Origin of the sequence: Serratia sp. FS14, assembly GCF_000695995.1 — a bacterium.
In the GTDB taxonomy this organism is placed as follows: Bacteria; Pseudomonadota; Gammaproteobacteria; order Enterobacterales; family Enterobacteriaceae; genus Serratia; species Serratia nematodiphila.
Genome location: NZ_CP005927.1, coordinates 1,491,875 through 1,722,560, shown reverse-complemented (window position 1 = coordinate 1,722,560; position 230,686 = coordinate 1,491,875). Strand labels below are relative to the sequence as shown.

The 230,686-nt window shown below is 55.6% G+C and carries 169 protein-coding genes, 1 tRNA gene, 24 pseudogenes, 1 riboswitch and 2 other annotated features (2 of these 197 cut by a window edge); of the genes and pseudogenes, 105 read left to right on the top strand and 89 right to left on the bottom strand.

Going from position 1 to position 230,686, the window contains the following annotated elements:
• The 7 genes and pseudogenes from L085_RS07765 to L085_RS25020 all read right to left on the bottom strand — a co-directional run.
• A protein-coding gene (locus tag L085_RS07765) for a site-specific integrase (RefSeq protein WP_226988579.1) crosses the window boundary here: on the bottom strand, positions 1–96 show its 5' end (the start). The gene continues 291 nt to the left of window position 1, outside the view; 96 of the gene's 387 nt are visible here — the first part of the coding sequence; it begins with the start codon at positions 94–96; its stop codon lies off the left edge, out of view.
• Between the two features lie 65 nt (positions 97–161).
• Positions 162–1,400: pseudogene (locus tag L085_RS25260) on the bottom strand (IS3 family transposase).
• Positions 979–1,095: a sequence feature (AL1L pseudoknot), on the bottom strand. (Overlaps the previous pseudogene by 117 nt.)
• A 251-nt stretch (positions 1,401–1,651) precedes the next feature.
• Entirely contained in the window at positions 1,652–1,942 is a 291-nt protein-coding gene (locus L085_RS07745; RefSeq protein WP_144240674.1) for a hypothetical protein, read from the bottom strand.
• Positions 1,943–2,041: 99 nt separating this feature from the next.
• The gene (locus tag L085_RS07740) at positions 2,042–2,455 is read right to left on the bottom strand and encodes a hypothetical protein (protein ID WP_049870648.1); all 414 of its coding nucleotides are present in this window, start codon (positions 2,453–2,455) and stop codon (positions 2,042–2,044) included.
• Positions 2,456–2,503: 48 nt separating this feature from the next.
• Entirely contained in the window at positions 2,504–2,842 is a 339-nt protein-coding gene (locus tag L085_RS24530; protein ID WP_071841613.1) for a hypothetical protein, read from the bottom strand.
• Positions 2,843–3,402: 560 nt separating this feature from the next.
• On the bottom strand, positions 3,403–4,302 hold the full coding sequence (locus L085_RS24525; protein WP_071841662.1) for an integrase domain-containing protein: 900 nt from the start codon (positions 4,300–4,302) through the stop codon (positions 3,403–3,405).
• A 1,222-nt stretch (positions 4,303–5,524) separates the two neighbouring features.
• Positions 5,525–6,368, bottom strand: a protein-coding gene (locus L085_RS25020) for an IS5 family transposase (protein WP_144240673.1) whose coding sequence is annotated in 2 segments (ribosomal slippage) — positions 5,525–6,023 and positions 6,022–6,368 — 846 coding nt in all. Because the reading frame shifts where the segments join, the coding sequence is not laid out codon by codon here.
• A 747-nt stretch (positions 6,369–7,115) separates the two neighbouring features.
• Between L085_RS25020 and L085_RS07730 the strand changes: the two genes are divergently transcribed.
• Entirely contained in the window at positions 7,116–7,829 is a 714-nt protein-coding gene (locus L085_RS07730; protein ID WP_044030487.1) for an IS6 family transposase, read from the top strand.
• A gap of 123 nt (positions 7,830–7,952) precedes the next feature.
• On the opposite strand, the pseudogene L085_RS24510 reads toward L085_RS07730, so the two are convergent.
• Positions 7,953–8,114, bottom strand: a pseudogene (locus L085_RS24510) (Tn3 family transposase); the annotation flags it as partial.
• Positions 8,115–8,401: 287 nt separating this feature from the next.
• On the opposite strand from L085_RS24510, the gene L085_RS25255 reads away from it, so the two are divergent.
• Complete coding sequence (locus L085_RS25255; RefSeq protein ID WP_144240672.1) at positions 8,402–8,812, top strand: hypothetical protein; 411 nt, start codon at positions 8,402–8,404, stop codon at positions 8,810–8,812.
• Between the two features lie 152 nt (positions 8,813–8,964).
• Here L085_RS25255 and L085_RS07725 read toward each other — a convergent pair whose 3' ends face one another.
• Together L085_RS07725 and L085_RS25695 are read right to left on the bottom strand one after the other, a co-directional pair.
• On the bottom strand, positions 8,965–9,546 hold the full coding sequence (locus L085_RS07725) for an IS91 family transposase (RefSeq protein ID WP_049870647.1): 582 nt from the start codon (positions 9,544–9,546) through the stop codon (positions 8,965–8,967).
• Between the two features lie 63 nt (positions 9,547–9,609).
• A complete protein-coding gene (locus L085_RS25695; protein WP_226988578.1) occupies positions 9,610–9,876 on the bottom strand; it encodes a transposase zinc-binding domain-containing protein in 267 nt (88 codons plus the stop codon).
• Between the two features lie 547 nt (positions 9,877–10,423).
• Between L085_RS25695 and L085_RS07715 the strand changes: the two genes are divergently transcribed.
• Positions 10,424–11,086 carry an RraA family protein gene (locus L085_RS07715; protein WP_049870705.1) on the top strand — a complete coding sequence of 221 codons (663 nt, stop codon included), beginning with the start codon at positions 10,424–10,426 and terminating at the stop codon, positions 11,084–11,086.
• Positions 11,087–11,099: 13 nt separating this feature from the next.
• Here the strand turns inward: L085_RS07715 and L085_RS07710 are convergent, their stop codons facing one another.
• Positions 11,100–11,813: an IS6 family transposase gene (locus L085_RS07710; protein ID WP_044030485.1), complete on the bottom strand. Its 714-nt coding sequence runs from the start codon at positions 11,811–11,813 to the stop codon at positions 11,100–11,102.
• Positions 11,779–12,546 (bottom strand): annotated as a pseudogene (locus tag L085_RS07705) (IS630 family transposase); the annotation flags it as partial. The pseudogene L085_RS07705 and the gene L085_RS07710, both read right to left, overlap by 35 nt.
• Positions 12,547–12,644: 98 nt before the next feature.
• On the opposite strand from L085_RS07705, the gene L085_RS07700 reads away from it, so the two are divergent.
• From L085_RS07700 to L085_RS25865, 3 genes are all read left to right on the top strand, one after another.
• On the top strand, positions 12,645–12,878 hold the full coding sequence (locus L085_RS07700) for a hypothetical protein (protein ID WP_044030484.1): 234 nt from the start codon (positions 12,645–12,647) through the stop codon (positions 12,876–12,878).
• A gap of 674 nt (positions 12,879–13,552) precedes the next feature.
• Positions 13,553–14,194 carry a tyrosine-type recombinase/integrase gene (locus L085_RS07695; RefSeq protein WP_255347249.1) on the top strand — a complete coding sequence of 214 codons (642 nt, stop codon included), beginning with the start codon at positions 13,553–13,555 and terminating at the stop codon, positions 14,192–14,194.
• Between the two features lie 14 nt (positions 14,195–14,208).
• Positions 14,209–14,367 carry a hypothetical protein gene (locus tag L085_RS25865; protein ID WP_255347248.1) on the top strand — a complete coding sequence of 53 codons (159 nt, stop codon included), beginning with the start codon at positions 14,209–14,211 and terminating at the stop codon, positions 14,365–14,367.
• A 220-nt stretch (positions 14,368–14,587) separates the two neighbouring features.
• On the opposite strand, the gene L085_RS07690 is transcribed toward L085_RS25865, so the two are convergent.
• From L085_RS07690 to L085_RS24140, 5 genes are all read right to left on the bottom strand, one after another.
• Positions 14,588–15,124: a hypothetical protein gene (locus L085_RS07690; protein ID WP_049870646.1), complete on the bottom strand. Its 537-nt coding sequence runs from the start codon at positions 15,122–15,124 to the stop codon at positions 14,588–14,590.
• A 158-nt stretch (positions 15,125–15,282) separates the two neighbouring features.
• Positions 15,283–16,394 (bottom strand): IS3 family transposase gene (locus tag L085_RS07685; RefSeq protein ID WP_144240717.1). Its coding sequence is split into 2 segments (ribosomal slippage): positions 15,283–16,142 and positions 16,142–16,394, totalling 1,113 coding nucleotides; the frame shifts between segments, so codons are not numbered across the junction.
• Positions 16,395–16,467: 73 nt separating this feature from the next.
• Positions 16,468–16,836 (bottom strand): transposase zinc-binding domain-containing protein, encoded by a 369-nt coding sequence (locus L085_RS24505; protein WP_226988577.1) that lies wholly within the window; start codon positions 16,834–16,836, stop codon positions 16,468–16,470.
• 639 nt (positions 16,837–17,475) lie between these two features.
• Positions 17,476–19,125 carry an RHS repeat-associated core domain-containing protein gene (locus L085_RS24145; protein ID WP_158499083.1) on the bottom strand — a complete coding sequence of 550 codons (1,650 nt, stop codon included), beginning with the start codon at positions 19,123–19,125 and terminating at the stop codon, positions 17,476–17,478.
• Positions 19,040–19,636, bottom strand: coding sequence for a hypothetical protein (locus L085_RS24140; protein ID WP_049870644.1), 597 nt, complete (start codon positions 19,634–19,636; stop codon positions 19,040–19,042). Before L085_RS24140 ends, L085_RS24145 begins: the two co-directional genes overlap by 86 nt.
• An 820-nt stretch (positions 19,637–20,456) precedes the next feature.
• Here L085_RS24140 and L085_RS24500 point away from each other — a divergent pair.
• Positions 20,457–20,588: pseudogene (locus L085_RS24500) on the top strand (IS5/IS1182 family transposase); the annotation flags it as partial.
• Between the two features lie 47 nt (positions 20,589–20,635).
• Here the strand turns inward: L085_RS24500 and L085_RS24130 are convergent.
• Positions 20,636–21,329 (bottom strand): IS6 family transposase gene (locus tag L085_RS24130; RefSeq protein WP_144240670.1). Its coding sequence is split into 2 segments (ribosomal slippage): positions 20,636–20,780 and positions 20,779–21,329, totalling 696 coding nucleotides; the frame shifts between segments, so codons are not numbered across the junction.
• A 166-nt stretch (positions 21,330–21,495) separates the two neighbouring features.
• On the opposite strand from L085_RS24130, the pseudogene L085_RS24495 reads away from it, so the two are divergent.
• The 3 genes and pseudogenes from L085_RS24495 to L085_RS07645 form a co-directional block, all read left to right on the top strand.
• Positions 21,496–21,751: pseudogene (locus L085_RS24495) on the top strand (type II toxin-antitoxin system RelB/DinJ family antitoxin).
• Positions 21,741–22,031 carry a type II toxin-antitoxin system RelE/ParE family toxin gene (locus L085_RS07650; RefSeq protein WP_044030479.1) on the top strand — a complete coding sequence of 97 codons (291 nt, stop codon included), beginning with the start codon at positions 21,741–21,743 and terminating at the stop codon, positions 22,029–22,031. Before L085_RS24495 ends, L085_RS07650 begins: the two are co-directional and overlap by 11 nt.
• 408 nt (positions 22,032–22,439) lie before the next feature.
• Positions 22,440–22,656: pseudogene (locus L085_RS07645) on the top strand (DUF2913 family protein); the annotation flags it as partial.
• Between the two features lie 47 nt (positions 22,657–22,703).
• Here the strand turns inward: L085_RS07645 and L085_RS24490 are convergent.
• A pseudogene (locus tag L085_RS24490) lies at positions 22,704–23,153 on the bottom strand (DDE-type integrase/transposase/recombinase).
• 176 nt (positions 23,154–23,329) lie between these two features.
• Here L085_RS24490 and L085_RS07635 point away from each other — a divergent pair.
• From L085_RS07635 to L085_RS24485, 3 genes and pseudogenes are all read left to right on the top strand, one after another.
• Positions 23,330–24,937 (top strand): hypothetical protein, encoded by a 1,608-nt coding sequence (locus L085_RS07635; protein ID WP_144240668.1) that lies wholly within the window; start codon positions 23,330–23,332, stop codon positions 24,935–24,937.
• Between the two features lie 14 nt (positions 24,938–24,951).
• On the top strand, positions 24,952–25,959 hold the full coding sequence (locus L085_RS07630; protein WP_144240667.1) for a hypothetical protein: 1,008 nt from the start codon (positions 24,952–24,954) through the stop codon (positions 25,957–25,959).
• Between the two features lie 231 nt (positions 25,960–26,190).
• Positions 26,191–26,638: pseudogene (locus tag L085_RS24485) on the top strand (DDE-type integrase/transposase/recombinase).
• Positions 26,639–26,921: 283 nt separating this feature from the next.
• On the opposite strand, the gene L085_RS07620 reads toward L085_RS24485, so the two are convergent.
• Positions 26,922–28,457 carry an RHS repeat-associated core domain-containing protein gene (locus L085_RS07620; protein ID WP_158499092.1) on the bottom strand — a complete coding sequence of 512 codons (1,536 nt, stop codon included), beginning with the start codon at positions 28,455–28,457 and terminating at the stop codon, positions 26,922–26,924.
• A gap of 142 nt (positions 28,458–28,599) precedes the next feature.
• On the opposite strand from L085_RS07620, the gene L085_RS07615 reads away from it, so the two are divergent.
• Positions 28,600–29,304, top strand: a complete 705-nt coding sequence (locus tag L085_RS07615; RefSeq protein ID WP_044030473.1) for an IS6 family transposase — start codon at positions 28,600–28,602, stop codon at positions 29,302–29,304.
• Positions 29,305–29,309: 5 nt separating this feature from the next.
• Here L085_RS07615 and L085_RS25250 read toward each other — a convergent pair whose 3' ends face one another.
• Complete coding sequence (locus L085_RS25250) at positions 29,310–29,777, bottom strand: IS3 family transposase (RefSeq protein ID WP_144240666.1); 468 nt, start codon at positions 29,775–29,777, stop codon at positions 29,310–29,312.
• Between the two features lie 516 nt (positions 29,778–30,293).
• Here L085_RS25250 and L085_RS07605 point away from each other — a divergent pair.
• A pseudogene (locus L085_RS07605) lies at positions 30,294–32,351 on the top strand (RHS repeat domain-containing protein); the annotation flags it as partial.
• A gap of 1,028 nt (positions 32,352–33,379) precedes the next feature.
• Here L085_RS07605 and L085_RS07600 read toward each other — a convergent pair.
• Complete coding sequence (locus L085_RS07600; protein ID WP_044030473.1) at positions 33,380–34,084, bottom strand: IS6 family transposase; 705 nt, start codon at positions 34,082–34,084, stop codon at positions 33,380–33,382.
• A gap of 100 nt (positions 34,085–34,184) precedes the next feature.
• Between L085_RS07600 and L085_RS25235 the strand changes: the two genes are divergently transcribed.
• The gene (locus tag L085_RS25235) at positions 34,185–34,400 is read left to right on the top strand and encodes a hypothetical protein (RefSeq protein WP_193378777.1); all 216 of its coding nucleotides are present in this window, start codon (positions 34,185–34,187) and stop codon (positions 34,398–34,400) included.
• 142 nt (positions 34,401–34,542) lie between these two features.
• Positions 34,543–34,731 (top strand): annotated as a pseudogene (locus tag L085_RS25230) (IS630 family transposase); the annotation flags it as partial.
• A 619-nt stretch (positions 34,732–35,350) separates the two neighbouring features.
• Here the strand turns inward: L085_RS25230 and L085_RS07595 are convergent.
• Both L085_RS07595 and L085_RS24475 read right to left on the bottom strand, forming a co-directional pair.
• Positions 35,351–36,283, bottom strand: a complete 933-nt coding sequence (locus L085_RS07595; RefSeq protein ID WP_049870643.1) for a hypothetical protein — start codon at positions 36,281–36,283, stop codon at positions 35,351–35,353.
• A gap of 140 nt (positions 36,284–36,423) precedes the next feature.
• Positions 36,424–37,088: pseudogene (locus L085_RS24475) on the bottom strand (IS6 family transposase).
• 1,249 nt (positions 37,089–38,337) lie between these two features.
• Between L085_RS24475 and L085_RS07575 the strand changes: the two are divergent.
• The 3 genes from L085_RS07575 (at position 38,338) to L085_RS07570 (ending at position 41,606) form a co-directional block, all read left to right on the top strand.
• On the top strand, positions 38,338–39,735 hold the full coding sequence (locus L085_RS07575) for an RHS repeat-associated core domain-containing protein (protein ID WP_044030471.1): 1,398 nt from the start codon (positions 38,338–38,340) through the stop codon (positions 39,733–39,735).
• Between the two features lie 2 nt (positions 39,736–39,737).
• A complete protein-coding gene (locus L085_RS25225) occupies positions 39,738–40,157 on the top strand; it encodes a hypothetical protein (RefSeq protein WP_144240665.1) in 420 nt (139 codons plus the stop codon).
• 225 nt (positions 40,158–40,382) lie between these two features.
• A complete protein-coding gene (locus L085_RS07570; protein ID WP_044030470.1) occupies positions 40,383–41,606 on the top strand; it encodes an IS91 family transposase in 1,224 nt (407 codons plus the stop codon).
• A 394-nt stretch (positions 41,607–42,000) separates the two neighbouring features.
• Here the strand turns inward: L085_RS07570 and L085_RS07565 are convergent, their stop codons facing one another.
• The 3 genes from L085_RS07565 to L085_RS07555 all read right to left on the bottom strand — a co-directional run bounded on the left by L085_RS07565 (position 42,001) and on the right by L085_RS07555 (position 46,871).
• Complete coding sequence (locus L085_RS07565) at positions 42,001–42,426, bottom strand: hypothetical protein (protein ID WP_144240664.1); 426 nt, start codon at positions 42,424–42,426, stop codon at positions 42,001–42,003.
• Positions 42,427–42,502: 76 nt separating this feature from the next.
• A complete protein-coding gene (locus L085_RS24125; protein ID WP_081835502.1) occupies positions 42,503–45,937 on the bottom strand; it encodes an autotransporter outer membrane beta-barrel domain-containing protein in 3,435 nt (1,144 codons plus the stop codon).
• 682 nt (positions 45,938–46,619) lie between these two features.
• Entirely contained in the window at positions 46,620–46,871 is a 252-nt protein-coding gene (locus L085_RS07555) for a hypothetical protein (protein ID WP_226988576.1), read from the bottom strand.
• Positions 46,872–47,198: 327 nt separating this feature from the next.
• Here L085_RS07555 and L085_RS25690 point away from each other — a divergent pair.
• Positions 47,199–47,506, top strand: a pseudogene (locus L085_RS25690) (IS6 family transposase); the annotation flags it as partial.
• A 121-nt stretch (positions 47,507–47,627) separates the two neighbouring features.
• On the opposite strand, the gene L085_RS07550 reads toward L085_RS25690, so the two are convergent.
• Positions 47,628–47,909 (bottom strand): hypothetical protein, encoded by a 282-nt coding sequence (locus L085_RS07550; RefSeq protein ID WP_144240663.1) that lies wholly within the window; start codon positions 47,907–47,909, stop codon positions 47,628–47,630.
• A gap of 180 nt (positions 47,910–48,089) precedes the next feature.
• Between L085_RS07550 and L085_RS07545 the strand changes: the two genes are divergently transcribed.
• From L085_RS07545 to L085_RS07520, 5 genes are all read left to right on the top strand, one after another.
• On the top strand, positions 48,090–49,355 hold the full coding sequence (locus tag L085_RS07545; protein ID WP_044030466.1) for an MASE1 domain-containing protein: 1,266 nt from the start codon (positions 48,090–48,092) through the stop codon (positions 49,353–49,355).
• 28 nt (positions 49,356–49,383) lie between these two features.
• Positions 49,384–49,992, top strand: coding sequence for a response regulator (locus tag L085_RS07540; protein WP_044030465.1), 609 nt, complete (start codon positions 49,384–49,386; stop codon positions 49,990–49,992).
• Positions 49,989–52,709, top strand: coding sequence for a response regulator (locus tag L085_RS07535; protein WP_044030464.1), 2,721 nt, complete (start codon positions 49,989–49,991; stop codon positions 52,707–52,709). Before L085_RS07540 ends, L085_RS07535 begins: the two co-directional genes overlap by 4 nt.
• Before the next feature lie 628 nt (positions 52,710–53,337).
• Positions 53,338–53,808 carry a hypothetical protein gene (locus L085_RS07525; protein ID WP_044030462.1) on the top strand — a complete coding sequence of 157 codons (471 nt, stop codon included), beginning with the start codon at positions 53,338–53,340 and terminating at the stop codon, positions 53,806–53,808.
• Between the two features lie 111 nt (positions 53,809–53,919).
• The gene (locus tag L085_RS07520) at positions 53,920–54,624 is read left to right on the top strand and encodes an IS6 family transposase (RefSeq protein ID WP_044030461.1); all 705 of its coding nucleotides are present in this window, start codon (positions 53,920–53,922) and stop codon (positions 54,622–54,624) included.
• Between the two features lie 120 nt (positions 54,625–54,744).
• Here the strand turns inward: L085_RS07520 and L085_RS07515 are convergent.
• From L085_RS07515 to L085_RS07505, 5 pseudogenes are all read right to left on the bottom strand, one after another.
• A pseudogene (locus L085_RS07515) lies at positions 54,745–55,442 on the bottom strand (IS6 family transposase).
• A gap of 333 nt (positions 55,443–55,775) precedes the next feature.
• Positions 55,776–56,481 (bottom strand): annotated as a pseudogene (locus L085_RS07510) (IS6 family transposase).
• 139 nt (positions 56,482–56,620) lie between these two features.
• Positions 56,621–56,806 (bottom strand): annotated as a pseudogene (locus L085_RS24470) (IS481 family transposase); the annotation flags it as partial.
• 180 nt (positions 56,807–56,986) lie between these two features.
• A pseudogene (locus L085_RS25945) lies at positions 56,987–57,499 on the bottom strand (glycosyltransferase); the annotation flags it as partial.
• 324 nt (positions 57,500–57,823) lie between these two features.
• A pseudogene (locus L085_RS07505) lies at positions 57,824–59,890 on the bottom strand (RHS repeat domain-containing protein); the annotation flags it as partial.
• Between the two features lie 607 nt (positions 59,891–60,497).
• Between L085_RS07505 and L085_RS07495 the strand changes: the two are divergent.
• Positions 60,498–61,696 (top strand): IS3 family transposase gene (locus tag L085_RS07495; RefSeq protein ID WP_144240660.1). Its coding sequence is split into 2 segments (ribosomal slippage): positions 60,498–60,816 and positions 60,816–61,696, totalling 1,200 coding nucleotides; the frame shifts between segments, so codons are not numbered across the junction.
• Between the two features lie 43 nt (positions 61,697–61,739).
• Here L085_RS07495 and L085_RS07490 read toward each other — a convergent pair.
• From L085_RS07490 to L085_RS07475, 4 genes are all read right to left on the bottom strand, one after another.
• On the bottom strand, positions 61,740–62,366 hold the full coding sequence (locus L085_RS07490; RefSeq protein ID WP_144240659.1) for an omptin family outer membrane protease: 627 nt from the start codon (positions 62,364–62,366) through the stop codon (positions 61,740–61,742).
• Between the two features lie 976 nt (positions 62,367–63,342).
• Complete coding sequence (locus L085_RS07485) at positions 63,343–64,134, bottom strand: DsbA family protein (protein ID WP_044030459.1); 792 nt, start codon at positions 64,132–64,134, stop codon at positions 63,343–63,345.
• 677 nt (positions 64,135–64,811) lie between these two features.
• A protein-coding gene (locus tag L085_RS25010) for an IS5 family transposase (RefSeq protein ID WP_144240653.1) occupies positions 64,812–65,640 on the bottom strand; the annotation gives its coding sequence in 2 pieces (ribosomal slippage) (positions 64,812–65,295 and positions 65,294–65,640; 831 coding nt in all).
• A 455-nt stretch (positions 65,641–66,095) separates the two neighbouring features.
• Positions 66,096–66,689, bottom strand: coding sequence for a hypothetical protein (locus L085_RS07475; protein ID WP_044030457.1), 594 nt, complete (start codon positions 66,687–66,689; stop codon positions 66,096–66,098).
• 2,502 nt (positions 66,690–69,191) lie between these two features.
• Between L085_RS07475 and L085_RS25005 the strand changes: the two are divergent.
• The 4 genes and pseudogenes from L085_RS25005 to L085_RS25195 all read left to right on the top strand — a co-directional run bounded on the left by L085_RS25005 (position 69,192) and on the right by L085_RS25195 (position 73,460).
• Positions 69,192–70,488 (top strand): annotated as a pseudogene (locus L085_RS25005) (transposase).
• Positions 70,489–70,592: 104 nt separating this feature from the next.
• Positions 70,593–70,877 (top strand): annotated as a pseudogene (locus tag L085_RS24440) (IS5 family transposase); the annotation flags it as partial.
• Positions 70,858–72,061: pseudogene (locus tag L085_RS25000) on the top strand (IS3 family transposase). The pseudogenes L085_RS24440 and L085_RS25000, both read left to right, overlap by 20 nt.
• A 508-nt stretch (positions 72,062–72,569) precedes the next feature.
• Positions 72,570–73,460, top strand: a complete 891-nt coding sequence (locus L085_RS25195; RefSeq protein WP_144240656.1) for a hypothetical protein — start codon at positions 72,570–72,572, stop codon at positions 73,458–73,460.
• Here the strand turns inward: L085_RS25195 and L085_RS24995 are convergent.
• Positions 73,449–74,292 (bottom strand): annotated as a pseudogene (locus L085_RS24995) (IS5 family transposase). The gene L085_RS25195 and the pseudogene L085_RS24995 overlap by 12 nt on opposite strands.
• Positions 74,293–75,935: 1,643 nt before the next feature.
• Between L085_RS24995 and L085_RS07455 the strand changes: the two are divergent.
• The gene (locus L085_RS07455; RefSeq protein WP_044030455.1) at positions 75,936–77,336 is read left to right on the top strand and encodes a membrane protein; all 1,401 of its coding nucleotides are present in this window, start codon (positions 75,936–75,938) and stop codon (positions 77,334–77,336) included.
• A gap of 5 nt (positions 77,337–77,341) precedes the next feature.
• The gene (locus L085_RS07450) at positions 77,342–78,127 is read left to right on the top strand and encodes a DUF4105 domain-containing protein (protein ID WP_044030454.1); all 786 of its coding nucleotides are present in this window, start codon (positions 77,342–77,344) and stop codon (positions 78,125–78,127) included.
• 60 nt (positions 78,128–78,187) lie between these two features.
• Here L085_RS07450 and L085_RS07445 read toward each other — a convergent pair.
• From L085_RS07445 to L085_RS25190, 6 genes are all read right to left on the bottom strand, one after another.
• Positions 78,188–79,323 (bottom strand): IS3 family transposase gene (locus L085_RS07445; RefSeq protein ID WP_226988575.1). Its coding sequence is split into 2 segments (ribosomal slippage): positions 78,188–79,077 and positions 79,077–79,323, totalling 1,137 coding nucleotides; the frame shifts between segments, so codons are not numbered across the junction.
• Between the two features lie 336 nt (positions 79,324–79,659).
• The gene (locus L085_RS07435) at positions 79,660–84,099 is read right to left on the bottom strand and encodes a SpvB/TcaC N-terminal domain-containing protein (RefSeq protein ID WP_044030451.1); all 4,440 of its coding nucleotides are present in this window, start codon (positions 84,097–84,099) and stop codon (positions 79,660–79,662) included.
• Positions 84,100–84,511: 412 nt separating this feature from the next.
• Entirely contained in the window at positions 84,512–85,819 is a 1,308-nt protein-coding gene (locus L085_RS07430) for a hypothetical protein (protein WP_044030450.1), read from the bottom strand.
• Between the two features lie 143 nt (positions 85,820–85,962).
• On the bottom strand, positions 85,963–97,074 hold the full coding sequence (locus L085_RS07425) for a Tc toxin subunit A (protein WP_044030449.1): 11,112 nt from the start codon (positions 97,072–97,074) through the stop codon (positions 85,963–85,965).
• Between the two features lie 61 nt (positions 97,075–97,135).
• Positions 97,136–99,826: a hypothetical protein gene (locus L085_RS07420; RefSeq protein WP_144240655.1), complete on the bottom strand. Its 2,691-nt coding sequence runs from the start codon at positions 99,824–99,826 to the stop codon at positions 97,136–97,138.
• Positions 99,827–99,831: 5 nt separating this feature from the next.
• Entirely contained in the window at positions 99,832–100,518 is a 687-nt protein-coding gene (locus L085_RS25190; RefSeq protein ID WP_144240654.1) for a hypothetical protein, read from the bottom strand.
• A gap of 104 nt (positions 100,519–100,622) precedes the next feature.
• Here L085_RS25190 and L085_RS25185 point away from each other — a divergent pair.
• Positions 100,623–100,709, top strand: a pseudogene (locus L085_RS25185) (IS6 family transposase); the annotation flags it as partial.
• A gap of 261 nt (positions 100,710–100,970) precedes the next feature.
• Here L085_RS25185 and L085_RS25940 read toward each other — a convergent pair.
• Both L085_RS25940 and L085_RS24990 read right to left on the bottom strand, forming a co-directional pair.
• A complete protein-coding gene (locus L085_RS25940) occupies positions 100,971–101,141 on the bottom strand; it encodes a phage tail protein (protein ID WP_343309670.1) in 171 nt (56 codons plus the stop codon).
• Positions 101,142–102,149: 1,008 nt separating this feature from the next.
• A protein-coding gene (locus L085_RS24990; RefSeq protein ID WP_144240653.1) for an IS5 family transposase occupies positions 102,150–102,978 on the bottom strand; the annotation gives its coding sequence in 2 pieces (ribosomal slippage) (positions 102,150–102,633 and positions 102,632–102,978; 831 coding nt in all).
• 197 nt (positions 102,979–103,175) lie between these two features.
• On the opposite strand from L085_RS24990, the gene L085_RS07410 reads away from it, so the two are divergent.
• A complete protein-coding gene (locus L085_RS07410) occupies positions 103,176–103,577 on the top strand; it encodes a hypothetical protein (protein WP_049870639.1) in 402 nt (133 codons plus the stop codon).
• Between the two features lie 35 nt (positions 103,578–103,612).
• On the opposite strand, the pseudogene L085_RS07405 reads toward L085_RS07410, so the two are convergent.
• Positions 103,613–104,851 (bottom strand): annotated as a pseudogene (locus L085_RS07405) (conjugal transfer protein TraG N-terminal domain-containing protein); the annotation flags it as partial.
• A gap of 52 nt (positions 104,852–104,903) precedes the next feature.
• Between L085_RS07405 and L085_RS25180 the strand changes: the two are divergent.
• The 13 genes and pseudogenes from L085_RS25180 (at position 104,904) to L085_RS07335 (ending at position 123,076) form a co-directional block, all read left to right on the top strand.
• A pseudogene (locus L085_RS25180) lies at positions 104,904–106,142 on the top strand (IS3 family transposase).
• Positions 105,209–105,325 (top strand) — a sequence feature (AL1L pseudoknot). Its footprint overlaps the pseudogene before it by 117 nt.
• Before the next feature lie 1,639 nt (positions 106,143–107,781).
• Entirely contained in the window at positions 107,782–109,077 is a 1,296-nt protein-coding gene (locus L085_RS07390; RefSeq protein WP_015379054.1) for a lysine N(6)-hydroxylase/L-ornithine N(5)-oxygenase family protein, read from the top strand.
• 50 nt (positions 109,078–109,127) lie between these two features.
• Positions 109,128–110,012: an ATP-grasp fold amidoligase family protein gene (locus tag L085_RS07385; protein WP_015379055.1), complete on the top strand. Its 885-nt coding sequence runs from the start codon at positions 109,128–109,130 to the stop codon at positions 110,010–110,012.
• Between the two features lie 638 nt (positions 110,013–110,650).
• Entirely contained in the window at positions 110,651–111,565 is a 915-nt protein-coding gene (locus L085_RS07380; RefSeq protein ID WP_044030446.1) for an alpha/beta hydrolase-fold protein, read from the top strand.
• Between the two features lie 427 nt (positions 111,566–111,992).
• Positions 111,993–112,403, top strand: a complete 411-nt coding sequence (locus L085_RS07375; RefSeq protein WP_004937348.1) for a GNAT family N-acetyltransferase — start codon at positions 111,993–111,995, stop codon at positions 112,401–112,403.
• Positions 112,404–112,430: 27 nt separating this feature from the next.
• On the top strand, positions 112,431–113,120 hold the full coding sequence (locus L085_RS07370) for a PAS and helix-turn-helix domain-containing protein (RefSeq protein ID WP_004937346.1): 690 nt from the start codon (positions 112,431–112,433) through the stop codon (positions 113,118–113,120).
• A 20-nt stretch (positions 113,121–113,140) separates the two neighbouring features.
• Complete coding sequence (locus L085_RS07365) at positions 113,141–114,442, top strand: cytosine permease (RefSeq protein ID WP_004937343.1); 1,302 nt, start codon at positions 113,141–113,143, stop codon at positions 114,440–114,442.
• Between the two features lie 529 nt (positions 114,443–114,971).
• Positions 114,972–115,586 carry a helix-turn-helix transcriptional regulator gene (locus L085_RS07360; RefSeq protein WP_004937341.1) on the top strand — a complete coding sequence of 205 codons (615 nt, stop codon included), beginning with the start codon at positions 114,972–114,974 and terminating at the stop codon, positions 115,584–115,586.
• Positions 115,587–116,483, top strand: a complete 897-nt coding sequence (locus L085_RS07355; protein ID WP_004937338.1) for a queuosine precursor transporter — start codon at positions 115,587–115,589, stop codon at positions 116,481–116,483.
• A complete protein-coding gene (queF, locus tag L085_RS07350; protein WP_044031945.1) occupies positions 116,461–117,300 on the top strand; it encodes an NADPH-dependent 7-cyano-7-deazaguanine reductase QueF in 840 nt (279 codons plus the stop codon). The genes L085_RS07355 and queF overlap by 23 nt, the downstream gene beginning before the upstream one ends.
• 122 nt (positions 117,301–117,422) lie before the next feature.
• On the top strand, positions 117,423–119,570 hold the full coding sequence (locus tag L085_RS07345; protein WP_044030445.1) for a phospholipase C, phosphocholine-specific: 2,148 nt from the start codon (positions 117,423–117,425) through the stop codon (positions 119,568–119,570).
• A gap of 85 nt (positions 119,571–119,655) precedes the next feature.
• Entirely contained in the window at positions 119,656–120,792 is a 1,137-nt protein-coding gene (locus L085_RS07340; RefSeq protein ID WP_044030444.1) for an ABC transporter substrate-binding protein, read from the top strand.
• A gap of 160 nt (positions 120,793–120,952) precedes the next feature.
• Positions 120,953–123,076 carry a TonB-dependent siderophore receptor gene (locus L085_RS07335; RefSeq protein WP_044030443.1) on the top strand — a complete coding sequence of 708 codons (2,124 nt, stop codon included), beginning with the start codon at positions 120,953–120,955 and terminating at the stop codon, positions 123,074–123,076.
• Positions 123,077–123,102: 26 nt separating this feature from the next.
• Here L085_RS07335 and L085_RS07330 read toward each other — a convergent pair whose 3' ends face one another.
• Positions 123,103–123,999 carry a LysR family transcriptional regulator gene (locus L085_RS07330; protein WP_015379061.1) on the bottom strand — a complete coding sequence of 299 codons (897 nt, stop codon included), beginning with the start codon at positions 123,997–123,999 and terminating at the stop codon, positions 123,103–123,105.
• Positions 124,000–124,271: 272 nt separating this feature from the next.
• On the opposite strand from L085_RS07330, the gene L085_RS07325 reads away from it, so the two are divergent.
• From L085_RS07325 to L085_RS07290, 8 genes are all read left to right on the top strand, one after another.
• Complete coding sequence (locus L085_RS07325) at positions 124,272–125,588, top strand: M20 family metallo-hydrolase (RefSeq protein WP_044030442.1); 1,317 nt, start codon at positions 124,272–124,274, stop codon at positions 125,586–125,588.
• Positions 125,585–127,036 carry a M20 family metallopeptidase gene (locus L085_RS07320; RefSeq protein WP_044030441.1) on the top strand — a complete coding sequence of 484 codons (1,452 nt, stop codon included), beginning with the start codon at positions 125,585–125,587 and terminating at the stop codon, positions 127,034–127,036. The genes L085_RS07325 and L085_RS07320 overlap by 4 nt, the downstream gene beginning before the upstream one ends.
• 100 nt (positions 127,037–127,136) lie before the next feature.
• Positions 127,137–128,663 (top strand): p-aminobenzoyl-glutamate transporter, encoded by a 1,527-nt coding sequence (gene abgT, locus L085_RS07315; protein WP_044030440.1) that lies wholly within the window; start codon positions 127,137–127,139, stop codon positions 128,661–128,663.
• Between the two features lie 178 nt (positions 128,664–128,841).
• Positions 128,842–129,768, top strand: coding sequence for an aminoimidazole riboside kinase (locus tag L085_RS07310; RefSeq protein WP_044030439.1), 927 nt, complete (start codon positions 128,842–128,844; stop codon positions 129,766–129,768).
• A 193-nt stretch (positions 129,769–129,961) separates the two neighbouring features.
• Positions 129,962–131,371 (top strand): carbohydrate porin, encoded by a 1,410-nt coding sequence (locus tag L085_RS07305; RefSeq protein ID WP_044031944.1) that lies wholly within the window; start codon positions 129,962–129,964, stop codon positions 131,369–131,371.
• A 63-nt stretch (positions 131,372–131,434) separates the two neighbouring features.
• Positions 131,435–132,805 carry a sucrose-specific PTS transporter subunit IIBC gene (locus L085_RS07300; RefSeq protein ID WP_044030438.1) on the top strand — a complete coding sequence of 457 codons (1,371 nt, stop codon included), beginning with the start codon at positions 131,435–131,437 and terminating at the stop codon, positions 132,803–132,805.
• Positions 132,805–134,214, top strand: a complete 1,410-nt coding sequence (locus L085_RS07295; RefSeq protein WP_044031943.1) for a sucrose-6-phosphate hydrolase — start codon at positions 132,805–132,807, stop codon at positions 134,212–134,214. Before L085_RS07300 ends, L085_RS07295 begins: the two co-directional genes overlap by 1 nt.
• Before the next feature lie 21 nt (positions 134,215–134,235).
• On the top strand, positions 134,236–135,279 hold the full coding sequence (locus L085_RS07290) for a LacI family DNA-binding transcriptional regulator (protein ID WP_015379068.1): 1,044 nt from the start codon (positions 134,236–134,238) through the stop codon (positions 135,277–135,279).
• 57 nt (positions 135,280–135,336) lie between these two features.
• Here the strand turns inward: L085_RS07290 and exbD are convergent, their stop codons facing one another.
• Complete coding sequence (gene exbD, locus L085_RS07285; RefSeq protein ID WP_004937307.1) at positions 135,337–135,759, bottom strand: TonB system transport protein ExbD; 423 nt, start codon at positions 135,757–135,759, stop codon at positions 135,337–135,339.
• A gap of 3 nt (positions 135,760–135,762) precedes the next feature.
• The gene (exbB, locus tag L085_RS07280; RefSeq protein ID WP_004937304.1) at positions 135,763–136,743 is read right to left on the bottom strand and encodes a tol-pal system-associated acyl-CoA thioesterase; all 981 of its coding nucleotides are present in this window, start codon (positions 136,741–136,743) and stop codon (positions 135,763–135,765) included.
• Positions 136,744–137,174: 431 nt separating this feature from the next.
• Here exbB and metC point away from each other — a divergent pair, with 431 nt between their 5' ends.
• Together metC and L085_RS07270 are read left to right on the top strand one after the other, a co-directional pair.
• Positions 137,175–138,371: a cystathionine beta-lyase gene (gene metC / locus L085_RS07275; protein ID WP_044030437.1), complete on the top strand. Its 1,197-nt coding sequence runs from the start codon at positions 137,175–137,177 to the stop codon at positions 138,369–138,371.
• Between the two features lie 145 nt (positions 138,372–138,516).
• A complete protein-coding gene (locus L085_RS07270; RefSeq protein WP_004937300.1) occupies positions 138,517–139,179 on the top strand; it encodes a DedA family protein in 663 nt (220 codons plus the stop codon).
• A gap of 10 nt (positions 139,180–139,189) precedes the next feature.
• Here L085_RS07270 and L085_RS07265 read toward each other — a convergent pair whose 3' ends face one another.
• Positions 139,190–140,110 carry a LysR family transcriptional regulator gene (locus tag L085_RS07265; protein WP_044030436.1) on the bottom strand — a complete coding sequence of 307 codons (921 nt, stop codon included), beginning with the start codon at positions 140,108–140,110 and terminating at the stop codon, positions 139,190–139,192.
• A 108-nt stretch (positions 140,111–140,218) separates the two neighbouring features.
• On the opposite strand from L085_RS07265, the gene L085_RS07260 reads away from it, so the two are divergent.
• Positions 140,219–141,247: an NAD(P)-dependent alcohol dehydrogenase gene (locus L085_RS07260; protein ID WP_015379071.1), complete on the top strand. Its 1,029-nt coding sequence runs from the start codon at positions 140,219–140,221 to the stop codon at positions 141,245–141,247.
• A gap of 7 nt (positions 141,248–141,254) precedes the next feature.
• Here the strand turns inward: L085_RS07260 and L085_RS07255 are convergent, their stop codons facing one another.
• Positions 141,255–142,172, bottom strand: coding sequence for an AraC family transcriptional regulator (locus L085_RS07255; RefSeq protein WP_015379072.1), 918 nt, complete (start codon positions 142,170–142,172; stop codon positions 141,255–141,257).
• Between the two features lie 196 nt (positions 142,173–142,368).
• Here L085_RS07255 and yqhD point away from each other — a divergent pair, with 196 nt between their 5' ends.
• From yqhD to L085_RS07240, 3 genes are all read left to right on the top strand, one after another.
• Complete coding sequence (gene yqhD / locus L085_RS07250) at positions 142,369–143,532, top strand: alcohol dehydrogenase (protein ID WP_015379073.1); 1,164 nt, start codon at positions 142,369–142,371, stop codon at positions 143,530–143,532.
• Between the two features lie 284 nt (positions 143,533–143,816).
• Positions 143,817–144,641, top strand: a complete 825-nt coding sequence (gene dkgA / locus L085_RS07245) for a 2,5-didehydrogluconate reductase DkgA (protein WP_004937289.1) — start codon at positions 143,817–143,819, stop codon at positions 144,639–144,641.
• 141 nt (positions 144,642–144,782) lie between these two features.
• Positions 144,783–145,388, top strand: coding sequence for a transglycosylase SLT domain-containing protein (locus L085_RS07240; RefSeq protein WP_004937286.1), 606 nt, complete (start codon positions 144,783–144,785; stop codon positions 145,386–145,388).
• Positions 145,389–145,451: 63 nt separating this feature from the next.
• Here L085_RS07240 and L085_RS07235 read toward each other — a convergent pair whose 3' ends face one another.
• Positions 145,452–147,620 carry a YgiQ family radical SAM protein gene (locus L085_RS07235; RefSeq protein WP_044030435.1) on the bottom strand — a complete coding sequence of 723 codons (2,169 nt, stop codon included), beginning with the start codon at positions 147,618–147,620 and terminating at the stop codon, positions 145,452–145,454.
• Between the two features lie 80 nt (positions 147,621–147,700).
• Positions 147,701–148,435, bottom strand: coding sequence for a GntR family transcriptional regulator (locus L085_RS07230; RefSeq protein WP_044030434.1), 735 nt, complete (start codon positions 148,433–148,435; stop codon positions 147,701–147,703).
• 658 nt (positions 148,436–149,093) lie between these two features.
• Between L085_RS07230 and L085_RS07225 the strand changes: the two genes are divergently transcribed.
• On the top strand, positions 149,094–150,491 hold the full coding sequence (locus L085_RS07225; RefSeq protein ID WP_044030433.1) for a cytosine permease: 1,398 nt from the start codon (positions 149,094–149,096) through the stop codon (positions 150,489–150,491).
• The gene (locus L085_RS07220) at positions 150,488–151,420 is read left to right on the top strand and encodes a PfkB family carbohydrate kinase (protein ID WP_033632069.1); all 933 of its coding nucleotides are present in this window, start codon (positions 150,488–150,490) and stop codon (positions 151,418–151,420) included. Before L085_RS07225 ends, L085_RS07220 begins: the two co-directional genes overlap by 4 nt.
• Before the next feature lie 34 nt (positions 151,421–151,454).
• On the opposite strand, the gene L085_RS07215 is transcribed toward L085_RS07220, so the two are convergent.
• Positions 151,455–152,705, bottom strand: coding sequence for a nucleoside permease (locus L085_RS07215; protein ID WP_015379077.1), 1,251 nt, complete (start codon positions 152,703–152,705; stop codon positions 151,455–151,457).
• Between the two features lie 80 nt (positions 152,706–152,785).
• Positions 152,786–153,607 carry a xanthosine phosphorylase gene (gene xapA, locus L085_RS07210; RefSeq protein ID WP_004937273.1) on the bottom strand — a complete coding sequence of 274 codons (822 nt, stop codon included), beginning with the start codon at positions 153,605–153,607 and terminating at the stop codon, positions 152,786–152,788.
• Positions 153,608–153,744: 137 nt separating this feature from the next.
• On the opposite strand from xapA, the gene L085_RS07205 reads away from it, so the two are divergent.
• Complete coding sequence (locus L085_RS07205; protein WP_044030432.1) at positions 153,745–154,656, top strand: LysR family transcriptional regulator; 912 nt, start codon at positions 153,745–153,747, stop codon at positions 154,654–154,656.
• Positions 154,657–154,673: 17 nt separating this feature from the next.
• Here L085_RS07205 and ftsP read toward each other — a convergent pair whose 3' ends face one another.
• The 3 genes from ftsP to parC all read right to left on the bottom strand — a co-directional run bounded on the left by ftsP (position 154,674) and on the right by parC (position 159,476).
• Complete coding sequence (ftsP, locus tag L085_RS07200) at positions 154,674–156,089, bottom strand: cell division protein FtsP (protein ID WP_044030431.1); 1,416 nt, start codon at positions 156,087–156,089, stop codon at positions 154,674–154,676.
• A 132-nt stretch (positions 156,090–156,221) separates the two neighbouring features.
• Entirely contained in the window at positions 156,222–156,956 is a 735-nt protein-coding gene (locus L085_RS07195) for a 1-acylglycerol-3-phosphate O-acyltransferase (RefSeq protein WP_004937266.1), read from the bottom strand.
• Between the two features lie 246 nt (positions 156,957–157,202).
• On the bottom strand, positions 157,203–159,476 hold the full coding sequence (gene parC / locus L085_RS07190) for a DNA topoisomerase IV subunit A (protein WP_004937261.1): 2,274 nt from the start codon (positions 159,474–159,476) through the stop codon (positions 157,203–157,205).
• 325 nt (positions 159,477–159,801) lie between these two features.
• On the opposite strand from parC, the gene L085_RS07185 reads away from it, so the two are divergent.
• Positions 159,802–160,383 (top strand): NAD(P)H-dependent oxidoreductase, encoded by a 582-nt coding sequence (locus tag L085_RS07185; RefSeq protein ID WP_004937260.1) that lies wholly within the window; start codon positions 159,802–159,804, stop codon positions 160,381–160,383.
• Positions 160,384–160,416: 33 nt separating this feature from the next.
• Positions 160,417–160,725, top strand: coding sequence for a putative quinol monooxygenase (locus L085_RS07180; RefSeq protein ID WP_004937258.1), 309 nt, complete (start codon positions 160,417–160,419; stop codon positions 160,723–160,725).
• Positions 160,726–160,733: 8 nt separating this feature from the next.
• Here L085_RS07180 and L085_RS07175 read toward each other — a convergent pair whose 3' ends face one another.
• From L085_RS07175 to nudF, 6 genes are all read right to left on the bottom strand, one after another.
• Entirely contained in the window at positions 160,734–161,630 is an 897-nt protein-coding gene (locus tag L085_RS07175; protein ID WP_015379080.1) for a LysR substrate-binding domain-containing protein, read from the bottom strand.
• An 82-nt stretch (positions 161,631–161,712) separates the two neighbouring features.
• Positions 161,713–163,608, bottom strand: a complete 1,896-nt coding sequence (gene parE / locus L085_RS07170) for a DNA topoisomerase IV subunit B (RefSeq protein WP_004937254.1) — start codon at positions 163,606–163,608, stop codon at positions 161,713–161,715.
• 46 nt (positions 163,609–163,654) lie between these two features.
• Positions 163,655–164,239, bottom strand: a complete 585-nt coding sequence (gene yqiA, locus L085_RS07165) for an esterase YqiA (RefSeq protein ID WP_015379081.1) — start codon at positions 164,237–164,239, stop codon at positions 163,655–163,657.
• Complete coding sequence (gene cpdA, locus L085_RS07160; RefSeq protein WP_004937250.1) at positions 164,239–165,066, bottom strand: 3',5'-cyclic-AMP phosphodiesterase; 828 nt, start codon at positions 165,064–165,066, stop codon at positions 164,239–164,241. Before cpdA ends, yqiA begins: the two co-directional genes overlap by 1 nt.
• A 27-nt stretch (positions 165,067–165,093) precedes the next feature.
• Complete coding sequence (locus tag L085_RS07155; RefSeq protein ID WP_004937244.1) at positions 165,094–165,519, bottom strand: DUF1249 family protein; 426 nt, start codon at positions 165,517–165,519, stop codon at positions 165,094–165,096.
• Positions 165,519–166,151 carry an ADP-ribose diphosphatase gene (gene nudF, locus L085_RS07150; RefSeq protein ID WP_004937242.1) on the bottom strand — a complete coding sequence of 211 codons (633 nt, stop codon included), beginning with the start codon at positions 166,149–166,151 and terminating at the stop codon, positions 165,519–165,521. Before nudF ends, L085_RS07155 begins: the two co-directional genes overlap by 1 nt.
• A 347-nt stretch (positions 166,152–166,498) precedes the next feature.
• Between nudF and hasF the strand changes: the two genes are divergently transcribed.
• Together hasF and dhaR are read left to right on the top strand one after the other, a co-directional pair.
• Positions 166,499–168,016 carry a multidrug efflux transporter outer membrane subunit HasF gene (gene hasF, locus L085_RS07145; RefSeq protein WP_044030430.1) on the top strand — a complete coding sequence of 506 codons (1,518 nt, stop codon included), beginning with the start codon at positions 166,499–166,501 and terminating at the stop codon, positions 168,014–168,016.
• A 149-nt stretch (positions 168,017–168,165) separates the two neighbouring features.
• Complete coding sequence (gene dhaR, locus L085_RS07140; RefSeq protein WP_044030429.1) at positions 168,166–170,115, top strand: dihydroxyacetone kinase operon transcriptional regulator DhaR; 1,950 nt, start codon at positions 168,166–168,168, stop codon at positions 170,113–170,115.
• On the opposite strand, the gene dhaM is transcribed toward dhaR, so the two are convergent.
• From dhaM to L085_RS07120, 4 genes are read right to left on the bottom strand one after another with little or no spacing between them, the layout of a single operon-like run.
• Positions 170,112–171,542, bottom strand: coding sequence for a dihydroxyacetone kinase phosphoryl donor subunit DhaM (gene dhaM / locus L085_RS07135; protein ID WP_015379084.1), 1,431 nt, complete (start codon positions 171,540–171,542; stop codon positions 170,112–170,114). The two genes, dhaR and dhaM, sit on opposite strands and share 4 nt — an antisense overlap.
• Positions 171,543–171,553: 11 nt before the next feature.
• Positions 171,554–172,186, bottom strand: a complete 633-nt coding sequence (gene dhaL, locus L085_RS07130; RefSeq protein ID WP_015379085.1) for a dihydroxyacetone kinase subunit DhaL — start codon at positions 172,184–172,186, stop codon at positions 171,554–171,556.
• 9 nt (positions 172,187–172,195) lie between these two features.
• The gene (gene dhaK, locus L085_RS07125; RefSeq protein WP_044030427.1) at positions 172,196–173,266 is read right to left on the bottom strand and encodes a dihydroxyacetone kinase subunit DhaK; all 1,071 of its coding nucleotides are present in this window, start codon (positions 173,264–173,266) and stop codon (positions 172,196–172,198) included.
• A gap of 51 nt (positions 173,267–173,317) precedes the next feature.
• Positions 173,318–174,418: a glycerol dehydrogenase gene (locus tag L085_RS07120; protein ID WP_044030426.1), complete on the bottom strand. Its 1,101-nt coding sequence runs from the start codon at positions 174,416–174,418 to the stop codon at positions 173,318–173,320.
• Positions 174,419–174,771: 353 nt separating this feature from the next.
• Here L085_RS07120 and L085_RS07115 point away from each other — a divergent pair, with 353 nt between their 5' ends.
• Both L085_RS07115 and L085_RS07110 read left to right on the top strand, forming a co-directional pair.
• Positions 174,772–175,434: a DUF1190 family protein gene (locus tag L085_RS07115; protein WP_004937226.1), complete on the top strand. Its 663-nt coding sequence runs from the start codon at positions 174,772–174,774 to the stop codon at positions 175,432–175,434.
• A 3-nt stretch (positions 175,435–175,437) separates the two neighbouring features.
• On the top strand, positions 175,438–176,598 hold the full coding sequence (locus L085_RS07110; protein WP_021505070.1) for a glutathionylspermidine synthase family protein: 1,161 nt from the start codon (positions 175,438–175,440) through the stop codon (positions 176,596–176,598).
• Between the two features lie 48 nt (positions 176,599–176,646).
• Here the strand turns inward: L085_RS07110 and ygiD are convergent, their stop codons facing one another.
• A complete protein-coding gene (gene ygiD / locus L085_RS07105; RefSeq protein ID WP_044030425.1) occupies positions 176,647–177,429 on the bottom strand; it encodes a 4,5-DOPA dioxygenase extradiol in 783 nt (260 codons plus the stop codon).
• Between the two features lie 325 nt (positions 177,430–177,754).
• Between ygiD and L085_RS07100 the strand changes: the two genes are divergently transcribed.
• Positions 177,755–179,278: an alkaline phosphatase gene (locus tag L085_RS07100; protein WP_044030424.1), complete on the top strand. Its 1,524-nt coding sequence runs from the start codon at positions 177,755–177,757 to the stop codon at positions 179,276–179,278.
• A 53-nt stretch (positions 179,279–179,331) separates the two neighbouring features.
• Here L085_RS07100 and ribB read toward each other — a convergent pair whose 3' ends face one another.
• On the bottom strand, positions 179,332–179,985 hold the full coding sequence (gene ribB, locus L085_RS07095) for a 3,4-dihydroxy-2-butanone-4-phosphate synthase (RefSeq protein ID WP_004937218.1): 654 nt from the start codon (positions 179,983–179,985) through the stop codon (positions 179,332–179,334).
• Between the two features lie 109 nt (positions 179,986–180,094).
• A riboswitch (FMN riboswitch) is annotated at positions 180,095–180,255 on the bottom strand.
• Positions 180,256–180,402: 147 nt separating this feature from the next.
• Here ribB and L085_RS07090 point away from each other — a divergent pair.
• Positions 180,403–180,678 (top strand): accessory factor UbiK family protein, encoded by a 276-nt coding sequence (locus L085_RS07090; protein ID WP_004937216.1) that lies wholly within the window; start codon positions 180,403–180,405, stop codon positions 180,676–180,678.
• A gap of 51 nt (positions 180,679–180,729) precedes the next feature.
• Here the strand turns inward: L085_RS07090 and hldE are convergent, their stop codons facing one another.
• The 3 genes from hldE to L085_RS07075 all read right to left on the bottom strand — a co-directional run bounded on the left by hldE (position 180,730) and on the right by L085_RS07075 (position 186,428).
• A complete protein-coding gene (gene hldE / locus L085_RS07085; RefSeq protein WP_033644597.1) occupies positions 180,730–182,160 on the bottom strand; it encodes a bifunctional D-glycero-beta-D-manno-heptose-7-phosphate kinase/D-glycero-beta-D-manno-heptose 1-phosphate adenylyltransferase HldE in 1,431 nt (476 codons plus the stop codon).
• A 77-nt stretch (positions 182,161–182,237) separates the two neighbouring features.
• Positions 182,238–185,075 (bottom strand): bifunctional [glutamate--ammonia ligase]-adenylyl-L-tyrosine phosphorylase/[glutamate--ammonia-ligase] adenylyltransferase, encoded by a 2,838-nt coding sequence (gene glnE, locus L085_RS07080; protein ID WP_044030423.1) that lies wholly within the window; start codon positions 185,073–185,075, stop codon positions 182,238–182,240.
• Positions 185,076–185,120: 45 nt separating this feature from the next.
• The gene (locus L085_RS07075; RefSeq protein WP_044030422.1) at positions 185,121–186,428 is read right to left on the bottom strand and encodes an inorganic triphosphatase; all 1,308 of its coding nucleotides are present in this window, start codon (positions 186,426–186,428) and stop codon (positions 185,121–185,123) included.
• A gap of 278 nt (positions 186,429–186,706) precedes the next feature.
• Between L085_RS07075 and L085_RS07070 the strand changes: the two genes are divergently transcribed.
• Complete coding sequence (locus tag L085_RS07070; RefSeq protein WP_033632054.1) at positions 186,707–187,327, top strand: TIGR04211 family SH3 domain-containing protein; 621 nt, start codon at positions 186,707–186,709, stop codon at positions 187,325–187,327.
• A 122-nt stretch (positions 187,328–187,449) separates the two neighbouring features.
• Positions 187,450–188,694, top strand: coding sequence for a multifunctional CCA addition/repair protein (locus L085_RS07065; protein ID WP_044030421.1), 1,245 nt, complete (start codon positions 187,450–187,452; stop codon positions 188,692–188,694).
• A 39-nt stretch (positions 188,695–188,733) separates the two neighbouring features.
• Here the strand turns inward: L085_RS07065 and bacA are convergent, their stop codons facing one another.
• A complete protein-coding gene (bacA, locus tag L085_RS07060; RefSeq protein WP_033639357.1) occupies positions 188,734–189,558 on the bottom strand; it encodes an undecaprenyl-diphosphate phosphatase in 825 nt (274 codons plus the stop codon).
• Between the two features lie 133 nt (positions 189,559–189,691).
• The gene (gene folB / locus L085_RS07055; protein ID WP_044030418.1) at positions 189,692–190,051 is read right to left on the bottom strand and encodes a bifunctional dihydroneopterin aldolase/7,8-dihydroneopterin epimerase; all 360 of its coding nucleotides are present in this window, start codon (positions 190,049–190,051) and stop codon (positions 189,692–189,694) included.
• A gap of 107 nt (positions 190,052–190,158) precedes the next feature.
• Here folB and plsY point away from each other — a divergent pair, with 107 nt between their 5' ends.
• Complete coding sequence (gene plsY, locus L085_RS07050) at positions 190,159–190,797, top strand: glycerol-3-phosphate 1-O-acyltransferase PlsY (protein WP_004937201.1); 639 nt, start codon at positions 190,159–190,161, stop codon at positions 190,795–190,797.
• A 30-nt stretch (positions 190,798–190,827) separates the two neighbouring features.
• On the opposite strand, the gene tsaD is transcribed toward plsY, so the two are convergent.
• Positions 190,828–191,841 (bottom strand): tRNA (adenosine(37)-N6)-threonylcarbamoyltransferase complex transferase subunit TsaD, encoded by a 1,014-nt coding sequence (tsaD, locus tag L085_RS07045; protein ID WP_004937199.1) that lies wholly within the window; start codon positions 191,839–191,841, stop codon positions 190,828–190,830.
• Positions 191,842–192,166: 325 nt separating this feature from the next.
• Here tsaD and rpsU point away from each other — a divergent pair, with 325 nt between their 5' ends.
• From rpsU to rpoD, 3 genes are all read left to right on the top strand, one after another.
• Entirely contained in the window at positions 192,167–192,382 is a 216-nt protein-coding gene (gene rpsU / locus L085_RS24410; protein ID WP_001144069.1) for a 30S ribosomal protein S21, read from the top strand.
• 136 nt (positions 192,383–192,518) lie between these two features.
• Positions 192,519–194,267 carry a DNA primase gene (gene dnaG / locus L085_RS07040; RefSeq protein WP_015379098.1) on the top strand — a complete coding sequence of 583 codons (1,749 nt, stop codon included), beginning with the start codon at positions 192,519–192,521 and terminating at the stop codon, positions 194,265–194,267.
• 157 nt (positions 194,268–194,424) lie between these two features.
• The gene (gene rpoD, locus L085_RS07035; RefSeq protein WP_004937194.1) at positions 194,425–196,266 is read left to right on the top strand and encodes an RNA polymerase sigma factor RpoD; all 1,842 of its coding nucleotides are present in this window, start codon (positions 194,425–194,427) and stop codon (positions 196,264–196,266) included.
• 55 nt (positions 196,267–196,321) lie between these two features.
• On the opposite strand, the gene L085_RS07030 is transcribed toward rpoD, so the two are convergent.
• Positions 196,322–196,765, bottom strand: coding sequence for a nuclear transport factor 2 family protein (locus L085_RS07030; RefSeq protein ID WP_041922282.1), 444 nt, complete (start codon positions 196,763–196,765; stop codon positions 196,322–196,324).
• Between the two features lie 24 nt (positions 196,766–196,789).
• Positions 196,790–197,278: a G/U mismatch-specific DNA glycosylase gene (gene mug / locus L085_RS07025; RefSeq protein WP_044030415.1), complete on the bottom strand. Its 489-nt coding sequence runs from the start codon at positions 197,276–197,278 to the stop codon at positions 196,790–196,792.
• 146 nt (positions 197,279–197,424) lie between these two features.
• Here mug and L085_RS07020 point away from each other — a divergent pair.
• A tRNA-Ile gene (locus L085_RS07020) sits at positions 197,425–197,500 on the top strand.
• A 113-nt stretch (positions 197,501–197,613) separates the two neighbouring features.
• Here the strand turns inward: L085_RS07020 and L085_RS07015 are convergent.
• The gene (locus tag L085_RS07015) at positions 197,614–198,018 is read right to left on the bottom strand and encodes a helix-turn-helix domain-containing protein (protein WP_044030414.1); all 405 of its coding nucleotides are present in this window, start codon (positions 198,016–198,018) and stop codon (positions 197,614–197,616) included.
• 96 nt (positions 198,019–198,114) lie between these two features.
• Between L085_RS07015 and L085_RS07010 the strand changes: the two genes are divergently transcribed.
• The 3 genes from L085_RS07010 to aac(6') all read left to right on the top strand — a co-directional run bounded on the left by L085_RS07010 (position 198,115) and on the right by aac(6') (position 200,353).
• Complete coding sequence (locus L085_RS07010; protein ID WP_015379138.1) at positions 198,115–198,723, top strand: FMN-dependent NADH-azoreductase; 609 nt, start codon at positions 198,115–198,117, stop codon at positions 198,721–198,723.
• 148 nt (positions 198,724–198,871) lie between these two features.
• Entirely contained in the window at positions 198,872–199,774 is a 903-nt protein-coding gene (locus tag L085_RS07005; protein ID WP_044030412.1) for a pirin family protein, read from the top strand.
• A 138-nt stretch (positions 199,775–199,912) separates the two neighbouring features.
• A complete protein-coding gene (gene aac(6'), locus L085_RS07000) occupies positions 199,913–200,353 on the top strand; it encodes an aminoglycoside 6'-N-acetyltransferase (protein ID WP_044030410.1) in 441 nt (146 codons plus the stop codon).
• Here the strand turns inward: aac(6') and L085_RS06995 are convergent, their stop codons facing one another.
• On the bottom strand, positions 200,354–201,070 hold the full coding sequence (locus L085_RS06995; protein WP_015379141.1) for an HPP family protein: 717 nt from the start codon (positions 201,068–201,070) through the stop codon (positions 200,354–200,356).
• Positions 201,071–201,241: 171 nt separating this feature from the next.
• On the opposite strand from L085_RS06995, the gene yfcF reads away from it, so the two are divergent.
• Complete coding sequence (gene yfcF / locus L085_RS06990) at positions 201,242–201,877, top strand: glutathione transferase (RefSeq protein ID WP_004937171.1); 636 nt, start codon at positions 201,242–201,244, stop codon at positions 201,875–201,877.
• Between the two features lie 74 nt (positions 201,878–201,951).
• On the opposite strand, the gene L085_RS06985 is transcribed toward yfcF, so the two are convergent.
• The 3 genes from L085_RS06985 to L085_RS06975 are packed head-to-tail and all read right to left on the bottom strand — an operon-like array spanning position 201,952 to position 205,984.
• Positions 201,952–203,193, bottom strand: a complete 1,242-nt coding sequence (locus L085_RS06985) for an amino acid permease (RefSeq protein ID WP_004937169.1) — start codon at positions 203,191–203,193, stop codon at positions 201,952–201,954.
• 58 nt (positions 203,194–203,251) lie between these two features.
• Positions 203,252–204,706, bottom strand: coding sequence for an NAD-dependent succinate-semialdehyde dehydrogenase (locus L085_RS06980; protein WP_021505087.1), 1,455 nt, complete (start codon positions 204,704–204,706; stop codon positions 203,252–203,254).
• 12 nt (positions 204,707–204,718) lie between these two features.
• Positions 204,719–205,984, bottom strand: a complete 1,266-nt coding sequence (locus L085_RS06975; protein WP_004937164.1) for a 4-aminobutyrate--2-oxoglutarate transaminase — start codon at positions 205,982–205,984, stop codon at positions 204,719–204,721.
• Between the two features lie 121 nt (positions 205,985–206,105).
• On the opposite strand from L085_RS06975, the gene L085_RS06970 reads away from it, so the two are divergent.
• Entirely contained in the window at positions 206,106–207,578 is a 1,473-nt protein-coding gene (locus tag L085_RS06970) for a PLP-dependent aminotransferase family protein (protein ID WP_044030408.1), read from the top strand.
• Between the two features lie 22 nt (positions 207,579–207,600).
• On the opposite strand, the gene L085_RS06965 is transcribed toward L085_RS06970, so the two are convergent.
• Positions 207,601–209,220 carry an ABC-F family ATP-binding cassette domain-containing protein gene (locus L085_RS06965; protein ID WP_044030407.1) on the bottom strand — a complete coding sequence of 540 codons (1,620 nt, stop codon included), beginning with the start codon at positions 209,218–209,220 and terminating at the stop codon, positions 207,601–207,603.
• Between the two features lie 307 nt (positions 209,221–209,527).
• Here L085_RS06965 and L085_RS06960 point away from each other — a divergent pair, with 307 nt between their 5' ends.
• Positions 209,528–211,549, top strand: a complete 2,022-nt coding sequence (locus L085_RS06960; protein ID WP_044030406.1) for an NADPH-dependent 2,4-dienoyl-CoA reductase — start codon at positions 209,528–209,530, stop codon at positions 211,547–211,549.
• Positions 211,550–211,744: 195 nt separating this feature from the next.
• On the opposite strand, the gene rlmG is transcribed toward L085_RS06960, so the two are convergent.
• Positions 211,745–212,884 (bottom strand): 23S rRNA (guanine(1835)-N(2))-methyltransferase RlmG, encoded by a 1,140-nt coding sequence (gene rlmG, locus L085_RS06955; protein ID WP_044030404.1) that lies wholly within the window; start codon positions 212,882–212,884, stop codon positions 211,745–211,747.
• Between the two features lie 230 nt (positions 212,885–213,114).
• Between rlmG and L085_RS06950 the strand changes: the two genes are divergently transcribed.
• The 7 genes from L085_RS06950 to sstT all read left to right on the top strand — a co-directional run bounded on the left by L085_RS06950 (position 213,115) and on the right by sstT (position 218,731).
• Positions 213,115–213,405, top strand: coding sequence for a type II toxin-antitoxin system RelE/ParE family toxin (locus L085_RS06950; protein WP_044030403.1), 291 nt, complete (start codon positions 213,115–213,117; stop codon positions 213,403–213,405).
• A gap of 14 nt (positions 213,406–213,419) precedes the next feature.
• Positions 213,420–213,743 carry a HigA family addiction module antitoxin gene (locus L085_RS06945; protein ID WP_015379150.1) on the top strand — a complete coding sequence of 108 codons (324 nt, stop codon included), beginning with the start codon at positions 213,420–213,422 and terminating at the stop codon, positions 213,741–213,743.
• Positions 213,736–214,248, top strand: a complete 513-nt coding sequence (locus tag L085_RS06940; RefSeq protein WP_016930176.1) for a M48 family metallopeptidase — start codon at positions 213,736–213,738, stop codon at positions 214,246–214,248. Before L085_RS06945 ends, L085_RS06940 begins: the two co-directional genes overlap by 8 nt.
• A gap of 50 nt (positions 214,249–214,298) precedes the next feature.
• Positions 214,299–215,279, top strand: a complete 981-nt coding sequence (locus L085_RS06935) for a Gfo/Idh/MocA family oxidoreductase (protein ID WP_004937152.1) — start codon at positions 214,299–214,301, stop codon at positions 215,277–215,279.
• Between the two features lies 1 nt (position 215,280).
• The gene (locus L085_RS06930) at positions 215,281–216,012 is read left to right on the top strand and encodes a glutamine amidotransferase (RefSeq protein ID WP_004937150.1); all 732 of its coding nucleotides are present in this window, start codon (positions 215,281–215,283) and stop codon (positions 216,010–216,012) included.
• Between the two features lie 252 nt (positions 216,013–216,264).
• On the top strand, positions 216,265–217,233 hold the full coding sequence (locus tag L085_RS06925) for a TerC family protein (protein ID WP_033645770.1): 969 nt from the start codon (positions 216,265–216,267) through the stop codon (positions 217,231–217,233).
• Positions 217,234–217,495: 262 nt separating this feature from the next.
• Entirely contained in the window at positions 217,496–218,731 is a 1,236-nt protein-coding gene (gene sstT, locus L085_RS06920; protein WP_004937146.1) for a serine/threonine transporter SstT, read from the top strand.
• A gap of 52 nt (positions 218,732–218,783) precedes the next feature.
• Here sstT and L085_RS06915 read toward each other — a convergent pair whose 3' ends face one another.
• Both L085_RS06915 and uxaC read right to left on the bottom strand, forming a co-directional pair.
• Positions 218,784–220,271, bottom strand: a complete 1,488-nt coding sequence (locus L085_RS06915; protein ID WP_044030400.1) for an altronate dehydratase family protein — start codon at positions 220,269–220,271, stop codon at positions 218,784–218,786.
• 20 nt (positions 220,272–220,291) lie between these two features.
• Positions 220,292–221,704, bottom strand: coding sequence for a glucuronate isomerase (gene uxaC / locus L085_RS06910; protein ID WP_004937143.1), 1,413 nt, complete (start codon positions 221,702–221,704; stop codon positions 220,292–220,294).
• Positions 221,705–221,998: 294 nt separating this feature from the next.
• Here uxaC and L085_RS06905 point away from each other — a divergent pair, with 294 nt between their 5' ends.
• The 11 genes from L085_RS06905 (at position 221,999) to L085_RS06855 (ending at position 229,533) form a co-directional block, all read left to right on the top strand.
• Complete coding sequence (locus L085_RS06905) at positions 221,999–223,297, top strand: MFS transporter (RefSeq protein WP_015379157.1); 1,299 nt, start codon at positions 221,999–222,001, stop codon at positions 223,295–223,297.
• A gap of 119 nt (positions 223,298–223,416) precedes the next feature.
• Positions 223,417–224,193 (top strand): transcriptional regulator ExuR, encoded by a 777-nt coding sequence (gene exuR / locus L085_RS06900; RefSeq protein ID WP_004937137.1) that lies wholly within the window; start codon positions 223,417–223,419, stop codon positions 224,191–224,193.
• A gap of 186 nt (positions 224,194–224,379) precedes the next feature.
• Complete coding sequence (locus tag L085_RS06895; protein WP_004937135.1) at positions 224,380–224,826, top strand: hypothetical protein; 447 nt, start codon at positions 224,380–224,382, stop codon at positions 224,824–224,826.
• 136 nt (positions 224,827–224,962) lie between these two features.
• Positions 224,963–225,643 carry a DedA family protein gene (locus tag L085_RS06890; RefSeq protein ID WP_004937132.1) on the top strand — a complete coding sequence of 227 codons (681 nt, stop codon included), beginning with the start codon at positions 224,963–224,965 and terminating at the stop codon, positions 225,641–225,643.
• Positions 225,640–226,014, top strand: a complete 375-nt coding sequence (mzrA, locus tag L085_RS06885; RefSeq protein WP_004937130.1) for an EnvZ/OmpR regulon moderator MzrA — start codon at positions 225,640–225,642, stop codon at positions 226,012–226,014. The genes L085_RS06890 and mzrA overlap by 4 nt, the downstream gene beginning before the upstream one ends.
• 241 nt (positions 226,015–226,255) lie before the next feature.
• Complete coding sequence (locus L085_RS06880; protein ID WP_044030399.1) at positions 226,256–226,627, top strand: DUF1090 domain-containing protein; 372 nt, start codon at positions 226,256–226,258, stop codon at positions 226,625–226,627.
• Positions 226,628–226,791: 164 nt separating this feature from the next.
• Complete coding sequence (locus L085_RS06875) at positions 226,792–227,097, top strand: YqjD family protein (RefSeq protein ID WP_004937125.1); 306 nt, start codon at positions 226,792–226,794, stop codon at positions 227,095–227,097.
• A gap of 2 nt (positions 227,098–227,099) precedes the next feature.
• Positions 227,100–227,501 (top strand): phage holin family protein, encoded by a 402-nt coding sequence (locus tag L085_RS06870; protein ID WP_033636106.1) that lies wholly within the window; start codon positions 227,100–227,102, stop codon positions 227,499–227,501.
• Positions 227,498–227,785 (top strand): YqjK-like family protein, encoded by a 288-nt coding sequence (locus tag L085_RS06865; RefSeq protein ID WP_004937121.1) that lies wholly within the window; start codon positions 227,498–227,500, stop codon positions 227,783–227,785. The genes L085_RS06870 and L085_RS06865 overlap by 4 nt, the downstream gene beginning before the upstream one ends.
• A gap of 295 nt (positions 227,786–228,080) precedes the next feature.
• Entirely contained in the window at positions 228,081–228,476 is a 396-nt protein-coding gene (locus tag L085_RS06860) for a DoxX family protein (RefSeq protein ID WP_004937119.1), read from the top strand.
• Between the two features lie 70 nt (positions 228,477–228,546).
• Positions 228,547–229,533 carry a glutathione S-transferase family protein gene (locus L085_RS06855; protein WP_044030396.1) on the top strand — a complete coding sequence of 329 codons (987 nt, stop codon included), beginning with the start codon at positions 228,547–228,549 and terminating at the stop codon, positions 229,531–229,533.
• 50 nt (positions 229,534–229,583) lie between these two features.
• On the opposite strand, the gene L085_RS06850 is transcribed toward L085_RS06855, so the two are convergent.
• Positions 229,584–230,480: a LysR family transcriptional regulator gene (locus L085_RS06850; RefSeq protein ID WP_025304355.1), complete on the bottom strand. Its 897-nt coding sequence runs from the start codon at positions 230,478–230,480 to the stop codon at positions 229,584–229,586.
• A gap of 107 nt (positions 230,481–230,587) precedes the next feature.
• Here L085_RS06850 and L085_RS06845 point away from each other — a divergent pair, with 107 nt between their 5' ends.
• Positions 230,588–230,686, top strand: the 5' portion of a protein-coding gene (locus tag L085_RS06845) for a pirin family protein (RefSeq protein ID WP_044030395.1). Its footprint extends 603 nt past the window's final position; the window shows 99 of its 702 coding nt (coding positions 1–99); it begins with the start codon at positions 230,588–230,590; its stop codon lies off the right edge, out of view.

The window sequence follows — 230,686 nt, the reverse complement described above, 5'->3', positions numbered from 1 at the left end:
GTCATAGATGTAATGAGTATTCCGTGGATTGGTGAACCGTTTGACATCAAAAAGCATGTCATGCTGACCCGCACCGCGCTCGATTGCACGCATCATGAGCAACTCTATTCGCTCCCTTATGAACCGCCCCGGTTTTCTTGGAGAGTTTTTAGTCCGGGAACTCAGGCGGCGAGCTCCCTGTCTTTTATAGCTGCATGATACGCTTTTTCAGCTTCTATCGGTGGGATATGACCCAGTCGCTCCAGTAAACGGCGATTATTGTACCAGTCTACCCACTCCAACGTGGCCAACTCCACTTCTGCTCGAGTTTTCCAGCTTTTGCGATGTATCACCTCCGCTTTGAACAGGCCATTGATGCTTTCCGCCATCGCATTGTCGTACGAGTCACCTGTGCTACCCGTCGACGCCAACAACTCAGCATCTTTCAGTCGCTGTGTGTACGCCAGAGACACATATTGCGAACCTTTGTCGCTATGATGGATAGTTCCGCTGGGACGGCGGGCCCACAGCGCCTGCTCCAGTGCATCCAGCACGAACGCTGTTTCCATCGACGATGACACCCGCCACCCCACAATGGCGCCGGCGAACACATCAATGATGAACGCGACGTACGCAAAGCCCTGATAGGTGGCGCAATAGGTAAAATCTGCCACCCAAAGTTGGTTCGGACGTTCTGACACGAACCGGCGGTTTACCCGGTCCGGCGCCGCCGCGCCCTTCCGGCTTATCGTGGTTCGCACTTTTTTATCCCCGTCGCACGCCCGCAAGCCCCATTTCCGTCATGAGCCGTTCCACCGTACACCTGGCCACCTTGATGCCCTCACGCAACAACTGCCGCCAGACCTTGCGGGCACCATAAACGCTGTAATTTTCATCGAATACCCGCTGTATTACGGATTTGAGTCGTTCATCACGTTGTTCACGCTGACTGCGTTTCTCCGGATGGCGCCGACGCTGGTCATGCCAATAATACGTTGACGGGGCAATATCCAGTTCATGGCATACCGGTCCGCCCCCATGTTCAGCGCTGAGGATGTCCAGCAGTGGCATTATTTCTTCCACAGGCGGTCGAACTCCGCCTTGGCAAAATAAGCAGAAGCCTGGCGCAGAATGTCGTTACTGCGCCGTAACTCCAGGTTCTCCCGCTGCAGTTCTTTGAGAAGTTCACGCTCATCCGCGGTAAGGCTACCAGAGGTGTTAGTGGTAGCGACACCGCCCCCGGCATCCCTTTCATGTTGACGGAGCCAGGCTCGCAGGGTGTCGCCATGGCAGCCGATTTTCGGGGCGATGGCTTGAACGGCTTCGTGTTCTGATTTGTACGCGCTGCGCTGCTCCAGCAACATTCTGACTGCACGTTCGCGCAGTTCAGGGGGATAGCGTTTGGCGGATTGTGATTTCATTTTGGGTCTCCTTTCACTGAGAGTTTAGTCTCCAAGAAACCCGGTACGGTTCATCATCGTTATGACTGCTATACCCTTCCAAATGGTAAAGAATGGAGTCATCAGCCAGTGCCGCCTCATCCACTTCACCCGGAGCAAGGAGTTCTGGGCGTTTAAGGTGGTGGCGCAACCAGAGTAGTGGCAACTCCCATCCTGGATTTTTGGAAAGTTTGGAGTCATTCCGCTCTATCCGTACAGAGCCAGGGCACAGGTTATGAATCAGTATCAAAACCAGTCGGTGAAAAAAACTCAGGGCGCTGAAAGAACCCCACACGTTCTTTGACGTAAGGCAGCGGTTGCATCGGGAAATTTTCCTCTGCTCCCGGTGATACACGTAAACCGGCCGTTTCGAAGATCATGCCATCAAACAGCTGACCGGCTTCCGTGATACCTTCTGGCCGAGCCTCTTCCGGCAACAGCCAGAACACCTCGGTCACCGCCAGGGTGAAATCAATCCACGCGTCCTGGGACGGTGGTGCGACAAAATACACATTCATACTCACGATAAATCCTCCGGTAACAAAAAATTTGGGGGGGGGATTTATCCCCCGGACGGGAATAAATCCCCGTCAGGGTGTGTGTCTGTCAGGCTGTCGTGCCGATCACCAAACCTCGAGCTCGCCAATCGCAATGTCGGCTTCGACATCGCGCTTGCCTTGCTCCACAGCCTGCGCCCAATAAGACGCGTGAATATCTGCGCTCAGTGTATCCAGGTGAGCCATAAGTGCTTGCCCGTTAGCGGAAAGCGTCGATATATAGCCGTACTGCATGACCAGCAGGAAACCACCAAAGTCCTCTCCCGCATTGATAACGGCATTTTCCACATCATTCAGCTCAAAGGGGTCTTCACGTTCAAGACCCAATCCCAGACGTTGGTAAGCCCGTATACTCATGAGCTTACCTTCAACCAGGCAAAGGAAATGAAACGCATCAAGCGCGGTTTTCACGTCAAGTACGTTGGGTAACGGGTATGCATCGATAAATCCTCCATAAAATGCTGAGGGATTTATCCCCATAACGGGTGTAAATCCCCGTCAGGGTATTAAGTGGGTAAACCGACCGCTCTAAAAGCGGTAACGCAGTCTGGCCAAATGCTCAGCATGTTGGCTGGCGAGTCGGTAAGCTTTTCTGCGCTCGGTATGCTTGCAAGACAGCACAACATGGGTGCTTACGTAGGTATATTCGCCTTTGTACCAACCTTTGCGCAGCGTCAGTAACGCGCTGACCGAACCATCATCACTGCAGATAACATGCGCGCGAACGGCAAAATTACCTGCTGCATTGACGTACCAGTCAGTAAAACGTGTCGGCGCCATGCGAAAAGGTATTCGCTGGACAGCCGATTTGACACGGTACAGGGTTGAGAAGAAATCAGGAACAACTGAAGAAGTAAAAACAGACATGGTGTTTCTCCTGTAAAAAAGGGAAACACCGCTCCCAAGGGAAAGGTATTTCCCTTGGGATTTGACTGCGCGTGACGCAGTCATCATAGGTAAGAAAGTTAAGCCTTGTTCATCAAAACTACGATGACATCTACTCTCAAAGGCGGGCAGATGTACTACACCGTAAACGGCGTGCTTCCTTTCAAGCTACGGAAGCGTTTTTTGCCACTACCCGAAGGCGATCCTCACAAGTGACAGGATCATTGGTGGCTGTCGACTGACAGCTAGGTCACCCGAAGGCGCTCATCACAGACCCATTGAGCATTGGTGGTTGTCCGAAGACAACGAGCAAGCATGTTTATTTTCCGAGCAAATCGCTGATCTGTCAAGAGACCATGAGCACCTGTTTTTGGGATAAGATTTCCTATTATCCTAATAACGTAACGTCTCAGTACCATTATGATTTTGAGGTCGCAGCCCTGTGAGAGCTGCGACCGTTATGTACGAACCATCATATTCACGCATACAGTTGATAAAATTTTAAATTAATAAAACCCCGCATACTAAATGCAATTAATCCGTTACTCCACATCACCTTTGAAATAGACTTGCTTAATATAACGACCTCGGCCATCACCATGGCCCAAATCCATCGATACCAATGCCTCTGCTTCTACGCGACTCATTCCATTTTTAACATGATAAGTCACCGCATCACGTGAATACGCGTATCGCAAACTATGGGGAGCATCTTTCCCTGTCATTCCAGCTTCACGAACAATATTTCTGTACCGTTCTATTGCCGTATGCAATGACGGCTTATCAATCAGTTTCCCATTGTGTTCATCACAATGTTTTATTGCCGCCTCTAAAATAGATAAAACCTTCTCACGATTAAAAATGGTCGTATCACGAGGACGACCTCCTTTCGTGCCAAACACAACCCGAACACGCTCGTCTCCATTAATTAAAGCCTGTCGCCATGTTTTTAATGACTTTGCTGACTGAACCGTTTCTTCCGTTCGCAAACCTACATAGCGAGACAACTGAACACCTAATGCTACCCCTGCATCTTTTTTTAAGACGTGATTGATGACAGCAGTTAACTTTCCATCCGAAATAGGTTTTTTTGTTCCATCACGGTTAGCACCTGAAATCCCTAAAGCCTGGTTACTCAATTTCTCATGGTTGGGATCGGCCAGTTTATTCCGACCCGCAGCTGACATGATTGAACGCACTGCTGCCATCTCGTTTTGCAATGTACGGAGCGACAGGTTTTCAGCCTGCCGGCTATGAATGTATTTCTCGATATGGGCCGTCTTGATGTGTTTTACATCACGAATTTGAATATTCAACTTTGCCAGACGTTCAGAAAAACGTTCTGCAATTCTGGAACGGTCAGCAACGGTTTTAAAACTCCCTCTTCCCTGACGAGCAAGCGTGACAAGTTGTTTTCCCAGCTGTTTACCGAATCTGGACATCTTAACATCTCCAATGGGATACACGTCCTTCTGCTTTAAAAGAAGCAGACGGATCTGTATCCCAGTAATTTCACCCCGACGACACAGTTGCTTTTGCGCTTCCTGCGTCTCGACTGGTATCTGTACATCGGGGCGGCGAAATGTTGAGTTCTTGCGAGGCACCCCAGATCTCTGATCCGTTTGCTGCTAATGCAGAGCTGACTTTCGTCAAGCTGCCTCCAACACTACTGTTCGTAGTGTCGCCATCGATACCGAGTCGATTTCCTCCTTTTAGATAGTGAAACGTTCAACACGGTGTTTTCCGTCGTAATTACGTTGAAGTGAATGAGTGTCTAAACCGTACTGACACAGTACTACATGTTGGTCAGATGGTAGTTAAACGTTGAAAGCCACGTCGTACGTAGATTGAGACGTTATGCGCTACGCGCGTCACTTGGTAGTGTCTTCGCCACTTCACAAGTGACGCGCGCTCCTCTGCTCCTAATGAGACTCACGTAAGCGGCCAAATGTACCCAATGGCCTTATACGTGCGTTCAAAAGTCGCATAGTCAGCAACACGTCATAAAAGCCTTAACAGCTTTAAAGAAATAAGTGATATCAGTCTGTTGCGACTGAATTCTCCAGGCAAGGACTGCCATATGTAGATGTGTGCCAGGCTAATAGCGCCATGGCATTGTGATGACTTTTCAGCAGCCTTAACCGCCCCGAATACTACGTTATGCAGGCGATATCTGCTCCCAAAGGCGGGCAGATGTACCACACCATACCTGGCGTGCTCCCTCTCAGGCTACGGAAGCTTTCTTTTGCCATCACCCGAAGGCGATCCTCGCAGATGGCCAGATCATTGGTGGCTGCCTATCGACAGCAGGGTCACCCGAAGGCGCTCATCACAGACCCACTGAGCATTGGTGATCGCCCGAAGACGACAGTACAACGTAGGTAGATTAAATGATCTGACCGAATGTCGTCAATAACAACAAGTTAACTATCAAACTAATCATCATATTTTACGTTGACTATATTTTAATACGTACCCACTAAGAAAATAAAAAGCGAGGCATAACCCTCGTTTTAGAAAAACATTGAAAACCACTAACCTTATATTACAAATACATTAATGCTCCAAAATCAACGAAGGCACCGATCTGCTTCAAATAATCCTCACCGACCAATTGAGGATGATAGAGCATGATTTCATTAAATTCAAAGTAGGCTGTATCCCTTAATTACATAACCGTTGATAATAAAGCCGGATGCATCCCAGTTTCACCATTGCCAGATAATTTCTCGCCGTTTTGTCATAACGTGTTGCGATGCGCCGGTATTCTTTCAGGCGACCAAAGCACCGCTCAACGACGTTGCCATTGCGGTAGGCATCACGATCGAGCAGTGCACGACCATCCGACACCATTTTTTCATTTGATTCTCGGGGAATAACCGCTTTAATGTCTTTGTTTTTCAGCTCGTTACGTAATATATGTCCGGAGTAGGCTTTGTCCGCCAGTACCGCATGACCACGGCGTTTCATGCTGCCGTTCTGGCGCTGAACACCAATGCCGTCCAGAAGACGTTGTGCGAACTGACTTTCGTGGGCTTGTCCGGGACTCACTACGATGTTTAGCGGAAGACCGCTCCCGTCTGTCGCCAGATGGATTTTGGTGCCAAAACCACCGCAAGAGCGACCCAGGCCGTTATCTCTGGTGATATCGGAATGTTTTTTGCGCTCCGGCGGCGCATCTGAGCGCCCGAATATTACTACCATCCAGCACAGTGGCCGACCAGTCAATGAGACCGTGAGCATCAAGAGATAAAAGTAACTTATTAAAAATAATGTTAATCACACCGGGTTTAGACCATCGATTAAAGCGGTTATAAACGGTCTTCCATGGCCCGTATCTCTCAGGTAAATCACGCCATGGTGCACCAGAGCACAGCCCCCAGAACATACCGTTGATGATCTTACGATGCTCTGCCCATGGACGTCCGGCTCGTGGAGATGCAGGTTCAGCAGGTAGTAAGGGCTGGATGATAGCCCATGCTTCATCGGGAATATCGTAACGAGCCATAGTTCAATGTCTTGTGAAAACAGTATGTTACTATAACTCAGATGATTAAGGGACACAGCCTAATAATTTTCCTGAGTATGTCTCTACTACGAAACACCTTCTGTCGCCAGCTTCACCCGAGCACCGACTGATGCGACTGATGCGACTGATGCGACTGATGCGACTGATGCGACTGACGCGACTGACGCGACTGACGTGACTGATGCGACTGTTGCGACTGTTGTTCGTCAATCCTGAATCCATATTATCCACCGGACTTTTATAGTGGCAAACCAGCATTTTCAAGACCAATAACGGGCAGTCAACCGGTGGATATGGCCAGTCTTAGTTCGGCCAAGCCAGGAACAAACTGAGCTTCACCTGCAGTACCTACCACGAAGCTATCGCTGTGTCCCCCCCCCACCTAATTTCTGACTAGTCCAATGTCATTTCGCTCGGCAATTAAATACCCTTATTGATTATACACAACAAAGGTGCCCCATGAATATTCTACCATGTATCAGCAGACGAATAGCTTGGATTTTTATAATAACATCCTGCTTTTTCCTAGGTGTCTTTTATATTATTGCATCTTACATTTTTTCAATAAATAATATATAAAACAATCATTTTATGATGGCCTATAACTATGCAACCATGCGAGAAATTTTATAATTACGGCTAATTTAGATCAGCACTCTGATAGGCTCTATTGCAAAAATCTGGAGGTGATAAACTCATCGTCATCTTTTGCTGACGGAGCAGCACATGAACCCATTCAAAGGCCGCCATTTTCAGCGTGACATCATCCTGTGGGCGGTACGCTGGTACTGTAAATACGGCATCAGCTATCGTGAACTACAGAAGATGCTGGCCGAACGCGGTGTCAACGTTGATCACTCCACGATTTACCGCTGGGTTCAGCGTTATGCGCCTGAAATGGAAAAACGACTGCGCTGGTACTGGCGTAATCCTTCCGACCTGAACCCATGGCACGTTGACGAAACGTACGTGAAGGTGAATGGCCGGTGGGCTTATCTGTATCGTGCCGTCGACAACAGGGGGCGCACTGTCGATTTTTATCTCTCCCCACGTCGTAATAGCAAAGCCGCATACCGGTTTCTGGGTAAAATCCTCAACAACGTGAAGACGTGGCAGATCCCACGGTTTATCAACACGGATAAAGCACCCACCTATGGCCGTGCGCTCGTTCTACTTAAACGCGAAGGACAATGTCCTCCTGATGTTGAGCACCGACAGATTAAATACCGGAATAACGTTATTGAATGCGATCATGGCAAGCTGAAAAGGATAATCGGCGCCACGCTGGGATTTAAATCCATGAAGACCGCTTACGCCACAATCAAAGGTATTGAGGTGATGCGTGCACTGCGCAAAGGCCAGGCCTCAGCGTTTTATTATGGTGATCCCCTGGGCGAGATGCGTCTGGTGAGCAGAGTTTTTGAAATGCAAAGCCTTTAAATAAGATAAAAGGCTACCTCGTCACGAACTTTGCAACAGTGCCCGATGAGGTTGCCTTTTGCGTAAGACAGTATGACTTTCCATTGTCCCGTCTCCCCAGAAGCCGACAGTGACCTTTTCCCCCTGCACGTTTACCAGCTCTGCAAGGGCGGCTGAATAGGTTTCGTCGCGGATGTACCATGCCTGAATATCTTAGAGTGATGATTTGGTGTTCCCGAGGCAGGCTTTTGTCATTTTGGTCAGGCCAAGATTGATGCCATCCGCAAGAATGGTGGTGAGGAGCAGGCGAAGAAGTATATTGCGGATGCGGCGGGGAGGATATTTTAGCTAAATCGGCACATCATTGGTTAGTGCCGATGTAAAATGCCCCACGGATCACTATTCAGCCAGTGCTGACACGCCATGAATGCGCGCCTGCGCCGGAACGATTTCCAGTGTGTGCTGATTTTCCCTACTATAATATTTCAGCTGCCACCACATCTTCGTTATGGTCGAAGATGAAAGGGCGTACTTAACACATTCTTCTGTGATAAGGCGCTTGTTATCAACACTTTTCCGATAAGAGGCTTTTTATGAGCGAGAAGTTCATTGACGTACCCTGGCATGACCAAACGTTTACAAGTTCAACGATAAGAAGCACCCGAAACCTGGATGGCAAAAGCGTGAAAGTGGATTCATTGCATCTCCCATTAGGGCGTTACAGCAAAATTGAGGTTCACATCCAGAATGACGCTGGATGCCGTACATCTGTAGAAACATGCTTAAGAATCAATAAAACAAAAGCAGTCGATGATAAGCATCATATTTACACGCATCATGAGGATCTATGGGATAATGATTCCAGAATTTACACTTACACGGTGAACGAGGAAGACAGTAAGGAGCCAACCGATATCTACCTTCAGGGGCATATATCGTCAGCCAATCTGTTGAAAGGTGGTGGTGCCAGAATAACTCTTCGCGGTTATTTTCACACCCCGTGATAATTCGTTCATGGTTAGGAAGCTCAGTCGACTCTTTTTTGGTTTCCTAACCATGAACAGAGGTGATAAAGATCCGCATGCGATGTGGGTCTGAGGCGAGGTAATGCGTAAAATTGCCATTTTTGCTGTGCTTTTAAGCTAAAACCCATTTTTCAGGCGCACTTTTCCAAAGCCGGGGTCTGAAACCATCGCTTTTTCGCCATCCGATGCAGCCTGTCAGAGAACAGTTTGGTGGCGTGTTCACCCGCCACGGCGCCGGTAAAACGCAGCCGGCCTTTGCAGAGGATGCACTGGTACGGCTCGGTGCCCAGGAAGCCTCTCATCAGCACCGCGAACCCGGGGGGCTTCGGTTTTTCCCGTACCGTCATCTCCAATGCTTCGTAGACTTTCGGCAGCAACGAGCCTCGTTTGCGGTTGGCCAAAAAACCGTAGTACCGCACCATTTTAAAATGCCGCGCCGGAATATGGCTGACGTAACGCTGCAGCATCTCCTCCTGGCTGACTTTCTGGCGTTTATGTTGCTGTGTACGGTGATCGTAATACTGATGGACCACGGCACCGCCGCGGTAATGGCGCAGCTGCGAAGCGGCCACCGGCGGGCGCTTCAGGTACCGGCCCAGGTATTTCACACTTCGCCAGGCGCCGCGGGTCTTTTTGGCGAAGTGGACCTTCCAGGCACGGCGATATTGCGCATGCAGGTAACGGTCTTCGTTGCGGATATGGCCGAGGCCCAACAGAGCGCCGGGATTGATGCGGGCGTAGTTGTCCCGCAGCAGATATACGACGGCATTACGCCACTAGATCTGGCAGAAGAAACGGGTATGAGTGCAGTTCAGTGAGGTGCAGCAGTCGCGGCGTACGCCCATGGCACAGGTGCCGCAGGCGAGCATGCGTTCGACAGCGAGTTTGGTCCAGTCGCTGAGCGTGTGGCCGTGTTTGTCGAGATAGCGGCTCCAGCCGTCATCATGCTGGAACAGGAGCTTTGCGGGGCGCGGAATGTACATGAGGCCGAGTCTACAGGGCGGCAGCGGACAGGAAAAGAGCGTCGACGCCAGCCGGCCCATGTCTCAGACGTGCTCATTTTATGCGTGTGTCAACGCGGCGGTGGGGCATGCGCTACAGTGCGAGCCGCCGGGCCGTCAGGCTGCACCGGCGTTGATGTGAGGCTGGGGCTTTAAAGACGGTTGAGGCAGCAACGCTGCCGTGCTCGCCCCGCTGGGGTGCTACGTTCTTTTTGGCTAATCAAAGTAGCCAATTGATGTGAATTGTTCGCTTTTGTTTTAATGAAACTATATCATTTAAAATAATATTCGTGAGAATCAATTTTATAATGTCACCGAGCATGATATTTATCTTGATTTTTAGTGAGGCGCCAATTAATTAAATTGAAATTATTAACACGCTTATAATTGCCTTGGCATGTAATTTTAGTGGGGTTTTTATTTTGTTTAATTATCCTTTGGTTAGGGTTTTTATTAATTAACGTTTTTAATTGGATTTGACTTCTTTGTTTTTTGCTTCTATTCCTTATTTGGTGTTTTCTGCATTGTTTATGTGAGGGTCAGAGAAATCTCCTCTGTCAGGTTATCTGTTTTTTTCATGGTGTTAACTATGCCATTTGAATTAATATCACCGAGGCTACTCACTGAGTTCAAAAACAAGCAGATAAGCACGTCAACAATTGTTGACATTCTGGATGGCATGAATGCGGGCTATGTGTTGCCCCCTAAAATACATGCAATAAATCTGTCTGAACATTACCTTGTGGCCCAGGCTTATACCGTATGCTGGAAAATGGTACGTAAGGGTAGTGATATTTTGCAGCCACAGCCCTCTACCTGGTCGCAGGTCGCCCGTTTTTTGGTCCCTGAACTACACACCGGTGCAGGATTGGTCTATGTGGCGGGAGCCGGTCCGCTGGTGGCTCATGCAGCGTTGGCTGGAGGGATGAGTTGTACCTACTTCGAAAAATTGGGGTTTGCCGGGGTCGTTCTGGGCGGAGCGGTACGAGATCTGCGCGAACTTAAACAGTTGTCGATACCGATCCTCGCCAGCAATCCTATTCCCACCGATACTCAGGGCGCTTACTGGGTCGCTGAAACGGGCATCCGGTGCCAGATAGAACAGGTAACCATTGAAAGCGGCGACCTCATTGTTTCGGATATCAACGGTACCGTTGTGGTGCCACTGGACCTGACGGAGAGGTTGCTGCAGCAAGCTCTGGATATTGACAGCACGGAAAACGGCACTGTTGCAAAGTTCGTGACGAGGTAGCATTTTATCTTATTTAAAGGCTTTGCATTTCAAAAACTCTGCTCACCAGACGCATCTCGCCCAGGGGATCACCATAATAAAACGCTGATGCCTGGCCTTTGCGCAGTGCACGCATCACCTCAATACCTTTGATTGTGGCGTAAGCGGTCTTCATGGATTTAAATCCCAGCGTGGTGCCGATTATCCTTTTCAGCTTGCCATGATCGCATTCAATGACGTTATTCCGGTATTTAATCTGTCGGTGCTCAACATCAGGAGGACATTGTCCTTCGCGTTTAAGTAGAACGAGCGCACGACCATAGGTGGGTGCTTTATCCGTGTTGATAAACCGCGGGATCTGCCGCGTCTTCACGTTGTTGAGGATTTTACCCAGAAACCGGTATGCGGCTTTGCTATTACGACGTGGGGAGAGATAAAAATCGACAGTGCGCCCCCTGTTGTCGACGGCACGATACAGATAAGCCCACCGGCCATTCACCTTCACGTACGTTTCGTCAACGTGCCATGGGTTCAGGTCGGAAGGATTACGCCAGTACCAGCGCAGTCGTTTTTCCATTTCAGGCGCATAACGCTGAACCCAGCGGTAAATCGTGGAGTGATCAACGTTGACACCGCGTTCGGCCAGCATCTCCTGTAGTTCACGATAGCTGATGCCGTATTTACAGTACCAGCGTACCGCCCACAGGATGATGTCACGCTGAAAATGGCGGCCTTTGAATGGGTTCATGCGCTGCTCCGTCAGCAAAAGATGACGATGAGTTTATCACCTCCAGATTTTTGCAACAGAGCCCCATAAAGTGCTGAACTTTTCTCAACAACTGCCATATTGTTCGGCACTGATGCTTACGGGTTATCGTGTCATGCAACGCCTGCAATAATTGCTCAACGTGGTTCACCCACGCTGAGTAAACCGGCTGATAGATCACCTTGAACTTTGGGTTCGCTTTCAGCCAACGGAGGGTTTCACAGCTTTTGTGAATGACACGATGAGCGTGATGCTTTTTGTCCGTCTGTATGTCGCTTTAAGATGATTTAACAGACTGATAAATAAATATAAGTTTTTACTTTTGCCGCCAACGGAACTGATTTTCCCTGTGCCACAGTGCCACTGCTCGCCCCAGCCAGATAGTATTTTTCATTCTGCCCCGGTGTCACCACGCGCTTTTGTTGCCCGCGTAGTTGCCAGTCTGCACCGATTTTCGGATTGAAGTGGATATCCACTTCATCTTCATAAAATACCGTGTGCTTAACGCTGCATTCGTCCAACGCTTTGTGGATTGCCGCCATCTTTTCATCTTTGTGCGGGTCACGTATATTCACGGTCGGCGCTGCCCTGCGCCATACTATCCTGGCTGATGGTAACCAGCGACGGAGGGTTCGCCGACATCGCTGACGCGCTCACCCCGATGCAACATCAGCATCGCGATGAGCCGACTGGCATGATTTTTATCTAGCGTTTTTCCGTTTTACGAGTAGCGTGGTCTTTCCATTTCATTCTCGTTTACGTATTCCGATCAATAATTATCCTCACGTACTTAGGTCTTAGAAGGAAATAGTTATGCTCAATAATAGAGAAGCATTTGCAGCAGCGATAATGGCAAATAAAACCGCATGGAGCGCACTACTCGGAGCGCTTATTGCCCAAGGCTCGATTAACCCACAACTTGTGCATCAACACTTGAAAACCTGTCAGGTGGAGTTTTCTCAGAAAGAGTTGACAGCGCTTGCTGAAGCAGTAGACATGTACATTCAGACGGTTGAAGCGTGGACGAAAGTTAATTTCGAAGCGTAATCCAGCCAGGCCAAACAGGTATTATCGTATAATCATCACAACAGGATTTTAACGTTTCTTCCATGAACATGCTCAGGGTTATCATGTTAGCTTCGTCGCTGTATGTTTTAGTTTTAATACAGGTTAATGCAAATATTAAACACGCGTAATTTTTTCTATTCGCTTGGTGATTATATATTTCCCTTCCGTCTTCTGCTATTTCCGGCAAGCCCCTCGCCCTGTCCCGCTTTACGCGCTCTGTGTCGATTATTTTCTTCCGAGTTTTGGCGTAATTCCAGAGATTGGAAACAAAAAGGAGTGGCTGACCGATCACCACCACGAATTATTTCCCTTTTGGATTTCTCATGTTGGGCCTCTTCTATCTTTTGTATCTGATTCGGCTTAACGCCTCTTTTACTGAACGTTGCCGACTTATCCACCGTTTCTGTGGATAACGCTACATCTTGTGCCTGAGCGTCCCGTTTAAGCTACTGCATGTTGTGTTGGTATGCTCTGCTGTCGGCACCGCCAGGCCCCGGCGTCAGGTCTGGCGTTCGTTGGTGATTCGGTTAAACTTCTATTCAGGATGATTTAACCGAACCATGGCTGGCACCACAAAAATTATTATGAGCGATCACCCGGCGCGGTTGCGGCAAAATAGACACTGAAAGTCACTGATTGCGGATCACGAAAAAATGCGCCCTGCCCTCCTGCAAAACTCTCAGATTTTACGTAGCGCGATCGGCGGCGATCTGCTGGCCGGCGATGACCGCTATGTGCGCGCCCTCACCCTGCGCAACCGCGCCGCGTTGCATGGCGATCTGCCCTACTACCTGCTGCCGCCGGAAATCGCTGTCTTACTGTCCTGCTGCCACGACCTGGAAAAGCGCACGCTGTTCGAGTTTTTGTGGAACACCGGCGCGCGGATCAATGAGGCACTGGCGGTATGTCCGGCTGACGTGGAATTTGATGCGACGCCGGCGTTCGTCACGCTGCGTACCCTCAAGCAGCGGCTCAACCCCAGGGTTGGCCGGCCGCCGGCGCTGAAACTCAATGCACCGGGACCAACCGCCCGAACGGCATCCCCGGTCAAACGCACGGTGGCGCTCGAGGACGGACCCTTTGCGGCGCGGCTGCGCGATCACATCCACATCTTTACCGAGCACAAGACCAAACCGATTTGGCCGGTGACCGATGACACCGCGCGCAACTGGTTGAAGAAGGTGCTCCGTGAGGCTGATCGTCAGGGCGTGCGGTTCAGCCTGGCGCGCGTCCCCCCCACACATTCCGGCACCGCGTTGCGATGCATCTGTTGTTTCATGGGGGGGCGCCGCTGACGCTGCAGGCCTTGATGGGTCATAAGGATTTTAAATCGACGCAGGTCTACCTGAAGGTGTTCAGTCTCGACACGGTATCAGGCCGGGGTGGCGTGCCGTTCTCGATGGATGTCGGCGTGGCGGCGGAGATGCTGCAGCTGGCCGATAATGGTGTAAAAAAGGTGTTTGATTAGTACCTTTTTGGTGTTATTTAGGTGCTTCTTTTACACTGCTAGTCGGGCGGCATCCATGATGTAGAGCGTGTTAACTATAGTGTGTTGTTTTGGTACTGATTTGGTGTTTATATAGTGCTTTATTGGTGCTATTTAGGCTCCGGTTTGATGTGCTTGGGGTCGGCTTTATAGCGTAGATGACGTGGCAAGACTGCGTCGGCGTACAGGAAAAATAACGTCTTTACTGACACTGGCGATGCAGCCCTATGCCCTTCCCACGCTGCAGCAACAGGGCGTCATGGTGATTATAGGCATGAACAGGCAAGCGATCGGCGCCATTCGCCAGCAGCCAAATTGTTCGAGTGATCCCATCGACAAAATCAAGCGCAGGAACTGGCAAGCCACGCTCTAGAATAAACCGACATGTCGGAGTGGCCAGCGGCACCGGGTTGCCCGCGCCAATGCTAAAGCATCTTTCTGCTTCGTGAAATTTACGGTCACGTCGCCAGGCGGCCTCATCACCGCGGCTGAGTTCAGGCACAATGGAATTCGGCGTGTTACGCCAGGCTGACAGCAACTTATCTCTATCGGCTATGACTATGTAATTCTCACTGGTGTCAGAAATCTCCTGCTCCATATAGGCAAACTCACCCTGCCGCAGCGGAATTTTGAATCGGCAATAAATAATGTCGTTATACCTGCAGCTGTACACCCCCTCGACCAGGTGTACAGGATAGTCACTGATGGCAACGTGTTTACCGATTAGATCAGGTGTCATAACGGTTCCTTTATTGGGTTGTATTGATGCCAAAATGATACCATTAGTATACCGGTTTGACGCTTTTATTCACGCCGACACAAGTCCTTCATGGAATATTAACCGGCTTGCGTTGAAGTCCTGAACGGCAGGTGGGTAATCTTGTAAGCACACCGGTTTTAGTTCCAGGCACTTTTTGAGATTTCCGGTTTTTCAACCATCAGCCGGTACTCTTCTGGCGTCAGGTTGTTCAGGGATTCATGAGGCCGCTCGCTGTTATATTCAGCCAGCCAGCACTCCGTAATTTCCCGCGCTTCATTCAGGGTTCTGAACAGATAAAAATCCAGTATCTCTGTCCGGTATGTTCGGTTAAAACGCTCGATAAACGCATTCTGCGTCGGCTTTCCCGGCTTGATGAATTCCAGCAACACACCATGTTCTTCGGCCCATTGCGCCAGTGCCAGTGAGACCAGTTCTGGCCCGTTATCCATACGCATCTTCCGCGGATAGGCGCGGTTTGCCACTATCCTGTCCAGCACTCTCACGACGCGTTGCGCCGGGATATTCAGGTCAATTTCTATCGCCAGCGCTTCACGGTTAAAATCATCCACCACATTGAAGGTCCGGAAGCGTCTGCCACACACCAGCGCATCATGCATAAAATCTATCGACCAGCTCTGGTTAAGTGCTTCCGGCGTCGCCAGCGGAGCCGGATTGCGCACCGGCAGACGTTGCTTTCCCTTACGGCGAAAATTCAGTTTCAGCAGGCAGTAAATCCGGTGAACGCGTTTATGGTTCCACCTGTTGCCCTGCCTGCGCAGCAACTGGAACAGCTTCTTAAAGCCGTATCGCGGATAGCGCTCCGCCAGTTCAGTCAGCGCCTGGATCACCGGCTCATCGCGCCGGGTATCGGGCTGGTAAAAATACACCGTCCTGCTCAGCGATAACGTCCTGCATGCCTGGCGTACGCTCATCGAAAACATCTCTTTCACATAGCTGACGAGCTCACGCTTTATCGCTGGTTTTAAAGCTTTTTTACAATGACGTCTTTTAACGCGCGATTTTCCAGACTCAGGTCGGCAAACATCTGTTTGAGACGGCGGTTTTCGTCCTCAAGATCCTTCATCTTTTTGATATCAGAGGCTTCCATGCCGCCATACTTCGCTTTCCAGTTATAGTACGAAGCCTCAGATATTCCCGCTTCGCGGCAGACATCTTTGACGGTACGTCCGGCTTCAACAGACTTCAGAACAGTGATGATCTGGTGCTCGGTAAATCGGGCTTTACGCATGGTGATCTCCTCAGGGACATAATCAGTATGTCGGAAGATCTCTAAAAGTGAATGGTTCGTTTTGCAGGGATGCTTACAATTGAGCAGGGGCCAGTTGTTGTTGAAGAACGGCCACAACAGGTGGGGCATGGTAAACGTGATGTGTTGCCAGTCCGCAGTTGGGCAGGATGTGCTGTTGTTCGGCGCTCCACTGCTCGGTGGCTTTGAGGCCACAGCTGCTGCAGGCCTTGGACTTGCAGCTCTGGCAGAAGAAACGGGCATGGGTGCAACCCGGTGAGGCACAGCAGTAGCGGCGTACGCCCATGGCACAGGTACCGCATGCAAGCATGCGTTCGACGGCGAGTTTGGTCCAGTCGCTAAGCGTGTCGCCATGTTTGTCGAGATAGCGGCTCCAGCCGTCGTCATGCTGGAACAGCAGTTTTGCGGATCGCGGAATATACATGGGGCAGAGTCTACAGGGCGTTATCGGGCAGGAAAAGGGCGTCGGCGCCGGCCGGCTCATGCCACAGGCGTGCTCATTTTATGTGGGTGTCAATGCGGCGGGGGCATGGGCCACCTCGCGGCCAGTCGTGCTGTCAGGCAGCACCGGCGTTGAGGTGAGGCTGGATCTTAAAGACGGTTGAGGCAGCTGTGCTGCCGTGCTCGTCCCGCAGGGACGCTACGTTCAGACTGCCGTCTATAAACTCAACCGTTGACAGGCTTCCGACCCCCCATTACCCCGTGGCCCATGTGGACAATTGCCGTTATATTCACTCACGCCGTATCCGACGATCTTTCACACTTCATAGATACACACGTTAATTAAACATATACCGGTATGAACCCGTATGACCATTTGCACCACGTAGCTTAATATGCCAGTAATTCCCTTTATGTATTTTTTCCTCAATTCTGAACAGTTGACCGGGTTCAACAACGGTTTCAAACTCATTGGCAGAACTGATTTTAATGGTCTTGACGTCCGATCGCGGAGGCAGTTCGTACAGAACATTTTCCCCGCTGTGGGACGAAGACGCATATTTGCCATAAAAATCTTCAGCAGTTTTTTTTCCGCTTCTTAAAACTTTACCATTTCGGTCATTCACATAATCATACGAAAATGAGGCAAAAAAACGTTTTTAATAACGGTGCCTGGCGTATAAACGTCCAGCGTCTCCTTAGGTATTCGGGTTCCCCGGTACTGGGATTCCGCATAAAGCTGTTCCCCATCAACCAGAGCGGCCCGCATCACAGCCAGCGGTTCTCCCTTCCGAAAGGCGCTTTTAACATGTTCTCTGATCCAATTCGGTAAAAGAGGCGTCCCATCAGTCCCTCCTTCACTGGCGCCTTTCCCGATAGCTTCCGCCACATTAGAAGACTCAGCCGCCATGGGCCTCGTCCTGAATAAATTACGCGCGCGGGTATTGATAAACGAAGCGCCGGCATTGGTTGAATAGAACCGTTGTACATATTTTTTCTCATCGGCGGTAAGACGAATGGATGCGGGATCCTGCATAACCGATCTTTGTGCAACGCCTCTGATAACCTGGGTAGCTACATTTTCAGCATGTGCCGGTAACTCTTCGTCAGTAACCTCCTCACTGGCGTACTCATCCAGAAAGTCTCTTATATTTTTTTTCACCTCTGACTCATGCCCCTGGGCATAGAAATCAATCATGACGTTAATTTCATGGTTTTCAAAGACTTTATCCACATCTTTTTTAACGATTTCAGCTGTTGGCGCCAGCCCGTCGCTATCCCACAGCGTCACCGGATTATTGCGCACCATCCGGTACAGGTTCACCCCGTCAATCACCCCGCCCGGGTCCGCGCTCAGCCAGCGGCACAGCCCCGGCTGGTAATACCGCTGACCGTAATAATACAACCCCGTCGCATCACGCTCCTTACCCGAATAACGCCGGCTGCGGTCCGTGACTTCTAACGCCTCCTCATCACCGCCCGCACTCCCCCCGTACGGATAATACTCCTCCCGCGCAGTCACACAGCCCTGCTCATCCGACTCTCCCATGACACTCCCCTGCCTGTCTCCCAGCGCATAACGGATATAACGGCTACCGCTGACACAATCCTCCACCAGCCGCATCCCGCCGCTTTCCGTTATCACCACATCCAGCGTGCACGCTCCGCCCGCCGTACTGCGCTGCCGACGCTCCATTCCCCCGGCATACGTCACCACCGTGCGCTGCTCCCCTCCCGATACCCGCACGCTGCTGACTTTCCGTACCCGTTCTCCCACCCGCACATACTGATAATGCTCACGGTCATCACCTCCCGCTGCCCGAACTACCGGGCTGACACCTGCCATCTGGCCGTCCGCATGCCAGCTCAGCACCCGCCCGTCCGCCAGCGTGCGCTGGCATCCTCCCGGAGTGAACAGTGTATCCGGCGACAGGGAAGGGGGCCCCGCCGTTTTCAGCACCGCCCGGTTACTGTCCGCCAGCACCGTCATCTCCCGCGTCCAGGGCGCCACGCCCTGATGTCTGACCCGTATCAGGTTATCGCCATCATCATAATCATACTGCTCGCTGTAGCGCCGCCAGACACCCCGACCGCCGCTGAGGTCATACTGCAGACCCGCCAGCGGCCCCGCCGTCGTGTCCGGCAGACGCTCACGTCCGCTGGCCGCCGTCAGGCGGGAGAGGGTGTCATAGGTGTACGTTCTCTCCCCGTCCACCTGCTGATTGTTGTGCCACTCCACTGCCACCGCCGCATCCCGCTCGGTGCAGAACATTACCCACCGGGTCATAACCGTAATGCAGGTCCTGCAGCATCTGCGCGCCCTGCAGATGCCCCGGCGGGCGCTCTGTCGTCACGCGTGTCAGCTGACGGCTCTGCAGGTCATAGGTGTAACGGCTGACCACACCATTACCGGCTGTCCGGCTTACCACCTGACCATCCGCGCCGTACGCCACCTGTGCCAGTACCACCTGCTCCCGGGACTGCCCCTGCTCCTGCCAGCTCAGCCGGATACCGGCCAGCGCCCCGCTGATATCATAACGGCTGTGGGTGGTGACCCCATGCGCACTGGTGGCACTGACCACCGTGCCGGTGGCATCCGCCTGCGCCCGGGTTACCAGTGCCCGTGCAGCTGGCTCCAGCCGGGCCTGACACTGCGCTTCATCACCCCGCCAGTCGGCTGTGCCTTCCGGGTCGGCCAGCAGACGGCGGCTGACCTCCAGAGGAACACCACTCAGGGAGAGCGCCTGTGTCACGGTGACGCCGGCATTATCCCATATTTGCACGGGCGCGCCGGCCAGATTTCGGGGGGCTGCGTCGCGCCCCCCCCGAGATGTAAACCTGGCAGACCCGGGGCTGCGCCGTGTCCGCTGCCTGTTCCGTCACTGACAGCAGGCGGCCGGGCAGGTCCGGGGACTCATACTGCCAGGTAGTCACCGTCCCTTCAGCACTGCGCGCCCAGGCAGGGCGGCCACTGATGTCGCTGAGGGTGTGGGATGTGCCACCGTCGGCGGTGTGGCTGAGCAGCGGCTGAGCGGAGAGGCCGGAAAGGGTCAGTGCATCGGGAGCACCCTGCGCCAGAGGACGGGCGCCATATGTGCGGAATGTGCGGCTGCATGGGTCCAGGCAGAGCCGGCGGACCAGGGGGCGGGCCGGCCCGGTATCACCGGGCCGGCGCAGGAAGTCCAGCGAACGCACAACCTGACCATTGCTGCCGGTCAGAGTGACGGTGGGCGTCTGATGATGCAGTGTGGCGTCAGCCATGGTATTTGCAACGGGCATTCCGGACTCCTGGTATGCGATTCCTCACAAAAGGGGTAAGCAGAGAGTGTAGTTGATTTTATCGGGTCAGGCGGGAGTGTGTGCTGATAAAAAACTAAACGGAGTTATGCACAGTTTTGATATCTGTCAGCACCAGACAGAGCTGGAATATAACTGGCCAGATTTTTAGATTGCATCACATGCATACAACCCACCTTCGCCGTATGCAGGGATTACAGAGAAAAAACAATAAACTATCCAATCATAGTTCAATGCAGCAATTTAGGCTGCGTCCCTTAATCACCTGTGCTATAATAACTGCCTGTTTCCAGAGCATATTGAACTATGGCTCGCTACGACATTCCTGATGAAGCATGGGCTATCATCCAGCCCTTACTCCCTGCAGTGCCTGCATCTCCACGGGCCGGACGCCCATGGGCAGAACATCGTATGATCATCAATGGCATGTTCGGCGTCTGTCGCATTAGCGACGACAGGTCAGCAGAAATCGCGCTGCCGTTTTTTTAGGCAGCCAACAGATAGAATTGTTCTGCGGGTGACAATCCCTCACTTTGCGAGTGTTGATATTGCCCTTTACGTATTATGTGGAGCAGCTCGATGCCAGCCAGAAGCGTTTGTGCCCGCCGAAATGATTTGGACCCCAACGGACCGTATCCGACGTTTGATATTTCGGTGATCTTGCTCAATCAGATTATTCAGATACTTATTCTGCCTGACGGTAATGGTTTCCTCTGCGGGTTTGTCGGCATTGAGTGTCGTCAGCGCTGCCGTGTTGGCGCCACTTTTATCAATGGTCACTCTCTCAGGTCTGCCCTGGTGTCTAATGGCTTTGCGAAAGAAGCGTAATGCGGCCGCAGCGTCCCGTTTGGCGGTCAGCATGAAGTCGATGGTCTGCCCCGAAGTATCCACCGCGCGGTAGAGATATTTCCACTGACCTTTGACTTTGATGTAGGTCTCATCCATTCGCCATCGGCGACCCACGGAGCGTTTACGCCGTCGAAAGGCTTTATCCAGTGACGGTACCAGGCGGATGACCCAGCGATGAAGCGTAGAGTGGTCGACAAAAATACCACGTTCAGCCATCATTTCCTCCAGATTACGCAGGCTAAGGTCATCGGCCAGATACCAGCGCACACACTGGGCGATGATATCGACGGGATAATGCAGTCGCTGGAAGGCATTTCGGATCAAAGACATGGACAGGTAACATCATTAAAAAAACAGCATTTTATCTGACGACGCCTTAATGCGACAGAGCCAGTTTTTGCCGTCATTGCTTTCAAGGCAAACCATGAATTACATTTGTAATTACACATGTAATGCAGGTATAATAGTCGCACATGACGTTACCGGAGTTACATCAATGAGCACAATCCAGATCCGAGTAGATGACGAACTGAAAAAAGATGCCTACCTAGCTTTTGAAAAACTTAACCTGTCTCCTTCAGATGCACTTCGTCTGTTTCTGCGGTATGTCGCAGAAAATGAAAAAACTCCCATTTGCTGAAGTCTCTGTGATGGTCAGTGAAGATGATGAAGACGCTGACATTCTGGCTGTCGTTCGGGAAAGGCTGAAAAATCCAGCCAGACGGATCAGGGTTAACGTTGATGACCTTTAATGTTGAATTTGACGAAAGGGCTTTTAAAGAATGGAACAAGCTCGACAAGACGATCCGAGAGCAATTTAAAAAGAAGCTAATAAAGTTTCAGCAAAACCCTTACGTGGAATCAGCTCGTCTTCATGGCGAACTGGCCGGATGCTTTAAAATAAAGCTGAGAGCCTCTGATTTTCGATTGATTTATAAGGTTATCGATGACGAGATTGTTATATGGGTAGTCGCTGTAGGTAAACGGGAAGACGAAAAGGCCTATGAAACAGCCCGCAAGCGGATCTTATAAAAAGAAATAAAAAAGTATTACATTTAAAGCTCGTGTAGCGGAAAAATATCACTCTCAGACATAACAAAACCCACCTTAAGGTGGGTTTTGCCAGAGAGAACTCTGGTATTCAGAAGCGCTTTTACCGGACTTGGCCTGACCAACTTGCGTTGATAGCGGAATGTCTGGGTTAACCAGTCTGCTGCATCCTTAACCCTGTTATAGAGATCTCATACGTTATTGCAACCTAATATACCTGATACAGTGTTATATCGCTTGAGGCCAAGATAAGGAACACAAAAGAAATACACCCGTATTACATTTTGTGCAATGCGTTGCTGGTCACTGTCCGGATTGCCAGTTACACTGAATGGTGATGGATCGCAGAGTCCCTTTAACCAATCGTCAAAACGGGCAGGGCAGACAACGTTGTTAGACAAAACCAAATCCGTTTCTACGGATAACACCACCGCCGCACTCAGCCACCTGGCGTTCTGCGCCCTGGCAGCATTGGGGCTGACCCGCCAGGACGGCATCGTTGGCACACCCTACGCTGAAAATCTGTTCCTGATCCGCTGGCTGGCCACCGCCCAAAAAACAGAAGCGATTTCCCAGAAGCGTCGCCGTGGATCTCACCTGGCGGTTGTGTCGCATTAACGGCCATAGACCAGCAAAAGTTGCGCTGCCGGTTTTTCAGGCGGTCAACACGTAAAATTGCTCTGCCGGTGACAATCCCTCACTTTGCGGATGCTGAAACTACCCTTTCCGTATCATATGGATTAACTCAATGCCTGCCAGTACCGTTTGTGCACGCCGGAATGATTTTAATCCCAGCATCGGTCGAGTTCGCCGTTTGATATTTCGATGATCCTGTTCCACCAGGTTGTTCAGGTATTTACTCTGCCTGACGGTGATCGTCTCTTCATCAGGTTTACCGACGTTGAGTGTGGTCAGCGCCGCCGTGTTGGCATCGCTTTTATCGATGGTCACGACCTCAGGCTCACCGTGGTGGCGAATGGCTTTGCGAAAGAAGCGCAAGGCAGCCGCAGCGTCACGTCTATAAGCCAGATACCATCGGACACACTGAGCAATAACATCGACGGGATAATGCAGGCGTTTGAAGGAGTTTCGGATCAGAAGCATCGTCAGGCAACATCACAAAAAAACAAGATGTTACCTGACGCCGCCTTAATGCGACACAACCGCAAAAACCGGCTATTTGAGGAAACTACCATGCTCAGCTATGTTTAATAATGCCTATCATGATGTAGGTGATAAAAAACGTGCAAGTATAACCATATAACTTTAAAGAGGCTTTTATGACTATCACATGCCAAGCAAAAATAGCAGCCGGTGCAGGACAGTACTATGCATCATTGCATTTAACGGATATAAAACAGGATAATGGTAATCCGGTTAAAGTTGAAAACTATCTTGAGGTCAGTTTTCTCTCCCCCGTACCGGTTAAAAAGGATGATATACAATTTACTAAATGGGACCCAACATTTAACATTGTTATCAACCCTCATACTGAAATCAGCAAAAAAGAATACCAGATCGATTTTGTTATTAGTGCGGATAATAAGCAGGCTTTCACTATTGAAAAAGATAATAATATTGTAATCGGCTTAAACTCTCCATCAGGGGCCCCGGATTTAAGTAAAGACTTAAGCCATTATACGGGCTCTATAGCCATTACTGCTGACACACATCCTGATGTTGATGGTTCCGTTGATATTACCTGCTCACCTGCACCAGACAGTAAACTGGATGGGCAATCGGTTGATTTGGACTTTACTATTGGTTCTACAAAAAAACTTGTTTCAGTTATACCAGGAAAATCTTTGAATAGGAAACTGTTAGCCGGCGAATACAGTATTACAGCACATGATTTTATCAGTAACGATCTCAATATCGTCGTGCCTGTTATGGTTGATCAGAATAAAATTAAAGTTGACATTCATCAAACAAGAAAAGTTAGTATCACTTTTGGTAAACCAAAACGCTACAGCTCCGTAGAATTTTCCATTAATGAAATTCCTGAACTGGCGACAGAAAACTTTCTGGTGACGCTGAAAGTGAATAGAGACTATCAGCATAGCTTTGCAACTTGTCAGAATAAGGTAACAACAATTTATGAGTTGCCGGATACCGGAAAGCTCGATATATCCATAGCACCGATTAATCTAAATAATAAAGAGTATGATTTCACCATCGACCCGCTCACATTGAAAAATAACAAGAATAAAATAAAGATTGGTAAAAGCAATGTTCACAGCAAAGATGCCGGAAATGATGCACAGGGAAACGTCACTGTTACCATTAAGAGCGATAGCGATATAAATGGAAAGCTGACTGAACTTCGCCTTATTGCAGAAAATAACAATTATAGCAATTTAATCGAAGTAAAAAACAACAATAAACAAGATTTTCCGGTTAAGGTAAAACCGGGTAAATATAAAGTGATTGCCAATAATTTTATCGAAAGTAAAACCGTGTATGTAGTGGACGCACCTACTGAATTTGAGGTAAAAAGCGGTGAGAATCTACTCAACGTGCGTGTAACAGCATCTGCCAACCTGGCTGTGCGTGGATTTGAACAAGATAAGCTGACCTTTGGGGGATGTACTACGCTGGAATCCGATAATTTTGATTTCTTTGTCAAAGCGAAGACTTATTCCATCTTTAAATATGCGGGCAGCGGTGGTGATGGCGATCCGGATAAAATTCTGGATAAAGACTATGCGACGCAGAACACCATTGCGCTTGCCCGTCGACTTGAAACCGAATTTAAAAATGTTGAAAAAGGTTCAGGACATCGGGTACTACCGGTCATGATTTCCTATACGGTACAATTATCTGGTGGTGACGATGCAGCATTGAAAGATGCAGGAAAATTAAAAATAGCTTTGCCAATTTTATTTTAACATTGCACACCCTCATGCAACATAAAGATGCGGATCATCTGGTTCTTGGGGGGATTATTGTCAACCCGGATATGCTGGGTAACTGCCAGCAACATAACTTGCACGCGGACTATCCAGTGCCGGTCAAAGGCCCCCTGCAGGCAGCATTAACAGCAAGAGAAGCATTAATAAAAACAATACCAGGAGTTTCTGCTGTCCCTGTTGTTCCACCAGAGATCACTGAGGATCTTAAAGGCTATATCCAGTCGGTGAACTGGCTTATATCTACGTTGGCGCCTGATGTGACCTTTGGCTGGCAGATTAATCTGTGGGGTACTGGCAGCTCTAACTGGATTTACGGGGTTCAGCAAAAAGACGGCACGGCGGTGTTAACAGCCAAAGAAGTAGCAAAAAAAACCGCTAATTTCATTAGTGAGCTGGGGGTATATAGTGGAAAACATATCCCCGATTTCCTGGCGATTGACCGTTATGAAGCGGATGACCTGACCTCCCGCAGTTATGTAAATAGTTATTGCTATGGTCCCTATCATTGGGCGGTCTATTTTGATTTTTGCGCGGCAGTCAGTGCAGAACTGAAACTCCCGGTCATGCCATGGCAGATCCCGGCAAGCCGTACACCATTGACTACGGATAACGTCAACGCAAATTTTGACGATCAGCACTGGGGCACCGCGGCAAATTATATCTTTGGCGATCCCGAACTGGGCAGTCAGGTTGAGAATATTCACCAGAGGGTGCGTGACTTTTCGTTCAGTCAGCATGGTGCCAGTTATATAGCAGAAAATGTCGGTGGCACGCCGGGAGAGGTCTATCTGCATGGCGGTGGTTTTGATGTTTCACAGCCAGCTTACCGTGATTTCCCCCTGCGCGGTATTTTTCATATTGAGTTGGGCGGCGGTTCCACAGTGGGGATGGTTCCACCAACGGGTGGCAGAGGAGCAGACCTTAGCTGGAGTAACCAGAAACTCGCCGAATATTTTGAACATCCGGTGAAATTTACCGACACAATGAGGAAAAAGTAATTCTGTTATAACAGAAGAGCCTGCTGCACAGGCGGCAAGCAGGCTCACATTCAGAAATGGGTCTTGACACAGATTTAGTGGTAGTGGTTGATTGGGCTCTGTAGCATTAACGTAGGCAAGTCAGCAAACATTGCGCTGCCGATATTTTAGGCAATCAACAGATAAACTGGCTCTGTCGCATTAAGGCGTCGTCAGATAAAATGCTGTTTTTTTTAATGATGTTACCTGTCCATGTCTTTGATCCGAAATGCCTTCCAGCGACTGCATTATCCCGTCGATATCATCGCCCAGTGTGTCCGATGGTATCTGGCTTATAGACGTGACGCTGCGGCCGCATTACGCTTCTTTCGCAAAGCCATTAGACACCAGGGCAGACCTGAGAGAGTGACCATTGATAAAAGTGGCGCCAACACGGCAGCGCTGACGACACTCAATGCCGACAAACCCGCAGAGGAAACCATTACCGTCAGGCAGAATAAGTATCTGAATAATCTGATTGAGCAAGATCACCGAAATATCAAACATCGGATACGGTCCGCTGGGGTTCAAATCATTTCGGCGGGCACAAACGCTTCTGGCTGGCATCGAGCTGCTCCACATAATACGTAAAGGGCAATATCAACACTCGCAAAGTGAGGGATTGTCACCCGCAGAACAATTCTATCTGTTGGCTGCCTAAAAAAACGGCAGCGCGATTTCTGCTGACCTGTCGTCGTTAATGCGACAGAGCCCCTGGCCCCTATTAGCGGTTACTAGCGCCCCACCAGACCCGGTGCCCCCCCCCCCTCCGGATCATGGACGACTGGGGGCAGTAATCATGCCGGGTCTGGCTGGCTAACACCCCTAGTATAAGGGGTACGAATAAAGTAACGGGTGCTGAATAGCGAAGTGTCCATAAGGTTCTCCAGTTTAACAAGTTCAGCCAAGGGTTGGCATTGAAAATACACATCTGTCGCTACATCCTAATTTAAATAGTTCTCTGAAGATTTTTTTGATATAAGTGACTTATATTTTTCTAATTTCCCATGGTTTTTAGAAGCGGCATATGAAAGTAAAATTGTTGCATGTGCGAATGTGTCAGCATTCTTATAAGATATATCTTTGAGGATCTCTGGTGTATAGGTTTGTATTTTGTCAAACCCTTTACTTCTCTTAGCCTCAGGCAATTCACCTTTTGATAGTTGATAAATTGGTAATAATGCCGCCCCTGAAAGAGCACTGTCACCATAAGCATAACCCTCTGTATTAACAGCCAGATGCGATAATTCATGAATAGTAATATGGGTTATTTGCCATTCACTTTTTTCTAACTTACCCCACTCCCCCTTATTCACTCTAAAAAACTTTGCATTTCTCTCATCACTATAGTCTTTCTTTTTCTCATTGAGTTGTTTTTTGAAATCGCCAGATGGAATGAATTCCTTGTTTTTATTTAAGTTGTCAATGGCGGAAAAATATTTATTGTACCGTGCATACTCATCGCTGTCAGCAATGGCAATTGGTTTTTTACTGCCGTATTCCACTAGTTCTTCGTTTGTCATTTTACTTATATTTCTATCTACATCTAGTCTCCTAACTAACTGGTGAAGTTGTTTTAGATCTCTTTCCCATTCATTTTTCCTCGCATTTGAATCATCACAAAATAACACAATCATAGTTTCATCTACAGCCTTGTGATTATTTTTTAATAAATCCAAATCTGTCATTATGATTTTATCGATATCGCCTAATATAGATTTAATCTCCTTTCTTATTGTATTTATTCCGGGCGCTAACCCATCGGGATCCCACAACGTCGTCGGATTATTACGCACCATCCGGTACAGGTTCACCCCGTCAATGGTGCCGCCCGGATCGGCGCTCAGCCAGCGGCACAGCCCCGGCTGGTAATACCGGTGGCCGTAATAATACAACCCCGTCGCATCACGCTCTTTCCCAGAGAACCGTCGGGTCCGGTCCATAACTTCCGATCCCTCCTCATCGCTGCCGGCACTCCCGCCGTACGGGTAATACTCCTCCCATGCAGTTACCAGCCCATCCTCATCCGTCTCCCCCATGACACTGCCCAGCATATCGCTCAACGTATAGCGCACGTAGTGTTTGCCACCGGCATAATCCTCTATTAGCCGTACCCCCCCACTTTCTGTAATCGACACATCCAGCGTGTATGCCCTGCCCGCCGTACTGCGCTGCCGCCGCTCCATTCCCCCTGCATACGTCACTACCGTGCGCTGTTCTCCGCCCGAGACCAGGACACTGCTGACCTTTCGTACCCGCTCTCCAGCTTGTGCATATTGATAGCGCTCACGGTCATCTTCTCTCCCTGACCGAACAACTGAACTGACCCCCGCCAACTGGCCATCCGCATACCAGCTCAGTTCTCGACCGTCTGCCAGCGTCCGCTGGCATCCTCCCGGAGTGAACAGTGTATCCGGCGACAGGGAAGGGGGCCCCGCCGTTTTCAGCACCGCCCGGTTACTGTCCGCCAGCACCGTCATCTCCCGCGTCCAGGGCGCCATGCCCTGATGCCTGACTCGAACCAGGTTGTCGCCATCATCATAGTCATATTGTTCAGTGGGCTCTGTTGCAAAAATCTGGAGGTGATAAACTCATCGTCATCTTTTGCTGACGGAGCAGCACATGAACCCATTCAAAGGCCGCCATTTTCAGCGTGACATCATCCTGTGGGCGGTACGCTGGTACTGTAAATACGGCATCAGCTATCGTGAACTACAGAAGATGCTGGCCGAACGCGGTGTCAACGTTGATCACTCCACGATTTACCGCTGGGTTCAGCGTTATGCGCCTGAAATGGAAAAACGACTGCGCTGGTACTGGCGTAATCCTTCCGACCTGAACCCATGGCACGTTGACGAAACGTACGTGAAGGTGAATGGCCGGTGGGCTTATCTGTATCGTGCCGTCGACAACAGGGGGCGCACTGTCGATTTTTATCTCTCCCCACGTCGTAATAGCAAAGCCGCATACCGGTTTCTGGGTAAAATCCTCAACAACGTGAAGACGTGGCAGATCCCACGGTTTATCAACACGGATAAAGCACCCACCTATGGCCGTGCGCTCGTTCTACTTAAACGCGAAGGACAATGTCCTCCTGATGTTGAGCACCGACAGATTAAATACCGGAATAACGTTATTGAATGCGATCATGGCAAGCTGAAAAGGATAATCGGCGCCACGCTGGGATTTAAATCCATGAAGACCGCTTACGCCACAATCAAAGGTATTGAGGTGATGCGTGCACTGCGCAAAGGCCAGGCCTCAGCGTTTTATTATGGTGATCCCCTGGGCGAGATGCGTCTGGTGAGCAGAGTTTTTGAAATGTAAAGCCTTTAAATAAGATAAAAGGCTACCTCGTCACGAACTTTGCAACAGTACCCTTTAAACTCAGTGACATCTGTGACCCACTTCTCGTTAGGGCGTTCTGCGTCAAACTGGCGTTTCAGGAGATTATCGCAAATTCGTCCTTGTTCTCCTTTATATGAACGGTACTTTTTGACGCGAATCAGGCTGCTAATACCCAGTTCCTTCATGAGTTTTCTGACGGTTTTGCCATTAAGTAAAACCCCCTCGTTACGACATGCCAGCCTGATGCGTCTGTAACCATAGCGACCTTTGTGCTGGTGATAAATTTTCAGCACAAGCGCTCTGGCAGACTGGTATCGGTCCGGAGCCGCAAGACGTTTTACATGATAGTAAAATGTGCTCCGGGGCAGCCCAGCAACGATTAACAATCGGGACAATGGCCATTCCTGCCTTAGTTCACTGACAATGCTCACTTTTTCCTGGGCGCTGAGCATGTTTTCTGCTGAACCAAGGCCTTCAGCTTTTTTAAGTAGGCATTCTCGACCCTGAGTTGTTCAAGTTCCTCTCGCTCAACATCGGTTAATGCTGGCTGTGGTGGGACTGGAGTGACGCTTTTATCTGGCACAGGGATGATCTTTTGATTTTTTCGGGTGAAAGCATCCTCGCCATGTTTTCTATATTTTTCAAGCCAGGTACATACAGTACCAAAGGCTGGTATCTGTAGCGGCTCGCAATCGAAATCCCTCCGACTCGCAATCAGCACAGATTTCGACCCACATTAACTGCAAATGAAAAACTTCGCCGGCTCACATTAAGTGATAATGAGCTCGCATTTATCCTGCCAGGCTCGCAATCCATTTAACCTGGCTCACAATAGCTGCAAATGAAATTTATATACCAGGTAGTCTTTCTCCATCCCCCCTGAAGTGTCCATCCGACGAAATTATCCCGATTGCTGTATGATTTTCTTTGCAGCCTGACCGGCTGCATAACATGAACAGGAGAATAAAATGAGCACATCGTTGTTCAGCAACACCCCGGCGGTCACGGTCCTTGATAACCGCGGCCTTACCGTGCGCGATATCGCGTACCACCGCCACCCCGGCTCCCCGGACGTCACCAGTGAGCGCATCACCCGCCATCAGTACAATGACCGCGGCTTTCTGACGCAGAGTGCTGACCCGTGTCTGCACGACACCGCGCTGGAGAACTTCACGTATCTTACGGACCTGGCCGGCAACGTGCTGCGCTCGCAGGGCGTGGATAACGGCACCACCGTCAGTCTGAACGACGCCGCGGGACGGCCGTTTATCGCAGTCAGTAATATCAGCTCTGCCGGTGATGGCACTGAAGACAGAAGCCAGGCCATGACCCGCACCTGGCAGTATGAAGATGCAGAACTGCCGGGACGTCCGGTGAGCATTACTGAACAGATCAGCGGCGAAGCCGCCCGCATTGCGGAGCGCTTCGTTTATGCCGGCAATACCGATGCGGAGAAAACCCTGAACCTGGCAGGAATATGCGTCAGCCACTACGATACGGCGGGCCTGACGCAGACGGACAGCGTGGCGCTGACCGGCGTGCCGCTCTCGGTCACCCGCCGCCTGCTGAAGGAGGCGAACAACCCTGACGTCGTGGGCGACTGGCTGGGTGCGGAAGCCTCTGCCTGGAACGACCTGCTGGCCGCAGAAGCCCACACCACCCAGACCACGGCAGATGCCACCGGCGTAGTGCTGACCACCACGGACGCAAAAGGCAACCTCCAGCGGGTGGCGTACGACGTGGCGGGCCTGCTGTCGGGCTGCTGGCTGACCATGAAGGGCGGAAAAGAGCAGACTATCGTCGCCTCCCTGATGTACTCCGCCGCCGGGCAAAAACTGTGCGAGGAGCATGGCAACGGCGTGGTGACCACGTATGAATACGAGCCGGAGACGCAGCGGCTGACCGGGATTAAAACGGAGCGTCCTGCCGGGCATAAGTCAGGGCAGAAGATACTGCAGGACCTGCGCTATGAATATGACCCGGTGGGCAACGTCCTGAAAATCAGCAACGACGCGGAAGAGACCCGCTTCTGGCGAAACCAGAAAGTAGTACCGGAAAACACGTACGTCTACGACAGCCTGTACCAGCTGGTCAGCGCCACCGGGCGCGAGATGGCAAATGCCGGCCAGCAGGGCAGTAATCTCCCCGCCACCACCGCTCCCCTCCTCACCGACAGTTCCGCATATACCAGTTACACCCGCACATATAGCTACGACAGTGCTGGCAACCTGACACAAATCAGGCACAGCGCACCGGCGACAAACAACAGTTACACCACAAATATCACCGTCTCCGATAAAAGCAATCGGGGCGTGCTGAGCACGCTGACGGAAAATCCCTCAGATGTGGACGCGCTGTTTACGGCGTGCGGACAGCAAACGCAGCTGCAGCCGGGCCAGAGCCTCGCATGGACGCCGCGCAACGAGTTACTGAAGGTGACGCCGGTGGTGCGCGACGGCAGCGCGGACGACAGGGAGAGCTACCGGTATGACGGCGGCAGCCAGCGTGTGCTGAAGGTCAGCGAGCGGAAAACCGGAACCAGCATGCAGACGCAGCGGGTGCTGTACCTGCCGGGTCTGGAGCTGCGAACCACAGCCAGCGGCGATATGGAAACGGAAAGCCTGCAGGTTATTACGGTGGGTGAAGCGGGGCGGGCGCAGGTGCGGATGCTGCACTGGGAGAGCCACCGGCCTGCAGAAATCCCCGGCGACCAGGTGCGTTACAGCTACGATAACTTGACGGGCAGCAGCAGCCTGGAGCTGGACGGCGACGGGAATATCATCAGCACGGAGGAGTACTACCCGTTCGGCGGCACCGCCATCCTGACGGCGCGAAGCGCGGTGGAAGCGGACTACAAAACGGTGCGGTACTCAGGTAAGGAGCGTGATGCGACAGGGCTGTACTACTACGGGTACCGCTATTATCAGCCGTGGGCGGGGAGATGGCTGAGCGCTGATCCGGCGGGAATGATGGATGGATTAAATTTGTTCAGGATGGTCAGGAATAATCCGGTCTCACTGCATGATCCTGATGGAAGAATGCCGAAAAAAAATCAAAATGCTGACGCCAGTGTACCACCGGAAGCAAGTTCTTCAGTACGAGCATCAGTTGAAGCAGTAAATAAAACTTCAGGAGCAATACTCAAACAAGTACCGGCTCCATCCCATCAACAAAGTATTGCTGATTCAGGCAGTCTGGCAACAGCGGCAGAAAATTTATCAGAAGCGACGTCCGGACAAGCAACGTCAGAAGGGTTAAAGAAGAAAGGAAAAATATCTATATTCCAAAAAATATTTTCACCAAAGAAAAAAGATGCTGATAACGCGTTTAGTGTTAATCCCGATGACGACTTCGAACCGGTCAATATTAAGCAATCTGATGTTGACAAAGTTGCAGCTCCAGTCAACGGCCCGGTAAGTCTCAGAAAGCCTTTTGATTACAAGCGTTGGGTGACCAATTCAGAGGAAATTGTCGTTTACCGTCAGGATCAGCGTTCACTAAATGAAATTATTGATGCAGGCGGATTTTATCCCAGAACGCTTGAAATTGGTACTCTGGAGGATCATGCACAAGGTTCGACAAAAGAGTATTCATTTGTATCAACTTCCGACAAAAGGCTAAAAGGTGGCTCTTATGGTAAATATGAATATAAAATAAGGCTTAATCCTCGTCAGGCTGTACATCTCCCTGCAACGCTGGACAGAATTCATGGTAGCCCCCCCAAGAAATATAAAATAAATGAACATTCGGTTCCGGGTTTCATTACACCCTCGCAAATCATTGGTTGGAGGAAATGGTAGGCGTAGCAGTTCGCAATCAGCGCCAGTTTCGGCTCACGCTAAGTGAAAATGAGTTTACAATCGCGATCATATTGAGTGTCCATTTAGGGTACACCTAAAACAGACAACCCAGTGAGACAGTTTTTCTGTCTCATTTGGGTTGTTTTTGTCTCGTCCCGGTGCTACGTTTTCATCATCTAAAGGCTAACGAGACAGTTTTCATGGTACTGTTGCAAAGTTCGTGACGAGGTAGCCTTTTATCTTATTTAAAGGCTTTACATTTCAAAAACTCTGCTCACCAGACGCATCTCGCCCAGGGGATCACCATAATAAAACGCTGAGGCCTGGCCTTTGCGCAGTGCACGCATCACCTCAATACCTTTGATTGTGGCGTAAGCGGTCTTCATGGATTTAAATCCCAGCGTGGCGCCGATTATCCTTTTCAGCTTGCCATGATCGCATTCAATAACGTTATTCCGGTATTTAATCTGTCGGTGCTCAACATCAGGAGGACATTGTCCTTCGCGTTTAAGTAGAACGAGCGCACGGCCATAGGTGGGTGCTTTATCCGTGTTGATAAACCGTGGGATCTGCCACGTCTTCACGTTGTTGAGGATTTTACCCAGAAACCGGTATGCGGCTTTGCTATTACGACGTGGGGAGAGATAAAAATCGACAGTGCGCCCCCTGTTGTCGACGGCACGATACAGATAAGCCCACCGGCCATTCACCTTCACGTACGTTTCGTCAACGTGCCATGGGTTCAGGTCGGAAGGATTACGCCAGTACCAGCGCAGTCGTTTTTCCATTTCAGGCGCATAACGCTGAACCCAGCGGTAAATCGTGGAGTGATCAACGTTGACACCGCGTTCGGCCAGCATCTTCTGTAGTTCACGATAGCTGATGCCGTATTTACAGTACCAGCGTACCGCCCACAGGATGATGTCACGCTGAAAATGGCGGCCTTTGAATGGGTTCATGTGCTGCTCCGTCAGCAAAAGATGACGATGAGTTTATCACCTCCAGATTTTTGCAACAGAGCCCGGTTCGCTGCTGCCGAAGGTCTACGACGCGCTGGCGATGACGGTACGGGAAAAACCGAAGCGCCCCGGATTTGCAGTGCTGATGAAAGGCTTCCTGGGTACCGATCCGTACCAGTGCATCCTGTGCAAGGGCCTGTTGCGTTTTACCGGTGCCGTGGCGGGCGAGCACGCCACCAAACTGCTCTCTGACCGGCTGCAGCGGATGGCGAAAAAACGATGGCTTCAGACCCCTTCTCTGGATAAGTGCGCCTGAAAAATAGGTTTTAGCTTAAAAACACGGCAAAACTTGCATTTTCCCGTATTACTCTGCGACAGGCCGCACCATATGAGGTTCTTCCTTGACACGGTTCATGGTTAGGAAACCCAATAAGGGTCGATTGAGTTTCCTAACCATCAAGGTGATCTATCCGCCGGTTTACTCAGCGTGGGTGAACCACGTTGAACAATTATGGCAGGCGTTGCATAACACGATAACCCGTAAGCATCAGTGCCGAACAATGTGGCAGTTGTTGAGAAAAGTTCAGCACTTTATGGTAACCGCCAGTCCATTCCCTGGAGGCAGGCATGGGGTGGCAAAAGTATAGCGGTATTAGGCCGTTAGTTATATGATATTGTTAACTGCTCTTTATGCATCTCCATCTGGGAAAGTGCCACGCCACGATCCATGGTTAGAGAACTCAATCGACCTTTTTTTGAGTTTCCTAACCATGAACATTCGGTGTGTTGGTCTGTTAGCATTTAGCCCTAGCGGGATTTTTTTGCAATAAATTGATTGCTACTGGCCGTAAATGTTAATTTAGACGTAAGGATGCGCGCTTGGCTGGTACTCCGAGTGATCACTTTTAGGGTAATCAGTCTATTAGGGATAATTTGTTGTATATTCAGGATAAGATAAGGATCATCTAAGTTTCCAAATTGTTCCACGAATTAATACCATGCGAGCATTTTTGGATAAACGGCATGCAAGAAATCAAGAATCTCCAGTTGCAAACTGCTTGAAAGAAGTGCTTCTCCCATATATTAACCTCTACATAGTAAAGCAAAATATGCGCTTATTGCGAGTCGGAGAAATTTCGATTGTGAGACTTTACATTTCCCCATCCATGCACCAACGCCTAAAAATAGCGGCACGGACTTTTTCGTCTCCTCTCTACGAATGTGACAGAGCCATATAGTCGACCTCTTCTTTGACCTGATGTAGTCTCAGACAATATTTAATGTTGCTGTAGCCAATTGTGGAGACAAAAAAATTGGCTCAATATTTTTATTAATATGCTGATTTTCAACACTAAAAAACTCAATCTCTCCTGGATTAATTCCATCATTGCGAATGGCGTATTGTACACTTACCGGATAAGCATGCGGGTATAATTTCTCACCACAAGCAAGCAGAAAGTCGATTTTGCTGTTCTGATTTAACTGCATTTTTTGTTGTTCACCAGGGTTAAGTCTCGTGTAATCCAGACAGATATTGATACTGAATGGGGTACCTTTAATCATATGATTATCAATATGATAACCATAGCCATCGGCCGAGTTATGTTCAGCAGCAGTAGTACTTTGTTTTAATACAGCGATATACAGTGAGTCTGAAAGTCGACAAGTAATAATGTCACCTGCATCACCGATCTGTTGGCCAAAATCTACCCATGAGGTATTACGCTTCGGCCACATAGATAGTTCATATGCGCCATCACTGCTTTTGTGGATGTTATTACCTATAAGGCAGTAATTGAGTGCTTCATATATGCCTCGCTGAGAGGTTTCAACCAGCGCAGCCACCGTTCCCGCAAGAAGAACAATGTGACCATATTTATCTTTTGGGAACTTATTTAAAATATCGTTTATTTTTAATGGCAGCTGACCAAGGTAACTCTCGGTCAGGAGAGACAACTCTTCGGCATTTTTTAATGCATCCCAGCGAACATTCCAGAAGAACTCAGGCAAAGTGAAAAACAGAGGCACTAAGGTCTCTCTGTGTTGAAATAGTATTGTCAGTGCCTGCTCTATTTCGCCCTGCCGTCGGGTGAGGTGTTGATCAACATATTCAGTGATAGTTTGTGTCAGTTCACGCGCAGGCAGACGGTGTTCACGTTCACTTGTTATAGTACGCAGGGCTGCGACTTTAATACGCATTTTGGCCTCTCATTCAGCTATCAACTTTAAAATCTGAGTATAGATGAGAAATGATTAAATTGAAAAAGTAAAGCCCTATGGGGTAAGAGGTGATGTCACATTAAGGTTGCATAGTATAATATACTGTTTTTTCTATTATTTTAGAAAACCAATATATAAAATTGTTCTGCTGGTGACGATCCATTACTTTTTACTTTGCGGATGTTGACACAGCCCTTTACGTATCATGTGAAGCAGCCCTATGCTGGCCGGCAGCGTCTGTGCACAACGTTGGATATTACGATGCCCTGCTCAACACGATTATTCAGATATTTGCTTTACCTTAGGTGATGTTTTCCTCTGCGGGTTTGTCGGCATTGAGTGTCGTCAGCGCTGCCGTGTTGGCGCCACTTTTATCAATGGTCACTCTCTCAGGTCTGCCCTGGTGTCTAATGGCTTTGCGAAAGAAGCGTAATGCGGCCGCAGCGTCCCGTTTGGCGGTCAGCATGAAGTCGATGGTCTGCCCCGAAGTATCCACCGCGCGGTAGAGATATTTCCACTGACCTTTGACTTTGATGTAGGTCTCATCCATTCGCCATCGGCGACCCACGGAGCGTTTACGCCGTCGAAAGGCTTTATCCAGTGACGGTACCAGGCGGATGACCCAGCGATGAAGCGTAGAGTGGTCGACAAAAATACCACGTTCAGCCATCATTTCCTCCAGATTACGCAGGCTAAGGTCATCGGCCAGATACCAGCGCACACACTGGGCGATGATATCGACGGGATAATGCAGTCGCTGGAAGGCATTTCGGATCAAAGACATGGACAGGTAACATCATTAAAAAAACAGCATGTTATCTGACGACGCCTTAATGCGACAGAGCCATCTAAAAATCTGGCCAGTTATATTCCAGCTCTGTCTGGTGCTGACAGATATCAAAACTGTGCATAACTCCGTTTAGTTTTTATCAGCACACACTCCCGCCTGACCCGATAAAATCAACTATACTCTCTGCTTACCCCTTTTGTGAGGAATCGCATACTAGGAGTCCAGAATGCCCGTTGCAAATACCATGGCTGACGCCACACTGCATCATCAGACGCCCACCGTCACTCTGACCGGCAGCAATGGTCAGGTTGTGCGTTCGCTGGACTTCCTGCGCCGGCCCGGTGATACCGGGCCGGCCCGCCCCCTGGTCCGCCGGCTCTGCCTGGACCCATGCAGCCGCACATTCCGCACATATGGCGCCCGTCCTCTGGCGCAGGGTGCTCCCGATGCACTGACCCTTTCCGGCCTCTCCGCTCAGCCGCTGCTCAGCCACACCGCCGACGGTGGCACATCCCACACCCTCAGCGACATCAGTGGCCGCCCTGCCTGGGCGCGCAGTGCTGAAGGGACGGTGACTACCTGGCAGTATGAGTCCCCGGACCTGCCCGGCCGCCTGCTGTCAGTGACGGAACAGGCAGCGGACACGGCGCAGCCCCGGGTCTGCCAGGTTTACATCTCGGGGGGGGCGCGACGCAGCCCCCCGAAATCTGGCCGGCGCGCCCGTGCAAATATGGGATAATGCCGGCGTCACCGTGACACAGGCGCTCTCCCTGAGTGGTGTTCCTCTGGAGGTCAGCCGCCGTCTGCTGGCCGACCCGGAAGGCACAGCCGACTGGCGGGGTGATGAAGCGCAGTGTCAGGCCCGGCTGGAGCCAGCTGCACGGGCACTTGTGACCCGGACGTGGGTCGATGCCACCGGCGCTCCACTCGCCGTGACTAACGCACAGGAAGTAACAACTCACACCCGATATGGTGTCAGCGGTACCGTGGTGTCAGCGCCGGATGAGCTGGCAGGAGCAGGGACAGTCCCGGGAACTGGTGGTACTGGCGCAGGTTGCGTACGGCGCGGATGGCCAGGTAGTGAGCCAGACAGCCGGCAATGGCGTCGTCAGTCGTTATTCATATGACCCGCAGAGTTGCCGGTTGACCAGAGTGGAAGTGAGGCGTCCTGCTGATCATCCTCAGGGTGAGCAGATATTCGCAGGACCTGCATTACAGCCATGATCCGGTCGGGAATATTCTGATGCAGTATGATGCGGCGGTAGATGTCCACTGGCACGGTAATCAGCAGACTGACGGAAAACGTTCTTATGAATATGACACTTTATACCGCCTGACAACGGCGAGTGGGCGTGAACGTCTACCGGATACAGCACAAGGGCCCCTTTCCGGGCTGCAATACGACCTCAGTGGCGGTCAGGGTATCTGGCGGCGGTACACTGAACAATATGACTATGATGATGGCGACAACCTGGTTCGAGTCAGGCATCAGGGCATGGCGCCCTGGACGCGGGAGATGACGGTGCTGGCGGACAGTAACCGGGCGGTGCTGAAAACGGCGGGGCCCCCTTCCCTGTCGCCGGATACACTGTTCACTCCGGGAGGATGCCAGCGGACGCTGGCAGACGGTCGAGAACTGAGCTGGTATGCGGATGGCCAGTTGGCGGGGGTCAGTTCAGTTGTTCGGTCAGGGAGAGAAGATGACCGTGAGCGCTATCAATATGCACAAGCTGGAGAGCGGGTACGAAAGGTCAGCAGTGTCCTGGTCTCGGGCGGAGAACAGCGCACGGTAGTGACGTATGCAGGGGGAATGGAGCGGCGGCAGCGCAGTACGGCGGGCAGGGCATACACGCTGGATGTGTCGATTACAGAAAGTGGGGGGGTACGGCTAATAGAGGATTATGCCGGTGGCAAACACTACGTGCGCTATACGTTGAGCGATATGCTGGGCAGTGTCATGGGGGAGACGGATGAGGATGGGCTGGTAACTGCATGGGAGGAGTATTACCCGTACGGCGGGAGTGCCGGCAGCGATGAGGAGGGATCGGAAGTTATGGACCGGACCCGACGGTTCTCTGGGAAAGAGCGTGATGCGACGGGGTTGTATTATTACGGCCACCGGTATTACCAGCCGGGGCTGTGCCGCTGGCTGAGCGCCGATCCGGGCGGCACCATTGACGGGGTGAACCTGTACCGGATGGTGCGTAATAATCCGCTGCGGTTAAGGGATACTGACGGGCTGGCACCAGATGCAATTGAAAAGGATGTGATCAATGATGGCTATAGAATAGTCGCTAAGGGGGTGAAACATTTCCCCAAGGAATACAAAATAAAAATAAATAACGCCGTGAACATTGCCACATCAATACTTTCTACTGCATTAGATGCTATGGGAGATGAAGACAACAAGGTGATGGAGCATAGTTCAAAATATTTCGGAAATATTACCAGTGCGAATAAGGATGAAATTTACGATAAGCTATCCAAAATTCATGATAGGCTTGATGAGTTAGATGAAAGGAAATATATTTTGATTGATGGCGGTGGGGAATCCAAACATGTAGCAGCTTTTGTTTTTCCTAACGATCCAGAAGGTAGGTTTTTTTTCATGAAAACAATTTTAAGCAAGAGTCATATATAACTATGGCAATGACAGTAATTCATGAAATCTCTCATTTCGAAGGAACTAAAGATTTCCCACGTTCTGCAAATGATGGGCGCCCTGATCCTAAATTATATTTTCCTGCACATCCAGTTCTACAGGATGTAGATGGATATGTTAATGACTTACGAGAACACTCCGAATCTCATTTAATAATCACAAAAACAACCAAAGATCTTTTAAATAATGCTGATTCACTAACTGCATTTTCGCTTGATCTTGCTGTAAGTACTACTCTCACTGACACTGACACTCCTAACCTTATAGAAATAATTAATTCACTTAATACCGAATTATACCAAGGAAATACCTCTAATTCTGAAAAAGAATACGAAACACAGCATGCTACGCAGTCATCCCATCGGCAAATGTCATTAAAACGTTCTATTTACAGAAAATAGAACGTAGCGCCTCTATGGGGCGAGCACGGCAGCGCTGCTGCCTCAACCGTCTTTTAGATCCTGCCTCACCTCAACGCCGGTGCCGTCTGACAGCCCGACCGGCCGCGAGGTGGGACATGTCCCACCGCCGCGTTGACACCCGCATAAAATGAGCACGCCTGTGGCGTGAGCCGGCCGGCGCCGACGCACTTTTCCTGCCCGATAACGCCCTGTAGACTCTGCACCATGTATATTCCGCGACCCGCAAAGTTGCTGTTCCAGCATGACAACGGCTGGAGTCGCTATCTCGACAAACACGGTGACACCCTCAGCGACTGGACCAAACTCGCCGTCGAGCGCATGCTCGCCTGCGGCACTTGTGCCATGGGTGTTCGCCGCTACTGCTGTGCCTCACCGGATTGCACCCATGCCCGCTTTTTCTGCCAGAGCTGCAAGTCCAAGGCCTGCAGCAGTTGTGGCCTCAACGCCACCGAGCAGTGGATCGCCGAACAGCAGCACATCCTGCCCGACTGCGACTGGCAACACATCACCTTCACCATGCCGCACCTGCTGTGGCCGTTCTTCAATAACAACTGGCTCCTGCTCAATGATCTGTTTCGCTGCGCCACCCGCGCCATGCTCCGCTGGGCACACCAACAGGGGATCGAAGTCGGTATCTTCTGTGCGCTCCATACCTACGGCCGGCAGCTCAATCAGCACCCGCATATCCACGTCTCCGTCACCCGCGGCGGCCTCGACATCAAACACGACACCTGGCGGCAGCTGTTCTTTAAAAAGAAAGAGGTAGAGCAAATCTGGCGCAACGCCGTGGTTTACCTGCTGCGCGACAACTACGCCCAAATCAACCCTGGAGGCCTGCCGGGCCTCAGTCATATCCGTAATGAAGATCGGTGGCACCGTTATCTGCATGCGCAATATCGCCGCGCCTGGAAAGTGCATTTTGCCAAAAAGACGCGCGGTGCCTGGCGCAGCGTGAAATACCTCGGCCGGTACCTGAAGCGCCCGCCGGTGGCCGCTTCTCAGCTGCGCCACTACCGCGGCGGTGCCGTGGTCCATCAGTATTACGATCACCGCACGCAGCAACACAAACGCCAGAAAATCAGCCAGGAGGAGATGCTGCAGCGTTACGTCAGCCACATCCCGGCCCGACACTTTAAAATGGTGCGCTACTACGGCTTTCTGGCCAACCGCAAGCGCGGTTCGCTGCTGCCGAAGGTCTACGACGCGCTGGCGATGACAGTACGGGAAAAACCGAAGCGACCCGGATTTGCAGTGCTGATGAAAGGCTTCCTGGGTACCGATCCGTACCAGTGCATCCTGTGCAAGGGCCGGTTGCGTTTTACCGGTGCCGTGGCGGGCGAGCACGCCACCAAACTGCTCTCTGACCGGCTGCAGCGGATGGCGAAAAAACGATGGCTTCAGACCCCTTCTCTGGATAAGTGCGCCTGAAAAATAGGTTTTAGCTTAAAAACACGGCAAAACTTGCATTTTCCCGTATTACTCTGCGACAGGCCGCACCATATGAGGCTCTTCCTTACCACGGTTCATGGTTAGGAAACCCAATAAGGGTCGATTGAGTTTCCTAACCATGTACCTTTTCGACATGCGTCCTTACTTTTGTGCAGTCAAAACTTGGCTCTTCCTGTGCGAAGGTAAAAAAGCAACCGGCAGGGTTAACAGCACCAGACCAAAACAAAAGGGAGAGTTCATAATATACATATTCTGTTTACCGTTTCCTTTGCAGAGAACCTGAAAGCGCATGATAATTAAGATAATGCATCATCGTTATTGATAATGCATTCCCCGCCCTACACACTTCACTTGCCCTTAACCACACTAAACCTTAGGGAAACCTGGCGACGATAAAAGCCGTTTCATATTGATGGTTCGGGTATTGCGTATTGATACGCTGAGAAAATTCCTCTTTTGTTACCCTGTGCCGATAAGTGTCATGCAATAAAACAAGGAGTTCGTTTGATTGTGCAGTCGTGTCAATAGGGATACGTTTGTAAGTTGGGTCTTTTTCTATCTGACTGACGAGCTTATTGAACCAGCTATAAAAGGGTTTATCTTCAACGGCAGAAACAACACGTGGGTCCTGATTAACACACCCTTGAAGCACCAAAATGCCAAATAAAAAGATAGCCAAAGCAATCACACGGTGTCGTTTGCATTCACGTTTCATATTTTCCTCACGGTTTTCAATAGCCATTTTCATCGCAAAGCAGTGTGGTTTAAAGTTAAATGCTTTCTTACCAAAATCTGACACCTACAACACAATGCTCCGAGGCCCGTGTGTTCCCCCAAACATGACAAGCCTATTCTGCCTAGGGGAATAACCACCATCAGAAACGCCACTGAAGCCCCGCAGTTACCCCGTTGTCCTGATAGTTTTTTGATAACAAGCCGGTATAGCTTAATGTTACATCGAGAGTTTTTCCCACATTGACTTGCGCACCTGCCTTCACCACCATCCCGTCCCTGGAGGCCGCGACGGTGGCGGTGTTGAAGGTCGAGTCACTGCCGGCAAAGCGCAATCCCACCTCACGGTCAGGATGATTATATTGATGCTGCCACCCCATTTCTCCTCGCAGCGTCACTGCATGCTCTTTACCGAGCTGCCAGCGTGTGTCCGCACGTAACCCAAGAGTAGACAACGCCGCACTCGTGCTTTGGCTCTCTCCACTCAACACACTGCCGCCGCCGTGTTCAGTAAAATGATTACTTTTATAATTCACCCACGCCAGATTGGCGAACGGTTCCAGATTGAACCCGGTATTGTCCAGACGGTAACCCGCTTCTGCGAAGATTTGGCCCGTTCCCGCGTTATAGCGTGCTTTGGCGTTATCGGACTGGCCGTAGTACCCGATACCCCGAGAGGTTTCAATTCGGTGCCAAGTATAGGCGGTACCCGCGCGCAAATTCAGATTGTCATAGGTTTTGCCTGCATAGACAGCCAGATGATAGTTATCACTGTCGGCAGATGCGCCGTCTCCGTGCAATGAGGTACGGGTGTAACCGGTGGCCAGGCCCAGACGCCAACGATCTGCCAGCTCATGATCCGCACCGAGCAATACCCCAAAGGTTGAGTCGTGGAAACCCGTGGCATTATCATTGCCGCTAGCGTGTTCCCAGTTGCCCAACAAACTGACCCACGCGCCGTCCTCGTCTTGTTTGATGTCGCTGTTGTCCGCTGCGCCTTGAATCTGGCGCAAACGGCTGTTAAGCGTATCCCGAACATAACGGCTGTTATTCACCAGCGCGGAGGCTGTATCCGCGTGTATCTGCCCGGACAATTGACGATAGGCTTGTCGAGCCAGTTCCGCAGAAGGGGCTATCAACAAACTTTGATACACGGGGTTATCCGCCGGTAAACGTTCAATTGCCGTCGCGAGGTTACGTTGATTGGCCGTGACGGCGACATCCGCAAAACGGGTGGCGTTACGTTGTAAACCCAATGAGAGGCTAGTGGGCTGATAGGTCAGATGGGGTGTTAAAAACAGCCCGGCGTCAACAGAGCCAAATTGACCCGTAATACCTTGCGCGGCAGTAAGCACGGTAAAGCGCTGTGCCAGGATATTGCCGGCGGAAGATGTTGAAGCCAGCAAGTTTTGCCCCGCTTGCGGTACCACGGCAATCTCGCCGCCGTTCAGTGTCGCCTGGCCATTCACCTGCAGCAAATCGCTGTGGCCAGCCTCAATTTCAGCCAGGTAACGGGAGCCATTCTCAAACGTCAGATCGTTATCAATCGTCAAAGTACCGATAGAATTGCCGGGTGCCACCGAGCCCCCTTTATTGGCCGTCAGCGTACCGATATGTCCACTGCCGCCTACCAACCCGCCGTCGCGCACCACAGTAGTGCCGGGGGCTTTGCCGTTGGCGATAAAGAGCCCATCGGCCGCGACATCGCTGGCTAATGTGCCGGTGTTGGCCAGTTGTAACACAGCACCTTTGGCAATCCGCGTCTGGCCGGCGTAGTCATTATTCCCGCTGAGCGTTTGGTTACCGCCCGCAATTGTCAGGCCGCCTTTATAGTGCGTTCCATCAGGATTACTGAGGTCAGTGTCTGTGATACGGCCCGAGAAATTATCCTTCGCCTGGCTCAACACCAGCGTTCTGCTCCCCAGCGTTACCACGCCGGTACCGCTTAAGCTGCGGAGAGTGACATTGTTCATACTGTCCGGAACACCCCATAGCGGATTGAAATTACCGTGTTCAGAGATGTCAAACCAACCGTTATTTTCCAGCGATGCAGAGTGAGCGAGACTGCCGGGGCCGGTAAGGTATAACACCGCGCCTTTATTCACCCGGGTCACGCCGGTATAGGTGTTCATGCCGGTCATGTTGACCACCACATCCGGCATGAGCGTTAAGTCGCCGGCCCCGGAGATGGAGCCCGCCAACCCCAGATAACCTTTTCCTCCATGAGGATCACCCGAGGGATCGCCGGCAGGGGCACTCATCAGATTTCCCATTTGCCTGGTCACGTGGCTAAGTTGCGATCCGCTACCGTCAGCATCCGTCGAGAAATTATTCGCGTTGACGAAGAAGGGAGTAAACGCCGTAAGTTGATTTTGCAAATCATACATCACTGAATATTGAGTGAAAAAACCTATACCCATCGTGATATTCCAGGTTTTTGTATCACTGCTGTCGCGAGCGATAATCAGGCGATTGTCACCACTTCCCTGCAGAGTGATCCCGTTGCCGACTTTCTGTCCATTGGTGTCGACAGGCTGAAGCGTCAGGGCGGTCACTGACGTGTTGTTCTCTCCATCCTTGTCAAATTTCACGCCATGCTGTTCGAGGATGTCGCCGACTTTTTTGCTGTCTATCGTTGCGTGGGTGGGATTGCCCGTATCGAATAAGATTGCGCCGCTCAGCGCCTCTGCAGGAAGCTCAACGGTGCTCGACTGGCCATTGATATTGAGTGTGAAGGCGTATTTGAAGCGGCCTTCATGTTGCGATGAGGCCGGTGCACCAGAGTTGGGGAAGTGGGTGATATCGCCTTCGCTGCGTGTCGGAACCCAAGGGACCTGGGTATCAAACTGCGCCCGTAGGCTGGGAGTCAAATTGAGGATGGTGCAAGGGGCACACCCCGGTGAAAGCGTTGTCCCATTCTCATTGGTATTGTCATTACCGGCAACGATGAAACCGGTTTTCGTGATGGTGCTGAAGGGGCTTCCGCCGTTGGGATTGCCTTTTGCATCCGTAAAAAGAAAATCCCCTACGCCAAAGGTGCCGTAGAAATGCTTTTCCTCTGTCGGCCTTCCTGAAATTATGTTTTTTTCCGCACCCAGGTCAATATAGTAGGCTTTCCCATCGATGACTTTAAACGGTTTTTGACCGACCTGTTGGGGATGGTCGAGCAACAGATGTTCAACCTGGCCTATTACGTAGCCTTTATTGTTGCTGCCAGGCGTCGCTACCGGTATCGGGGTGGCATCATCGGTGTAATAGGTCAGGTCCGTTATTTGCTTGCGCTGTAACCAGTAGCCACCCCAGCCGTTGTTGCCATAGAGATACTCGTATGCCTGATTCACATTCGGCCAGCGTGAAGTATCTTGTTGTCCCAGAACAGCGTTGAATTGATCGGATCCTGTATCAAAAATATATTTTTGTGCAGGGCCGCCGTTCACACCGACATTGATAGTAAGGCGGCTATCTAAATGCCCAAGGGGAATACTTACTGGGGCTGGTTCCCCGAAAGCCAAGGGTGAGTAATATGAAAACAATATCGAGCTTATGACTAATCTTATTGGTTTTACTTTTACCATCATGATATTACCCCAATGAGTTATCGTCTATTTTTTAAACCTAGCTGATAAGTGCATTAAGTCAAGTTAATTTGATGAATTAACTTTTTCTTGAAAGACATGCAAGGTGTCTGTTTCCTGAAAATACTACATGATTATAATCGCATGATTTTAATGACTTTTATCCAATTTAAACTATAAAAGGCTGTTGGTGATTTTCGGCAATCTTGATGGAGTGAATTAAAACTCATAATTACACCAGAAGCATTGGCGAATACTTTCTGCACGGTTTTTCCTTTGTCATTTTATGGGGTTGAGTGCTACGCAATAAAAATCAGGCATCTGATTTTTACCTGTGTCAATTGAAACTCGCTTATAACCATGATTGAATTCTATTTGGCCTAACGGCTTATTGAGTTCTCATTAAACGGTTTGTCGTCAAATGCGGAAAAACCGAGGCTCACGGGGATTAGATCAACCATTAACCAATGAAAATAAAGTACAAAAAGCAAAGAATAAATTAATCTAAATTCACCACCTTTCATTCTCACTTTATTTTCATTTTTAAACTCTCCCCAAGGCTGTCAAGTTCATGGATTTTTCACTCGATACAGCGTTAATTAATTCTCCGCCTAACCCTATGCATGGTTCTCCTTGTTCATTTTCTTACGATTGCCCACACTCTTTATAACCACTGCGAGTGGTTTTATTGTATGACTATTTCCTCAAAAAAACATTGCGTTAACCGTCCTGGAGCATGAATACTTTTAGCCCATTTTAATACGTTGGATTTTTCATCTTGTTCTACCACTCCCCCCCAAACATCAATGAACTCTTTGTCTTTAAAGAAAAAAACACCGGGATCGGATATTTTTGTTGAAGCAAAAACAGCGAGCCATTCTTTTTCAGCCAAAACATCGGATATCTCAATTTGCTTTGCGCTGGGATTTTCAGTCATTACTTTTTGCACCAGTCCTTGATAAAGGGCTTTGTTCCTCTCATTAATATTCAGTTTTAAACTCGCACAGTCGACGGTGGCTGACGCTATGTTTACCACACACAAGAGTGGGAGAATAAAAATAATGGTATTTTTTTCATGAAAACCTCTGAGTTAGCGAGCAATGAAAGTGAGTATAGCACATGATGCCCATCAAGGACGAATAACAACCACCTTAATACATGTACTGCTTTTTGATTTTGAACGATTTTGCTTATATGATAAAGGTAATGCCACATCGCTATTATTCCTGAGAGCCAGTCAGAAACAGTGCTCGCATTTATCACCATCAACACGGATAAAGTACCCACTGATGGTCGTGTGCTTGCTTTACTCAAACACAAAAGTCGATGCCCACCTGACGTTGAACATCAGCAGATTAAGTATCGGAATAACGTCATTGAGTGTGGCCATGGTAAATTGATAAAGTACGGATAAACCCATAAAGACAGCTTACGTCACCATCCATGGTATTGATGTGGCACGTGTACTATGTAAAGGCCGGAACGAAGCATTTTATCAAGATAAGATGTCCCTTGGGTGAGATGCATCTGATAAACAGGGTTGTTGAAAGGTTAGATCTTTCAGCAATATAAAAGGCTACCTCCTCACGAATGTTGCAACAGAGCCCTTTAAGGTCTACACCTCCATCAAGATAATGCTCTTTAGCAAGACAGGTAGATGACCATTACGTTAGTAAACATAACATAGGGCATGTTAAACCAGTTCAAGCGATACGGCTGTCTGCTTTCTTGTTTTCATGCTGTTTAGTAATTTACCACCGAGTTTATTCAATAAACCTTTTCCATATTGGTATTTAACGTCAAATTGGCGGTTTTGCTGCATACGCGCACTCAGTGAATATAACACCGTCCCTTCCTTCATCACGAAGGCCGGCTCGACAACGCGGGCATTATTTCCAGAGCTCAAAAAGAAAAAACACACAACAGCTATTGCAATTACCAGTACGACACTACCGAAAAACCGCATATTTTTCATGCTTAACAAACCCTCTAAAGTGAATAATGGAGACTAATGATCCAGTGCTGTACTTCAATCTAACAAAAATTATACAGGCCTGCTTAAATGGCCGATACCTGACTAGTCAGAAAAGAAATTCATAGCTAAACCTAAAGCGTGGCTGTTAAGATTTATCGCAAAGCAGCAAGGGGGATATACATGGATACCGGGCGTATTTCACGTCATTATGGCGTGTTACATTGGCTGGCATTTATCACCGTTTACTTTTTACTCGCCATCATCAGCCTTGAAACACGCGACCCCTGGAGTCTGTCAAGCACCGTTTGGTTACCGGCAGGCCTGTTGCTGGGCGTGTTGTGTACCCACAATCGGGTGCAGTGGCCAATGTGGGCGCTCAGTGCTGGCGTGCTGCATTTTTCTGTCAGCCTGCTGCACGATCGTCCCTGGGATATTGCGCTGGCATTCGCTCTGCTCGATTTAGTGATCATTTGTCCGCTGGCGTTAATCTGGAGCGGCCTGCGCCGTTACTCAAACAGCCTGTCTCACCCTAAGGAAATACTGCTTTTACTTGCCAGTGTGTATCTTGCAAGCATCATAGGTGGCCTGCTTAATGATTTAACCCTTAAAGCCCTTGGTTATCCGACACGGCTTTCACACTTCATCAGTTGGGGAATTTCCAATGCAACCGGTTGCCTGGCGATCGCGCCGCTCTTGATTATTCATCGTTTGAATCGTGGTCAATGGCAATGCCCTACTCGGCAACAAGCTAATCTTATGGCGTGGATTTTCCCGTTGGCTATTGCCGTTTTTTTCCTGCCGTCCAGTTGGCTAAGCAATGCGTTGTTGAATAACGCGTTATTGTATGCAGTCCTGGTACTATCGCTGGTACTGTCCGCCTTGTTGCCCCTGCTGCCGCTGGCGCTGTACTTTATTTTGCTCACGCTGCTGATTAGTCTGGCTACTATTTGCGATTATGGTCCATTCCGGCAGGCATTAGCCGGCATGCAGGCAGTCGAAGCCTCACAACTCTACTTGCTGATGATTATCTCGCTAGGATTGTTAGTGGCAACGCGGGAACAACAGCATCACGCCCAACGCCAACAAACGCAACAGCAGCAGCTATTGCTGAACGCTTTACTGCAAACACGACACCCAACCTTTTTTCACCTGTCGGAAGAAACCGGATCATTGGATTGGCAGCCACAAGGGAGCATTTTCGGCATACCGCCGTCTCAGTTAGCGAATCTCACTCTACTCCTGGCGCATATTCATCCTGACGATCGGGATGTGCTGAAAGCCTTACTGCGTATCGCGAGCGGATCACGGGTTACTCCCCAATATGGCTCATTACGCCTGCTGCTGCCTGATGCACATTATCATCACGTTGAATGCCACTTGTTGCGCCATCCACAACAAGGCGTTGCCGGCGTATTTGCACTGGCGAAAACGGATCCACTATACTGACTTAACTAACTGTTCCAAGGAGTCATTTGTGCATAAATCCGTGATAATCGCTGATGATCACCCCGTATTCTTGATTGGTCTGCGAACGGTGGTGACCACAACCTTTGGCGAAAATTTTATGATCAGCGCCGAGGCACAAACGGTGGATCAACTGTTGACCTTACTGGCGAAAAAATTGCCGGATGTGCTGCTCACTGATTTCAATATGCCGGGTGAACAGCAGTCCGATGGACTGCGGTTGATTAGCACGCTACGCCGTAAATACCCGCAATTGCCGATTATCGTCATTACCGTGACGACCAATCCCGGACTGGTCAATTCCATTCTGGCTACCGGCGTGTTCGCGGTGATCAATAAGCAGAGTCTGACCACTGAACTGACCGCATGTTTGAAAGCGTTACAGCAGGGGCGTCGACCACCAGGCACTTCGGTATCATTGTCTCCCTCCGTGGCAATGAGCCCGCGCGAGTTGGAGGTCGTACGCCTATTGGCCCAGGGCCACAGCGTTAACCATATCGCCAGCATGCTCAACCGCACCAAACAAACCATCAGCGCCCAGAAGAGAAGTGCCATGTTAAAAGTTGGCGTCAGTTCCAATGCTGATTTGTTCGCCTATTTGCGTGAAGCCGGGTTATGAAGATAAAAGCCTGGCTGGTACTGATCACTTTACTGCCTGCATGGGGTTGGGCTGCCGGGGACATTCGCGTTGGTCTGCTTGACGATCGTCCACCCTACAGCGATTTTGACGCGAACCGTCAACTGCAGGGAGCGGCGACAGATTTGCTGAGCGCCCTGGCGGCTCAAAATGAACTGCACTTCACCACACTGGCCGCATCCAGCCACCGTCAATTGGCCCAGATGTTGCTTGCACAAAGTATCCAGGTAGCCTTACCTCCCCCGCAGAGCGCGCCACCGCCATCGGAGATATTGGTTTCACATCCACTGTTACAACAACACTGGGCTCTGGTGACTCGTCAGGATAGGTTGCCTTTACAACAGGTGTCGCTAGATCTGCGTCATCAACGGGTGCTGATATTACGCCACAGCCCGGCGCTGGCAGGGTTACTGACGGCTTACCCCGGTGTGGCATTCGGCGAGGTGTCATCTTTACGTGAGGCGCTCCGACTTCTGAATGCCGGCGCTGCGCAAGGCATCGTGTGTGATGCCACACAGGCAGCATTGTTAACCAGCAATCTATATCCCGACCGGCTGCGCTTACACCCGCTGCCGGCCGTTGTCAGTAGCCAGCGGCTGTGGCTGGCACCCGGGCAGGACGCGCTGTTGCAGCGTATTAATCACGCTATCGATACCCTGCCAACAGGGGCAGCACAGTCGATCAATGAACGCTGGCTGTTGAATGCAACACTCAGTGGAATACAATCGAGCGGTACTGCCAGCGATCGCTGGTTCAAGCCGCTGGCAGCAGTCAGTGCCGCGCTGTCGCTGTTCCTGACCGGTTTTTTGTTGACTGAAATTTTCCGACGCAGCCGTGCCGAACGAGGTTTACGCGATGCGCTGAAATACTGGCAAACGCTGCTCAACAGTATCCCAACGCCACTGCTGGTGTGTGATCCTCTCGGTAACATCACCCATTGCAATCAGGCCTTGTTAAAATCACTGAAGCTCACCCAGCCGCAAGTGATCGGACATTCGCTGGAGCAATTTACCGAGCGAAACCCGATCATTCCTGCTATCAATCAACAAGAGCGCATAGCGGCCATCGGCAATATGCAGCCGCAATTTTCCGACCGGGCAATGGTGATACAGGGAGCACAACGGGAAATCGCCCAATGGCTGACAGCATACAGTGACAGCCGGATGACGCCACAAGGGCTGCTGCTCGGCTGGTATGACATCAGCGAACGTAAACGTCTGGAGCGCGATCTTGCCGATGCCTTGAAACAGGCTACCGACGCCAGCCGCGAAAAAAGCCATTTCCTGGCGCGCATGAGTCATGAGATCCGCTCACCGATGAACGCTATCCTCGGTATTCTTGAATTGGAAACCCAGCGCCCTGAAGCCGCCGGAACGTCACTGCCGGTAGCCTATGCGGCCTCGCGCCAGTTACTGCAAATTGTCGGGGATGTGTTGGATATATCCAAAATTGAGGCCGGCGAAATGCACGTGCACGCTCACCCCACGGAGTTGTACCCCTTGTTGACACAGGTGCTGGACACCTACGCCGCGCTGGCAGCGCCAAAAGCGCTGAGGCTGGACAGCGATATCGAAGCCGTCTGGCAGCATCAGTACCTGCTAGATGGTGCCAAACTGACGCAAATCCTCAATAATTTGCTCAGCAACGCCATCAAATATACTGAACAGGGCTTTGTAGCCTTGCAGGTCAGCGTACAACCACAAGATCACCATCACGATACACTGACGTTCAGTATCCTCGACAGTGGTATTGGTATCGCACCGGAGCTGCAGCAAAAGATTTTGCAGCCCTATATACAAGTTGATGTCAACGCACCGGCCAGTACAGGGCTAGGGTTAACAATTTGTACCCAGTTGCTGCAACTCATGGGTAGCGAGTTACGAATTGACTCCACACTGCAGCACGGTTCTAAGTTCTCTTTTACGCTAACGCTACCTCGCACCAGTGCGGGCGATGAAGCACATGAAGCGCTCACTGCCCCCCTCGCTGAACATACGCTGCAAGTGCTGGTTGTGGATGATTTGCCCGCTAACCTGACAGTGATGAAACTTCAGCTGGAAAAACTCGGGCATCAGGTCACTACCTGTGACAATGGCCGCCAGGCACTGCAATGGCTGGAACGATCGCCCTTCGATTTGGTGCTGACCGATTGTCAGATGCCGGTTTTTACCGGTTATCAACTGGCGCAATGGCAAAGAAAGCGAGAACACGGCCACCTTCGATATCTGCCGATTATCGGTTGCACCGCCAATGCGTTTAACGATGAGCAGTACCGCTGTCTGGCGGCAGGTATGGACGGAGTATTGATTAAGCCGCTGACACAGCAGGATTTACGCACCTTAGTGTCGGAGCAACAGGCCATTTGTATCGATATGCGGGAAATCCAATTGATGACAGCCGGGAAACCACAGGTCATAACCACCTTGATTGACGAATTACAACGCAGCAGCGACGCAGATCGTCAACAGCTGCTCGCCGGCAACACACCACCGGACGTATTCGCCGCAGTACTGCATCGGCAAAAAGGCAGTTTTGCGCTGGCGGGCTACCATAGCGGTGTCACCCTTTGCCAACAGTTGGAACAACACCCTCCTGCATCGGCTGAACTGTCAGTGGTGCTGCTGCGTTTAAATGCGCTGATTCTGCGTTTTATCGCCTTACTGGAACAACAGCGGGCGAGGATAAGCGAGGGTGCTTGAATGGCACGCTTCGCCTGTATTCAGGGGAGCAGTTTGATACCACGTTGGCATAATGCCAGATCCTTTCCTACTGTTTTGGTCTGTATTTTTCCAAAGTTGCCTATTATACTTATATCGCTTAGACTATTTTTATCACCACTTAATATTGGAGAAGCATAAATTTTGTATCGAATTCCTGATACAGGATGATTGTATAAATCACATGTATAAACTTCAAGCCAAGTTGAAAGAAGAAAACAATGATTCCTTTAGTGAGGACGTAAATATGATATGAAAAACCTACAGTGAGGCAACATTACCATCTACCTTTCACGACGATTTAGACACCTTCACTCACACAATTAAATACGATACTTACAAGAAAATAATGTCATATAGAAAAGATACCAACGAAGCATGAAAAAATGCCATTCAGGTAGCCAAATATATGAAAGCGCGTCCTCAAAGCTTTATTAAAAACAGGAAAAAGACAACAAGGAAATAAGTGTTTTTTCGCACCCCCATACATCTAGTGCTTATAAAAAACAAATGACATCATGCGAAAAAACAAAAAATTAAGCTAACAAGTCAGGAGATCACACAGTAAATTAAAGATATTCATGGCGAAAACCCGTTTAAAGGAGCGGTAATGAAAACCATTAAAAAACAAACAGAAGACGAAACAGATGCCTTGAACTACAATCTAAATGACCTTAAACGGATTACCTTCAAAGACAAAAACACCAAAAGAAAGGTGTTTTATCGGAAGCAAGACCTCTCTGATGAATCAGTATTCAAATACAAGAATACAATAAGTAAAAAAAGCGTGTTCTACAGCCCTTCTTTTTTGTCTACATCTACAGATAAATCAGTAGCTGAGAGTTTTATCAGACCGGGTTCTGGCAATGATGGCGTCCTGTTCGAAATAAATGGATTTAGCCCAACCTTTATCCGCTCTAACTTCTCACCGAAAAATGAAAAAGAAGAGCACATACTCTCGCCACTTGCCAGTTTTGTAGTGGCAAATGTCGGGCTACGTGAGGTAAATCCCAAACAGCGTTTAATCAAGCTGAAGGAGGTTGATGGAAATTATCCAGAAAGAATTCCATTATATTATTAAGTCAAGCAGCTCTGTTCACCGCTATCTGTAACGGTTCGAAGTCGAAACGGCTCTGTTGCAAAAATCTGGAGGTGATAAACTCATCGTCATCTTTTGCTGACGGAGCAGCACATGAACCCATTCAAAGGCCGCCATTTTCAGCGTGACATCATCCTGTGGGCGGTACGCTGGTACTGTAAATACGGCATCAGCTATCGTGAACTACAGGAGATGCTGGCCGAACGCGGTGTCAACGTTGATCACTCCACGATTTACCGCTGGGTTCAGCGTTATGCGCCTGAAATGGAAAAACGACTGCGCTGGTACTGGCGTAATCCTTCCGACCTGAACCCATGGCACGTTGACGAAACGTACGTGAAGGTGAATGGCCGGTGGGCTTATCTGTATCGTGCCGTCGACAACAGGGGGCGCACTGTCGATTTTTATCTCTCCCCACGTCGTAATAGCAAAGCCGCATACCGGTTTCTGGGTAAAATCCTCAACAACGTGAAGACGTGGCAGATCCCACGGTTTATCAACACGGATAAAGCACCCACCTATGGCCGTGCGCTCGTTCTACTTAAACGCGAAGGACAATGTCCTCCTGATGTTGAGCACCGACAGATTAAATACCGGAATAACGTTATTGAATGCGATCATGGCAAGCTGAAAAGGATAATCGGCGCCACGCTGGGATTTAAATCCATGAAGACCGCTTACGCCACAATCAAAGGTATTGAGGTGATGCGTGCACTGCGCAAAGGCCAGGCCTCAGCGTTTTATTATGGTGATCCCCTGGGCGAGATGCGTCTGGTGAGCAGAGTTTTTGAAATGTAAAGCCTTTAAATAAGATAAAAGGCTACCTCGTCACGAACTTTGCAACAGTACCTTTTTTGAAGATAAAGGGCTCCGTCACATTAACAACGACAGGTCAGCAGAAATCGCGTTGCCGGTTATTTAGGCAGCCAACAGATACAATTGTTCTGTGGGTGACAATCCATTACTGTGCGAATGTTGGTGCTGCCCTTTACGTATCATGTGGAGCTGCTCGATGCCGGCCTGCTGGGTCTGTGCTCGGCGAAATGATCTGATCCCCAGCATCTGACGTATCCGGCGTTTGATATTGCGCTTATCTTGCTCTACCCGGTTATTCAGATACTTGCTTTGCCTGACGGTGATGCTTTCCTCTGCGGGGTTTGCCGGCATTGAGCGTGGTCAGGGCAGCGGTATTGGCGTTGCTCTTATCAATGGTCACCACTTCGGGCTCGCCGTGGTGGCGGATGGCCTTACGAAAGAAACGCAGCGCTGCGGCCGCATCCCGTTTGGCAGTAAGCAGGAAATCGATGATCTGCCCCACGCTGTCAACGACGCGACACAGGTATTTACACTGGCCTCTGACTTTGATATAGGTTTCGTCCATGCGCCAGCGACGCCCCACGGCACGTTTATGTCGGCGAAACGCCTTATCCAGTAACGGCACCAGGCGGATGACCCAACGATGCAACGTGGAATGGTCAACAACAGTACCCGCGCTCAGCCATCATTTCCTCCAGATCACGCAGGCTCAAGGTATAGGCCAGATACCAGCGCGCGCACTGGGCGATGATATCGACAGGATAATGCAGTCGCTGGAAGGCATTTCGGTTCAAAGACATGGTCAGGTAACATTATAAAAAACAACATGTTACCTGACGACGCCTTAATGCGGCAGAGCCATCCCCTCACGTACCGCGACCAGCATGCCCGGTTCACCGGAGAGATAGCAGATGGCCTTGTTGGCCACCTGTGTCAACAACGGGTAACAAACGGGTCTTCCGCAACCTGGGTGGAGATTTTCATGCCAGAGGACACATVCCCCCGTCGCCTAAGCAACTCGAACCCTGCCCGACCATACACATCTTCAGACGATTTACATAGCCCCCGATAACACCGTTACGGTACTGTTGCAAAGTTCGTGACGAGGTAGCCTTTTATCTTATTTAAAGGCTTTACATTTCAAAAACTCTGCTCACCAGACGCATCTCGCCCAGGGGATCACCATAATAAAACCGCTGAGGCCTGGCCTTTGCGCAGTGCACGCATCACCTCAATACCTTTGATTGTGGCGTAAGCGGTCTTCATGGATTTAAATCCCAGCGTGGCGCCGATTATCCTTTTCAGCTTGCCATGATCGCATTCAATAACGTTATTCCGGTATTTAATCTGTCGGTGCTCAACATCAGGAGGACATTGTCCTTCGCGTTTAAGTAGAACGAGCGCACGGCCATAGGTGGGTGCTTTATCCGTGTTGATAAACCGTGGGATCTGCCACGTCTTCACGTTGTTGAGGATTTTACCCAGAAACCGGTATGCGGCTTTGCTATTACGACGTGGGGAGAGATAAAAATCGACAGTGCGCCCCCTGTTGTCGACGGCACGATACAGATAAGCCCACCGGCCATTCACCTTCACGTACGTTTCGTCAACGTGCCATGGGTTCAGGTCGGAAGGATTACGCCAGTACCAGCGCAGTCGTTTTTCCATTTCAGGCGCATAACGCTGAACCCAGCGGTAAATCGTGGAGTGATCAACGTTGACACCGCGTTCGGCCAGCATCTCCTGTAGTTCACGATAGCTGATGCCGTATTTACAGTACCAGCGTACCGCCCACAGGATGATGTCACGCTGAAAATGGCGGCCTTTGAATGGGTTCATGTGCTGCTCCGTCAGCAAAAGATGACGATGAGTTTATCACCTCCAGATTTTTGCAACAGAGCCATAATAAGGCCCCCATGTTTCACCGGTAAACTCCACATACATCTCTTCGTCAAAATGCCCCCACAGCAGAATGACGCTCACCATACACACACCGGTATTCCTGGTAAGTAACCCCGCTCCGGTCATCCACCACGCTGAACAGCATCAGCGTGGGTTCGCCGCGGGTTGGGTCAACCCAGTCAGGCCGCTCGATATGTTTGAGGTCGGATGGTGACATATCAAACTGCCAGCAGTCATTGCTGTTTTCAGCCTGAAACCTCACCACAGGAGATGAGGCAAAAACAACCCAAATGAGACAGAAAAACTGTCTCACCGGGTTGCCTGCTTTGGGACTACTCAAAAAATACCATAATATTTTCGAAAAAATAGATGCTTCAGAATAAATTTACCCCTGACGCATCCGTCAATTATCTATTAACCCAAGAATGATCAGAACCATTTGTTACAAACCTTTCCAGCTTGAGCATTTTACTTTTGGTTCATGTAGTAATCTTATCTCATCCATACTTAATTTCTGCTTTTTATCATTGAATACATCTTGCTTAGTTCTTTCCCAATCATCCAGTACAGTACGAGAAGAAAATGGCACTACATCATATAGTGCCTCAGTGAATACATCAGGCCCTGCAAGTTTCAAAACATTTCCCTCCCCATTTTTATAGTTCTCAATTGCTAACCCAAGTGTCTTGCTGATGACAGGATGCTTTTCTGCAGCTGCAATTGGTGTATTAGGAACTGCACTAGCTTTAGAACCGTCAGGTGCAGCAGCATATTCGCCCTTGAAACCTATACCTTTTGGGAATGAAAGTGATCCAAATGATTCCACCTGTGTATCATCTATGTCTTTATAAATGCCCCCCTCGTTTTCCAACAAGTGAAGGCGTAACAAATCACTTGCCTGAGCATATTTTTTTTGCCTTACCGTTTCTTCGTAATATTTAAAGGCTGGATGAGAGCTTATATCTGAAAAATAAGGCAACCCCCTCAAATCCATAATTTTCACGCTACTTCCGGAAAACTTACTCACTAAATAATCTCTTGCAGTCTCATGCCCGACAATGCCACCATCATAAATAACCCTGGTATCATAGTCAGGGTTCTTACTTGCTGTTTCAAGTGATAACGCAACGTTTTTGTCGGATATCTTGCCTGTCCCAATCCATATCATATGTATTGTTTTTGGTATACTCACATCATTCAATCTAGAAAGTTCATCCTTCATCTTTGCATTAAACCGTTGTTTCGCCGAAGGTCCAAAACATGAAAGAGAGGGAAGCCTGCCATCATTATCCTGCATGGAAACAGGATTATTCCTTACCATCCTGAACAAATTCAGCCCGTCCACCGTGCCCGCCGGATCTGAGGAGAGCCACCGGCCCACCCACGGCTGGTAGTACCGGTACCCGTAATAATACAGCCCCGTCGCGTCACGCTCCTTGCCTGAGTAACGCACGGTTTTGTACTCCGCCTCCACCGCGCTGCGGGCAGTCCAGAGCGCCGTGCCGCCGTACGGGTAGTACTCTTCCATGCTGATGACGTTTCTATCCCCGTCCAGCTCCAGGCTGCAGCTGCCCGTCAGGTTGTCATAGCTGTAGCGTAGCTGGTCATTGCTGACACCCTCCGGCGTATCGCTCTCCCAGTGCAGCGCTCGCACCCGCGCCCGTCCCGCCTCGCCCGCGGTAATCACCTGCAGGCTTTCCGTTTCCGTACTGCCGGATGTGGTCGTGCGCAACTCCAGTCCCGGCAGGTACAGCGCACGCTGCGTCTGCATGCTGTTGCCGGTTTTCTGCCCGCTGACCTTCAGGATGCGCTGGCGGCCGCCGTCATAGCGGTAGCTTTCACTGTCGTCCGTACTACCGTCGCGCACCACCGGCGTCACCTTCAGCAGCTCGTTACGCGGCGTCCAGACCAGTACCTGCCCCTGCAGGAGCTGTCTCTGCTGTCCGTCCGCTGTGAACAGCGCGTCCACGTCCGCCGGGTTTTCCGTCAGCGTGCTCAGCACGCCCCGGTTGCTTTTATCGGAGACGGTGATGTTTGTGGTGTAACTGTTGTTTGTCGCGGGGGCGTTGTGACGGATTTGTGTCAGATTGCCGGCGCTGTCGTATGTGTAAGTGCGGGTGTAATTCGTGTATGCGGAGTTGTCTGCCGGAAGGGGGACGGCGACTGAAGGCAGGCTGCTGCCCTGCTGACCGGCGTTTGCCATTTCGCGCCCGGTGGCGCTGACCAGCTGGTACAGGCTGTCGTAGACGTAAGCGTTCTCCGGCACCACTTTCTGGTTGCGCCAGAAGCGGGTCTCCTCGGCGTCGTTGCTGATTTTCAGGACGTTGCCCACCGGGTCATACTCATAGCGCAGGTCCTGCAGCACTTTCGCACCCGAGGCGTGTCCTGCCGGACGTTCCGTTTTAATGCCGATAAGGCGCTGCGTCTCTGCCTCATACGTATACGTGGTCATCACGCCGTTACCGTACACCTCACGCAGCTTCTGTCCGGCGGCTGAGTACGTCAGGGACCTGACGATAACCTGTTCCGTGCCGCCCTTCAGGGTTAGCCAGTTGCCCGACAGCAGGCCCGCCACGTCGTACGCCACACGCTGCATGTTACCCTTCGCGTCGGTGGTGGTCAGCATCGCCCCGGTGGCATCCGCGGTGGTCAGGGTGGGGTATGCCTCACCATCCAGCAGGTCGTTCCAGGCGGAGGCATCCCCGCCCTGCCAGTCGGCCACGACGTCAGGATAGTCCACGTCCCTGAGCAGGCGGCGGGTGACGGAAAGCGGCACGCCGGTCAGCGCGATGCTGCCGGTCTGCGTCAGGCCGGCCGTGTCGTAGTGGCTGACGCACGCGCCGGCGAGATTCAGCGCCTTCTCCTCAGCAGAATTACCGGCCCAGACGAAACGCTCCGTGATGAGGGCGGCTTCGCCGGTGGCCTGCTCCGTAATGCTCAGTGTGCGGCCCGGCAGTTCTGAGTCCACATACTGCCAGGTGCGGGTTACCGCCTGGCTTCTGTCCTCCGTGCCATCACCGGCAGTGCTGATGTTGCTGACCGCCAGAAACGGCCGGCCGGCGGCATCGTTCAGCGCCAGAGTGGTGCCATTATCCACGCCCTCTGAACGCAGAACGCCGCCGGTCAGGTCTGTGAGGTAGCTGAAGTTCGCCAGCCCGGCGTCGTGCAGGCGCGGGTCGGCGCTCTGCGTCAGAAAGCCGCGGGCGTCATACTGATGGCGGGTGATGCGCTCACTGGTAATGTCCGGGGAGCCGGGATGTCGGTGGTACGCGATGTCGCGCACGGTCAGCCCGCGGTTATCGAGGACCGTGACCGTCGGGGTTTTGCTGAACAGCGATGTGCTCATGATATTCTCCTGTTTATGTTGTGCAGTCGTTCAGGCTGCAAATAAAATCATACAGCAATCAGGATAACTTCGCCTGGACGGGCGTTATCAGGGGGGATAAAAAAGACGCTGTTAGTTAAATTTCATTTGCAGATAGTGTGAGCCCGGCGAAATGGATTGCGAGCCGGGCAGGATAAATGCGAGCCCATTATCACTTAATGTGAGCCGGTGGCATTTTTCATTTGCAGTTAATGTGAGCCGAAATTTGCAGTGATTGCGAGTCGGAGGGATTTCGATTGCGAGCCGTTACAACTATAGTGGTCGGCCCGGCAGCGTTGCATCCTCATACTGCCAGGTGCGGGTTACCGCCAGGTTTCTGTCCTCAGTGCCGTCGTCGGCGGTGGACTGACCCCGCCCCGGTAGACGATCCTGCCCTATAGTTGGAGTGACACCACGTTTGTCAATGCTACCAGGGACGTCCTGCGACATAAAGTAAAGAACGCCACCCTGATATCATCTATTGCATACTTACATCATAGACTGGCCCCCTGAATCACCAGACACTTCGACCCACCTTAAATTGATGACTAGTCTTAAAACTAGTCATTAGACTAGTCGGGAGATAAGCATGATCGAAGAGTTGCTGGGACCAGAGCGCCGCAGGCGCCGTTCTCCACAGGAAAAGATTGCCATTGTTCAAGAGATGCTTCAGCCAGGTATGACCGTTTCCCATGTCGTACGGCTTCATGGTGTGAATGCAAACCAGATCTTCGCCTGGCGAAAGCAGTACCAGGAAGGTAGTCTCACCGCGATCATGGCTGGCGAAGATGTTGTTCCCGCCTCAGAACTGGCGGCGGCGGTGAAACAAATCAAAGAGCTACAGCGTCTGCTGGGTAAAAAGACCATGGAGAACGAGCTGCTGAAGGAGGCCGTCGAGTATGGTCGCCAAAAAAAGTGGATAGCGCACGCGCCCTTATTGCCCGGGGATGGCGACTGAGCTTCGTCAGTCGTTGTCTCCAGGTCTCGCGTGCGCACTTGCATGTTCTGATGCATCGTCCCAGGGACTGGCAGGGCGGGCGAAAAAAGCGCCAGACCGATGACGCCGACGTGCTTGAGCGGATCCATGGCGTTATCGGTGAAGTGCCAACCTATGGTTACCGTCGCGTCTGCGCATTACTGCGCCGCGAATCTGAGACGCTGGCAGTGGCGGTCGTCAACGCCAAACGGGTGTACCGGATCATGTGCCAGCATGCGTTGTTGCTGGGACGCAAACCTAGAATGCAGCCGATAGATCGGGCGCATACCGGAAAAGTGGCCGTTAGTGAAAGTAACCGGCGGTGGTGTTCTGACGGGTTCGAGTTCCGCTGTGAAAACGGTGAAAAACTCCGCGTCACCTTCGCTCTGGACTGCTGTGACCGCGAGGCGTTGCACTGGGCTGCTGGAACCGGTGGCTTCGACAGTGATACCGTTCAGGACGTAATGCTGGGCGCGGTGGAGCGTCGCTTCGGACACCGCCTTCCGCCAGCCCCCATCGAGTGGCTGACAGACAACGGCTCGGCCTACAGAACACATGATACCCGGCGGTTCGCCCGGTTGCTGGGGCTGGAGCCGAAAAGAACTGCGGTACGAAGCCCGGAGAGTAATGGCATGGCAGAAAGCTTCGTGAAGACGATGAAACGCGACTACATCAGCGTTATGCCACGTCCGGATGCCCGAACGGCAGTGCAGAATCTGGCAATGACGTTCGAACATTGCAACGAATGGCATCCACACAGTGCGTTAGGCTACCGTTCACCGCGGGAATATCTGCGGCGCCGGCAGGCCTAAATAAGAGAGTCGTTGAGTCTGGAGTTATAGGGGCGAATCCACATCATAGAAAGCGGAATTGAACCCCAGCGGTAACGGAATAATGCATATTATCAATCCCTGCAGCATCTCCCTCAATATAGCTGTGTTCGCCAGTTTTATTATTGAGCATCTGCGTGCCCCCTTTACCTTCCTCATACTTGCTGGCACTAACCTCGGTATAAACTTTAGCCGCTGGCGTCAGGTAATATCCCACTCCCAGCGCGACGGAATAATACCGTGAACGGTGGATGTCCTCACGAAATGTCATATTGCGCAAATAATGCTCATCGTTATCTTTAGCATTCACCCAGGGGGTGAGTTTTAACAGGCCATTCAACTCAACATTTTGATAACGGTATACCCCAACAAGCCCCAAATAAGGTGTGTTGAATTGTTGCTTATAACCGATAACACGCGCCTCTTGAGGAAGGTTATTGATCTCAGCCCCGTTATCGTAAGAATAACTGCCTCCCAAGGCCGTCCAGCTGAAGCGGGTTTGCTGATAACCGACTACGGCCCCCAACCGATAGGTCAGCTGCATGAGGAGCCACCCTTTGATATTCACGTCAAATTCATTGGCGTGATTCAGGCACGTACCTGGATGGGTTGACCAATCAGCCCCCCCCCCGATTGGCCGGGCGTCATCCAATCATAATCATCCATGCCCCCGGATCCCCCCGAGGCCAGGGTCGTCCAGCCACTGGCGCCGACAGTCATCCAGGTCAGTGCGTCCTAGGCTATTTCCCCCCTGATAATAGGAGTGTTCCTTATCTGCCATTTTAACTCACTGACTTTTCTTCCGGTACTTGCGTCATACACGTACTCCTTCGACTCCCCCCCCCGAACCACCCCAGGCCAGCGCTGACAGTGACCTTGTCCGTTCGCGAATTATCATCAGCCCATGCTGGAGCGGCTAATACACATCCTACAGTAACGACTCCCATGCTTTTGCTTTCATCATCGCCCCTCTTTTTTAGTCTATTTTGCTCACAATCTACCCAGACATTTATAGTAATATTGTTGTCGGTCAACAACGACCGACTCAACCCAACCGAAGGGTTGGCGGATAACAGTTCAGACTACAGAACTCGTGAAACCGAGCGAAGCTCCGAGCTCACAGGCTAGAGCCAAAATGAATAGGAACACACAGCCCTGAACGAAATGGCGTAGCAGAGAACTGATTGAAGACGATGAAAAAATAGCACTACGTAAAATATTCCTACCCGAACGCCCCACGCGGGTACCCGGATTTCACGTAGCGCAATTGCGTCTATATTGCACCCAAATTCCATTTGGCGGTTTCGTCATCCCTCTTGGCGGTACAGGCTCAGCTCGGGCATCATGCCCAATCTTCATACGCTTCGGCATAAACCCCATCACGGCAACAAAGATGATTACCCTGCGTATTTCCCCAATACTCGGGTTAATAGTCGATAAAGAGCTTTTTGCCGGGCTGTAGTCACTGTCAATACCACCATTGCTGGGAACTTACAGTTTCCGAGGCGTTTTGACATTTTTGGCGCGTCCGTTAACCAGCCAATACTGTTTTTCGCCAAGAAATCAATATATCTTTTCCATTGAATCGAACATGCTAAAACCTAGCATTTTACAAATCCATGCGCAGGCTACAGCCTCGTCTTTCCAGCCGCTTTATCAATGGCTTTCTGAAGAGCATCTGTACGGGGAGCTCCCGGGATTACGGTAACATTGCCAGTACTGGCACCGGAAGAAGGAAGAATCACCAAGGTCGGCGTTCCACTGATACCCAGTTGCTGGGCCTGCGTATTAATACCGTCCAAAACACTCTGCACACCTTCAGCCTTCGAGATGTTGAATTTCACGGCGTCTGCAGCCCTATTGATATCCTCGTCGGTCAGCTTGCCTTCATTATGTCCGGTGGCGTAAATCATATTATGATAGCGGAAGTAGGCCTCCGCGCCTTTCTGCTGCCAGATCTGCAACCCGGTTTTCGCAGCCCTCATTGAGGTTGGCCAGTACTGGCCAAATATCGGGAGTTCCTTAAACACGAGGCGTACATTTGGATTTGCCTTTATTGCCTTTTCCAGTTCCGGTGCCAGACGAGCACAATAAATGCATTGATAATCGAAGAACTCGACGACCGTCACTTTTGCATCACCAGAGCCATATGATGGCGTACCTTTATCGTTCAACAGTGCTGCCTGATTCTGAATGACTGCAGCAACCCTCGCCTGCTGCTGCTTCTCCTCCCGCTGCGCCAGCAGTCTCTGCTCGACCTCCCCTATGACCTCCGGGTGAGCCACCAGATATTCCCTAACCACTTCGGTAATACGAGTCTCTTGTTCCGCATTAAAGACGGCCACCGGTTTCTCTATGGCAGCAACTGGACCAGGTAGCAAAAAACCGACGGCCATCATCATGACAATTATGTTATTCATTTTCACCTTTTTCCTTCGTCGATTGATGAATATGCCGGAAGACCTATACAGGAGAAAGGCATGCTCATACGTGAATGCACCAATAAACAAAAGATGCTTATTAAAGTTAATAACTTAAAACAGTAACTTTAAGATAACTTTAAATTAATTACAAAAAGGAGAGACACCTCTCCCTTTTATTTTTTTGTAGTTAATTAGCGTAAGGAGGGCACCAAACCACCCCTTCATTGCTCATGCAGCACATTTTAAATACACCCGTTTTAATTTCATACCGCTTAATAGGGGTGGTACAGACAGGGTCCGGGTATGCAAATGCGACCGTCACGTTCCCAATGGACATTAGCACAGTCACTACCATAAATAACTTCTTCATTGTTAGTCTTCCTTATAAGGTTTTTTTCGTGATATGAGCAACCATCTTCATTATGTCTTCTCGGCTTTTAAAGCGACAAAATAATAGTAAATCCGAGCACATATGATAATCTGACAAGTCAGAAATGGCGTGTTAATTCAGATAACGGAAAGATTGACGCTCATCACTTTAACGGCTTCGCCATGCGCAGTCCTGGTCGAGAACCAAATTTTCCACTTCGAGTGTAAATTCAGCAGTCATGCTTTGTTTATTGGTTCAGCTGTAAGATTTTGAAGTGGGAACACCACCTCAACTCAGGTGACTGTTAGGCTGTGTGCCGGATGCATCCCAGTTTCACCATTGCCAGATAATTTCTCGCCGTTTTGTCATAACGTGTTGCGATGCGCCGGTATTCTTTCAGGCGACCAAAGCACCGCTCAACGACGTTGCCATTGCGGTAGGCATCACGATCGAGCAGTGCACGACCATCCGACACCATTTTTTCATTTGATTCTCGGGGAATAACCGCTTTAATGTCTTTGTTTTTCAGCTCGTTACGTAATATATGTCCGGAGTAGGCTTTGTCCGCCAGTACCGCATGACCACGGCGTTTCATGCTGCCGTTCTGGCGCTGAACACCAATGCCGTCCAGAAGACGTTGTGCGAACTGACTTTCGTGGGCTTGTCCGGGACTCACTACGATGTTTAGCGGAAGACCGCTCCCGTCTGTCGCCAGATGGATTTTGGTGCCAAAACCACCGCAAGAGCGACCCAGGCCGTTATCTCTGGTGATATCGGAATGTTTTTTGCGCTCCGGCGGCGCATCTGAGCGCCCGAATATTACTACCATCCAGCACAGTGGCCGACCAGTCAATGAGACCGTGAGCATCAAGAGATAAAAGTAACTTATTAAAAATAATGTTAATCACACCGGGTTTAGACCATCGATTAAAGCGGTTATAAACGGTCTTCCATGGCCCGTATCTCTCAGGTAAATCACGCCATGGTGCACCAGAGCACAGCCCCCAGAACATACCGTTGATGATCTTACGATGCTCTGCCCATGGACGTCCGGCTCGTGGAGATGCAGGTTCAGCAGGCAGTAAGGGCTGGATGATAGCCCATGCTTCATCGGGAATATCGTGACGAGCCATAGTTCAATGTCTTGTGAAAACAGGATGTTACTATAACTCAGATGATTAAGGGACACAGCCTAAACTTATATCCAAAACGGAGGTGTTTAGTGAACTAGAAACGAAGATTTATAATTCCCGGAGGGAGCGACAGGATGCCAATCAGTGATCGGATGTGTGCCAAATCGTGATCGATTGTGATGCCAAACCGCGATCGATTCGAATGCCAAACCTTGAGCGATTCAGATGCCATTTTGCAGTTAGGCAGGTATTTAGCCATAGCCAACGCTCATCCACCAGGCAACACAGTACTTTGGCGAAGGCTGCGCCGACTAAATGACATTCTTTATGTTTTGAACTTTCGAGAAAATAGATGTGGGTAATTGCAAGCCAGTGATTGCAGTATTGACGGGTATTACTTGACAAGTAATCCAATGGAAGCGTGTCAACCCCTAAGTTTATATTCTCAAGATAATTCATTGTAAATGTTTAAAAAAACCATAAAAATAACGCAACTCGCGCGCCGTATTAACCATAAGTTTTCCCATTACTTTTCTCTGCTGCTTACTTATAGCTGAACTTATTTTGTTTGTCTTTCTCATCATTCCACTTTCATCATCATCTTCCAACATGGATATTAATAAAGCAATATCACTCCTTGTAAGTTTTTTAAGTTGATATTTGGGTATGCTAGATACCTTCGGACTTATAATACATCCATCCAAAAAAATCATATGTAGATAGCACTTTATAATTGCAATACTTTCCGCTCTATGCATAAATACAATATTCCCCCTATCACACAAAAGAGTGTCAGAAAAAACAATCGCTTTCACCCTCCCTTTTCTTCTCTTTAATATTTCACAAGCCACCTCCCTAAGGTTATGATGATAGCTATCGACAATAACAACCACATTATTATCGACTTTGCTTATAATCCTTGGTAACTCAATAATATTATCTCCTAGGGTAATATCATATACACCAATCTCATTTAGTAAAAATCTAATTCCCAAGAAGCAAATGTGCCTATCACAAATTATTAAAACCTTATTGCTATTTTTAATCATAATCCCTTTACCAATTATAACCCTAAAGCAACCATGAACAAGTAGAGGTCTATGCTCAGTTAATTGCGCAGGGTTTTATAACTACGAAGCTAAAATACAGTATACAGGCGTACCAAACTCAGTAATAATTTAAATACAAACAGTATTATTCTAGATGGTAAGTTAATTACCAATTTTGGCAAGAAATAGGCAAATAAATAATATTATACTCCCGCCCATAGCGAATACGATTAGATCTTGATGTCTATGCGTCACCATATAGATGCCACGAATGCATCAGAATGAAAATCGTAAACGGCGCCGCCCGTCAGAATTATTATATTACCTCCGTTAAAGAAATGTATGATTACGGTATCATCCACGGGTAACTCAGTAAAAAACGACCACTACGATCATCACCAATTATAGTAACATCCTCAGCAACAATTATAAAACCTGATGGCGTCAATAATCTGCTCTGTAACTCTCTTCAACACAGATAGTTATACTGCTCTCTGACTTTGATGTAAAATTCACATATTCACCAGCGGCACCCCATCCCGCTTATGCAGGAGAAATGTCTTTATCCAATAGTGGCACCAGGCGACGAAACGTTGAATGGTCACGACAACACTGACCTCAGCCATCACCTCCCCAGATTACACAAATTCAGGGTATAAGTCAGATACCCACGAACACCTAGGAAGATAATATTGTCGAGATAATACGAAAAACCATCCCTATTCATAGCCAGCAAAGGACTACGTAACGTAAAGTATGTATCAACCTTAGGCTATCTTATCAAAACACTGAGCTAATTTATTCTTAATTATAAAATCTCTCGCACAATCATCGACCATAACCCAATGGTCATTTATATACTACCTATTGAAAAATGCAAGATAATATGACATACCCCCCCCCCAGAAAAAGGAGCAAAAAGTACCATGAAAATCCAAACCGTTCGCCTGCTAATATTATAAATACGTGATGTAATATTCATAAGTCACCTTTTGGGCATATGCGTTCTTACCATTTATAGTCAAATGTAATTAATTACCGCGAGCGATGGCATTGGACTAGTCAGAAATCAGGTGCGGAGTGGTACACAGCGATAGCTTCATTGTTAAGAGTCGCTGGTGAATCTCAGTTCGTTACTGGCTAAACTGAACTGAAACTAGCCATATTCAACAGTTGTAGTGATGTGATGGACGCTCCCTCCTAAAGTAGTCAGTGCCATACTTTTACTAACTGCATTAATCCGGGAGTAACATCACATGAACACGATCAGGGTTGTTGGTATCGATATTGCCAAGTCTGTTTTCAGGTCTGCGTCTGGATGAATGATGGCTCTGTCGCATGGAATAGAGAAATCTCACGCTCCAAATTGCAGGATATCGTTCGACAATACTGATTCACTACATGGGTGGACTGGTATAACAATCGTAGGCTACTGGAACGTCTCGGTCATATCCCGCCAGCTGAAGCCGAAAAAGCGTATTATGCTTCCATCGGGAACGGGGCTATGGCAGCCTGAGTTCCCGGACTAAAAACTCTCCCACAAAACTGGGGCGGTTCACATTGCGGCTTCCTATGAAATCGGCATCTCACATATCAAAATCAGGTCGATACACAAACGTCTAAACATGGGCAACTTCATAGTTACACTAATGCTTATTTCTGATTTGTCATATTTCAACGTATTGAGATTTTTTTGTATTCTCTCTGCACATAAATTCGCAGTGGCAGTAAAGCACAAGAACGTATTTATGTTTTTATTTAAATTTAAATGGGATTTAATATCATGAAAAGCCTTATTGTATCATTGACTCTGTTAATTGCTGTAGGATGCATAGGCGCAGTGTCTGCTTCAGTTCCTCCTCCAACCTGTGCTTCGGAACTGAAACCTTACCCTATGGACCCGCGAAACCCACAGAAAACCTACTTGTGCTGCTTAGCTACAACCGGGATTGTTTATTGCCCGTGGTATCCTGAGCGTTAATATTTAATGAGGTAACCGATAGCATTTTTGGTGCGTTGTGCTATCGGTTTTCCCAGTCATGAACAGATGAAGGGTGCGTAGGGCAATGGCCCTGCCGCTGAATTTGAATGCATGGGATGTGGTTTTGCCGGTGTGTCTCTGTTCACGTTACTGTATGTTGAAGTTGGTGTTGCTCTGCGTCAAATCCCATTCGCGTAGGTTAAAATAATCTATGTCACAGATAATTACGACGATCTGGGTATCATTGCCGGGAGTAACGGAGGCGTCTATACCTGCGGGAATTCGCTATCGACTCTGATGAACTGACTATTCAACAGAACTACGGGTTGTCGTGGCAAACTGAATTTGGTCACCTGTCAATGCCGATCGAATTGCGGATCTTCCGCAACTTGGGTGGAGTAATATCGATGAAACTTTCTAGTTAACAAGGATCTAAACTGTTTTAAGTTATTGACAACGCAATACCCTCACTTAAGACACTTTTACAGTTACCTTGCTGATAGCAATACGGCCGACCAGTTATTAGCCCTGATGGTATAACCCTCCATCTCCGTGGAAAACGTAAAACAGCACTATGTCCTGAATACCTTGAACGCCGCAACTCTGTTCATAGTTGTCGTCGGCGTCGGATACAGTATCTACCCTGCTCAGGCTAGGCGCTATGGCTGATGTTTGCTGTCCGCCACTGATACTGCCTAACCCAGCGCCTGTTCACGCAAAATTTTTGCCGAGCCGCTGGCTCCCTTCGCAGGTTCACGGCAGCAGTCTTAACAGACGTTACAGACGTTACAGACGTTACAGACGTTACAGACGTTACAAAATTTACAGCGTCAGCTGGGATTAATCGCCGGAGGTGAGGATGGAAGACTGGCAGCAACGGCAAGTAGTCTCCGTAGCAGTGCAGATACGCTTCTTCGCAGAGTGATCAATACCCCTGAGACGAAACCGCCAGGCATGCCCCATGTCGGTATCGACGAGTGGGCATGGCATCGGGTCACCGTTACGGCACGTTAATAGTCAATCTTGATACTCACCGTCCCCTCGTCCTGCTTCCCGGCCGCGATCAACGTACGCTGGCTGCCTGGTTCAGAAAATATCCAGAAATACAGGTTGTCTCGCGCGGTCGCGACGGTATCTAAGCCACAGTATACCACCGGCTTATCACCCGTAACGGTCAGGCGCTGGCTCCAGTCAGGTACATTCCCTGAAATGTCGACCCGCCCCCGGAAACCAAGCCTTCTGGATCCCTGGCATGGGTGGCTGGAGGAACAACGTGAATGCGGTAACCACAATGGCAGCCAGATATGGAGGGAAATGGTGGTAAAGGGGTTCACCGGTAGCGAAACCACCATTAGGGATGAGGTTGCCAAATGACGTAAGGGTGGGAGCGCATCGATTACTGCGCCAGCTCGTCTTCCATCAGCTTCGCGCGTGAGTAGTTGTTTGATGCCCTTGCGAATAATAAGGGGGGAAGAAAATTATGCTTTCCGCTTCATCGGGCTGATGTGTGAAAAAGAGCCGCAGCTGAAAATAGCGCAGCAGCTGGCGCTGGACTTCTACCGGCTCCTGAAAACCAAAAACAAACCACAGCTAAACAGGTGGCGTACCCATGTTAATGAAAGCGCTCCTGTTGAGCTTCAGCGTGTTGCAGCCGGGATGGAAGCTGATGCAGCAGCAATATGTGAAGCCATTACCAGCAAATGGAGTAACGGTGTAGGCGAAGGGCATGTAAATCGCCTGAAAATGTTAAAACAGCAGATGTATGGTCGGGCAGGCTTCGAGTTACTGCGACGACGGGTAATGAGCCCTCTGGCATAAAGGACTACCCAAGTTGCGGAAGACCCACTTTTATATCGGTACTAGGCTGTGTCCCTTAATCATCTGAGTTATAGTAACATCCTGTTTTCACAAGACATTGAACTATGGCTCGTTACGATATTCCCGATGAAACATGGGCTATCATCCAGCCCTTACTGCCTGCTGAACCTGCATCTCCACGAGCCGGACGTCCATGGGCAGAGCATCGTAAGATCATCAACGGTATGTTCTGGGGGCTGTGCTCTGGTGCACCATGGCGTGATTTACCTGAGAGATACGGGCCATGGAAGACCGTTTATAACCGCTTTAATCGATGGTCTAAACCCGGTGTGATTAACATTATTTTCAATAAGTTACTTTTATCTCTTGATGCTCACGGTCTCATTGACTAGTTGGGAGATAAGCATAATCGAAGAGTTGCTCGGACCAAAGCGCCGCCGGCGCCGTTCTCCACAGGAAAAGAGACGCTGCAGCCTGGCATGGCGGTATCCTATGTCGCACGGCTTCATGGGGTGAATGCAAACCAGATCTTCGCCTGGCGAAAGCAGTACCAGGAAGGTAGCCTGACCGCGATCATGGCTGGCGAAGATGTCGTTCCCGTCTCAGAACTTGCGGCAGTGGTGAAACAAATCAAAGAACTACAGCACCTGCTGGGTAAAAAGACCATGGAGAACGAGCTGCTGAAGTAGGCCGTCGAGTATAACCGCCAAAAAAAGTGGATAGCGCACGCACCCTTATTGCCCGGGGATCGACTGAGCTTCGTCAGCCGCTGTCTTCAGGTCTCGCGTGCGCACTTATATACCCTGAAGCATCGTCCCGATAACTGGCAGGACGGGCGAAAAAAGCGCCAGACCGATGACGCCGGGATCCATGGCGTTATCGGTGAAGTGCCGACCTACGGATACCGTCGCGTCCGGGCATTACTGCGCCGCGAATCTGATACACTGGCGGTGACGGTCGTCAATGCTAAACGGGTGTACCGGATCATGTGCCAGCATGCGTTGTTGCTGGGACGAAACCCCAGAATGCAGCCGGTAGGTCGAACGCATACCGGTAAAGTGGCCGTTAATGAAAGTAACCGGCGGTGGTGTCCTGACGGCTTCGAGTTCCGCTGTGATAACGGTGAAAAACTCCGCGTCACCTTCGCTCTGGACTGCTGTGACCGCGAAGCACTGCACTGGGCTGCCGGTACCGGCGGCTTCGACAGTGACACAGTTCAGGACGTGTGCTGGGTGCGGTGGAACGTCGCTTCGGACACCGGCTTCCGCCAGCCTCCATCGAGTGGCTGACAGACAACGGCCCGGCCTATAGAGCGCATGATACCCGGCGGTTCGCCCGGTTACTGGGGCTGGAGCCGAAAAGAACAGCGGTGCGTAGTCCGGAGAGTAATGGCATGGCAGAAAGCTTCGTGAAGACGATGAAGCGCGACTACATCAGCGTTATGCCGCGTCCGGATGCACGTACTGCAGTGCAGAACCTGGCAATGGCGTTCGAGCATTATAACGAATGGCATCCGCACAGTGCGTTAGGCTACCGTTCGCCGCGGGAATATCTGCGACGCCGGCAGGCCTAAATAAGAGAGTCGATGAGTCTGGAGTTACAGGGGTAAATCCAGTTAGCACAAAATAACTCAATAAATTTTATACATATTTAACCACTAACGTTTTCTGTGCCTTTGGTTCTAGCGGTGGATTCCAGTGAGACGTGACTTCAACGAGGCTACCCTCTTACGACAAATACTCAGCTCCGTTTGCACATCTGCATCTGTCTTGACTATCCATTTATCTTTCACTTACCGGGCATCCCCAAATTACTTGACCATGTCTAGGGAAAAATCGGCTACAGGGACGAACTCATCCAACGTGATTATCCATTGTAGGATTATTGGAAAGCACTCGTATTGCACCTCTTTATATAATTCGGCTATGATAAACATAGCCGATTGGCAATGGGGAGCGTATGATGGACGTCTGCGACTCCTTGATTTTTTAGACCATATGACAGTGCGCATCCGCCATAGTTGCCCTATGATTAATAGGTGTTCCTCCGGTTATCACCACTATCAAATAGGCTGGATATCTATGGGCAGAGCAAATCGAGACAGTCCCTTTGACATTAAAGAAATAAGTCAACGCATCAAAGTACAAAGCCCTTATTTTGCTTTTCAACAACTCTGGCAAGAGGGGGAATCGTTGGTTGGTTCATTTGCGGCTGAACAGCCCCTTCTATACGAAGCAGGCTGCATTACAGCGGGAGAGTTGGGAAGGCACCTGGCCATATTGGGTAGCTGTACTGCGGTCGCACTGCACAGTGGGCCTGAGGGTTACTATTTGGCGACAAAGGCTCATTTTATTCGAAAATCGGAAACCCCGCCCCCACCTCAAAAAATATTATATGCAAGAGCTAAGATAGTAGATATGAATAAGCGTGAACTGAAAATTCTTGCTCAGGCATGGGCTAATGGCCCCATAGCAGAATTACATTGCGAATACACTATTCTTTCACCTGCATTATTCCAACGTAATTTCAAACATTATGCCTGCGAAAAGTTGTCTATGTCACCAGACTCACCTTACCGACATCCTATTCCATTATACAACTTAGAGCACCATGAAAAGGAACTTGACGCCTTTGCCGGCCCTCTATCACCTCATCAATGCACCGGCCATTTCCCAAACTATCCATGTTGGCCAGTGGCCATCATTTCACAAACGGCGTTTCAAGTCACTGGAGAGTTACTCAATAAAATTCATGGCCCCGGGATCCGTTTTTACGTAAATGACACTCAATTATCAGCAAAGAAGTTGATTGGGGCCGATACAGCATTAAGATTCCGTGTAATACTAAAAGACCTCACCCCTCCATTAATACAGTGTAGCATTGTAATATATCGTAATAAAGAAGAGATCGCCAGGCTAACAAACCAGCTCGAATTAATATTTCCCATTAGGTTGCGTCCCTTAATTAAATAACCGTTGATAATAAAGCCGGATGCATCCCAGTTTCACCATTGCCAGATAATTTCTCGCCGTTTTGTTATAACGTGTTGCGATGCGCCGGTATTCTTTCAGGCGACCAAAGCACCGCTCAACGACGTTGCCATTGCGGTAGGCATCACGCTCGAGCAGTGCACGACCATCCGACACCATTTTTTCATTTGATTCTCGGGGAATAACCGCTTTAATGTCTTTATTTTTCATCTAGTTACGTAATATATGTCCGGAGTAGGCTTTGTCCGCCAGTACCGCATGACCACGGCGTTTCATGCTGCCGTTCTGGCGCTGAACACCAATGCCGTCCAGAAGACGTTGTGCGAACTGACTTTCGTGGGCTTGTCCGGGACTCACTACGATGTTTAGCGGAAGACCGCTCCCGTCTGTCGCCAGATGGATTTTGGTGCCAAAACCACCGCAAGAGCGACCCAGGCCGTTATCTCTGGTGATATCGGAATGTTTTTTGCGCTCCGGCGGCGCATCTGAGCGCCCGAATATTACTACCATCCAGCACAGTGGCCGACCAGTCAATGAGACCGTGAGCATCAAGAGATAAAAGTAACTTATTAAAAATAATGTTAATCACACCGGGTTTAGACCATCGATTAAAGCTGTTATAAACGGTCTTCCATGGCCCGTATCTCTCAGGTAAATCACGCCATGGTGCACCAGAGCACAGCCCCCAGAACATACCGTTGATGATCTTACGATGCTCTGCCCATGGACGTCCGGCTCGTGGAGATGCAGGTTCAGCAGGTAGTAAGGGCTGGATGATAGCCCATGCTTCATCGGGAATATCGTAACGAGCCATAGTTCAATGTCTTGTGAAAACAGTATGTTACTATAACTCAGATGATTAAGGGACACAGCCTAAAACAACTGAAGCACAAGTCATTGTATCGCCAGGTGCCTCCCCAATTCTCCCGCTGTAATGTAGCCTGCTTCGTATAAAAGAGGCTGTTCAGATGTAAATGAGCCAACCAACGCCCCTCCCTCTTGCCAGAGTTGTTGAAAAGCAAAATAAGGGCTTTTTACTTTGATGTGTTGACTTATTTCTTTAATGTCAAGGGGACTGTCTCGATTTGCTCTGCCCATAGACATCCAGCCTATTTAATAAGGTGATAATCGAAAAGGTCATCTATTAATCATAGAACTACGATGGAAAATGTACACTGTTATATGGTTTAAAAATCAGGGAGTCGTAGACGCCCATCATACGCCCCCCATTGTCATTCGGCTTTGTTTATAATGGCTGAGTTATATAAAGAAATTCAATACAGTGCTTCCCAATAATCCTACAACAGATAATTTTGACGTCCTGCCCCTGTAGTCGCTTTTGCCAAGAAGATGGTCAAGTAATTCGGGGATGTTCAACAAATGAAATACAAATGGGTAGACAAATCAGATGCAGATGCAGATGCAGATGCAGATGCAGATGTGCAAAATAATTATTCATCGTAGGGGTTAGTCTAGCTGAAATCGATTCTCACCAGATTCATCGCTAAAACTCGTTAAATTCAGCATACCACCAAAACCAAAAAAGAAAAAGTTAGCAATTAAAAATAAATAAAAATGATTTGGTTATCATAAAATAGCTGTTAGCTGCATTCAGATACAACGACGGCTGTGTCGTCGCGCGCAGCCACGATTATGTGGAGTTGAACGTCAAGTCCCTAAAATGGCATTTATCACACAGGCCCCACTGCTGACGAGGAGACGGTATGGTACGGCTCATAACTGCTACTCCGCTGACGGATAAACATATTCAACAGGACTGCCTCGATCACTTTCTTATTTCAAAGACCCTGCTTACCAGATTCAGTCAGTACCTCTTGCACCAACCCCTGGTAAAGGTTCTTGTTCTGCGCATCGACTTTTTGCTTTAAATTCGCACAGTCGACTGCGGCTGACGCTATGTTTACCACAAAGAAAAACGGAAGAAAAATAACGACACATTTTTCATAATTATATCAATGTGTTAGGATTTAATAAAAGTGAGTATAGAACATAAATCCCCATTAAGTACAAAAAGATAACCACCTGAATGTAAATGCTATTTTGTGATTTTTTGACTCTTCCTCTTATATGTTAAGGGTAATGCTATACTACCTATCATCCATGGGAACCAAACGGAAACAGTGATTGATTTTAAAACACATTACTTTTTCTGGGATGGTGTATTTGTAGGTATTTATACTGTGGTAATCACTCTCGTGGACGAATGCTTAAGTAACTGTGAATGGGTCAGCGTTATACTGTATTGTCGATTGTCTGGGGTACTGGCGCATTGATTAGCCCAATGATGGGGAAGACTGCCATGGAGTTGAACACCCACGGCCTACCGTTGATGGCCACCTTGTTTTGTGGTTTGTTTATGTTGTTTCGCCTTAAGAATGCCAGATGGGGCTGCTAAGCCGTCTTACAATTAAAAGTGATAAGAAGAGGTTATAAGGAATGGTTCAGTTGGTAATGATTTTACTGGGGGTTGATTATTTGCGTAACCGTTGGCGTGGGTTGATGATTGCTGGTTGGTTAGGTGTATTGGCTGGCTTAATCATCTTCATCGATGCGTTGGATAACGCGATTTATTTCCCCTTGCATCCCTTTGCTTTCCTGTTGTTGGTCGAAGGCCTGGCAACGTTGATGGTTGCGCATACCGGCATCGGCGGGCAACGGACCTTGCGTTACGTAAAGGGTGGAGCATTTTCATTGGCGGCGATATTGATTTTGAGCGGGCATCACCATGGTCACTTTATTTTATCGATGATTTTTGGCATTTTATTTTTGACCGACGGGTTATTGCAAATCGTCACCGCCGGAGTTATACGCTATAAAAACTGGAAATTTGTGGTCACTGGCGGTTTCATCGAAATCATGTTAGCCATTTTCTTCTTTCAACCCTATCCAACCCATTATGTCGGCACCGTACCTTATTGCTTAGGCCTGGGATTGATATTTGGTGGCTGGAATATGGTTATGCTGGCAATGCGCGTCAAAAAGCTGGAGGTTAACCCTGCAGTTTTGGGCAATACGGCTGCTGAGGAAGCCAGCAGTACAGAAACAGCGCCGTTGGTCACTGAATGGGACGGCCCTCCGGCTGCCGATGAACCGGCACTGACCATACATGTCTGGACACCTGTAGGATCCTCGAAAAGCGCAGTAGTGCCTCATCCTGTCATTGATCGTTATATTGCTGCGGTGGATAAAAATGGGGTGATTTCCACCGGCCATGCTGCCCTGGAATCTCCGGAAGGCGTCTATATCAGTCTGTATCCGGCAGTCGATATTGACCGGTCGCCCGATCAATTTGCCCGGTTGCTGCGGGCAACGGCAGATAATAATGTTGAAGGGCACTTTCAACCAGATTATGTAAGTGAATCCGAAAAATGGTGCCCTTCAACTATGCAGGTGCGGATCAGGAACTACGATGCTGAACGCTTGAAGCGGTTCTGGGAGATCTACCAGGCAGACAACACCTATAACCTTACGCATCGTAACTGCTCAAGTAGTGTGGCACGTGGGCTGGAAGCGGCACTTGAAGGCGTGGTGGGTAAGATATGGGGGCAACGTGGCCACTGGTGGGTGTTGAGTAAAATTCTCACGACGCCGGAGTTATGGGTCGCGGTACAAATACGTAAACGCGCAAAAACGATGGCCTGGACACCAGGGCTGACGCTCGATTACGCACGTGCATTAAGCATGTTGGCGGATCCCCGTCCGGCCGGCTGGATAACCACCATACGCCGAGCTTTAAAGAAAATTTTTTCTTTGCGCAAGCAATGGCGCAATGAAAAAGCGCGGGGCATGATAGTACCAACTGCGAGCAACGCCCCCTCAAATGACAAAGGTAAGTAACTATTATGACCATGTTTTCGTGGTTGACCTCACCAACTGCAAGCAACGAGCAAGACTGGGTGTTGGAATACGCCCGGTTACCGCAGGTGGAATGGGGAGAGCAGGGTAAAATTGTACTGCGCAATATTCGTAATTTCAGATATCAACCTACCCGTGACGATTATGTGCCCGGTTGGTACGATGCTGATATCGATATTAGCCATTTAAAAACGGTAGATGTGGTATCCTCGTACTGGTCAGGCAAGTCTATTGCGCATCTGTTTTTGAGCTTCGGTTTCGAAGACGGCCGTCATTTGGCAGTCTCGATAGAAACGCGGCGTAGCCGCGACCAGCAATATTCGACCTGGCGCGGCTTTTTAAAACATTACATGTTGACCTATGTGCTGGCCGATGAACGGGATTTGATTGGCGTCAGAACCGATGTTCGCAAAGAGCGGGTATATCTTTATCCCCTTCAGATTTCGCCAGACACGGCTCAGGCTATTTTTCTTAGCTATCTGCAGCGTATAGATAAACTGAGGTACCAACCCGAGTTTTATCACACGATATTTAATAATTGCACGAGTAATATTTTGCATCATGCTACTGCAGTTTCCGCCGACATTCGCTATAGTTGGAAAGTCTTGGTCAGCGGCTATGCAGATAAATACATCTATGAGCTTGGCTTATTGGATAATAGTCTGTCTTTTGAACAGTTGAAAAAGCAAAGTCTCATAAAGAGACCGGATAACTCCGTGATCAATGAGGATTTTTCGCGTTTGATCCGAGAAGGTATTGAGAGGGAAAGTTGAGTCGCTCACTTTCCCTGATTGTGAGTGGACTGACCCCACGACCGTAGACATATCCTGTCCTCACGACGAGGCCTGTTCAAAGGCCTCCGGACTGACGCCGCCGAGATGACTGTGGCGCCGGGCCCGGTTGTAGAACACTTCAATGTAATCGAAGATATCGGCCCGGGCCAGAGCCCGGGTTTTATAGATGCGTTTTCTGATCCGCTCTTTTTTCAGTGAACTGAAGAACGATTCGGCCACTGCATTATCCCAGCAGTTGCCACGCCGGCTCATGCTCGGGACCAAGTTATTGGCCCGGCAGAAGCGCTGCCAGTCGTCGCTGCCGTACTGGCTGCCCTGGTCTGAGTGCACGATGACCTCGCTGTCCGGTTTACGCCGCCAGAGCGCCATCATCAGTGCATCCAGCGCCAGTTCGCGTGAGAGAGTGGGCTTCATCGACCAGCCGACCACGTTACGGGCGAAGAGATCGATAACCACCGCCAGATACAACCATCCCTGCCAGGTGCGGATATAAGTAATATCGGTGACCCAGACCTGATTGGCCCGGACAACGGTAAACTGCCGCTGCACGCGATTAGGAGCGACCACTGAAGGTCTGCCGGCGATACGACGTGGCGCTTTATAGCCGCGCACAGCTTTAATCCGGTTCAGCTGCATGATGCGGCCCACCCGGTTTTTACCGCAGGTTTCCCCGATTTCGTTCAGATCGCCATGAACCCGTCTGTAACCGTATACACCTCCGCTCAGTGAATATGAGTCGCGGATAAGCATCAGCAGACGCTGGTTATCTTTATCACGCGCCGAGACCGGGTTGTGCAGCCACGCATAGAACCCGGCCCGGGCGACATTCAGTACCCGACACATCGTCATCACACCCCATACAGTGCGGTGTTCATTGATAAAGCGGTACTTCAGTCGGGCTCCCTTGCAAAGTACCGCGCGGCCTTTTTCAGGATATCCCGTTCTTCTTCGGTGCGTTTTAGCTGAGCCCGTAGTTTCAGGATCTCGCTTTTGGCTTCCAGTAAATACCGGGCATGCTGTTCGCTGTTATCAGGCTTGATAGCCCGTAGCCACTTGTAGAGGCTGTGCGCAGAAACGCCCAGACGGTCGGATACTTCGGCAACGGAATAACCGCGTTCTGTTATCTGACGGACGGCTTCTTCCTTAAATTCAGGTGTAAATCGTGGTGTGCCCATATGCTCCCCCTATGCTCAAACTATAGGGCAGGATCGTCTACCGGGGTGGGGTCAGTCCAAATAAGTGACTGCTCCGTCAAACTAATCAGAGTCAAGGCATCAGGGGTATCCTGTGCCAAAGGACGGGCACCGAACGTGGTGAGCGTACGGGCGGGCGAGTCATAATAGACAGACAGCGGGCTACGCCCGTTTCACCGGGGCGACGCAGGAAGGCCAGCGTGCGCACCACACCTCCATCGCTACTGGTGAGAGACACTACCGGTGTCTGATGATGCAAGGTCGCTAATTCCTGCTGAGCCATGGTCATATTATTCACTATTCTGTCACCAAAATGTATCAATGCACATTTTTTTGCTCGATTATCTCAGCATATGTGTCATTTTCATCTTCTGCGACACTAAACCAAGGATAATATCCTTGTCGGCGTAGATAACCTTTCGCTGTTAACACTGAGGTTTCCCGGCCCAGCGGATCGTAAAAATGGCAATCGGCATAACCGTTGGTTCTGAGTGAATCATCCGCAATATAACGCCAGTCATTCACAAAAAAGGGCTGGAACACCCGCACCGTTAACCCCTTGTTGTTATACTCGACCCGACCAGACACCGCCCAACGGGTCGGCGATGACGCGACAACGACCGTCTCACCGGTGACCTTTAATCGTCCGTTATCGTCGCGAATGGCCGCCTCTCCAGGCTCGTGTTTTTGCGCTGTCTGTAGTGTACGAGAAAAACCATCATAAAAAATTACGCTGGTTCTAATCTGCTGCATCGGCATGTTGGGATAGTTATCCGCGACAAAGACGGCATTACTGATCGGCAATCGCTGTGCAGCCTTAATTTTATCCACCACAGCCTGTTCAATAAGCTGAGCCGACGACGGTTCTGTTATCCAGCGACGAGCTGTCGAACGGATATACCCTGCCACCGTGATCAGATGCTGCGCGCGCAAATATGCAAGCTGTGGCTCACTCACACCCTCTAGTATCCCCATCCAGCTGTGGATACTGGCCAGCACAAATGAGGCAACCTTCTGCGGTGTTTGAGGGTTATCAATCGTGATAGCCATGGCTGCCGTTGGCAGCACAAAGGAGGCAATGCTGTCAAAACCTACGGGCTGTCCGTTTTCTGTGCCATAAAAGGTGGTAGCCACCACACGACCCAGGGCATCCATCGCCACTTCAGAGCTATTAGCGTTAATATCGATCACTTTCCACGGGCTAAGAAAACGATAATCATATTCAGCGCACGTCTTATGACCTGCTGCGTCTGTTAGCTCAGTGACCACGCACTTGTACTTATCCCAGGTGAGGGTTGACTGCCCCACCAGTAAACTGCTACGCGTCGCGACCGGTAAATAGAAACCGGCCAGATCACTCCAGGTCGTAAAGCCTCTTCTGGCAACCCATATTGCGTCATTTTCAGGCTTGACACCCAATATTTTAGTGGTCTGAATATAACCGGCCTCACGCAATTTTTCTTGTCTTGCTTCCCCCTCTAGGACGCCATCAAATGCCTTGAGGCTACTCTCGTCAAACTCTGCTGTTTCGGTATATTGCAGCAAGGCGGTCAGCGTTGGGGGTTTACTACCTTGATATACCCATTGTGTTTGACCACCGAAAATACGGGCTTTATCTTTACCCAACAGCCCCTCGGGCTCCGCCAAGCGTTCCCAACTCAACCCACCGTCAGGGATATCCTGTACAGTATATTGCAATATATTTTGCCGCACTTTGTCTGGTAACCCCAGGCGCCAGCTTTGCGCATCGCTCAGGTGATACATCTGTGCCCGCTGTTCATGCAACCATAAGATATATTGCTGACCGTCTTGCGTGGCAGCAAACGCCCCTTCGGGCAGAGAAGCCGCATAAGCCTGCAATTCATTGAACGGACGACGCGGGTAAACGATATCCACACTGTGTAACGCCACACCAACCGCATCTAGCGCAAGCTGTACACTCTGCGTTATTTTCGGATCACTGGCGATACGCTCATAACAATAACTCAGAGTCTCGAGCAATATGGGCAACACCACCGGTTCCGACTCCCAGACATCCGACGGCACTACACCAAAACCCGGTTGTACCACACGTAGCTGATAACGATAGCAGGTCACACTATAAGGAAGGGGCATCAGCGAAGAGTGATCAACACCATACACTTCCTGACGCAGCACATGTCCTTGTAACGCACAATACAACTTCCGTTGCTGAACTTGTTGTTGCAAAGGAGAAGTCGCTTGAACAGGAGCAAGAGGCCGATCGCCATCTTGATCATGCCACTGCGTTACACGCGTCCGGTTTAAGCGGTATGGCATCCATAATGCATTAGACATGGCAGTGGGGGTATTTTCATCCTCCTCCCGCCCAGTATGATACCAGGTGCAAGTGCGGGTAGGACTACTCATGCTATTATGTACTCCGGTCGCCCTAGCATTTTCATCGGTATCCAGTACTTCCACCCAAGCAAATCCGCGGAATTTTCGCTCGACGCCATCATACATGCCACGCCGGTAGCGCGAAGCTTGACTCAAGCAATTGCCGCTAATTTCATCTAAGGTTTGCACCCGAGCCAGCAACTGCACCGGAAAGGGGAGATGGCAGACTGCCAGTGGCGACTCTTGCTTTTCATCTAGCCAGGACTGAGCCGAGTTATAGTAATGGAGCTGGGTATCCACTCCCATATTGTTATTCATGCCCGCCAGCAAGTAGGGCTTTTGCTCGGTGAAGGTATAGCGCCAGTGGCGCACTGGCATATAGGGGATAGTTAATACCAACGAGGTGACCCCAGTCCCATCCAGATCTACACAGTTTAGCTGACAAAGTCTGTCATAATGGACGCCTGCTGGAAGGGGTAAAAGCCACGCCTCGGAAAAACGCTGCCCCGACTGATTACGAAAAATTCGCAACTGATTGCTTTCAGCATAAATAATATCAACCGCACCACTGCCATCGATATCCGCCAGATAAACATGGGCAGGGTTAAAGGTATGCGCGTCCAGGGTCAGACCTTCCAGCCTGATGGGCTTGGCAAATTTCCCCCGCCCCAGATTAGGCCAGCAGGTCACTGCATCATGACGGATACTGATCAAATGCTGCTGGCCAGAGCCCAATACATCACTGAATGCCACCAGTTCAGTGACATCACGCCCAGCCACCGGGAGCACCACATCATCCTCCTGGTTGATGGTCACTGGTGGGGCAAAACCTTGGCGTTTATTCTCATACAAACGTACGCTTTTGGGACCTATCAGCACCAGATCTTGTAAGCCAGCCTCCGTCAGATCGGTTAACTGCGCTGCCACGCTCTGGAACTCAGACGGCCAGGCAGTAAAGGGAATAAAATTCGACCACTGTTTATCGGCATTTAAGGTAAAATAACCGGCCATGCCGGGACGTTGCACTATCCAGTCTAGTCGACTGTCTCCAGTCAGATCCATCAGGGCCATATCACGGCCGCTCAACGCGGGTTGCACAGGTAACAGCTGCAAGGCACCATAAATGATACTGCCTGGCGTTGCTCCGCGCTCCGGCGCCCGATAATACCACCCGGCAGAATTATGGTAGAGCAGCCCCGGCAGCCCTTCGCCGTACAGATCCACCAACTGGTAATCCTGACTATCTTTTATTGCCGACAACGCCTCGAAGGGTTGCCAGTGTTGCTCGCCGACAGCCCGCGGAAATGAGGTATAATGGAAGTCCAACGGGGGGACGCTAACCAATGTGCCCTGTTTATCATATCCCGCGACCTGTACGCCGACCAGTTGCGTCATCACCGGATTTTCGTCATAGTCCAGTTGCATCCGTCTGACTAAAGAGGGCTGACCGCCATTGAGTTCTGCGAAGGTGTGGAACATCAATACCTGGTGGCACAACAGCGTAATCTGGCGGGCAAAGCCATATTCATAGCGATGTTGCCGATCCTGACGGCATGGGACTTCAGGGTGGGCAACCGACCAAGTGGGAACCTGATCCAGCGCACCACTGCGCTCACCATAATCAAACACTAGCGTGAATAACCACGATTTTTCATCTATGGCCTGCGGCGTCCAGGTTTGCTGCGTCCAAACCAGCAGTTGCTCTGACGCATGTTTATTGCCGTAGTATACGCGATCAAGCGCCAGTGTTTGGCAATCTTGGCGATAACAGTAACAGATTTTCTGGCCTAAGGGGGATAATGATTCCTGTAGCCACCATTCCGCCACATGTTGTGGATTATCGGGATCGGCCAGACGCGCCTGCGGTGCTTTTCCCAGACAATGTAGCTCGCCATTTGCGCTATGCAGCAACCAGAATCCCGCATCATCGTCATGATGCCAGTATTCTAGGCGATGAAACACGCTTTCTACTTCGGGGAAATAACGCGTGACTGTATAAGTGTTATCCAGTTTCTGTCCGGCATAGTGCGAACACTGCATGGTGCGGATTGCGCCTTGTGGGTCACGTTCCGCTACCAGTTCTTCCCCATCCGGGCCGAGAAAGGTATCCTGCGCGTGATACTGCGGCACACCAAAACGGGTTGAACGCACCACCCGCATCATGTTCACTCCCCATCCGTGCCCGAAGAGACTGTTTTCTCCACTGCTGGCATAGTGTAATGCCAACGTGGGCGCATACCCGCGCCCTGCCGACACGGGCAGAGGAACACTGACCTCTGCCATGCCAAAGCTGCCCGCCGGCGACAACATTTGCCCCATCCCCTGTAATGTTCCCCCGCCCTTGGGCAAAGATAATTGAGATGGCGTTTCGATAGTGTCAGGTGATATCGAGTGATCCATTGTCAGCTCCAAATCTAAGTGTTGGTATCCGGTCAAGGAAATGGATGCAAGGCTGTCCTATATGGGATCGCATAACATCGCTGTCCTGTTCGACCATCAGTTATTCTCCGTGCTAAATAGCGGCGCATAATACCGTTCCACTTTTGTATGCCCCGGCGGTTGTATTTGCCCCAATGGTGCCATTTAGAACGCAGACACGGCATGCATCCCTCCCTAGTGCCTCGGTGCGCGCCGCCATGCGCTCGACGGTCTGCTTATCTGTATCGCGCTACCTGTCGCACTATTTTTCACAGCTATTTAACTATCTTGAATTAGGTATTTTGAATATAGGTATCTTGAATGTGCTTGGCCTCCGATGGAGCCCTTTCTTGATACGCCTCTACACTTGATACGCTTCTATAAATGATGATTTCTATGGTTTCTCTCTAGGCTCAAAGCGCACAATAATCACCCCCTCACGCGGCAGCGGATCTGAGGTTAAAAACTCGCGATTGTTCTCGCCATACTGCCGCCAATTTGAGACAGCAAGTGATTCTTGTTGCTGTTGGTCAAACAATTCCAAGCCAGACGCTTCCCAACTGTCATCTTGCAGCGTAAAGAGCTCACCCGGCAGTTTTCCGGTGATAGGTTGTAAACCGCCCTTGAAGTTCAAACCTAAAGAACCGTCCTGATCCCGATAGGGCAACACACTGCGCCACTGAAACATACATTGTCTGTCACTACAGCTCAGCAGCTTTGCTTGTGGAGCATTCCAGGTTTTGGTCACCTGCGGAAACGTCATGGTCACCGTTTTTTCTGCTGGCCAGGCAACGTGTTTGGTCACCTTAATGACAGCGAGATAGTCCTGACGGGTGGGAATAGGCAGTGTGACGCTATATTTGGCCCCCACCACCACCTCTCCATGCTTGATCTCTGCACCAGGTTCCATTGACTTACCTTGGTGGGTTTGATCACAAGGAGAGTCAGTGTCACACCACGCCACAGTGGTATTCCCCTTATCCTTATCATTACCGGTGAATGCCCCAAACACCGGTACTGTCACCGTCATATGTCGTTTATCTTGGTGAACCTTAACGGCCTGTTTATCCAGATCCGGAATATCTTTCAAATCTGGGATATTTGGTGTGGCATCGTGCAGATTGGGGGCAGGTATTTTGATGGTCAGTACGTGTTGTGGATTGTCATTGGGGTCTTGTTTTACGCCTTGGGTTATAGCACAACTGTCAGCAAAAGGATAAGCTGTTCTGGCGGCCAGTGACATTTGCTTATAGCCACTCTCCTTAATAGTTTGCGGATCGACCTGCAGAGGAAGGCGTATAATATAAGGGGTATTCAGCTGCGGATGGATGAGAACATAATTTGACGTATAATCCTGGTCCGCCTTCATCGACTGCTGTATCCTAGGAGTGATAAATCGCCACAGATCTTCTTGTTTATAACCACCTGCTGCTTTTATCTTGGCATCCTTAATCAACTCTTTTCCGCTACAAACACGGAAGTACCCGCCGCTTACACTACTGGGAAAATTCGTTATCCATTTCAGATCCACCTTCGCTACGCCCTGTGGGTGAAACACATTTAACTCAGGAACACTATCGACCTTAAACTGATAATAGGTCTCATCACCCGACGCATGACCGGCAGCGGAAAACAGTAACGCACTGGCCGCCAACCAGCTGGCCATCAGTGGGCATAAAGATACATGCTTAACGTATAACATAGGGGAACTCCTGCTTAGCAAAGCAAGCTGCACAGGCTTAAGCTGTGCAGCAATATATAAATCAATAACTAGATTGAGTTAATAACTGTATATAAGTTAATAACTACATCAGTTAATCACTGCCGCTGGCCAATCATAGAAAACTATGTGTTAATGGCTGGCTTCTGTGAATGTAACTCCTTCAGCACGCGCGTCGCCCGCTCTGTGCCTCCATCTTTTGCGCGATAATGGAATGTCAGAATGATATCGTTTAGTGAAGCCAACATCCGTTGTTGTAGTTCCCCTTGCGGGTTGGGAATGGTTAAGTACCAGGTGCCAACCACGCCATTACCCTCAAATGGCCGGTATTTATCATCATTGAAATTCAACACAATACCGTTATCCTCCAATCCGCTGGAGAGCGCGATGGCCTGCTGTGGGCGACTACTGGCCCAAATCTTGCTAACCTGCGGTGCTGGTGTTCTCTCTGTCATCTGCTGATAAGTAACGCTCGGATCAATGGCGAAACGGTTATTTTGTTGCGTCAGCATGGCACACACCTCTTCATGAGGACCAATCAGACAGGGTAACGTCACGGAAACGTCGATCACCTGACGCTGATAGTGTCCCGGATAACGTTCAACAAACAGATCCTCGGTGACGGGGATAGGGATATGCCATTCGGTGTTTCCTTTATTAATTTTCAATGATTCCGACAACTCAGCGTCAACTATTCCCTGTTGCTGCACCGCTGTGTTCCACAGTCCATCCGCGGCTTTTTCCCGCGCCCCCTTAATGGCTGCCGCTTTCTGTTCTGGAGTTTTACTCTCAGCAGTTGCCGCTTTTTCAGCCGCATCTGCTGCTTGCTGCACCGCGCCAGTTCTCTGCTTTTGCCAGAGAGATTTCAGCGAAACCGTGTGACGAATTTCCAACATCCGCGCGGTTTGGTCTAGGTAGGCTTTATCCAATTGTAATAGCCCCAGCCGCAGGTGTTCCCCAGACAACAGGCCGCGATGCGCATCACTCCAACCACTGTTTTTAAAGAACTGTGTGCTTTGTTCACTGTAGTTGCCCACTTCGTATTGCCAGGCAGTCACGGCCTGCTGACAAAGTCCAGCGGCGATGTCATATACCTGGTAATAGAGAGAGGAGAGTTGCCCCACCAGCCACTGATACAGGTGCTGGTTAGTAAAGCGCGTCGAGATAAAGCTCAGTTGCTGTTCAAACTGCCTGCTCTGTGCCCTGGACTGTGCCAGCTGACGTTCCAGGTTCTGCTGCTGCCAGGTATCCACTTCAAGCTGTACGTCTAACTGCTGCAATGAAGCCTGTGCGTCATCACGCTGTAGTTGCCACTCCTCGCTGCGTCGACGATACATTTCCCGCGTCTCTATCTGGAACGCAGCCGCGTCCATCCCGTTAGCCGCCGTCATTAATGCTTCGGCGACTGCCCTTGGGATAGCCCCCCAACGCATACCCCCATTGGAAAACCCAAAGATGTTTGGCACAACGTCAAGGGCTGCACCTGCAGTGTTTGCTGCCGAGATGCCGAATCCTATGGCTGTTGATGCCAGGCGTAGTGATAGAGCCAGACTTTCCTGGTCGGAGATCTCTTTTTCTATCCGGCTTGTGAGGTCATTGAGTCTCTTCTCGCTAGCATTACGGGCAATAACTAGGCCCTGACGCGCCTGCTGATTCATCTGCACCGCCAGCTGCTGCTGACCAATGACAAAATTGCTCATCTCTTGCTGCTGGTTAATCAACAGACTCTGGTACTCTATCTCTTTCTGGCCATTTAAGTACGTCAATAGGCTGCTGCCAAATTGTATCAACGTATCGACTGCGGCGCTGGCCCGAGCATACAGGGTACTGTAACGGAAAACCGGTAATGGCATGTGCGATTGCATGGCCAGAGCTCTGATACTGGCGGCACTGCCCGCAGCGCGTGCCGCTAGCAGTTGCGCAGGGTCCTGCGCTGGATCGTACAGTGGCAGTGACAGAGGACTGCCATCGAGGGTCAGCCCATTACGCATATTGAACACACGCTGCTGTAATTTATCCACCAGATCCTGGTAAACATGGCTGCGGGGTAGCGCAAACAACCTGTCAGGCACACCTGAGGAACCCAGGACTTTAATCGCCTGATCTACAGTCAACGGGTTCCAGGCCGCTACTTGGCTCTGTTGCTCCCCGGCACCTAACAGATGACTCACTTTAAGGTAGCACTGCCAGGCTTTATTGAACCCGTCCCGGCTCTGGCTACGGTAGTAACTGTCACCATTATCCAGCAGGTTTTTCACATAGGCGAAAAAGGTTGCCCGTTGATAAAACTCTGGGCGCACACTGGCAATCACATCAGGATCGACCGGACCGGTTGCCTGGTCGAGCGAGACATAGCTGTACAAGGTGGTTAACAACCGGCAGCGCCAGAACGCCGCGGGATGCCACTCTTGCTTACTAACCACCGGATAGAACAGGTAATGCAGCCATTCCTGCGCCTCCTCATAACGCCCGTCCTGATTCAGTTTAAAGGCCACCAACGCCGGCACATGATAGAACAGTTCCCAGAAGTAGAGCTGGTTAGCAATATCGCACACTAACGGCTGCGCAGCGTTTTCTGATGGTAGCGGTGGCAGAGGGTGATCCTGCATAGCGGCGCGTAAAATCGCCAGCGGGTTATAGCGTGCGGTACGCACCAGCGCCTGGCCAAACTGGGTATTTAAGCGCACACAGCGTGCCACCACCGGCGGGGGGCCATCATACTTATTCGCCAGTACCGGCGGGATATTTTCCGGCAGGGGAAGATCAAAGCCCTCTCGGCCACTACGCCGGAACTGCAGATCACTAAAGGGCAGTCTGTCGCTGTCATAAGCGGATAACCTAGGGGGTTGATAGGCTGGATTGCGGTAGCTTTGCAACACGCTGCTAGTAGTCAGATTGCCGTTAATAGCGTTAACAGTCAGCGTGGGGATAATCACCCCCTCTTTTACCACGGTAACTGGTACCGTGAATTCCCCCTTGATATCGCTGTGAGAATTGATCACAGTCTGAGCGTAAACAGAATCACCAGAAACAACGTGCAGACCATAGTTTTGTATTTTTTTTGAACTCCCTACATTTGCCTGCTCCGACTGCGTTTTAGTCAGTAAAGGTAATGTAGTGGTCAGTGCAGTGTTTTTTTCAACCACGAATTTAAGCGTACTCGGTATCATAAACAGCAATTGCGGGCCGGGGATGGGCAACTGTTGTCCTATACCTATCAGCTGTTGGAGAGTAGCACTATCCATCGCAAAAGAGATATGGTAGTTAAAATGGGTACCTATCTGCAGTGCAGTACCTGCTGGAATTAAGCGGCCATCGTTAAATTGCGGCACCACACTGGCCTGACTTGGCAAGTAAAGCTGTGCCATGTAAAGGGGGTTAGCCGCCACCGTTTTTTCTGAGTTTCCGAAGCCTATTTTGACAGAGAATTGCACAATTCCGGAATCAGCAGCTACTGTGTGCTGAGGAATAGCCGCCACCGTCACATCGAGCTGATAGCGCTCTCCTGGTTGTAGAGTAAGTGACAACGGAATGGTTATCTGCGCGGGGGTTTCTGCCGTCTGCACAGGCGCGGGTAAACTTACCGCGACCCTCTCTGCTGATGACAGTAGCCTGCCCTGGATAGCCCCCCGCTGATAGGAGAGATTCGGCGGTAGCATCAGGGAGACTTCTTTGACCGTGCTAGCCTGCTGCATCGCTACCATCGATAGCGTCAGTTTGACGCTATCGCCAAAGCGGCAGCTCATTTGGTTTTGTTCCGTTGGTGGCTGCTTAGTCTCTATCACATACGGCTGGCTACTGCTGGCACTCACTGCTAGGGTTGCGGTGTCATCCGTTGCCCACAATATCGGGTAGCTGCGCCGCAACCAGACATCCTCCTGAGCCGGGCCAAATTTCACTGTTGCCGTCAGAGAGTCAATAAATTTCTTGGTAGTGTCTACCTTTAGCGGTAATGGCAAGACAACAGACTGTTTAAGCACGACATTTTTAAACAGTGTCAGCAGCCCCCCTGTAGGGGGGGGGGTTATATTCAGGAATGCCATCATCAGTTCGATCCCTGCCAGCCACTCCTGCTGTTCTTTTGTCGCGGCTTTTTTCCCACCATTGGCTACTTTTAACTCCTGCAATATTTTTGCTGCATCCTTGGCAATTGTCACTCCGGCAGGTAAATACAGACTGGCAGTAATCGGTGTCGACAGCGAGGAAGGCATAATGTGCAGCGTGTTTAACACAACGGCTGACTCAAGTTGAACACCGGTAATTTCTCGTAGTGCAGAACTCTTGGTAAGATGTTTATTATCCGCACCAAAATACCAGTCCCATTCGATCGCCACTGCATGTTCACGTGCAATCTGCGGCTGTTCTAGCATTACTCGGCGAGCAGAGTAGTTATCTGTCAAGGTAAGCGTCGCCAACGGCAGCACGTTGCCAGGCACATTAAGGACCCGCACCGCTAATGTCAGGCTGGCTGTCCGTTGCCCCGCTGGCAGAGTAAGTTGCAGGGTGCCATTATTGTTTATCTGCACACCAGCGAGTGTGGCTACACCTGGCGCCCACTGATAAGCGGCATTCAGCGCCACCTCGACCTTGACCGCGTGATCCATGGTCGATCCTAGTTTGATCTCCGCCTGAATAGTGACCGTATCCCCCGCAGCTGCCTGGCCTGGTGTGCAGCTGGAAATAATCACCGCATCCGACAGCGTCGGCACGTCACAGGGTATCAGACCCGATAACGGCGTATTTTTTAAGCCAGCGAGTTGGAAACGCAGACCATAATTCGCGACATCGCCCATGGCATTGGCCGTCCAGGGAAGCACAAAAAAGAAACAACTGTACGCCTTAAGCCACTCATTAAGCGCCTTCCCCTGCCGGGCAAACGTCAGCGTATTGTTCTGGCTTTGGTAGGTAAACTCTCCCGTTGTGATCGCTTCTGCCTTACCAGCTTTAAGCCCAATCACCCTGCCATTCGGTTTGGTCGACATATTTAACATGCTTTGCACGCTGATACTGAACTTGTCATCCTCCTTAAAGGCCTTGCTGTCAATTTTCAGCAACAGATAGTGGCAAGCCGATGACTGTAAACAATAGGTGCGGTTTAACTGACGAGGTTGGCTGGCGGTCAGAAAGTCCGGACTAATCCATCCCCAGTTGGCTTGGGTAAATAGCTGGGTAGTGGGTAAACTTTTTAGCGCCTCATCCAGCTCCTGCTGGCTGACAATACGCAGCTTAGTGTTTTTCAGCGTGATGATACTGCCAGCCGTGACGACTTTACTGACCGGATAAAATGTAAATGTTAGCGTAGTAAATAGCGGGTTATCCACCTGGGTCACTATCGGACAAGGGCAACTGAAGGGGTGATCACCCGGTTTAACCGTAATAGGAGTAAACAGATACAGTGGCTCACCCACCTCAATAACTTGCGGTGAGGCCCGGGATACCAGCTTCCCTGCCGAGATCTGCCAGGCGGACACATTACTCGGCAGAGACGGTCCATTATGCAACGCCTGACGGATAGGTTGACTATCCACTTTAGTCACCAGCCATACCGCGGCAACTGACTGTTCGCGCGGTATATCGAATGTCCACTGGGAAAGCGCCGCGTCATTCTCGCCTTTTACGAAAGTTAGTGGCATCCAGTCGTCCTCTTTAGTCAGAGTATCAACTGCTATTTGATCCGGTGTTGTAAAACCGATTACCAGTGTGTTGTAGACCTGCGCCACGGCCGTGGTGTGCTGATGCAGCGTGGAGTCCCCCCGGCCATGAATGGTGTGCACCGGTAAATTTAACCGGTCTGGCTGATCGATATCGTTCATATACAGGTACTGTACTCCTTGCACAGTTTCCCGTATTTCTGCCGCCAGACTGGTCAGGGGCTGATGCAACACCGCCAGCTGACCACTTTCAATCCAAGCGTTATCTGCTGGCTGCATACTGACAACATCACTGGCGGCTTTAGCGACCAACACCACCCCATGTCTGACCTCGCCGCTGTCCAGCTTGCTGGCAGGATAGCGGGTAGAGACGGACAATGTACTGTCTGTTGAGGTCACAACATGGCGCTCAGTTTTCCCCTTAACACAAAGGAAGTGCACTAACTTGGCATCTGCCGGCATGTGTTGCCATTGTTCGGCGGTTAATCGCAACATAGAGCAAGTCTGGTAACTGTCCAGTCCTGGCTGGCCTGCCCCCTCTACTGCCAGGGTTAAATTCAGCTCAGTACCAAATACTGGCTCGCTGCGACTTTCTACCTGGCGCTGATTAAACAGCCAGTGTTCCGGGATACAGGGGGTCAGTATATGGGTAAAGTAGAATGGGTTGCCTTCCTCGGTAGCTTTCTTTGCCGGTGTATAGTAATAGGAGTTACGCGCCAAATCACGGATGGTGTCCAGCACAGCGCCACCATCCGAGTTCTGCCGTGCGATGATATCTAGACCCGCATATGTCGCTTGGTCACTTAACTTCTCCCAACGCGACATGGGAAGAACGCCCTGCAGATCCTCATCAAACAACCAGAGTTTGCTACTAGCATTATTCTGTTTAGGATTGGAGAATGTGCAGTGCAGCCCGACGGCTAGCAGATCGCTAGTTACCGTCATGTTCTGGTAGTAGGGGTGTGCCCCCCCCCCATATTTAATCGACGCCAGGTTCTTTTTGGCAACCTCACTGGGCAGGACAAACGCCGACAGATGCGGCAGTGGATCGATATAATCATTTGATTCTTTAGCGAAATCATTTGGTTTTAAAACAGGGCTATCTGGTTCTAGAACTTCAGTACTCTTTTTTTGCACACCAGGTGAACATGGCGGCCCCTTATAGAGCTCAATAGGGGAACTCCATTCACCATTCAGGCGCTGATACACCAGCGATATCACATGTTGATACCTTTTTTCCGCCACCGTCTGTGGTTTTGCCTGGCCCGCGTCTTGGGGGGATTCTTGGACACTTTCCGTTAGGGTACGGGTTTCCACCCAGATAAAACTTACCCGACCGGCAAAAATCAGCAACCGCGCCTGTATTGGTATCCAATTACGATCATTCTGTTGTCTGCGGTAGTTATTCCATTCAGCCCCTGGTGGGGCCTGAGTCAGCACATTTTGCGTGGTCGGCAGGTTAATCTTCTGCCAGCTACTCCATAACCGCAGGCCTGAGCTGTCTTTCCCCCAGGTACGATAGTAGTAGTTGAATGGAGCATGTGGACTGCGACCGAGAAAATAAAGGGTAGACTGCGTACTACTTAGCCCATCCTGATAGGCGCCGATGGTAGAGAGATTCACCACCTCTTCAAACAGGGTAAGGTAGCTAGACAACGCATCGTTAATGCTGTCCTTATCAAGACGTGCCTGCGACAGTTGGTTTTCAAACGCCTTAAATGGCGGGGTTTTCTTCAGACGAGCAATAGGGCTGATATACTGATCTGGGTGCCAACGCAACTGCTGGTTGGCCGCCCAGATGGCATAGTAGCGATCGTTCTCATTCCAGTTTTTCAGTTCGCCCTCGGTCATAGACCATTCTGGATGGCGGCCGTCGGCGATGCGCTGAATATAGGCCTGCACACTGGCCGTCGCCTCAGTGATACGCGTTGTGGGCACTTTTGCCGTGATTTCCGGGTCAATCAGCAGTTGATCCGCCACATCGGCCGTGGTTGGTTCATGTTCCAGCCACGCGTTTTCCCACTGTTTATTTTCATCGACAATAGTCAGGCGACGGCACTGTGATTTATAGGCTGCCAGCAGTGCACGGTTGCGCTTTTCGCCCAACTGGGTAGCCAGAGTGGCGATATCTGCCTCCTGTTTGCTGCCAGCGCGTAAACTTAAGGCCAAATACGCAGGCCAGTTACTCCGGTCAATCTTCTTGAGCGTGAGTAACTCATCGACATCGGTCACACCCCAACCACTGGCACGAGAAAAGTCCGCCATGCGCTGTAGCCGATGATGTCCAAGGATGCCATAATCCGGACCCATGATGTTCTTGACAGTGACAACATCGGTTGCATAACCTTTAGCCAGCCGAACCGACCAGTTCGGTGCTTCTGCCAGCACCACCGGCCTTGCGCGCTCGTCCCCTTGCGCCAGGTCGATAAAATCATATAACCACAGGGTTTGTTGCCATAAAGAGAAGGTGTGGGTATTAAGCAGCAATTTACCTTGGCACCACGGGGTTAACGCCACGGTATCGATATGCGCACCGCTGAACACATTGCCCGCCAGCAATAAAGGTTGCAGCTCTGTCAAGAGTTGGCCATCCTTCAGCAGAACAGTGGGATCAACCGCCAGAGCGCTAGCATCCACCTGCTGGGTAGTGAACAGACTTTCGCTCTTCTCTGCCAGCAGATTATGCATAGTGGCTATCGCCGCCTTCCTGTCTGCCTCTGCCTGTGGCCCTGTTCCCCCAGCCTGCACCGCCGCCTTTATCTTCGCGTCCAGTGAAGCGAGCGCAGCCTCTGCCGTCTGTTGGCACCTGGCTGCCAGGGGTTCGAACAACGCCACCATCGCCTGTTTAAGTCTCACTGCTAGGGGGTCGAGCACTGCCGCATAATTAAACAGCAGTGACAAGGCCACACCCGGCTCGACATGCAGGTGCTGACTACACAGATTCACCAGTGGGGCCAGTGCCTGACTTGCGATAGTTGTCTGCTGTTCATTTGTTGCGTTTTTCAGGTTGCTGATTAGTTCGCTCGGCTGTATTATATCAACGCACGCTTTCAGTATGGCAGTTAACTCTTCTGGGCTCGGTACCTTATTGAGTGTTTTTAGTTGTTCATTTAGCTCTGTTTTCTTTAGCCTGGCTTCCGGCAGAGATAATGCCTTCCATTGCTCAATAAATGCGCTTCCAAAGGCAGCAGTTTTTTCAGTATCTTCGTGCAATAGGACCATAAAAGCATTAAGGTCACGTGTTTTCTGCTGGCTCCAGCGTACGGCTTCATCGAGCGTGATGAATAAGTCAATACTATCAGCGTCCCCCCCCTGCGTAGTAATATGTGGCTGTGCCAGTAGCCGTAAACGCGCCTGATACTTACTCTTATCCCCGATCTGTTCCAACAGCACCAGCAGGTTTTCTACGCTAAGCGAGAAGCTTTTCGCCAGTATAACCGGGCGATACAGTGCCGTTATCCCCTCCAGGCTACGACAAACAGAATAACCATATATTTTATATGTATTTATCAGCAAGGTTAAGGTGTCAACCGTGGTGTCAAAAGCTGTCGCCAGCAGACTTAACTCTTTAGGCTCGTTCAAAGGATCTTGGCTAATCAACGGGAACGGAGCGGCTTGCTGTGCAACGGCATCATCATGACGACCCACCGCCAGCAGACGATCAAGCAGTGGTGTTTTCCCTGTTCTGGCACAATAGGGTATGAGCCCAAACAACGCCGCGACCTGCTCTATATCCAGGTGGTAAGCCTGCGAGTAACGTTGATAAACACCCAGCACCGCCAGGGTTTTTAGGCTGATATCCTGCGCATTTTTTTCTGCATCCATCGCATTCTGCAACAAATTGTCGAGTTGGTCGTAAGGCAAGCCACTGACTTGTTGCAGGTGGACCAATTTTTGCAACCGATCAAGCTGGAAAGGCGTGGTGTTAAGCTCATCATCTTTTACCTGGCCCGGCTCATTGCCCACTAACCAGGCTGGAGTTCCCCACAGCAAGCGGGCCCCATAAATCCCACCGTTTACTGGCAAGTAGGTTGCCAGTGAGGAGGTGACCGACGAGGCATTACTGTTCCATTGTATCCACGGCGACCGCCCTGGCGCGTAATTGCCCTGAGCAAAGGCTTCTTGTAGTTGCTGCGGAGTAATCCCTAGCGCTTGGCATAACATATCGACCGGGATAGTCATCTGCGCGCCAGTGATACTGCCAATTTCAGTGCCCAGTATCAGGTTAATGTTTGCTTGTTCAGTGGCAAACGCCGCCGGCATGGCTTGGTGTAAACTGAGATTTTTACCCAGCAGAATACCCACCTGGATATGACGTTGCTCCAACGCCTGTCCTCTAGCATGCGCTGTCACCGTTAAGCTCACCGTAGCGCGGTATACTAGGTTTTCTTCTATATTTGTCGTTGTCGTGTTGTCAATCGCGGCTGACTGGAGGCTGAGGGTATCAGGGGTGCCGACATGCGGCTCAAAGTTCAGCTTGGTGAGGGTGATTTTTTTTGCCCCGGAGATACACTCGATATTGACAGAGTCCTCAACATGAAGAGTATCAATTTTATACCCAGGCCATAGCAGTCCTAGCTCCAACGCATGCTCACCTACCGGCTGCCCTTGCTCATTAATAAGTAAGAAAAATGGCGGGTAAGCCTGCTGTTGGTTATTGAGCGACTGGGTCAACAGCTGTTGTAAACCTGCGTTGATCCCACTCCACATCAGGGCAGGCGTTGATTTATCGCCATATTGGCGATAATCCGCTGACAGCGTACTCCATGCCTCCCCCAAGGTCAGCGAGGCATCGCTCAATACCCGATCAATCCGACTACGTGCGACGTCAAACGGAAGAGTAAGCGGATAAGGTTGGAAAGCCAGCCAGCCAGCAATATCCTTTTCTTCTCCTGTTAATGTGGTCAGGGCATTTTGCAAAATTTCACCGGCCAGCGTACTGGTTGGCAGGGCACGTTTAAAAGCGTCTTCGTTAAGTAACAACGTCGACAAATCGGGTCGTCTGGCGAGCAAATCCTGTAACGCTGAACTACCGGGGTGACGCATGCGCGATAATAGCGTCAGCAAATATACCAAGTAGCTCACCGGTGAATCCAAGGATTGCAAACTGCCTGGCGGGGCAAAACGGGTCTGATCGTCAGTAAATAACCGCTCATACAGAGGCTGTTGGTAGCGTGCCAGTTGCGCTTTTTGGGCCGCAGTCAAGGCCGCTGGCTTTCCTGTTGACACATTTGTTTGTGACACAGAGCCGTCACCGAGAACACCACTGTCAATAAACGATACCGTGCCGCTGCCGTCAAAAGACGCTCCCTCAACCGACTGAGGATCCGCCTGCGCAGCTGTCACCGCTGACTCAGAAGCACCATCACTACGACGTAGTTGTTGATCGGCCAGGGTGACAAAATCTTTCGCCTGTTGATAAATCGCCACCGCATTACCATTTAACGGCAGATCGTATTGCTGATAAAAGCGCGTGAACTCTAGGTTCAGAATGTCATAAACGCTAGAAAATCCTAACTGGTTTAATGCTATTTTGATATCACCTTCAAACGGAAAACGGGCAAAGTCTTTTGTGATCACTGACATAATATCACCTCATTATTCAAATATGTTCTGGTCAATGCTTACCGTTCATCAAACGCCTTGGTTAAAACTGCAAATGAATCACTCCCTCAGCAGGTAGCGCCTTGCCTGTTTCAAACAGACTTTGCGTCTCAATATGCTCAGTCTGTAGTTCCGCTACTGGCTGAGGCAGGGAAGTCTTGTCTTGTGGCTTACTGTCGGCGAAATGAAATACCTTAACCGATCCCCAGTCACCATCGGGTTGCATATATTCCAGCCGCTTATGCAGTTTCTCACGCGTCTCCTTATCCATCATCATAATGCCACCTTTGCCACTCGCTGTTAGCTGCTTATCCGTTTCATCTAGTGTCTGATAACTTAACAGCGTGGAGCCAGAAACAAAGGGCAGCGAGGCATGCCAACGGAAGTCGCAATGCACAGGACTCCCGTCTTCCCAAGTACAGTTCAATTGACGTGGGTCGCCTAACTGCGGCCCGACTAGCGGCATATCCGACGAGTTATTCACCTGTGCCTGCAGCCTATACTCTGCTGTCGTTGGCATCGGTTGTGGTGTTTTGCTGGTAAAGCGGGCCACGTCACCTTGGTTACCTTGATACTGCATCGCGATGGCGGTGTTGCCAGCATGCAGGGTCACGGTATCTTGCGGCTGCGCATTTTTTACCTGCACGGTAATATTCATCTTATTATCCAGTGTAATCGTCTGCTCTTTATACTCCAGCGGAAAAATGCTGAGCTTCTGACGGGCGATCTGCTCAACTGGCTTGTGCTCCGTTACCGTACTCTGCCAGGCGACAATGCGAGCACGGATATCCTGATCGATACTCTCAGCCTGAGACAGGGTCAGCTCCACAGGTGATGAGGGCACGTCTTTATTCTCTAGCACCAATGGAATACGCAGGCTGTAGCCTCCGGTAGGTTTTAGCAGAAACTTCGGCTGCAAAATGTTGCGCTGGGTTTTACCATCCCAGTCGCCCTTCAACTCGCTATTACAATCTGGGCGTTCAGGACAAATAAGCATCATTTTTCCTTTCTCTCCCCCTTGAGTTGAGCGTTGCAATCCTTTCGGCAGCGTGATTTGCATGGCGGTGTCATGAATTCCCTCAGGGGTGGCCAGTTTCTCCGCACCAAGCCGGCTGTTGAAATCCACTACCAGCATCACAGAGTCAGTCTGGCCAGGCGAGAAGCGCAGGGCCATCCCTTTATTCACCGCCATCTGGAAGGCCTGGTCAGCTGGGTAGAGGTCTGGCCCCAGTTCAAGGATAAACGCTTGCTCCGGTAACGTGGGAGCGGCGATATCCACATTGTTACCCGTGTAACGGCCCCCGATTCGTACTGTCGTAAAAAACGGGTCGGTCTTATCAGAACTGCGTGTGACGTTAAGCGGGATATCTAGCTTACTGAGCTCACCATGTGCCAGTGTCGCACCACGCCCTGCGGCCATAAATTGATCCTGTTCGTGGCCGTTCCACTGTGGATTGGGTGTGACGGATTGATTGTTCACTTTTAGCGTGGCCTTAGCCAGGTCGCCACCCGATAAGTCCTTATCCAATGAGACCTGCAGAGCAGTCAGTTGCCCGCTGTAACTCTCGTTTGGCTTATTGAGAATATCTGGCTCGTTGCGTCCTTTCAGGCTATAGTCGGCAGGCACCGTAAATTGACGGCCATAGTGATAGACTTTGTCTTTTAACGCCTCCTGCTTTGGCAGCAGCTGGGCATCAAGCTTGACTAGCGGCCTGATGGTAATCGTTTCCTCAGCCAGGTTATAGCTGCGGCTATAGATCTTCCCCTCATAATTACTGCCAACCATCTTAATGGTCGCCTGCGTTTCTGCCATCAGGTTGGCATCGACTTGTAATAGCCATTCACCCGATTTGGGGCGACTGTATTCCAGGGCGTTAAGGTGGCAACCACCATCGCCACGGCGGCTTTCCCAATCGGGTTTACACACGACGCCTGTCAAATGACTATCTGTTGTTGCTGTGTCTACGGCCACATTAGGGAAGTCGCCATGCGCCGTTTTATTTTTTAGCTCCACACGGCTCTTCACCGTCACCGTCTCGCCCGGGCGCACCTTGTTGGTTTCACCCACGGCTTTATTATTCACTAAAACCTCTGTGAACTTACCCTCAAAGTCGCTGCCTTGGGTGATCCGCGGCGGATAAACGGTAATCGAGAAAGGATGAGTAATAGCAATATCTTTAACAGGATAATAGTGATAGGGACTGATTGAATCCCCTCCTATTCCTATCTGGCAGCTACCGGAATAATCACGTGTCCCGCCGCAGCTGGTGTAGTTGCCATTATTACAACTGCCCCGTAGATCATTAGAATTAACATGGAAAGGTAAACCGTTATGGTAAACATAAGTTTTGCCATTGATGATACAGCTATCAAAGGGCTGTAATGTGGTATGGTTCTCGGTAGTCACCCCAATGTTGTAGTCTTGCCCCGCTGCCCAGTCGGCATACTGATTACTGGCAGTGGTATTCCCTAGGGTAAAAAAGGGCACACCGGGTTGTGCTTGATTGCGTTGTATGTTTATCGTTGCCGAAACAGGTGTGGTATAGTCTGGATAAGCATCCGCGCCAAGAGTACACTCGGCAATTAATTGGATGGTACTGGTCGGTTTTAACAATAAACTATTCAGTTCCGCTTCTGTCCGACTTCCTATTTTATTTTTAACATTCAGACTCTTATAATCACCCGCAACCTCGTTCTGATTGCTAGCTGGAATTTTATAATGACAGCTTTGCACTTTATTTATTGCAGCTTTTTTATTTGCAACTTCCGGGGTGATAATAAGTTTTTTACCTTGTAGGGTGGGTAATAAATCCCTTTTTCCAATCCAACTTGAGAATTGGTTTTATTGTCCGGATCTGTTACGGTAAATGAGAGTGTCGATACATCAGGCTTAATATTAAAGTAGTAAGTATAATAACACCTGGCCTCACCACGCAGTCGTTCTGGGGTGGAATATATTGATGGGCCTGTGGATGCGTAACAAAGATCCATCCGATAAGACCCTGGATATTTGAATGACAGTGAAAAATCCCGGTTTTCACCTTTAAACATAGCCTTTAATGTCGCGTCAGATTCCTCTATATAGCGATGATCCGCCCTTGCGTTCCACACCGCGAATATATTATCCCCATGAAGTAATCCTTCTACATCCATTACCTTTTTTAGACTTCCTAAGTGAACTATTTCAATATATTGAGCTTCCGTAGAACACCAATTATCAGTATTTATCAATATTCCACTCCGAACTGGCTTGTTTATATCAAAACTGCACGAATTATTACCGCCAGCAGTACAATTCTTAAGTCCCCCCCCAGTCCATGGTGAAATTCGAGCCCCACCAGCATTACATCCGGCAAAGGCCCCCGCCCCCCATATGGAACAGAAAATTAATATCAATGATTTTAAAATTAACGAATTAAGTTTCAAATGATTTACCTTATATAAAGTTGTCGACTCTGTCGCATTAAGGTATGGTCGGGTAATATGCCGTTTTTTTATGATATTGCCTGACTATGTCTCTAATCAGAAAAATCCACATAATACGCAAGGGGCAATTTCATCATTCAGCCAACCATGGATTGTCACCGGCAGAGCAATTTTATTTGTTGGTTGCCTAAGAAACCGGCAATACCACTTTTGCTGACTTGTCTACGCTAATGCGACAGAACCCATTCCGTCACTTTGTCGGTGGCAACCATCTCAGTGGCCAACTTATTGCCATTGTCAAACGCAAACACCGGTGTCGCCGTCTGTCCTGTCTGAATCGATAAGGACAGCCCGAACGGCTCCTCCACATACACACCTGGTACCGTATAATCCGCCATAAATCCCTCTCTCGTTCCGATTTATCGACCCAGGCTTGTTGACTCAACAGGCCATCAATTGAATTTCAATGTCAGACAATCGGCTGCCAGCCTGAGCTCTTCAAAGGCAACCTCGTTACTGGTCGCGTCCAGGCTCGGCCCGGTCCACTTGGTTGGAAAGGCGTTCATCACATTCCAGGTCACCAACAGTTCAGAGCCGGTTTCATTGGTCAGGCTGATCAACACATCTTTCTTCTCTATCCGGTTGAATGCGATATTGTTTATCCATTCATAAAGTTGACTTTAGTTGGGCATCACGCCTCGTTTGAGCGTGATGGTTAACGGCTCTGCCTGCCCCGGCATCTGAAACTGATGTCCCATCCCGGTAGGTCACCAGCTGTACTGAGTAGTCGAGGCCCGACACTCTGCTGAAACTCATCTGGTCTTTACCCACCGAAACCACAAACCGTTAGATGGGGATTGGATAAGTATTGCCCATCGTCTTTGCATCAAGTGACATGTTATTGCTCTTCATCAGATGCCCCGCGAGTTTGCACAGCAGTTCGTTGTTGCAACTCCGCCTCACACCCCCAGCGGGCATCACAACGCATCAATACCGTTTTGGTTTGCCTGCCTTTCCTCATTCCCGGTGTTGCTTGCAACCTCTGCGGAAAAAACGGGCACAACGCTACCGCCCCCACGCTCAATGTACATGAGGTAACTGCCTTATCGCATGATAAGGCTAGACAGGGTTTTAAATTTCAGCAAGCAGAGATGATTTGGAATATTCTGTCGTTTCATAAACATCAGGGCCCTCAGGCTTTCCTGAAACGATGGAGGGGACAAGCGTGACAGAATGGTGCCTGCGGTGCCCTGTTCAACAAGGAAAGACCCTATAATGTTCTTGTCTGTCCGGTGTCAGCCTCGAACGACTGAATGCCATAAAACCGGCACTCTCCCACTTTTTCGTTTAAGATAATAATGTTGTAATATTGTATAAATATGTTTTTTTATTTCTTTAGCTAAGTCATATTTAGATTAAAAAAACGTTTAGATTGCGCAAGTCTGGAGGTATTAGGCCAAACCCGGCCGCAGGGACAATACATGCCCATGATGAAAAGGTGAGTTCACTCTAGAAAAAGCACATCGAAATGATATTGCAAATGGCAGAACTGATTATGGGCTAACTCTAATAGTTTGGCTCTATCGCATTAAGACCCTATTAAGGCGACATCAGGTAATCTGCTGTTTTTTTTAGGCTGTATGCCGGATGCATCCCAGTTTCACCATTGCCAGATAATTTCTCGCCGTTTTGTCATAACGTGTTGCGATGCGCCGGTATTCTTTCAGGCGACCAAAGCACCGCTCAACGACGTTGCCATTGCGGTAGGCATCACGATCGAGCAGTGCACGACCATCCGACACCATTTTTTCATTTGATTCTCGGGGAATAACCGCTTTAATGTCTTTGTTTTTCAGCTCGTTACGTAATATATGTCCGGAGTAGGCTTTGTCCGCCAGTACCGCATGACCACGGCGTTTCATGCTGCCGTTCTGGCGCTGAACACCAATGCCGTCCAGAAGACGTTGTGCGAACTGACTTTCGTGGGCTTGTCCGGGACTCACTACGATGTTTAGCGGAAGACCGCTCCCGTCTGTCGCCAGATGGATTTTGGTGCCAAAACCACCGCAAGAGCGACCCAGGCCGTTATCTCTGGTGATATCGGAATGTTTTTTGCGCTCCGGCGGCGCATCTGAGCGCCCGAATATTACTACCATCCAGCACAGTGGCCGACCAGTCAATGAGACCGTGAGCATCAAGAGATAAAAGTAACTTATTAAAAATAATGTTAATCACACCGGGTTTAGACCATCGATTAAAGCGGTTATAAACGGTCTTCCATGGCCCGTATCTCTCAGGTAAATCACGCCATGGTGCACCAGAGCACAGCCCCCAGAACATACCGTTGATGATCTTACGATGCTCTGCCCATGGACGTCCGGCTCGTGGAGATGCAGGTTCAGCAGGCAGTAAGGGCTGGATGATAGCCCATGCTTCATCGGGAATATCGTGACGAGCCATAGTTCAATGTCTTGTGAAAACAGGCCTTCTCAATAATCAGTGCGGTGTCCGCTGTACTTGCTTATCAGCTATGTTTTGTCGAGGCTGAATCAGAAAGGCAATGGTGTGCATCAGCCACCTGCAGAGTCAGGCAAATAGCCATTGGTTGTTATTTAGGCTATAGTGGTCAAACGGCTAAGCAGGCGAATGGAGGCATTATGAGCCAAGCCAGAGATCAACAGGCCTACCAGCGCGGTGTTTGGGCTGCCCGTAAGTGGTGTCGTCTGAAAAAGGTGATTATGAGAGGGGATCGGCTTTGCGTATCTAAGGTACGAGAGAACAGGCTTCCTGCCTGGATAGGCCATGTCCCGATTGTTATCGCTCTCATCGCTTCGGTCACAGCAATGCTGTTCGGGTGGCTTCTCGTAGCTGGCTGTATGCTTTTTATTTGGGCGTTCGCATTCATTCTTCAAAATGCTGGGCAAAACCTTTCGGGTGAAGTTACCCATGAAAACAATAGTCTGGAAGACCCAAAAAATTCATCGGACTATGCATACGAAAGTGCTGTAATGAACAACGAATATGACGGGGCTCCGTATAAATCCCCTAGCGATAACTGACCGAGCTGTTGTTTTTCTCGGTCAGTTAGTCTCGGCTACCGGGTAATTTTATTTGTTACAGCATCACCAACTTTCCCCCCAGTATTTTTGGCTGTTTCTGTACCGCTATTCACAGCGGAAGCAATAGCATGGCCAACACTTACACCAGCCCATGACAACGCCCCCATCCAAACGATTGGCAACACGATAAACATGCAGCCCATCACCAGGTTCATAATTAGGTCATCGGCACTATTCTGGAACCCGGCCACATTCCAGCGACTGTGCGAGTCCGAACTGTACAATGCCTCCAGTAACCAACTGTCCAGCCAGCGCGCCAGTTCCCACCAGAATGTCAGGAAATTGAGTGCAAACACCACGAACGTCACGGTAATCACCGTCTTGTACTCGTAGGCCGCAAATGCCAGGATGAGCGGCACCATGATATAGACCGCCATCAGCAGTACCGCCTGTACCATAGGCAACGCCTGACGCATGGCATCAAATGCCGGATAGGCCGCCAGGCTCCCCAGCGCGGTTCCGCCCAGTGACGCGAGCCGGTTAACCGAGTTGTCCAGGGTAAAGTCTGCATTGCCGCCGTAGCCGGCATAAGCACGTCCGCCCTGGGAGACCGTCAGGTTATCCGGGCTGACCAAACGACGTATCACGGCTTCCTTATAATCCGAATCCGGTTGCCCCATCATCTTCAGCGCGGCAGACATCCGCAGCATGACGCCCGGGTCAACCTGTTTCACCACGCGGGCTTCCAACCCCGTTTCGCCAGTTGACCACCATTCGCTGCAGGTTGGATATCCCCCTCGTCCGGTGTTTGGCCGGCCGCTGTCCCGCCCTTCATTCCAGGGGAAACTGGCACGCGGCGTTTTGGACTGCAGGTTGTTATAGTACCCACCGTTCAGGAAGGTTTTCGATCCCAGCCACTCAATATCACGCAGGGTAGCCTTGTCAGTCGTCTGGCCCTGATCGCGGTTCTGCCAGGTATACAATGCCAGCGCGTAGCAGTCATTGGTGAAGTCCTGCAGCTCCTTCGCCAATGCAGGATTATTGACCCGGCTGTGCTGAACCTCAAAACGCACCTGCCGCAGATCCGGCCGGCACGGAATCGTGGCCACGGCCGCCGACGTGATCCCCTTCGACAGTTTATGCACCACCAACCACCACACCGGTACCTTCGCCGTCTGGCCATTCAGACTCGACATGATGTTGGCGTAGCCCGTTTCATCCGGCTTCTTCGGTGTCCAGGTGCCACATGTCGATGCCCGGCTGCTGTCGTACTTGAACCGTACCGGGTTTCTTGGAGACTAAACTCTCAGTGAAAGGAGACCCAAAATGAAATCACAATCCGCCAAACGCTATCCCCCTGAACTGCGCGAACGTGCAGTCAGAATGTTGCTGGAGCAGCGCAGCGCGTACAAATCAGAACACGAAGCCGTTCAAGCCATCGCCCCGAAAATCGGCTGCCATGGCGACACCCTGCGAGCCTGGCTCCGTCAACATGAAAGGGATGCCGGGGGCGGTGTCGCTACCACTAACACCTCTGGTAGCCTTACCGCGGATGAGCGTGAACTTCTCAAAGAACTGCAGCGGGAGAACCTGGAGTTACGGCGCAGTAACGACATTCTGCGCCAGGCTTCTGCTTATTTTGCCAAGGCGGAGTTCGACCGCCTGTGGAAGAAATAATGCCACTGCTGGACATCCTCAGCGCTGAACATGGGGGCGGACCGGTATGCCATGAACTGGATATTGCCCCGTCAACGTATTATTGGCATGACCAGCGTCGGCGCCATCCGGAGAAACGCAGTCAGCGTGAACAACGTGATGAACGACTCAAATCCGTAATACAGCGGGTATTCGATGAAAATTACAGCGTTTATGGTGCCCGCAAGGTCTGGCGGCAGTTGTTGCGTGAGGGCATCAAGGTGGCCAGGTGTACGGTGGAACGGCTCATGACGGAAATGGGGCTTGCGGGCGTGCGACGGGGATAAAAAAGTGCGAACCACGATAAGCCGGAAGGGCGCGGCGGCGCCGGACCGGGTAAACCGCCGGTTCGTGTCAGAACGTCCGAACCAACTTTGGGTGGCAGATTTTACCTATTGCGCCACCTATCAGGGCTTTGCGTACGTCGCGTTCATCATTGATGTGTTCGCCGGCGCCATTGTGGGGTGGCGGGTGTCATCGTCGATGGAAACAGCGTTCGTGCTGGATGCACTGGAGCAGGCGCTGTGGGCCCGCCGTCCCAGCGGAACTATCCATCATAGCGACAAAGGTTCGCAATATGTGTCTCTGGCGTACACACAGCGACTGAAAGATGCTGAGTTGTTGGCGTCGACGGGTAGCACAGGTGACTCGTACGACAATGCGATGGCGGAAAGCATCAATGGCCTGTTCAAAGCGGAGGTGATACATCGCAAAAGCTGGAAAACTCGAGCAGAAGTGGAGTTGGCCACGTTGGAGTGGGTAGACTGGTACAATAATCGCCGTTTACTGGAGCGACTGGGTCATATCCCACCGATAGAAGCTGAAAAAGCGTATCATGCAGCTATAAAAGACAGGGAGCTCGCCGCCTGAGTTCCCGGACTAAAAACTCTCCAAGAAAACCGGGGCGGTTCAAACCCAGCCTATGGCTGGGTTTTTGCTTTTCAGAGACAGGACTCTCCATCGAACTGCGTTCGATTATTCGGCCTAAAGGCCTCACCCTGCGGGCCAGCGCTGAAGCGCTGTTCAACACGGCGCCAGCGCCGGTTGTCCGAGTCCGGGCACCCTATTCAGAATAACCCGCCTATGGCGGGTTTTTCGCTTTAGGATTCACGCTACCTGACCGTACAGGTTCTGATTGATAAAACGACGCCTGCATTATTAGAATATTTTTCAGCCGGTAAACAGCGTGCAAAATTTCAGCTATCTCTGCAAAGCCGTCGGCCAAAAAGGGGAATATTCCAGCATTAATTTGGACAATGCATTGCCCTGCTCAGGGAATATTTGTCGGCGTCGGATACTATATAATGACACTCTTCTGACCAGAAGGGTGTTAACGGAATGCCGTGGGCAAGTTAATCAGGACAATAAAAATAATTATCTACAGATAAGTTGGCATACTAATAATAAAAACAAATCCAATTACATTATCGTGTATCTCGTAATAATGAAGGGATTATGGCACTTCCTGGATTGCATGAAATTTTAGCGTTGGCAGTATAGCACGAGTTTCGATGTAATTATGCTGCGCGAGGTGTTGAATGAGACGCTGATCCTCACCAGATCTCTGTCACCACCATCAGCATTTCGGCTTTCAAAAAAGCTATCCTATTCACTCCTGTGATTCGGCAACTGTTTCGCCCTGGCTGAAGAGTAAAAATTTTCCAAATTAACTGAGGTATTTTTGTTGTCGTGGCCGGTTAACGTGCACCAAAATGATTGCCAGATAGAGCTTGCTCACTTCGCCGTCGTGGCCAGAATCTTTCACTCCCAGCTCAAAAATTTTCTTTTCCTGACAAACCTCGTCCCGCGCAAGTTCAACAAACGGTAAACCAGATAGTTAACGCAAACAATTCGCGGGCATCGGTTTATGCCATTGGGGGTAAAATCTCACGGTGATGAACGGTAACAACAATGGGGAACCGTACGGTCGTCCCGAAAGACAGGTTTAACCCCTTCAGAAAAACCAAGATAACTAATTGAATAAATTGACAAAAAACAACCTACTCAACCAATTTCATAATTTCACTTCTGATTTCATCTTTGCAAAAAGCGCCCGGCTTTTAATATCACGTTATTTCACCTTCTCAACGCCTATTTTAGGGTTATTCTAAGCAACGAACACCAGATCCCGGAAATGCAAAACGAACACAGGCTGGCATATACACCAGAAAATCAGATAAGAACTCATACGGTGGGCATCCTCCCTGGTGGCCGTTTTCATAGCTTGGTGAATCAGGGGTATCGGATTTTTACTTAGGAATATTCATTAAATACACGCGCAAACCTTCATAGGGATTTTCATGGAAAGAAATACGCCCGTAGCCTTTGCCTGATGCGCTACCTAATGCTAAACGGGCATTTTAAATTGCGGTATTTTTGGCCCGTACACCTTTTAATTACATTTAATTCGTGAAGCTTAATTATAAGAAAAAGGCAGCCTGGTTGCTATAAACCACCCTATCTGCAGTCGTATTTCTGGGTATTATTCTCATTATACTGGAGCTTATTAATGAATCAGCGTTTGGATATCATCGGTATTGGCCTTGGCCCGTCGAATCTTAGCCTGGCAGCCTTAGGAAGTGAAATAGAGGGATTTACGGGACAGTTCCTTGAACGCAAACCTCATTTCTCCTGGCATCCAGGGATGATCCTGGCGGATTGCAGCATGCAGACCAACTTTTTAAAAGATTTAGTGAGCGCGGTTGCCCCAACCAATCGCTACAGCTTTCTCAACTATCTGGTAAAAAACAGAAAATTTTATCGTTTCCTGACGACGGAGCAGCGCACCGCATCGCGCGAAGAGTTCGCCGATTACCTCACCTGGGCCGCCGCCGGGATGGGATCATTGGCATTCAATCAAGACGTTCAGCGGGTCGAATTTGACGATCGGCAGCGCCAGTTCGTGGTGACCACCTCGAACAAGGTCTTCCACGCCAAACACGTCAGCATTGGCATAGGCAAGAAAATAAAGTTGCCGGATTGCGTGACGACGCAAAGCGATCGCTGTTTCCATGCCAGCGAAATGATGCTGCGCAACCCCGATCTGACCGGCAAACGCGTGGCGATCGTCGGCGGCGGCCAGAGCGGCGCAGATCTGTTCCTGAATATTTTTAAAGGGGAATGGGGGCAGCCGGCGCAGCTCGACTGGATATCGCGCCGCAATAACTACAATGCGCTCGATGAGGCTGCTTTTGCCAACGAATACTTCACGCCCGATTACGTCGAGAGCTTTTACTCACTGGACAGCGCGGCCAAGCGGCATATGCTGGCCGAACAGAAGATGACCTCAGATGGCATCACCAGTGAGTCGCTGCTGGCGATTTATCGCGCCATGTACCACCGCTTCGACGTCCTGCGCGAGAAATTATGGGTGCGCCTGCTGCCCAGCCGTTCGCTGACGGCCGTGAAACACACGCTGGATAACGCCTACCAACTCGAAACGCGTCATCATCTCGATCACGGCCAGGAAACCTTCAAGGCGGACGTGGTGATCTTTGCCACCGGTTATCAATCGGCGACGCCTGAGTTCCTTGAGCCTTTGGCCCACCGGTTGTTAAAGACTGCGGACGGCGAATACCGCATAGCCCCGGACTTTACCTTTGAGTGGGAAGGCCCAGCGGAGAACTGCTTATTTGCGATGAACGCCAGTATGCATAATCACGGCATTGCCGATCCTCAGCTGAGCCTGATGGCCTGGCGATCGGCCCGCATTCTTAATCGGGCGTTAGACCACAAGCCATTTGATCTGGGAACAACGCCGACAGCCATTCAATGGCGCAGTGAAAGCGTACCGCCCGCGTTTTAAATACAAGAACGTCTTAATCATTGTCACTATGCTTTGATGGAATTACGTATATGAAGAGACAATTCAAGAAGTTTATTCTGAATCAGCTGGCCGTATTAGCCCCCGAGTTCAAGGCCCGATTGATATACAAAAGGGCATTTGGCAAACCGCTGAATTTACAGTCGCCCTCAACCTGGAATGAAAAAATAAATCATCTTAAGTTGAATGACTACAGTAATAACGCATTAGTGACTCAATGTGCAGATAAATATGCGGTGAGAGAGTACATCAAAGAAAAGGGATGCGAAGAGATTCTTAATGAGTTGTATTTTTCCTGTGATTCAGTGCAGGAAATACCGTGGGAAACGCTGCCTGATAAATTTGTCATTAAGGGAAACCACGGTTCAGGGTATAATTTAATTTGCCAAAATAAACAATCGTTGAACATTAAAAGCGCCTCTCATCTGATCGATGGATGGATGAAAGACGATTACTGGAAAACCTATGTAGAACTCAACTACAAAGGGATACAAAAAAAGATCATTGGGGAAAAGTATATCGAATCGACCAATGGTCACGGGCCTGAAGACTATAAAATCTATTGTTTCCGCGGTGTGCCTTACTGCACCTTGCTGTGCGTCGGCAGGGATACCGGGACGCCAAAATATTACTTCTTCGACAAAGAGTTCAAGTTCCTTTGCTATAGCGAAGACTGTCTGGCATTGAGCCAGGAGGAGATAGACGCTTTCGTGAAACCTGAGGGATATGATGAGCTGTTTGAGTACGCCACTCGCTTGTCGGCGCCCTTTGAGTTTGTTCGCGTTGATTTCTACATCTCGCAAGGCCAGATCATTTTTGGCGAGCTAACCTTTACCCCTTCCGCCGGATTGGATACGGATATTTTGCCGCCGACCGATATTTTGCTTGGCAAGATGCTGACGCTGCAGCAGCACTGATTTTCACCGGACGCCCACAGGGAAGATCGGGCGGCGCAGTGCCCAGCGCGAGAGGAATACCGGCCGACATGTTCGCAACCTGCCGGCCGGTATTGCCCTGAAGGTATCGGGCCCATGATCTCGCTTGTTCATACCGCCGTTACAGAAAAACCCCGCCACCTATCCCTGATAGCCCGCAACCGACCCAGGCGCAATACCTCAGCCGGACCACATAACCATTTGAAAAATAATGGTATTAAATGATCAATAAGAATCACTTACATATTTATAATAAAATGTTCTATATGTATAGGAAGCTATAATATAAGATACCGGAAAGTTTCCCTGGTGTTGTTGTGTGTCTTTGCCCTATTTTATAGGGCTTTTTTTGCTAAAAATCGTTGATAACCGTGTATTTCCCCCGCTATTCGCCATTCCCCTCCCCATAAAAACCATAACCATTTCTAATTAATTGCAATCTCTCTTATTCCTGACTTACCAATAATAACAATGAGTTGCTATTAACCCGGCAAAGCAACTGGCGGCCCTCTTCCGGGTTTTGGCCGCCATTCGCGGCCGGAATGTCCGCCCTAAAGGTAGGTTTTTGCCGGGCGCGAACGGATGCTACTATCGGCCTTTTTCCGAAGGTGTTAACCCACATGTTTTTGTCCAACCGGCATTTTATCTCTGCGCTTCTAGCGCTCGCCATCGGCTTTTGGCTGCCGGGTTCCGTGCTGGCCAGGCCCGATTTGGAACGCAAGATCGGCACTACCGTAGCCGATAGCGATTCTGCGGATTACCGCTTCAGCGACCTGCGCTTCACCTCCGCCGATGGCCGACGGCATTACCGCGTTCGCATCGCCCAACCGCATCGGGCACCTGAGCCGGGCGGCTATCCAACGGTTTATTTCCTCGACGGCAACGCGGTGCTGATGGAGTTAAACGCCGCCTTACTGGCCAAATTGGCAGCGGCGAAGCGGGCGCCGGTGCTGGTCATGATCGGCTATGACAACGATCTGCGCATCGATGCCGCCGGCCGCGCCTACGACTATACGCTCCCTCTGCCGGCAGGCATGAAGACACCGCCGCGGGCCGGCGGGGGCGCGGATGCGTTCCTGCAATTGATTGAAACTCGGATCAAACCGGCGATCGCCGCCAGACTGGCGGTCGATCCGCAGCGGCAGACGCTGTGGGGGCACTCCTACGGCGGGCTCTTCGTTCTGCACACGTTGTTTACCCATCCTGCCGCCTTTCAGCGCTATATCGCCGTGGAACCCTCGCTGTGGTGGGGCAACGGCATGATCCTGCAAGAAACGCAGCAGATGACGGAACGGCGCGCGGCGCCGGCGATAAGGCTGCAACTGTGGGTTGGCCTGGCGGAACGCGATCGCGCGGCCCCGCCCGGTGTAAAGAGCCCCGCTCTGCCGGCGGACGCAACGCATTTGCTGGCCGAACAGCTGGCGCAGCTCGACGGTTTCACCGTCGGCTATCGGGAATGGCCCGCCTTAGGGCACGGCGCCATGCTGGGCGCGACCATCGAGCCGGCGCTGGGCAGCGTCATCGCAGAAGACTGAATTCGCGGCTCAGAAGGCATCGGCCACATTTTCATCTGCGGCGCATATCTTCTGATAAGAAGAGTGTTTAATATCTGAGACAGAGAACGGTGGCCGCGGGCGGGCGCGTCAAAAAACAAAGTGGCTCCCCCGTCGGCAAGTGAGCTTGCTCTATCCGGTGGAGCCATACAGTACTGCAGTTTTCCCGGTGGGGCCCTGGTGAGGCGCAAGTAGGAAAAGATGGTGTAAGCAGGGCATTTCAGCGTTTTAATACCGCCTGTTTCACTATTTTCTTCTCCCTGTGGCGCCTATCATAAGCGCCCGTTCACCAGGCGGAAAAGGGTGAAAACCACCCTTGAAATACATTAACGAAAGTGATATTAGAAACGGTTGGGGCGAAAGCGCCTAGTTCAGTTTTGAATAATTAAATCAGGGAATTATATTAAAAATGAATATTAATATCACCGACAAACCCAACCCGCAGGATGAAGAGTTCGTTATCGACAGCCTTTGGGCGCACAATCACAAAACCCAGCCCGTAGACATTCACCCGCTGTTCCTGACCGTTACCGACGACAACCAGCAGATCGTCGGCGGCCTGGTCGCGCGCACCTGGTGGGGCGGCCTGGAAGTGCAATATCTGTGGGTTGGCGATCAATGCCGCAAAAGCGGGTATGGCCGCCAATTGATGGAGTTGGCCGAAGAAGAAGCCCGCAAGCGCGGTTGCCATATGGCCTATGTCGATACCTTCGATTTCCAGGCCAGAGGCTTCTACGAAAAATTGGGCTACCGGGTCTACGGCGAGCTGGGCGACTATGCGCATCGCCACACCCGCCATTATCTGGCTAAAAGCCTGTAACGCGGCCTGAGCGGCACAGAGGTGGGTATGGGTTCATCACATAAAAATAATGAATCTTATTTTAAGGGCCTCATCACCATGATGGAGCACCTGAGCGAACCCTGGGGCATCAAAGACCACCTGTCCCGCCACCTCTATATGAACCGCGCCGCTTATCTCTATACCAATACGCCGCTGAATTTCGACGTCGCCGGCAAATATGACCACGAGTTCCCCGCCGACTGGGCCGACTCCGCCGCCGACTTTATCGAGCATGACAAAATGACCGAAGCGGCGCGCGATCGGGTCACGGTCATAGAAACGCACTACTGGTACGGCAAAGACAGCCTGACGCCGTTTATCAGCGAAAAGCTGCCGGTGTACAACGATGACAAACAGGTGATTGGCGTGATCTGGAACGCCAAGCCGATGAACAGCCTGTCACCGCTGAAGTACATCAATCAGCAAAAACCCAGCGTGTTGACCACCGAAGTCAATAACGAGCTGTTCACCCGTGCCGAACTCGATGTTATTTTCCTTATGCTGCAACGATTTACGGTGAAAGAGATCGCCAAAATCTATAATGTCAGCAATAAGACCATCGAAAACCGCATTTATAACATTTACCAGAAGGCCAACGTGCATACTCAGCAGCAATTTGAGGAATACTGCAAATACGCCAATCTGGATAACTACATTCCCGATCGCCTGATAACCAAAGGCATTCAGTTTATTTGAACCGCAAGGAAGATCTCACCGTGATAAAGATCGAAGATTATCCGCTCACCCGGGTGCCGCAGGATAAACGAGTTTCGTTTTTAAGCGTGGCCATCGTGCATATGGGCATGCTGACCGCACTGGACCAGTTCATGCTCGGCGCCGTACTCGGCAATTCCATGACGCTGATTGACGCCTTCACCGCCATCTTCGTCGGCAGCCTGATCTTCGGCGTGGTGACCTACGGCCTGGGGCTGGCGGGCATGCGCGAAGGCATTTCCGGCAGCCTGCTGGCGCGCTGGTGCGGCTTCGGCCGTCTGGGCTCGGTGCTGATAGGCGTGGTGGTTGCCGTCAGCCTGCTGGGTTGGTTCGGCATTCAGAACGCCATTTTCGCCAAGTCGCTCGACTTCGCGCTCGGCAATAAGCTGGGCTTCGGCCTGGCCGCCGGGCTCTCGGGCACGCTATTGACCATCCTGGTGGCATTCGGCTTCAAGGCGCTGCGCATCGCCGCCCGTATCGCGGTGCCGATGTTCATCATGCTGGTGGCCTATATTTCGGTGACCGCGCTTTCCGGCCATAACCTGCAGGAGATCATCCAGCTGGCGCCGCCGGGTGAACCGCTGACCATCAGCGCCGGCATCACCATCGTCGTCGGCGGCGCCATCGTGGCCAGCCTGATGACCCCCGATCTGACCCGTTACTCCAAAAACGGCAAGCACGTGCTCGGCGTCACGCTCTTCACCATTATCGCCGGCGAGTTCGTGGTGAACGGCCTGGCGATCCTGATCGCCAAAACCCTGGGCACCGCGGATGTGGTCACCATCATGTCGCAAGCGGCCGGCGGCGCCGGTTTGCTGGTGGTGGTGTTTTCCACCCTGCGCGTCAACGATCTCAACCTGTACTCTTCTTCGCTGGGCATCGTCAATGCGGTGGAAGGCATCACCGGCAAGAAGCTGAAGTACACCTACACTACGCTGGTGATCGGTATTCTGGGCACCACCCTGTCGGTGCTGGGCATTCTTGACCGCTTTGTCGACTTTCTGACGGTGCTTGGCGTGGTCTTCCCGCCGATTATCGGCATCATGCTGGTGGACTATTATCTGCTGCGCAGCCACCGCAAGATCCTGGATGAGAGCCGCCGAACCGGCCAGCTGCCGAACGAAACGCCAACTATCGGCTGGGCGGCGATCGTCGCCAGCATCGCCGGCGGCGCCGTTGGTCTGGCAACCGAATGGGGCGTACCGACCATCAATTCCCTGGTCGCTGCCAGCCTGCTGTATTGGCTGCTTAAACTGGTCTTCAGCCGGGCGCAAAAACCGCTGGCATCACAGAAATCGCTCTGATTTTCGTGAACGCGGTAATGCACTCCTCCGGTAACGGGGGAGTGTTAGACGCTCGAAAAGGGGATTCAATGCAAAAGAATGAGCCGATCGCGCAGACAAACGGCCATGGTGGTTAGGGTCCCTGGTGTCGGTAGCAAGCTATCCATTATGCTCAGAGTGTGGCAACGCCCCCTCTGAGCTTTTTATTATAAAAACTGTCGGCTTCCGTGTTTTGATCATAAAGAGAAACTTCAGCTTGCATGAACAGTAGCCCATGAAATCGGCTTTGGTCAACATAAAAGTAAACATAAAACCGGCTTTTGTGTTCACTTTTCCATAAGAAAAACCTAATCAATTGATTTGCACGGCTTTATCTTTCGCGCAGAGGAATCAGACCGCCTCCGCTGATATCATTGCGCTAAACGGCTGACGGAAAACAATAATTACTGCTAATAATCAGTTCGTTACCTGCTCGCCTGCGCCTTTTTATCTGGACAACGCCACTGCGTAAGATATAGTGAAGCCTGCGTAATGTTTGTAAGGACAGCCAATGAAAACCACCAACGCACAGCGCAAAATCAACATCATTAAAAATATTGAATATCTGATGCGTACCCGCGGTGAAACCAAGGCTTCCTTTTCCAATCGCAGCGGCCTGACGCGCACGACTCTCTACAAAATTCTTGACGGAAGAGTGAACAACGTTCAGCAATCCACCGTGAATCGGATCTCCGATTTCTTCGGTGTCTCCTGTGAAGAGATCGAAGATTACGATCTGGAAAAGCTGGAGCTGCTTAACGAAACGCTGTCCACCGAAGGCAACAAGAACCCTTCCGCCATTCCGGTAATCCCGCAGTCGCGCTATCTGGCCGTCTCGCAGCGCAAGATCGGGCAACTGGTCACTGAGTTCCCTTTGACTTATTTCTTCGGCGATGAGTCGAACATGTTGGCAATGAAAATAGAGACCGAAATTAAAGGGTCATTTATTCCCGGCGAAGTCATCATCATCAAACGCCCGCCGGTACTGATTTGCGATTCGCCTTTGCTGTATCACTCGGGAAAAAGCGGCTTCTTTGTGGTTGACGACAAAGACAGCGAAAGCATGGACAAACGCCCTCAGGACACCGTGCAATTCCTGGGTTACATCGTTGGAGAAAGGCTATAAATGGAACCGAATCAGAAGTTCAAGCTGTTGGGCTTCACCCGGCATGGCACCATCGCGGCCAATGTCATGGTATTGGCCACCGGCAAAACCATCACCATGGGGCTGAATGAGCTGGCCGACAGCGAAATATCAGAAGATTTAAGCCGGCATGAGCTGCAGGCGCTGTACCGTAAACTCTATGGTGACAACCAACAAAAAACCGCCTACGAGCTCAGCGATCGCCATGAACGATCCTGGTACGCCTACCTGATTATTACCGTGGCGCTCAGCGTGATTTATATTTTCTCAACGCTGTGCGGCGTCAAGCCGATCCAAATCCCGGTGCTGAATCTCATCACGCCGCCGGCGATCTTCATTTACCCGCTCACGTTCATTCTGGTGGATATCCTCAACGAATTCTATGGCTTACGGCTGGCCAGGCGCACCATCATCATCTCGTTTATCGCCAATCTGACCTTCGTCCTGGGCGTTTGGGTAACGACGCTGGTGCCGAGCATTCCGCAGTGGGAGTACAGCGAGACCTACAACGGCATCGTGCACAGCATCATGGCGGTGCTGGTGGCCTCGTCGGCGGCCTATCTGATCTCCGAAAACGTCAACTCCTACCTGCTCTGCAAAATCAAAGAGTTGACCAATTCCCGCTACCTGTTTGTGCGCGTGATCACCAGCACCGTAGTGGCTTCGGCCATCGACAGCGTGGTGTTCTGTACGCTGGCGTTCTACAACGTGCTGAGCTGGGACATCATCAAAACCATGATCCTGTCGCAGTTTCTGATCAAAGTGGTTTACGCCCTGCTGGGCGTCGGGCCGATCTACGCCACCCGCAGTCTGTTTAATCGCTACATCAATACCGAACAAGCAAAGGGCAATGAATATGCATATCCAAAAGCAAGATAAAATCACCCATCTTGGCGCGAACTCCGATTATCCGGATCAATATGCTCCCGCATTGCTTGAAGCCTTGCCGCGTGCCCGCGGACGCGATCTGATCGGCGTGGACGAGCGGCAGCTGCCGTTCAGCGGCTTTGATCTCTGGACCGCCTTCGAACTGTCCTGGCTCAACGCCAAGGGCAAGCCGGTGGTGGGCATCGGCGAATTTACCTTCCCGCATTCGTCGTCGAACCTGATCGAATCCAAATCGTTCAAGCTGTATCTCAACAGCTTCAACCAAACGCGCTTCGACAGCGTGGAACAGGTGAGCGCCGCCATGCAGAAGGATCTGTCGCAGGCGGCCAATGGCCAGGTCACCGTCAAGCTCTATCCGGGTCTGGAAGGTTATCCGGCGCAGATCGATCGCCTGCCGGGCATCAACATCGACGATCTGGATATCGCGGTCGACGACTTCGCCTTTAAACCGGAATACCTGAGCGGCGCGGCCGATCAAGGGGAGCACGTAGCGGAGACGCTGTCTTCCAATCTGTTGAAATCCAACTGCCTGGTCACCAATCAGCCGGACTGGGGCAGCGTGGTGATCCACTATGAAGGCCGCCAAATCGATCGCGAAAGCCTGCTGCGCTACCTGATCTCCTTCCGCCAGCACAACGAATTCCACGAGCAGTGCGTCGAGCGCATTTTCAACGACATCAAGCAGAGCTGCCGCCCGGAAAAACTCAGCGTGTTCGCGCGTTACACCCGCCGCGGCGGCCTGGACATCAACCCCTTCCGCAGCGATTTCGAAACGGCGCCGACGCTCGGCCGCCTGATCAGACAGTAAGCCTCATCCCCAATGCTCCCGCCAGGGAGCATTGTTTCTCTCGCTTTCATCTCCCTGTTATTTTTCGCCATTATCGTCGTCAGCGGCTATCTTCAAAGCACACTGACGGAGATTAACGACGCATGCCTGACCTTTCTCGCAGAGACATCCTGCGGGCTGCCGCCATCGGATCGGCGTTCTCGCTGTTGCCCGCCTCGATTCGCAAAGCGCTGGCCATTCCCGCCAATAACCGCACCGGCACCTTGCGCGACGTCGAACACGTGGTGATCCTGATGCAGGAGAACCGCTCTTTCGACCACTACTTCGGCACCTTGCCGGGCGTGCGCGGCTTCAGCGATCGCTTTACCATTCCACTGCCCGGCGATCGCCTGGTCTGGCAGCAACAGGGCGCCGAACGGCTGGTGCTGCCCTACCATCTGGACAGCAAACGCGGCAACGCCCAGCGCGTCACCGGCACGCCGCACTCATGGGTGGATGAGCAAGCCGCCTGGGATCACGGCCGCATGAGCGCCTGGCCTACCTACAAAACGCCGGCCTCGATGGGCTACTACCGCCAGCAGGAGCTGCCGTTCCAGTTTGCGCTGGCCAACGCCTTCACCCTGTGCGATGCCTATCACTGCTCCATCCACGCCGGCACCAACACCAACCGGCTGTTCCACTGGACCGGCACCAACGGCCCATCCGCCGCCGACGTGGCGGTGGTGGTCAACGAATGGGACAGCCCCGGCCCGGCGAACAGCGGCTACCAGTGGACAACCTATCCGGAACGGCTGGAGGCGAGCGGCGTCAGCTGGAAGGTGTATCAATTCCTGCCGGACAACTTTACCGACAACCCGCTGGCGGGTTTTCGCCAATACCGCGCCGCCAGCATTCAGGTGGGCAACCCGGCGTGGCCGCCGAAAGACTTCAACGCTTTCGTGCCTTATAGCGATGCGCTCAACGAGGCCGCACCGCTGTACAAAGGCAACGGCAACACCCTGCCGGCCGCCGACGGCAACGATCTGGACGCCATGCTGGCCGGATTCCGCGCCGACGTGCAGCAGGGCAAACTGCCGCAGGTCAGTTGGATCATCGCGCCGGCGGCCTATTCGGAACACCCCGATCCCTCCAGCCCGGTACAGGGCGGCTGGTTCACCCAAGAGATCCTCAATGCGCTGACAAACAACCCGGAGGTGTGGAGTAAAACCGTTCTGCTGGTCAACTACGACGAAAACGACGGCTTTTTTGACCATATGCCTTCGCCTTCCGCGCCGTCGCTGCGCGAAGACGGCAGCTTCGCCGGTAAATCGACGGTGCCGTTCGACACCGAGATCTTCCAGCACGTGGCGCCACCCGGTTCGCAGGATCAACCGCCGCCGGACGGCCGCATCTACGGCCCTGGCCCGCGGGTGCCGATGCTGGTGCTGTCGCCCTGGAGCCGCGGCGGCTGGGTCAATTCGCAGGTTTTCGATCACACCTCGGTGCTGCAATTTTTGGAAAAGCGCTTTCAGGTGCATGAACCCAACATTAGCGCCTGGCGCCGCGCGGTGTGCGGCGATCTCACTTCGGCGTTCAACTTTGTCGATCCTAACGGCGAAGAGCTGCCGAGCCTGCCCGCCACCAGCCGCCACGCCGCCGACGGCCTGCGCCAGCGTCAGGAACAGCTGCCGCAAGTGCCGCTGCCATCACCCGCCCACCAGCGTTTACCCCACCAACGCCGCCTGGCACGCCCTTCCCGCGCGTTGCCCTACCAGCTGCACGTCGAGGCCGGCGTCGCGGCCGAGCAACGCCGCGTGACGCTGAACCTGTTCAATACCGGCGAGCAGGGAGCGGTGTTTCACGTCTACGACCGGCGCGATCTGGCGCAGATCCCGCGCCGTTTTACCGTCGAGGCGGGCAAGGCGGTCAGCGACGACTGGCAAACGGAGAATGAGTACCATCTGTGGCTGCTTGGCCCCAACGGCTTTCATCGTGAGTTGCGCGGTGCCCTGAGCCGGCCGCAGCCGGAGGTGCGTTTGCGCCCGACGGGCCGCAACCTGCTGCTGCAGTTGAATAACCCGGCCCCCGAAGCGATAACGGTCACCCTCGAACGCTGCCCTTACACGCAGCAAGGCCCGTGGCCTATCACGCTGCCTGCGGGCGGCAGCCATCAGCAAGCGTTTGACGCCCGCGCCAGCGGCGGTTGGTACGATATTACGCTGCAAAGCGCCGGGGGCTGGCTGCGTCGCCTGGCAGGGCGGCTGGAAGATGGCGAACACAGCGTCAGCGACCCGCTGATGGGCCATGAATAACTATCGGCATCGAGGGAGTTCAAAAATCGAAAGGATATCGCTTATCATTGCGCTCTCGTTCTTCGCCGATTACCCAAGGATCTTCATGCCCGCTGTTCTTATCGCCAAAGCTGGCCGCTGGTTGGCCGCCTGCGTTTTACTGTTGGCCGGCGCCGCTCAAGCCGCGCCGATCGTCGTCACCGATGTCGCCGGCCGCCAGGTCACCCTGCCGCAACCGGCCAAACGCGTTATCCTGGCCGATGCCCGCGCGCTGCTGGCGCTGAATATTCTGCATCCGCAGGAGCCGCTGAAAAACATCATCGCCTGGGACAACTCGCTGAAGGTCAAAGCGCCGGATCTGGTTGAAGCCTACGCAAAAAAATTCCCACAGGTCATGCAGATCCCCACCTTCGACAATCCCTACACCAGTGACTTCAGCGTGGAAAGCGCGGTGGTGCGTCAACCGGATCTGATCATTTTCGACATTGGCCTGCTGAGCAAATTGAAAGACAGCGGCGTGCTGACCCAGCTGGAAAAGGTCGGCATCCCGGTGCTGATCATCGATTTTCGCCAACAGCCGCTGACCAACACCGTCGCCAGCATGGCGCTGTTGGGTAAAGTATTTGACGAGCAGCCCAATGCCGACGCCTTCATCCGTCTCTATCAGCAGCGCCTCGAGCTGGTGCGGCAGCGGGTCGCCACGCTGAAACCGGAGCAGCGCCCCAGCGTCTTCATCGAGCGCAGTGCCGGCATCAAAGGCGAACAGTGCTGCAACACCTTCGGCAAAGGCAGCTTCGGGCAGTTCATCGAGACCGCCGGCGGCAATAATATTGGCAGCACGCTGTTTTCAGACATGGGCGGTGAAGTGAACGTCGAACAGGTGATCAGCAGCAACCCGGATTTCTATCTGCTGACCGGCGCCGACTGGAGCCGCGGGCATCGCGGCACGCTGGCGGTGCCGCTGGGTTACGCCACCGATATGGCCACCAGCCAAAAGAAACTGGCGCACCTGCTGGATCGCACCGGCATTAACGTGCTGAAAGCGGTGAAAGAAAAACGCGTGATGGCGATTTACCATCAATTTTACGACACGCCGCTCAACTTTATCGCGGTTGAGGCGATCGCCAAGTTCCTGCACCCGGCGCTGTTTAAAGATATTGATCCGCAAGCGGATATCGAAATGGTGCACCAGAAATTCACCGCGCTGGATTACAGCGGCGTCTTCTGGCTTACGCCGCAATAACCCCCGCCAGGGCCCGCCAACCGGGCCCTGTTTCCCGCATTCATTATTTAGTTACCCGCTTAACTATCCCGTAACAATTCTATTTACTTGCCAATAATTATCATTAAGATTGTCGTTTCTAAAAAAATACATCCGGGTCTAAAACTCTTAAGGCATTATTATGTCAATTCTTTTTCGCCTCTCCCTGTTGGCGACCTCTATCGCCGTTGCTTTCCCCATCCTTGCTGCTGATAACTCATCTCAAAACGATGCCGATACGGTAACCGTCGTCGGCAACTGGCTGGACAACCCTGATACCAGTTCGGTACTGCTCAACCATCCGGGCGCGCGTTCCATCGTCACCCAGCAGCAAATGCACGAACAGGGCGACCAAACCATCGCCGACAGCCTGCGCGGCGTACCCGGCGTGCAAGTGCGCGACAGCAACGGCACCGGCGGCAGTGACATCTCGCTTAACGTCGGCGTGCGCGGCCTGACTTCGCGTCTTTCTCCACGCTCCACCATTCTGATGGACGGCGTCCCGCTGGCGGTCGCGCCTTACGGCCAGCCGCAGCTGTCGATGGCCCCGCTGTCTATCGGTAATCTGCAATCGGTGGACGTGGTGCGCGGCGGCGGCGCGGTGCGCTACGGGCCGCAGAACGTCGGCGGCGTGATCAACTTCGTTACCCGTGACATTCCCAAAACGTTTGGCGGCACCGCCAGCGTACAAACCCAGGGCGCCAGCCACGGCGGCCTGAAGACCCTGACCAGCGCCTCCGTGGGCGGCACCGCAGACAACGGCCTCGGCGCCGAACTGCTCTACTCCGGGCTGCACGGCCAGGGTTACCGCGACAACAACGACAACACCGACATCGACGATTTCATGCTGAAAACGCGTTATGCGTTCACCGATCGTGACGAGCTGCTGGCCAATTTCCACTACTACGACGCCAAAGCCGGCATGCCGGGCGGGCTGAGCACCACGCAATACGCGCAAAACCCGTTCCAATCCACGCGGCCGTGGGACCAGTTCGAAGGCCGCCGCAAGGATATGTCGTTCAAGTACAAACATCAGGAAGACGACAAACAGTTCGAAGTGTTGACCTACTTCACCGACAGCTACCGCGGCAGCAACATCGAATCGGAAGGCACCGGCAAAAACGCGGGCCAGCGGCGCATGGTCTCCTATCCGCGCCACTATTCAACCTGGGCGATCGAACCAAGTTACTCGCAGGTCTTCCGTTTCTGGGATATGGCGCACGAGATCACCCTCGGTTACCGCTACCTGAATGAAACCATGGATGAAAAGGCGTCGCGTTCGGCCTGGTATAACCCGGCGAATATCGGCTCGACGCCGGAGACCCCGGATTATTACCAGCACACCTCCGGCGGCACCGCGGCCAACGCGTTCTATATCGACGACACCATTAACGTCGGCAACTGGACGGTCACGCCGGGCCTGCGTTATGAAAGCATCCGCACCCACGTGGACGATTCATTCAACAATATCAGCCGCAAGAAAAGCTACAGCGAGCCGCTGCCGTCATTGAACGTGATGTACCACCTGTCCGACGCCTGGAAACTGTTCGCCAACGCCAACACTTCGTTCGGCAGCATGCAGTATTTCCAACTGACCAAAGGCGGCAACGGCAACCAGCCGGCGCCGGGGCTAACGGCGGAAAAAGCGCACACCTATGAATTCGGCACCCGCTACGACGACACCGTAGTCAAGGCCGAGGCCACGCTGTTCTACATCGACTTCGATAACCAGCTGCAGTACATCAGCAACGACGTGGGCTGGACCAACATGGGTGCCACCAAGCACAAAGGCATCGAGCTGGCACTCAGCTACGATCTCAGCGAGTTGAATCGCGCGCTCGACGGCGCCAGCGTCTACACCAGCTATACCTACACCAAGGCCAGCACCGACAAGGGCGACTTCGCCGGTAAAGATCTGCCGTTCTACTCGCGCCAGGTCTATACCGTCGGCACACGTTACGCCACCGGCAGCTGGGTATGGAATCTGGACGGTTATGCGCAGTCGAAACAGCATTCGCCGGGCACCGGGCCGGAGTACATCACGCAGGAAAGCGCCGATGGCCAGTTCGGCAATATCGCCGGTTACATGGTGTGGAATATGCGCGGGGAATATAACTTCGGGCCGCAGCTGTCGAACCTGACGCTGGGAGCCGGGGTGAAAAACCTGTTCGATCAGCGCTACTTCACCCGCTCCAACGACAACAACTTCGGCAAGTACGTCGGCGAACCGCGCACCTTCTTCGTGCAGGGGTCGATCGCCTTCTAATGCCGGGGCCCGGCAGGGCCTCGGTATCACCGACAGTAAAGGCGAAACAGGCGCGCCAGGTGCGCGCCCATCGGCGTCAGGGTGGTGTCCTTGCGTTGGATAAGATAAAACGTCGCTTTCGGCAGACGCTCTTCCAGCTCGAGCGGCACCAAATGCTTGCCCAAAATCGGATCCGAAATCACGTCCACCGAAAGAATGCTGACAAAATCGCTCTGCGCCACCAGGCTGGTACAGGCCATAAAGGTCTCGCAGGTCACGCTGATCGACGGCGCCATGCCCAAGTCCCCGAACAGATCGTGCAATAGCCGATAATAACTGCCTTTCGGTGTCGGCATGGTCCAGTCGCAGTGCTGCAGCTGTTTCAGCGAGGTCGCCCCCTCCATCGGATGCCCTTTGCGCACCACTACCCGATACTCTTTTTCCATCAGCCGTTCATACTGCAGCTCGTTGTCGAGGCTGCTGGGGTAATAGGTATTGACGGTAAAATCCAGCTCGCCCTGGCGCAGTTCTGGGATCATCGACACCAGCTGCCCCTCGACGATGCGCACCTTCACGTTGGGATACTCACGGTGAAACTGGGTGACCACCTGCGGCATCACGGTGCGCGCAATGCTGCCGCCAACGCCGATATTCACCGTGCCGCCCGCCAACCCCAGCCGCTGCTGAATGTCTTCCTGCGCCACCCGCAGCTCTTCGAGGATCAGGCTGGCATGCTGGAAAAAGTTATCGCCGCAGTCGGTCAATACCACCCCCTGGCTACGGCGAATAAACAGCTTGGCGCCCAGCACCTCTTCCAGCTCCTGAATGGCCTTGGTCAGCGCAGGCTGGGAAAGGCGAGAGGTGCGGCTGGCGGCGCGGATGCTGCCCTGGCGGCTAACGTCCACAAATGCACGCAATTGGTGCAATTTTATCGAGGCTGGCATAGGCGAAAGGCGATAACCGTTGTTTATCAATAGCAAGATATTGGCATCTTATTTAGCCAGATTCCATTGTGTACATTCGGAAAAAACATAATAAATAACCAAATTCTTATTTCGCTTAATTAAGCGCATTTTCTGCGCCAATAAGCGCCATTCACGGCAGTTAGTAACCAAATGCACCTTTTTCTTTGCAATAGCTTCACCGTCTGATTTCAGTTCAGAGCATAACTGCTGCCTGGAGCGATCCAGCGCGCGATAACTTATGAGATATCACTATGACTAATTCGCTTTCGATGTTGGTGGCTGATTTGTACCCGCAATTGCAGGCCTGGCGCCGCGACTTCCACCGCTATGCCGAATCCGGCTGGTTTGAGTTCCGCACCGCCACCCTGGTGGCGGAAGAACTCGATCGGCTGGGCTATCGCCTGCAGCTGGGCCGCGAGGTCATCAAGGCAGAGGCGCGCATGGGGCTGCCCTCGCCCGCCGAGCTGGAAGCGCAGGAACAGCGCGCCCGCAATCAGGGGGCGTTGGAAAAATGGTTGCCGCATTTTTCCGGCGGCTTCGCCGGCATCGTCGCAACGCTCGATACCGGCCGCCCCGGCCCGACTATCGCTTACCGCGTGGATATGGACGCCCTCGATCTCAACGAATTGCTGGAACCCGAACACCTGCCGTTCCGTGAAGGGTTCGCCTCTTGCAACAGCGGCATGATGCATGCATGCGGTCATGACGGCCATACCACCATCGGCCTGGGGCTGGCGCACGTGTTCAAAAGCCTGGAATCCCAGCTTCGCGGCACCGTCAAACTGATCTTCCAGCCGGCGGAAGAAGGCACACGCGGCGCAAAATCGATGGTGGAGGCCGGCGTGGTGGACGACGTCGATTTCTTCACCGCGGTGCATATCGGCACCGGCGTGCCGGCCGGCGAGCTGGTGTGCGGCAGCGACAGCTTTATGGCCACCAGCAAGCTGGACGTTACTTTCCGCGGCGTCGCCTCCCACGCCGGCGCCAAGCCGGAAGACGGCCGCAACGCGCTGCTGGCGGCGGCGCAGGCTGCGCTGGGGCTTTACGCCATCCCGCGCCACAGCGAAGGCAGCTCGCGCATCAATGTCGGCGTGCTGCAGGCCGGCACCGGCCGCAACGTGATCGCCGATCGGGCGTTTATGAAGGTGGAGACGCGCGGCGCCACCAATGAGATCAACGCGTTTGTTTATCAACAGGCGCTGAACGCCATCGAAGGCGCCGCCAAAATGCACGGCGTCGCCTGCGATATCGCGCTGATGGGCGCGGCGCAGAGCAGCAAACCGACCCAACCGTGGGTGGATTACATCCGCCGCCAGGCGCAGCAGATAACCGAGCTGGCCTCAGTGGTCGATCGCCGCGAACAGGCCGCCGGCTCAGAAGACGCCACCTACATGATGGAACGGGTGAAATCCCGCGGCGGCCAGGCCTCATACGTCATTTTCGGCACCGAGCTGAGCGCCGGGCACCATAACGAGAAATTCGACTTCAACGAGCAGGTGATGGCGGTGGCGGTGAAAACGCTGGCGTCGCTGGCGCTGAACCTGCCGACATTCGGGAGCGGAGCATGAGCAACTCAGAACTGCAGGCCTTTATCGACGACTACATTGACCAACGCCGGCCCCGCTTCAGCGCGCTGAGCGACGCGATTTGGGACCACCCGGAAACGCGCTTTAACGAGACCTATTCCGCCACGTTGCTGGCCGATGCGCTGGAACAGGAAGGCTTCTCGGTTGAACGCGGCGTGGGCGACATCGAGACGGCGTTCATCGCCAGCTACGGCAGCGGCCACCCGGTTATCGCGCTGCTGGGCGAGTACGACGCGCTGGCCGGGCTGAGCCAGCAGGCCGGTTGCGCCACGCCGCAGCCGCTGGTGGAAAACGGCAACGGTCATGGCTGCGGCCACAACCTGCTGGGCACCGCCGCGCTGGCGGGCGCCTTCGCCGCCAAGGCGTGGATGCAGCAGAACCGGCTGAGCGGCACCCTGCGCTTCTACGGCTGCCCCGGCGAAGAAGGCGGCTCCGGCAAGACCTTTATGGTGCGCGAAGGCCTGTTCGATGACGTCGACGCCGCACTCACCTGGCACCCGGAAGGCTTCAGCGGCATGTTCAATACCAGCACGCTGGCCAACATCCAGGCGGCGTTTCACTTCAAGGGCGTCGCCGCCCATGCCGCCAACTCGCCGCACCTGGGGCGAAGCGCGCTGGACGCGGTGACGCTGATGAATACCGGCGCCAACTTCCTGCGCGAACATATCGTGCAGGAAGCGCGGCTGCACTACGCAGTTACCAACACCGGCGGCAGCTCCCCCAACGTGGTGCAGGCCGATGCCGAAGTGTTGTACCTGATCCGCGCGCCGCAGCTCGATCAGGCGCAGGACATTTACCAACGGGTGATCAACATCGCCAAGGGCGCAGCGCTGATGACTGACACCCAGGTGGAAGTGCGCTTCGACAAGGCCTGCTCCAACTATGTGCCGAACCGCAGCCTGGAACGCGCGATGTATCAAAACCTGTGTGATTTCGGTCTGCCCGAGTACAGCGACGCCGAGCGCCGCTTCGCCGAGGAAATCCGCCAGACCCTGAGCCGCGACGACCTGCGCAACGCCAAACTCAACATTGCCCGCACCGGCGGCTCAGCCGGACGCGAGTGGGTGCAGCAGTTGGGAGATAAGGTGCTGATGGATGAGGTCGCGCCTTATGTGGAATCCGACGATCTGCTGTACGGCTCTACCGACGTTGGCGACGTGAGCTGGGTGGCGCCGACCGCCCAATGCTTTAGCCCCTGTTTCGCACTCGGCACTCCGCTGCACACCTGGCAACTGGTGGCGCAGGGCCGCACCGCTATCGCCCATAAGGGCATGTGCCTGGCCGGCAAGGTGATGGCGGCGACCGCCATCGATCTGCTGAGCGACAGCGCCCTGCTGGCGCGCTGCCGCAGCGAGTTCGAGCGCCAGCGCGCCGAACAGCCGTACCGCTGCCCAATCCCGCAGGGGGTGCAACCATCGCCATTGAAATAGCATGAACAGACAGGGCCCGGACAACCGGGCCACTAAGTATAATTATAAATAAATCAAATAATAACAATCACACAACAGAGCAAACACAGAGGGTAAAATCATGAGTGAGGCCACAACGCCAATCAATAAAAGCCCCGGACGCGTTTTTTACTGGGTGGAACGCATCGGCAATAAGATCCCCAATCCGTTTTTACTGTTCGTCTATTTGATCCTGGTGCTTATGCTGGCCACCGCGCTGTTTTCCTGGCTCGACGTGGCGGTGAAAAATCCGGCCACCGGCGAGCTCATCAAGGTGAATAACCTGATGAGCGTGGCGGGCATGCAGTGGATATTTCCCAATATCATCCATAATTTCAGCAGCTTTGCGCCGCTGGGGGCTATTTTGGCGCTGGTGATAGGTGCCGGCCTGGCGGAAAAGGTCGGCCTGCTGCAGGCGCTGATGTACAAAATGGCCTCGCGCGTCAGCGCCCGCTACGCCAGCTATATGGTGCTGTTTATCGCCTTCTTCAGCCATATATCATCGGACGCTGCGCTGGTGGTGATGCCGCCGCTCGGCGCGCTGATGTTTGTCGCGGTGGGTCGCCACCCGATAGCCGGACTGCTGGCGGCGATCGCCGGCGTCGCCTCCGGCTTTACCGCCAACCTGTTGATCGTCACCACCGACGTATTGCTTTCCGGCATCAGCACCGAAGCCACCAAAGCGGTGGATGGCGCGGTTCACGTCAGCGTGATCGACAACTGGTACTTTATGGCCACCTCCGTGATCGTGCTGACCATCTCCGGCGCGCTGCTCACCGACAAGTTTATCGAGCCCCGTCTGCCGAAGTGGCAAGGCGGCGCCGAAGACAAAATCGCAGCACTGACCCCGCTGCAGAACCGGGGGCTGATGATGAGCGGCATCGCCGCGCTGGTGTTTATCGCCATCATCGCCGCTCTGGTGGTGCCGGAGGCCGCGCCGCTGCGTGACCCGAACACCGGTTCGGTGATCCCTTCCCCGTTCATCAAGGGTATTGTGCCGATCATCATCCTGTTCTTCTTCACCGTCGCCATTACCTATGGCGTGGTCACCAAACAGATCCGGCGGCCGGACGATATTCCCCACCACTTGCTCGATCCGATGAAAAGCATGGCGGGTTTTATCGTGATGGTGTTTCCGCTGTCGCAGTTCGTGGCGTTCTTTAACTGGAGCAACATGGGCAAGTTTATGGCCGTCGGCCTGACCGACATGCTGGAAGCCGCCGGCATGAGCGGCGCACCGGCGTTTCTCGGCCTGATGTTCCTCTCCGCCTTCCTGTGCATGTTCATCGCCAGCGGCTCGGCGATCTGGTCAATTTTGGCGCCGATCTTCGTGCCGATGTTTATGCTGCTCGGTTTCCACCCGGCGTTCGCCCAGATGATCTTCCGCATCGCCGACTCTGCGGTGCTGCCGCTGGCGCCGATGTCGCCGTTCCTGCCGCTGTTCCTCGGCTTCCTGCAGCGCTACCGCAAAGACGCGCAGCTCGGCACCTATTACGTGCTGATCCTGCCCTATCCTTTGGTGTTCTTCAGCGTGTGGATTTTGCTGCTGCTGGTCTGGTATGCGTTAGGCTTGCCAATCGGTCCCGGCGTCTATCCGAAGCTGGGCTAAACGCACCGCTATCTCTCCCCGCGCCGGTTCGCGGGGCAGATCCCCTTCTCCCCAAGCCCAGCAGAAAGATTGATCTTCCTCACTGACCAAGCGGCTCTGAGGATTATTTCATTGCCTTGCTAAACCGGTTCTTCTATTTTAGCTCACCATCTGACAACGACAAAAACAGGGATTAAGCATGATGAATCGCGTATGGGTACTGGGCGACGCCGTGATCGACCTGGTGCCGGAAAATGCCAACGGTTATCTCAAATGCCCCGGCGGCGCGCCGGCGAACGTGGCGGTGGGTATCGCCCGCCTGGGCGGCGACAGCGCCTTTATCGGCCGGGTGGGGCAAGACAGCTTCGGCGCCTTTCTGCAGCAGGTGCTGAGCGATGAAGGGGTGGATATCGGCCATATGCGGCCGGATCCCGAACACCACACCTCCACGGTGGTGGTGGATCTCGATCTTCAGGGTGAGCGCTCATTCACGTTTATGGTGCAGCCCAGCGCCGATCTGTTTTTGCAGACCGACGATCTGCCGGCTTTCCAGCGGGGCGAGTGGCTGCACCTCTGCTCCATCGCGCTGTCGCAGGAGCCCAGCCGCAGCGCGGCCTTTACGGCGATGGAACGCATGCGGGCAGTCGGCGGCCGGGTCAGTTTCGATCCCAACATCCGCGAAGAGGTCTGGCGCCAACCGGAAGCGCTGCGCCCCTGCCTGCAAAAGGCGCTGCTGCTGGCGGACGTGGTGAAACTGTCGCGCGAAGAGCTGGCTTTCATCAGCCATCTTGACGATCTGGAGAACGCCATGCGCTGGATGATGCAAACCTATCCGCTGCGCCTGCTGCTGGTGACGCTGGGCGGCGACGGCGTCTGCGTACACGACGGGCATCGTCTGCGCCATTTCCGCGCGCCGCCTGTCGTGCCGGTCGATACCACCGGCGCCGGCGACGCCTTCGTCGCCGGACTGTTAGCGGCGCTGGCGCGCCTTCACGCATTGCCGCAGGAAGCGCAATGGCCGGCGGTTATCGCTCAGGCTCAGGCCTGCGGCGCGCTGGCCACCACCGCCAAGGGCGCCATGACCGCCCTGCCCCGCGCCGACGAGTTGGCTGCTTTCCTGCGTTGATTCTCTGCATCCACGGCGCCCCCTTAGCGCCGTGGTCTTTTAACCCGCGATTTGCGTACTCGATCACAATAGCTGAATCGGGTTAGCAAACTTGATTGCCAGTCCGCTTCTCGATCGCTATCTTTCGCCATGAAAAACCGGTTTAGCAATTTAGCAAAAAATAATAACAACCCTTCCCGGATGATAGACGATGATGAAAAAACTCAGCTATTTGGCGATAACAACAGGGCTTTTCCTCTCCACGTCTGCCGCTGCGGCCTCGGGCGGCGACAGTATCGAGGCGCGTCTCAACGCGCTGGAACAACGTCTGGCGCAGGCGGAACGGCGCGCCGCTCAGGCTGAAACCCGCGCCACGGCGGCGGAACGCCGGGCGCAACAGCTGGAACAGCGCACCGCCAGCACCGAAAGGCAAACCGCGCAGGTCGCGCAGCGCGCCGCCACGCTGGAAACGCAATCCTCTCCGACCAGCGCGCTGAAACTGAACGGTTTCAACGATCTGAAACTGTATGGCGACGTGGAGTTCAACCTGGACGGCGCCAGCCGCAGCGGCCAGCTGACGTCGTTGAAAGGCAGCGACCACAAGGACTGGAAACCCGGCAACAAAGAGCGCTGGGACATCAACGGCCGCATTCTGGTCGGGCTGGACGGCTACCGCCGCAATCCGGACGGTAACTTCTCCGGCTTCAGCGTCCAGCCGCTGGCGGACATGAGCGGCAAAATGAACCTGGACGACGCCGCTTTCTTCTTCGGCAATGAAAAGAACTGGCAAACCAAAATCGGCCGCTTCGAAGCCTACGACATGTTCCCGCTGAATCAGGACACCTTCATTCAATACTCCGGCAATACCGCCAACGACCTGTACGCCGACGGCTTCGGCTATATCTACATGATGAAAGAAGGCCGCGGCCGTAGCAGCAGCGGCGGCAACCTGATGCTGAGCAAATACGCCGGGGATGTCTATTTCGAACTGAACACGCTGGTGGAAGACGGCACCTCGCTGTTCCAGGACAACAGCTACCACGGCAATGCGCTGGAAAATAAGAAAAACGTCGCCTATTTGCGCCCGGTGATCGCCTGGAAGAAAGACGCCTTCAGCATCGCGGCGGCGATGGAAAGCAACGTGGTGAATAACGCCTACGGCTATCAGGACAGCCAGGGCCGCTTCGTCGATCAATCCAAGCGCAACGGCTACGGCATGACCATGAGCTGGAACACCAACGCGGCCGATCCGGATAACGGCGTGGTGGCCAACCTGAGCGCCGCCTACCTGGATGCCGCCGGCGAGCAAGACTTGACCGCCGGCGTCAACGTGCTGTGGCGACGCTTCGAACTGGGTTATATCTATGCGCACAACAATATCAAAGAGTTCAATACCGCCGGGATCGCCGCCGATATCCACAACCCGCTCAGCGAACCGGGCAACTACGACATCCACACCGTTCATGCGTCGTATCAGATACCTAACATTATGAATATGAAGAATTTCAACCTGTATTTAGGCGCCTATGTCTCGCTGCTGGAAGCCAACGCCGACAGCAAGATAGCCAACGGCGACAACGACCAGCGTTACGGCATGCGCGCCAGATTCAAGTATTTCTTCTGACATCGATTCACGTCGCTGCGCCGCAAACTGCGCAGCGGCATTTTTATTTAGCAAGGGGACAACATGGACATTACCGCAACCGCCAACGCGCTGTTGCCGCTGCTCGGCGGTAAAGAGAACATCGCCAGCGCCGCCCACTGCGCCACGCGCCTGCGCCTGGTGCTGGTGGACGACAGCAAGGTGGACAAAGAGGCCATCGGCAAACTGGACGGCGTCAAAGGCTGCTTCAGCAACGCCGGCCAGATCCAGGTGATCTTCGGCACCGGGCTGGTCAACAAGGTGCATGCGGAATTCATCAAGGCGGCGGGCGTCAGCGAATCCAGCAAGACCGAAGCCGCCGATATCGCGGCGAAAAAGCTCAACCCGCTGCAGCGCATCGCCCGCCTGCTGTCGAATATCTTCGTGCCTATCATCCCGGCGATCGTCGCTTCCGGCCTGTTGATGGGGCTGCTCGGCATGGTGAAAACCTACGGCTGGGCCGATGCCAACAGCGCGTTGTTCATCATGTTGGATATGTTCAGCTCGGCGGCGTTCATTATTCTGCCGATTCTGATCGGCTTCACCGCCGCACGCGAATTCGGCGGCAATCCCTATCTGGGCGCCACGCTCGGCGGCATTTTGACGCATCCGGCGCTGACCAATGCCTGGGGCGTCGCCGGAGGGTTCCACACCATGAACTTCTTCGGTCTGGACATCGCCATGATCGGCTACCAGGGCACGGTATTCCCGGTGCTGCTGACGGTGTGGTTCATGAGCCTGTTGGAAAAACGGCTGCGCAAGGTGATCCCCAACGCGCTCGATCTGATCCTGACGCCGTTCCTGACGGTGGTGATCTCAGGCTTTGTCGCCCTGCTGTTTATCGGCCCCGCCGGCCGCGCGCTGGGCGATGGCATCTCCTTCGTGCTCAGCACGCTGATTGCTCATGCGGGGTGGTTAGCCGGGCTGCTGTTCGGCGGCCTCTATTCCGCTATCGTCATCACCGGCATCCACCACAGTTTCCACGCGGTAGAAGCCGGGCTGCTCGGCAACCCCAATATCGGCGTCAACTTCCTGCTGCCGATCTGGTCGATGGCCAACATCGCTCAAGGCGGCGCCTGCCTGGCGGTCTATTTCAAAACCCGCGACGCCAAAATCAAAGCCATTGCGGTGCCTTCTGCCTTTTCCGCCATGCTCGGCATCACCGAGGCGGCGCTGTTTGGCATCAACCTGCGCTTCGTGAAACCGTTTCTGGCGGCGCTGGCGGGCGGCGCGCTCGGCGGCGCCTGGGTGGTGGCCAACCATGTCGGCATGAACGCGGTCGGGCTGACGGCGATCCCCGGCATGGCGATCGTGCAGGCCAGTTCTCTGGTCAGCTATATCATCGGTCTGGCGATCGCGTTTGGCAGCGCCTTTGTCCTCTCCCTACTGCTGAAATACAAAACGGACGCGCAATGATGGAAGAACTCAGCTTAATCAAACAGGCACTGCGGGCGGTAATGAACGGCCAGCCGCTCGCGCTGCGCGATCCGCACCGACCGGACTGGCATCTGGCACCCAGCGTTGGCCTGCTGAACGATCCCAACGGCTTTATCCAGCACAACGGCGTTTATCATCTGTTTTATCAGTGGAATCCGCTGGGTTGCGATCATCGCAACAAATGCTGGGGACACTGGCAGTCGGCTGATTTGCTGCGTTGGGAGCACCAGCCAATCGCCCTGGCGCCCGGCGCCTGTTACGACAGCCACGGCTGTTACTCCGGCTCGGCGGTGGTGGCGGAAGGCAAAATCACGCTGATCTACACCGGCAACGTGAAATTCCCAGACGGCTCACGCACCGCTTACCAATGCCTGGCTCAGGAAAGCGAACGGGGCGAATATCGCAAACTCGGGCCGGTGCTGCCGCTGCCGGAGGGCTACAGCGGTCACGTACGCGATCCGAAAGTGTGGCGTCATCAAAATGACTGGTACATGGTGCTCGGCGCGCGTGACTTGCAGGATCGCGGCAAGGTGCTGCTGTTTCGTTCCAGCGATCTGCGCGACTGGCAAGCGCTGGGAGAGATCGCCGGTTCCGGACTGAACGGCTTAGAGGAATTCGGCTACATGTGGGAGTGCCCGGACCTGTTCTCGTTAGACGGCGACGAGGTGTTGATCTGCTGTCCGCAGGGGCTGACGCCGCAGCCGGAACGCTATCTCAACCGTTATCAGGCCGGTTATCTGCTCGGCAAGCTGGATTACCGGCAGGCGGCCTTCAGCCACGGCGAATTCCGCGAGCTGGACGCCGGCTTCGAGTTCTACGCGCCGCAGACGACGTTGGCGGAAGATGGCCGCCGCCTGCTGTTCGGCTGGATGGGCGTGCCCGAGCAAGATGAAGAAGCCCATCCGACGCGCCGTTACGGCTGGATCCACACCATGACCTGCCCGCGCGAACTGTCGCTGCGGCATGGCCGCCTCCACCAGCGCCCGGCGCGCGAGCTGCAACAGCTGCGCGGTGAGCGAGCAGGCTGGCAAGGCCGCGCCGATAACGCCCCCGCCTATGCGCTGGGGGCCGCGGAGCTGCAATTGACGCCGCAGGGCCCGTTCAACGCAACCTTTGGCGAAGCGATGACGCTGAACTGGGACGGCGAAAGGCTGCAGCTGACGCGCGCTTCCCTGACCAACGGCCGGCCGGAGCACCGTTACTGGCGCGGCCCGGTCACGCATCTGCAACTGCTGTTCGATCGTTCCAGCGTGGAGATTTTCATCAACCACGGCGAGGCGGTGATGAGCGCACGCTACTTCCCCGCGGGTGAGCCGCAACTGCGGCTGTGCGGGAGCGCGCCGCTGGCGTTGGAATACTGGCCGCTGACGCCATGCATGCTAGAATGACGCATCCTCCGATGACTTCAGATGGCGTCAGTGAAAAAAAATAAACGCATTACCATCAGTGACATCGCCACGCTGGCCGGGGTGTCGAAATCGACCGCCAGCCTGGTGCTGAACGGCCGCAGCAAGGAATACCGGGTGTCCGACGACACCCGCGATCGCATTCTGGCGCTGGCGCACGAACACCATTATCAGCCCAGCATCCACGCCCGCTCTTTGCGCTCCAACCGCAGCCACACGCTGGGGTTGGTGGTACCGGAGATGACCAACTACGGCTTTGCGGTGATTTCGCGCGAGCTGGAAACGCTGTGCCGCGAAGCCGGGCTGCAGCTGTTGATCGCCTGTACCGATGAAAACCCGGCGCAGGAAATGATGGCGGTGAACAGTCTGGTGCAGCGGCAGGTGGACGGCTTGATTGTCGCCTCCAGCCAGCTAAACGACGCGGAATACCAGAAGATCAATGTCGGACTGCCGGTGGTGCAGATGGACCGTCTGATCGCCGGTTCCGAACTGCCGCTGGTGATCACCGATTCGGTCAACTCGACCGCCGACCTGGTGGAAAAGGTCGCGCGCCAACATCCGGACGAGATCTATTTTCTCGGCGGGCAGCCGCGCATTTCGCCGACCCGCGATCGGCTGGCCGGTTTCCAGCTTGGCCTGCAGCGCGCCGGCATCGAGTGCAAACCGGAATGGATCATCAACGGCAACTATCACCCCAGTTCAGGGTACGAGATGTTCGCTCAGCTGTGCGCACAGCTGGGGCGGCCGCCCAAAGCGCTGTTTACCGCCGCCTGCGGCCTGTTGGAAGGGGTATTGCGTTATCTGACTCAACATCAGCTGATGGAGAGCGACATCCACCTGTGCAGCTTCGACGATCACTACCTGTTCGACTGCATGACGCTGAAGATCGATACGGTCGCACAGGACTGCCGGGCGTTGGCGCAACATAGCTTCGACCAAGTTACCGCACTGATCGACGAGCGGCCGCTGGAACAGAACGCGCTTTATCTGCCGGGCCGTATCCGCTGGCGCCATGCCGGTTCCCGGGCTTTGTTGGCCGAAGAGTGATATCTCTGAACCAGTAAAAAAGGGCGCCGAAGCGCCCTTTTCTGTTTCATCAGCCCGCTATTTGGCGGCGCCTTCCATGCCCACCAGCCCCACTTTCAGGTAGCCGGCTTTACGCAGGGTGTCCATCACGCTCATCAGCGTTTCATAGTCCACGCTCTTGTCCGCCTGGAAGAAGATGGTGGTTTCTTTGTTCGCCTGGGTGCGTTGATCCAGCACCGAAGTCAACTGATCGGCATTCACCGGCTGATCGCCGACGTAGAGCTGTTTGTCGGCCTTCACCGACAGGAATACCGGTTTTTCCGGCCGCGGCTGCGGCTTGGCGGAGGAGGCCGGCAGATCGACGCGGATATCTACCGTTGCCAGCGGCGCGGCCACCATAAAGATGATCAACAGCACCAACATGACGTCGATAAACGGCGTTACGTTGATTTCATGCAGTTCGCCGCTGTCGTCCAGATCTTCATTTAAGCGCATCGCCATGACTCACCCCGCCCGCAGTTGATGTGCGTGCTGTGAGCGCTTGGCTTCCGCCGTCGCGGCCAGATCCAAATCACGGCCCTGCAGCAGCAGGACCTGCGCCGCTACGTCGCCCACCTGCGCGCGATGGCCGCTGATGACGCGAGCGAAGATGTTGTAGATAACGACGGCAGGGATCGCCGCGACCAGACCCAGCGCGGTCGCCAACAGCGCTTCCGCGATGCCCGGCGCCACGACCGCCAGGTTGGTGGTCTGCGAATGGGCGATGCCGATGAAGCTGTTCATGATGCCCCACACGGTGCCGAACAGGCCGACGAACGGCGAGATGGCGCCGATGGTGGCCAGGAAGCCGTTGCCGCGGCCCATGTTGCGGCTGTAGGCCGCCACGCGGCGCTCGAGGCGGAAGCCGGTGCGCTCTTTGATGCCGTTGTTGTCGTTGGATTCCGCAGACAACTCCAGCTCATTTTGCGCGTCGTTCAGCAATACCGCGCTGACGCTCTCCGGACCGAAGTTTTGCGCCAGTTCGGAGGCTTCATCCAGCGAGCGCGCTTCGGCCAGAGCCAGCTGTTCGCGGCGCAGACGGCGCTTGGCGCGCAGCAGTTCGCTGCCTTTGGAGAACAGAATGGTCCAGGTCACGATCGAGGCCAGCACCAGGCCGATCATTACCGCTTTCACCACCGCGTCGGCGTGCTGGTACATGCCCCAAACGGACAGGTCCATGCCGCGGGTTTCCGGTGGCTGGATCGTTGGCGCCGGGTTCACCGGCGTGATGCTCTCCGGCGCGGCGGCTGCAGCAGGTGCAGGCGCGGTGGTCGGCGCAACGCTTTCGGCAACGGCCGGATTGCTCGCCGGCGCGGCCTGCGCGCTGCCGGCCAGCCCTACGACCAGCACCATAGATGCCATCAGGCTGCGGCCGAAGGCCTTGCCCCACTGCGCCCGGCCCTGGCCGAACGATCCTTGATTTAAATTCTTGCCAGCCGTTTTCACGCTGTGCCTCCACCCATTACCGATCAAAATTAAGGAATAATTCAGCGTGCGATCATATCAAACCAACCGGGGATTGATAGTGGTTCTCATTATTATTTACCAAATAAACGAGAAAATTTTAGCCAGCATCGCCACAAAGCGCCAATCTGTGTCCGTTCACCGCCAAATGCCCCTTTTATAGGGTGATTTCGTTACTTTTCTTCCACAACGACGCAACAACGCCACGCTGCCGAACGGCGTCTTGACCGATGAATGGGCTTCTCTCTCGCACCACGGCAGAAGGATGAGGCGAGAAATGCGCGCCCAACAGACAATTATAGCCGTTTCTATATCTGGAAGTTAAAACGTCTGGATGGCTATATTAACTCATGTTAACGTAAGGGCTATCGTAAACGGGCACGTGCAGAGCAACCAGAGGTGAGCCAGGTACCATGACGTCAAAACACATCGAAACCGCGCTGATCGGCGCCGGCCGCGGCAAACGCTACACCCAGGGCTCCGTCAATCCCGTCACGCAACGCGCCTCTTCTTTGGTCTTCGACTCCGTCGCTGCCAAAAAACACGCCACCGCGCAACGCGCCCACGGCGAGCTGTTTTACGGCCGACGCGGCACCCTGACCCACTTCGCCCTGCAGGATGCGATGGTGGAGCTGGAGGGCGGCGCCGGCTGCGTGCTGTACCCCTGCGGCGCGGCGGCGGTGGCCAATGCGATCCTGTCGTTCGTCGGCGCCGGCGATCACCTGCTGGTCACCGGCTCTGCGTACGAGCCGACCCAGGATTTCTGCACCCATATCCTCGGCCGCATGAACGTCAGCACCACCTATTTCGATCCGCTGATCGGCGCCGACATCGCCAAACTGATCCAGCCCAATACCCGCGTGGTGTTCCTGGAATCCCCCGGTTCCATCACCCTGGAAGTGCAGGACATTCCGGCGATGGTGCAGGCCATTCGCGCCGTGGCGCCGGACGTGGTGATCATGATAGACAACACCTGGGCGGCGGGGGTGCTGTTCAAGGCGCTGGATTTCGACATCGACATTTCTATTCAGGCCGGCACCAAATACCTGATCGGCCATTCCGATTACATGCTTGGCACCGCCGTCGCCAACGCGCGCTGTTGGGATCAACTGCGCGAGTACTCCTATCTGATGGGGCAGATGGTGGATGCCGACACCGCCTACATGGCGAGCCGCGGCCTGCGTACCCTGAGCGTGCGGCTGAAGCAGCACGAGCGCAGCAGCATCGAGGTCGCCAACTGGCTGGCGGCGCGGCCGGAGGTGGCGACGGTCAATCATCCGGCCCTGCCGAGCTGCAAGGGCCACGAGTTCTACCGCCGCGACTTCAGCGGCTGCAACGGGCTGTTCTCTTTCGTGCTGAAGGAACGGCTGGACGATACGCAGTTGGCCGCTTACCTGGACAACTTCAACCACTTCAGCATGGCCTACTCCTGGGGCGGCTTCGAGTCGCTGATCCTGGCCAACCAGCCGGAAGAACTGGAAGCGATCCGCCCGGCGGGCGGCGTCGATTTTTCCGGCACGCTGGTGCGGTTGCATATCGGCCTGGAGAACGTCGAAGACCTGATCGCCGATCTGGCGGCCGGCTTCGATCGCCTCAACGGCGTGCGCTAAGGCGGATTCCGATAATTTTCTTCGTCTCGTTTAATGTCGGCTTAAGCTATTAGCGGTACACTAACCGGGTAACTGTCAGATACGGTACCCGCCGCATCCTGGAGAACGTGACCCCGGGCGCAACCGGCATGCAACAGGACATAAAATGGATGTATTACGAGAGATTATTCATGCGCTTTGGCAGCAGGACTTTATCGCCCTCGCCGATCCAAGCGTAATTTGGGTGGTTTACGCCGTACTTTTCACCACTCTGTTTTTGGAAAACGGACTGCTGCCCGCCTCCTTCCTTCCCGGTGACAGCCTGCTGCTGCTGTCGGGCGCGCTGATCGCCAAAGGCGTGATGGGCTTTGCCCCCACTCTGCTGATTCTGACCGCCGCCGCCGGCCTCGGCTGCTGGCTGAGCTATATCCAGGGCCGCTGGCTGGGCCACACCGGCCTGGTGAAGAGCTGGCTGCTGCAACTGCCGGCACAGTACCACCAGCGCGCGCATAACCTGTTCAACCGCCACGGGCTGACGGCGCTGCTGATCGGCCGCTTCCTCGGTTTCGTGCGCACCCTGCTGCCGACCATGGCCGGCATTTCCGGGCTCAACAGCTCTCGCTTCCAGGTGTTCAACTGGCTGAGCGCGGCGATCTGGGTCTGCGCGCTGGTCGGCCTCGGCTACGCGTTCAGCCAAATCCCTCTGGTGAAACGCTACGAAAGCCAGGTGATGACCGGCCTGATGCTGCTGCCGCTGCTGCTGCTGTTTGTCGGCCTGCTGGGCGCCATGCTGGTGATCTGGCGTAAAAAACGCGCCGCCTCTTCCTGAATCGGGCGCGCTACAGCGCCTTCTCGACCAACGCCAGACTGGCAGGCAGTTTGCTCACCAGCGTATCCACCGCCAGCCGCACCTTCAGCGGCAGATGAGGCGTGTGCGGCCACACCGCATGCGCTTCAAAGGCGGCGCCCGGCCGATCGCGCAGCAAGCGCACCAGTGCCCCGCTCAACAACTGCTCACGCACCAGCCAGCACGGCAGCCAGGCGATGCCGAAACCCGCCGTCGCCGCATCCGCAATCGCCTGCAGGTCGTCCATTTGCAGCCGGTTATTCGGCATCACCTCCTGCGGCTTGCCGTCGCTATCCAATACCAGCCAGCTGCGCCGTGCGCCGGCGCGCATATAGGTCACCGCCTCATGCTGCGCCAGTTGCTCGATGCTGTGCGGTTCGCCGCACCGCTGCAGATAGGCCGGCGAGGCGCACAGCGTCATACGGTGATCGCCGATGCGGCGCGCCACCAAGCCGCTGCTGTTGGCCAGCGTGCCGTTGCGGATCGCCATATCGAAGCCGTCCTCAATCAGATCCACCACCCGATCGCTGAACGACAGCTCCAACTCCAACCCAGGATGCTCGCGCGTCAGTTCGGTCAGCAGCGGCGCAATGCACATGCGGCCAAACAGCACCGGCATCGACACCCGCAGCCGACCGCTGACCTGCCGCTTGCCCGACTCCAGCAGCGTTTCCGCGCCACGGATCTCCTCCAGCGCCCGCAGGCAGCGCTCGTAGAACAGCGCACCGTCGTCGGTCAGGCTCTGGCTGCGCGTGGTGCGATGAAACAGCCGCACCCCCAGCCGCTGCTCCAACCGGGCGATAGTTTTGCCGACCGCCGAACGCGAAAGATGCAGCCGACTGGCCGCCATTGCAAAACTGCCCGCCTCCACGGCGGTAACGAATACCGAAATACCGCTCAACCGATCGCTCATGATTTGTCGCTCTGAAAGAAACAATCTGCGGAAATCTTATCGCCACTGGCGAACCTTCATCAACGATATTATCGGCAGGTCTGTTAATCGCTGACTTTGGAGAACATCATGACCAATACAATGCAACGCTGGACGATGAGCGCCCTGGGGCGTGAGCACCTGCAGCTGAGCGCAAGCGCCATCCCACAGCCGGGGCCGCACGAAATCAGAGTGAAAGTGAAGGCTATCTCACTCAATTACCGTGACAAACTGATGATAGAAAGCGGCATGGGGCTCACACTACCGCAGCCGTTCACGCCCGCCTCGGACATGGCCGGCGAGGTCGATGCCATCGGCCCCGGCGTCAGCCGCTTTCAGCCCGGCGCGCGCGTCATTTCCACCTTCAGCCCCGGTTGGCTCGACGGCGAGCAAAAACCCTACGGCGATGCGCGCCGGGTGCCTTACCACACCCTCGGCGGTTTTTATCAGGGCGTGCTGGCGGAATACGTGATTTTGCATGAAGACTGGCTGGTAGCGGCGCCGGCGTCGCTGGACGACGTCCAGGCCAGCACCCTGCCGTGCGCCGGGCTGACCGCCTGGTTCGCGCTGGTGGAGCAAGGCAAACTGCATGCCGGCGATACGGTGCTGGTGCAAGGCACCGGCGGCGTGGCGCTGTTCGCGCTGCAGATCGCCAAAGCCCACGGCGCGGAGGTCTATGTCACCTCCGGCAGCGATGAAAAGCTGGCGCGAGCCCTGGCATTGGGCGCTAATCATGGCATCAACCGGCTGGACGGCGATTGGGTGGAGGCGATTTATGCGCTGACGCAGGATCGCGGCATCGACCATGTGATCGACACCGTCGGCGGCACCAACCTCGGCAACTCGGTGCGCGCCGTGGCGGTGGGAGGACGCATCTCGGTAATCGGCATCCTGGAAGGCAACGAGATTTCCGCTCCCGCCGGCCCACTGCTATTAAAATCCGCAGTGATTCAGGGCATCGGCGTCGGCCACCGCCGCGCGCTGGAAGACCTGGTGCGCGCCGTGGACGCCGTCAACCTGCAGCCGGTGATCGACCAGGTATACCGCTTCGATCAGCTGTCGCAGGCGTTGGATCACCTCGATCGCGGGCCATTCGGCAAGATCGTCTTAACCCCATAAACACGGCTCAGCCCTCCAGCAGCAGCGGGTTGGCCTCGCGCAGCCGGGCGACTTCATCGCTCGGCGTCATGCCGAACAGCCGTTTGAACTCGCGGCTGAACTGCGACGCGCTTTCGTAGCCGACGCGGATCGCCGCCGTACTGGCCTTCAGACCGTCATGCACCATCAACAGGCGCGCCTTATGCAGCCGGTACGACTTCACGTACTGCAGCGGCGAAGTGTTGGTCACCGCCTTGAAGTTGTGATGGAACGCCGAGACGCTCATGTTGACCTCGCTGGCCAACTGCTCGACGTTGATGCTGTCGGCATACTGATGTTCGATACGCCGCAGTGCCTTGGCGATCTGGCTGAAGTGGGTATGCCGATTGACCAACTCCTGCAGCGACGCGCCGCAGGCGCCGCGCAGCACATAATAGAGAATCTCCCGTACGATCTGCGGCCCAAGCACCCGGGCGTCGAGCGGATTGGCCATCACGTCCAGCAGACGCTCGGTGGCGCACAGCAACTCTTCCGTCATTTCCGCCAGGTTCACCCCGTTGCTCTCCGCCCGCGGTTGCATCAGGTAGTCGTCATCGCCGATGTCGATCAGCAAGTCCTGCAGCATTTGGGTATCGATATTGACCGCTAACCCAACCAGCGGCAATTCCGGGCTGGCGAAGGTTTCGCATTCAAACGGCAGCGGCACCGTCATCAGCAGGTAGTTGCGCGGATCGTATTGGAACTTCTTATTGCCGCAATAACCGACCTTGTGCCCCTGAAAAACGATGACGATCCCCGGTTCATACATCACCGGCTGACGCGGGCTGTGGCGATCGACATACAAAATCTTCACCCGCGGCACCGGCGACGGCGTGTAGCCGTTGCCGCTGGCGATAGCCATCGCCTGGCGCGCCATGCGGCTGCGCAGCGCATCGATTTCAATCACGGACACACCCTCTTACAGTCAGAACGATTCGGCATAAATCATAATTTAAAACTCGCCATTTCTACAGTGACTTGTAGGAATAGGCAAGAACCAAACAGGAATGTGCATTGTGCGTTGCCGCCCGGTTCCTGACAATACGGGCCAGACACCTTTGCGCCGCTTTGGCGCCCGCCTGACAGAAAGAGAGAAATCAACCATGCACAACTTCATTCTGCATACCCCAACCAAAATCCTGTTCGGCAAGGAGCAAATTGCCGAAGTGGCCAGCCAAATCCCGGCGGACGCGCGCATCCTGATCACCTACGGTGGCGGCAGCGTGAAGAAAAACGGCGTGCTGGATCAGGTGCATAGCGCGCTGGCCGGCCGCGACGTGCGGGAGTTCTCCGGCATCGAGCCGAACCCGACCTACGAAACGCTGATGAAAGCGGTCGAGGTGGTGAAAGCGGAAAACATCGATTTCCTGCTGGCGGTCGGCGGCGGTTCGGTGGTTGACGGCACCAAGTTCATCGCCGCCGCCGCCCGTTATACCGCCAGCAGCGACGCCTGGCACATTCTGCAGACCGTCGGTAGCCACATCGCCGACGCGGTGCCGATGGGCTGCGTGCTGACGCTGCCGGCCACCGGCTCCGAGTCCAACAGCGGCGCGGTGATCACCCGCAAAAGCAGCGGCGACAAGCAGCACTTCTTCTCACCGCTGGTGCAGCCGCGCTTCGCCGTGCTGGATCCGGTGGTGACCTACTCGCTGCCGCCGCGCCAGATCGCCAACGGCGTGGTCGACGCCTTCGTGCACACCCTGGAGCAGTATCTGACCTATCCGGTCGACGCCAAGGTGCAGGATCGCTTCGCCGAAGGCTTGCTGTTGACCCTGCTGGAAGACGGCCCGCGCGCGCTGGCCGAGCCGGAGAACTATGCGGTGCGCGCCAACGTGATGTGGAGCGCCACCATGGCGCTGAACGGCCTGATCGGCGCCGGCGTGCCGCAGGACTGGGCGACCCACATGCTGGGCCATGAGCTGACCGCCATGCACGATCTCGACCACGCGCAAACGCTGGCCATCGTGCTGCCGGCGCTGCTGCACGAGAAGAAAGCGCAGAAGCGCGAAAAACTGCTGCAGTACGCTGACCGCGTCTGGGGCCTGCGCGAAGGCAGCGAAGACAGCCGCATCGACGGCGCCATCGCCGCCACCCGCGCCTTCTTCGAGCAGATGGGCGTGCCGACCCGCATGGCGGATTATCAGCTCGACGGCAGCAGCATTCCGGCGCTGCTCGACAAGCTGCATCAGCACGGCATGACCGCCCTGGGGGAGCATCAGGACATCACCCTGGACGTCAGCCGCCGCATTTATGAAGCGGCGCGTTAATCGCAAAACGGCGATTTTTTGCTAGGCTTTAGTCTCCGCCAGCCATTTTCGCCGCATCCTGCGCCCGGCCGATCACCGGGCGCAGTCGGGCGCTTCAGCGCCGCCGATCGTTTCGCACCACTCGTCTTACCGCTCATTCGCAGGGAGAGCGGGGAGAAAATCGCCCTCCCGCCACCGCTGAAATTAGGCTGGCAAACCCGGCAACCGCCCATTTTGCCAACTAGAATTTATCTATAGCCGTTTCGGCGCCGCAGGCGCCGCAATCCGTACACAAGGAGATGCGCATGACAACGCAACAACCCATCATCAAACTCCACGATGGTAATCTGATGCCGCAGTTGGGTCTCGGCGTTTGGCAGGCGAGTATTGAAGAGACCACCCGCGCGGTGAGCAAAGCGCTGGAGATCGGTTACCGCTCCATCGACACCGCCGCGATCTACAAGAACGAGGAAGGCGTCGGCGCCGCGCTGCAGTCCAGCTCGCTGCCGCGCAGCGACCTGTTCATCACCACCAAGCTGTGGAACGACGATCAGGGCGATCCGCTGGCGGCGCTGGAAACCAGCCTGGAAAAACTCAAGCTGGACTATGTGGATCTGTATCTGATCCACTGGCCGCGCCCGCAGCAGGATCAATACGTCTCCGCCTGGCGCGAACTGATCAAGCTGCGCGAGCAAGGCCTGGTGAAAAGCATCGGCGTGTGCAACTTCCATACGCCGCATCTGCAGCGCCTGCTGGATGAAACCAACGTAGCGCCGGTGGTCAATCAGATCGAACTGCACCCGCTGCTGCAACAGCGCCAGCTGCGCGCCTGGAACGCTACCCATCACATCGCCACCGAATCCTGGAGCCCGCTGGCGCAAGGTGGTGAAGGCGTGTTCGACCAGCCGCTGATCAAGGCGCTGGCCGAGAAATACGAGAAAACCCCGGCGCAGATTGTGGTGCGCTGGCACCTGGACAGCGGTCTTATCGTCATCCCGAAATCGGTCACGCCGTCGCGTATCCGCGAAAACTTCGAGGTATTTGATTTCAAACTCGATAAGGACGAGCTGGGCGAGATCGCCAAGCTGGACGTCGGCAACCGCCTGGGGCCGGATCCGGATACCCTGTAACCCCCTCAAGCCCTCTCCGGCCGGAGGGGGCTTTTCCTTCCCGCACATTGCTCCCTTGCGCCGCCTGACGTTATGATGACGACGCCGGAGGCTCCAGCCGCCGGTTCACGCCGTTAAAAAAACAGACAAGCACGGAGCACCATGAAATTTTCTTTCTCACACGGGTCACGGCTGGGCATGCTTTGCATCATGCTGGTGCTGGCGGGTTGCGCCGGCAAGAAACAGCGCGTCAGCTACGATCGCCACGCCTTCGACAGCGCCATTAAAGACGCCGCCAGCGAATACGGCGTGGACGCCAAGCTGATCACCGCCATGATCCAGGTGGAGTCCGGCTTCAACCCTTCCGCAGTGAGCAGATCCAATGCGATCGGCCTGATGCAGCTGAAAGCCGATACCGCCGGCTGCGATGCCTATCGCTACAAAGGCAAACGCGGCTGCCCGGACGACGATGACCTGCGGGATCCCGACACCAATATCGATCTTGGCGCCGCCTATCTGGCCACCTTGCAAAAACAACAGCTTAAAGGGATCGCCAATCCCGTCACGCTGCGCTACGCCACCATCATCGCCTACGTCAACGGCACCGGCGCGCTGCTGCGCACCTTCTCCAGCAACCGTCAGCAGGCCATCGCGATGATCAACAACCTGTCGCCGGAGGCCTTTAACTGGCACGTGCGCAAATACCATCCCGCGCCGCAGGCGCCGCGCCATTTGATGAAAGTGGAAGCCGCCTACGAGCAGCTGTGACGCTCAAAAGTAAAAAGGAGAACCCGGGGGTTCTCCTTTTTGTTTACGCACGCGGTGCGGCCGTTACGGCTTGGCCTTGCGAATCGGTTTGCGCGGCGGCCGGTTGGACGGCGTGCGCTGCCGATTGATGTCGGTATGCTTGGTCAACGCCGGTCGGGTGTGGCGCTGCAGCCGTTTCGCTTCGCGCTGCTCGTCGATGCTCGGCGCCGGCACCAGACACTCGCGGCGGCTGCCGATCAGGTGCTTCAGCCCCATCTCTTCCAGCGCGGTGCGGAGCAGCGCCCAGTTGGCCGGATCGTGGTAACGCAGCAGCGCCTTATGCAGGCGACGCTGGCGCTCGCCGCGCGGCACCACCACGTCTTCACTCTTGTACCCCACCTTGCTCAGCGGGTTTTTGCCGCTGTAATACATGGTGGTGGAGTTGGCCATCGGCGAAGGATAGAAGTTCTGCACCTGATCGAGGCGGAAACGGTTCTTCTTCAGCCACAGCGCCAGGTTCACCATGTCTTCATCGCGGGTGCCCGGGTGCGAAGAAATGAAGTACGGGATCAGGTACTGCTCTTTGCCCGCCTGCTTCGAATAGTGATCAAACAGCTGTTTGAAGCGATCGTAGCTGCCCATGCCCGGTTTCATCATTTTCGACAGCGGGCCTTCTTCGGTGTGCTCCGGCGCGATCTTCAGGTAGCCGCCGACGTGGTGGGTCGCCAGTTCCTTGATATAGCGCGGATCTTCCACCGCCAGATCGTAACGTACCCCGGAGGCGATCAGGATCTTCTTGATGCCCTCCAGCGAACGCGCGCGGCGGTAAAGCTTGATGGTCGGCTCGTGGTTGGTATCCATATAAGTGCAGATCTCCGGATACACGCACGAGGCGCGGCGGCAGGTCTGCTCGGCGCGCGGGTTGGTGCAGCGCAGCATGTACATGTTGGCGGTCGGGCCGCCCAGATCGGAGATCACGCCGGTAAAGCCCGGCACTTTGTCGCGGATCTCTTCGATTTCGCGAACGATCGAATCTTCCGAACGGCTCTGGATGATGCGCCCTTCGTGCTCGGTGATCGAACAGAACGAACAGCCGCCGTAGCAGCCGCGCATGATGTTCACCGAGAAGCGGATCATGTCGTAGGCAGGAATGCGCTCCTGACCGTAGGACGGGTGCGGCACGCGCTGGTAAGGCAGGGCGAAGACGCTGTCCATCTCCGGCGTGGTCAGCGGGATCGCCGGCGGGTTGATCCACACGTAGCGATCGCCGTGTTTTTGCATCAGCGCGCGGGCGCAGCCGGGGTTGGTTTCATGGTGCAAAATGCGCGAAGTGTGCGCATACAGCACCTTGTCGCTCTTCACTTTCTCGAAGGACGGCAGCAGCACGTAGGTCTTCTCCCACGGCTTCGGCTTGGCGGCGCGCACCGTGACAGGCTTGGCTTCCGGCTCCTTCGGTTTGGCGCCGTCGGCGCACGGCAGATCCTCGCCGTACGGGTTCGGGATAGGTTCGATGCGGCCCGGCTTGTCGAGGCGGGTGGAATCCACGCCGCTCCAGCCCGGCAGCGCTTCTTTACGCATCACCGCGGTATTGCGAATATCGTGGATATCGCCGATCTTCTCGCCGGCGGCCAGACGGTGCGCCACTTCCACCAGCGGGCGTTCGCCGTTGCCGTAGATCAGCATGTCGGCTTTGGAGTCCACCAGCACCGAGCGGCGCACGGTATCCGACCAATAGTCGTAGTGAGCGATGCGACGCAGGCTGGCTTCGATGCCGCCCAGCACGATCGGCACGTCTTTATAGGCTTCTTTGCAGCGCTGGCTGTAGACCAGGGTGGCGCGATCCGGGCGCTTGCCACCGACGTTGCCGGCGGTGTAGGCGTCGTCGTGGCGCAGTTTGCGATCGGCGGTATAGCGGTTGATCATCGAATCCATGTTGCCGGCGGTGATGCCGAAGAACAGATTCGGTTTTCCCAACCGCATGAAGTCTTCTTTGTTGCTCCAGTCCGGCTGCGCGATGATGCCGACGCGGAAGCCCTGCGCTTCCAGCATGCGGCCGATGATCGCCATGCCGAAGCTCGGGTGATCGACATAGGCATCGCCGCTGATGATGATCACGTCGCAGCTGTCCCAGCCCAGTTGATCCATCTCTGCCCGCGACATCGGTAAAAACGGCGCGGTGCCATAACATTCCGCCCAATAAGGCTTATAAGAAAACAGTTCACGATCGGGTTGGATCAGGCTGGTGGTGCTCATTCTGCTGCTCTTTTTACAGGTTAATTAATCGCCGGGCGGCGATTATACGCACTAGTGGCAAAAAGAGCATGGTTATTTCGCTAACCATTCACCTCGAATTCATAAACGTCGCTGCGGCACAAGATATCGCTGAACTCCAGCGCCTCGCCCCGGGCGTTGCGGCTGGTTTGGATGATGTGCAACAACGGCGCGCCGCACGGCACGTTGAGCAGTTCGGCGACCTCGTCGCTGCAGGACACCGCCTTCAACAAAAAGTGTTTATCTTCAGGCACGATGCCGCGCGATTGCCATAACGCATACAGCGAGTGCTCCAGCTGCGCCGGTTCAGGCAGGAAGCGCAGCGGAATATAGGTGGTTTCCAGCGAGACCGGGCTGCCGTTCAACAAGCGTAAACGCCGCAGTTTGATCACTTCATCCCCCTCCGCCAGCCCCAACGCCGCCGCGGCCTTGGCCGGCGCGCCGACTCGGGTGCGCAGCAACCATCGATTGCTGACGCGGCTGCCATGACGCAGCGCCTGAGCGGTGAAACCGCTGTCCTTATCGAGGGAATAGCCGATGCGCATCGCCACGCGGGTGCCAACGCCCTGCTGCCGCGAAATCAGCCCCTTCTCCTCCAGCAGCTTCATCGCCTTGCTGACGGTGACACGCGACAGCGCCAAACCTTCCGCCATCTGCCGTTCCGGCGGAAGAAATGCCTCCGCCGCCAACACCTGCTGCCTGATCGCGGTTTCTATCGCCGTCGCCAGCTGAATATAACGCGGCGCTACCGCCCCCTGGGCCAGATGGCCACGCAGCCAGGCCATAAAATCCGTCATTCGCCCGCCCTCTTGCCTATGCCATTTGTCTGGATTTCGTTTTTTATCCTATCGCCGATCCGGCGATAAGCCCCTCACCTTAACTAAAATATCGCTAATGTTTTCAGAGTGGCATCACAATTTTTGCCTAATGGACTTTCATTGGATCTAGATCGCGCGTAATCTGTGCGTATTGATGTTGATACATCAATCGCACCAACACCAGGGACCCACTTTAAAAACAATAATAAACCCGCTGCCAGCCCTAAAGGATACCCTTGATGGCCGGTAGCGGGTCTATACTGTCAGCACAAACGGCCGAGAATAAGCAACGTAGCTAATGGATAGCCTGCTCACTGCTCATCGCCACATCACAGGATCCCCTCGCGGTGGGCGAACCGGATCGATGTCGGCAAATAGAAAGGTTCCCGCTTCGCCAAACCCCGCTGCAGACCCACTCTTTGACTACACTCATTGGCGCCGTGCGGCCGACGTGCCTCACCCGATAAGGCGGATACTGCCCTCATTTTGACAGACCCGGCGGCATCAGCCGCTACACACTGCGCGGAATCGGCGTCTTCACCGACAACGGGATAGCCGGCCTCAACCGCGCCAACGGAATCGATTTTCAGTCAACTGCGGCGGCCCTCGCGGCCCTGCGCAACAGGGATCATTTGCTATGACCGATATCAATCGCAATGAAGCATGGAAGGTAGAAAGCACCGGTATCGACCGGGTGCCGGACGCGGAACAGACCGGTAAGCCCATCGAGCTGTTTTGGATCTGGTCGGCAGCCAATATCGGTATTCTCGGCGTGGTGTACGGCGCCATCATCGTCGGCTTCGGCTTATCCTTTCTGCAATCGGTACTCGCCGCGCTGGTCGGCGTCGCCAGCTTCGTGCTGGTCGGCCTCACCAGCTTCGCCGGCAAGCGCGGGCGCACCTCTACGCTGACGCTCTCGCGGGTGATTTTCGGGCTGAAGGGCAACGTGGCGCCCACCCTGTTCAGTTGGATCAACCTGATGGGCTGGGAAGCGGTCAACGTGATCACCGGCACCCTGACGCTGGCGGCGCTGTTCGAGGCCTTCGGACTGGGAACCAGCCACCTGCTGACCGCGCTCAGCCTGCTGCTGTTCGGCGGGCTCACTGTCGTCGTCAGCCTGCTGGGGCAAAATACCGTGGTCTGGATGCAAAGCTGGTTCAGCCGCATCTTCGGCACCATGACGCTGATTGTGGTGCTCTATATCCTGTTCAATACCGAGTGGAGCCAGGTGCTGGCGCTGCCATCCGGCAGCTGGCTAACCGGTTTCCTGCCGGCGGTATCGGTGATCGCCGCCGGCACCGGCATCAGTTGGGCAATCGCCGGCGCCGATTACAGCCGCTATCAAAGCCCGAGCTCGTCGAGCAAAGGCATTTTCGCCGCGGTGATGGGCGGTGCCTGTTTGCCGCTGATGCTGCTGATGCTGGCCGGTATTCTGCTTTCCGTACAGCTCCCCGATCTGGCCAGCGCCGCCAACCCCATCGCGCTGATAGGCTCGGTGCTGCCCGCCTGGATGGCGATCCCTTATCTGCTGGCCGCCACCGCCGGCATCGTCACCATCGCGGTGCTCAGCCTGTATTCCGCCAGCCTTAACCTGCTGACCATCGGCGTGCAGGTCAAACAGTGGCTGGCGGTATCGATCGACGCCGTGTTGGTGCTGGGTATCGCCCTGTATGTGCTGTTCATCTCCGGCGACTTTATGGGGCCGTTCATCTCCTTCCTGGTGTTCTGCGGGGTGTTCCTGGCGGCCTGGGAGGCGATTTTCCTGCTCGATTACCTGTGCCTGCGCCGCCGCCACGGGTATGATGGCAACGCTTTGTACGGCCTGCATGGCCAGAACCGCGGCGTGCGCAAAGCCCCGCTGTTCTGTTGGTTCCTCGGCGCCCTGTGCGGCCTGCTGGTCACCAAAACCGGTTTTATCGACGGCCCGCTGGCCAAAGGCTTGTTTGCCGACTCCAGCCTGGGGCTGTTTGTGTCGTTTGCGGTTAGTCTGATCGCTTACGGTCTGTACCTGATCCAACGCAGAGAACATCAATGAATGAGTGGGAAGCTGTAACACCTGTCCTGGTGATGGGGGGCGCGGTCGGCGATCTGGTGATGACGCTGCCCCGCCTGCCGACCAGCGGCGAAGATATCGAAGCCCAGCCGCAGGCGCGGCAAATCGGCGGCTGCGCGTTCAACGTAGCGCGCGCGCTGACGCGCCTTGAAGTGCCGGTGATCAACGGTATGCCGGTCGGCAACGGCGAATGGGGCGCGGCGATCGAAGCCGCCATGGGCGAACTGGGGCTGGAGGTGCTGTTGCGCCACGGCCAGATGGACAACGGCTGGTGCCTGGCGCTGGTGGAACCGGACGGCGAACGCACCTTTATCACGGTTTCCGGTTGCGAAAGCCAATGGAATAAAGCGCAGCTGGCGACCCTGCCGCTGACGGAACACACGCTGATCTACGCCAGCGGCTACGAGCTGGCCGGTGAAAACGGCGAAGCGCTGCGCGAGTGGCTGACGCGCATGCCGTTCGACCAACCGCGCCTGATCGATCCCGGCCCGCGCATCGCCCAGCTCAGCGAAGATTTCTTCGCCATGCTCAGCGACAGCCACACCCTGCTGACGCTTAACCGCGACGAAGTGGCCACGCTGTGCGGCGCCGGCGACGCCGTGGAGGCCGCACAGCGCTATGCCGCCGCCCGTAATCTGACGCTGATTTGCCGCCTGGATCGCGACGGCGCGTGGATCTGCGACGGCCGCACGCCGCCGCTGCACGTTCCGGCCTATCCGGTAGAGGTCGTTGACACCATCGGCGCGGGCGATGCCCACTGCGCCGGTTTGCTGGCGGGCCTGTCCGCCGGCTGGCCGCTGCCGCAGGCGGTCGATCTGGCCAACCGGGTCGCCGCTTGCGTGGTGGCCAGCCTCGGGGCCGCCAATCCGCCGGACCAGCAGCAGCTGCAGCAGCGCTTCCCGCAGGCCTGACGTTTCAGGGCGCAGCAAAGCCGCGCCCTCTGCCTCACTGCGCCGCCGCCGCGTTCTCCTGCGGCAGGTGGCGATAGTTGAAGCTCAACGCGAACACAATCCCCAACACCAGCGTATACAGCGCAAACACCAGCCAGATGCTCTGCCAGTCTTTCACGCCGTCATGGCTGAAGAAGTCCACCACCTCACCGCTGGCGAGCGCCCCCAGATAGGCGCCCAAACCGTTCACCATGGTCATGAACAGCCCCTGCGCGCTGGCGCGGATGCGGTGATCGGCCTCCTTCTCGACGAAGATGGCGCCGGAGATATTAAAGAAGTCGAACGCACAGCCGTAGACAATCATCGACAGCAACAGCAGCACGAAACCAAAGCCGACCGGCGTGCCGTACGCCAGGAACAGAAAGCGCAGCGTCCAGGCCGCCATGCTGATCAGCATCACCTGCTTGATGCCGTAACGGCGCAGGAAGAAGGGTATGGTGAGGATAAAGAACACTTCAGAGATCTGCGACAGCGACAGCAGCACCGCCGGATACCGGACGCTGAGGCTGTCCTGATACAGCGGATTGAGCGACAGATCGTGCAGGAACGGGTTGCCGAAGGTATTGGTTATCTGCAGCGCCGCGCCAAGCAACATGGCGAACAGGAAAAACAGCGCCATGCGCCGCTGGCGGAACAACACCAGCGCATCCAGCCCCAACACGCTCACCCAGCTCTTCGACTCGGCCGCGCGGTTGGTCGGGCAGCGCGGCAGCGTCAGCGAGTAGGCGGACAGCAGCAGCGAGGCCGCAGATGCCAGATACAGCTGCAGGTTGCTGAGCTCGATGCGGCTGAAACCGACCAGCCACATCGCCAGAATGAACCCCACGGTGCCGTACACCCGCACCGGCGGAAAGTCCCTCACCGTGTCAAAGCCGTGTTTCTCCAGGCAAAAATAGGAAATGGCGTTGGAGAGCGCGATGGTCGGCATATAGACCATGGCATTGAACAGCATCACCCAGAACATCAGCATCGGTTGCTCGACCTGCGCTGCGCAGTACAGCGCCAGCGCCCCGAGCAGGTGGCAAAGCGCATACAGATAGTTGGCCTTCATCCACCGGTCGGCGATGATGCCCGCCAGGCCCGGCATGATCAGCGCGGCGATGCCTTTGGCGCTGTAAACCATCCCCACCTGCATGCCGCTGAAATGCAGCGTGTTGATCATGTAGGAGCCCAGCGTCACCAGCCAGGCGCCCCAGATAAAGAACTGCAGGAAAATCATGACTTTTAATCGTGTTTTTATCGCCATCGCCATCACCTTGTTATTATGCTTTCAACGATGATTGGTGCGGCGGGCCCCTGCAGCCCGCCGCCGGTTTGCTTACGGTGTCACAGCGTTTTGAACAGCTCGCGGATCAGGCGCATGAAATCGTCCGCCGCCAGCGCCGCGCAGCTGAGCGTTTGTTCGTGAGAAAGAGGCGTATCCGACAGCCCTTCGGCGTAGTTGGTCATCGCGGACACCACCAGCACCTTGAGGCCACAGTGGCGCGCCGTCAGGACTTCCGGCACGATCGACATGCCCACCACGTCGCAGCCCAGGGTCTGCATCATGCGGATCTCCGCCGGCGTTTCGAAGTTCGGCCCGGTGTAGGCGGCGAATACCCCTTCCGCCAGCGGGATGCCCGCGCTTTCGGCCACCGCCGCCAGCCGGGCGCGCAGATCGCGATCGTAGGCGTTCGCCAGGCTGAAGAAGCGCGGCCCGAAGCGATCGTCGTTGGCGCCGACCAGCGGTGATTCCGGCATGAAATTGATGTGATCGGTAATGGCCACCAGGCTGCCCGGCGCCACCGAACGGCGCAGCGAACCGGCGGCATTGGTCGCCAGCAGGAATTCGCAACCCAGCAGTTTGAAGGTGCGCACTGCGGTGGTCATCACCTGCATGCCACGCCCTTCATAGAAATGACCGCGCCCTTTCATGCACAATACCGGCACGCCCTCCAGCTTGCCGGCGACCAGTTGCCCGGCGTGGCCGGCGACGCCGCTCACCGGGAAGCCCGGCAGCTCCGCGTAATCGAGGGTGACGGTTTCGGTCATCACCTCCGCCAGGGCGCCGAGCCCGGAGCCGAGAATCAAGGCCGCTTTCGGCTGGAAACCCGGCAGGCGTGCGCGGACGACATCGGCGCAGGTAAAAGCATCTTCTTGATTAAACATCGTATTCTCTCTTTCAGCGGGGGATAATAAGCCCCATAGTAGAGAGCGAGGCGCGGCCGAGACCAATACATTCTTGGCGGCCGATTTATTCCATTTACCTATAAGTTGAGCTGCGTCACAAGGAGGCGATACCCCGGATGAACCCGCCCCAAGCCCTGCCCGATCCCGGCCGGATTAACTTCCGCCTGCTGCACTATTTCCGCGTGGTGGCGGAAGAGATGAACTTCACCCAGGCGGCGCGGCGGCTGAATATGTCACAGCCGCCGCTCAGCAAACACATCAAAGAGCTGGAGAGTCAGCTTGGCGTCGTGCTGTTCAAACGCACCACCCGCTCCATGACGCTGACGCCGGCCGGGCGCACGCTGCTGCGCAACGTCGAGCGGCTGCTGGATCAGGCCGACAGCGCGTTGCATCAGGTGCAACAGATGGGGCGTGGCGAAGGCGGCCACATGGTGGTCGGCATGGTCGGCACCTCGGCCTGGGGCGGCCTGATCGCGGCGCTGCGGCGGTTCAGCGAGCGGAGCGCCGGCGTCACCTGGTCGTTGAACGAGCTGACGCCCAGCCAGCAAATCGCCGCGCTGCAAAAGCGGCATATCGACATCGGGGTCTGGCGAGAGGCGCAGCAGCAGACGCTGCCGGGGTTAACCTGCCAACAGTTGGCAAGCGAGAGCATCGCCGTGGTGCTGCCGCTCGATCATCCGCTGGCGCGGCAGGAAAACATCCCGCTGGCGGCGCTGCAGAACGACAGCTTCATCGTGCTGCCGCCGCATGAGGCCAGCCTGGGGCTGTATCTGCACAATCTGTGTCTGCAGCAGGGATTTTTGCCGGACGTCGCTTATCAGGTTAACGAGCCGCAGACCCTGCTGGCGCTGGTGGCGGAAGGCTGCGGCATCACGCTGCTGCCGGACAGCTACGGCCGCATCCCGTGGCCCGGCGTACGCTTTTGCTCGCTGCAACAGGCGCCGCCGGCGGATCTGTACGCGGTATACCGCACCGACAGCATCACGCCGGTGGTGCAGGCCTTCCTGGAAATGCTGCGGGCGCCGTAAGCGGCCCACAGCGCAGATTACATCGTCGGCTGCACCATCAGCTGGCCGGCGGTGCCGCGATCGGCCATCTCCAGCGTCTGGCTGTAATACAGGAACGGGAAGTGTTCGGAAGTGGATTGGTTGAAATACACCAGCAGCTCGACGTCGCCATCGACCCAGACGGTATCCTTCCAGCCGCGATCTTCCGCCATCGGCTGCGCGCCGTTGACGCGTTTGATCAGGAACTGCACGCCCTGAATATGGAACGCCTGCGGCGTATCCGCATGAATGTTCCAGCGTTCCCAGGTGCCTTGCTGCGCCTGTACGTCGATGCGGTTCATGTCCCAAATTGCGCCGTTGATGCCGACGCCGCCGTCGCCCAGGCGGAAATCGCGGGTGCGGCTGGCGCTGCCGTCCAACAGCTGATCCGCCAGCAGGCGCATCGGCAGGTTGTCGGTCACCAGCGGCAGCAGGCCGGTCGGGCGCAGCGTCAGCACCTGGGTGGACACCAGAATGCTCGACGGCTCGAACAGGCCGCGCAGGCGATCCATGATGCCCGCCGCTTCACCGGCGGTGATGGTCACCTCTTCGCCCTTCGACATGTCGATCAGCACTTCCCGGCGTTCGCCAGGCGCCAACGACAGCTGCTGCACCGCGACCGGCGCAGGCAGGAAGCCCTGATCGCTGGCAATCACGTTGAACGGCCGCCCGTCGCTGAGCTGCAGGGTATAGCGGCGCGCGTTGGAGGCGTTAAGCAGGCGCAGACGCACCCAGCCGCGCGACACGTCGACATACGGGTTTTGCACGCCGTTGACCAACAGCGTATCGCCGACGAAACCGTCCTGCGACGGTGCATCGTATTGCGGTGTGCCGAAGTTATCGAAGCGTTTGTCCTGAATGATCAGCGGGAAATCGTCGACGCCGTAGTGGTTGGGCAGCGGCAGCGCTTTGCTGACGGCATCTTCCACCAGCCACAGCCCGGCCAGCCCGTTGTAAACGTGCGGCGCCATACGGTTCGGCGTGTTGGCGTGGTACCAGCAGGTGGCCGCCGCCTGACGAATGGGCAGCACCGGCGACCAGTCGACGTTAGGCGACATCATGCGCGGCGCGCCGCCCATCAGCGTGCCTGGCACCTGCAGACCGCTGACGGTCATCGCTACCGGCTCCTGCAGGCGGTTGCTGTAGATCAGTTTGACGTCGTCACCGCTGTAAACCCGCACCGTCGGCCCCAGGTACATGCCGTTGATGCCCCACACCGCCGCTTTACGGTTATCCATAAACGCCCAATGGGCGCGCTGCAAGGTCAGGAACAGCGGCTGACCGCGGCGAGACTCCAGCAGCGGGGGAATGGGTAACGGGGTCTGCGTTCCGCTCGCCTCAGCCCTCAGCGGCACGGCGCCCGCGCACAGCGCCAGGCCCGATGCCTGTAAAAACTGACGTCGACTGAGTGACATATTTTCTCCATGAAAAGCAATAACTAAACCGTGTGCAAAACCCAAACGCCCGCCAATCAAGATTAGCAGGCGTTCAGGCGTTAACGGCGCTGAACGCCAATTAAAACCCTATTCTTTGAAGCCGGTAGACTCTTATTTTTTGGCGGCGTTGCGCTGGGCGACTTCGGCGTCCAATTCGGCGATTTTCGCCTCCATCAGCTCGCGGCAATGGGCCGCCAGCTCGCGCACGTTTTCTTTGCCGTATTTGCTGGTATCCACCGGCGCCAACATCTCGACGATCACATGACCGTTATTCCAGCGATTAAGATTTATATTACCGCTGGTGGTGGATACGCAGATCGGCACAATCGGCACGCCGGCGGCAATGGCCGCGTGGAAGGCGCCGGTTTTAAACGGCATCAGCCCACGACCGCGGCTGCGGGTCCCTTCCGGGAACATCCAGATCGAAATGTCTTTCTTTTTGAACTGCTCCGCCACCTGGGCGATGGTGCCGTGCGCCTTGGCGCGATTATCACGATCTATCAGCAGATTACCGGTCAGCCAATACAGCGGGCCGAAAAACGGGATCCACACCAGACTTTTTTTACCGACGGTCACGGTGCGCGGCTGCACGATATTGGAGGCCGTCACCATGTCGTAGTTATTTTGGTGGTTGGCGATATAGATGCAGTTGCCATTGTTGGCCGCATCGGCCGGCACGCGGGTTTCAACCTTGATGCCGAACAGCGTCGACAGGCGGCCGAAAAGATGGCCGAAGGTTGCCACATGGCGAGGGTTGCGCGGGCTGAACAAGCAATAAACAGAACCGAAAATACACACCAGAATACAGAAAAGAGTGGCGAGAACGGCACGCAAAATCAATAACATAACAACCTCATTAGCACACAGCCAACGCAGTTTACTTCGCTGCGCAGATTCCTTTACTCATTATTTGCCGGCCAGGCGGTAAGCACGCCGATGTCGCCTGCATTTCTCGCTATTTTCCTGCCAGGCGGCAGTACGCACAATAATTTTATGCGCAGAAATGTTAACTATTTGGAAAATAAACGCCAGCAAAAATAAATAAGGCGGCCACAGCTCGCTGCGACCGCCCGTTAACGCCGGCGCCAACGCTTACTCTTCGCTGTCGCCGCCCGACGCCCGCACCGGCGCATCCACTTCGACGCGATCGATGCGCTGCAGGCCGCGCGGCAGCTGGGTGCCCTTACGGCCGCGCTCCGCGCGGAACTTCTGCAGATCTTCCGGACGCAGCGTCAGCTTGCGTTTGCCGACGTGCAGCGTGACGGAGGCCTGCGGCGGCAGCACGAACAGCCAGGCCAGCTTGTCTTCACCGGCGGCGGCCTGCGCCGCCGGAATGGAGACGATCTTGTTGCCCTTGCCCTTCGACAGCTGCGGCAGATCGGCGACCGGGAACATCAGCATGCGCCCGGCGGCGGTGATCGACAGCAGCATATCGTCTGCGCCGTGGATCTCCATCGGCGGCAGCGCTCTGGCGTTGTCCGGCAGCGTGATCATCACCTTGCCGGCGCGGTTGCGCGCCACCAGATCGTTGAAGGTGCAAACGAAACCGTAACCGGCGTCGGACGCCATCAGCAGTTTTTGATCGTCGGCCGCCATCAGCACCTGCTCGATGGTGGCGCCCGGCGGCGGCGTCAGCTTGCCGGTCAGCGGCTCGCCCTGCCCGCGCGCCGAAGGCAGCGTCATCGGATCGAGCGCATAGCTGCGCCCGGTAGAGTCGATAAACACCACCGGCTGGTTGCTCTTGCCGCGCGCCGCGCCGCGGAAGCTGTCGCCGGCCTTGTAGCTCAACCCTGTCGGATCGATGTCGTGGCCCTTGGCGCTGCGCACCCAGCCCATTTCCGACAGCACGATGGTCACCGGCTCGGACGGCACGAAGTCGTGCTCGCTCATCGCCTTGGCTTCCGCGCGCTCGGTCAGCGGCGAACGGCGATCGTCGCCGTAGGTTTGCGCGTCGGCCTGGATCTCTTTCTTAATCAGCGTATTCAGCTTGCGCTCGGACGCCAGCAGCGCCTGCAGTTGATCGCGCTCTTTCGCCAGCTCGTCCTGCTCACCGCGGATCTTGACCTCTTCCAGCTTGGCCAGGTGACGCAGTTTCAGCTCGAGGATCGCTTCCGCCTGGGTATCGGAGATGCCGAAACGCTGCATCAGCACCGGCTTCGGCTCATCCTCGCTGCGGATGATGTGGATCACCTCGTCGATATTGAGGAACGCCACCAGCAAACCTTCGAGGATATGCAAACGCTTGAGCACCTTCTCGAGGCGGTAGTTCAGGCGGCGGCGCACCGTATCGCGACGATAGGCCAACCATTCGGTGAGGATCTCCACCAGCCCTTTCACCTGCGGGCGGTTGTCCAGACCGATCATGTTCATGTTGATGCGGTAGCTGCGTTCCAGATCGGTGGTGGCGAACAGGTGATTCATCACCTGCTCCAGATCGATGCGGTTGGAACGCGGCACGATCACCAGACGCGTCGGGTTTTCGTGGTCGGATTCATCGCGCAGATCCTCGACCATCGGCAGCTTCTTGGCGCGCATCTGGCTGGCGATCTGCTCCAGCACCTTGGCGCCGGAGACCTGATGCGGCAAGGCGGTAATCACCGCGCTGCCGTCCTCTTTCTTCCACACGGCGCGCATGCGCACCGAGCCGCGGCCGCTCTGGTAAATTTTGCGAATTTCATCGCGCGGGGTAATGATCTCGGCTTCGGTCGGGAAGTCCGGCCCCTGCACGAACTCGAGCAGGTCATCGAGCGAGGCGCCCGGCTTGTCGAGCAGCGCCACTGCCGCAGCGGCGACTTCGCGCACGTTGTGAGGCGGAATGTCGGTCGCCATGCCAACCGCGATGCCGGTGGTGCCATTCAGCAGGATGTTCGGCAGACGCGCCGGCAGCATCTTCGGCTCTTGCAGCGTGCCGTCAAAGTTCGGGATCCAGTCGACCGTGCCCTGGCCCAGTTCGGCCAGCAAGACCTCGGCGTATTTGGACAGGCGCGATTCGGTATAACGCATCGCCGCGAACGACTTGGGATCGTCCGGCGCACCCCAGTTCCCCTGGCCGTCCACCAGCGGATAGCGATACGAGAACGGCTGCGCCATCAGCACCATGGCTTCATAACACGCGCTGTCGCCATGCGGGTGATACTTACCCAGCACGTCGCCCACGGTGCGGGCGGATTTCTTGAATTTGGCGCTGTTGGTCAGCCCCAGCTCAGACATGGCGTAGATGATGCGGCGTTGTACCGGCTTCAAACCGTCGCCAATGTACGGCAACGCCCGATCCATGATGACGTACATGGAATAGTTCAGATAGGCGTTTTCAGTGAATGTGTGCAGCGGTAAACGCTCTACACCGTCATGAGTCAGATCACTCATTACTCAATTATCCTCAGACCGTGGCTTGGCAATCCCTTGGACGACAAAAGGCATCGCTTGTCGATTCTGCCCGCGATAGTAACCCATCTGCGGGGTAGCTGTCACAGTTGGCGCAAGGATCGCCGACGACGGCCGATTGCGCGATGCGGTTTATGCAAAATTTAGCTACCTGGCGGCCTCTTTATTGACTGACAGTCAACACTGTTGTGCGCTGGATCGCATTTTTACTTGCCTGACTCACGATTACACTCGTCACCAGCGAGATGGTTTCCGCCTTTTCCGCGGGAAGCATGCCATATCTTAACACTGACGGGAGCCGCGAAAGATGAGCAATATCCTGATTATCAACGCTAAAAAACAATTCGGCCATTCCAACGGCGAACTCAACCAAACCCTGAGCGACGTGGCGGAAAGCTTCCTGCGCGATCTGCAGCACGATGTGCAGGTCACCGTGGTCGACGACGGCTATGACATCGAAGCCGAAGTACAGAAATACCTGTGGGCCGACGCGATCATCTATCAGATGCCGGGCTGGTGGATGGGCGAACCTTGGATCCTGAAAAAATACATCGATGAAGTGTTCACCGCCGGTCACGGCAGCCTGTATGCCAACGACGGGCGCTCTCGTTCTGACGAAAGCAAAAAATATGGCTCCGGCGGCCTGATCCAGGGCAAAAAATACCTGCTGAGCCTGACCTGGAACGCCCCGATGGAGGCCTTCACCGATCCCGATCAGTTCTTCCACGGCGTCGGCGTCGACGGCGTTTACCTGCACTTCCACAAGGCCAACCAGTTCCTGGGAATGGAAGCGCTGCCGACCTTTATCTGCAATAACGTGATAAAACAACCGGATATCGAAGCGGACATCGCACGTTATCGCGAGCATTTGGCGAAAATTTTTGCTTAACTGACGCAGAACATTCTCATCAACGAGGCAGACATGATCACCGTAATCGCAGAAATCAAAGTGAAACCCGGCCACCGCGCCACCGTACTGCAAGCCATTGAAAAACTGGTGCCGCTGGTGCTGGCGGAAGACGGCTGCGGCGAATATACGCCGATGGTCGACAGCAATACCCAGGCCCCCTGGCAGAAACGGTCGCCGGATTCGGTGTTCATGCTGGAGAAATGGGAAAGCATGGCGCATCTGGAAAAACACCTGGCCATTGAGCACATGCTCAAACACCGCGAGACCATCAAGGACAGCGTGCTGGACACCGAGATCTACATCCTGGAAAACGCCCTGTAAGCTCCGCCTTATAACGTCTGCGCGTCGATGTGCGCGCTGACGTAGTCAAGAAAACAGGTGATGCGCGCCGCCAATTGCGTATTGCGGTAATACACCGCGTTGATCGGCTGGCGCACGTCCAGCGTCTCCTGCTCCAGCAACGTCACCAACTTGCCGGCTTCCCGATCGCGACGGGTCATAAAGTCTGCCAGCTGTACGATCCCCTCGCCCTGCAGCGCCAATTGCCGCAGCGTTTCACCGCTGGACGCAGAGATCGTCGGCGTGATGGCGAAATGCGGCGCCTGGCGATAGCGCAACGGCCACTGGTTCAGCGACTCCGGCTGGGTAAAACCGAGCAGACAATGCCGATGCAACTCCTCCACGCTCTGCGGCGTGCCGTGCTGCTGCAGATAAGCCGGGCTGGCGAGGATGCGCAGCCGGCTGGCTCCCAGCGCGCGCGCATGAATGGTCGAATCACGCAACGCCCCGATGCGAATGGCAATATCCGTGCGTTTTTCCAGTAGATCGATAATCAGGTTGTCGGTGTTCAGCTCGAGCGAAATTTGCGGATAACGTTCTCTGAATCCCGCCACCAGCGGCACGATGACGTGCTCCATAAAAGGTGCGGCCGCATTGATCCGCAGCCGCCCGGCGGGCATTTGCCGGCGCACCGCCATTTGCTCTTCGGCATTTTCCACCGAGCTGATGATCGTACGCGCATGGTTCAGGAAGCTCAGCCCCTCTTCGGTCAGCTCCAAACGACGCGTCGTGCGGCGCATCAGGGTGGTATCGAGCTTATTCTCCAGGCGGCTGAGCGCGCGGCTGATGCCGGATGTTGTCTGGCCGAGCCGATCGGCGGCGGCGGTGATAGAACCGCTGTCGACCACCGAGGTGAACGCCAGCAATTCTTCGAGCGTGATCTTCATGCATTCCGGCCCAGGTTATCGGGCGCCGCATGAACGCCCTGCGGGAAAGCCGGCCCGGCGTTTCGCCGGGCCAGGGTCAGGCTCAGACCGCCAATTCGGCCATGTCGCCCTTGTCTTGCAGCCAGTTGCGGCGATCTTCCGAACGCTTCTTGGCCAACAGCATGTCCATCACCGCCAGCGTCTGATCGACGTCATCTTCCGCCACCGTCAGTTGCACCAGACGGCGGGTGTTCGGATCGAGGGTGGTTTCGCGCAGCTGCAGCGGGTTCATCTCGCCCAGCCCTTTAAAGCGCTGCACATTCGGCTTGCCCTTCTTGCGCTTCAGCTGTTCCAGCACGCCGGCTTTCTCTTCTTCATCCAGCGCGTAGAACACCTCTTTACCGAGATCGATGCGGTACAGCGGCGGCATGGCCACATAAACGTGCCCGCCTTTCACCAGCGAACGGAAGTGGCGCACGAACAGCGCGCACAGCAGCGTAGCAATGTGCAGGCCGTCGGAGTCCGCATCCGCCAGGATGCAGATTTTGCCGTAGCGCAATTGGCTGAGATCTTCGCTGTCCGGATCGATGCCGATCGCCACGGAAATGTCGTGCACTTCCTGCGAGGCCAGCACTTCGTCCGAGGACACTTCCCAGGTATTCAGGATCTTGCCCTTCAGCGGCATGATCGCCTGATATTCACGATCGCGCGCCTGCTTGGCCGATCCGCCCGCCGAATCCCCTTCCACCAGGAACAGTTCGGTCATGGCCAGATCCTGCGAGGTGCAGTCCGCCAGCTTGCCCGGCAGCGCCGGCCCGCTGGTCAGCTTCTTGCGCACCACTTTCTTGGCGGCGCGCAGACGGCGTTGGGCGCTGGAGATCGCCAGCTCGGCCAGCTGTTCCGCCGCCTGAACGTTCTGGTTCAGCCACAGGCTGAAAGCGTCTTTCACCACGCCGGAAACGAAGGCCGCGCACTGACGCGAGGAGAGACGCTCTTTGGTCTGCCCGGCGAACTGCGGATCCTGCATCTTCACCGACAGCACGTAGGCGCAGCGATCCCAGATATCCTCCGCCGACAGCTTCACGCCGCGCGGCAGAATATTGCGGAATTCGCAGAACTCGCGCATCGCGTCCAGCAACCCCTGACGCAGGCCGTTGACGTGGGTGCCGCCCTGCATGGTCGGGATCAGGTTGACGTAGCTTTCGGTCAGCAGCTCGCCGCCTTCCGGCAGCCACAGCAGCGCCCAGTCCACCGCTTCGGTGTCACCGGCGAAGTTGCCGACGAACGGCGCTTCCGGCAGGGTGATCAGGCCGTTAACCGCTTCCATCAGGTAGTCGGTCAGGCCGTCCTGGTAACACCAGCGCTGCTCGGTGTTGTTCACCTTATCGATGAAATAGATCTCGACGCCGGGGCACAGCACCGCTTTGGCTTTCAGCAGGTGAGTCAGGCGCGATACCGAGAAACGCGGGCTGTCGAAGAACTGTTCGTCGGGCCAGAAGTGCACGCTGGTGCCAGTGTTGCGTTTGCCGCAGGTGCCGGTCACCGTCAGATCTTGCACTTTGTCGCCGTTTTCGAAGGCGATGCTGTAAACGTTGCCGTCGCGGCGCACGTTGACTTCCACCCGCTTCGACAGGGCGTTGACCACCGAGATGCCCACGCCGTGCAGGCCGCCGGAGAACTGGTAGTTTTTATTCGAGAATTTACCGCCGGCGTGCAGCCGACACAGGATCAACTCAACCGCCGGCACGCCCTCTTCCGGGTGGATGTCCACCGGCATGCCGCGGCCGTCGTCGATCACTTCCAGCGACTGATCGGCGTGCAGGATCACGTCGATGCGCTTGGCGTGGCCGGCCAACGCTTCGTCGACGCTGTTATCGATCACCTCTTGGCCGAGGTGGTTTGGGCGCGTCGTGTCGGTATACATGCCGGGACGACGGCGCACTGGTTCTAGACCGCTGAGTACTTCAATGGCATCAGCGTTATAGCTGGATTGAGTCATCGTTGATTATTTTTTCGTGGTTAAAGGGAGGTGCCGGAACGGCCCGTCAGACCGCGTTTAGCCCTAAAAAATCCACAATCTGGGGGAAGTAGTGCTCGAAACCGACGAAGGCGTGGTTTCCACCCGACTCCACCGTTTGCCGACACGCGGTGTAATACGCCACTGCCTGGCCGTAATCGAGAATTTCATCGCCCGTTTGCTGCAGCAGCCAGATTAAATCCGGCGACTCCAAAGGATCGATCTGCATCACTTTCAGATCGTAAACGTGCCGAGACTCTAACACATATTGCTGGCCGGTGTAGGGGTTCTCGTTGGCGCCGAGGTAGTCGACCAGCAGCTCAAACGGCTTGACCGCCGGGTTGACCACCACCGCCGGCAGGGAAAAACACTGCGACAGCCAGGTGGCGTAATAGCCGCCCAGCGACGAGCCGACCAGCCCGAGCGTTTGCCCGGCGCGTTCCAGCACCAGATTTTCCAGCATCTCGGCGGCCTCCGCCGGAAAGGCCGGCAGCTGCGGCACCAACATCTCGATATCGGGATGGTGTTCGGCCAGCCAGGCCTTGAAGGCCACCGCCTTGGCCGACTGCGGCGAGCTGTTGAAACCGTGCAGGTAGAGCAGTGTCGAAGGCATCAGTATCCATCCGAGTCCATATCGGGGCGGAAGTCGTCGTTTTCCAGGCGGAACACCTGCGTCTCGACGCGACCGTCCGGCAGCAGATCGAGGTAGCGCCAGCCGGGGGAAACGTCGTCAATGGTGAAGTTCGTGCAGTGCGGCTTGAATTGCACGCAGGTAGACGGCGTCGCCAACAGGCGCCGCCCCTGCCATTCCAGATCCAGATCCTGGTGAATGTGCCCGCACACCACGGTATTCACTTTCGGATAACGCAGCAGGATCGCGCCCAGCATATGCGGGTTGCGCAGGCTGTGCTGATCGAGCCAGGTGCAACCGGACGGTAGCGGATGATGGTGCAGCAGCAACAGCGTATAGCGCTCGGGGTGAGCCTGCAGGCAGCGCTCCATCCACTCCAGCTGGTATTCGCTCAACTCGCCGTGCGGCACGCCGAACACCTGGCTGTCCAGCATCAGCACTTGCCAGTTATCGCCCAGCAGCACCTGTTTGGAAGGCGCGATGCCTGCGGCGGCCAATGCGTCGACCATCGCCGGTTGAAAATCGTGGTTGCCCGGCAGCCACACGCAGGGGGCAGGCAGTTGCGCGATGCCGGCGGCGAAGTGGCGGTACGCCTCTTGCGAATGATCCTGCGCCAAATCTCCCGTGGCGACGATCAAATCGACGTCGCGGCGCTGCGCCTGGATGGCGTCCAGCACCGCGTGATAGCTGCGATAGGTATTGATGCCGAGCAACGTCTCGTGTTCGCCGGCAAAAAGGTGGGTATCTGTTATTTGTAGAATCCTGACCGCGGCCCCACTCGCCACGGGCAGTTTAAACAGGCTTTCCAAATGGTGTCCTTTGTTATTTCAGTCTGTCTAACAAACCGGAACCGCCATCGCTCCATGCGCCAAACAGTAGCGCAGCCAATCAGCAAGAAACTGGTTAATTTGATGCTTTTCGTCGCGTTGATGCAACTTTTTATTAGGATAATCATAACGCGCTTTAAAGCGGTAGATCTGCTGACTGGAACACACTTCCGCAACCATGGCGTCATGGTACAACCGCACCGTCATCGCGGGCAGGCTCCAGTAGCTGACCGCCGGAAAGATCTGCTCGATCTCCACCAGCGACGTGTAACGCGTGGACTCAACGATGGTCAAACGATAGCCGGCGCCGTTCACCTGATAAGTCACCGTTTCGCCCGCTTCGTCGTTGCGCGGCAGCAAGCGGCGCAATTGCGCGAAGTTGGTTTCGCACAATCTCATCATTTCGGGGAAATCAGGGGTATAGCGCTGTTTCATTAGTTGGCCCACTCTTTTCTCAACGATTCATGGTGCAACGCCAGCCATTGCAATGCAATCACTGATGCGGCGTTATCGATCGCGCCTTCCTCAACCCAGCGGTAAGCCTGTTCGCGGCTGACCACATGAACGCGGATATCTTCATGTTCTTCCGCCAGGCCGTGGATGCCCTCGGCGGTGCCGGCGTCCACTTCGCCGACCATGATCGACAAACGTTCGCTGGTGCCGCCGGGGCTGGCCAGATAGCTCAGCACCGGTTTGCAGCGCCCGACCACCACGCCGGCCTCCTCCTGCGCTTCGCGGCGGCACACGTCCTCGACGCTTTCACCGGTTTCGATCATACCCGCCACCATTTCCAGCAGCCAGGGCGAATTACTGGTATCGACCGCAGCGATGCGCAGTTGTTCAATCAGCACAACCTCGTCGCGCACCGGATCGTAGGGCAGCAGCACCGCCGCATGGCCGCGTTCGAAAATTTCACGCGTGATTTCAGGGCTCATTTCGCCATTGAACAACCGATGGCGAAACCGGTATAAATTGAGTGAAAAAAAACCACGGTACAGCGTCTCGCGTGCAATAATTTCTACATCTTTTTTATCGAAAGTAACGGGCGATGGCTGCGAACGGTTCATGCGCGAATTCTCCTGCTTGAGTATGCCGATAAAATAAACGGTTTTGATGACAGAAACAGCGGGACTCTCCGCCGCGGCTTTATGTTAGGCTGTTTTTCGCCGCCGGATGCGGCACGTTTGTGCGCTCGCAGGTAATAGCGGGAAACAATCCGGATTGTCAGCCATAATATCAGCTGCAGTCGGCCCGGGCAGTACGCCAAGGTAAATGGGTGGTCTGAAAGGTAAAAGTTACGTGAGATGGCACATTCAGCCACCTGATGCGTACCTCAGACTCTGCTAGAATCGGCAACTATTTCGTCTATCGTCAGCGCTAACATAGCAATATTGCTGCACAACAAGGAATGCAAATGAAGAAACTGCTCCCCCTTCTTATCGGACTGAGCCTGGGCGGCTTCAGTGCAATGAGCCAGGCAGAGAACCTGCTGCAGGTCTACAAACAGGCCAGGGAAAGTAACCCGGATCTGCGCAAAAGTGCAGCTGACCGCGACGCCGCATTCGAAAAGATCAATGAAGCGCGCAGCCCGTTGCTGCCGCAGCTCGGTTTGACCGCAGGTTACGATTACACCAACGGTTATCGTGACAGCAATGGCGTTAACAGCAACGTGACCAGCGGTTCGTTGGCGCTGACGCAAACTATTTTCGACATGTCGAAATGGCGCCAGCTGACGCTGCAGGAAAAGACCGCCGGCATCTCCGACGTTACCTTCCAGACAGCGGAACAGCAGCTTATTCTCAACACGGCGACCGCTTACTTCAACGTGCTGAAAGCGATCGATACGCTGTCCTATACTCAGGCGCAGAAAGACGCGGTGTATCGCACGCTGGATCAAACCACCCAGCGCTTCAACGTGGGCCTGGTGGCGATCACCGACGTGCAGAACGCCCGCTCGAACTACGACACCGTGCTGGCGGCGGAAGTCTCCGCCCGCAACGATCTGGACAACGCGCTGGAAACTCTGCGTCAGGTCACCGGCACCTTCTACCCCGAACTGGCCTCGCTGAACACCGATCGCTTCAGCACCCAGCGCCCGGAAGCGGTGAACAACCTGCTGAAAGAAGCGGAAGCGCGCAACCTGAGCCTGCTGTCCGCCCGTCTGAGCCAGGATCTGGCGCGCGAGCAAATCCGCGCAGCCCAAACCGGCTATATGCCGACGATTGACGTCAGCGCGTCAACCGGCATCAGCAATACCAAATACAACGGCTCCAATACCGGTGGCGCGAATGCCGCACGCTACAGCGACTCCGATGCGGGCCAAAATAAGGTCGGCATCAGCTTCAACCTGCCGCTGTACAGCGGCGGCGCGACCAATTCGCAGGTTAAACAAGCGCAGTACGGCTTCGTCGGCGCCAGCGAGCAGTTGGAAAGCTCACACCGCAGCGTGGTGCAGACCGTTCGTTCGTCGTTCAACAACGTTAACGCTTCAATCAGCAGCATCAACGCCTACAAACAGGCGGTGATCTCCGCGCAAAGCTCCCTGGACGCGATGGAAGCCGGTTATCAGGTCGGTACCCGCACCATCGTCGACGTGCTGGACGCCACCACCACGCTGTATAACGCCAAACGTCAGCTGTCCAACGCGCGTTATACCTATCTGATCAACCAGCTGAACATCAAGTCGGCGCTCGGCACGCTGAACCAGAACGATCTGCTGCTGTTGAACGGCGCGTTGGGCAAGCCGGTATCGACCGCGCCTGACGCCGTCGCACCGCAAAACCGCGCGCAGGACGCCTATGCGGACGGTTATCAGGACAATGCGCCGATGCAACAGACCGCGGCGCCGGTACCGGCGGCCACTCGCGCATCCGCGCCGGCCGTTACCACCAGCCAACCGGCTCGCCACAGCGGCAACCCATTCCGCAACTGATGCGCGCACGCGGATAAACACGGGGTTCGGCCTGCGCCGCGCCCCGTTTTTTTTGCCTCGATTTCGCCACTTCTGCCCGCCGCCTCACAGCCGCCGCTGCGCCAGGTGATATCATCGTCACTCTCGTTTTCGCAGTTGGATGAGGTTCGATGGACAACGATTCACGTTGGCAGCAACTGATTAACGACGGCGAACTGCCGCCGCCGCTGCGCCCAACGCCGGCGGTGTATGCCTCCTGGCTGCGTTGCCGCAGCCTGATGCAGCCTGATGTCTGGCAAGCGCCGCACCGCGCGCAGGGCGCGACCTTCGAATCGATTTGCCGCCGCAAGAACGATCTGCTGACGCTCGGCCAGGCGGCGCTGGAAGACGCCTGCGAATACATGGAGCCGCGTCGCTGTCTGTTGATGATCCTCGACGAGAGCGGCTGCATGCTGTGGCGCTGCGGCGACGCCCAAACCTGGGAGCCTCTGCAGCAACTGGGATTCGCCCCCGGCGCCTACTGGGCCGAGGGGCAGATCGGCACCAATGCCCCAGCGCTGGCGGCGGCGGAAGGCCACCCGGTACGAGTGAGTGGTGAAGAGCACGTGCGCCGGGCGCTGCACGGTTGGTCTTTCTGCGCGACGCCGGTCTACGACAACAGCGGCCGCCAGCGCGGCTCGATCGCGCTGGGCTGCCTGCTGGCCGACTGCGCCGCCGGCGATCTGTCGCTGACGCTGGCCATCGCCCGCGAAATAGGCAATTCGCTGAACGCCGACGGCCTGCTGGCGGAATCCAACCGCCATCTGAACCAGCTTTACGGCCTGCTGGACGGCGTGGACGACGGCGTTATGGCCTGGGATCATCGCGGCTACCTGCAATACATCAACCAACGCGCCGCCGGCCTGCTAAAACTGGACGAGCAGCAGAGCCAGGGCAAACCGCTGGCGCAGTTGCTGACGCTGCCCGCTCTGCTCAAGCGCGCCATCGCCGATCGGCAACCGCTGCAACACGTCGAAGTCACCTTCGAAAGCCAGCGGCAATTTATCGCCGCCTTGCTGACGCTCAAGCCGATTTTCGACGGCGATCGCTGCAGTTTCATCGCCCTGCTTCACCCGCTCGAACGGCTGCGTCAGTATGTCAGCAGCCAGCTGGGGCGCGTCAGCCACAGCTTCGAGCAGATGCCCTCCGCCTCGCTGGAGATGCGGCGGCTGATCCGTTACGGCCAGCAGGCGGCCAAAGGCCAGCATCCGATCCTGCTGCGCGGTGAGGAAGGCGTCGGCAAAGAGCTACTCAGCCAGGCCATCCACAACGCCGGCGAACGCGCCGCCGGGCCGTATATCGCCCTCAACTGCCAACTGCTGCCGCAGGCGCAGGGGCTGCGTGAGCTGCTGGGCAGCGACGCCAGCGAAGAAGAGGCGGGCCAGCTCAGCAAATTCGAATTGGCCAACGGCGGTACGCTGTACCTCGAACAGATCGAATACCTGCCGGCGGAGATGCAGTCGGCGTTGCTGCAGGTGCTGAAAACCGGCGTGGTGATCCGCCTCAATTCCAGCCGGGTGATCCCGGTCGATGTGCGGGTGATCGCCGGCAGCGCCGCCGATCTGCCGCTGCTGGTGCAGCAAAACCGCTTCCGCCGCCAGCTGTTTTACAGCCTGCAGGCGTTCGAGATCCAGATCCCGCCGCTGCGTCAGCGGCTGAGCGACATCCCGCTGCTGGTCAAACACCATCTGCGCACGCTGGAGCAGCATTTTCAGTGTCGCTTTCGGGTGGATGACGAAGTGATGGCCCAGCTGGCGCTCTACCTGTGGCCGGGCAACGATTTGGAACTGAAAGGGGTGGTGGAGCGCGCGGCGATGATCTGCCACGGTCACCACATCCAGCTGGCGGATCTGCCGGCGCACCTGCTCGGCCAGCCGTCGCTGCTGGAAAGCGATCCGCAGCCTGGCGCGCCGCTGTTGACGCTGACGGACATGGAGCGCCAGGCGATCCTGCGCGCGGCGACCGTCAGCCGCGGCCAGCTGACGGAAATGGCGCAGCTGCTGGGCATAGGCCGCACCACGCTGTGGCGGAAGATCAAACAGCACGGGATCGACATCCGCCAGTTCAAGCTGCGCGCCTAGTGGCTGAGCTGCAACACCCCGCGCGCGGCATCCAGCATCGCCTTCTGCCCGCTGCGGGTTTTGCTCAGGCAATCCTGCATGCCGACCACCATCGGAATGCCCATCGCCTTCGCCAAAATGGCGCTGTGCGACAGGGCATTGCCGCCACTCAGACAGATGCCGAGCACCAGCCGCCTGTCGAGCATCACCACCTCCGAAGGCATCAGTTCGTCCATCACCAATATTGACGGTTCTGTCAGCGCAATAACCGGCAGCGGCAGCCCCTGCAGATGGCACAGCGTGCGGCGCAGCATGTCGCGCACGTCCAGTTCGCGCGCCCGCATGTAGTCGTCATCCAGCTCGCGGTACTCTTCGGCGATCGCCTCCAGCACCTGTCGCCAGGCCTGCTCGGCGCTGCACAGCTGTTGCGCGATGCGGGTGTAAGCCGCCTGCTGCAGATCCGGATCGTCCAGCAGCATGCTGTGGGCGCCGAAGATCGCCGCCTGCGGCTTGCCGATCAGCGTGCCGGTGCGTTCCGCCAGCCGGTTCAGATCGCTCAGCGTATGCTGTAGCGCCTCCCGCAGGCGTTGCTGTTCGCCCAATACCTCGTCCGCGCCGATGCGCCGCTCGGACGTGGGTGGCCAGAAGCTGTAAGCCTGGAACACCGGCCCGCTGGTGACGCTTTCCGCCACCGGAATACCGTGCAGCGAAGGCTGCTGCCGCTCGGAGACCGTCTCGCCAAAATGCTGCTCCGCCAACGCTTTGAACGCCGCCAGCGCCTCGTCCGCCTGCGCGCCGTCGGCGATCAAACGGATGGTGTCGCCGTGACGCACCTGCAGCAGCGCCAGCTGATTGAGGCTGCGCGGATCGACGCACTGCCCCTGCTTTTCCAGCACCAGCTCGGCCTTGAACGGCGCCAGCGTCTCGACCAGCCGCGCCGCCGGGCGCGCATGCAACCCGTGCGGGTTCTGCACCGTCCAGGTTGCGCTTTTGCCCTGCGCCAGCGGCAAGGCCACGGTTTTCGCCGTAGGTGAAGCCTCGCCCAGCTGTGCCTGTTTGCCCTGCAGCGCCCCCTGCGCCTCCGCTACCACCTGCTCCAGTGAGGCGCCGGAGTTGGCGGCAACCACCGCCGCCAGCGTGCCTTCAACCAGCGGCGCCGCACACAGCCGCACTTTGGCGGCCAGATCCGGGTCCAGCAGATCGAGCGCGGTTTCGGCACTGAGCAGCGCGCTGCCCAGATCCATCAGCACCAGAACGCCATCGCCGTCGGCGACCGCTTCGATCGCCTCCATCACTTTGACCGCGTCGGTGCCGATCGGGTGCTGCTCGTCATCCACGCCCGCCGCCAGCGCCAGTTTGCAGCCGTCGCCGCGCATCATCTGCCGCGCCAACTGCTCAACGCCGCGCGCCAGCAACGCGCTGTGCGAAACCACCACGATATTAATCATCTCGCCTCCTGCTAACTGCCGGCGACCTCGGCCAGCGTTTTCATCATCAACATCACCGAAGTGGCGCCGGGATCCTGGTGGCCGATGCTGCGCTCGCCCAGGTAACTGGCCCGCCCCTTGCGCGCCTGCATGGTGATGGTGCTCTCCACCGCCCGCTCGGCGCTGTCGGCGGCGCGCTGCAGCGCCTCCGCCACGCTCAGGTTCTGCTGCGCGGACTGGCCGAGGCTTTCCACCACCGGCCACCAGACGTCGCACATGGTTTTGTCGCCCGGCTCCGCTTTGCCGCGCATCACCACGCCTTCAACCCCTTCCTGCATCACCTGATGCAGCTCCGTCAGATCCAGGCTTTGCTTGGCGTTCGCCGCCTGCGCCGCGCGGATGAAGAAGGTGCCGAACAGCGGACCGCTGGCGCCCCCCACGCTCGACAGCAGCGTCATGCCGGTGTTTTTCAGGATAAAACCGATGTCTTTGTCCGCCACCGACGGCAGTTTTTCCACCACCTTATTGAAACCGCGATTCATGTTCAAACCGTGGTCGGCATCACCGATCTCGGTGTCCAACTGGGTCAGAAAATCGCGTTCCCGGCTGAACACCTCGCCGCAACGCATCAGCCAATCGACAACCTGTTGTTTGGTCAACGCCATGATTCCTCCTCAGCAACCCCAACGCAGCGCAGGCGTTTTCACCGGCGCATCCCACAAGGACAACAGCTCGTCGTCCACGTTCAACAACGTGATGGATACCCCCTGCATATCCAGCGAGGTGCAATAAGAACCCACCAGGTTGCGTTCAATGATGATGCCCGCCTCGGCGCAGCGCTCCGCCAGCCGATGGTACACGCCATACAACTCAGACAATGGCGTGGCGCCCAGATTGTTGACCAGCGCGATCACCCGATCGCCGCGCGTCAACGGCTGCTTGGTCTGCATCTCGTCGCGCCACTCGCCCTGCTGACGATCCCAGACGCGGATCGCGCGCTGATAGTGGCCGTGGTCGATCAACGTATGGAACATGTCGTCCACCGCTGCGTTGAGCGTGGTGAACGGGCGGCGCGCAATGCCTGGCTCGCCGTGAATGCCGACGCCGAACTCCATTTCGTTCTCCGCCAGGGTGAACGACGGCTTGCCGGCGGCCGGTACGGTACAGGCGCCCAGCGCGATGCCGATCGAATGCCCGTGGTTGTTGATGCGATGCCCCAGCGTCACCACGCTGTCCAGATCGTCGCCGCGCGCCGCGGCGGCGCCCAACAGTTTCTCCATCAGCACGGTGTTGGCCACCCCGCGCCGCCCGGCGGTAAACAGGCTGTCTTTGACCGCCACGTCGTCATCCACCAGCACCGTCGCCACCGCGACGCCGCTGTCGTGCAGCAGCTCGGTGGCGGTTTCGAAGTTGAGCACGTCGCCGGTGTAGTTCTTGATCAGCAGCAGCACCCCGGCGCCGCCGTCGATCGCTTGACCGCACTCGTACATTTTATCCGGCGTCGGCGAGGTGAAAATCTCGCCCGGACAGGCGCCGTCGAGCATCCCTTCACCGACGAAGCCGCAGTGCATCGGCTCATGGCCGCTGCCGCCGCCGGACAGGATCGCCACTTTGCCCGCCACCGGCGCGTCGGCGCGGGTCACGAACACCGGATCCGCGTGCACCAGCAGCTCGGGATGAGCCTCCGCCAGCCCCTGCAACTGCTCTTCCAACACCGACTCGATCTGATTAATCAGTTTTTTCACGATGGTTTCCTCTGTAAGAACAGGGGCGCGGCGCACCGTGCCCCAACGGTATCAATGACGCTGCAACCAGGCGGCGCCCAGCCTATCCGCCGTCAGGATCGCCGCCTGCACGCCGGCAGGGGTGACCTTGAACGGCATGTTGTGAATGGTTTCACCGGCGGCGCAGCTGGCCTCGGCCACCGCCATCGTCTTCGTCGCCACGTCGCCGGTAATGCCCATCTGCGCCAGCGTGATCGGCAGGCCGATGTCATGACAGAACGCCAGCACGGTTTCAATCTGCGCCATCGGGCTGTTCTGCAGCACCAGTTGCGCCAGAGTGCCGAACGCCACTTTTTCGCCGTGATACAGGTGGTGACACTCCTCCAGCACGGTGAAACCGTTGTGAATGGCGTGCGCCGCCGCCAGCCCGCTGCTCTCGAAGCCGATGCCGCTCAGATACGTATTGGCCTCAATGATGCGTTCCACCGCTTCCGTCACCACGCCGGCTTCGACCGCCAGCTTGGCCTTCACCCCTTCGGCCAGCAGCGTGTCGTAGCACAGCCGCGCCAGACTGAGCGCCGCCAGCGTCGATTTGCCGCCGGCCATGCTGGTGGCCTGCGCGTCGAAGCAGGCCTGGGCTTCGAAATAGGTGGAGAGCGCGTCGCCCATGCCGGCTACCAGCAGGCGCACCGGCGCTTTGGCGATGATGGCGCTGTCCATCACTACCATGTCCGGGTTGCGCGGGTAGATCAGGTATTCAGCGAATTCGCCCTGTTCGGTGTAGATAACCGACAGCGCGCTGGTCGGCGCATCGGTGGAGGCGATGGTGGGAATGAGCACCACCGGCAGCCGTTGGTAGTGGGCGACGGCCTTGGCGGTGTCGAGCGTCTTGCCGCCGCCGACGCCGATCACCCCGCGGCAGCCGTGGGTCTGCAGCTCGCGGCCAAGGCGGTCTATCTCTTTACGGCAGCACTCGCCGTTGAAGCGGGCCGCATGATGTTTCACGCCGTGCTGCTGCAGGCTGCCCATCAGGGTGTCGCCCGCCAGCTGCATCACAAAGTCGTCGGCGATCACGAAATAATGGTCGGCGAGGGATTTGGCGTATTCGCCGACGGCGGACAGCGCATTGGCGCCCTGAATGTATTTGCCTGGTGACTGGATGATTCTCAACATAACCGGATCCTTGTAGGGAGTTGGCGATGGTAACGTTCAGATATCAGGTGATGACGCGCCGGCTTCGCCGCCGGCTTGTTGTTGTGCTTCGACTATGAGCGCCTGTCGCCCGCCTGGCGAGTCACGCGATTTTTGTTCCATTATGGAACATCATCATAGCGACAACGTTTCATGATGAAACGCTAACGCGCGTTTTTTCGCCGCGAAAGCGAACTGGCGCACACCCCAACGTATAACTGCGTAAAGAGTGGATTCTGCGGGCGTTTCAGCTTTAATTTTGACCATGTTTCCCCTATCCTTAGCGCCACTACTGGGAAAGGGCGAAAACAGCCCGCATGATGGGATTGATAACGATGAAACGGACAAAAAACATCAACCAAGAGACGTTCCGCAAATCCTGGCGCAGCTACCGTGTCGCGCCCGTGGCCTTGGCGATCAGCGCCGTCTTTATGCTGGCCGGCTGCGAGAAGAGCGATGAAACGGTCTCCCTGTATCAGAATGCCGATGACTGTTCGCGCGCCAATCCTTCGATGAGCGAGCAGTGCACCACCGCCTACAACAATGCCCTGAAAGAAGCGGCGAAAACCGCGCCGAAATACGCCACTCGCGAAGACTGCGTCGCCGAGTTCGGCGAAGCGCAGTGTACCCAGGCTCCGGCACAGGCCGGCATGGCGGCGGAATCACAAAGCAGCGGCAGCTTCTGGATGCCGCTGATGGCGGGCTACATGATGGGCCGCCTGATGGGCGGTTCCGGCTTCGCGCAGCAGCCGCTGTTCACCTCCAAGAATGCCGCCAGCCCGGCGAACGGCAAGTTTGTCGACGCCAGCGGCAAGAGCTACGGCCCGGCCACCGCCGGCGGCCGCACCATGACGGTGCCGAAAACCGCCATGGCGCCGAAGCCTGCGGTCACCAATACCGTTACCCGCGGCGGTTTCGGCGAGACCGTGGCCAAGCAGACCAGCATGCAGCGCAGCAGCGCCACCTCCAACTCCGGCTCTCGCAGCATGGGCGGTTGATGCATGAAACGTATTGCTATTACTGAGCGCCCGGACTGGCGTGAAAAAGCGACCGAGTTCGGTTTTCGTTTCCACACCATGTACGGCGAGCCGTACTGGTGTGAAGACGCCTATTACCAGTTCACGCTGGCGCAGATTGAAGAGATCGAAAGCGCCACCGCCGAGCTGCATCAGATGTGCCTGCAGGTGGTGGAGAAAGTGGTCGGCAGCGACGAGCTGATGGCCAAGTTCTGCATCCCGAAACACACCTGGGAGTTCGTGCGCAGCTCCTGGCGCACCAACCAGCCGTCGCTGTATTCGCGTCTCGATCTGGCCTACGACGGAGTCAACCCGCCGAAGCTGCTGGAGAACAACGCCGATACGCCGACCTCGCTGTATGAAGCGGCCTTCTTCCAGTGGCTGTGGCTGGAAGATCAGATCAATGCCGGCAAGCTGGATCCGCAATCGGATCAGTACAACAGCCTGCAGGAGAAGCTGATCGAGCGTTTCGCCGAGCTGAAAGCGCATCACGGCTTCGGCCTGCTGCACCTGGCCTGCTGCCAGGACAGCGAAGAAGATCGCGGCACGGTGCAATATCTGCAGGACTGCGCGCAGGAAGCCGGTCTGCCGACCGAGTTCCTGTTCATGGAAGAGATTGGCCTTGGCGAGAAAGGTCAATTCACCGATCTGCAGGATCAGGTGATCGGCAACCTGTTCAAGCTCTATCCGTGGGAATTCATGCTGCGCGAGATGTTCTCCACCAAGCTGGAAGACGCCGGCGTGCGCTGGCTGGAGCCGGCCTGGAAAAGCATCATCTCCAACAAGGCGCTGCTGCCGCTGCTGTGGGAAATGTTCCCGAACCACCCTAACCTGCTGCCGGCTTATTTCGCGCAAGACGATCATCCGCCGATGGATCATTACGTCACCAAACCGCTGTTCTCGCGCGAAGGCGCCAATATCCAGATCGTCGAAAACGGTCAGGAAGTGGCGCGCGTCGATGGGCCGTACGGTGAAGAAGGCATGATCGTGCAACAGTTCCATCCGCTGCCGAAGTTCGAAGACAGCTACACGCTGATCGGCAGCTGGCTGGTGAACGATCAGCCCTGCGGCATCGGCCTGCGCGAAGATCGCGAACTGATCACGCAGGATCTGTCGCGCTTCTATCCGCACACCATCCTCGGCTGATCGCCCCGCTGAAGGTAAAAACGCCAGTCTCTGACTGGCGTTTTTTCTTTAGCCCACCTGCACCGACAGCATGCTAAGCGCCCCCATTTCGATACCGTCGATCGGCACGCTGATGGCCTCTTTTCCATCCCAGCTGCCGAGCACATACAGCAACGGCAGATAGTGTTCCGGCGTCGGATTCGACAGCGCCGCCCCCTCATGGCGCATGAAATCCACCAGCGGATGGTTATCGCCCCGATAACGCAGGTTATCCCGGACAAAGTTATTGAATGACTCCGCCCACGGGTAGGCGCTGGTATCGCCCTGCCATTTCACCATGCGCAGGTTGTGCACCACGTTGCCGCTGGCGACGATCATCACGCCCTCGTCCCGCAGCGCGGCGAGTTTGCGGCCCAGCTCATAGTGATAGGCCGCCGGCTGCGTGCCGTCGAGGCTAAGCTGCACCACCGGAATGTCAGCATCGGGATACATCTTGATCAGGACACCCCAGGTGCCGTGATCCAATCCCCACTCGCCGAGATCCGCCGTTACCGGCACCGGCGCCAGAATTTGCTGCAGCTGCGCGGCCAGCGCGGGAGAGCCCGGCGCCGGATAGCGGGTATCAAACAGCGCCTGCGGGAACCCGCCAAAGTCGTGAATGGTTTTGGGTTTTTCCATCGCGGTGACCGCAGTGCCGCGGGTATACCAATGCGCGGAAACCGCCACGATCGCCTTCGGGCGCGGCAATGACTCACCCAACGCACGCCATGCCCGGGTGTAACGGTTGTCTTCCAGCACGTTCATCGGGCTACCGTGGCCAAGAAACAGTGCCGGCATACGAAAGGTGTTCATAGAGGGATCCTTAGTTCAAATTGTGCTATGCCGCTACATTACGCGCTTTGCCGCACCAACACAGCCGGATAACCGTGATGAAGATATTCAATAAATTTGAATTAAAAAGTGCAAAAATGCACCGGCCAACAGAAAGTTAAAAAACACATACTTTTCAATTAATTAATAAATTCCGTGAATACCATGGCATTACTGCCACACAGATCTAATTTGTGAACAATTTATGTATTTTTTGTTAACACATTCGATACACTCCTCTGTCAGTCGACAGGGTGTTGGCAGCCCGTCGGCGCTACGGGAATCACGTCTTACCAAGGAGGAATTCATGTTCAGACTCACCCGCCTGACGCTTTCCATATTCTTACTCGCCGGCTGGACGGCAAGCACCGGCGCGGCGGACAACGCGCAGCTGACGCAGCGCGAAGATCCTTACTTCCTTCAGGCGCAAACTCAGCTGCAACAGCGGCTGAAGCAAACGCCAAACACCAACCGCGCCAAAAACGTCATTCTGGTGGTCGGCGACGGCATGGGGTTTTCCACCGTGACCGCCGCTCGCATTTTTGAAGGGCAGCAGCGCGGCGTGGATGGCGAATCCAACGTGCTGGCCTGGGAAGCGTTCCCCTATCTGGCGGCGGCCAAAACCTATTCCGCCGACGCCCAAATCACCGACTCTGCGCCCAGCGCGGTAGCGATGACCACCGGCGTCAAAACCATCAACGATCTGATGGGCCTCAACCATACGGCTACCCTCAACAACTGCGAGGATCAGCAAACCAAGGCCGTCACCACGCTGTGGGAGATGGCCGCAACGCTCGGCATGTCCACCGGCGCCGTGACGACCGCCACCATTACCCACGCCACGCCGGGCGCCACCTATGCCCATATCGCCAATCGCGACTGGGAGTCTGACGCCAAAATGCCGGCGGATGCCCTGGCCGCAGGCTGCCGCGACATCGCGCGCCAGCTGGTGGAAATGAAGTACGGCAACGGCCTGAACGTAGCGATGGGCGGCGGGCGCGCCAACTTTCTGCCCGACAGCGTGAGCGATCCGGAATATCCCGGCAAGAAAGGCGCCAGAAAGGACGGCCGCGACCTGACGCAGGTCTGGATGCAACGCTACGGCGAGCGTGGGCAATACGTCTGGAATCAGGCGCAGTTCGACAAAATCGATCCGACCAAAGTCGACCACCTGTTGGCCCTGTTCGAACCGTCGCACATGAACTTCGAGCACGATCGGCGGCAAGACGCGGCGGGAGAGCCTTCGCTGGCGGAAATGACCGGCAAGGCCATCGATATTCTGTCCAGGAATCCCGAAGGCTACCTGCTGTTGGTGGAGGGCGGGCGCGTCGATCACGGCAGCCATAACGGCAATGCCTACCGCACGCTGAGCGACGCGGTCGCGCTGAACGAAGCGGTGAAAACCATTGTCGACAAGGTCAATCTGGACGACACGCTGGTGATCGTGACCGGCGATCACAGCCACACGCTGACCATCGCCGGCTATGCCAAGCGCGGCAATCCTATCCTCGGCATTTCCGTCGGCGTCGACGGCAAACCGCGGCTGGGCAGCGACGGCAAGCCATACACCACCGTCGGCTTCGCCAACGGCCCCGGCGGCGCGATCCCGCTGACCGAGCGCCCGGCATTAACCATGGAACAGGCCACCGCGCCCGACTTTATTCAGCCGGCGCTGGTGCCGCTGAAAAGCGAGACGCACGGCGGGGAAGATCTCGGCATCTACGCCATCGGCCCCTGGGCCCATCTGTTCCAGGGCACGGTGGAGGAGAACTACACCTTCCATGTGATGAATTACGCCAGCCGCATCGGCGAACGCCTGTCAAAACGCTAGCCACAAAAAAAGCCGCTTTACGCGGCTTTTTTATCGTTGAAAGCGGCCGGCGATCAGCTGGCTTTTTTCTCGTGCGCCTGGCGGTAGGCCACCAGATCTTCGATGGTCAGCACCACCATGTCGTGCTGTTTGGCGAAGGTAATCACTTCCGGCGCATGCGCCATGCTGCCATCGTCGTTGGTCAGTTCACACAGCACGCCGGCGGGTTTGAAGCCGGCCATGGAAACCAGATCGATGGTCGCTTCGGTGTGGCCGCGGCGGCTCAGCACGCCGCCCGGCTGCGCGCGCAGCGGGAACACGTGGCCCGGACGGTTCAGGTCGCTCGGCTTGGCGCTGTCTGCCACCGCCGCACGGATGGTGGTCAGGCGATCGGAAGCGGAAACCCCGGTGGTCACGCCCTGCGCCGCTTCGATGGTCACGGTGAAGGCGGTCTGGAACTGGCTGGAGTTGTTGGTCACCATCATCGGCAGCTCAAGCTGCTGACGGCGTTCTTCGGTGATGCACAGGCACACGATGCCGCTGCCGTGACGAATAGTCAGCGCCATCTGCTCAACGGTCATGGTTTCCGCGGCGAAGATCATGTCACCTTCGTTTTCACGGTTTTCATCATCGAGCACCATTACGCCGCGCCCGTTGCGCAGTGCGTCGATCGCGCGTTCAACGCGTTCTGTTGGCGTGCCGAAGTCTGAAAGTAGCGTCTGATTCATGGTAAAAAACCTCATTAAAAATTATGGATTACCAGAACCAGGGCGATCTTGAGGAGTAGCTAGCAATAGCTAAAAAAATAACGCAAGCGGGCGCATGCCCGGCAGATACCGTTACTCTCTCCCATCCGGACTATAACCGTCGGCCCCGGAATTACACCGGATCTGCTGACCTCTAACCGGCCTTTACAGGCTGGCTGAGCGCTCGCGGGCTTTCACCGTAGAAGGTGATTTACCGCCGGTGGGGACTTTCACCCCGCCCTGAGAATAAGCAAGATGACTATAACGCTAATGGGTAGACAGGGCAATTGGCAAAAGCACAATTCGGCCACGCGCGGCGAATGCGCTTAATGGTGTTTATCCGGCGGGCAACTCGCATTACACTAAGCGGCAGCTATTAAACTCTGAAAGGGATACGCCATGATTGACCCGAAAAAAATCGAACAAATCGCACGCCAGGTTCATGAGTCCATGCCTAAAGGCGTTCGTGAATTCGGGGAAGACGTTGAGAAAAAAATCCGTCAGGTGCTGCAATCGCAGTTGACCCGCCTGGATTTGGTTAACCGCGAAGAGTTCGACGTGCAGACTCAGGTGCTGTTGCGCACCCGCGAAAAGCTGGCGCTGTTGGAACAGCGCATGGCCGAGCTGGAAAGCAAGCTGAGCGCGGCGCCGGCCGCCAAACAGGAAGACGAATAATTCCCGTCAAGGGCGCGCACCGCGCGCCCTTGTTCTTTACGTCGTCCGACGTTAGCCGCGCCCGTCTTTGATCGCTTTGATGATGTTGGTGGTCGACAGGCCGTCTTCAAAGTTCAGCACTTTGACATCGCCGCCGTTGGCCCACACTTCCGCACTGCCGGCAATCTCTTCCGGCTTGTAATCGCCGCCTTTCACCAGCAGATCCGGCAGAATGTCGGCGATCAAGCGCTGCGGCGTGTCCTCTTCGAACGGCACCACCCAATCTACCGCTTCCAGCGCGCCCAGCACAATCATGCGGTTCTCCAGCGCGTTGACCGGGCGTTTTTCCCCTTTCAGGCGTTTGGTTGACGCATCGCTGTTCACCGCCACGATCAGGCGATCGCCCAGCTTGCGGGCATTGGCCAGATAAGAGACGTGACCGGCATGCAGAATGTCGAAGATGCCGTTGGTCATCACCACTTTTTCGCCGCGCTGACGCGCCTGCGCCACGGCCTGTTTCAACTGCGCTTCGGTCATCACGCCAAAACCGGTCTCGGCGCGGCCGCGCACCGCGTTCTCCAGCTCGATCGGCGACACGGTGGACGTGCCGAGCTTGCCCACCACCACGCCGGCGGCGGCATTGGCCAGGAAACAGGACTCTTCCAGCGAGTTGCCGGCGGCCAGCGAAGCGGCCAGCACGCCGATCACGGTGTCGCCGGCGCCGGTCACATCGAACACTTCCTGCGCCTGGGTCGGCAAGTGCAGCGGCTCAACGCCCGGCTGCAGCAGCGTCATGCCGTGTTCGGAACGGGTAACCAGCAGCGCCGACAGCTCGAAATCCGCCACCAGCTTCATGCCGCGCTCCACCAGTTCCGCTTCATCCTTACAGTGGCCCACCACCGCTTCGAACTCGGACAGGTTCGGCGTCAGCAGCGTCGCGCCGCGATAGCGCTCGAAATCGGATCCTTTCGGATCGATCAGCACCGGCACCTTGGCGGCGCGCGCCAGTTGGATCATGCCCTGCACCTGGCTGAGCGCGCCCTTGGCGTAATCGGACAGCACCAGCGCGCCGATCTGCGGCAGCGCCTGCTGAATGCGCTCCAGCATCGGCTGCGGATCAACGTTGGAGAAGCCTTCTTCGAAGTCGAGACGGATCAGTTGCTGGTTGCGCGACAGTACGCGCAGCTTGGTAATGGTCGGATGGGTCGGCACCGAGACGAAGTCGCAGCGCACGTTGACTTCATTCAGCTTGGCGCTCAGCGCCCGCGCCGCATCGTCGATGCCGGTCAGGCCCACCAGACGGGAAGTGGCGCCCAGCGAAGCGATGTTCATCGCCACGTTAGCCGCGCCGCCGGGACGCTCTTCGATGGTATCGACCTTGACCACCGGCACCGGGGCTTCCGGTGAAATGCGGCTGGTCGGCCCATACCAATAGCGATCCAACATGACGTCACCGACCACCAGCACACCGGCGCGGCGAAAATCAGGCAGCGTAACTTTCATCCGATAACTCCAAAAAAGAACAAAATTTTAGTGGCGCAGATATTACCACAGACCGCCGGAATACCCGCAAAAAGGTATTAATCCAGCCATTTGGCCCAGCTGGCGCGCACCTGCTCGCGCTCGGCGGCAAACAGCTCGCTGCCGACCTTGCCGGAATGTTCCTGCAGCGCCAGGTGGTGGATCTCGTCGCGCATGGTGACATAGGCCTGGGTCAGCGCACGCGCCTCCTCTTCCGGCATGATGTCGTAATTGGCCATCAGCTCGAAGATACGCACGTTGTCCGACCAACGCGTTAGCCGCGGTTCACCCGGCGCATAGCGTAAGACCAGATATTGGGCGATAAATTCGATGTCGGTAATGCCGCCCTCATCGGTTTTGATATCAAACAGATCGCGCTGCTTGTTGCCGAGATGGTTGCGCATCTTTTCGCGCATCTCGCGCACTTCACGCTTCAGCACCTGCGCATCGCGCGTTTTGCACAGGATCTCGCGCCGGATCGCGTCGAACTGCTGATGCAGCGCCGGATCGCCGTGCACGATGCGCGCGCGCACCAGGGCCTGATGCTCCCAGGTCCAGGCTTCGTTTTGCTGGTAGTCGGCGAATGCCTCGACGGTGCTGACCAACATCCCCGCGGCGCCGGAAGGCCGCAGGCGCGCGTCCACCTCATACAGAATGCCGGAGGAGGTGCGGGTGCTGAACAGATGCATCACCCGCTGCGCCAGCCGCAGGTAGAACTGGCGGCCGTCGATGCAGCGATCGCCGTCGGTCATCACCTCCGGCGGGCAATCCAACAGGAACACCAGATCGAGATCGGAACTGTACCCGAGCTCCCAGCCGCCCAGTTTGCCGTAGCCGATCACCGCAAAGCCGCGCCCCTCCCGCTCCTGCAAATGGGTGGGCTGGCCGTAGCGCGCCACCATGTCGCTCCAGGCCTGTTGCACCACCGCGTCGATGATCGCCTCAGCCAGATAAGTCAGGTGATCGCTCACTTTCATCACCGGCAGCGCGCCGGCGATATCCGCCGCCGCGATGCGCAACTGCTGCGCCTGTTTGAACTGGCGCAGCGCCTCCAGCTTTTGCTCTTCGTCGTCTTCCGGCACCCGCAGCAGATACTGCCGCAGCTCGCTGCGGTAAGCGTCCAGCGCCACCGGCTGATACAGCGTGGCTGGATCCAGCAGTTCGTCCAGCAACAGCGGGTAACGCGACAGCTGGTTGGCGACCATCGGCGACGCGGCGCACAGGCGGATCAGATGGCTGAGCGCCGCATGGTACTCCACCAGCAACTCGAGGTAGGTGGTGCGGGTGACGATGCTCAGCAGCAGCTGCGCCAGCCGCACCAGCGCAGTCGGCGCGTCCTGGCGCGGGCATACCTCCGCCAGCAGGCGCGGCATCAGCTGATCGAGCACGTCGCGGCCGCGCGGGCCGATGGTGCGTTTGTCTACGTCGTGGCGGAAATCGGCGATGGTGCGCAGCATCTGTCGGCGCCCCTCTTCATCGAGGTGCGGCATCAGCGGCGCCAGCTCGTTCTCCTCCAGCGCGTCCTGCCACAGGCTGTGGTAGTGCTGATAGTCGGGATCTTCGCCGACATCCGGGCTATCGTCGCCGATCAGGTCGTCGAACACCGCACGCACCGCCTGCATGTGCGCGTCCAGCGCCGCCATCAGCGCCGGCCAATCCGCCAACCCCATGCCGTAGGCCAACCGGGCCTGATCGAGTGCCTCCTGCGGCAGCGTCTGGGTTTGCTGATCGCCAATCGCCTGCAGCAAGTTCTCCAGCCGCCGCAGGAACAGGTAGGCGGCGCTCAGCGCCCGCACCTGCTCGCTTTCCAGCAGCCCCAGCTCACCCACCGCCTGCAACGTCGGCAACAGCGAACGCCCCTGCAACGCCGGTTCACGGCCGCCGCGGATCAGCTGGAATACCTGAGTGATGAATTCGATTTCGCGAATGCCGCCGGCGCCCAGCTTGATGTTGTCCTTCAGACCGCGCCGCCGCACTTCGCGGGCGATCATGCCCTTCATGTTGCGCAAAGATTGGATGACGCTGAAATCGATGTAGCGGCGGAACACGAACGGCCGCAGCGTTTTGCGCAGCTCCTGGCTGTAGGCGTCTTCCGCCCCGCCCATCAGGCGCGCCTTTACCATCGCATAGCGTTCCCAGTCACGCCCCTGTTCCTGGTAGTAATCCTCCAGCGCCGCAAAGCTCATCACCAACGGGCCGCTGTCGCCGAACGGCCGCAGCCGCATGTCCACGCGATAGACGAAGCCATCGATGGTCTGTTGATCCAGCGCCTTGATCAGCCGCTGGCCGAGGCGGGTGAAGAACTGGGCGTTATCCAGCTCGCGCCGCCCGCCCTGGGTTTGACCATTTTCCGGGTAAGCGAAGATCAGATCGATGTCCGACGAGAAGTTCAGTTCGCCGCCGCCCAGCTTACCCATGCCGAGGATCAACAGCGGCTGCGGCTCGCCGGCGGCGTTGCACGGCGTGCCCCATTCGCGGCAGCAGGTTTGGTACAGCCAGTCGCGCGCGCTGACGATCAGCGTCTCCGCCAGCCCGCTCAGCTGCAGCAACGTTTCTTCGGTCGAACACAGCCCCTGCGCCTGCGCCCAGGCGATGCGCACCAGCGTTTCGCGGCGAAACAGACGCAGCGTGCGCATCAGCTGCGCTTCGTCGCGTACCTCTTCCAGCTCGTCCTGGAGCCAGGCGGCATAGTGTTGCCACTCGCCGGGTGCCGGCGGCTGTTCGCGCAGCGTTGCCAGCCAGGCCGGCTGGGCGAGCAGCGCGTCGCTGACGAAGTCGCTCGACGCCAGCACCCACTGCTCTTGCTCGCTAAAGGCGCAGTCCGCGCCGTGAACTTCCTGAAAACGCTGCACAACCTGCTGTGCCTGAGCCTGTAACGCGGCTGAAAGTGGCGACATAGTGTTTGACCCGTTCTGCGGCCCACGGCTGGCGGGCCGGCTGGATTAACGAAGCGCGCCGTTTAACCAGAATGGCGCATGCGATAAGGCCTGTTTGCGGCTGGCTTCATACCAGCCCTGGCGGCGCTCGCTCAGCGCCGCCTGCAGCTCGCGCCAGGCCTCGATATAAGGCCCGGTCTGCTCGTCGGGGTAAGCGCCCGACAGCAGGACCAGCGCCGAAATCTGACGCGTCAGGCGCGGCAATTGTTCCTGATATTCATCTTCGTTCAGCGTACGGCTGAAGGCCTCTTTCAGCTCCGCGCCGCTGCGCCCCAGCATGATGTCGCTGAAGCGTTTGAAAGAACCGTCCAGCTTGGCCTGCGCTTTGGCGTCGATAAACGGCCGCCAGGCGCCGCTCACCAGCCATGATGTGAGCGCCAACTTACATTGCAGGTAGACCGCGCTGTAACACAGGATCTCCGGTTGCGCGGTTTTGTCCGCCAACAGCGGTTCGAGCTCGGTCAGGCGGGCGCGCAGATCGGCACTGGCCTTGCGCGGCACCAGGCCGCCGAAGATCACCAGTGCCTGGCGGATCGTGCCAACCGCCTCAATCACCGAAGCGCGCGCCTGCGCGTCGCCGCGCAGCCACAGCTCTTCATGGTACTGCCAGTGGCTGAGCGCCAGCTCGAAGGCGGCGATCATCCCCTGCTCCACGGTCGCCTTCGCCGCCGGCTTCAGCACCCGCAGCGGGCGCACCTCACGCGGCGGATTGCCCTGCGCCAGGTGGTAACCGCGCGCCGCCTTGCTCAGGCTGCCCTGACGCAGCCCGTCGTGCGCCGCCAGCTCACCGGCCAACGCCAGCAGATCGGCGGTATTGCCTTTCAGCAGTTCCAGTTCTATCTCGCTCAAGGCTTCGCTGAGGCCACCAGCACGCACTTCTCCTTGATCCAGGCCAATCTCTATCTCGCTTTGGCCGTAAGTAACCACCCACTTCTCACGCACGAAATCCGTACGGAACAGCGGTTGCAACGCCTGCTGCAGCGCCGCGATATCGCAATCCTGCGGCCAGATGTCGGCAGGAAACTGCGCCAACGCCAGCTGCGGCTCGGCGATAGCGACATTGTATTCCGGGCGCTGGTGCAGGCCGCCCACCACTTTACCGGCGGTTTTAATGGTCATCTCATAGCGATCGTCGAAACCGCGAATGCGCAGCCCCATGTCGTGACTGCGCAGGAAGTTGTCGGCCGTTTCGAAGTAAATGTTGGTCAGCTTTTGCGGCGCGGAATGCTGATGCGGCCAGGCGGCGAGCCAGTGTGGCAGAGCGGCCACCGCTTGCGGCACGGCGATGAATTTCAGTTCAATTTCAACGGTCATAATTCTTTAACACCAATAAGTTACGCATTCGCGTCGGTTTCAGCGCGGCGCGCTCGGCCCGCCGTATGCTGCCCACTGACGCACAGTTGCCGTTATCTTACCGCGATTCCCAGCGCCTTAACCCTGCTAACTGTAGAAAAAACCTGTTACGTTATAAAACGCTGCGCAACTCACAGAATCAGCCACAGTAAGATAGTTCTCATTCCGGTTTTGGCGTTGCGTCGTCAGACTGAACCCTCTACTATCGTTCCATAAATTCACCCAGAAACGATGAACTAATGCAGAAATTACGCCTGATTTTCCTTGCCGCGCTGAGCTTCAGCATCACTTGGGCCGCACATGCCGAAGATAAACGCTATATCTCCGATGAGTTAAGCACTTACGTCCATAGCGGCCCAGGTAATCAGTACCGTATTGTCGGCACTCTGAACGCCGGTGAAGAAGTGACACTGCTGAGCGTCAACGACAGCACCAACTACGGCCAGATCCGCGATCCGAAAGGCCGCACCACCTGGATCCCGCTCGACCAACTCAGCCAGACGCCAAGCCTGCGCACCCGCGTGCCGGAGCTGGAACAACAGGTGAAAACCCTGACCGACAAGCTGACCAACATCGATAACACCTGGAACCAGCGCACGGCGGAAATGCAGGAAAAAGTCGCAGGCAGCGACAGCACCATCAGCAGCCTGCAGAAGGAAAACCAGGATCTGAAAAACCAGCTGGTGGTCGCGCAGAAGAAGGTTAACGCCGTTAACCTGCAGCTCGACGACAAACAGCGCACCATTATTCTGCAGTGGTTCATGTACGGCGGCGGCGTCGCCGGCGTCGGTTTGCTGCTGGGCCTGCTGTTGCCGCACCTGATCCCGCGTCGCAAGAACAACAATCGCTGGATGAACTGATCTCAGTATCGTTCAGTTTGAGTTTGGGCGCCTGCGGGCGCCTTTTTCATTGGCGCCGACATCCCGCGTCCAATTCATGTAATCTGATAGACAGAGCCTTACACGATATTCAGGAGTCAACAGTGCAGATTTATCTGGTCGGCGGCGCCGTTCGCGACAGCCTGCTCAACATTCCGGTGGTCGATCATGATTGGGTGGTGGTGGGCGCCACGCCGGCGGAGCTGCTGGCATTGGGCTACCAGCAGGTCGGCAAAGATTTTCCGGTGTTCCTCAATCCCGATACCCACGAGGAGTACGCGCTGGCGCGCACCGAGCGCAAATCCGGCCAGGGGTACACCGGTTTTACCTGCTATGCCGCGCCGGACGTCACGCTGGAAGAAGATCTGCTGCGGCGCGATCTGACCCTCAACGCCATCGCTCGTTCCGCCGAAGGGGAACTGATTGACCCCTACGGCGGCGTGGCCGATCTGCAGGCGCGCGTGCTGCGCCACGTTTCCGACGCGTTCGGCGAAGATCCGCTGCGCGTGCTGCGCGTGGCGCGATTCAATGCTCGCTTCGTCCATCTGGGTTTTCGCATCGCCGACGAAACGCTGGCCTTGATGCGCCGGATGGCGCACAGCGGTGAACTGGCCGCGCTGACCGCCGAACGCGTCTGGAAGGAAACCGAAAAGGCGCTGCAAAGCCAGAGCCCGCAGGTCTATTTTCAGGTGCTGCGCGACTGCGATGCGCTGGCGGTGCTGTTCCCGGAAATCGACGCGCTGTTCGGCGTGCCGGCCCCCGCCAAATGGCATCCGGAGATCGACACCGGCGTACATACGCTGATGGCGCTGGCGATGGCCGCCCGCCTCACTCCCGAGGTGGACGTACGCTTCGCCACCCTGTGTCATGACCTCGGCAAAGGGTTGACGCCAAAAGAGTTCTGGCCGCATCACCACGGCCACGGCCCGGCGGGCGTGCGGCTGGTCGAAGCGCTATGCCAGCGGCTGCGGGTGCCTAACCCGGTGCGCGATCTGAGCAAGCTGGTGGCCGAGTACCATGATTTGATCCACACCGTGAATAAGCTGCGGCCGGAGACCCTGCTGAAGCTGTTCGACGCCATCGACGTCTGGCGCAAGCCCCAAAGGCTGGAGCAGATGATCCTGACCAGCGAAGCGGACGCGCGCGGCCGCACCGGCTTTGAGGAGAATCCTTATCCGCAGGGCGACTATCTGCGCCAGGCGTATCAGGTGGCGAACGCGGTATCTATTAAAGAGGTGGTAGCCAGCGGGCTGCAGGGCACCGCGATCCGCGATGAGCTCAAACGCCGTCGCCAGCAGGCGCTGGCCGACTGGAAGCTCAACCAAACCATCCTCAACGATCAGGCATAAAAAAACCCCGCAGAGCGGGGTTTTTTCTTGCCATCGGGCTTACAGGAATACCATGTAAACCACGGCCGCCACGATAAAGCGGTAGATGGCGAACGGCACGAACGAGATGCGTTTGATCAGCGACAGGAAGGTCTTGATCGCAATCAGCGCCACCACGAAGGCAGTAACGAAACCGACGGCGAACATCGGCAGATCGCCCCAGGTCAAGAAGTGCAGGCTCTTGTACAGATCCAGACCGCTGGCGCCAATCATCATCGGCACCGCCAGGATGAAGGAGAACTCGGACGCCGCATAGCGGTTTACGCCCACCAGCATACCGCCGGCGATAGTGGACCCCGAACGGGAGAAACCCGGCCACAGCGCCAGGCACTGGAAGCAGCCGATCATGAACGCCTGGCGGTAGGTGATGTCATCCAGCCCTTCCGCTCTCGGCTTCTTCGGCTTCAGCCATTCCGCCGCCAGCAACAGCAGGCCGCCGACGACCAACGCGTACATCACGTTTTTCGGCGCGAACAGCGATTTAATCACATCGTGGAATACCAGACCCAGCACCACCGCCGGGATCATCGCCAGCAGGATATGCCCCAGCTTCAGTTGGCCGCTGGTTTTGCCCTCGTGCTCCACTGGCTTGCCGCCGAAATGGATGCCGATCAGGCCGAACAACCGGCGCCAGAACATCACCACCACGGCCAGGATAGACCCCAGTTGGATGATGACTTCAAAGGTTTTGGCTTTGTCGCCGGTAAAACCCAGCCACTCGCCAACGATAATCATATGCCCGGTGGAAGACACCGGCAGAAATTCGGTTAACCCTTCGACAACCCCAAGAACAAACGCAATAAACAGTGAATGCATGTCAGCCATGTGCTTCGCTCACCCCATAAAATAACGGCCATCACATAAAAAAGCGGCAGTGCTTAAAAGACAATGCCGCTAAAACAATTCTCAGGATTAAGACCAGCTTAACGGTCTTTCGTTGCAAGCAGATGACATAAAATCATGCGGGACGAGTGCCGCGCTCAATGATCACGCCGACCCGATTGGCATGTGCTACAGCGCCCGGTTTGCTGACCTTAATACGGACCCACGGGGAATTGAAGCGTTGAAGCAAAATTTCGGATATTTCCTCCGCCACGCGCTCCACCAGCGCGAACCGGTTCGACTCCACGTGATGGATCACGGCGTCGCTGACATCGGCATAGCTCAGACAGTCAGTTACATCGTCGCTGGCGGCGGCCGGCCGGTTATCCCAGCCCATTTCGATATCGAACACCAGCTTCTGACGAATGCCCTGTTCCCACTCATAAACGCCAATGGTGGTAATTACGGTAAGCTCTTCAATAAATACGATATCCATCACGTCATTCTCTGTTTTTGGCCTTGCCGGATACCACTTCCAGCGGAATGTGCGTATTATCCATAGATGTTGCGAGTAAAACGACCATTATTAAACGGAACCGCGTTATGAGTGCTACCGCGCTTGGCATGATTATCTTCGCGTATCTGTGCGGCTCGATTTCCAGCGCGATCCTGGTTTGCCGGATCGCCAGGCTGCCGGATCCGCGTGAACATGGCTCAGGAAACCCCGGGGCGACCAACGTCCTGCGCATCGGCGGCCGGCTGGCGGCGGCGGCGGTGCTGGTGTTCGATATTCTGAAAGGGATGCTGCCGGTCTGGCTGGCCTACAAACTCGATGTGCCGCCGCTATATCTGGGCCTGACGGCGATCGCCGCCTGTCTTGGGCACATCTATCCGGTGTTCTTCCACTTCCGCGGCGGTAAAGGCGTGGCGACGGCGTTTGGCGCCATCGCACCTATCGGCTGGGATCTGACCGGCCTGATGACTGGCACCTGGCTGTTGACGGTGCTGCTCAGCGGCTACTCTTCGCTCGGCGCCATCGTCAGCGCGTTGATCGCCCCGTTCTACGTCTGGTGGTTCAAACCGCAGTTCACCTTCCCGGTAGCGATGCTCTCCTGCCTGATCCTGATGCGGCATCACGACAATATTCAGCGCCTGTGGCGCGGCCAGGAAGGCAAGATCTGGGGCAAGTTCCGCAAGAAGAAAAACGACGCGGATAACGGCGACCAGCCGAGAGAGGAATAACAGAAGGGCCGGATAATCCGGCCCTTTGCTTTATACCGCAGGCAGTTCCGCCAGCGGCCAGCGCGGCCGCACGGAAACGCTCAGCTCCGGGTTGGCGCCGCTCTTCAGGCGCACCATGCCGGCATAGGCGATCATCGCGCCGTTGTCGGTGCAAAATTCCGGGCGGGCATAGAACACCTCCCCGCCGCGTTTCTGCATCATCTCCGCCAGTTTGGCGCGCAGCGTGCGGTTGGCGCTCACGCCGCCGGCCATCACCAGGCGTTTGAAGCCGGTCTGCTCCAGCGCGCGTTTGCATTTTATCGCCAGCGTATCCACCACCGCATCCTCGAAGGCGCGGGCGATGTCGGCACGCGTCTGATCGTCGTTGCCGTTGGAGCGAATGGTGTTGGCGGCAAAGGTTTTCAGCCCGGAGAAACTGAAGTCCAGCCCCGGACGATCGGTCATCGGCCGCGGGAAGGTGAAACGCCCCGCCGTGCCCTGCTGCGCCATCTTCGACAGCATCGGCCCGCCAGGATAATCCAGGCCGAGCAGCTTGGCGGTTTTGTCGAACGCTTCACCGGCCGCGTCGTCGATCGACTCGCCCAGCAACTCATACTCACCGATGCCGGTGACGCTGATAAGCTGGGTGTGGCCGCCGGAGACCAACAGCGCGACGAACGGAAACGCCGGCGGGTTGTCTTCCAGCATCGGCGCCAGCAGGTGGCCTTCCATATGGTGCACCGGCACTGCCGGCACGTTCCAGGCGAACGCCAGCGCGCGCCCCACGGTTGCGCCGACCAGCAGCGCCCCCACCAGGCCCGGCCCGGCGGTGTAAGCCACGCCGTCGATATCGGCCGGGGTCAGGTTGGCCTCTTTCAGCGCCGCCTGAATCAGCGGCACGGTTTTGCGCACGTGATCGCGGGAGGCCAGTTCCGGCACTACGCCGCCGTAGTCGGCGTGCAGCTTCACCTGGCTGTATAATTGGTTGGCCAACAAACCGGTTTGATCGTCATACACTGCAATTCCGGTTTCATCGCAGGACGTTTCTATACCCAGTACTCGCATTACATTTCCCATCATTCACGTGCGGCCGCCAGTCTACCACATTCCGCCGCATTTACCGCCGGTGCGGCGCATCTTGTCACCGGCTTGCGCCTATGTCGATGATTCATCCAGAAAATGCCTGAGCGATTAAACACGAGCATTTTTTTCTGATTAGTCTATAATCAGCGCCCGGTGCAAAATTGCGCACGTTGCGGCAGAGCGACGCGGGTTTCAATTTGCTGTGATGCTTTACAAAGCAGCATCCATTGGAGTAAAATTCCGCACCATTTTGAAAAGGCTGGCGCTTGGCCAGCAACAAACCGAATTTTATTGAGGTGAGAGGCACATGCCGGTAATTAAAGTACGTGAAAACGAGCCATTTGACGTTGCTCTGCGTCGTTTCAAACGCTCTTGCGAAAAAGCAGGTGTTTTAGCTGAAGTTCGTCGTCGTGAGTTTTATGAAAAACCAACTACCGAACGTAAACGCGCTAAAGCTTCTGCTGTGAAACGTCACGCGAAGAAACTGGCTCGCGAAAACGCACGCCGCACTCGTCTGTATTAATTCTTCGGGGGCAACCCCACCGCGTGAATTTCTGATTTTCAAAATCGCGCAGACCGAGTAGTTGCATACGAAGGCCGTGCTTTCCGAAAGGAATGCGCGGCTTGTTCTCGTTTATAGGCTAATGAAGTAAGGGCTTATGGCTGGACGAATTCCGCGCGTATTTATCAATGACTTGCTGGCTCGCACCGACATCGTCGATTTGATCGACGCCCGCGTGAAGCTCAAGAAGCAAGGCAAGAACTATCACGCGTGCTGTCCGTTCCACCACGAAAAGACGCCTTCCTTTACCGTTAATGGCGAAAAGCAGTTTTATCACTGTTTTGGGTGTGGTGCGCACGGCAACGCCGTCGACTTTTTGATGAATTACGACCGACTCGAGTTTGTCGAAACCATCGAAGAACTGGCGACCATGCACGGGCTGGAAGTGCCTTACGAAGCGGGCACCGGGCCAACCCAGATCGAACGCCATCAGCGCCAGAGCCTGTACCAACTGATGGAACAGCTCAGCGCGTTCTATCAACAGTCACTGCAGCAGTCCTCCGGGGCGCCGGCGCGCAACTATTTGCAGCAGCGCGGGTTAAGTGACGACGTTATTCGCCATTTCGCCATCGGCTTCGCGCCGGCGGGATGGGACAACGCCCTGAAGCGTTTCGGCCGCGACGCCGACTCGCGCCGCGCATTGAACGATGCCGGCATGCTGGTGACTAACGATCAGGGGCGTTCGTACGACCGTTTCCGCGAACGGGTGATGTTCCCCATCCGCGACAAGCGTGGGCGCGTGATCGCCTTCGGCGGCCGCGTATTGGGCGACGGTATGCCGAAGTACCTGAACTCGCCGGAAACCGAAGTTTTCCATAAGGGCCGTCAGCTGTACGGCCTGTATGAAGCACAGCAGAACCACCCTACCCTGCAGCGGCTGCTGGTGGTGGAAGGGTATATGGACGTGGTGGCGTTGGCGCAATTCGGCATCGACTATGCCGTCGCCTCGCTCGGCACCTCGACGACGGCGGAACACATTCAGCTGTTGTTCCGCGCCACCGACAACGTCGTCTGCTGTTACGACGGCGACCGCGCCGGCCGCGAAGCGGCCTGGCGGGCGCTGGAAACCGCGCTGCCGTACCTGAATGACGGGCGCCAGCTGCGGTTCATGTTTTTGCCCGACGGCGAAGATCCGGACACGCTGGTGCGCAAGGAAGGCAAAGAAGCCTTCGAGCAGCGAATGGAGCAGGCGCAGCCGCTGTCCACGTTCCTGTTCGAAAGCCTGCTGCCGCAGGTGGATTTAAGCAGCCCGGACGGGCGCGCCAAGCTGAGCACGCTGGCGCTGCCGCTGATTACTCAGGTGCCGGGCGAAACGTTGCGCTTGTACCTGCGCCAGGAGCTCGGCAACAAGCTGGGGCTGCTGGACGACAGCCAGCTCGACAAGCTGATGCCCAAGCAGGCTGAAAATGCGAATCCTTATCAGGCGCCCCAGCTAAAACGCACAACCATGCGTATACTGATAGGGTTACTGGTGCAAAATCCGCAGTTGGCTACACTTATCCCTTCGCTGGAAGGGTTGGAGCAGACCAAACAGGCGGGATTGCCGCTGTTCGTCGAACTGGTGCAGACCTGTTTGGCGCAGCCGGGTCTGACGACCGGGCAATTGCTGGAGCTGTATCGCGACAACAAATTCAGCCAGCAGCTTGAAACCTTGGCGACCTGGAACCATATGATCGTTGAGGACATGGTCGAGCAGACCTTTTTGGATACGTTGGCCAGCCTGTACGACTCGGTGCTCGAGCAACGGCTGGAAACGCTGATCGCCCAGGCCAGAACGCGCGGCCTGAGCGCGGAGGAACGTGAAGAAGTCCGTTCTCTCAACCAGGTTTTAGCGAAGAAAAACTGAATACCAAACGGCTTAAGTGCCGATAATTGCGAGGGCAGAGCCCTGCACAGTGCCGCCATAGTGGGCCGCGGCGATAACGAAAACGCCCCAAATGCTATTGTTGGCGGTTTCGCCGACCGACACCAACCTAAATACTCTGAAGTGTGGATACCGTCTTATGGAGCAAAACCCGCAGTCACAGCTGAAGCTACTTGTCACCCGTGGTAAGGAGCAAGGCTATCTGACCTATGCTGAGGTCAATGACCATCTGCCGGAAGATATCGTCGACTCCGATCAGATCGAAGACATCATCCAGATGATTAACGACATGGGCATCCAGGTGATGGAAGAAGCACCGGACGCCGATGACCTGCTGCTCGCCGAAAACTCGAACAGCACGGACGAAGATGCGGAAGAAGCCGCCGCACAGGTTCTGTCCAGCGTGGAATCCGAAATCGGCCGCACCACCGACCCGGTGCGCATGTACATGCGCGAAATGGGTACCGTCGAACTGCTGACGCGCGAAGGCGAAATCGACATCGCCAAGCGCATCGAAGACGGCATCAACCAGGTACAGTGCTCGGTTGCCGAATACCCGGAAGCCATCACTTACCTGCTTGAGCAGTACGATCGCGTCGAAGCGGGTGAAGCGCGCCTGTCCGATCTGATCACCGGCTTCGTCGATCCTAACGCGGAAGAGGACATCGCCCCAACCGCCACTCATATCGGTTCTGAACTGTCGAGCGAAGAGCAAGACGACGACGAAGAAGATGAAGACGACGAAGACGACGACACCGAAGACGACAACAGCATCGATCCTGAGCTGGCGCGTCAGAAGTTCGCCGAGTTGCGCGATCAGTATGAAGCGACCCGCCTGGTGATCAAGAAAAACGGCCGCAGCCACGCCAGCGCCGCGGACGAGATCCTGAAGCTGTCTGAAGTGTTCAAGCAGTTCCGCCTGGTGCCGAAACAGTTCGACTTCCTGGTCAACAGCATGCGCACCATGATGGACCGCGTTCGCACCCAGGAACGCATCATCATGAAGCTGTGCGTTGAACAGTGCAAAATGCCGAAGAAAAACTTCGTCACCCTGTTCGCCGGCAACGAAACCAGCGATTCCTGGTTCGAAGCGGCGCTGGCGATGGCCAAGCCATGGTCGGAAAAGCTGAAAGACGTTGCTGAAGACGTGCAGCGCAGCCTGCAGAAACTGCGTCAGATCGAAGAAGAAACCGGCCTGACCATCGAGCAGGTCAAAGACATCAACCGTCGCATGTCGATCGGTGAAGCGAAAGCTCGCCGCGCGAAGAAAGAGATGGTTGAGGCCAACCTGCGTCTGGTTATTTCTATCGCCAAGAAATACACCAACCGCGGCCTGCAGTTCCTGGATCTGATCCAGGAAGGCAACATCGGCCTGATGAAAGCGGTAGACAAGTTCGAATACCGCCGCGGCTACAAGTTCTCGACGTACGCCACCTGGTGGATCCGTCAGGCTATCACCCGCTCCATCGCCGACCAGGCGCGCACCATCCGTATTCCGGTGCATATGATTGAGACCATCAACAAGCTCAACCGTATTTCGCGCCAGATGCTGCAAGAGATGGGCCGCGAGCCGACGCCGGAAGAGCTGGCCGAGCGCATGCTGATGCCGGAAGACAAGATCCGCAAAGTGCTGAAGATCGCCAAAGAGCCAATCTCGATGGAAACGCCGATCGGCGACGACGAAGATTCGCATCTGGGCGACTTCATCGAGGATACCACCCTCGAGCTGCCGCTGGACTCCGCGACCTCGGAAAGCCTGCGTTCCGCCACCCACGACGTGCTGGCCGGCCTGACCGCGCGCGAAGCGAAAGTGCTGCGCATGCGTTTCGGCATCGACATGAACACCGACCACACGCTGGAAGAGGTTGGCAAGCAGTTTGACGTTACCCGTGAGCGTATTCGTCAGATCGAAGCCAAGGCGCTGCGCAAGCTGCGTCACCCAAGCCGCTCCGAAGTGCTGCGCAGCTTCCTGGACGATTAAGTCCGGCGGTTGCACTCAAAACAAAAACCCCGGCCTGCCGGGGTTTTTTTATGCCTCAGAACATGCTGTTGCCGCTGGCGGTCTTCTCCGGCACCGGCTGTGTCACGTCCCAGTGTTCAACGATCTTTCCGGCGCTGTCCAGACGGAATATATCGACGATCGCCGCGGTCTTGCCGGCCTCGCGCCCGCTGACCTCCACATGCAAAATCACGAAGTCGCCGTCGACGAACGCTTGTTTCACCTCACTGTGCGAATTGGGGTAACGCGTTTTCAGCAGCTCGACAAATTGACGAAAACCCGCCACGCCGTCTTTGGCATTGGGGTTATGCTGTTTGTATTGTTCGCCCAAAAACGGCCGCGCCGCCGCAAAATCCTTGTTGTTCAGCCCCTGCCGATAAAACTCCAGCACGTTCTGCTTGTTGCGCGCTTCCTGCGGCGAATGCCCCGCCTGTGCAGCGCCGGTCACCAATAACAGCGCCATCAAACAACCTTTCATCATCGATGTCATCGCAATTTCCTTATGTCATTGCAGCGCCAGGAACAGCTCGCGATAGCTGGCGGTCAGTTGCTCCAGCGTGGCGCGATTCAATCCGCTGGGGTTGGGCAATACCCACACCTCGGTTTCTCCCAGCATCATCGTCTGCTTGCCCCAGGGCGCGTTTTTCACCCCGAAGGCGGTGGTGAACGCCTGCTTGCCCAAGATCGCCAGCGCGCGCGGCTGATAGCGCAGGATTTTCTCTTGCAGCGCCTCACCGCCGCTGCGCAACTCGACGCGCGACAGCTCGCTGGCCGCCACCGTCGGGCGCGCCACCAGCGCGGTAATACCGCAGCCGTTGTCCTTCAGCTGCTGCCACTGCTCCGGCGCCAGCTGGCTCGCGGTAAAGCCGGCCTGATGGATCACCTTCCAGAAGCGGTTGCTGCCGTTGGCGAAAGGATAGCCCTGATGGGCGGAAGAAAGGCCGGGGTTGATGCCGCAAAACACCACCCGCAGGTTGGGCGCCAGAAGTTCCATGAGTGTCGTGAGTCCATTGCAGGGATTTACTGCGGTTATCGCAAAATCCGCCAGCAATTACAACAGGCTAGAACTGCGCAGAAAAGCAACATACGGGCGGGTAACAGTAGACCGATGCTTAAGGATTCCCTATAATCTCGCGGCTTGGCCCCTTAGCTCAGTGGTTAGAGCAGGCGACTCATAATCGCTTGGTCGTTGGTTCAAACCCAACAGGGGCCACCAAATTATCAAGGGGTTACGTTAACAGCGTAGCCCCTTAGTTTTTTCTGCGGCGCAACCAGGCATTCGCCTCTTTTGGCAACAGAACGCAAATTTCATTCGCCCCCCTGCCGCCTCTAGCGTGAATTAACATCCTCACCGGCCTCGCTATTTTGCGCGTCGAATGCGGTTCTCGCCGCATCAATATCGGCAATATGCTCATTCGCCCAGGTTCCCAGCGCGATGACGGGTACGGTCAATGAGCAACCGAGCGGCGTCAATTCATATTCGACGTGCGGCGGCATGACGGCAATAACTGTCCGCTTGACTAACCCATCTCGTTCCATATTGCGCAGGCACAGCGTCAGCATCCGCTGAGATATTCCATTGATTGTACGCTTTATTTCAGTGAATCGGCGTGGCCCGTTCGCCAAGAACATAATGATCAGGACACTCCACTTCTCACCAACGCGCGCCAATACCTGGCTGATCTTTTGGCAGTCGGCATGTCTTAAATCTCGAGGTTGATTAGTCACATTCATGATACCGGGTTCTCCTAATGTGCCTTATTGTCTGCCATTTTAGGACATGGTTATATTGTTATCCCTGGTTACCATTTTATACCTAAGGATTTCATCATGACACTGCTTCATATCGATTCCAGCATTCTCAACGAACAATCGGTTAGCCGCCAGCTCACGGCGGCGATCGCCAAACAGCTGTCTGCAGCTAAGCCAGACGCCAGGATCATCCACACCGATCTCGCCGCCGACCCGATTAACCACCTTTCCAGCGCCGAATTTCTGGCTCTGCAGGGCGTGGAGCCGCAAGACGAGCACGTCAAACAGGCCGTTGCCCGCAACGCCAAACTCGTCGACGACTTCCTTGCCGCCGATGTCATTATCGTCGGTGCGCCTATGTATAACTTTACGTTGCCGACTCAGCTGCGCGCCTGGCTTGACCGACTTGCAGTGCCAGGCAGAACTTTCCGCTATACGGAAAACGGCGCTGAAGGCCTCGCCAAGGGGAAACGCGTTATCGTTGCTTCCACCCGCGGTGGCCTGTACGGCGAAGGCACGCCACTGGCCTTCCTGGACCATCAGGAAACCTATCTGCGCAGTTTCTTCGGCTTCCTTGGTATTACGGACATCACCTTCATTCGAGCAGAGGGACTGGCACTCAGCCCGGAAAACCGTACTGTCGCCATCGATGCAGCCGCGGCTCAGATTGACGGCCTGACCGCTTAATCGGGGCCGGTTCAGAACAGCAAGAGCAGGTTCGCGGCCAGTCCCTTTTTTGGGCTGGCCACCGGCGATGCAATACCGCTCAATCCTATGGCTGTGCCGCGTACCCCGGAATTCGTTCGCGCCGGATTTGTAAACTGGAGATTCAATCATGAACACCACGTTGACCTCACCACTCGCGCCCAACCCGCGGCGTATAACACAACGCACCCGAGGCCACGGCCACGGCCCGATCACCCGGCTGATGAGCCCTTCCGACCTGGGCCAGGTGATTAAACCTTTCGTATTCCTCGATCTGTTCGAGGCGGATCAGCACACCATGGCAATGCTGGCCAACATGCCGCTGCATCCGCATTCAGGCATAGCCACCGTGACCGTGCCGCTCGAAGGCGCTTTTCACTACGAAGATCCTGCCAGCGGCGCTGTCGGGACGCTCGGCTATGGCGCAGTGGAGTGGGCGCGTGCCGGCGGTGGGATGTGGCACGGCAAGGAATTGTCCGCCACGGATACGCCGCGCATCCAGGGATTCCAGCTCTGGCTGGCCCTGCCCGCCGAGCTGGAGAACGGTGAACAGGAAAGCCGTTATATCGAAGCCCGGAACATGCGCCAAATCGGGCCGGCGCATGTCATCATTGGCAACCATGAAGGCGTGCAAAGCCCGGTGCCCGCGCAGGAAGGCATCAATTACTTGCTCGTCACACTCAAACCGGGCGAACGCTGGACCTACCTCCCGCCAGCCAAGCATTCGGTCGGCTGGCTCGCACTGGCCAAAGGCCGTCTCAGCGCAGACGCGCCTATCAACGCGGGCGAGATGGTGGTATTCGAACCGGGGGAAATGTCCATTGTGCTTGAAGCATCCGGCAATGAAGATGCCGTATTCGTTCTCGGCTCAGCCGTGCCTCATCCGTATCCGCTGCACCTCGGCGCCTATTCGGTACATACCTCAGCATCCGCGCTGGAAGCCGGCGAACGTCGCATCGCCGAACTGGGGCGCAGACTTAAAGAGGCCGGCGAGCGACGTACGGCCTCGGGTACGATCCCCGTCTTTCGATGACGTTGATGATGGGATCACAATCTGCGACGAACGATCCAGGGCAGGCTACTCACATGCGCCGACGCATCCGGCCGTTCGCTGGCGGCGCAACGTGATATTATCGCCCCACTCCCTTCAGTTGCCGGATAAGGATCCCGCATGATCGTCAACTGCGACCACGACAACCTCGACGCCTGGCTGGCGCTGCGCGCGGCGCTGTGGCCATCCAGCTCGCCTGAAGAGCACCGCGCGGAGATGCGCGAAATATTGGCTTCGCCGCACCACACCGCGTTTATGGCGCGGGGGCCGGATGGCGTTTTTGTCGCCTTTGCCGAGGTCGCGCTGCGCTACGATTATGTCAACGGCTGCGAATCGTCGCCGGTGGCGTTTTTGGAAGGGATTTACACCGTCGAACGCGCCCGCCGCCAGGGCTGGGCGGCGCGTTTGATCGCGCAGGTGCAGGAGTGGGCCAAGCAACAGGGATGCAGCGAGCTGGCGTCGGATACCGACATCGCCAATCTGGACTCCCAGCGCCTGCATGCCGCGCTGGGCTTTGCCGAAACGGAACGGGTGGTGTTTTACCGCAAAACGCTGGGCTGATCAGGCAATCTTGCTTTGCCGCTGATGCGCCAGCTGCTCGGCGCGCAGCAGGATCTCCTGCAGATCGTCCTCATCGATATCGAACAGATCCCCCTCCATCAACGCCTCGTGCAGATCGGCGCGGGTGATGGAAACGGCATCGATCGGCAGATTGGCCGGCTTGGCCTCCGCCGGCGCCAGCGCGTGCGGGTAGCGCCGTCCGGCCAGGTTATTGAACAAAATGGCCAGCGCCGCCAGCAGCACCGAGTTCAGCAGCACCGGGTACAACACGAAGTGGTAGCCCATCTGATGAATGCCGGGGCCGCCGAGGATGGCGGTCAGCGCCACCGCGCCGCCGGGTGGGTGCAGGCAGCGCAGCTTGAACATCAGGCCGATGGCCACCGCCGCCGCCACGCCGCAGGCCAGGCCCGGATCGGGGATCAGCAGACCGGCGCTGACGCCCACCGTCGCCGCCAGCGCATTGCCGCCGACGATCGACCAGGGCTGCGCCAGCGGGCTGTTGGGCACGCCGAACAGCAGCACCGCCGAAGCGCCCATCGGCGCGATAAACCACAGGTTCACCTCGCCCAAAATAAAGTGGCTGATCCAGCCGGCGAGCATCAGCCCCAAACCGGCGCCAACGCTGGAAATCAGCATCTCTCGTTTGCCCACCGCCAGCGGGTGCGGCCACAGGCGCGCGCATCCCACTTTCACTCGTTCTATCCACTGCGTCTTCATGTTACCCAATACGGCTCAATTCACGTGTTGGCAACAAATATATCACATCATCCTGAAGGAGCTCACGGCGCCGTAAACCGCGCCGCCCAAGAACTTTTAGGCTAACAGATTGATTTTTAGCCTCCCCTCGACAATGATGAATGTTCCCCCCTTAACCCCGAGGAACCGCCGATGTCTCAACCGATCACCGAGCTTTATACCGACAGTGAATTTTTCAGCCCGTACGCCATGTCCGCCTTTGTCGTGCTGACGGAAAAAGGCATTCCGTTCACCGTGAAGCCGGTGGATCTGGCGAAAGAAGAGAACAAAGAAGCGGCCTACGCGGCGCTGTCGCTCACCCGCCGGGTGCCGACGCTGGCGATCGGCGAATTTCAGCTCTCGGAGTCTTCAGCGATCGCCGAATACCTGGAAGACATCCACCCGGCTCACGCCGTGTACCCGCGCGACGTGAAGCTGCGCGCCAAGGCGCGCGAGATCCAGGCCTGGTTGCGCAGCGATCTGCTGCCGATCCGCGCCGAGCGCTCGACCGAAGTGGTGTTCAACAACGGCAAGTTCCCGCCGCTGTCCGAAGCCGCGCAGGAAGCCGCGCGCAAGCTGATCGCCGCCGTGGAAAAGCTGTTGAGCCACGGGCAGGACAATCTGTTCAGGGAGTGGTGCATCGCCGACACCGATCTGGCGCTGATGCTCAACCGGCTGGTAATGCACGGCGATCCGGTGCCGGAGCGCGTGCGCCACTATGCGCACAAGCAGTGGCAGCGCCCGTCGGTGCAGGCCTGGCTGGCGCTGTCGGAAAAACGGCGCGCCTGAGGAAAAAAATCGGCGGCCACGACGCCGCCGTTCTCAATGCCGAGAAACAACATCACTGCTTGAGGGAAGGCAAATCACCATCCAGAGGGCAGATAGCCTAACAATGAAGCGATGGCGTACACCGCGCTGGCCAGGTACAGCAACACAATGCTGATCTGCAGCAGCGGATGCGTGATCCAGTTGCACTGCCAGCGTGGGGTTTGGTCGCCGTGTTTGCGCGCGCCGCGCAGGATCAGCATCGGCATGATCGACAGGATCACCCCGCTGAACACCCCGGCGAAGTAGAGCGCGTTGACGAATGACACCAGCCCGCTGTAGGCCAGCGCGAACGGCGGCACCACCACCAGCAGCAGCACGCCGAAGCGGCGCAGCGGCAGCTCGTCGTTGCCCAGCCGGAACTTGTCGAAAATATTGGTCAGGAAGCTGCCGCCCAACCCCCAGTACGAGGTCAGCATCGCGCACAGCGCGAAGATGTTGGCGGAGAAGAACGCCCACTGCCCCAGCGCCTGGCCCCAGGAAATGGTGGCCACATCGGAGATGTCATCCAGCCCGCTGAGCGCGATCACCGACATCGGCACCGCCGCCAGCAAAATGAAGGTCACCACCATGCCGACGATGATCGCCTTCGGCAGCTGCTCCGGCTTATCGGCAAAGCCGCGCGCCATCTCCGGCACGATGTACTGCGCCGAGAAGCAGAACACCACCACGTTGAACACCGGCACCATATAGCGCCAGTCGCCGTCCAGCAGGTTGCGCATCTGGGTGGTGTCTTTCAGCAGCGTCGCTGCCACCAGCGCGGTCAACATTACCACCATGCCGATGCTGATGAACTTCTCGCCGCGGCCGATCGCTTTCAAACCGAGATAGAGCACGCCGGCGGCGGGTACGAAAAACAGCAGGCTGCCCAGCGCCGGCGAGATGCCGAACAGCGATTGCAGCAGCTTGCCGCTGCCGGTCATGTAGGCGGTAAGCGCCCCGACGCTGTTGACGCACACCGAAGCGAACATCAGCCAGGCGCCCAGGCCGCCGACGTAGCGCTTCGCCAGCCCGCTCAGCTGCAGATGCGCGCGGGTGCGCAGCGTAGATTCGGCAACGTACAGCATGGTGATGGTGGTCAGGCTCCCCACCAGCACCAGCCAAAACAGCAGCGGCAGAAAGCCGGCCTTGCTGGAGGCGTAGGCGATGGAGAGCACCCCGGCGCCGATGTTGGTACCGACGATCATCGCCACCCCTTCGAGGAAACTTAACGATTTGGCGGGTGCAGGTGCTCGCACCCCGGCGGCAAGCGCCGGAGAAACAGAGATATTATCAGACATGCATCATCCTTTATCGCCCGGCGACGCTGGCCGCCGGGATGGGTTAACGTCCTGACGCTCAACGGCTCACATCGATACACAGGTATTTCAGCTCCAGATATTCTTCTATCCCGTAGCGCGATCCTTCACGCCCGAGCCCTGACTGTTTCACGCCGCCGAACGGCGCCACTTCGTTGGAAATCAGCCCGGTGTTGATGCCGACCATGCCGTACTCCAGCGCTTCCGGCACCCGCCACTGGCGCGCAGCGTTCTGCGTGAACAGATAGGCGGCCAGACCGAATTCGGTGTCGTTGGCCATGGCGATGGCTTCCGCCTCGTCATGGAAACGGAACAGCGGCGCCACCGGCCCGAAGGTCTCCTCTTTGGCGAAGCGCATCTTCTGCGTCACGCCGGTTACCACCGTCGGCTGGAAGAAGGTGCCGCCCAGCGCGTGCGGCTGGCCGCCGGTGGCGATCTGTGCCCCTTTGATCAGCGCGTCGTCGATGTGGCTCTGCACCTTCGCCACCGCATCGCTGTCGATCAGCGGCCCCTGAGTGGTGCCTTCCTGGCTGCCGTCGCCGACTTTCAACTGCTCGACCGCCGCCACCAGCTTCTCCGCCAGCCGCTCGTAGATGCCGTCCTGCACGTAGATGCGGTTGGCGCACACGCAGGTCTGGCCGCTGTTGCGGAACTTGGAAGCCATGATGCCCGCCACCGCCGCGTCCAGATTGGCGTCGTCGAACACGATAACCGGCGCATTACCGCCCAGTTCCAGCGACAGTTTCTTGATGCTCGGCGCGCACTGCGCCATCAGGATGCGGCCGACCTCGGTCGAGCCGGTAAAGCTCAGCTTGCGCACCACCGGGCTGTCGCACAACACCTTGCCCACCTGCGCCGCTTCCCCAGTCACCACCTGCAACACGCCGGCGGGAATGCCGGCGTCCTGCGCCAGCTTGGCCAACGCCAGCGCGGTCAGCGGCGTTTGCTCGGCCGGTTTGACGATGATGGCGCAACCGGCCGCCAGCGCCGGCGCCACCTTGCGGGTGATCATCGCCGCCGGGAAGTTCCACGGGGTGATGGCCGCGCACACGCCGATCGGCTGCTTCACCACCACCAGGCGCTGCGAAGCCTGAGGCGCCTGCAATACCGCGCCGTCCACCCGCTTGGCCTCTTCGGCGAACCAGGTGATGAACGACGCGGCGTAGGTCACTTCGCCGCGCGCTTCCGCCAGCGATTTGCCCTGCTCGGCGGTCATCAGCTGCGCCAGATCTTCCTGCGCGGCCAGCACCTTATCAGCCCAGGCCAACAGCAGCGCGGAACGCTGCTTGGCGGTCAGCTGTTTCCAGTCGTTTTGCGCCCGCTGCGCCGCCGCGATCGCCTGCTGGGTTTCCTCTTCGCTGACCAGCGGAATGCTGGCCAGTTCGGCGCCGGTGGCCGGGTTGATCACCGCTTCGCGCTTGCCGCTCAGGGCGTCGCACCATTCGCCGTTGATCAGACACTGGCTGCGCAACAGCTCGGGATTGTTCAATTTCATGCCGTTCGCTCCTTAGTGGGCCAGCGCGCGGGACAGGATGCCCATCGCCTTGGTGAACTGATCGTCCGGGATAGTCAGTGGGTAGAGGAAGCGGATCACGTTGCCGTTCACGCCGCAGCTCAGCAGCAGCAGCCCTTCCTCCATCGCCTTCTGCTGCACCTGACGGGTGATATCGGCTGAAGGTTTACCGGTAGCCGGATCGTTGAACTCCACCGCCACCATCGACCCCTGCGCGCGCACATCGGCGATCGCCGGGCTGGTTTTGCGCGCCTGCTGGAGCACTTCCACCAGGTGCTGACCCAAGCGCTGAGCGCGCTGGCACAGTTGCTCCTCTTCAATCACGTCCAGCACCGCGTGCGCGGCGGCCACCGCCAGCGGGTTACCGGCGTAGGTGCCGCCCAGCCCACCCGGCGCCGGCGCGTCCATCACCTCGGCGCGGCCCGCCACCGCCGACAGCGGCATGCCGCCCGCCAGGCTTTTCGCCATGGTGATCAAATCGGGCTTAACGCTGTAGTGTTCCATGGCGAATAGCTTGCCGGTGCGGGCGAAGCCGGTCTGCACTTCGTCAGCGATCAGCAGAATGCCGTGCTGGTCGCACAGCGCGCGCAGCGCCTGCATGAAATCGGCCGGCGCCACGTTGAAGCCGCCCTCGCCCTGCACCGGCTCCAGCACGATCGCCGCCACCTGCTTGGGATCGATATCCGCTTTAAACAGGCGGTCCAGGCTGTTCATCGCGTCTTCGGTGGTCACGCCGTACAGCGCGTTCGGGTACTGGCCGTGGAACACCGAGCCGGGGAATGGGCCAAAGCCCAGTTTGTAAGGCGCCACTTTGCCGGTCAGCGCCATGGTCATGTAGGTGCGGCCATGGAAACCGCCGCCGAAGGTAATCAACCCCGGGCGGCCGGTGTAAGCGCGGGCGATCTTCACCGCGTTTTCCACCGCTTCCGCGCCGGTGGTGAAGAAGGCGGTTTTACACGGACCGGCGATCGGCGCGCGCTGGTTGATGCGCTCCGCCAGCGAGACATAGCTTTCGTAAGGAACGATCTGATAGGCGGTGTGGGTGAAGGCCTGCAGCTGCTTTTCAATTGCGGCGATCACCTTCGGGTGACGGTGCCCGGTGTTCAGCACGGCGATCCCCGAGGCGAAGTCGATCACTTCTTTGCCTTCCACATCCCACAGCGTGGCGTTCTCTGCGCGCTCGGCGTAAAAACCACACATCACGCCCACTCCGCGCGGGGTGGCGTCCTGACGGCGTTGGTTCAATTCTGCGTTTTTCATGCTGTTCTCTCCGGTCGGTGCCAGTTACACGTTTCGTTCACATTCGTGAAACAATGCCGTTTATTTACACAGGATGTGGCCCTATAATCGAGTGCCAGTTACGAATAATTGAGGGATCCAATTGCGCTCATTGAGTGGTGATCTGTTGCTGCAGCGCCTCGGCGAACAGCCTGATGACAAGCTGCACAAGCGGCTTTACAACGCGATCCGCACCAGCATTCTCGACGGCAGTCTGCCGCCCTCCAGCCGCCTGCCCGCCTCGCGCGACCTGGCGCAGGAGCTCAGCCTGTCCCGCAACACCGTGTTAACCGTTTATGAACAACTGCTGGCGGAAGGCTACGTGTCGGCGCGCGCCGGCAGCGGCACCTTCGTCGCCGACACGGTGCCGGACAGCTGCCTGTCCACCGGCGGCGCCCCGGCGGACGGCAGCGGGCAACCGCGGCGCGTCGAACTGTCGGAGCGCGGCGCTACGCTGCTGCACCACGCCAGCGCCAGCCCCAAACAGTGGGGGGCATTCATTCCCGGCGTCCCCGACGTCAACGCCTTTCCTCATCAGCTGTTCAGCAAGATCCAGGCGCGCCTCAGCCGCCGCCCGGCGCCGCAGCGGCTGACCTACAGCAATCAGGGCGGCAGCCCGGAACTACAGCATGCGTTGGTGGAGTATTTGCGGGTGGCGCGCTCGGTACGCTGCTCGCCGGAACAGATCCTGATCACTGAAGGCATCCATCAGGCGATCGATCTGGTGACGCGCATGTTGTGCAATCCGGGGGATGACGCCTGGATCGAAGAGCCGGGCTATTGGGGGATCCGCAATATCCTGCGCATCAATGCGCTGAACGTCTGCCCGCTGGCGGTGGACGAGGCCGGGCTGGTGCCGCCGGAGCAGCCCACGACGCCGCCCCGCCTGATTTTCGTCACCCCGTCGCACCAGTATCCGCTCGGCTCGGTGATGAGTCTGGCGCGCCGCCAACGGCTGCTGGCGCTGGCGCGCAACGCCGGCGCTTGGATCGTCGAGGACGACTACGACAGCGAATTCCGTTTTTCCGGCCAGCCGATCCCGGCGTTGCAAGGGCTGGAAGCCGACGCGCCGGTGATCTATATCGGCACCTTCAGCAAAACGCTCTACCCGGCGCTGCGCCTCGGCTATGTGGTGTTGCCGCCGCCGCTGGTGCAGGCGCTGAAAACCGCCCATGCCGAGCTGTACCGCGGCGGGCACCTGCTGATCCAAAGCGCGCTGGCGGAGTTTATTCAGGCGGGGCACTACACGGCGCATATCCGCCGCATGCGGTTGCTGTATGCCCGGCGGCGCGCCTTCCTGACCGGGTTGATCGAACAACATCTCGGCAAGCAGGCGCTCAGCGAATTCAACAGCAACGCCGGCTTGCACCTGATCCTCAACCTGCCGGACGAGGCCGACGACGTGGCGATCGCCGCCGCCGCCGGCGCGCGCGGGGTGCTGGTGCGGCCGCTGTCGCGCTACTATATGCAGCCCAACCGCCGGCGCGGCCTGCTGATGGGCTTTGCCTGCGTGCCGGAAGAGCAAATGGCCGCCGCCTTCACCCAGCTGCTGGCGTGCATCAACGCCCCGCACTAGGTCAGATCGACGCCCGCCTGCCTCACCAGGCCTGAAGCCGCCAGCCGTCCGCTTGCCTGTTCAGGCGGTGCGTCGGCCTCAGCGCCTGCAGGAAGTCTTCGTCGTGCGACACCACCAGCATCGCGCCGGGGAAATCCGCCAGCGCGGTTTCGATCGCCAGCGACGACGCCAGATCCAGGTGGTTGGTCGGCTCGTCGAGCAACAGCAGCTGCGCCGGTTGTCGCCGCCACAGCGCGCAGGCCAGCGCCGCCTTCAAGCGTTCACCGCCGCTCAGCGAGCCCAGCGGCAACGCGATGCGATCCGCGCCAAGCTGCAGCTGCGCCAGCCGGGTGCGCAGCGCCCCTTCCGCCAGCGGCGAATCCTGTAGCCCCAGATGTTCCATCACCGACAGGCCCGGATCGAGCTGCGACAGGGTTTGATCGAGGTAGGCCGTCGACAGCGGGCAATGACAATGGCCGGAAAGCGCCGCCAGCTGCCCGAGAAGAGTCTTCAGTAAGGTGGATTTTCCGCAGCCGTTGGGGCCGGTCAACGCCACGCGCATCGGGCCGTCGATCCGCAAATCCAGCGGCGGCGCGCTGACGAACGGCAGTTGCAGCCGCTCGAGCACCAGCACCTGCTTGTTCGCGTTCACTTCACTGCCCGGCAGCGCCAGCAACACCGGCGGTTCCTCCTCCACCCGCTGATAGGCTTCACGCACCGCCGCATCGAGGCTGTCGCGCCGATCCTGATGCTGTTTGCGCAGCGTGCCTAGGCTCTCCTTCGCCGCCGACTTGTAGGCCACCCGTTCGAAAGAGGCGATATTCAGCGTATCGACGACGCGCAGCGTTTGCGCCGAGCGCCGCTGGCTCATGTCGTGCTCTTTCTGTTGGCGAGCGCGGGTGCGGCGGCGCTCCTCGCGCGCATGCTCCAGATCGGCGCGCGCCGCCTGCTGCTCCGTATCGCGCTGGCGCCGGTAGTCCTCATAGTTGCCGCCGTAGCTGCGCAGCGCGCCGGGCGTCAGTTCGACGATGCGCTCCATGCGCCCCAGCAGCTGCCGGTCATGGCTGGCGATCAACAGCCCGCCCCGCCACTGATCCAGCTGCTGATACAGCCAGGCGCGGCCGGCGCTGTCGAGGTGGTTGGTCGGTTCGTCCAGCAGCAGAAAATCCGCCTCGCCGAGCAAGGCGCCGCACAGCGACGCGCGCATCCGCTCGCCGCCGCTCAGCGAACTGGCGGATCGCAACGGATCGAAGGCCGGCAACCCGGCGGCGGCAAAGGCGTTTTGCAGACGATCGTGAAGATCCCAGCGCCCTTCCAGACGATCGATATCGTCCGTCAACGGCCGCCCCTGCTCGAGACGCGCCAGCGCGGCGAACACCTCACCGTAGCCCAGCAGCTGCGCCAGCGTAGTGTGCGGCGCGATCTCCGGCTGCTGCGCAACGTAAGCTACTGCGGCATGAGATTCAACGTGTCCATTGCCCGGCAGATCCAATCCGGCGATCAGGCGCAGCAGCTGGGTTTTGCCGACGCCGTTGCGCCCCACCAGGCCGCAGCGCGACCGATCAAAAGCGAGATCCAGCGGGCCGAACAGCGTTTCGCCGTCAGCAAATTGGCAGGTCAGTTGATGTAAAACGAAATAAGGGGACTGCGCTAAATGAGCCATAAGCACTCCTGAATGAGATCAAAACATCCCCACAGGGCGCGAGAGCGCACGGCGTGGGACCAGATATCAACAGGCGTGGTTGTTCATTTTCGGTTATGGCTCCGCAGAGAGAAGGAATTTGCAACGCGTAAAGGCTAACCGATCTTTTGTTCGTTATGCAAACAGAGTCTGAGATTCATGACATCTATCACATTCGGCGCAACGCAGATTCCCAAGCGGCGCGACAACGGCTAGATTTATCTCATCCGACCACTTGTGTTCACATAATTATAACAACGGGCCCCGATTTCACCCGATGGAGAGTGCAATGAGCAATTACCCTCACCTGCTGGCGCCGCTGGATCTCGGCTTCACCACCCTGAAAAACCGGGTGCTGATGGGATCGATGCATACCGGCCTGGAAGAGCTGCCCGACGGCCCGCAGCGCCTGGCCGCGTTCTATGCCGAGCGCGCCGCCGCCGGCGTGGCGCTGATCGTCACCGGCGGCATTGCCCCGAACGAACAGGGCGTAGTGTTTCGCGGCGGTTCGCTCCTCAACAGCGAGGCGCAATTGCCTCACCACCGACCGGTGACCGAGGCCGTCCACCGGGCGGGCGGCAAAATTGCGCTGCAGATCCTGCACACCGGCCGCTACAGCTATCAACCCAAACTGGTGGCCCCTTCCGCGCTGCAGGCGCCGATCAACCCGTTTACGCCGAGCGCGCTCAGCGAAGCGGAGATTGAGCAAACCATCGCCGATTTCGCCCGCTGTGCGGCGCTGGCGCAGCAGGCCGGCTACGACGGCGTTGAGGTGATGGGTTCCGAAGGCTATCTGATCAACCAATTCTTGACGACGCGCACCAACCAGCGCGACGACCAATGGGGCGGCAGCTTCACCAATCGCATGCGCTTCGCCGTCGAAACCGTCAGGGCGGTACGCCAGGCCGTGGGCCCGGAATTCATTCTGATCTACCGGCTGTCGATGCTCGATCTGGTGGAAGACGGCTCCAGCTGGCAGGAGATCGAGCAGCTGGCGCTGGCGGTCGAACAGGCAGGGGCGACGATCATCAACACCGGCATCGGCTGGCACGAAGCGCGTATTCCGACCATCGCCACCATGGTGCCGCGCGCCGGATTCAGCTGGGTGACCCGCAAGCTGATGGGCAAGGTCAGCATCCCGCTGATCACCACCAACCGCATCAACGATCCGGCGGTGGCCGAGCAGGTGCTGGCGGACGGCTGCGCCGATATGGTGTCGATGGCGCGCCCGTTCCTCGCCGACGCCGCCTTTGTGCAAAAAGCCGCCGAAGGGCGCGCCGACGAGATCAATACCTGCATCGGTTGCAACCAGGCCTGTCTCGACCAGATCTTTGAAGGCAAGCTGACTTCCTGTCTGGTCAACCCGCGCGCCTGCCGCGAAACCGAAATGCCGCTGACGATGGCGGAAAAACCGAAAAAACTGGCGGTGGTCGGCGCCGGCCCTGCCGGGCTGGCCTTCGCCACCACCGCCGCCAGCCGTGGCCATCAGGTGACGCTGTTCGACGCCGCCGAGCAGATCGGCGGCCAGTTCAACATCGCCAAGCAGATCCCCGGCAAGGAAGAATTCCATGAAACGCTGCGTTACTTCCGCCGCCAGCTGGCGCTGCGTGAAGTGACGGTCAGGCTGGGCGTCAAGGTCGAAGCGGCGGATTTAAGCGAATTCGATGAGGTGATCCTCGCCTGCGGCATCGTGCCGCGCACCCCGGACATCCCCGGCATCGGGCACGCCAAGGTGCTGAGCTATCTGGACGTGCTGCGCGATAAAAAACCGGTCGGCCAGCGGGTGGCGATCGTCGGCGCCGGCGGCATCGGCTTCGATACCGCCGAGTACCTCAGCCAGCACGGCGTGTCCAGCAGCCTGGATCAGGCGGAATTCAACCGCGAATGGGGCATCGATGGCCGCCTTGAACAGCGCGGCGGGCTGGCTGAGCAAGGCCCGCAGGCGCCGCGCGCCGCCCGGCAAATCTACCTGTTGCAGCGCAAAACCAGCAAAGTGGGCGAAGGCCTGGGCAAAACCACCGGTTGGATCCACCGCGCCAGCCTGGCGATGCGCGGCGTGAAGATGCTCAACAGCGTCAGCTATCGGCTGATCGACGACGAAGGGCTGCACATCACCCGCGCCGAGCAAGACAGCTGCCTACCGGTGGACACGGTGGTCATTTGCGCCGGGCAGGAACCGCGCCGCGAACTGCAGCAACCACTGCTGGCGATGGGGAAAACCGTGCACCTGATCGGCGGCGCCGACGTGGCCGCCGAGCTGGACGCCCGCCGCGCGATCGATCAGGGTACGCGGTTGGCGATGGCGCTGTAAAAAAAGGGGCGCCCGGCGCCCCTGATATTGATGACAAACCTCATCCCCATGCCGGGTTGGCAGAGAGCAGCGAATAGAGAACAAGGAAAATCAATTTATTGATTTTCGGCTGATATCCACAAAGGGGGAAAAACCACGCTTTTTCCCCCTTTGTCTACAGCCTGAGGGGCGCCCGGCGCCCCTTGTTATTCACGCTCAGCGACGCGCGCCGGATTTCACCGCTCGAAGGATCACGAACTTCTTGTTCGAGGCCACCAGCGTGCAGTTGCCGAACAGGCGCTTGAGCTTCTGATGGTAGTCGAGGTGACGGTTGCCGACGATGCGCAGTTCGCCGCCCACTTGCAGGCAGCGCTTGGCGTCGCAGAACATCTGCCAGGCGGTGTGATCGGTAATGGCGTGTTGCTGGTGGAACGGCGGGTTGCACAGCACCGCCTGCACGCTTTCACGCTCGATGCCTGCCAGCGCGTTGTTCACCTCAAACTGACAGCGGTCCAGCTCTTGCGGCAGGTTGTGCTCCACGTTCAGCTCGCTGGAGGCCACCGCCATGTAAGATTCATCGACGAAGGTCACCTGCGCTTCCGGGTTTTGCGCCAGCGCCGTCAGGCCAATCACGCCGTTGCCGCAGCCCAGATCGACGATATGGCCGTTCAGGCCGCGCGGCAGATGTTCCATAAACAGGCGCGCGCCGATATCCAGGCTGCCGCGCGAGAAGACGTTGGCGTGGTTATGGATAAGCCAATCGGTGCCGTCCAGCGTCCAGTCGGTGGTTTCCGCCGCTGCCGGCGGGACGATATCCGCCGCCTGGCAGAAGATCAGACGCGCTTTCTTCCACGCCAGGCTGGTGCGCGTCGGGCCCAGCACTTTTTCAAACAGCTGCATCGTCGAAGTATGCACGTCGCGGGCTTTGGCGCCGGCGACGATCAGCGTGTCTTCGGTCACGACGTGGCGCAGCGCGCGCAGCTGCTGTTCCAGCAGCGCCAGCGCTTTCGGCACGCGAATCAGCACCACCGCCGGCGCCGCCGGCAGCTCGGCCAGGCTGTCCAGCAGTGTGACCTGCTCAGGATCCAGACCGTTGAGTTTGAGGTTGTGGCGCGTCGCCAGCTGGCTCATGTACGAGTCGCTGACGCTGTAAGGGCGATGCGTGTGCAACGCACAGGCCAGGGTACCGAAGTTATCGTTGAAAATCAGCACCGGGCGGCCGCCGATATCTACGTTTTCAAGCTGTTGCAGCAGATATTCGTCCGCCGCTTCCCACGCCTGCAGTTGGGTGGATTCTTCCTGTTGGGGATAACGCTCCAGCTCAAGTTGCTGTGTTCCCAGATCGAGTTGGCTCATTGCCCCTCCTGACTGATAAAATTTGGGCTGTTTATCCCCTAAAAACGCCCGTCAGTAAAATGTTTTTTCGGATAAATTGCGTATTGCGCCGCGTATCTGAAAACCCGCGTCCCTTTTCTCCTTTAACAACATTAACCTTTCCCTCCCAAGCACCCATGTCGACGTTTTTTTAACCTGACGAGGTGTAACTTTAAATGTTACACTGCCAGTCCCTATGGAAGGGGGAAAGCATGATTAAATCTTTCCGCGATCGCTATCTGGAGCAGTTCTATCTGGAAGGCAAACGCAGCCGTCTGATCCCCGGCGTGCTCGAGCGGCAGTTGGCCAGAAAGCTCGATATATTGGCCGCCGCGCAGCAAGAGCGTGATTTGCATCACCCCACGGGTAACTATTACAAGCGGCTATCCGGGCCATTTCAGGGATGGTCAAGTCTGCGCGTCAATATGCACTGGCAGCTGATGTTCCAGTGGCGGCATGATGCCGCTGAAAAAATTTACCTCGATCCTCACCAAGATACCTGAACGAGGGGGAACCTATGTTGGAAACCACGACTCGCGAACCCACCACGGTGGGGGAAGTGCTGCAGGAAGAGTATTTAACGCCGTTGGGCATCGGCCAGGAAGAACTGGCGAAGGTACTGGGCGTCACCCGTGCCACTGTTAACCGCCTGTGCAACGGGCATCGACGCATGAGCGTTGCCGAGGCCAACCTGTTTGCCGACCTGTTCGAAACGACCGCCGACTTTTGGCTAAACCTGCAGGCGGCACACGATCGCTGGGAAGCCAGACAGGCCGATGCGCAACGTGTGCGGCTGCGGCCAATCAAAGAAATACTGGGACGCAATATCACTCATGCATGACATCGAACTCGCCTACCTGCAAGGCTACCCAACGCATCTGCAAAGCCAGGTGCAACAACTGATCCATCAAAACCGGCTGGGTGACGTGCTGCTGCAGCGCTATCCGCAGGTGCACGACTGCACCACCGACAAGTCGCTGTATCAGTTTACCGTCGATCTGAAAAACCAGTATCTGCGCAACGCCCAGCCGCTGAGCAAGGTGGCCTACGACAGCAAGATCCACGTCATGAAGCACGCGCTGGGCCTGCACACCGCCATCTCCCGCGTGCAGGGCGGCAAGCTGAAGGCCAAGGCGGAAATTCGCGTGGCGACGGTGTTCAAGGTCGCGCCCGAACCGTTCCTGCGCATGATCGTGGTGCATGAGCTGGCGCACCTGAAAGAGAAAGATCACAACAAGGCGTTCTACAGCCTGTGTTGCCATATGGAGCCGGATTACCACCAGTTGGAGTTCGATACCCGGCTGTATCTGACGCACCTTTCGCTGTTCGGCGAGCTGTATGCATAGCGAATGAGGGCGTGATAATCTGCGGTTTTAAGCCTGGACCGGAGCTCGCCATGATTCGCTTTGCCGTTGTCGGCACCAACTGGATTACGGAACGTTTTATCGATGCCGCCCATGAAAGCGGCAAACTCAAGCTGAGCGCCGTGTATTCACGCTCGCTGGAACAGGCGCAGGCGTTTGGCGCCAACTATCAGGTCACGCAGTTTTTCGACTCTCTCGAGGCGATGGCCCAGTCCGACGCCATAGACGCGGTGTATATCGCCAGCCCCAATTCCCTGCACTGCCCGCAATCGCTGCTGTTCCTGCGCCATAAAAAGCACGTGATCTGCGAAAAACCGCTGGCCTCCAACCAGCGCGAAGCGGAACAGCTGGTAGCCTGCGCGCGGGAAAACCAGGTGGTGCTGTTCGAGGCGTTCAAAAGCGCCTATCTGCCGAATTTTCTGGCGCTGCAACAGGCATTGCCGAACGTCGGCCGGCTGCGCAAAGCCTTTATCAACTACTGCCAATACTCTTCGCGCTATCCGCGCTACCTGGCCGGCGAGAACCCCAACACCTTTAACCCGCAGTTCTCCAACGGCTCGATCATGGATATCGGCTACTACTGCCTGGCCAGCGCGGTAGCGCTGTTCGGCGCGCCGCAGTCGGTGCTCGCCAGCGCCACACTGCTCGATACCGGCGTTGACGCCCACGGCACCGTCTGCCTGAACTACGGTGATTTCGACGTCACGCTTTCCCATTCCAAGGTCAGCGACTCGGCGATCCCCAGCGAGATCCAGGGGGAGGAAGGCACGCTGATTATCGACAAGATTTCCGAGTGCCAGGGCGTGGCGCTGACGCCGCGCGGCGGCAACCGTCAAGATCTGAGCCAGCCGCAGCACATCAACACCATGCTGTATGAGGCGCTGGCCTTCGCCGAGCTGGTGGAAAATCACCGGGTGGAGCATCCGGGGCTGGAGAATTCGCTGATCGTCGCCCGCCTGCTGACCGATATCCGCCGCCAGACCGGCGTCGTCTTCCCCGCCGACGGAGAATGAGATGAAACCGCTGCTCGTGATGCAAACCGGCGACGCGCCGCAGGCCATTCGTCAGGAATTGGCCAACTTTGAAGGCATGTTCCTGCAACAGGGCAATATCGACGCCGAACGTGCGCACATCGTGCACCTGCCCGCCGGCGAACGGCCGTTGCCGCCTGCCGCCTATTGCGGCGTAGTCATCACCGGCTCACCGGCGATGGTGACCGAACGGCTGCCGTGGAGCGAGGAAGCCGCCGAGTGGCTGCGCCAGGCGATGGCGATCAAACTGCCGCTGTTCGGCGTCTGCTACGGCCACCAGCTGTTGGCCTACGCGCTCGGCGGCGAAGTGGGCTACCACCCGCAGGGCATGGAGGTGGGTACGCTGGAGATCGAACTGCTGCCCGCCGCAGCCGACGATCGGCGGCTCACCCTGCTGCCGCCGCGCTTCAAGGCCAACCTGATCCACTCGCAGAGCGTGCTGACGCCGCCCGCCGGCGCGCAGACGCTGGCGCGTTCGCAGCAGGACGCGCACCAGATCCTGCGCTATGGCGATCACGCCCTGACCACCCAGTTCCACCCGGAATTCAACGGCGCGGTGATGAGCCAGTATCTGCAGTGGCTCGGCGAGCTGCATCCCGAGCAGCAGGCCCGCTACCAACAGCAACAACAACAGGTTAGCGACACGCCATTCAGCCGCCTGCTGCTGCAGGGATTCGTCGTCAGCCTCGGCGCGCAAAAAGCGATGGCCGGTTAACGCGATTCACGTTGACCGCCGACACATTTTGCATTACTTTCTGCTCTGCAAAGGGGAGTAACTTCATTGCCGGTCAATCGTCATTACGATGCGCAAGCATCCGGTTACCGGGCAACCTGATGTCAAAGGTGTAACCACCTTCATCAACGTTGTAAGTGAGACCTTGCCGGAAGGCGAGGTTTGCTTGCAGCGTTCACAGAGCGGCTGGCGTCTTCCGACGTTGGCCGTTTTTGTTTTTGAAGGATACCTCTGATGATGAATTCCGTTGGCACACCGTGGTTATGGGGCAGCTTTGCCGCCGTCATAGTCGTGATGCTCGCAATCGACCTCCTGTTGCAGGGCCGTAAAGGCGCACACACCATGACTATGAAGCAGGCCGCCAGCTGGTCGCTGGTGTGGGTCAGCCTCTCCCTGCTGTTCAACCTCGGTTTCTGGTACTACCTGAATGAAACCGCCGGGCGCGCCGTCGCCGATACCCAGGCGCTGGCCTTCCTGACCGGCTACCTGATCGAAAAAGCGCTGGCGGTGGATAATGTGTTCGTCTGGCTGATGCTGTTCAGCTACTTCGCCGTGCCGGCCAACCTGCAACGGCGGGTGCTGATCTACGGCGTGCTGGGGGCGATCGTGCTGCGTACCATCATGATCTTCGCCGGCAGCTGGCTGGTCAGCCAGTTCCAGTGGCTGCTGTATCTATTCGGCGCTTTCCTGCTGTTCACCGGTATAAAAATGGCGCTGGCGAAGGAAGATGACTCGGCGATCGGCGACAAACCGCTGGTGAAATGGCTGCGCAGCCGCCTGCGCATGACCGACAGCCTGGAAGGCGAGCGTTTCTTCGTGCGCCGCAACGGCATTCTGTTCGCCACCCCGCTGGTGCTGGTGCTGATCCTGGTGGAACTGAGCGACGTGATTTTCGCGGTGGACAGCATTCCGGCGATCTTCGCCGTGACCACCGATCCGTTCATCGTCCTGACCTCCAACCTGTTCGCCATCATGGGCCTGCGCGCCATGTACTTCCTGCTGGCCAACGTGGCGGAACGGTTCTCGATGCTGAAATACGGCCTGTCGGTGATCCTGGTATTTATCGGCATCAAGATGCTGATTATCGACTTCTTCCACATCCCGATCGGCGTTTCGCTCGGCGTGGTGGCGGGCATCCTGACGCTCACCTTGCTGATCAACGCCTGGGTCAATCACCGCAACGATCGCCTGGCGAAGAAATAACCATAATCTGTTATCCGGGGCGCTAGTCGCCCCGTGATTGTTTGGCAATTCCCCCAAAACGCCAAACGTTATTGCGATCACACAAATGTAACCAGTATGTTATCAAGTGTTGATCCGCGCTCAGAATTTCACCCTCGCCTCTTTCCAACATCATTCGATTGCTGAATACTGATTCGGCAAACACACTTAGTTACAGAATCATATAAAGCTGCCCGGCGTCGTTCCCGCCGCGGCGGCCAGATAACATCAGGAAGAAAGCACTATGCAAAAACTACTACAAAAGATCACGCAGGGCAGCCTGGTCAAACAAATCATGGTCGGCCTAGTGGCCGGCATTCTGGTGGCGCTGGTTTCACCGGCGGCGGCAGCGGCGGTTGGCCTGCTCGGCACCCTGTTCGTCGGCGCGCTGAAAGCGGTGGCGCCGGTGCTGGTGCTGATTCTGGTCATGGCCTCGATCGCCAACCATAAACAGGGGCAGAAGACCAACATTCGCCCGATCCTGTTCCTCTACCTGCTGGGCACTTTTGCCGCCGCGCTGGTGGCGGTGGTCGTCAGCTTTATCTTCCCTTCCACGCTGGCGCTGACCACCGGCGCGACGGACATTACCCCGCCGGGCGGCATCGTGGAGGTGATGAAGGGCCTGTTGATGAGCGTGGTGGCCAACCCGTTCCATGCGCTGATTAACGCCAACTACATCGGCATTCTGGCGTGGGCCGTCGGGCTGGGGCTGGCGCTGCGCCACGCTTCCGAGACCACCAAGGGGCTGATCAACGACATGTCCCATGCGGTCACGCTGGTGGTGCGCGCGGTGATCCGCTGTGCGCCGCTCGGCATCTTCGGCCTGGTGGCCTCCACGCTGGCGGAAACCGGCTTCGGCGCGCTGTGGGGCTACGCCCAGCTGCTGATGGTGCTGCTTGGCTGCATGCTGCTGGTGGCGCTGGTGCTCAACCCGTTGATCGTTTACTGGAAGATCCGCCGCAACCCGTATCCGCTGGTGTTCGCCTGCCTGCGCGAGAGCGGCGTGACCGCCTTCTTCACCCGCAGCTCCGCCGCCAACATCCCGGTGAATATGGAACTGTGCAAGAAGCTGAACCTGAATGAGGACACCTACTCGGTTTCCATCCCGCTGGGCGCCACCATCAACATGGCCGGCGCGGCGATCACCATCACCGTGTTGACGCTGGCGGCGGTAAACACGCTGGGCATCGCGGTGGACGTCCCGACCGCCCTGCTGCTGAGCGTGGTGGCGGCCCTCTGCGCCTGCGGCGCCTCCGGCGTGGCCGGCGGTTCGCTGCTGCTGATCCCGCTGGCGTGCAACATGTTCGGCATTCCGAATGACGTGGCGATGCAGGTGGTGGCGGTCGGCTTTATCATCGGCGTACTGCAGGATTCGGCGGAAACCGCCCTCAACTCCTCCACCGACGTGCTGTTCACCGCCGCGGCCTGCCAGGCGGAAGACCAGCGGCTGGCGAACGAAGACCCGCTGAAGGTGCGTTAATCGCGCGTTGCTTCATAAAAAGGCGCTCCTTCGAGCGCCTTTTTTGTCAGCTTTACAGCGTCACCCCGCTTTTAAAGATCGCCAGCTCGCGAAAGTCGTTGGCTTCATTGCGCGCCGGGCGGCCGTTGGCGATCTCGACAATCAGATCGATGAAGCGGCTGAGCAACGTCTCCATCGCCACGCCGTGGATCAGGCTGCCGGCGTCAAAATCGATCCAGTGCGGTTTCTTCGCCGCCAGCTCGCTGTTGGTGGCCAGCTTCACCGTCGGCACAAAGCCGCCGTACGGCGTGCCGCGCCCGGTGCTGAACAGCACCATATGACAGCCGGCGCCGGCCAGCGCGCTGGTCGCCACCGCGTCGTTGCCCGGCGCGCTGAGCAGATTCAGCCCCGGCACGCGCAGCCGCTCGCCGTATTTCAGCACGTCAACCACCTGGCTTAACCCCGCCTTTTGGGTGCAGCCGAGCGATTTCTCCTCCAGCGTGGTGATGCCGCCGGCCTTGTTGCCCGGCGACGGGTTCTCATAAATCGGCTGCTGATGGGCGATGAAATAGCGTTTGAAATCGTTGATCATGTCGACGGTTTTGTCGAAGGTCTCCCCATCGCGGCAGCGGCTCATCAGAATGCGCTCGGCGCCGAACATCTCCGGCACTTCGGTCAGCACCGTGGTGCCGCCGTTGGCGATCGCATAATCGGAGAACCGCCCCAGCAGCGGGTTGGCGGTGATACCCGACAATCCGTCCGAACCGCCGCACTCCAGGCCAAACTTCAACTCGCTCAGGCGGCCCGGCTCGCGGCGATCGTGGCGCATCTCCCGGTACAGCTCGTGCAACAGCGCCAGCCCGGCTTCCACTTCGTCGTCCTGTTGTTGGCACACCATAAAGCGCAGCCGCCGCTCGTCCTCTATCCCCAACGTGGCGCGAAAGGCATCCACCTGATTGTTCTCGCAACCCAGCCCGATCACCAGCACCGCGCCGGCGTTGGGATGGCGCGCCAGGTTTTGCAGCATGATGCGGGTGTTGGCATGATCCTGCCCCAGCTGCGAGCAGCCGAACGGGTGACTGAACAGATGCACGCCGTCGATCCCCTCTGCCTGCGTTTGCTGCAAAAAGCGTTGCTGGATCTGGCGAGCGATACCGTTGACGCAGCCGACGGTCGGCACGATCCACAGCTCATTGCGGATCCCCACTTCGCCGCCGGCCCGTCGGTACAACTGCACCTCGCGATCCGCCGCCTGCGGCGGCAACGTCGGGAATTGCGGCTGGTAACGGTAGCTGTCCAGATCGCTCAGGTTGGTTTTGGCGTTTTGCGAATGAATATGCTCCCCCGGCCCGATGGCCGCGAGCGCATGGCCGATCGGCTGGCCATATTTGATGATGTCCTCGTCCTTGGCGATCGGGCCGAGCGCAAATTTGTGCCCGCGCGCCACCGGCTGCGCCAGTTGGATGACCGCGCCTTCCAGCTCAACGCACTCTCCGGCAGCCAGATCGCGCAGCGCCACCGCCACGTTATCCTGCTCGTGAATCTTTATCGTACTTTGCATAAACCGGTCCCGGATAACGGCTACGCCAGTTCAATGGCGAAATAGTCTTTGGCGTTGTCGAAGCAGATGTTTTTCACCATTTCGCCCAGCAGCGCGATATCCGCCGGCGCTTCGCCGTCCGCCACCCAGCGGCCGATCATCTGGCAAAGGATGCGGCGGAAGTATTCATGGCGCGTATACGACAGGAAGCTACGACTGTCGGTCAGCATGCCGACGAAGCGGCTCAGCAGCCCGAGCTGCGCCAGCTGCGTCATTTGGCGCTGCATGCCGTCCTTCTGATCGTTGAACCACCAGCCGGAACCGAACTGCATCTTGCCTGGCGTGCCTTCCCCCTGGAAATTGCCGATCATGGTGCCGATCACTTCGTTATCGCGCGGGTTGAGGCAGTAGAGAATGGTTTTCGGCAGGCCCCCCTGCCGCGCCTGGGCATCCAGCAGCCGCGACAGCGGCTCCGCCAGCGGCCGATCGTTGATCGAATCGAAACCGATATCCGGCCCGACGGCGGCCAGCATGCGGCTGTTGTTATTACGCAACGCGCCGATGTGATACTGCTGCACCCAGCCGCGGCGCCGGTATTCGCCGGCCAGGAACAGCAGCACCGCGCTTTTGAACTGGGCGCTCTGTTCCGGCGTCGGCAGCTCGCCGTTCAGGCGGCGCAGCAGGATCGCATCCAGCGCCGCTTCATCGGCCTCGCCGAACACCACCACGTCCAGCGCATGGTCGGCCACCTTGCAGCCGTGGGCGGCGAAGTGATCCATGCGCTTGTACAGGGCGTCGCACAGCGCGCTGAAGCGGCCGATGGCGGTGTCCGCCGCCGCCTCCAGCTGCCGCAGATAGTCATTGAAGCCCGGTGCATCGACAGTGAAAGCCTTGTCCGGCCGCCAGCTCGGCAATACCTTGATATCGAAGCCGCGATCGTCGGCGATCGCCCGATGATGGCGCAGATCGTCGATCGGATCGTCGGTGGTGCCGACCATTTTCACATTCATCTGCCGCATGATGCCGCGCGCGCGAAACTCATCCTGCGCCAGCAGCGCATTGCCGCGCTGCCAGATCTCATCCGCCGTGGCCGGCGACAGCAGCGTATCCGTGATGCCGAACGGCCGACGCAGCTCCAGATGCGTCCAGTGATAGAGCGGGTTGCCGATGGTATGCGGCACCGTGGCGGCCCAGGCGTCGAATTTCTCACGATCGCCAGCATCGCCGGTACACAGCCGCTCCGCCACGCCGTTGGTGCGCATCGCCCGCCATTTATAGTGATCGCCCCGCAGCCAGATATCGTACAGGTTGCTGAAGCGGGTGTTCTCCGCGATCTGCTGTGGCGGCAAATGGCAGTGATAATCGAAAATCGGCTGTGGCGCCGCATAGTCGTGATACAAGCGCCGGGCAAATTCGTTGTCCAGCAGGAAATCTTCGCTCAAAAACGTCGCCATCTCGGGCTCCTTACTTGCCGTGCGGCACGGGGTCGAATCACAAAAGTTATCACACCAATTTTCACAAGCGTCCAGCAAATTTTTCCCATGAGCTGCTGATTTAAGGTCCTTCAATCCCTTTTTCGCTCAATTTTACGGCAAATGTGCGGCATAAACGCACTATTTCACCGGCGACAGTATCGCTCAGGCGAATAATTCCTTTTGTGATATCACTCAACTTTTAAACCTGTATGACAGGTTATTGTCTCGCCAGCCGCATCGACGGGCACACCTTAAAACGGGGAGACATTTCGGATGCGTAAAATTAAAGGGTTACGCTGGTACATGATCGGACTGGTGACCATCGGCACCGTGCTGGGCTACCTGACCCGCAACGCCATCGCCGTCGCGGCGCCGACGCTGGAAGATACGCTGCACATCACCACCCAACAGTATTCCTATATCGTCGCCGCCTATTCCGCCTGCTACACCGTGATGCAACCGGTGGCGGGCTATGTGCTGGACGTGCTGGGCACCAAGGTCGGTTACGCCATGTTCGCCATTCTGTGGGCGCTGTTCTGTATGGGCACCGCGCTGGCCAACAGCTGGGGCGGCCTGGCGCTGGCGCGCGGCGCGGTCGGCATGGCGGAAGCGGCGATGATCCCCGCCGGGCTGAAGGCCAGCAGCGAGTGGTTTCCGGCCAAAGAGCGTTCGATCGCCGTCGGTTATTTCAACGTGGGTTCATCGATCGGTGGCATGATCGCCCCACCGTTGGTGGTATGGGCCATCGTGGCGCACAGCTGGGAAATGGCGTTCATCATCACCGGCGTGCTGAGCCTGATCTGGGCCATTTGTTGGCTGCTGTTCTACAAACACCCGAAAGATCAGAAGAAACTGAGCCAGGAAGAGCGCCGTTACATCCTCGAAGGCCAGGAAGCCCAGCACCAGACCTCTAACGCCAAAAAGATGTCCGCCTGGCAGATCGTGCGCAACCGCCAGTTCTGGGGCATCGCGCTGCCGCGCTTTCTGGCGGAGCCGGCGTGGGGCACCTTCAACGCCTGGATCCCGCTGTTCATGTTCAAGGCCTACGGTTTTAACCTGAAAGAGATCGCCATGTTCGCCTGGATGCCGATGCTGTTCGCCGATCTCGGCTGCATCGTCGGCGGTTATCTGCCGCCGCTGTTCCAGAAGTATTTCAAGGTCAACCTGATCGTCTCACGCAAGCTGGTGGTGACGATGGGGGCGGTGTTGATGATCGGCCCCGGCATGATCGGCCTGTTCACCAGCCCTTACGCGGCTATCGCGCTGCTGTGCGTCGGCGGCTTCGCCCATCAGGCGCTGTCCGGCGCGCTGATCACCCTCTCTTCCGACGTGTTCGGCCGCAATGAGGTGGCGACTGCCAACGGCCTCACCGGCATGGCGGCCTGGACCGCCAGCACGCTGTTCGCCCTGGTGGTCGGCGCCCTGGCGGACACCCTCGGCTTCAGCCCGCTGTTCGCCGCGCTGTCGGTCTTCGACATTCTCGGCGCCATCGTCATCTGGACGGTGTTGCAAAACCGTCCGGCCGCCGAAACCCAGCCGGCCACGCTGCAACCGGCCCCGGCGCGCAGCTGATACCGCCGCCCGGCCGCCGCGCCGGGCCTCTTGCTCCTCTGGCAGCGGTGCCGAATAAGTGGTATAACAAATCCGATGGCCACGCGCCCCTTCCCACCGCACCGTATAGAGCATTCACTATGGAATTCACCGAAACCAGACGCCTGTATCAGCAACTGGCCGCCGAGCTTAAGCAACGCATCGAAAGCGGCCGCTACCCGGTAGGTGACAAGCTGCCGGCCGAGCGATACATCGCCGAAGAGATGAATGTCAGCCGTACCGTGGTGCGCGAAGCGATCATCATGCTGGAAGTGGAAGGCTATGTGGACGTGCGCAAGGGATCCGGGATCCATGTGGTGTCCAACCAGCAAAAGCACCTGGTGGTGCCGGGCGACAGCATCGAGTTCGCCACCGCCGGCCCGTTTGAGCTGCTGCAGGCGCGCCAGCTGATTGAAAGCAACATCGCCGAGTTCGCCGCCACCCAGGTGACCAAACAAGATATCGTGCAGTTGATGGAGATCCAGGAGCACGCCCGTAAAGAGGATCGCTTCCGCGACTCGCAGTGGGATCTGAAGTTCCACGTGCAGGTGGCGCTGGCCACCCAGAACACCGCCATGGCCACCATCGTGGAAAAAATGTGGGTGCAGCGGGTCAACAACCCTTACTGGAAAAAGCTGCACGAGCATATCGACGAACGCTCGATCGCCAGCTGGTGTGACGATCACGATCAGATCCTCAAGGCGCTGATGCGCAAAGACCCTTACGCCGCCAAACTGGCGATGTGGCAGCACCTGGAAAACACCAAACAGATGCTGTTCAACGCCACCAGCGATGACTTCGAATACAACGCCGATCGCTACCTGTTTGCCGAGAATCCGGTGGTGCATCTGGATGGCGTGAACCACGAGCCGAAATAGCCACGGCGGTCAAAAACCGTCGGCTTATGTCAGGTAATGTAAAATCCGCTGAATCGATGCCGGAACCGCCGTTTGCCGTGTACTATTTCACCGTCGGCAACGTAGATTTCCCTGTTGCCAATCGTGCTATTTTGGTAGAGTTAGCCCACTTTTTTACCCATTGCTGCGGGGGCGGGACGCGAATAAATGCGCTGGTTGTTTGCCATGCTGATTGCTGTTTTCTGCTGGACCGGTTCGGTCTCCGGCCAACAGCTATGCGTGGCGTCACCCAAGCCAACCCCCAGCGCGCTGAGCAGCCTGCCGCTGCTGGCGGAGCCGGCGCTTTCCCCCTATGATCATGTGTATCGGGCGCCGGCCGAAGCGCGCCGCAAAGCCCCCGGCAAGTTGCCGCTGCTGCTGCCCAGAGCGCACTCTTTCTCCGGTTCGCTGCTCGCATCCTCCCTGCCGGCGCCGGTCTATACCCTGGCCGCAGAGCCGGGTTACCGAATTCGCTTCCCCCGCCAGGACACCCCGGCTCCCAACCGGCTTGCCCAGGTCGACTGGATGCTGGACGCTTCCAGGCAACAGAGTCGCCAGGCCGGTTGGAAAGAAAGCAACATGCAGTACCGTGGCACGCTGACTTACCACCTATGACCGGTGTCGCACCGCTTAGAAACCTTAAAGCAACGCCGTTTCATCGTTATCAGCACTCAGGATCGCCGCGCGCTTTCAGCTCACGCCCGCTCCGCCGCTGAGATAAAAATAAACAATGACGTTTTAGGAACACCGGATGGACATCATTAAAGAACTGATACATGCCTTATGGCAGCAGGATTTTGAGACGCTGGCGAACCCCTCGTTGGTGTGGACCCTCTACATCCTGCTGTTCATGATCCTGTTTTTGGAGAACGGCCTGCTGCCGGCCGCTTTCCTGCCGGGTGACAGCCTGCTGATCCTGGTCGGTGTGCTGATCGCCAAAGGCACCATGGGCTTCCCATTGACCATCGTTATCCTGACCGTCGCCGCCAGCCTGGGGTGCTGGGTCAGTTATATACAAGGCCGGTGGCTCGGCAATACGCGAACGGTGCAAGGCTGGCTTTCGCATCTGCCGGCCCACTACCATCAGCGTGCACATAACCTGTTCCACCGTCACGGCCTTTCCGCCCTGCTGGTCGGCCGCTTCCTGGCCTTCGTGCGTACCCTGCTGCCGACCATCGCCGGCCTGTCCGGCCTGAGCAACGCACGCTTCCAGTTCTTCAACTGGATGAGCGGCCTGCTGTGGGTCTTGATCCTGACGACGCTGGGCTTCGCCCTGGGGAAAACGCCGGTGTTCCGCAAGTATGAAGATCAGCTGATGTTCTGCCTGATGATGTTGCCGCTGGTATTGCTGGTGGTCGGGCTGGTCGGCTCGCTGATCGTGTTGTGGCGCAAGAAGCGCGCCAACAGCCAGAACCCGGGGAAAGGGGCGTGACAGCAAAGCGCCCGCGCTGGCAATACGTCCTGATGATCGCGCTCGCCCTGCTGGCGTTGGCGACGCTGTTGGTGCCCTGCATGGTGCGCACCGAGAGCGAGCTGCGCATCCGCGCCAGCCAGCAAGGGCTGTCGCTGCCCGACGGTTTTTATGTCTACCAGCGCCTGGATGAACGCGGCATCCGCATCAAAAGCATTACGCCGGAAGGCGATGGCCTGGTCATCCGTCTGGATTCGCCGGAGCAGCAGTTGCTGGCGCGCGAAGCGTTGCAAACCATTCTGCCGCCCGGTTACCACATCGCATTGAGCGAGTCCCCCGTGCCGTCACATTGGGTGCGCGAATTTGCGCGCTCCCCGCTCAATCTGGGATAATCCCCTTCAAATGAAGGGGTTTCCTTTCATTGCCATAATCTTCATTTTCATTCGCATCGATTAGCTCAAGAATTAATCAGTCAGCACTGGGTCACGGCTGATTCTTTGGGGGCTCGCCGGTTTCATGACTATGCTGAAGGGTAACTTCAGCCGGCGATGAACGCCCTCCTCTCGCGCTGCCGCCTTCGGCAGTCAGGAAAGCGGGTGCCTGTTCAGGCACCCTATGAAAAGGAACTGAAAGATGAAATTACGCCACTCCCTGTTACTGCTGTTGCCACTCTGCACGCTGCCGGCCCTCGCTTCGGCCGCAGAGGGCGGCTGCGCCGCCAAAGCGCAAAACATCCAACAGCAAATCGACTACGCCACCCAACACGGCAACACCCACCGCGTGGACGGGCTGAAAAAAGCGCTGAGCGAAGTGCAGACTCACTGCACCGAAGCCGGCCTGCAGGCCGAACGCCAAAAAAATATCGCGGAGAAGCAGCGCAAGGTCGACGAGCGCCGGCAGGAGCTGAAAGAAACGCAGCAAACCGGCAAGCTGGACAAGGTCGCCAAGAAGCAGCAAAAGCTGGCGGAAGCGCAAGCTGAGTTGAAACGCGCCCAGGCGGAATAATTTTTTTACACCAGCGGATTTATCGATGAGAGCCCCATCACACGGGATTTCTTAAGCATATGGAATTGATGTCTGGTGTTATCTGCTGGCCATCACCCCTTTGCTCCGGCGAAAAAATCCGCTATGTTAAAAGTCTGTCGAAATAAACGTTAAGGAATAATCACATGGCACATGATTCAAATGCAGAAAACTTACGCGCTGAACTGAAGTCCTTAGCCGATACGCTGGAAGAAGTGCTGAACTCCTCCACCGACAAGCCGAAAGCCGAGCTGGAGAAGCTGCGTTCGAAGGCGGAAGGCGCGCTGAAAGAGACCCGCGCTCGCCTGAGCGACGCCGGTGACAAGCTGGCTTCGCAAACCAAACAGATCGCCGGCCAGGCCGACGACTATGTGCGCGACAACCCGTGGACCGGCATCGGTATCGGCGCGGCGGTCGGCGTGGTGCTGGGCGTGCTGCTCGCGCGTCGCTAATCATGGCTGAACAACCGCAAGTGCGCGCGCAGGGCCCCGCCAAAGGGGTCCTGGATATCGGTCAGCGCATCATCACGATCCTGGTCGGCATGGTGGAAACCCGTGTCCGGCTGGCGGTCGTCGAGCTGGAAGAGGAGAAAGCCAACCTCATTCAGCTGCTGATCATGGCCGGTATGACACTGCTGTTCACCGCCTTCGGTTTGATGAGCCTGCTGATCCTGATCTTCTGGGCCATCGATCCGGTCTACCGGCTGATGGCGCTGGGTGCCACCACTGGCGTGCTGCTGTTTCTGGCCGTGGTCGGCACCATCTGGACGCTGGTCAAGGCCCGTCGCACCACGCTGCTGGGCGCCACGCGCAAGCAGTTGGAACTCGACCGCGCCGAACTGGAGCGCGAGCCATGAGCCGCCGTCGCTACCTGGAATGGAAAAAAGAGAGGCTGATTCGCCAGATCCAGCAACAGCGTCTGGATCTGGCCGAACACAAATCTTTGTGGCTGGAAAAAACCGAACGCATTGACCGCGGCTGGCAGACCGTTTTTGGCCTGCGCCGCTATCTGGTACTCGGTTCCAGCGTCATGGCGCTGTACGGCATCCGCCACCCCAGCAAGATGATCCGCTGGTCGCGTCGCGCTTTCGGTGCCTGGAGCGCTATCCGACTGTTTAAAAAGACCTTCTCCGCCAAGTAAGCCGCTTGGTCTTTCCTTCAAACCTCCTGTTGCTCTGCCCTCGTTTTCCCCTTAAAACAGTGCTGTTTATCCCGAGGGCTGGGCAACCTGCTGACAAGAGTCAGTTTATTAGCACGCTAAAGATTCAGATTTTTTGAAAAATTACGACAGTTTTACTTGCTAACAACCTGAGCACTTCCCGATTAACATTCACTCCATCAATACGATATGGGCCGAACAGGGTGAGAGACCCGATATACCGCCCGTTGATATGACTACCGCCGAACAGGCACACAAAAACACTTTGGAGTAGATGATGAAAAAATTAGAAGATACAGGTTTGCTGGTTGCTCGTATCCTGATGCCAATCCTGTTTATCGTGGCAGGCTACGGCAAAATGGGTGACGCTTATGCCGGAACCCAACAGTACATGCAATCGATGGGCGTGCCTGGCTTCTTGCTGCCGCTGACCATTCTGCTGGAGTTTGGCGGCGGTCTGGCGATCCTGTTCGGCTTCCTGACCCGCACCGTGGCGCTGTTCACTGCCGGTTTCACCATCCTGACCGCGCTGCTGTTCCACACTGACTTTGCGGAAGGCGTAAACCAGCTGATGTTCATGAAAAACCTGACCATCGCCGGCGGTTTCATCGTGTTGGCGGTCGCAGGCCCGGGCGGCTTCAGCATCGACCGTCTTCTGAACAAGAAATGGTAATCTAAACTGTCATTCAGGGCCCGGCATGCCGGGCCCTGTCGTTTTTCACTCGGACACCAAGGAGATTCCCATGGGACAACTCGTCGATGGCGTTTGGCAAGACATCTGGTATGACACGAAATCTACCGGCGGCCGTTTCAAACGTTCAACCGCTCAGTTTCGCAATTGGGTGACCGCCGACGGTCAGCCCGGCGAACACGGCGCGGGCGGCTTCCAGGCCGAAGCGGGCCGTTATCACCTGTATGTTTCTCTCGCCTGCCCCTGGGCGCACCGCACGCTGCTGATGCGCAAATTGAAAGGGCTGGAGCAGATTATTCCGGTCTCGGTGGTGCACCCGCTGATGCTGGAAAACGGCTGGACCTTCGGCCAGGATTTTCCTGAAACCACCGGCGATCCGCTGTATCACGCCGACTTCCTGTACCAGATCTACCTGCGGGCCGATCCGCACTACAGCGGGCGCGTGACCGTGCCGGTGCTGTGGGATAAACAGCGGCAAACCATCGTCAGCAACGAATCCGCCGACATCATCCGCATGTTCAACAGCGCGTTTGACGGCGTCGGCGCTCGGGCTGGGGACTACTACCCGACCGATCTGCGCGGTAAGATCGATGAGCTGAACGGCTGGATTTACGATCAAGTGAATAACGGCGTGTACAAGGCCGGTTTCGCCACCAGCCAGGAAGCCTATGACGAAGCGGTCAACGGGGTATTCAACGCGCTGGAGCGCCTTGAGCAGATCCTGGGGCAACATCGCTACCTGACCGGCGATCGGCTGACCGAAGCCGACCTGCGTCTGTGGACCACGCTGGTGCGTTTCGATCCGGTGTACGTCACCCACTTCAAGTGCGACAAACACCGCATCAGCGACTATCTGAACCTGTACGGTTTCCTGCGCGACATCTACCAGATGCCGGGCATCGCCGAAACGGTCAGCCTGCCGCACATTCGCAACCACTACTACCGCAGCCACGCCACCATCAACCCGCACGGCATCATTTCCATCGGGCCGGCGCAGGATCTGAACGAGCCGCACGGCCGCGACCAGCGCTTCGGCTAAGGCAAAAAAATCCCCTTGCCGCCCGGCAAGGGGATGTCATCCAACCGACGTTAGCGCTGCGCGAACAGGCGCGGAATTTCGCGCAGGAACCAGGCTTTCGCCTCCCCCATGCTGTCGCGCCGCCAGGCCATGATGATGTCGGCTTCGCGGCTGTATTCCGGCCCGACCACGCGCAGCCGCCCGGCTTCGATATCTTTCTCCACCATCGGGTACGGCATGGTCGCCACCCCCAACCCGGCCAGCAGCGCCAGGCGTTTGTCTTCAATGGTGCTCACCGTCAGGCGCTGTTGCTTGTCCAGCAGCTGTACGGTCAATACCGGGCGCTCACGGGCGGTGTCGGCCACCGCAATACCGCGGTACTTCACGCGGGTCACTTCGGAAAGCGGCTCCGGCTCCAGGTGGATCGGGTGATCCGGCGCGGCGACATAAACGCTCATCACCTTATACAGTTTGCGGGTATTGATCTCCGACGACGCGCGAAAATGCATGTCCGGCGCGATCACGATGTCGGCGCGCCCTTGTTCCAGCCGCTCCCAGGCGCCCGCCAGCACTTCGGTGAAAATCGACACCTGGGTGTTGGCCTTCAGCGCCAGTTTGTCCACCAGCGGGAACAGCAGGCTCGGCGGCGACAGCGCTTCGCTGACGATGGTCAGGTGGGTTTCCCAACCGCGCGCCAGCGCCTCGGCGTCGGTGGTCAGCTTATCAGCCGCCTCCAGCAGCACCCGCCCGCGCTCCAGCAACATGCGCCCGACGTTGGTGAACTTGGTGCGGTGGCCCGAACGGTCGAACAGCACCACATCCAATTCTTCTTCCAATTTTTGCATGGTGTAGCTGAGCGCCGACGGCACCCGGCCCAATTCGTCGGCGGCCGCGGCGAAACTGCCACGCCGGTCGATCGCGTCCATCACTCTCAGCGCCTCAAGCGTGAGCGCCCGATCTCTGGCCATCACATCCCTCTGTCAGGAAATTTGAATATGCCGACCAGATTAACTGGCTAACAATCCGACGTCCAGATGCTTACCATTTGGATAATGAATTTAGAGAGCCGATTGCCATGATTACATGCAGAACAGCACAACAATGCGGGCAAGCTGACTTTGGTTGGCTGCAGGCTCGCTACACCTTTTCCTTTGGTCACTACTTCGATCCCAAA

Coding starts and splice junctions, on each gene's coding strand:
- hasF (WP_044030430.1), top strand. CDS start 166,499: ATGAAGAAACTGCTCCCCCTTCTTATCGGACTGAGCCTGGGCGGCTTC.
- L085_RS07430 (WP_044030450.1), bottom strand. CDS start 85,819: ATGTTATACGTTAAGCATGTATCTTTATGCCCACTGATGGCCAGCTGG.
- yqiA (WP_015379081.1), bottom strand. CDS start 164,239: ATGCCTTCGACACTGCTCTACCTGCACGGTTTCAACAGCTCGCCGCAG.
- L085_RS07225 (WP_044030433.1), top strand. CDS start 149,094: ATGACCGATATCAATCGCAATGAAGCATGGAAGGTAGAAAGCACCGGT.
- L085_RS07550 (WP_144240663.1), bottom strand. CDS start 47,909: ATGAAAAATATGCGGTTTTTCGGTAGTGTCGTACTGGTAATTGCAATA.
- plsY (WP_004937201.1), top strand. CDS start 190,159: ATGAGTGCTACCGCGCTTGGCATGATTATCTTCGCGTATCTGTGCGGC.
- metC (WP_044030437.1), top strand. CDS start 137,175: ATGACGTCAAAACACATCGAAACCGCGCTGATCGGCGCCGGCCGCGGC.
- L085_RS25235 (WP_193378777.1), top strand. CDS start 34,185: ATGACGGTACGGGAAAAACCGAAGCGCCCCGGATTTGCAGTGCTGATG.
- L085_RS07355 (WP_004937338.1), top strand. CDS start 115,587: ATGGAACCGAATCAGAAGTTCAAGCTGTTGGGCTTCACCCGGCATGGC.
- L085_RS06960 (WP_044030406.1), top strand. CDS start 209,528: ATGAGCAATTACCCTCACCTGCTGGCGCCGCTGGATCTCGGCTTCACC.
- yqhD (WP_015379073.1), top strand. CDS start 142,369: ATGCACAACTTCATTCTGCATACCCCAACCAAAATCCTGTTCGGCAAG.
- exuR (WP_004937137.1), top strand. CDS start 223,417: ATGGAATTCACCGAAACCAGACGCCTGTATCAGCAACTGGCCGCCGAG.
- L085_RS07690 (WP_049870646.1), bottom strand. CDS start 15,124: ATGACACCTGATCTAATCGGTAAACACGTTGCCATCAGTGACTATCCT.
- L085_RS06975 (WP_004937164.1), bottom strand. CDS start 205,984: ATGAAAAACGCAGAATTGAACCAACGCCGTCAGGACGCCACCCCGCGC.
- L085_RS06995 (WP_015379141.1), bottom strand. CDS start 201,070: ATGAAGACGCAGTGGATAGAACGAGTGAAAGTGGGATGCGCGCGCCTG.
- L085_RS07630 (WP_144240667.1), top strand. CDS start 24,952: ATGCAACATAAAGATGCGGATCATCTGGTTCTTGGGGGGATTATTGTC.
- L085_RS07730 (WP_044030487.1), top strand. CDS start 7,116: ATGAACCCATTCAAAGGCCGCCATTTTCAGCGTGACATCATCCTGTGG.
- tsaD (WP_004937199.1), bottom strand. CDS start 191,841: ATGCGAGTACTGGGTATAGAAACGTCCTGCGATGAAACCGGAATTGCA.
- L085_RS07570 (WP_044030470.1), top strand. CDS start 40,383: ATGTATATTCCGCGACCCGCAAAGTTGCTGTTCCAGCATGACAACGGC.
- L085_RS07620 (WP_158499092.1), bottom strand. CDS start 28,457: ATGACGGTGCTGGCGGACAGTAACCGGGCGGTGCTGAAAACGGCGGGG.
- L085_RS07340 (WP_044030444.1), top strand. CDS start 119,656: ATGCCCGCTGTTCTTATCGCCAAAGCTGGCCGCTGGTTGGCCGCCTGC.
- L085_RS07180 (WP_004937258.1), top strand. CDS start 160,417: ATGATCACCGTAATCGCAGAAATCAAAGTGAAACCCGGCCACCGCGCC.
- rpoD (WP_004937194.1), top strand. CDS start 194,425: ATGGAGCAAAACCCGCAGTCACAGCTGAAGCTACTTGTCACCCGTGGT.
- L085_RS07235 (WP_044030435.1), bottom strand. CDS start 147,620: ATGAGCACCACCAGCCTGATCCAACCCGATCGTGAACTGTTTTCTTAT.
- L085_RS06865 (WP_004937121.1), top strand. CDS start 227,498: ATGAGCCGCCGTCGCTACCTGGAATGGAAAAAAGAGAGGCTGATTCGC.
- L085_RS07345 (WP_044030445.1), top strand. CDS start 117,423: ATGCCTGACCTTTCTCGCAGAGACATCCTGCGGGCTGCCGCCATCGGA.
- L085_RS24525 (WP_071841662.1), bottom strand. CDS start 4,302: ATGTCCAGATTCGGTAAACAGCTGGGAAAACAACTTGTCACGCTTGCT.
- rlmG (WP_044030404.1), bottom strand. CDS start 212,884: ATGAGCCAACTCGATCTGGGAACACAGCAACTTGAGCTGGAGCGTTAT.
- L085_RS07650 (WP_044030479.1), top strand. CDS start 21,741: ATGACCTTTAATGTTGAATTTGACGAAAGGGCTTTTAAAGAATGGAAC.
- queF (WP_044031945.1), top strand. CDS start 116,461: ATGCATATCCAAAAGCAAGATAAAATCACCCATCTTGGCGCGAACTCC.
- L085_RS07215 (WP_015379077.1), bottom strand. CDS start 152,705: ATGGCGATAAAAACACGATTAAAAGTCATGATTTTCCTGCAGTTCTTT.
- L085_RS07555 (WP_226988576.1), bottom strand. CDS start 46,871: ATGACTGAAAATCCCAGCGCAAAGCAAATTGAGATATCCGATGTTTTG.
- yfcF (WP_004937171.1), top strand. CDS start 201,242: ATGTCTCAACCGATCACCGAGCTTTATACCGACAGTGAATTTTTCAGC.
- L085_RS07260 (WP_015379071.1), top strand. CDS start 140,219: ATGACCAATACAATGCAACGCTGGACGATGAGCGCCCTGGGGCGTGAG.
- L085_RS07455 (WP_044030455.1), top strand. CDS start 75,936: ATGGTTCAGTTGGTAATGATTTTACTGGGGGTTGATTATTTGCGTAAC.
- folB (WP_044030418.1), bottom strand. CDS start 190,051: ATGGATATCGTATTTATTGAAGAGCTTACCGTAATTACCACCATTGGC.
- L085_RS07595 (WP_049870643.1), bottom strand. CDS start 36,283: ATGCGTATTAAAGTCGCAGCCCTGCGTACTATAACAAGTGAACGTGAA.
- abgT (WP_044030440.1), top strand. CDS start 127,137: ATGAGTGAGGCCACAACGCCAATCAATAAAAGCCCCGGACGCGTTTTT.
- L085_RS07545 (WP_044030466.1), top strand. CDS start 48,090: ATGGATACCGGGCGTATTTCACGTCATTATGGCGTGTTACATTGGCTG.
- L085_RS24505 (WP_226988577.1), bottom strand. CDS start 16,836: ATGTATATTCCGCGATCCGCAAAACTGCTGTTCCAGCATGACGACGGC.
- L085_RS07600 (WP_044030473.1), bottom strand. CDS start 34,084: ATGAACCCATTCAAAGGCCGCCATTTTCAGCGTGACATCATCCTGTGG.
- L085_RS06985 (WP_004937169.1), bottom strand. CDS start 203,193: ATGTCTGATAATATCTCTGTTTCTCCGGCGCTTGCCGCCGGGGTGCGA.
- L085_RS07270 (WP_004937300.1), top strand. CDS start 138,517: ATGGATGTATTACGAGAGATTATTCATGCGCTTTGGCAGCAGGACTTT.
- nudF (WP_004937242.1), bottom strand. CDS start 166,151: ATGAACCGTTCGCAGCCATCGCCCGTTACTTTCGATAAAAAAGATGTA.
- L085_RS07115 (WP_004937226.1), top strand. CDS start 174,772: ATGAAACGGACAAAAAACATCAACCAAGAGACGTTCCGCAAATCCTGG.
- L085_RS07010 (WP_015379138.1), top strand. CDS start 198,115: ATGACACTGCTTCATATCGATTCCAGCATTCTCAACGAACAATCGGTT.
- L085_RS06935 (WP_004937152.1), top strand. CDS start 214,299: ATGATTCGCTTTGCCGTTGTCGGCACCAACTGGATTACGGAACGTTTT.
- parC (WP_004937261.1), bottom strand. CDS start 159,476: ATGAGTGATCTGACTCATGACGGTGTAGAGCGTTTACCGCTGCACACA.
- L085_RS07195 (WP_004937266.1), bottom strand. CDS start 156,956: ATGTTATTGATTTTGCGTGCCGTTCTCGCCACTCTTTTCTGTATTCTG.
- L085_RS07390 (WP_015379054.1), top strand. CDS start 107,782: ATGAATCAGCGTTTGGATATCATCGGTATTGGCCTTGGCCCGTCGAAT.
- L085_RS06980 (WP_021505087.1), bottom strand. CDS start 204,706: ATGAAATTGAACAATCCCGAGCTGTTGCGCAGCCAGTGTCTGATCAAC.
- L085_RS07305 (WP_044031944.1), top strand. CDS start 129,962: ATGAAAAAACTCAGCTATTTGGCGATAACAACAGGGCTTTTCCTCTCC.
- L085_RS07320 (WP_044030441.1), top strand. CDS start 125,585: ATGAGCAACTCAGAACTGCAGGCCTTTATCGACGACTACATTGACCAA.
- L085_RS07325 (WP_044030442.1), top strand. CDS start 124,272: ATGACTAATTCGCTTTCGATGTTGGTGGCTGATTTGTACCCGCAATTG.
- L085_RS07205 (WP_044030432.1), top strand. CDS start 153,745: ATGAACCCGCCCCAAGCCCTGCCCGATCCCGGCCGGATTAACTTCCGC.
- L085_RS07535 (WP_044030464.1), top strand. CDS start 49,989: ATGAAGATAAAAGCCTGGCTGGTACTGATCACTTTACTGCCTGCATGG.
- L085_RS25225 (WP_144240665.1), top strand. CDS start 39,738: ATGGCAATGACAGTAATTCATGAAATCTCTCATTTCGAAGGAACTAAA.
- L085_RS07425 (WP_044030449.1), bottom strand. CDS start 97,074: ATGTCAGTGATCACAAAAGACTTTGCCCGTTTTCCGTTTGAAGGTGAT.
- L085_RS06940 (WP_016930176.1), top strand. CDS start 213,736: ATGCATGACATCGAACTCGCCTACCTGCAAGGCTACCCAACGCATCTG.
- L085_RS07715 (WP_049870705.1), top strand. CDS start 10,424: ATGCCATTTGAATTAATATCACCGAGGCTACTCACTGAGTTCAAAAAC.
- L085_RS07360 (WP_004937341.1), top strand. CDS start 114,972: ATGAAAACCACCAACGCACAGCGCAAAATCAACATCATTAAAAATATT.
- mug (WP_044030415.1), bottom strand. CDS start 197,278: ATGGAACTTCTGGCGCCCAACCTGCGGGTGGTGTTTTGCGGCATCAAC.
- L085_RS07700 (WP_044030484.1), top strand. CDS start 12,645: ATGCTCAATAATAGAGAAGCATTTGCAGCAGCGATAATGGCAAATAAA.
- L085_RS07075 (WP_044030422.1), bottom strand. CDS start 186,428: ATGACCGTTGAAATTGAACTGAAATTCATCGCCGTGCCGCAAGCGGTG.
- L085_RS06850 (WP_025304355.1), bottom strand. CDS start 230,480: ATGGCCAGAGATCGGGCGCTCACGCTTGAGGCGCTGAGAGTGATGGAC.
- L085_RS07635 (WP_144240668.1), top strand. CDS start 23,330: ATGACTATCACATGCCAAGCAAAAATAGCAGCCGGTGCAGGACAGTAC.
- L085_RS07615 (WP_044030473.1), top strand. CDS start 28,600: ATGAACCCATTCAAAGGCCGCCATTTTCAGCGTGACATCATCCTGTGG.
- L085_RS07265 (WP_044030436.1), bottom strand. CDS start 140,110: ATGAGCGATCGGTTGAGCGGTATTTCGGTATTCGTTACCGCCGTGGAG.
- L085_RS07710 (WP_044030485.1), bottom strand. CDS start 11,813: ATGAACCCATTCAAAGGCCGCCATTTTCAGCGTGACATCATCCTGTGG.
- L085_RS07155 (WP_004937244.1), bottom strand. CDS start 165,519: ATGAAACAGCGCTATACCCCTGATTTCCCCGAAATGATGAGATTGTGC.
- ftsP (WP_044030431.1), bottom strand. CDS start 156,089: ATGTCACTCAGTCGACGTCAGTTTTTACAGGCATCGGGCCTGGCGCTG.
- dhaL (WP_015379085.1), bottom strand. CDS start 172,186: ATGGCGTTGACCAAACAACAGGTTGTCGATTGGCTGATGCGTTGCGGC.
- L085_RS07450 (WP_044030454.1), top strand. CDS start 77,342: ATGACCATGTTTTCGTGGTTGACCTCACCAACTGCAAGCAACGAGCAA.
- L085_RS07300 (WP_044030438.1), top strand. CDS start 131,435: ATGGACATTACCGCAACCGCCAACGCGCTGTTGCCGCTGCTCGGCGGT.
- L085_RS07435 (WP_044030451.1), bottom strand. CDS start 84,099: ATGGATCACTCGATATCACCTGACACTATCGAAACGCCATCTCAATTA.
- parE (WP_004937254.1), bottom strand. CDS start 163,608: ATGACTCAATCCAGCTATAACGCTGATGCCATTGAAGTACTCAGCGGT.
- exbD (WP_004937307.1), bottom strand. CDS start 135,759: ATGGCGATGCGCTTAAATGAAGATCTGGACGACAGCGGCGAACTGCAT.
- L085_RS07240 (WP_004937286.1), top strand. CDS start 144,783: ATGAAATTTTCTTTCTCACACGGGTCACGGCTGGGCATGCTTTGCATC.
- L085_RS06880 (WP_044030399.1), top strand. CDS start 226,256: ATGAAATTACGCCACTCCCTGTTACTGCTGTTGCCACTCTGCACGCTG.
- L085_RS06890 (WP_004937132.1), top strand. CDS start 224,963: ATGGACATCATTAAAGAACTGATACATGCCTTATGGCAGCAGGATTTT.
- L085_RS07335 (WP_044030443.1), top strand. CDS start 120,953: ATGTCAATTCTTTTTCGCCTCTCCCTGTTGGCGACCTCTATCGCCGTT.
- dhaR (WP_044030429.1), top strand. CDS start 168,166: ATGGACAACGATTCACGTTGGCAGCAACTGATTAACGACGGCGAACTG.
- ygiD (WP_044030425.1), bottom strand. CDS start 177,429: ATGAACACCTTTCGTATGCCGGCACTGTTTCTTGGCCACGGTAGCCCG.
- L085_RS07030 (WP_041922282.1), bottom strand. CDS start 196,765: ATGATGAAAGGTTGTTTGATGGCGCTGTTATTGGTGACCGGCGCTGCA.
- dkgA (WP_004937289.1), top strand. CDS start 143,817: ATGACAACGCAACAACCCATCATCAAACTCCACGATGGTAATCTGATG.
- L085_RS25195 (WP_144240656.1), top strand. CDS start 72,570: ATGGGCAGAGCAAATCGAGACAGTCCCTTTGACATTAAAGAAATAAGT.
- L085_RS25255 (WP_144240672.1), top strand. CDS start 8,402: ATGAGCGAGAAGTTCATTGACGTACCCTGGCATGACCAAACGTTTACA.
- L085_RS07410 (WP_049870639.1), top strand. CDS start 103,176: ATGAGCCAAGCCAGAGATCAACAGGCCTACCAGCGCGGTGTTTGGGCT.
- L085_RS06950 (WP_044030403.1), top strand. CDS start 213,115: ATGATTAAATCTTTCCGCGATCGCTATCTGGAGCAGTTCTATCTGGAA.
- rpsU (WP_001144069.1), top strand. CDS start 192,167: ATGCCGGTAATTAAAGTACGTGAAAACGAGCCATTTGACGTTGCTCTG.
- L085_RS07310 (WP_044030439.1), top strand. CDS start 128,842: ATGATGAATCGCGTATGGGTACTGGGCGACGCCGTGATCGACCTGGTG.
- hldE (WP_033644597.1), bottom strand. CDS start 182,160: ATGAAAGTTACGCTGCCTGATTTTCGCCGCGCCGGTGTGCTGGTGGTC.
- L085_RS06855 (WP_044030396.1), top strand. CDS start 228,547: ATGGGACAACTCGTCGATGGCGTTTGGCAAGACATCTGGTATGACACG.
- L085_RS07695 (WP_255347249.1), top strand. CDS start 13,553: ATGCGCCCTGCCCTCCTGCAAAACTCTCAGATTTTACGTAGCGCGATC.
- L085_RS06945 (WP_015379150.1), top strand. CDS start 213,420: ATGTTGGAAACCACGACTCGCGAACCCACCACGGTGGGGGAAGTGCTG.
- L085_RS24530 (WP_071841613.1), bottom strand. CDS start 2,842: ATGTCTGTTTTTACTTCTTCAGTTGTTCCTGATTTCTTCTCAACCCTG.
- L085_RS06895 (WP_004937135.1), top strand. CDS start 224,380: ATGCGCTGGTTGTTTGCCATGCTGATTGCTGTTTTCTGCTGGACCGGT.
- L085_RS06905 (WP_015379157.1), top strand. CDS start 221,999: ATGCGTAAAATTAAAGGGTTACGCTGGTACATGATCGGACTGGTGACC.
- L085_RS06965 (WP_044030407.1), bottom strand. CDS start 209,220: ATGGCTCATTTAGCGCAGTCCCCTTATTTCGTTTTACATCAACTGACC.
- L085_RS06860 (WP_004937119.1), top strand. CDS start 228,081: ATGAAAAAATTAGAAGATACAGGTTTGCTGGTTGCTCGTATCCTGATG.
- L085_RS07100 (WP_044030424.1), top strand. CDS start 177,755: ATGTTCAGACTCACCCGCCTGACGCTTTCCATATTCTTACTCGCCGGC.
- dhaM (WP_015379084.1), bottom strand. CDS start 171,542: ATGATTAATATCGTGGTGGTTTCGCACAGCGCGTTGCTGGCGCGCGGC.
- L085_RS06875 (WP_004937125.1), top strand. CDS start 226,792: ATGGCACATGATTCAAATGCAGAAAACTTACGCGCTGAACTGAAGTCC.
- L085_RS07185 (WP_004937260.1), top strand. CDS start 159,802: ATGAGCAATATCCTGATTATCAACGCTAAAAAACAATTCGGCCATTCC.
- L085_RS06915 (WP_044030400.1), bottom strand. CDS start 220,271: ATGCAAAGTACGATAAAGATTCACGAGCAGGATAACGTGGCGGTGGCG.
- L085_RS07525 (WP_044030462.1), top strand. CDS start 53,338: ATGAAAACCATTAAAAAACAAACAGAAGACGAAACAGATGCCTTGAAC.
- L085_RS07120 (WP_044030426.1), bottom strand. CDS start 174,418: ATGTTGAGAATCATCCAGTCACCAGGCAAATACATTCAGGGCGCCAAT.
- L085_RS07375 (WP_004937348.1), top strand. CDS start 111,993: ATGAATATTAATATCACCGACAAACCCAACCCGCAGGATGAAGAGTTC.
- L085_RS07370 (WP_004937346.1), top strand. CDS start 112,431: ATGGGTTCATCACATAAAAATAATGAATCTTATTTTAAGGGCCTCATC.
- L085_RS07380 (WP_044030446.1), top strand. CDS start 110,651: ATGTTTTTGTCCAACCGGCATTTTATCTCTGCGCTTCTAGCGCTCGCC.
- L085_RS07290 (WP_015379068.1), top strand. CDS start 134,236: ATGGCGTCAGTGAAAAAAAATAAACGCATTACCATCAGTGACATCGCC.
- L085_RS07005 (WP_044030412.1), top strand. CDS start 198,872: ATGAACACCACGTTGACCTCACCACTCGCGCCCAACCCGCGGCGTATA.
- L085_RS07485 (WP_044030459.1), bottom strand. CDS start 64,134: ATGAATAACATAATTGTCATGATGATGGCCGTCGGTTTTTTGCTACCT.
- L085_RS07520 (WP_044030461.1), top strand. CDS start 53,920: ATGAACCCATTCAAAGGCCGCCATTTTCAGCGTGACATCATCCTGTGG.
- L085_RS07070 (WP_033632054.1), top strand. CDS start 186,707: ATGCAGAAATTACGCCTGATTTTCCTTGCCGCGCTGAGCTTCAGCATC.
- L085_RS24125 (WP_081835502.1), bottom strand. CDS start 45,937: ATGATGGTAAAAGTAAAACCAATAAGATTAGTCATAAGCTCGATATTG.
- ribB (WP_004937218.1), bottom strand. CDS start 179,985: ATGAATCAGACGCTACTTTCAGACTTCGGCACGCCAACAGAACGCGTT.
- dnaG (WP_015379098.1), top strand. CDS start 192,519: ATGGCTGGACGAATTCCGCGCGTATTTATCAATGACTTGCTGGCTCGC.
- sstT (WP_004937146.1), top strand. CDS start 217,496: ATGCAAAAACTACTACAAAAGATCACGCAGGGCAGCCTGGTCAAACAA.
- L085_RS07220 (WP_033632069.1), top strand. CDS start 150,488: ATGAATGAGTGGGAAGCTGTAACACCTGTCCTGGTGATGGGGGGCGCG.
- xapA (WP_004937273.1), bottom strand. CDS start 153,607: ATGTTTAATCAAGAAGATGCTTTTACCTGCGCCGATGTCGTCCGCGCA.
- L085_RS25250 (WP_144240666.1), bottom strand. CDS start 29,777: ATGCTCAGCGCCCAGGAAAAAGTGAGCATTGTCAGTGAACTAAGGCAG.
- L085_RS07230 (WP_044030434.1), bottom strand. CDS start 148,435: ATGACGGATTTTATGGCCTGGCTGCGTGGCCATCTGGCCCAGGGGGCG.
- L085_RS07385 (WP_015379055.1), top strand. CDS start 109,128: ATGAAGAGACAATTCAAGAAGTTTATTCTGAATCAGCTGGCCGTATTA.
- L085_RS07110 (WP_021505070.1), top strand. CDS start 175,438: ATGAAACGTATTGCTATTACTGAGCGCCCGGACTGGCGTGAAAAAGCG.
- L085_RS07330 (WP_015379061.1), bottom strand. CDS start 123,999: ATGCCAGCCTCGATAAAATTGCACCAATTGCGTGCATTTGTGGACGTT.
- L085_RS07740 (WP_049870648.1), bottom strand. CDS start 2,455: ATGGGGATAAATCCCTCAGCATTTTATGGAGGATTTATCGATGCATAC.
- L085_RS24145 (WP_158499083.1), bottom strand. CDS start 19,125: ATGTTCTGCACCGAGCGGGATGCGGCGGTGGCAGTGGAGTGGCACAAC.
- L085_RS07475 (WP_044030457.1), bottom strand. CDS start 66,689: ATGATTAAAAATAGCAATAAGGTTTTAATAATTTGTGATAGGCACATT.
- L085_RS07090 (WP_004937216.1), top strand. CDS start 180,403: ATGATTGACCCGAAAAAAATCGAACAAATCGCACGCCAGGTTCATGAG.
- L085_RS07295 (WP_044031943.1), top strand. CDS start 132,805: ATGGAAGAACTCAGCTTAATCAAACAGGCACTGCGGGCGGTAATGAAC.
- L085_RS06925 (WP_033645770.1), top strand. CDS start 216,265: ATGATGAATTCCGTTGGCACACCGTGGTTATGGGGCAGCTTTGCCGCC.
- L085_RS25865 (WP_255347248.1), top strand. CDS start 14,209: ATGGGTCATAAGGATTTTAAATCGACGCAGGTCTACCTGAAGGTGTTC.
- bacA (WP_033639357.1), bottom strand. CDS start 189,558: ATGGCTGACATGCATTCACTGTTTATTGCGTTTGTTCTTGGGGTTGTC.
- L085_RS07575 (WP_044030471.1), top strand. CDS start 38,338: ATGCAGTATGATGCGGCGGTAGATGTCCACTGGCACGGTAATCAGCAG.
- glnE (WP_044030423.1), bottom strand. CDS start 185,075: ATGTCGCCACTTTCAGCCGCGTTACAGGCTCAGGCACAGCAGGTTGTG.
- L085_RS07175 (WP_015379080.1), bottom strand. CDS start 161,630: ATGAAGATCACGCTCGAAGAATTGCTGGCGTTCACCTCGGTGGTCGAC.
- L085_RS25695 (WP_226988578.1), bottom strand. CDS start 9,876: ATGGGCCGGCTGGCGTCGACGCTCTTTTCCTGTCCGCTGCCGCCCTGT.
- L085_RS06930 (WP_004937150.1), top strand. CDS start 215,281: ATGAAACCGCTGCTCGTGATGCAAACCGGCGACGCGCCGCAGGCCATT.
- uxaC (WP_004937143.1), bottom strand. CDS start 221,704: ATGGCGACGTTTTTGAGCGAAGATTTCCTGCTGGACAACGAATTTGCC.
- L085_RS06870 (WP_033636106.1), top strand. CDS start 227,100: ATGGCTGAACAACCGCAAGTGCGCGCGCAGGGCCCCGCCAAAGGGGTC.
- L085_RS07015 (WP_044030414.1), bottom strand. CDS start 198,018: ATGAATGTGACTAATCAACCTCGAGATTTAAGACATGCCGACTGCCAA.